This is a genomic window from Streptomyces sp. DSM 120436, from assembly GCF_055778765.1.
Window position 1 is genome coordinate 1125001 of record NZ_JBSKBS010000001.1, and the last position, 229390, is coordinate 1354390.

The 229390-nt window shown below is 72.0% G+C and carries 196 protein-coding genes, 17 tRNA genes, 1 rRNA gene, 1 other RNA gene, 4 pseudogenes and 1 riboswitch (2 of these 220 running past the window's edge); of the genes and pseudogenes, 126 read left to right on the top strand and 93 right to left on the bottom strand.

From position 1 onward, the window contains the following. Both ACWH4W_RS05120 and ACWH4W_RS05125 read right to left on the bottom strand, forming a co-directional pair. Positions 1 to 226 (bottom strand): 16S ribosomal RNA (locus ACWH4W_RS05120) (it extends 1304 nt beyond the left edge of the window). A 629-nt stretch (positions 227 to 855) separates the two neighbouring features. Then, complete coding sequence (locus ACWH4W_RS05125) at positions 856 to 1404, bottom strand: MarR family winged helix-turn-helix transcriptional regulator (protein ID WP_473074637.1); 549 nt, start codon at positions 1402 to 1404, stop codon at positions 856 to 858. A 123-nt stretch (positions 1405 to 1527) separates the two neighbouring features. Between ACWH4W_RS05125 and ACWH4W_RS05130 the strand changes: the two genes are divergently transcribed. Continuing rightward, positions 1528 to 2796, top strand: coding sequence for an MFS transporter (locus ACWH4W_RS05130; protein ID WP_473074638.1), 1269 nt, complete (start codon positions 1528 to 1530; stop codon positions 2794 to 2796). Between the two features lie 9 nt (positions 2797 to 2805). Here ACWH4W_RS05130 and ACWH4W_RS05135 read toward each other — a convergent pair whose 3' ends face one another. Then, the gene (locus tag ACWH4W_RS05135) at positions 2806 to 4461 is read right to left on the bottom strand and encodes an ATP-binding SpoIIE family protein phosphatase (protein ID WP_473074639.1); all 1656 of its coding nucleotides are present in this window, start codon (positions 4459 to 4461) and stop codon (positions 2806 to 2808) included. A 169-nt stretch (positions 4462 to 4630) separates the two neighbouring features. Next, positions 4631 to 6010 carry an NAD(P)/FAD-dependent oxidoreductase gene (locus tag ACWH4W_RS05140; RefSeq protein ID WP_473074640.1) on the bottom strand — a complete coding sequence of 460 codons (1380 nt, stop codon included), beginning with the start codon at positions 6008 to 6010 and terminating at the stop codon, positions 4631 to 4633. Between the two features lie 374 nt (positions 6011 to 6384). Here ACWH4W_RS05140 and ACWH4W_RS05145 point away from each other — a divergent pair, with 374 nt between their 5' ends. Then, positions 6385 to 7119, top strand: a complete 735-nt coding sequence (locus ACWH4W_RS05145; RefSeq protein WP_473074641.1) for a TetR/AcrR family transcriptional regulator — start codon at positions 6385 to 6387, stop codon at positions 7117 to 7119. Between the two features lie 502 nt (positions 7120 to 7621). Here ACWH4W_RS05145 and ACWH4W_RS05150 read toward each other — a convergent pair. Then, the gene (locus ACWH4W_RS05150) at positions 7622 to 9745 is read right to left on the bottom strand and encodes an asparagine synthase-related protein (RefSeq protein WP_473074642.1); all 2124 of its coding nucleotides are present in this window, start codon (positions 9743 to 9745) and stop codon (positions 7622 to 7624) included. Between the two features lie 738 nt (positions 9746 to 10483). On the opposite strand from ACWH4W_RS05150, the gene ACWH4W_RS05155 reads away from it, so the two are divergent. The 4 genes from ACWH4W_RS05155 (at position 10484) to ACWH4W_RS05170 (ending at position 15517) form a co-directional block, all read left to right on the top strand. After that, positions 10484 to 11908, top strand: coding sequence for an NsdA family TPR-like regulatory protein (locus ACWH4W_RS05155; protein WP_473074643.1), 1425 nt, complete (start codon positions 10484 to 10486; stop codon positions 11906 to 11908). Between the two features lie 63 nt (positions 11909 to 11971). Continuing rightward, entirely contained in the window at positions 11972 to 13195 is a 1224-nt protein-coding gene (gene lhgO / locus ACWH4W_RS05160) for an L-2-hydroxyglutarate oxidase (RefSeq protein ID WP_473074644.1), read from the top strand. Between the two features lie 85 nt (positions 13196 to 13280). After that, positions 13281 to 14117 carry a tRNA (guanosine(46)-N7)-methyltransferase TrmB gene (gene trmB / locus ACWH4W_RS05165; protein WP_473077419.1) on the top strand — a complete coding sequence of 279 codons (837 nt, stop codon included), beginning with the start codon at positions 13281 to 13283 and terminating at the stop codon, positions 14115 to 14117. A 59-nt stretch (positions 14118 to 14176) separates the two neighbouring features. Beyond that, a complete protein-coding gene (locus ACWH4W_RS05170) occupies positions 14177 to 15517 on the top strand; it encodes a PrsW family intramembrane metalloprotease (protein ID WP_473074645.1) in 1341 nt (446 codons plus the stop codon). A gap of 103 nt (positions 15518 to 15620) precedes the next feature. Here the strand turns inward: ACWH4W_RS05170 and ACWH4W_RS05175 are convergent, their stop codons facing one another. From ACWH4W_RS05175 to ACWH4W_RS05195, 5 genes are all read right to left on the bottom strand, one after another. Continuing rightward, a complete protein-coding gene (locus tag ACWH4W_RS05175; RefSeq protein WP_473074646.1) occupies positions 15621 to 16640 on the bottom strand; it encodes a M23 family metallopeptidase in 1020 nt (339 codons plus the stop codon). 12 nt (positions 16641 to 16652) lie between these two features. Next, a riboswitch (cyclic di-AMP (ydaO/yuaA leader) is annotated at positions 16653 to 16810 on the bottom strand. A gap of 318 nt (positions 16811 to 17128) precedes the next feature. Beyond that, positions 17129 to 17202, bottom strand: a tRNA-Met gene (locus ACWH4W_RS05180). 63 nt (positions 17203 to 17265) lie between these two features. Next, the gene (locus tag ACWH4W_RS05185) at positions 17266 to 18399 is read right to left on the bottom strand and encodes a dihydrofolate reductase family protein (protein WP_473074647.1); all 1134 of its coding nucleotides are present in this window, start codon (positions 18397 to 18399) and stop codon (positions 17266 to 17268) included. 109 nt (positions 18400 to 18508) lie between these two features. Continuing rightward, complete coding sequence (locus ACWH4W_RS05190) at positions 18509 to 19168, bottom strand: response regulator (protein ID WP_473074648.1); 660 nt, start codon at positions 19166 to 19168, stop codon at positions 18509 to 18511. A gap of 30 nt (positions 19169 to 19198) precedes the next feature. Beyond that, a complete protein-coding gene (locus tag ACWH4W_RS05195) occupies positions 19199 to 20245 on the bottom strand; it encodes a HAMP domain-containing sensor histidine kinase (protein ID WP_473074649.1) in 1047 nt (348 codons plus the stop codon). 392 nt (positions 20246 to 20637) lie between these two features. On the opposite strand from ACWH4W_RS05195, the gene ACWH4W_RS05200 reads away from it, so the two are divergent. After that, on the top strand, positions 20638 to 20931 hold the full coding sequence (locus tag ACWH4W_RS05200) for a DUF3040 domain-containing protein (protein WP_473074650.1): 294 nt from the start codon (positions 20638 to 20640) through the stop codon (positions 20929 to 20931). A 96-nt stretch (positions 20932 to 21027) separates the two neighbouring features. Here ACWH4W_RS05200 and ACWH4W_RS05205 read toward each other — a convergent pair. The 4 genes from ACWH4W_RS05205 to ACWH4W_RS05220 all read right to left on the bottom strand — a co-directional run bounded on the left by ACWH4W_RS05205 (position 21028) and on the right by ACWH4W_RS05220 (position 24687). Beyond that, positions 21028 to 21100: transfer RNA gene (locus tag ACWH4W_RS05205), tRNA-Lys, on the bottom strand. Positions 21101 to 21255: 155 nt separating this feature from the next. Further along, positions 21256 to 23466, bottom strand: coding sequence for a DEAD/DEAH box helicase (locus ACWH4W_RS05210; RefSeq protein WP_473074651.1), 2211 nt, complete (start codon positions 23464 to 23466; stop codon positions 21256 to 21258). 245 nt (positions 23467 to 23711) lie between these two features. Further along, on the bottom strand, positions 23712 to 24263 hold the full coding sequence (locus ACWH4W_RS05215; RefSeq protein ID WP_473074652.1) for a hypothetical protein: 552 nt from the start codon (positions 24261 to 24263) through the stop codon (positions 23712 to 23714). A 73-nt stretch (positions 24264 to 24336) separates the two neighbouring features. Then, positions 24337 to 24687 carry a metallopeptidase family protein gene (locus ACWH4W_RS05220; protein ID WP_026244081.1) on the bottom strand — a complete coding sequence of 117 codons (351 nt, stop codon included), beginning with the start codon at positions 24685 to 24687 and terminating at the stop codon, positions 24337 to 24339. A gap of 83 nt (positions 24688 to 24770) precedes the next feature. On the opposite strand from ACWH4W_RS05220, the gene ACWH4W_RS05225 reads away from it, so the two are divergent. The 7 genes from ACWH4W_RS05225 to ACWH4W_RS05255 all read left to right on the top strand — a co-directional run bounded on the left by ACWH4W_RS05225 (position 24771) and on the right by ACWH4W_RS05255 (position 31464). Continuing rightward, positions 24771 to 26423: a metallophosphoesterase family protein gene (locus ACWH4W_RS05225; RefSeq protein ID WP_473074653.1), complete on the top strand. Its 1653-nt coding sequence runs from the start codon at positions 24771 to 24773 to the stop codon at positions 26421 to 26423. Between the two features lie 80 nt (positions 26424 to 26503). Next, a tRNA-Glu gene (locus tag ACWH4W_RS05230) sits at positions 26504 to 26576 on the top strand. A gap of 39 nt (positions 26577 to 26615) precedes the next feature. Beyond that, positions 26616 to 26690: transfer RNA gene (locus ACWH4W_RS05235), tRNA-Asp, on the top strand. Positions 26691 to 26714: 24 nt separating this feature from the next. Beyond that, positions 26715 to 26788, top strand: a tRNA-Phe gene (locus tag ACWH4W_RS05240). Positions 26789 to 26882: 94 nt separating this feature from the next. Beyond that, positions 26883 to 30860 carry an ATP-dependent RNA helicase HrpA gene (hrpA, locus tag ACWH4W_RS05245; RefSeq protein ID WP_473074654.1) on the top strand — a complete coding sequence of 1326 codons (3978 nt, stop codon included), beginning with the start codon at positions 26883 to 26885 and terminating at the stop codon, positions 30858 to 30860. A 92-nt stretch (positions 30861 to 30952) separates the two neighbouring features. Next, a tRNA-Asp gene (locus ACWH4W_RS05250) sits at positions 30953 to 31027 on the top strand. Positions 31028 to 31245: 218 nt separating this feature from the next. Continuing rightward, positions 31246 to 31464: a DUF6274 family protein gene (locus ACWH4W_RS05255; RefSeq protein ID WP_473074655.1), complete on the top strand. Its 219-nt coding sequence runs from the start codon at positions 31246 to 31248 to the stop codon at positions 31462 to 31464. Positions 31465 to 31912: 448 nt separating this feature from the next. Here the strand turns inward: ACWH4W_RS05255 and bldC are convergent, their stop codons facing one another. Both bldC and ACWH4W_RS05265 read right to left on the bottom strand, forming a co-directional pair. After that, on the bottom strand, positions 31913 to 32119 hold the full coding sequence (bldC, locus tag ACWH4W_RS05260; RefSeq protein ID WP_003949541.1) for a developmental transcriptional regulator BldC: 207 nt from the start codon (positions 32117 to 32119) through the stop codon (positions 31913 to 31915). Between the two features lie 539 nt (positions 32120 to 32658). Next, positions 32659 to 33501 (bottom strand): DUF8083 family protein, encoded by an 843-nt coding sequence (locus ACWH4W_RS05265; protein ID WP_473074656.1) that lies wholly within the window; start codon positions 33499 to 33501, stop codon positions 32659 to 32661. A 219-nt stretch (positions 33502 to 33720) separates the two neighbouring features. Here ACWH4W_RS05265 and ACWH4W_RS05270 point away from each other — a divergent pair, with 219 nt between their 5' ends. After that, positions 33721 to 34809 carry a Leu/Phe/Val dehydrogenase gene (locus tag ACWH4W_RS05270; protein WP_473074657.1) on the top strand — a complete coding sequence of 363 codons (1089 nt, stop codon included), beginning with the start codon at positions 33721 to 33723 and terminating at the stop codon, positions 34807 to 34809. A 318-nt stretch (positions 34810 to 35127) separates the two neighbouring features. Continuing rightward, positions 35128 to 35376 (top strand): DUF3073 domain-containing protein, encoded by a 249-nt coding sequence (locus tag ACWH4W_RS05275; RefSeq protein WP_106413527.1) that lies wholly within the window; start codon positions 35128 to 35130, stop codon positions 35374 to 35376. 123 nt (positions 35377 to 35499) lie between these two features. On the opposite strand, the gene purM is transcribed toward ACWH4W_RS05275, so the two are convergent. The 9 genes from purM to purS all read right to left on the bottom strand — a co-directional run bounded on the left by purM (position 35500) and on the right by purS (position 44561). After that, positions 35500 to 36567 carry a phosphoribosylformylglycinamidine cyclo-ligase gene (purM, locus tag ACWH4W_RS05280; RefSeq protein ID WP_473074658.1) on the bottom strand — a complete coding sequence of 356 codons (1068 nt, stop codon included), beginning with the start codon at positions 36565 to 36567 and terminating at the stop codon, positions 35500 to 35502. A gap of 33 nt (positions 36568 to 36600) precedes the next feature. Next, positions 36601 to 38127: an amidophosphoribosyltransferase gene (purF, locus tag ACWH4W_RS05285; RefSeq protein ID WP_473074659.1), complete on the bottom strand. Its 1527-nt coding sequence runs from the start codon at positions 38125 to 38127 to the stop codon at positions 36601 to 36603. Positions 38128 to 38189: 62 nt separating this feature from the next. Next, positions 38190 to 38975 carry an META domain-containing protein gene (locus ACWH4W_RS05290; protein ID WP_473074660.1) on the bottom strand — a complete coding sequence of 262 codons (786 nt, stop codon included), beginning with the start codon at positions 38973 to 38975 and terminating at the stop codon, positions 38190 to 38192. A 54-nt stretch (positions 38976 to 39029) separates the two neighbouring features. Further along, positions 39030 to 39827, bottom strand: coding sequence for a sterol carrier family protein (locus ACWH4W_RS05295; protein ID WP_473074661.1), 798 nt, complete (start codon positions 39825 to 39827; stop codon positions 39030 to 39032). Positions 39828 to 39836: 9 nt separating this feature from the next. Then, positions 39837 to 40673 (bottom strand): M23 family metallopeptidase, encoded by an 837-nt coding sequence (locus tag ACWH4W_RS05300; protein ID WP_473074662.1) that lies wholly within the window; start codon positions 40671 to 40673, stop codon positions 39837 to 39839. A gap of 49 nt (positions 40674 to 40722) precedes the next feature. Then, entirely contained in the window at positions 40723 to 41205 is a 483-nt protein-coding gene (locus ACWH4W_RS05305; RefSeq protein ID WP_473077420.1) for an ArsR/SmtB family transcription factor, read from the bottom strand. 160 nt (positions 41206 to 41365) lie between these two features. Then, the gene (gene purL / locus ACWH4W_RS05310; RefSeq protein WP_473074663.1) at positions 41366 to 43624 is read right to left on the bottom strand and encodes a phosphoribosylformylglycinamidine synthase subunit PurL; all 2259 of its coding nucleotides are present in this window, start codon (positions 43622 to 43624) and stop codon (positions 41366 to 41368) included. Next, entirely contained in the window at positions 43621 to 44301 is a 681-nt protein-coding gene (gene purQ, locus ACWH4W_RS05315) for a phosphoribosylformylglycinamidine synthase subunit PurQ (protein WP_365416412.1), read from the bottom strand. Before purQ ends, purL begins: the two co-directional genes overlap by 4 nt. Next, entirely contained in the window at positions 44298 to 44561 is a 264-nt protein-coding gene (gene purS, locus ACWH4W_RS05320; protein ID WP_006133353.1) for a phosphoribosylformylglycinamidine synthase subunit PurS, read from the bottom strand. Before purS ends, purQ begins: the two co-directional genes overlap by 4 nt. A 354-nt stretch (positions 44562 to 44915) precedes the next feature. On the opposite strand from purS, the gene ACWH4W_RS05325 reads away from it, so the two are divergent. From ACWH4W_RS05325 to ACWH4W_RS05360, 8 genes are all read left to right on the top strand, one after another. Further along, positions 44916 to 45233, top strand: coding sequence for a histone-like nucleoid-structuring protein Lsr2 (locus tag ACWH4W_RS05325; RefSeq protein ID WP_403544820.1), 318 nt, complete (start codon positions 44916 to 44918; stop codon positions 45231 to 45233). A 156-nt stretch (positions 45234 to 45389) separates the two neighbouring features. After that, positions 45390 to 45461, top strand: a tRNA-Gly gene (locus ACWH4W_RS05330). A gap of 80 nt (positions 45462 to 45541) precedes the next feature. Next, positions 45542 to 45614 (top strand) — tRNA-Gly (locus ACWH4W_RS05335). Positions 45615 to 45784: 170 nt separating this feature from the next. Further along, a complete protein-coding gene (locus ACWH4W_RS05340; RefSeq protein ID WP_473074664.1) occupies positions 45785 to 46756 on the top strand; it encodes an ABC transporter ATP-binding protein in 972 nt (323 codons plus the stop codon). Beyond that, positions 46753 to 47529: an ABC transporter permease gene (locus ACWH4W_RS05345; RefSeq protein WP_473074665.1), complete on the top strand. Its 777-nt coding sequence runs from the start codon at positions 46753 to 46755 to the stop codon at positions 47527 to 47529. The genes ACWH4W_RS05340 and ACWH4W_RS05345 overlap by 4 nt, the downstream gene beginning before the upstream one ends. 82 nt (positions 47530 to 47611) lie before the next feature. After that, complete coding sequence (locus ACWH4W_RS05350; RefSeq protein WP_473074666.1) at positions 47612 to 48844, top strand: sensor histidine kinase; 1233 nt, start codon at positions 47612 to 47614, stop codon at positions 48842 to 48844. 5 nt (positions 48845 to 48849) lie between these two features. Next, the gene (locus tag ACWH4W_RS05355) at positions 48850 to 49455 is read left to right on the top strand and encodes a response regulator transcription factor (RefSeq protein WP_290002725.1); all 606 of its coding nucleotides are present in this window, start codon (positions 48850 to 48852) and stop codon (positions 49453 to 49455) included. Positions 49456 to 49480: 25 nt separating this feature from the next. Then, positions 49481 to 49553: transfer RNA gene (locus ACWH4W_RS05360), tRNA-Gly, on the top strand. A 91-nt stretch (positions 49554 to 49644) separates the two neighbouring features. On the opposite strand, the gene ACWH4W_RS05365 is transcribed toward ACWH4W_RS05360, so the two are convergent. The 6 genes from ACWH4W_RS05365 to ffs form a co-directional block, all read right to left on the bottom strand. After that, on the bottom strand, positions 49645 to 50544 hold the full coding sequence (locus tag ACWH4W_RS05365) for a phosphoribosylaminoimidazolesuccinocarboxamide synthase (protein ID WP_473074667.1): 900 nt from the start codon (positions 50542 to 50544) through the stop codon (positions 49645 to 49647). 178 nt (positions 50545 to 50722) lie between these two features. Further along, positions 50723 to 52099, bottom strand: a complete 1377-nt coding sequence (locus ACWH4W_RS05370) for a N,N-dimethylformamidase beta subunit family domain-containing protein (protein WP_473074668.1) — start codon at positions 52097 to 52099, stop codon at positions 50723 to 50725. Between the two features lie 242 nt (positions 52100 to 52341). Next, entirely contained in the window at positions 52342 to 54090 is a 1749-nt protein-coding gene (locus tag ACWH4W_RS05375) for a hypothetical protein (RefSeq protein WP_473074669.1), read from the bottom strand. A 319-nt stretch (positions 54091 to 54409) separates the two neighbouring features. Further along, positions 54410 to 55663, bottom strand: a complete 1254-nt coding sequence (purD, locus tag ACWH4W_RS05380) for a phosphoribosylamine--glycine ligase (protein WP_473074670.1) — start codon at positions 55661 to 55663, stop codon at positions 54410 to 54412. 139 nt (positions 55664 to 55802) lie between these two features. Beyond that, on the bottom strand, positions 55803 to 58034 hold the full coding sequence (locus ACWH4W_RS05385) for a DNA polymerase III subunit gamma and tau (RefSeq protein ID WP_473074671.1): 2232 nt from the start codon (positions 58032 to 58034) through the stop codon (positions 55803 to 55805). Positions 58035 to 58082: 48 nt separating this feature from the next. Beyond that, positions 58083 to 58181, bottom strand: an RNA gene (ffs, locus tag ACWH4W_RS05390) — signal recognition particle sRNA small type. 72 nt (positions 58182 to 58253) lie between these two features. Between ffs and ACWH4W_RS05395 the strand changes: the two genes are divergently transcribed. The 5 genes and pseudogenes from ACWH4W_RS05395 to ACWH4W_RS05415 all read left to right on the top strand — a co-directional run bounded on the left by ACWH4W_RS05395 (position 58254) and on the right by ACWH4W_RS05415 (position 64397). After that, positions 58254 to 58341: transfer RNA gene (locus ACWH4W_RS05395), tRNA-Ser, on the top strand. 151 nt (positions 58342 to 58492) lie between these two features. Continuing rightward, a pseudogene (locus ACWH4W_RS05400) lies at positions 58493 to 59964 on the top strand (AAA family ATPase). Between the two features lie 445 nt (positions 59965 to 60409). Continuing rightward, positions 60410 to 60589, top strand: a complete 180-nt coding sequence (locus tag ACWH4W_RS05405; RefSeq protein ID WP_473074672.1) for a hypothetical protein — start codon at positions 60410 to 60412, stop codon at positions 60587 to 60589. A 205-nt stretch (positions 60590 to 60794) separates the two neighbouring features. Further along, complete coding sequence (locus ACWH4W_RS05410) at positions 60795 to 63233, top strand: helicase C-terminal domain-containing protein (RefSeq protein WP_473074673.1); 2439 nt, start codon at positions 60795 to 60797, stop codon at positions 63231 to 63233. Between the two features lie 249 nt (positions 63234 to 63482). Further along, entirely contained in the window at positions 63483 to 64397 is a 915-nt protein-coding gene (locus ACWH4W_RS05415; protein WP_473074674.1) for an ALF repeat-containing protein, read from the top strand. A 442-nt stretch (positions 64398 to 64839) separates the two neighbouring features. Here ACWH4W_RS05415 and ACWH4W_RS05420 read toward each other — a convergent pair whose 3' ends face one another. The 5 genes from ACWH4W_RS05420 to ACWH4W_RS05440 all read right to left on the bottom strand — a co-directional run bounded on the left by ACWH4W_RS05420 (position 64840) and on the right by ACWH4W_RS05440 (position 70660). Continuing rightward, positions 64840 to 66579 carry a copper resistance CopC/CopD family protein gene (locus tag ACWH4W_RS05420; protein WP_473077421.1) on the bottom strand — a complete coding sequence of 580 codons (1740 nt, stop codon included), beginning with the start codon at positions 66577 to 66579 and terminating at the stop codon, positions 64840 to 64842. Positions 66580 to 66722: 143 nt separating this feature from the next. Further along, the gene (locus tag ACWH4W_RS05425; protein ID WP_473074675.1) at positions 66723 to 67493 is read right to left on the bottom strand and encodes an SDR family NAD(P)-dependent oxidoreductase; all 771 of its coding nucleotides are present in this window, start codon (positions 67491 to 67493) and stop codon (positions 66723 to 66725) included. Beyond that, positions 67490 to 67969 carry a cupin domain-containing protein gene (locus ACWH4W_RS05430; RefSeq protein WP_473074676.1) on the bottom strand — a complete coding sequence of 160 codons (480 nt, stop codon included), beginning with the start codon at positions 67967 to 67969 and terminating at the stop codon, positions 67490 to 67492. Before ACWH4W_RS05430 ends, ACWH4W_RS05425 begins: the two co-directional genes overlap by 4 nt. Continuing rightward, positions 67966 to 68574: a GNAT family N-acetyltransferase gene (locus ACWH4W_RS05435; RefSeq protein WP_473074677.1), complete on the bottom strand. Its 609-nt coding sequence runs from the start codon at positions 68572 to 68574 to the stop codon at positions 67966 to 67968. The genes ACWH4W_RS05430 and ACWH4W_RS05435 overlap by 4 nt, the downstream gene beginning before the upstream one ends. Then, a complete protein-coding gene (locus tag ACWH4W_RS05440; protein ID WP_473074678.1) occupies positions 68567 to 70660 on the bottom strand; it encodes a penicillin acylase family protein in 2094 nt (697 codons plus the stop codon). The genes ACWH4W_RS05435 and ACWH4W_RS05440 overlap by 8 nt, the downstream gene beginning before the upstream one ends. An 80-nt stretch (positions 70661 to 70740) precedes the next feature. On the opposite strand from ACWH4W_RS05440, the gene ACWH4W_RS05445 reads away from it, so the two are divergent. The 4 genes and pseudogenes from ACWH4W_RS05445 to ACWH4W_RS05460 all read left to right on the top strand — a co-directional run bounded on the left by ACWH4W_RS05445 (position 70741) and on the right by ACWH4W_RS05460 (position 73323). Further along, positions 70741 to 71463: a siderophore-interacting protein gene (locus tag ACWH4W_RS05445; RefSeq protein WP_473077422.1), complete on the top strand. Its 723-nt coding sequence runs from the start codon at positions 70741 to 70743 to the stop codon at positions 71461 to 71463. A gap of 42 nt (positions 71464 to 71505) precedes the next feature. Continuing rightward, positions 71506 to 72074, top strand: a pseudogene (locus ACWH4W_RS05450) (HhH-GPD-type base excision DNA repair protein); the annotation flags it as partial. Between the two features lie 195 nt (positions 72075 to 72269). Next, positions 72270 to 72566 (top strand): type II toxin-antitoxin system VapB family antitoxin, encoded by a 297-nt coding sequence (locus ACWH4W_RS05455; protein WP_004943146.1) that lies wholly within the window; start codon positions 72270 to 72272, stop codon positions 72564 to 72566. Between the two features lie 133 nt (positions 72567 to 72699). Continuing rightward, the gene (locus tag ACWH4W_RS05460) at positions 72700 to 73323 is read left to right on the top strand and encodes a LytR C-terminal domain-containing protein (protein WP_473077423.1); all 624 of its coding nucleotides are present in this window, start codon (positions 72700 to 72702) and stop codon (positions 73321 to 73323) included. Between the two features lie 47 nt (positions 73324 to 73370). Here the strand turns inward: ACWH4W_RS05460 and upp are convergent, their stop codons facing one another. Further along, entirely contained in the window at positions 73371 to 74006 is a 636-nt protein-coding gene (gene upp / locus ACWH4W_RS05465) for a uracil phosphoribosyltransferase (protein ID WP_106413497.1), read from the bottom strand. A 138-nt stretch (positions 74007 to 74144) separates the two neighbouring features. Between upp and ACWH4W_RS05470 the strand changes: the two genes are divergently transcribed. The 8 genes from ACWH4W_RS05470 to ACWH4W_RS05505 all read left to right on the top strand — a co-directional run bounded on the left by ACWH4W_RS05470 (position 74145) and on the right by ACWH4W_RS05505 (position 78788). After that, positions 74145 to 74393 carry a hypothetical protein gene (locus ACWH4W_RS05470; protein WP_473074679.1) on the top strand — a complete coding sequence of 83 codons (249 nt, stop codon included), beginning with the start codon at positions 74145 to 74147 and terminating at the stop codon, positions 74391 to 74393. A gap of 488 nt (positions 74394 to 74881) precedes the next feature. Further along, the gene (locus ACWH4W_RS05475; protein WP_473077424.1) at positions 74882 to 75418 is read left to right on the top strand and encodes a tRNA adenosine deaminase-associated protein; all 537 of its coding nucleotides are present in this window, start codon (positions 74882 to 74884) and stop codon (positions 75416 to 75418) included. A 65-nt stretch (positions 75419 to 75483) separates the two neighbouring features. After that, positions 75484 to 75915, top strand: a complete 432-nt coding sequence (tadA, locus tag ACWH4W_RS05480) for a tRNA adenosine(34) deaminase TadA (protein WP_473077425.1) — start codon at positions 75484 to 75486, stop codon at positions 75913 to 75915. Between the two features lie 45 nt (positions 75916 to 75960). Continuing rightward, positions 75961 to 76045 (top strand) — tRNA-Ser (locus ACWH4W_RS05485). 92 nt (positions 76046 to 76137) lie between these two features. Next, positions 76138 to 76314 carry a hypothetical protein gene (locus ACWH4W_RS05490; protein ID WP_473074680.1) on the top strand — a complete coding sequence of 59 codons (177 nt, stop codon included), beginning with the start codon at positions 76138 to 76140 and terminating at the stop codon, positions 76312 to 76314. Further along, positions 76314 to 76607 (top strand): Dabb family protein, encoded by a 294-nt coding sequence (locus ACWH4W_RS05495; protein WP_473074681.1) that lies wholly within the window; start codon positions 76314 to 76316, stop codon positions 76605 to 76607. Before ACWH4W_RS05490 ends, ACWH4W_RS05495 begins: the two co-directional genes overlap by 1 nt. A 194-nt stretch (positions 76608 to 76801) precedes the next feature. Next, on the top strand, positions 76802 to 77638 hold the full coding sequence (locus ACWH4W_RS05500) for an RNA polymerase sigma factor SigF (RefSeq protein WP_006132791.1): 837 nt from the start codon (positions 76802 to 76804) through the stop codon (positions 77636 to 77638). 247 nt (positions 77639 to 77885) lie between these two features. Further along, positions 77886 to 78788, top strand: coding sequence for an RNA polymerase sigma factor SigF (locus tag ACWH4W_RS05505; protein ID WP_473074682.1), 903 nt, complete (start codon positions 77886 to 77888; stop codon positions 78786 to 78788). 374 nt (positions 78789 to 79162) lie between these two features. Here ACWH4W_RS05505 and ACWH4W_RS05510 read toward each other — a convergent pair whose 3' ends face one another. Further along, the gene (locus tag ACWH4W_RS05510; protein WP_473074683.1) at positions 79163 to 79357 is read right to left on the bottom strand and encodes a hypothetical protein; all 195 of its coding nucleotides are present in this window, start codon (positions 79355 to 79357) and stop codon (positions 79163 to 79165) included. A 228-nt stretch (positions 79358 to 79585) separates the two neighbouring features. Here ACWH4W_RS05510 and ACWH4W_RS05515 point away from each other — a divergent pair, with 228 nt between their 5' ends. From ACWH4W_RS05515 to ACWH4W_RS05535, 5 genes and pseudogenes are all read left to right on the top strand, one after another. After that, complete coding sequence (locus ACWH4W_RS05515) at positions 79586 to 80077, top strand: MarR family winged helix-turn-helix transcriptional regulator (protein WP_473074684.1); 492 nt, start codon at positions 79586 to 79588, stop codon at positions 80075 to 80077. Positions 80078 to 80162: 85 nt separating this feature from the next. Continuing rightward, positions 80163 to 82622, top strand: coding sequence for an MFS transporter (locus ACWH4W_RS05520; RefSeq protein ID WP_473074685.1), 2460 nt, complete (start codon positions 80163 to 80165; stop codon positions 82620 to 82622). Between the two features lie 110 nt (positions 82623 to 82732). Beyond that, on the top strand, positions 82733 to 83554 hold the full coding sequence (locus ACWH4W_RS05525; RefSeq protein ID WP_473074686.1) for a YceI family protein: 822 nt from the start codon (positions 82733 to 82735) through the stop codon (positions 83552 to 83554). A gap of 109 nt (positions 83555 to 83663) precedes the next feature. Continuing rightward, positions 83664 to 84011 (top strand): STAS domain-containing protein, encoded by a 348-nt coding sequence (locus tag ACWH4W_RS05530; RefSeq protein ID WP_473074687.1) that lies wholly within the window; start codon positions 83664 to 83666, stop codon positions 84009 to 84011. 34 nt (positions 84012 to 84045) lie between these two features. Beyond that, positions 84046 to 84277 (top strand): annotated as a pseudogene (locus ACWH4W_RS05535) (PPOX class F420-dependent oxidoreductase); the annotation flags it as partial. 75 nt (positions 84278 to 84352) lie between these two features. Here ACWH4W_RS05535 and ACWH4W_RS05540 read toward each other — a convergent pair. The 6 genes from ACWH4W_RS05540 to ACWH4W_RS05565 all read right to left on the bottom strand — a co-directional run bounded on the left by ACWH4W_RS05540 (position 84353) and on the right by ACWH4W_RS05565 (position 90171). Next, positions 84353 to 85132 carry a TetR/AcrR family transcriptional regulator gene (locus ACWH4W_RS05540; RefSeq protein ID WP_473074688.1) on the bottom strand — a complete coding sequence of 260 codons (780 nt, stop codon included), beginning with the start codon at positions 85130 to 85132 and terminating at the stop codon, positions 84353 to 84355. Between the two features lie 147 nt (positions 85133 to 85279). Next, positions 85280 to 86845: an MFS transporter gene (locus ACWH4W_RS05545; RefSeq protein ID WP_473074689.1), complete on the bottom strand. Its 1566-nt coding sequence runs from the start codon at positions 86843 to 86845 to the stop codon at positions 85280 to 85282. Positions 86846 to 86973: 128 nt separating this feature from the next. Beyond that, the gene (locus tag ACWH4W_RS05550; protein ID WP_473074690.1) at positions 86974 to 87714 is read right to left on the bottom strand and encodes a response regulator transcription factor; all 741 of its coding nucleotides are present in this window, start codon (positions 87712 to 87714) and stop codon (positions 86974 to 86976) included. Between the two features lie 78 nt (positions 87715 to 87792). Next, complete coding sequence (locus ACWH4W_RS05555; protein WP_473074691.1) at positions 87793 to 88746, bottom strand: amidohydrolase family protein; 954 nt, start codon at positions 88744 to 88746, stop codon at positions 87793 to 87795. Between the two features lie 59 nt (positions 88747 to 88805). Then, positions 88806 to 89678 carry a DUF2797 domain-containing protein gene (locus ACWH4W_RS05560; RefSeq protein WP_473074692.1) on the bottom strand — a complete coding sequence of 291 codons (873 nt, stop codon included), beginning with the start codon at positions 89676 to 89678 and terminating at the stop codon, positions 88806 to 88808. 94 nt (positions 89679 to 89772) lie between these two features. Next, positions 89773 to 90171, bottom strand: a complete 399-nt coding sequence (locus tag ACWH4W_RS05565) for an HGxxPAAW family protein (RefSeq protein WP_473074693.1) — start codon at positions 90169 to 90171, stop codon at positions 89773 to 89775. 124 nt (positions 90172 to 90295) lie between these two features. On the opposite strand from ACWH4W_RS05565, the gene ACWH4W_RS05570 reads away from it, so the two are divergent. The 5 genes from ACWH4W_RS05570 (at position 90296) to ACWH4W_RS05590 (ending at position 94643) form a co-directional block, all read left to right on the top strand. After that, positions 90296 to 90772, top strand: a complete 477-nt coding sequence (locus ACWH4W_RS05570) for a MarR family transcriptional regulator (RefSeq protein ID WP_473074694.1) — start codon at positions 90296 to 90298, stop codon at positions 90770 to 90772. Between the two features lie 92 nt (positions 90773 to 90864). Next, on the top strand, positions 90865 to 91296 hold the full coding sequence (locus ACWH4W_RS05575; protein ID WP_473074695.1) for a DUF7144 family membrane protein: 432 nt from the start codon (positions 90865 to 90867) through the stop codon (positions 91294 to 91296). Positions 91297 to 91361: 65 nt separating this feature from the next. Next, complete coding sequence (locus tag ACWH4W_RS05580) at positions 91362 to 91823, top strand: potassium channel family protein (RefSeq protein WP_473077426.1); 462 nt, start codon at positions 91362 to 91364, stop codon at positions 91821 to 91823. Positions 91824 to 92021: 198 nt separating this feature from the next. Then, a complete protein-coding gene (locus ACWH4W_RS05585) occupies positions 92022 to 93410 on the top strand; it encodes an FAD-binding oxidoreductase (protein WP_473074696.1) in 1389 nt (462 codons plus the stop codon). 108 nt (positions 93411 to 93518) lie between these two features. Then, positions 93519 to 94643, top strand: a complete 1125-nt coding sequence (locus tag ACWH4W_RS05590; protein ID WP_473077427.1) for a PP2C family protein-serine/threonine phosphatase — start codon at positions 93519 to 93521, stop codon at positions 94641 to 94643. Between the two features lie 50 nt (positions 94644 to 94693). Here ACWH4W_RS05590 and ACWH4W_RS05595 read toward each other — a convergent pair. Beyond that, positions 94694 to 94766, bottom strand: a tRNA-Arg gene (locus ACWH4W_RS05595). A 200-nt stretch (positions 94767 to 94966) separates the two neighbouring features. Beyond that, a tRNA-Ser gene (locus ACWH4W_RS05600) sits at positions 94967 to 95057 on the bottom strand. 178 nt (positions 95058 to 95235) lie between these two features. Between ACWH4W_RS05600 and ACWH4W_RS05605 the strand changes: the two genes are divergently transcribed. Continuing rightward, positions 95236 to 95745: an SSI family serine proteinase inhibitor gene (locus ACWH4W_RS05605; RefSeq protein ID WP_473074697.1), complete on the top strand. Its 510-nt coding sequence runs from the start codon at positions 95236 to 95238 to the stop codon at positions 95743 to 95745. A gap of 216 nt (positions 95746 to 95961) precedes the next feature. Continuing rightward, positions 95962 to 100950, top strand: a complete 4989-nt coding sequence (locus ACWH4W_RS05610) for a response regulator (protein ID WP_473074698.1) — start codon at positions 95962 to 95964, stop codon at positions 100948 to 100950. Positions 100951 to 101076: 126 nt separating this feature from the next. On the opposite strand, the gene ACWH4W_RS05615 is transcribed toward ACWH4W_RS05610, so the two are convergent. The 3 genes from ACWH4W_RS05615 to ACWH4W_RS05625 form a co-directional block, all read right to left on the bottom strand. Further along, complete coding sequence (locus ACWH4W_RS05615) at positions 101077 to 102729, bottom strand: long-chain fatty acid--CoA ligase (protein ID WP_473074699.1); 1653 nt, start codon at positions 102727 to 102729, stop codon at positions 101077 to 101079. Positions 102730 to 102873: 144 nt separating this feature from the next. Then, positions 102874 to 103434 (bottom strand): SigE family RNA polymerase sigma factor, encoded by a 561-nt coding sequence (locus ACWH4W_RS05620; RefSeq protein ID WP_473074700.1) that lies wholly within the window; start codon positions 103432 to 103434, stop codon positions 102874 to 102876. A gap of 294 nt (positions 103435 to 103728) precedes the next feature. Further along, entirely contained in the window at positions 103729 to 104019 is a 291-nt protein-coding gene (locus ACWH4W_RS05625; RefSeq protein WP_290002081.1) for a hypothetical protein, read from the bottom strand. Positions 104020 to 104375: 356 nt separating this feature from the next. On the opposite strand from ACWH4W_RS05625, the gene ACWH4W_RS05630 reads away from it, so the two are divergent. The 5 genes from ACWH4W_RS05630 (at position 104376) to ACWH4W_RS05650 (ending at position 107251) form a co-directional block, all read left to right on the top strand. Then, a complete protein-coding gene (locus ACWH4W_RS05630) occupies positions 104376 to 105239 on the top strand; it encodes a bifunctional DNA primase/polymerase (protein ID WP_473074701.1) in 864 nt (287 codons plus the stop codon). Between the two features lie 100 nt (positions 105240 to 105339). Further along, on the top strand, positions 105340 to 105771 hold the full coding sequence (locus tag ACWH4W_RS05635; RefSeq protein ID WP_473074702.1) for a hypothetical protein: 432 nt from the start codon (positions 105340 to 105342) through the stop codon (positions 105769 to 105771). Continuing rightward, positions 105768 to 106307, top strand: coding sequence for a DinB family protein (locus tag ACWH4W_RS05640; RefSeq protein ID WP_473074703.1), 540 nt, complete (start codon positions 105768 to 105770; stop codon positions 106305 to 106307). The genes ACWH4W_RS05635 and ACWH4W_RS05640 overlap by 4 nt, the downstream gene beginning before the upstream one ends. 126 nt (positions 106308 to 106433) lie before the next feature. Beyond that, a complete protein-coding gene (locus ACWH4W_RS05645) occupies positions 106434 to 106658 on the top strand; it encodes a S1 domain-containing protein (RefSeq protein WP_473074704.1) in 225 nt (74 codons plus the stop codon). Between the two features lie 299 nt (positions 106659 to 106957). After that, positions 106958 to 107251 carry a WGxxGxxG family protein gene (locus ACWH4W_RS05650; protein WP_473074705.1) on the top strand — a complete coding sequence of 98 codons (294 nt, stop codon included), beginning with the start codon at positions 106958 to 106960 and terminating at the stop codon, positions 107249 to 107251. Positions 107252 to 107557: 306 nt separating this feature from the next. Here the strand turns inward: ACWH4W_RS05650 and ACWH4W_RS05655 are convergent. Both ACWH4W_RS05655 and ACWH4W_RS05660 read right to left on the bottom strand, forming a co-directional pair. Further along, positions 107558 to 107644 (bottom strand) — tRNA-Ser (locus tag ACWH4W_RS05655). Positions 107645 to 107708: 64 nt separating this feature from the next. After that, a complete protein-coding gene (locus ACWH4W_RS05660) occupies positions 107709 to 109181 on the bottom strand; it encodes a S1C family serine protease (protein ID WP_473074706.1) in 1473 nt (490 codons plus the stop codon). A gap of 294 nt (positions 109182 to 109475) precedes the next feature. Here ACWH4W_RS05660 and ACWH4W_RS05665 point away from each other — a divergent pair, with 294 nt between their 5' ends. The 3 genes from ACWH4W_RS05665 to ACWH4W_RS05675 all read left to right on the top strand — a co-directional run bounded on the left by ACWH4W_RS05665 (position 109476) and on the right by ACWH4W_RS05675 (position 112456). Next, positions 109476 to 110306, top strand: coding sequence for a glycerophosphodiester phosphodiesterase (locus ACWH4W_RS05665; RefSeq protein WP_473074707.1), 831 nt, complete (start codon positions 109476 to 109478; stop codon positions 110304 to 110306). A gap of 223 nt (positions 110307 to 110529) precedes the next feature. Further along, positions 110530 to 111174, top strand: a complete 645-nt coding sequence (locus tag ACWH4W_RS05670; protein WP_473074708.1) for an ATP-binding protein — start codon at positions 110530 to 110532, stop codon at positions 111172 to 111174. 316 nt (positions 111175 to 111490) lie between these two features. Beyond that, entirely contained in the window at positions 111491 to 112456 is a 966-nt protein-coding gene (locus ACWH4W_RS05675; RefSeq protein ID WP_473074709.1) for a DUF5926 family protein, read from the top strand. A gap of 898 nt (positions 112457 to 113354) precedes the next feature. Here the strand turns inward: ACWH4W_RS05675 and ACWH4W_RS05680 are convergent. Further along, the gene (locus tag ACWH4W_RS05680) at positions 113355 to 114020 is read right to left on the bottom strand and encodes a bifunctional DNA primase/polymerase (protein WP_473074710.1); all 666 of its coding nucleotides are present in this window, start codon (positions 114018 to 114020) and stop codon (positions 113355 to 113357) included. A gap of 503 nt (positions 114021 to 114523) precedes the next feature. Here ACWH4W_RS05680 and ACWH4W_RS05685 point away from each other — a divergent pair. After that, on the top strand, positions 114524 to 116032 hold the full coding sequence (locus ACWH4W_RS05685) for a PP2C family protein-serine/threonine phosphatase (protein WP_473074711.1): 1509 nt from the start codon (positions 114524 to 114526) through the stop codon (positions 116030 to 116032). Positions 116033 to 116150: 118 nt separating this feature from the next. After that, positions 116151 to 117614: an aminopeptidase P family protein gene (locus ACWH4W_RS05690; RefSeq protein ID WP_473074712.1), complete on the top strand. Its 1464-nt coding sequence runs from the start codon at positions 116151 to 116153 to the stop codon at positions 117612 to 117614. A gap of 65 nt (positions 117615 to 117679) precedes the next feature. On the opposite strand, the gene ACWH4W_RS05695 is transcribed toward ACWH4W_RS05690, so the two are convergent. Further along, positions 117680 to 118135 carry an ATP-binding protein gene (locus tag ACWH4W_RS05695; protein WP_473074713.1) on the bottom strand — a complete coding sequence of 152 codons (456 nt, stop codon included), beginning with the start codon at positions 118133 to 118135 and terminating at the stop codon, positions 117680 to 117682. Between the two features lie 220 nt (positions 118136 to 118355). Here ACWH4W_RS05695 and ACWH4W_RS05700 point away from each other — a divergent pair, with 220 nt between their 5' ends. The 9 genes from ACWH4W_RS05700 to ACWH4W_RS05740 all read left to right on the top strand — a co-directional run bounded on the left by ACWH4W_RS05700 (position 118356) and on the right by ACWH4W_RS05740 (position 128247). After that, a complete protein-coding gene (locus tag ACWH4W_RS05700) occupies positions 118356 to 119144 on the top strand; it encodes a hypothetical protein (protein WP_473074714.1) in 789 nt (262 codons plus the stop codon). Between the two features lie 181 nt (positions 119145 to 119325). Then, on the top strand, positions 119326 to 120069 hold the full coding sequence (locus ACWH4W_RS05705; RefSeq protein ID WP_473074715.1) for a YcnI family copper-binding membrane protein: 744 nt from the start codon (positions 119326 to 119328) through the stop codon (positions 120067 to 120069). A 92-nt stretch (positions 120070 to 120161) separates the two neighbouring features. After that, positions 120162 to 120818: an SCO family protein gene (locus ACWH4W_RS05710; protein WP_473074716.1), complete on the top strand. Its 657-nt coding sequence runs from the start codon at positions 120162 to 120164 to the stop codon at positions 120816 to 120818. Further along, complete coding sequence (locus tag ACWH4W_RS05715; RefSeq protein WP_473074717.1) at positions 120815 to 121264, top strand: copper chaperone PCu(A)C; 450 nt, start codon at positions 120815 to 120817, stop codon at positions 121262 to 121264. Before ACWH4W_RS05710 ends, ACWH4W_RS05715 begins: the two co-directional genes overlap by 4 nt. Positions 121265 to 121277: 13 nt before the next feature. Next, positions 121278 to 123266, top strand: coding sequence for a copper resistance CopC/CopD family protein (locus ACWH4W_RS05720; RefSeq protein ID WP_473074718.1), 1989 nt, complete (start codon positions 121278 to 121280; stop codon positions 123264 to 123266). Between the two features lie 6 nt (positions 123267 to 123272). Next, positions 123273 to 124556 carry an iron uptake transporter deferrochelatase/peroxidase subunit gene (gene efeB / locus ACWH4W_RS05725; protein ID WP_473074719.1) on the top strand — a complete coding sequence of 428 codons (1284 nt, stop codon included), beginning with the start codon at positions 123273 to 123275 and terminating at the stop codon, positions 124554 to 124556. A gap of 71 nt (positions 124557 to 124627) precedes the next feature. Further along, entirely contained in the window at positions 124628 to 125560 is a 933-nt protein-coding gene (gene pheA / locus ACWH4W_RS05730) for a prephenate dehydratase (RefSeq protein WP_473074720.1), read from the top strand. A 600-nt stretch (positions 125561 to 126160) separates the two neighbouring features. Continuing rightward, the gene (gene serS, locus ACWH4W_RS05735) at positions 126161 to 127438 is read left to right on the top strand and encodes a serine--tRNA ligase (protein ID WP_473074721.1); all 1278 of its coding nucleotides are present in this window, start codon (positions 126161 to 126163) and stop codon (positions 127436 to 127438) included. Further along, entirely contained in the window at positions 127435 to 128247 is an 813-nt protein-coding gene (locus tag ACWH4W_RS05740) for an HAD family hydrolase (protein WP_473074722.1), read from the top strand. Before serS ends, ACWH4W_RS05740 begins: the two co-directional genes overlap by 4 nt. 113 nt (positions 128248 to 128360) lie before the next feature. On the opposite strand, the gene ACWH4W_RS05745 is transcribed toward ACWH4W_RS05740, so the two are convergent. From ACWH4W_RS05745 to ACWH4W_RS05765, 5 genes are all read right to left on the bottom strand, one after another. Further along, a tRNA-Ala gene (locus ACWH4W_RS05745) sits at positions 128361 to 128450 on the bottom strand. A 325-nt stretch (positions 128451 to 128775) separates the two neighbouring features. After that, positions 128776 to 129495 carry an ABC transporter permease subunit gene (locus ACWH4W_RS05750; RefSeq protein WP_473074723.1) on the bottom strand — a complete coding sequence of 240 codons (720 nt, stop codon included), beginning with the start codon at positions 129493 to 129495 and terminating at the stop codon, positions 128776 to 128778. Positions 129496 to 129504: 9 nt separating this feature from the next. Continuing rightward, on the bottom strand, positions 129505 to 130416 hold the full coding sequence (locus ACWH4W_RS05755) for an ABC transporter ATP-binding protein (RefSeq protein ID WP_037640554.1): 912 nt from the start codon (positions 130414 to 130416) through the stop codon (positions 129505 to 129507). After that, entirely contained in the window at positions 130413 to 131327 is a 915-nt protein-coding gene (locus ACWH4W_RS05760; RefSeq protein WP_473074724.1) for an ABC transporter permease, read from the bottom strand. The genes ACWH4W_RS05755 and ACWH4W_RS05760 overlap by 4 nt, the downstream gene beginning before the upstream one ends. Continuing rightward, on the bottom strand, positions 131317 to 132285 hold the full coding sequence (locus ACWH4W_RS05765; protein ID WP_473074725.1) for an ABC transporter ATP-binding protein: 969 nt from the start codon (positions 132283 to 132285) through the stop codon (positions 131317 to 131319). The genes ACWH4W_RS05760 and ACWH4W_RS05765 overlap by 11 nt, the downstream gene beginning before the upstream one ends. Before the next feature lie 172 nt (positions 132286 to 132457). Here ACWH4W_RS05765 and ACWH4W_RS05770 point away from each other — a divergent pair, with 172 nt between their 5' ends. The 4 genes from ACWH4W_RS05770 (at position 132458) to ACWH4W_RS05785 (ending at position 137150) form a co-directional block, all read left to right on the top strand. Then, positions 132458 to 134215, top strand: coding sequence for an SDR family oxidoreductase (locus ACWH4W_RS05770; protein ID WP_473074726.1), 1758 nt, complete (start codon positions 132458 to 132460; stop codon positions 134213 to 134215). A gap of 181 nt (positions 134216 to 134396) precedes the next feature. Beyond that, positions 134397 to 134945: an RNA 2'-phosphotransferase gene (locus ACWH4W_RS05775; RefSeq protein ID WP_473074727.1), complete on the top strand. Its 549-nt coding sequence runs from the start codon at positions 134397 to 134399 to the stop codon at positions 134943 to 134945. Positions 134946 to 135255: 310 nt separating this feature from the next. Continuing rightward, a complete protein-coding gene (locus ACWH4W_RS05780; RefSeq protein ID WP_473074728.1) occupies positions 135256 to 136158 on the top strand; it encodes an LLM class flavin-dependent oxidoreductase in 903 nt (300 codons plus the stop codon). Between the two features lie 98 nt (positions 136159 to 136256). Then, positions 136257 to 137150 (top strand): HAD hydrolase family protein, encoded by an 894-nt coding sequence (locus ACWH4W_RS05785; protein WP_473074729.1) that lies wholly within the window; start codon positions 136257 to 136259, stop codon positions 137148 to 137150. 24 nt (positions 137151 to 137174) lie between these two features. Here the strand turns inward: ACWH4W_RS05785 and ACWH4W_RS05790 are convergent, their stop codons facing one another. From ACWH4W_RS05790 to hisC, 5 genes are all read right to left on the bottom strand, one after another. Further along, positions 137175 to 138227: a M23 family metallopeptidase gene (locus tag ACWH4W_RS05790; protein WP_473074730.1), complete on the bottom strand. Its 1053-nt coding sequence runs from the start codon at positions 138225 to 138227 to the stop codon at positions 137175 to 137177. Between the two features lie 457 nt (positions 138228 to 138684). Then, positions 138685 to 142194, bottom strand: a complete 3510-nt coding sequence (cydD, locus tag ACWH4W_RS05795) for a thiol reductant ABC exporter subunit CydD (RefSeq protein ID WP_473074731.1) — start codon at positions 142192 to 142194, stop codon at positions 138685 to 138687. A gap of 12 nt (positions 142195 to 142206) precedes the next feature. Next, a complete protein-coding gene (cydB, locus tag ACWH4W_RS05800) occupies positions 142207 to 143211 on the bottom strand; it encodes a cytochrome d ubiquinol oxidase subunit II (protein ID WP_473074732.1) in 1005 nt (334 codons plus the stop codon). Between the two features lie 20 nt (positions 143212 to 143231). Next, positions 143232 to 144737 carry a cytochrome ubiquinol oxidase subunit I gene (locus tag ACWH4W_RS05805; protein ID WP_473074733.1) on the bottom strand — a complete coding sequence of 502 codons (1506 nt, stop codon included), beginning with the start codon at positions 144735 to 144737 and terminating at the stop codon, positions 143232 to 143234. Between the two features lie 262 nt (positions 144738 to 144999). Next, on the bottom strand, positions 145000 to 146079 hold the full coding sequence (gene hisC, locus ACWH4W_RS05810; protein WP_473074734.1) for a histidinol-phosphate transaminase: 1080 nt from the start codon (positions 146077 to 146079) through the stop codon (positions 145000 to 145002). A gap of 438 nt (positions 146080 to 146517) precedes the next feature. Here hisC and ACWH4W_RS05815 point away from each other — a divergent pair, with 438 nt between their 5' ends. The 3 genes from ACWH4W_RS05815 (at position 146518) to ACWH4W_RS05825 (ending at position 150594) form a co-directional block, all read left to right on the top strand. After that, positions 146518 to 147630 carry a LacI family DNA-binding transcriptional regulator gene (locus tag ACWH4W_RS05815; protein WP_290002169.1) on the top strand — a complete coding sequence of 371 codons (1113 nt, stop codon included), beginning with the start codon at positions 146518 to 146520 and terminating at the stop codon, positions 147628 to 147630. A gap of 819 nt (positions 147631 to 148449) precedes the next feature. Beyond that, the gene (locus ACWH4W_RS05820) at positions 148450 to 149541 is read left to right on the top strand and encodes a metallophosphoesterase (RefSeq protein WP_473074735.1); all 1092 of its coding nucleotides are present in this window, start codon (positions 148450 to 148452) and stop codon (positions 149539 to 149541) included. A gap of 183 nt (positions 149542 to 149724) precedes the next feature. Beyond that, positions 149725 to 150594, top strand: coding sequence for a hypothetical protein (locus ACWH4W_RS05825; RefSeq protein ID WP_473074736.1), 870 nt, complete (start codon positions 149725 to 149727; stop codon positions 150592 to 150594). Positions 150595 to 150657: 63 nt separating this feature from the next. On the opposite strand, the gene ACWH4W_RS05830 is transcribed toward ACWH4W_RS05825, so the two are convergent. Beyond that, positions 150658 to 152058: a VWA domain-containing protein gene (locus tag ACWH4W_RS05830; RefSeq protein WP_473074737.1), complete on the bottom strand. Its 1401-nt coding sequence runs from the start codon at positions 152056 to 152058 to the stop codon at positions 150658 to 150660. A 279-nt stretch (positions 152059 to 152337) separates the two neighbouring features. On the opposite strand from ACWH4W_RS05830, the gene ACWH4W_RS05835 reads away from it, so the two are divergent. Continuing rightward, positions 152338 to 152694, top strand: coding sequence for a hypothetical protein (locus ACWH4W_RS05835; protein WP_473074738.1), 357 nt, complete (start codon positions 152338 to 152340; stop codon positions 152692 to 152694). 337 nt (positions 152695 to 153031) lie between these two features. On the opposite strand, the gene thiC is transcribed toward ACWH4W_RS05835, so the two are convergent. Further along, complete coding sequence (gene thiC / locus ACWH4W_RS05840) at positions 153032 to 154828, bottom strand: phosphomethylpyrimidine synthase ThiC (protein WP_473074739.1); 1797 nt, start codon at positions 154826 to 154828, stop codon at positions 153032 to 153034. Between the two features lie 434 nt (positions 154829 to 155262). Here thiC and ACWH4W_RS05845 point away from each other — a divergent pair, with 434 nt between their 5' ends. Next, positions 155263 to 156645: a YibE/F family protein gene (locus ACWH4W_RS05845; protein ID WP_473074740.1), complete on the top strand. Its 1383-nt coding sequence runs from the start codon at positions 155263 to 155265 to the stop codon at positions 156643 to 156645. 81 nt (positions 156646 to 156726) lie between these two features. Here ACWH4W_RS05845 and ACWH4W_RS05850 read toward each other — a convergent pair whose 3' ends face one another. From ACWH4W_RS05850 to ACWH4W_RS05865, 4 genes are all read right to left on the bottom strand, one after another. Then, the gene (locus ACWH4W_RS05850) at positions 156727 to 157161 is read right to left on the bottom strand and encodes an SsgA family sporulation/cell division regulator (protein ID WP_473074741.1); all 435 of its coding nucleotides are present in this window, start codon (positions 157159 to 157161) and stop codon (positions 156727 to 156729) included. A gap of 98 nt (positions 157162 to 157259) precedes the next feature. Beyond that, the gene (locus tag ACWH4W_RS05855; protein ID WP_473074742.1) at positions 157260 to 158090 is read right to left on the bottom strand and encodes an IclR family transcriptional regulator; all 831 of its coding nucleotides are present in this window, start codon (positions 158088 to 158090) and stop codon (positions 157260 to 157262) included. A 197-nt stretch (positions 158091 to 158287) separates the two neighbouring features. Continuing rightward, the gene (locus ACWH4W_RS05860; protein ID WP_473074743.1) at positions 158288 to 158497 is read right to left on the bottom strand and encodes a DUF5326 family protein; all 210 of its coding nucleotides are present in this window, start codon (positions 158495 to 158497) and stop codon (positions 158288 to 158290) included. Positions 158498 to 158645: 148 nt separating this feature from the next. Next, positions 158646 to 158963 carry a cupin domain-containing protein gene (locus ACWH4W_RS05865; RefSeq protein WP_473074744.1) on the bottom strand — a complete coding sequence of 106 codons (318 nt, stop codon included), beginning with the start codon at positions 158961 to 158963 and terminating at the stop codon, positions 158646 to 158648. A 59-nt stretch (positions 158964 to 159022) separates the two neighbouring features. On the opposite strand from ACWH4W_RS05865, the gene ACWH4W_RS05870 reads away from it, so the two are divergent. The 8 genes from ACWH4W_RS05870 (at position 159023) to ACWH4W_RS05905 (ending at position 164495) form a co-directional block, all read left to right on the top strand. Then, positions 159023 to 159400 carry a phage holin family protein gene (locus ACWH4W_RS05870; protein ID WP_473074745.1) on the top strand — a complete coding sequence of 126 codons (378 nt, stop codon included), beginning with the start codon at positions 159023 to 159025 and terminating at the stop codon, positions 159398 to 159400. 5 nt (positions 159401 to 159405) lie between these two features. After that, a complete protein-coding gene (locus ACWH4W_RS05875; protein ID WP_473074746.1) occupies positions 159406 to 159897 on the top strand; it encodes a low molecular weight protein-tyrosine-phosphatase in 492 nt (163 codons plus the stop codon). Further along, positions 159894 to 161042, top strand: a complete 1149-nt coding sequence (locus ACWH4W_RS05880) for a cystathionine gamma-lyase (RefSeq protein ID WP_473074747.1) — start codon at positions 159894 to 159896, stop codon at positions 161040 to 161042. The genes ACWH4W_RS05875 and ACWH4W_RS05880 overlap by 4 nt, the downstream gene beginning before the upstream one ends. Before the next feature lie 216 nt (positions 161043 to 161258). Beyond that, entirely contained in the window at positions 161259 to 162164 is a 906-nt protein-coding gene (locus tag ACWH4W_RS05885) for a LysR family transcriptional regulator (RefSeq protein WP_473074748.1), read from the top strand. 89 nt (positions 162165 to 162253) lie between these two features. Next, on the top strand, positions 162254 to 162736 hold the full coding sequence (locus ACWH4W_RS05890) for an NUDIX domain-containing protein (RefSeq protein WP_473074749.1): 483 nt from the start codon (positions 162254 to 162256) through the stop codon (positions 162734 to 162736). 88 nt (positions 162737 to 162824) lie between these two features. Continuing rightward, a complete protein-coding gene (locus ACWH4W_RS05895; RefSeq protein ID WP_473074750.1) occupies positions 162825 to 163688 on the top strand; it encodes a GNAT family N-acetyltransferase in 864 nt (287 codons plus the stop codon). 111 nt (positions 163689 to 163799) lie between these two features. Beyond that, a complete protein-coding gene (locus ACWH4W_RS05900) occupies positions 163800 to 164033 on the top strand; it encodes a hypothetical protein (RefSeq protein ID WP_473074751.1) in 234 nt (77 codons plus the stop codon). A 9-nt stretch (positions 164034 to 164042) separates the two neighbouring features. Next, complete coding sequence (locus ACWH4W_RS05905) at positions 164043 to 164495, top strand: GNAT family N-acetyltransferase (RefSeq protein ID WP_473074752.1); 453 nt, start codon at positions 164043 to 164045, stop codon at positions 164493 to 164495. Between the two features lie 88 nt (positions 164496 to 164583). Here the strand turns inward: ACWH4W_RS05905 and ACWH4W_RS05910 are convergent, their stop codons facing one another. Beyond that, positions 164584 to 165969 carry a serine hydrolase domain-containing protein gene (locus tag ACWH4W_RS05910; protein WP_473074753.1) on the bottom strand — a complete coding sequence of 462 codons (1386 nt, stop codon included), beginning with the start codon at positions 165967 to 165969 and terminating at the stop codon, positions 164584 to 164586. 304 nt (positions 165970 to 166273) lie between these two features. On the opposite strand from ACWH4W_RS05910, the gene ACWH4W_RS05915 reads away from it, so the two are divergent. Further along, complete coding sequence (locus ACWH4W_RS05915; RefSeq protein ID WP_473074754.1) at positions 166274 to 167116, top strand: phosphotransferase; 843 nt, start codon at positions 166274 to 166276, stop codon at positions 167114 to 167116. A gap of 103 nt (positions 167117 to 167219) precedes the next feature. Here the strand turns inward: ACWH4W_RS05915 and dnaB are convergent, their stop codons facing one another. Then, a complete protein-coding gene (gene dnaB / locus ACWH4W_RS05920; protein WP_473074755.1) occupies positions 167220 to 168698 on the bottom strand; it encodes a replicative DNA helicase in 1479 nt (492 codons plus the stop codon). 457 nt (positions 168699 to 169155) lie between these two features. Between dnaB and ACWH4W_RS05925 the strand changes: the two genes are divergently transcribed. Next, positions 169156 to 170493 carry an MATE family efflux transporter gene (locus tag ACWH4W_RS05925; protein WP_473074756.1) on the top strand — a complete coding sequence of 446 codons (1338 nt, stop codon included), beginning with the start codon at positions 169156 to 169158 and terminating at the stop codon, positions 170491 to 170493. A 126-nt stretch (positions 170494 to 170619) separates the two neighbouring features. On the opposite strand, the gene rplI is transcribed toward ACWH4W_RS05925, so the two are convergent. The 4 genes from rplI to rpsF form a co-directional block, all read right to left on the bottom strand. Then, on the bottom strand, positions 170620 to 171066 hold the full coding sequence (rplI, locus tag ACWH4W_RS05930) for a 50S ribosomal protein L9 (protein ID WP_106413413.1): 447 nt from the start codon (positions 171064 to 171066) through the stop codon (positions 170620 to 170622). Between the two features lie 18 nt (positions 171067 to 171084). Next, positions 171085 to 171321: a 30S ribosomal protein S18 gene (rpsR, locus tag ACWH4W_RS05935; protein WP_003949403.1), complete on the bottom strand. Its 237-nt coding sequence runs from the start codon at positions 171319 to 171321 to the stop codon at positions 171085 to 171087. Between the two features lie 43 nt (positions 171322 to 171364). After that, positions 171365 to 171949 (bottom strand): single-stranded DNA-binding protein, encoded by a 585-nt coding sequence (gene ssb, locus ACWH4W_RS05940; protein ID WP_473074757.1) that lies wholly within the window; start codon positions 171947 to 171949, stop codon positions 171365 to 171367. Positions 171950 to 172024: 75 nt separating this feature from the next. Next, the gene (gene rpsF / locus ACWH4W_RS05945; protein WP_004985983.1) at positions 172025 to 172315 is read right to left on the bottom strand and encodes a 30S ribosomal protein S6; all 291 of its coding nucleotides are present in this window, start codon (positions 172313 to 172315) and stop codon (positions 172025 to 172027) included. Positions 172316 to 172629: 314 nt separating this feature from the next. Here rpsF and ACWH4W_RS05950 point away from each other — a divergent pair, with 314 nt between their 5' ends. The 3 genes from ACWH4W_RS05950 (at position 172630) to ACWH4W_RS05960 (ending at position 175363) form a co-directional block, all read left to right on the top strand. Further along, on the top strand, positions 172630 to 172944 hold the full coding sequence (locus ACWH4W_RS05950) for a hypothetical protein (protein WP_473074758.1): 315 nt from the start codon (positions 172630 to 172632) through the stop codon (positions 172942 to 172944). Positions 172945 to 173108: 164 nt separating this feature from the next. Next, a complete protein-coding gene (gene femX, locus ACWH4W_RS05955) occupies positions 173109 to 174230 on the top strand; it encodes a peptidoglycan bridge formation glycyltransferase FemX (protein WP_473074759.1) in 1122 nt (373 codons plus the stop codon). A gap of 101 nt (positions 174231 to 174331) precedes the next feature. Continuing rightward, positions 174332 to 175363 (top strand): alanine racemase, encoded by a 1032-nt coding sequence (locus tag ACWH4W_RS05960; protein ID WP_473074760.1) that lies wholly within the window; start codon positions 174332 to 174334, stop codon positions 175361 to 175363. 93 nt (positions 175364 to 175456) lie between these two features. Here ACWH4W_RS05960 and ACWH4W_RS05965 read toward each other — a convergent pair whose 3' ends face one another. Both ACWH4W_RS05965 and ACWH4W_RS05970 read right to left on the bottom strand, forming a co-directional pair. Further along, complete coding sequence (locus ACWH4W_RS05965; RefSeq protein ID WP_473074761.1) at positions 175457 to 176953, bottom strand: glycosyltransferase family 87 protein; 1497 nt, start codon at positions 176951 to 176953, stop codon at positions 175457 to 175459. Positions 176954 to 177052: 99 nt separating this feature from the next. Next, positions 177053 to 179674: a transglycosylase domain-containing protein gene (locus tag ACWH4W_RS05970; RefSeq protein WP_473074762.1), complete on the bottom strand. Its 2622-nt coding sequence runs from the start codon at positions 179672 to 179674 to the stop codon at positions 177053 to 177055. A 396-nt stretch (positions 179675 to 180070) separates the two neighbouring features. Here ACWH4W_RS05970 and ACWH4W_RS05975 point away from each other — a divergent pair, with 396 nt between their 5' ends. The 4 genes from ACWH4W_RS05975 (at position 180071) to ACWH4W_RS05990 (ending at position 183830) form a co-directional block, all read left to right on the top strand. Further along, complete coding sequence (locus ACWH4W_RS05975) at positions 180071 to 180754, top strand: PadR family transcriptional regulator (protein WP_473074763.1); 684 nt, start codon at positions 180071 to 180073, stop codon at positions 180752 to 180754. 43 nt (positions 180755 to 180797) lie between these two features. Next, the gene (locus ACWH4W_RS05980; RefSeq protein ID WP_106413406.1) at positions 180798 to 181880 is read left to right on the top strand and encodes an inositol-3-phosphate synthase; all 1083 of its coding nucleotides are present in this window, start codon (positions 180798 to 180800) and stop codon (positions 181878 to 181880) included. 79 nt (positions 181881 to 181959) lie between these two features. Beyond that, positions 181960 to 183222, top strand: coding sequence for an MFS transporter (locus tag ACWH4W_RS05985; protein ID WP_473074764.1), 1263 nt, complete (start codon positions 181960 to 181962; stop codon positions 183220 to 183222). Positions 183223 to 183344: 122 nt separating this feature from the next. Further along, complete coding sequence (locus tag ACWH4W_RS05990) at positions 183345 to 183830, top strand: LppU/SCO3897 family protein (protein ID WP_473074765.1); 486 nt, start codon at positions 183345 to 183347, stop codon at positions 183828 to 183830. A 93-nt stretch (positions 183831 to 183923) separates the two neighbouring features. Here the strand turns inward: ACWH4W_RS05990 and ACWH4W_RS05995 are convergent, their stop codons facing one another. Continuing rightward, positions 183924 to 185390, bottom strand: a complete 1467-nt coding sequence (locus ACWH4W_RS05995; RefSeq protein WP_473074766.1) for a CCA tRNA nucleotidyltransferase — start codon at positions 185388 to 185390, stop codon at positions 183924 to 183926. 200 nt (positions 185391 to 185590) lie between these two features. On the opposite strand from ACWH4W_RS05995, the gene ACWH4W_RS06000 reads away from it, so the two are divergent. The 7 genes from ACWH4W_RS06000 (at position 185591) to trxA (ending at position 195427) form a co-directional block, all read left to right on the top strand. Further along, positions 185591 to 187984 (top strand): DUF6049 family protein, encoded by a 2394-nt coding sequence (locus ACWH4W_RS06000; protein ID WP_473074767.1) that lies wholly within the window; start codon positions 185591 to 185593, stop codon positions 187982 to 187984. Positions 187985 to 188028: 44 nt separating this feature from the next. Next, the gene (gene murJ, locus ACWH4W_RS06005) at positions 188029 to 190389 is read left to right on the top strand and encodes a murein biosynthesis integral membrane protein MurJ (RefSeq protein ID WP_473074768.1); all 2361 of its coding nucleotides are present in this window, start codon (positions 188029 to 188031) and stop codon (positions 190387 to 190389) included. A 142-nt stretch (positions 190390 to 190531) separates the two neighbouring features. Then, positions 190532 to 192229 (top strand): protein kinase family protein, encoded by a 1698-nt coding sequence (locus ACWH4W_RS06010; protein WP_473074769.1) that lies wholly within the window; start codon positions 190532 to 190534, stop codon positions 192227 to 192229. 28 nt (positions 192230 to 192257) lie between these two features. Then, a complete protein-coding gene (sigM, locus tag ACWH4W_RS06015) occupies positions 192258 to 192983 on the top strand; it encodes an RNA polymerase sigma factor SigM (RefSeq protein WP_473074770.1) in 726 nt (241 codons plus the stop codon). Beyond that, a complete protein-coding gene (locus tag ACWH4W_RS06020) occupies positions 192980 to 193894 on the top strand; it encodes an anti-sigma factor (protein ID WP_473074771.1) in 915 nt (304 codons plus the stop codon). The genes sigM and ACWH4W_RS06020 overlap by 4 nt, the downstream gene beginning before the upstream one ends. A 193-nt stretch (positions 193895 to 194087) precedes the next feature. After that, complete coding sequence (gene trxB, locus ACWH4W_RS06025) at positions 194088 to 195056, top strand: thioredoxin-disulfide reductase (protein ID WP_473074772.1); 969 nt, start codon at positions 194088 to 194090, stop codon at positions 195054 to 195056. 38 nt (positions 195057 to 195094) lie between these two features. Beyond that, complete coding sequence (gene trxA / locus ACWH4W_RS06030; protein ID WP_003991504.1) at positions 195095 to 195427, top strand: thioredoxin; 333 nt, start codon at positions 195095 to 195097, stop codon at positions 195425 to 195427. Positions 195428 to 195514: 87 nt separating this feature from the next. On the opposite strand, the gene ACWH4W_RS06035 is transcribed toward trxA, so the two are convergent. The 9 genes from ACWH4W_RS06035 to rpmH all read right to left on the bottom strand — a co-directional run bounded on the left by ACWH4W_RS06035 (position 195515) and on the right by rpmH (position 202525). Next, positions 195515 to 196132 carry a GNAT family N-acetyltransferase gene (locus ACWH4W_RS06035; RefSeq protein WP_473074773.1) on the bottom strand — a complete coding sequence of 206 codons (618 nt, stop codon included), beginning with the start codon at positions 196130 to 196132 and terminating at the stop codon, positions 195515 to 195517. A gap of 316 nt (positions 196133 to 196448) precedes the next feature. Beyond that, the gene (locus ACWH4W_RS06040) at positions 196449 to 197549 is read right to left on the bottom strand and encodes a ParB/RepB/Spo0J family partition protein (protein WP_473074774.1); all 1101 of its coding nucleotides are present in this window, start codon (positions 197547 to 197549) and stop codon (positions 196449 to 196451) included. Next, positions 197546 to 198622 (bottom strand): ParA family protein, encoded by a 1077-nt coding sequence (locus tag ACWH4W_RS06045; RefSeq protein ID WP_466196690.1) that lies wholly within the window; start codon positions 198620 to 198622, stop codon positions 197546 to 197548. Before ACWH4W_RS06045 ends, ACWH4W_RS06040 begins: the two co-directional genes overlap by 4 nt. A gap of 365 nt (positions 198623 to 198987) precedes the next feature. Continuing rightward, positions 198988 to 199707, bottom strand: coding sequence for a 16S rRNA (guanine(527)-N(7))-methyltransferase RsmG (gene rsmG, locus ACWH4W_RS06050; protein ID WP_473074775.1), 720 nt, complete (start codon positions 199705 to 199707; stop codon positions 198988 to 198990). A 119-nt stretch (positions 199708 to 199826) separates the two neighbouring features. Beyond that, positions 199827 to 200339 carry a Jag family protein gene (locus tag ACWH4W_RS06055; protein ID WP_470188164.1) on the bottom strand — a complete coding sequence of 171 codons (513 nt, stop codon included), beginning with the start codon at positions 200337 to 200339 and terminating at the stop codon, positions 199827 to 199829. A gap of 15 nt (positions 200340 to 200354) precedes the next feature. Beyond that, the gene (gene yidC / locus ACWH4W_RS06060; RefSeq protein WP_473074776.1) at positions 200355 to 201620 is read right to left on the bottom strand and encodes a membrane protein insertase YidC; all 1266 of its coding nucleotides are present in this window, start codon (positions 201618 to 201620) and stop codon (positions 200355 to 200357) included. Positions 201621 to 201623: 3 nt separating this feature from the next. Continuing rightward, positions 201624 to 201998 carry a membrane protein insertion efficiency factor YidD gene (gene yidD, locus ACWH4W_RS06065; RefSeq protein WP_473074777.1) on the bottom strand — a complete coding sequence of 125 codons (375 nt, stop codon included), beginning with the start codon at positions 201996 to 201998 and terminating at the stop codon, positions 201624 to 201626. Beyond that, positions 201995 to 202366 carry a ribonuclease P protein component gene (gene rnpA / locus ACWH4W_RS06070; RefSeq protein WP_093764288.1) on the bottom strand — a complete coding sequence of 124 codons (372 nt, stop codon included), beginning with the start codon at positions 202364 to 202366 and terminating at the stop codon, positions 201995 to 201997. Before rnpA ends, yidD begins: the two co-directional genes overlap by 4 nt. A 21-nt stretch (positions 202367 to 202387) precedes the next feature. After that, a complete protein-coding gene (gene rpmH / locus ACWH4W_RS06075) occupies positions 202388 to 202525 on the bottom strand; it encodes a 50S ribosomal protein L34 (RefSeq protein ID WP_003956500.1) in 138 nt (45 codons plus the stop codon). Positions 202526 to 202900: 375 nt separating this feature from the next. On the opposite strand from rpmH, the gene dnaA reads away from it, so the two are divergent. From dnaA to ACWH4W_RS06130, 11 genes and pseudogenes are all read left to right on the top strand, one after another. Next, complete coding sequence (dnaA, locus tag ACWH4W_RS06080; protein WP_473074778.1) at positions 202901 to 204868, top strand: chromosomal replication initiator protein DnaA; 1968 nt, start codon at positions 202901 to 202903, stop codon at positions 204866 to 204868. 880 nt (positions 204869 to 205748) lie between these two features. Next, entirely contained in the window at positions 205749 to 206879 is a 1131-nt protein-coding gene (gene dnaN, locus ACWH4W_RS06085) for a DNA polymerase III subunit beta (RefSeq protein ID WP_473074779.1), read from the top strand. A gap of 142 nt (positions 206880 to 207021) precedes the next feature. Further along, positions 207022 to 207897: a phosphogluconate dehydrogenase (NAD(+)-dependent, decarboxylating) gene (gene gnd, locus ACWH4W_RS06090; RefSeq protein ID WP_473074780.1), complete on the top strand. Its 876-nt coding sequence runs from the start codon at positions 207022 to 207024 to the stop codon at positions 207895 to 207897. 72 nt (positions 207898 to 207969) lie between these two features. Then, positions 207970 to 209091 (top strand): DNA replication/repair protein RecF, encoded by a 1122-nt coding sequence (recF, locus tag ACWH4W_RS06095; RefSeq protein WP_473074781.1) that lies wholly within the window; start codon positions 207970 to 207972, stop codon positions 209089 to 209091. Continuing rightward, entirely contained in the window at positions 209088 to 209630 is a 543-nt protein-coding gene (locus ACWH4W_RS06100; RefSeq protein WP_473074782.1) for a DciA family protein, read from the top strand. The genes recF and ACWH4W_RS06100 overlap by 4 nt, the downstream gene beginning before the upstream one ends. Before the next feature lie 434 nt (positions 209631 to 210064). Continuing rightward, entirely contained in the window at positions 210065 to 212122 is a 2058-nt protein-coding gene (gyrB, locus tag ACWH4W_RS06105) for a DNA topoisomerase (ATP-hydrolyzing) subunit B (RefSeq protein WP_473074783.1), read from the top strand. Positions 212123 to 212164: 42 nt separating this feature from the next. Further along, positions 212165 to 214762: a DNA gyrase subunit A gene (gyrA, locus tag ACWH4W_RS06110; RefSeq protein ID WP_473074784.1), complete on the top strand. Its 2598-nt coding sequence runs from the start codon at positions 212165 to 212167 to the stop codon at positions 214760 to 214762. An 18-nt stretch (positions 214763 to 214780) separates the two neighbouring features. Continuing rightward, complete coding sequence (locus ACWH4W_RS06115; protein ID WP_473074785.1) at positions 214781 to 215521, top strand: DUF3566 domain-containing protein; 741 nt, start codon at positions 214781 to 214783, stop codon at positions 215519 to 215521. A gap of 121 nt (positions 215522 to 215642) precedes the next feature. Beyond that, positions 215643 to 215719: transfer RNA gene (locus ACWH4W_RS06120), tRNA-Ile, on the top strand. An 81-nt stretch (positions 215720 to 215800) separates the two neighbouring features. Beyond that, positions 215801 to 216259 (top strand): ASCH domain-containing protein, encoded by a 459-nt coding sequence (locus ACWH4W_RS06125; RefSeq protein WP_473074786.1) that lies wholly within the window; start codon positions 215801 to 215803, stop codon positions 216257 to 216259. An 86-nt stretch (positions 216260 to 216345) separates the two neighbouring features. Then, a pseudogene (locus ACWH4W_RS06130) lies at positions 216346 to 216731 on the top strand (VOC family protein). 253 nt (positions 216732 to 216984) lie between these two features. On the opposite strand, the gene ACWH4W_RS06135 reads toward ACWH4W_RS06130, so the two are convergent. Beyond that, on the bottom strand, positions 216985 to 217428 hold the full coding sequence (locus ACWH4W_RS06135; protein ID WP_473074787.1) for a DUF6344 domain-containing protein: 444 nt from the start codon (positions 217426 to 217428) through the stop codon (positions 216985 to 216987). Between the two features lie 338 nt (positions 217429 to 217766). Here ACWH4W_RS06135 and ACWH4W_RS06140 point away from each other — a divergent pair, with 338 nt between their 5' ends. Together ACWH4W_RS06140 and ACWH4W_RS06145 are read left to right on the top strand one after the other, a co-directional pair. Continuing rightward, the gene (locus tag ACWH4W_RS06140) at positions 217767 to 217895 is read left to right on the top strand and encodes a DLW-39 family protein (RefSeq protein WP_003999697.1); all 129 of its coding nucleotides are present in this window, start codon (positions 217767 to 217769) and stop codon (positions 217893 to 217895) included. A gap of 142 nt (positions 217896 to 218037) precedes the next feature. Next, positions 218038 to 219393, top strand: a complete 1356-nt coding sequence (locus ACWH4W_RS06145; protein WP_473074788.1) for a hypothetical protein — start codon at positions 218038 to 218040, stop codon at positions 219391 to 219393. A gap of 37 nt (positions 219394 to 219430) precedes the next feature. Here the strand turns inward: ACWH4W_RS06145 and ACWH4W_RS06150 are convergent, their stop codons facing one another. Then, on the bottom strand, positions 219431 to 221026 hold the full coding sequence (locus ACWH4W_RS06150) for a serine/threonine-protein kinase (RefSeq protein WP_473074789.1): 1596 nt from the start codon (positions 221024 to 221026) through the stop codon (positions 219431 to 219433). A 141-nt stretch (positions 221027 to 221167) separates the two neighbouring features. Then, complete coding sequence (locus tag ACWH4W_RS06155; protein ID WP_019526636.1) at positions 221168 to 221716, bottom strand: helix-turn-helix domain-containing protein; 549 nt, start codon at positions 221714 to 221716, stop codon at positions 221168 to 221170. Between the two features lie 182 nt (positions 221717 to 221898). Here ACWH4W_RS06155 and ACWH4W_RS06160 point away from each other — a divergent pair. After that, a tRNA-Ala gene (locus ACWH4W_RS06160) sits at positions 221899 to 221971 on the top strand. A 161-nt stretch (positions 221972 to 222132) separates the two neighbouring features. Here ACWH4W_RS06160 and ACWH4W_RS06165 read toward each other — a convergent pair. Further along, complete coding sequence (locus ACWH4W_RS06165) at positions 222133 to 222831, bottom strand: DUF5324 family protein (protein WP_473074790.1); 699 nt, start codon at positions 222829 to 222831, stop codon at positions 222133 to 222135. A gap of 337 nt (positions 222832 to 223168) precedes the next feature. Between ACWH4W_RS06165 and ACWH4W_RS06170 the strand changes: the two genes are divergently transcribed. Together ACWH4W_RS06170 and ACWH4W_RS06175 are read left to right on the top strand one after the other, a co-directional pair. Continuing rightward, on the top strand, positions 223169 to 223696 hold the full coding sequence (locus ACWH4W_RS06170) for a peptidylprolyl isomerase (RefSeq protein WP_473074791.1): 528 nt from the start codon (positions 223169 to 223171) through the stop codon (positions 223694 to 223696). A 103-nt stretch (positions 223697 to 223799) separates the two neighbouring features. Further along, on the top strand, positions 223800 to 224687 hold the full coding sequence (locus ACWH4W_RS06175) for a rhomboid family intramembrane serine protease (protein WP_473074792.1): 888 nt from the start codon (positions 223800 to 223802) through the stop codon (positions 224685 to 224687). 300 nt (positions 224688 to 224987) lie between these two features. Here the strand turns inward: ACWH4W_RS06175 and crgA are convergent, their stop codons facing one another. Continuing rightward, positions 224988 to 225242 carry a cell division protein CrgA gene (crgA, locus tag ACWH4W_RS06180; RefSeq protein ID WP_473074793.1) on the bottom strand — a complete coding sequence of 85 codons (255 nt, stop codon included), beginning with the start codon at positions 225240 to 225242 and terminating at the stop codon, positions 224988 to 224990. Between the two features lie 140 nt (positions 225243 to 225382). Here crgA and ACWH4W_RS06185 point away from each other — a divergent pair, with 140 nt between their 5' ends. The 5 genes from ACWH4W_RS06185 (at position 225383) to ACWH4W_RS06205 (ending at position 229149) form a co-directional block, all read left to right on the top strand. Next, a complete protein-coding gene (locus ACWH4W_RS06185) occupies positions 225383 to 226165 on the top strand; it encodes a DUF881 domain-containing protein (protein WP_473074794.1) in 783 nt (260 codons plus the stop codon). 219 nt (positions 226166 to 226384) lie between these two features. Continuing rightward, positions 226385 to 226546 carry a hypothetical protein gene (locus ACWH4W_RS06190; RefSeq protein ID WP_473074795.1) on the top strand — a complete coding sequence of 54 codons (162 nt, stop codon included), beginning with the start codon at positions 226385 to 226387 and terminating at the stop codon, positions 226544 to 226546. Further along, on the top strand, positions 226543 to 227181 hold the full coding sequence (locus ACWH4W_RS06195; RefSeq protein ID WP_473074796.1) for an aminodeoxychorismate/anthranilate synthase component II: 639 nt from the start codon (positions 226543 to 226545) through the stop codon (positions 227179 to 227181). The genes ACWH4W_RS06190 and ACWH4W_RS06195 overlap by 4 nt, the downstream gene beginning before the upstream one ends. Further along, complete coding sequence (locus ACWH4W_RS06200) at positions 227178 to 228377, top strand: class E sortase (RefSeq protein WP_473074797.1); 1200 nt, start codon at positions 227178 to 227180, stop codon at positions 228375 to 228377. Before ACWH4W_RS06195 ends, ACWH4W_RS06200 begins: the two co-directional genes overlap by 4 nt. Before the next feature lie 13 nt (positions 228378 to 228390). Next, the gene (locus tag ACWH4W_RS06205; protein WP_473074798.1) at positions 228391 to 229149 is read left to right on the top strand and encodes a class E sortase; all 759 of its coding nucleotides are present in this window, start codon (positions 228391 to 228393) and stop codon (positions 229147 to 229149) included. Positions 229150 to 229242: 93 nt separating this feature from the next. On the opposite strand, the gene pknB is transcribed toward ACWH4W_RS06205, so the two are convergent. After that, positions 229243 to 229390: the 3' portion of a Stk1 family PASTA domain-containing Ser/Thr kinase gene (gene pknB / locus ACWH4W_RS06210; RefSeq protein ID WP_473074799.1), read on the bottom strand. The gene runs 1811 nt beyond the window's last position; only the last 148 of its 1959 coding nucleotides appear in the window; the start codon falls outside the window, past its right edge; it ends in the stop codon at positions 229243 to 229245.

The following is a 229390-nucleotide window of genomic DNA, read 5'->3' on the forward strand; positions in this document are numbered from 1 at the left end:
TCATCCTGCACCGCCGGAGCTTTCGATCACCAAGGATGCCCAAGATGATCAGTATCCGGTATTAGACCCCGTTTCCAGGGCTTGTCCCAGAGTGCAGGGCAGATTGCCCACGTGTTACTCACCCGTTCGCCACTAATCCCCTCCCGAAGGAGGTTCATCGTTCGACTTGCATGTGTTAAGCACGCCGCCAGCGTTCGTCCTGAGCCAGGATCAAACTCTCCGTGAATGTTTACCCGTGATCGGGTGCACACATCACGAGAGCGGAACATCGGGAGGAATAGTCCCGACGTTCACAGCGTCCTCGCTGTGTTTTCTTCAAAGGAACCTCGACCATCCGGCAGGACCGGACGGACGGGGTATCAACATATCTGGCGTTGACTTTTGGCACGCTGTTGAGTTCTCAAGGAACGGACGCTTCCTTCGTACTCACCCTCTCGGGCTTTCCTCCGGGCGCTTCCCTTCGGTGTCTCCGACTCTACCAGATCTTTCCGATCCGATTTCCTCGGTGCTTTCTAGGTCGACGCTTTCGCGCTTTCCTTTCCGGCGGTTCCGACTTTATCAGATCCAGTTTCTCGCTCTGACCCCCAGTCAGCGGGGCTTGTCCTCCCGGCCGTTGCGGGCCGTTCCGACGTTTCCAACCTTAGCGGACTCTCTCCGTGTTTCCCAAATCGGGAGCGTGGAATTGAATTCAGGCATGCGGACACACCGAAGTCGTTCCCACTGGGAGGTCGTACTGAGGTTTGGGTGCCGCTGTCGCGGCGGAAGTGCTGCCGGAGAACCGTTACGGCCCCGTGGCAACTCGAAGAACCTTACGGATCGCCCGGGGCCGCGTCAAGTGGCTGTGCCCAAGATCTTTCAGTCCAGGTCGGTGAGGCGTCCGCCGGCGTCGGGCTGGGCGTCCTCCACCCTGCGCAGCAGGCGGATGAGGACCTCGCCGAGGGCGGTCCTCTCCCCCGGGCTGAGGTCCTGCAGGAGGTCCGACTCGAAGACGGTGGCCATCCGCATGGCCTCCTGCCACTTCTCCCGGCCGGCCGGGGTGAGCTCCACGATGACGCGGACCCGGTTGTTCTCGTCCCGCTCCCTGGTGACCAGACCCTCGGCGACCATGCGGTCGATGCGGTGGGTCATGGCGGCCGGGGTCAGCCCCAGGCGCTTGGCGAGGTCGCCGGGGCCCATCCGGTAGGGGGCGCCGGAGAGGACGAGGGCCTTGAGGACCTCCCAGTCGGCGTTGGTGATGCCGAGCTCGGCGGTCTGCCGGCCGTAGGCGACGTTCATGCGGCGGTTGAGCCGGGACAGCGCGTTGACGATCTGCTCGACCTGCGGGTCGAGGTCCTGGAACTCGCGCTGGTAAGCGGCGATCTGCTCTTCGAGGGTCGGCTCTTCCAGGCCGGGGGTGTCGCCCATGCCCCGCAGTATGGCACGCCTCTCCTTTGCCTTGAAGTCTTTCCCTGTGTACTCTTCAGCGTCGAACTTTAGCTTCTAAGTCTTCACTCCTAACTGGTGAGAGAGGTGAATGTGACCAGGGCCATGGGCGCAGCGATGCGCCGGATCCACGTGGGCAATGCACTCAGCGCTTTCGGGCTGGGCTTCACGGTCCCGTACCTGTACGTCTACGTGGCGCAGGTGCGCGGGCTGGGGTCGGTGACGGCGGGGCTCGTCCTCGCCGTCTTCGCCGTGGCCGCGCTGATCGTGCTGCCGCTGGCCGGACGGGCGATCGTCCGGCGCGGCCCCCTTCCGGTGCTGCTCGCCGCCCTGCTCACCGCCTCGATCGGCGCACTGTGCCTGGGACTGGCGGCGAGCGCGGCGACCGTGCTGCTGTCGGCGGCGGCGCTCGGCGCCGGGCAGGCGGTCATGCAGCCGGCCCTGGCCACGATGATCGTGGAGTGTTCCGCTCCGGAGACCCGGTCGCGCGCGTTCGCCATGCAGTTCTTCCTGCAGAACCTCGGGCTCGGCGTCGGCGGGCTCATCGGCGGTCACCTCGTCGACCCGACCCGGGCGGGCTCCTTCACGCTCCTCTTCTCCCTCGAAGCGGTGATGTTCCTGCTGCTGGTCGTGGTGATGGCGACGGTGCGGATGCCGCGCTCGCCGCGGATCGGCGGAGCCCCGGCGCAGTCGGCCAAGGGCGGCTGGAAGCAGCTGCTGGGCAACCGGGCCATGGTGCAGCTGTGCGTCCTGGGCTTCGTGCTGTTCTTCGCCTGCTACGGCCAGTTCGAGTCGGGCCTGAGCGCGTACGGCGTCGAGGCCGCCGGGATCTCCACTTCCGCGCTGGGGACGGCGCTGGCGGCGAACACGTTGATGATCGTCGTCGCGCAGTTCGCGGTGCTCCGTTTCGTGGAGCGGCGCAAGCGGTCGCGCGTCATCGCGTCCGTGGGTCTGATCTGGGCCGTGGCGTGGGCCGTGGCCGGGTACGCGGGACTCGGCGGCGGCAGCCAGGAGATGGCGACGGCCGCGTTCGTCTCGACGTACGCACTGTTCGGGCTCGGGGAGGCGCTGCTGTCGCCGACGCTGGCGCCGCTGGTCGCGGACCTCGCGCCGGCCGGGATGGCCGGCCAGTACAACTCGGCCTTCGCCCTGGTGAAGCAGCTCGCGCTGGCGGTGGGGCCCGCGGTGGGCGGGCCGATGGCGGCCTCGCTGCACGCGCCGTACATCGTGGTGTTCCTGCTGTTCTCGCTGGGCATCACCGTGCTGGCCCTGCGGCTCGGACGGCAGCTCACCGCCGTGCAGGACCACCCGGCGGCGGCGGGCAGCCGGGTGGTGGCGCAGGGGGGTGCGGAGCAGGCCCCGGCGCCCGCCTGACCGCGCGCGTCACACGCCGGCGCCGACGGTCTTCGGCAGCAGGAACTCGCACCAGACGGCCTTGCCGCCGCCCGGTGTGCGTCTGCTGCCCCATGCCGAGGCGATCGTCGCGACGATGGCGATGCCCCGGCCGGACTCGTCGCCGGGCTCCGCGCGGCGACGTCTGGGGAGGTGGTCGTCGCCGTCGGTGACCTCGACGATCAGGCGGCGGTCGGTGCGGCGCAGACGCAGACGCATCGGGGGTGTGCCGTGCTGGAGGGAGTTGGTGACCAGTTCGCTGGTGGCCAGCACGCCCAGGTCGTGCAGCTCGGGCGGGAAGCGCCAGCTCACCAGGACGCCGGACGCGAAGGCACGCGCGCGGGGGGCCGCCTCGACCCCGCCGAGCAGTTCCAGGGCGGCGTTGCGGAACAGTTCGCTCTCCGCGCCCGAACGCGCGGGGTGCTGGAGGACCAGGACGGCGACGTCGTCGTCGTGGTCGTGGGTGACGCCTGCCGAACGGACCAGGCGGTCGCAGACGACCTGGGGACCGCCGGTGGCTCCGGCCAGGGCGCGCTCCAGGGCGGCGATGCCCTCGTCCAGGTCCTCGTCGCGGCGCTCGACGAGGCCGTCGGTGTAGAGGACGGCGGTGGAGCCGGGGCCGAGCGGCACGGTGCCGGAGGCGTGCATCCAGCCGCCGGTGCCGAGCGGGGGGCCGGTCGGTTCGTCGGCGCGCCGGACGGTGCCGTTCTCGTCGCGCACCAGGATGGGGAGGTGTCCCGCGGAGGCGTAGACCAGGCGGCCCTCGTTGGGGTCGTGGATGGCGTAGACGCAGGTGGCGATCTGGTTGGCGTCGATCTCCGTGGCGAGGCCGTCGAGCAGTTGGAGCACCTCGTGCGGCGGGAGGTCGAGGCGCGCGTACGCCCGTACGGCCGTGCGCAGTTGGCCCATGACGGCGGCGGCGCGCACGCCCCGGCCCATCACGTCGCCGATGACCAGGGCGGTACGGCCGCCGCCGAGGGTGATGACGTCGTACCAGTCGCCGCCGACGGCCGCCTCGGTGCCGCCGGGGTGGTAGGTCGCGGCGACCCGCAGGTCGTCGGGCTCCTCCAGTTCCTGCGGGAGCAGGGAGCGCTGGAGGGTGACGGCGGTCTCGCGCTGCCGCCGTTCGCTGGCGCGCAGCCGCTCGGCGGCTTCGGCGTGGTCGGTGACGTCGGTGGCGAAGATCAGCACCCCGCGGCCGTCGCCCTCGCCGGCGGGCGTGCAGGTGAACGTGTACGAGCGCCCGTCGGGGGCCTTGCGCGATTTCACCGTGCGGGGCTTGCCGCTGCGCAGGACCTGGTCGAGGAGGGGCAGCAGGCCCAGCTCGTCCAGCTCCGGGAGCGCTCCCCGCGCGGGCGCGCCGACGGGGCGGACGCCGAACGCGGCCGTGTAGGCGTCGTTGAGGTAGGCGATGCGGTGGTCGGGGCCGTGCACCAGGGCGACGAGGCAGGGGACGCGGTCCAGGACCTCGCGCACCCCCAGTTCGTCGACGGCCGGCGCGGGCCCGTCCCCGTCGGTGAACCGCTCGGCGCGGGCCGCGGGCACGGAGCCCTCTCCCCGCCGGTCCGGGGAAGCCGTCTGCTCGGTCCGCGCTGCGGCGCGGCGCTGCGTTCCGGGGAGTCGGGCGCTCCAGCGCGTGAAGTTCACGAATCCTTGCCTCGTGTAGTTGTCGGCGGCCGGGTACCGGAACCGGCCGGGGCCCGGGGGCCGCACCGGGACGGGCCCTCCCGCCCGCGGTGGTGGACCAGTCTGGCAGGGTCCGGCCGGGCCGACATCCGCTGGACGCCGATCCGGCGCCAGGAGTTCCCGGGTCCGGTCAGGACGACCCCTTCGGGTTGTGCGGTGGGTCGTGGGAAGGCTTTCCACCGGCCGCCAGTTCGAACTCCGCCCGCGGATGTTCGAGCGATCCGAGCGACACGATCTCCCTCTTGAAGAGGCCCGCGAGCGTCCACTCCGCGGCCACCCGGGCCTTGCGGTTGAAGGTCGGCACCCGGCTGAGGTGGTACGTCCGGTGCATGAACCAGGCGGGGTAGCCCTTCAGCTTGCGCCCGTAGACCTGGGCGACCCCCTTGTGCAGTCCCAGCGAGGCGACGGAACCGGCGTACTTGTGGGCGTACGTCTCCAGGGGTTCGCCGCGCAGGGAGCGGACGACGTTGTCACCGAGCACCCGGGCCTGGCGCAGGGCGTGCTGGGCGTTGGGGGCGCACGTGCGCCCCTTCTCGCGCGCGGTGACGTCGGGTACGGCGGCGGCGTCCCCGGCGGCCCAGGCGTGGGGGGCGCCCTCGACGGCCAGTTCGGCGGTGCAGCGCAGCCGGCCCTGCTCGTTCAGCGGCAGGCCGGTGGCCGCCAGCACGGGATGCGGCTTCACCCCGGCGGTCCACACGACCGTCCGCGTCGGGAAACGCGACCCGTCGCTCAGGACGGCGACACGGTCGGCGCAGGACTCCAGGCGCGTCCCGAGGCGTACGTCGATGTTGCGGCGGCGCAGTTCGGTGAGGGTGTGGCGCCCCAGCTCCTCGCCGACCTCGGGCAGGATCCGGTCCGACGCCTCCACCAGGATCCACTTCATGTCCTCGGGGCGGACGTTGTGGTAGTACCGCGTCGCGTACCGCGCCATGTCCTCCAGCTCGCCGAGCGCCTCCACGCCCGCGTAGCCGCCGCCGACGAAGACGAACGTCAGCGCGGCGTCGCGGACCGCGGGATCACGGGTCGACGAGGCGATGTCCATCTGCTCCAGCACGTGGTTGCGCAGCCCGATGGCCTCCTCCACCGTCTTGAAGCCGATGGCGTGGTCGGCGAGGCCGGGGAGGGGCAGGGGGCGTGCCACGGACCCGGGAGCGAGAACCAGTTCGTCGTACTGGATCCGCCGCCCGTCCGTCCCCTCCTCCTCGGTGGCCGGGGTGCGGACGGTGGCCGTGCGCGCGGCGTGGTCGACGGCCGTGGCCTCCCCGATGACGATGCGGCACCGGCCGAGAACACGACGCAGCGGTACGACGACATGACGAGGGGAAATGGCACCGGCGGCCGCTTCGGGAAGGAACGGCTGGTACGTCATGTACGGGTCCGGCGTGACGACCGTGATCTCGGCCTCGCCCCGCCCGATCTCCCGTTTCAGTCTCCGCTGCAGGCGCAGGGCCGTGTACATCCCGACGTAGCCGCCGCCGACAACGAGAATGCGCGCACGTTCCTTCACCATCCCATGACGCACCCGCCGCTTCCGTTTGTCCACAGCCTCGACAAATTGTGTGACCGTGGGACACCCGCGTCCGTGGTTGGCCGAATTACCGACCCATGCGCGGTCACCGCAGGTCACACCCCATGATCGGCACCCTGCCGGCGGGATATTCGGGACGTATGCGACTCGTGCTCCGATCGAGGGGCGCTCCGTGCGGAACGTGCCCCTTCTGAATTGACTCCCTCTCAACTATGTTCATCTCTCGACGGGGTGCAGGGGGATGCGCTCATCGGGTCCGCGACGGGCGGGACCGACAGGCCGGTCCCGTTTCCACGCCCCGGACGTCGATGGCGGGGAGAGTCTCCGGGGGGAGACGTCATTACCGGGGGATACACATGCATGTTCAGGACTCTCGATGGTCGTCCGCGGTCGCCTCTGGCGCGACGGTGAGCGCCGCCTCCGGCGGGCGCCCGGACGGCACACGCACCACACCGCTGCGGGTCGACGCCCAGCGCAACCTGGAGCACGTGCTGCGTGCCGCGCGTGAGGTCTTCGGCGAGCTGGGGTACGGCGCGCCGATGGAGGACGTGGCACGCCGGGCACGGGTCGGCGTCGGCACGGTGTACCGGCGGTTCCCGAGCAAGGACGTGCTCGTGCGGCGGATCGCCGAGGAGGAGACGTCCCGGCTGACCGAGCAGGCGCGCGCCGCTCTGGGGCAGGAGGACGAGCCGTGGTCGGCGCTGTCGCGCTTCCTGCGCACCTCGGTCGCCTCCGGCGCGGGGCGGCTGCTGCCGCCGCAGGTGCTGCGGGTGGGCGTCGCGGAGGAGCAGGGTCTGCCGGACCACGCGCGGCTGCCGCAGCAGCGGACACAGCCGGCGAGCGAGCTGCGGCTCGTGCCCGGGGAGCGGGCGGAGGACGACGCGGGGGCGGCGGAACTGCTCGACGTCGTCGGGCAGTTGGTGGACCGGGCGCGGGCGGCGGGGGAGCTGCGGGCGGACGTGTCCGTGTCGGACGTGCTGCTGGTGATCGCCACGGCGGCGCCTTCGTTGCCGGATGCGGCGCAGCAGGCCGCGGCGTCGGCGCGGTTGCTGGACATCCTCCTGGAGGGGCTCCGCAGCCGCCCGTCCTGACTTGCGGTCCCTTTTCCGCCACCCGCCGGAGGGGGCCGCCCCCCACAGTGCGGACCTGCGTACGTGTGCTGCCCACGCCGGGACCCCGAACCACCCGGCGTGGGCGCGGGTGGCGAGGGCTTGCGAGCCCCGGACGGCCGGGCGGTAGCCGCGTACGGCGAGGCGGGGCGCCCGGCGTGGGCGGAGTGCAGCCGCGTACGGCGAGGCGGGGACGGGGTGGGGTGGGCGCCCGCAGCGGTCGGCGCGTCCACGCCCCGCACCTCTCCAGCACGCACTCTCGCGCCGGACCGAGGACGACCGCCCCCACCACGGCCCCGCTCCACCCACCCACGGCGGGCGCTGCACCAGGCCCCACCGGACAGCACCCCTGCGCCGCAGGCATCAGACCCCGGACTCCCACCGGACAGCAACCCTGCGCCGCAGGCGTCACGCCCAGTCCCACCGGACCGCAAACCGCAAGCCTCAAACCGCAAACCGCAAACCGCAAACCGCAACGCGAGCGTCAGCGTGACCCCGCCGCCCCCGCCCCCAGCGCGCCCCTCTGCGGGGCGATCCCCGCCGGCACCGCCCGCTGCCGCGCAGGCGTGCCCGTCCAGCACGTCCCCCGCCTCGCCAGCAGCCTCCGCAGCCACACCTCCAGCGCCACCAGATCCGCCAGCCCGTCCAGCGGCAGCGGCTCCCCCTCCGCCGCCCCCCGCAGCGCCTTCCGCACGACCCGCGCCTCCACCAGCCCCGCCTCCGCCAGCAGCGGCGTGTCGAACAGCGAGATCAGCGACCCCGCCGCCACCCGCAGCCCCGTCCGCGCGGCGACCGCCGACGTAGGCGCCCCCGGCGCCCCCCACCCCGCCGGCAGATCCCGCACCCCCGCGCCCTCCAGCACCGACCGCAGGATCGCCGCCCGCGCCCCCGGCCGTACCCGCAGCGCCTCCGGCAGGGCCCGGCACGCCCGCACCACCTGGTTGTCGAGGAACGGCGTGTGCAGCCGCTGCGACCGGATCTCCGCCGCCTGTTCCAGCACCCGCACGTCCGCCGCGTACCGCGCCAGCGCCGCCCGCGCCCGGAAGTCCCCCGGCCGCTGTCCCGGCCCGACCTCCGACCGCCAGGTCGACGCCTGGAGGCGAACCGATACTTCAGCCAGCGCCTCACCCGTCAGCCACCGCGCCGCGGGCCCGGGTCTCCCCCAGGTCAGCGCCGCCAGCGAGGCGTCCGCGGCCCCGCCCGGGCCGTCGTCGTCGAGCTTGCGGTGCAGCAGCCGCTGCGCGAGGGACTCCAGCCCCGCCCGGTACGGCGTCCGCGCCAGCCGCCGGGCCGCCGCGTAGACCCGCGCCGGCACCATCACGGACCCGTCCGCCCTGGCGAGGGCCGCGACCGGACGCACGAGATGCCGTCGCTTGCGGTCCATCAACAGGTCGGCGAGCCGCGCCGGATGGGCGTCGAGCACCTGCTTGGCGCCGTACCCGGTGAAGTGATCCGCGCTGCCCGCGGCCAGCCGCGCCCGGTGCCGCGCCGCGGCGACCAGCGAGGGCCCCGGCTCGTCGGTCAGCGGCACGTCCAGTTCGACATACGGAAGCGTCGACTCCTCACCGGCGACCACCACGTGGTGCAGCCGGGGGTTGGCGGCGAGTGCGCCCGCCCGCTCCAGTTCGCCCGCGTCGCGCCCCCCTGCGTCGCCGGCGGCGAGGTCGTTGAAGGTGACGGCCAGCAGCCGTTCCCCCGCGCCGGTGCCGTGCCCCAGCACGGTCCCCGGCCTCCCGGGCAGCCCGGCGGCCAGCAGGGCCAGGGCGCCCGACGCGGGCCCGCCGGACAGATCCGCCCCGATCCCCGCGACCGGCGTCCCGCGGGCCGCACGCCGTTCCGCGGGCCCCATGCCCGGCACCGGACCGGGGTCTATGTCGGCCCCGGGGACATGACGAGGTGCGGCCAGCCGCGTCCGCACCGCCTCCACCAGCGCGTCCCGCACCGCGTCCACCGCGTGGTCGGGGTCGGCGGGCGGGGCCGCGACCGCCAGCGAGGCGACGGGTTCGTACCCGGCGACCTCCCGGGCGCCGGTGCGCAGGATCAGCGCGTGCCCCGGCGGAACGCGCTTCACGCCGTCGTACGGGGTGGAGTCCTGCAGCGCGGCGGGCACGTCGGGCGCGGCGAGCAGCGCGGCGAGGTGCCCGAAGTCGAGGTTGGCCTCGACGAGGTCGGCGAGCGGCAGGGCGGCGGTGGCGTAGGCGGTGCCCCGCTCGAAGGGGGTGTGGAAGACGGGCCGGGCGCCGGCGAGGTCGCCGCACACCGTGATGCGGCGCCCGACCTGGACGACGGCCGTGTAGCTGCCCGGCCAGGCGGTCAGGTGCCGCAGCGCCCCGCCCCGGGCGGCGAACAGGGCGACGCGCAGTTGTTCGTCGGAGGCGCCGCAGGTGCCGAGGACGGCGATCCGGGTCTGCTCGTCGGCGGAGACCACCCGCACCTCGTCGGGGCGCCAGTCGCCGACCGCCCACAGCGGGTCCGGGTCGCCCCACAGCAGTTGGGAGCCCACCGGCTGCAGGGTCTCACCGTCGACGCCGGTGGCGCCGGCGGAGCCGACGGGGCCGTATCCCCCGGCCGCCGCGGCGGTGCTGCTCCATCCCACCAACCACCGCATCGCCGCCTCCACCTGCCGTGGACCACCAGTGCACCGTACGAACCGGTTCCCCATGCTGCCATGAAGGAGGCGCTCGGCAACGTCGCCGGTGCGGTGTGTGCTCCGGCGAATGCGCCCCGGCGGATACACCCACCCTCAAAGGCAGTTGCCTCCGCACTCGCTCGAACACCCGCCCGAGACACGGAGATCGACGTTCGGGCGCCGACCGTCCGCCAGGCCACTTCGACGTGAATGCGCCCCCTCAGCGCGCCCCCAAAACCCCCAACGCGCCCTCGACTACCTGGGTAGAAGCATGGATACACCGAAAAGAATGGCATTGATTTTCGGCCAAATTGAAGCGGTGAGATCACACTCGAACACGCTCCGTGCAGGCTTTGCGCATCACCGCGGGGCGCGCGGTCCGGGAGGCGGAGCACGCCTCCCGGACCGCGCCGCCGCCCGCGGGGATGAAGGCGGCGGTGTTCCCCCAGCCCACCGGATCCAGTACAGCGGGCCGACCCACGCACGGACCATGGAACCGCTCCCGGCATGGCCGGAGAAGAGCGCACGGACGGGCGCACGGCCACACACCGGGAGCACGTCGCAACTGCGCGTATCGGACCCGTACTTCAGTACGAACCACAATCCCGCCATCCGGAAGAATGCCCCTTAACGCTTGGGATGCGGCGAACTACGCTGGGTTTACGAATGCCGCATGGTTATGCCAGAGCGGCAGCCGTCTGTGTCGAGGGGTGGCGCATGTCCAGGGAGCAACGCGGGCCGAACGAAAAGCTCGGCGCCGTTCTCGCCCTCGCGGGAATCAGCAACGCCGGCCTCGCGCGGCGCGTCAACGACCTCGGCGCCCAACGGGGACTGACGCTGCGCTACGACAAGACGTCGGTGGCGCGCTGGGTGTCGAAGGGCATGGTGCCGCAGGGCGCCGCCCCGCACCTGATCGCCGCCGCCATCGGCCAGAAGCTGGGCCGCCCCGTGCCGCTGCACGAGATCGGCCTGGCGGACGCCGATCCCGCGCCGGAGGTGGGCCTCGCCTTTCCCCGCGACGTCGGCCAGGCGGTGAGTTCCGCGACGGAGCTGTACCGGCTGGATCTCGCCGGCCGCCGCGCCGGTTCCGGCGGCATCTGGCAGTCGCTCGCCGGGTCGTTCGCGGTGAGCGCGTACGCGACGCCCGCCTCACGGTGGCTGATAACCCCGGCCGACAGCTCGGTGGCGCGCGAGGTGAGCCCGTCCGACGGCTCCGGCGCACCGCTCAAAGTCGGCCACAGCGATGTGCGGAAACTGCGGGAGGCCGCGGAGGACGCCCGGCGCTGGGACTCCAAGTACGGCGGCGGCGACTGGCGTTCGTCGATGGTCCCCGAATGCCTGAGGGTCGAGGCGGCCCCGCTGCTGCTCGGCTCCTACTCCGACGACGTGGGCCGCTCCCTCTTCGGCGCGGCGGCCGAACTCACCCGCCTCGCGGGCTGGATGGCCTTCGACACCGGCCAGCAGGAGGCGGCGCAGCGCTACTACATCCAGGCCCTGCGCCTGGCCCGCGCGGCGGCCGACGTCCCCCTCGGCGGCTACGTCCTCGCCTCGATGTCGCTCCAGGCGACGTACCGCGGCTTCGGTGACGAGGGCGTGGACCTCGCCCAGGCCGCGCTGGAGCGCAACCGCGGGCTGGCCACCGCCCGCACCCTGAGCTTCTTCCGTCTGGTCGAGGCACGCGCGCACGCCCGCGCGGGCGACGCGCAGGCGGCCGGCGCCGCGCTGAAGTCGGCGGAGAGCTGGCTGGAGCGGTCCCGGCCCGGCGACAGCGACCCGACCTGGCTCGGCTTCTACTCCTACGACCGTTTCGCCGCCGACGCGGCGGAGTGCTACCGCGACCTGAAGGCGCCCCGCCAGGTGCGCCGCTTCACCGAGCAGGCGCTGTCGCAGCCGACCGAGGAGTTCGTGCGCTCGCACGGCCTGCGCCTGGTGGTCTCCGCGGTCGCCGAACTGGAGTCCGGGAACCTGGACGCGGCCTGCGAGCAGGGCGTACGGGCCGTGGAGGTGGCGGGCCGCATCTCCTCGGCGCGCACCACGGAGTACGTCAAGGACCTGCTGCACCGGCTGGAGCCGTACGGCGACGAGCCGCGCGTGGTCGAGCTGCGCGAGCGTGCGCGTCCGCTGCTGATGACGACGGCCTGACCGTCCGGTCCGCCCTTGGTTCGAAGCCGTTGTCAGTGGCGCAGTGCACTATCGACGCGGGAGGTGGCGCAGGTGGTGGCGGGGTCGTACGACTGTGACGTGGTGGTGGTCGGAGGCGGGATCGTCGGCCTGTCGACGGCGTATGCCATCGGGCGGGCGGCTCCGGGCACGCGGGTGACCGTGCTGGAGAAGGAGCCGGGCCCGGCCCGGCACCAGACGGGCCGCAACAGCGGGGTGATCCACAGCGGCATCTACTACCGCCCCGGCTCGCTCAAGGCGCGGTACGCGGTGCGGGGCGCGGCGGAGATGGTGAAGTTCTGCGCCGAGTACGACATCCCGCACGCGGTGACGGGCAAGCTGATCGTCGCCACGGACCGCGAGGAGCTGCCCCGGCTGCACGCGCTGGTGCAGCGCGGCCGGGAGAACGGCATCGCGGTGCGCGAGCTGTGCGCCGCGCAGATCGCGGAGTACGAGCCGGAGGTCCGGGGTCTCGCCGCGATCCACGTCGGCACCACCGGCATCTGCGACTACGGGGCGGTGGCCCGCCGGCTCGCGGAGGCGTCCGGCGCCGACCTGCGCCACGGCGCGGAGGTGGTCCGTGTCGACCGCCGCCCCGACCGGGGCGTGGCCGTGCTGACGGCGGCCGGCGACATCGTGCGCGCCCGGACACTGGTGAACTGCGCGGGGCTGCACTGCGACCGGATCGCCCTGCTCACGGGCGACGAGCCCGGCGCCCGCATCGTGCCGTTCCGCGGGGAGTACTACGAGCTGGCCCGCCCCGAGCTGGTGCGGGGCCTGGTCTATCCGGTGCCGGACCCGGCGTTCCCGTTCCTCGGCGTCCACCTCACCCGCGGCACGGACGAGGGCGTGCACGTGGGGCCGAACGCGGTCCCGGCGCTGGCCCGCGAGGGGTACGACTGGCGGACGGTGCGACCGCGCGAGCTGGGGGCGACCCTGGCCTGGCCGGGCTCCTGGCAGCTGGCCCGCCGCCACTGGCGGTACGGCGCGGGCGAGCTGCACCGCTCGCTGTCGAGGCCCGCCTTCGCGCGGGCCGTGCGCAGGCTGCTGCCCGCCGTGCGGGACGAGGACCTGGTGCCGACGGCGGCCGGGGTGCGGGCGCAGGCGGTGCTGCGCGACGGCACGCTGGTCGACGACTTCCTGATCCGGGAAGCGCCCCGCGCGGTGCACGTGCTGAACGCCCCCTCGCCCGCCGCGACCGCGTCCCTGCCGATCGGCAGGGAGATCGCCCGGCGGGCGCTGGCCGGCCTCGCCGAGAGCGAGCGGTGAGAGCGGATCGTGAGACCGGTCCGCGGGACCGGGCGGCCGCGCGCGCCGTCCCCGTAAAATCGGGGGCACTGTGTCTGAATCCGTGATGAGCACCCCCGAAGCACCGCACGCCGCGCAGCAGCCCGGCGCGCAGGCCCGCCGCGCCCGCGCGAAGGGGGAGCCGCGCTTCCCCGACGGCCCGAAGGCCGACCCCGCCGGGTCGCACTTCGAGCGGCGGATCCGCAGTTTCCAGCCCCGCCGCAGCCGGGTCACCGCAGGTCAGGCGGACGCCCTGCAGCGGCTGTGGCCGGTGTGGGGGCTCGACATCGACGGCAGCCGCCGCCTGGACCTGGCCGAGCTGTTCGGGAACGACCGGCCGGTCGTCCTGGAGATCGGCTTCGGCATGGGCGAGGCCACCGCCGAGATGGCCGCCGCCGACCCGGGGACGAACGTCCTCGCCGTGGACGTCCACACCCCCGGCCAGGGCCACCTGCTGCACCTCGCCGAGGAGCGCGGGCTGACCCACGTGCGGGTGGCGAACGGGGACGCGATCATCCTGCTGCGCGAGATGCTCGCACCGGACTCGCTGAGCGGGCTGCGCGTCTTCTTCCCGGACCCCTGGCCGAAGAAGCGGCACCACAAGCGGCGGCTGATCCAGCCCGAGTTCCTCACCCTCGCCGCGTCCCGCCTGGCGCCGGGCGCGCTCGTGCACTGCGCCACCGACTGGGAGCCGTACGCCGAGCAGATGCTCGAGGTGCTCACCGCGCACCCCGCCTTCGCGAACACGCGGGCGGACGGCGGTTTCGCGCCGCGTCCTCAGTTCCGGCCGCTCACCCGTTTCGAGCGGCAGGGGCTGGACAAGGGGCATGTGGTGAACGACCTGCTCTTCCGCCGCGTACCGCACGACGACCGTGCCGGGCGCCGGGCCGGGGACCCCGCCTGACCTCCCCGAGCCCCTGAGCCGGCACGCAGCCCTGCCCCTTTCTCGTTAGGGTCGAACCCGTGGCCAGCAGCCCTCCGTACCCGCCGTACCCCGGCGCAGCTCCCGGCAGCGCGCTGCGGCACCCGCACTGGTGGCAGCGCCCCGCGGTGCGCTACGGAGCGGTGGTCACCCTGCTGGCCCTGTCCGGGCTGGTGATCCTCGCGCTGGTCAGGGAGCAGACGGGCACCGAGGGCTTCCTGGTCGGCCTGGGGCTGGCCGTGCTGCCGGTCCCGCTGCTGCTCGCGGCGTTCCGCTGGCTGGGCCGGGTGGATCCGGTCCCCTGGCGGAACCTGCTGTTCGCCTTCGCCTGGGGGGCGTGCGCGGCGGCGCTCATGGCGATCGTGGCGAACAGCTTCGCCACCCGGTGGATAGCGACGACCACCGCCGACCCGGCCGGCGCCGACACCCTGGGCACGACGGTGATAGCGCCGGTCGTGGAGGAGACCTCGAAGGCGGCGGCGGTGCTGCTGCTCTTCCTCTTCCGCAGACGCGAGGTCAACGGGATCCTCGACGGCGTGGTGGCGGCCGGGTTCACCGCGACCGGCTTCGCGTTCACCGAGAACATCCTCTACCTCGGCAACGCCTTCGGCACCGACCAGCTCACCGGCGGCAGCGGCATCGCCTCGGTCACCGCGGCGACCTTCTTCGTCCGCATCGTCATGTCGCCCTTCGCGCACCCCCTGTTCACCGTGCTCACCGGCATCGGCTTCGGCGCGGCCGCGCTGTCCGCCGACCGGCAGCGGGTGCGGCGCGTGCTCTTCCCGGTCGCCGGGCTGCTCCTCGCGATGGGCATGCACGCCCTGTGGAACGGCTCCGCCACGCTCGGCCAGTTCGGCTTCCTCGCGGTGTACGGGGCGTTCATGGTGCCCGCGTTCGGGCTGCTGACCTGGCTGGTGGTGTGGACGCGGCAGCGGGAGCTGCGGACCGTGCGCACGGAGCTGCCCGCGTACGTGGCCGCCGGCTGGCTGCGTCCCGCGGAGCCGTTCGCGCTGAGCTCGATGCGGGCCCGGCGCCTCGCCCGGAGGTTCGCGCGTGAGCACGGGGGCGGGCCCGCGGCGCGCGCGGTCGCCCAGTACGAGGCGTACGCGACCTCGCTGGCGTTCCTGCGGCACCGGGGCCGCGCGGGGAAGGCGGGGCCGGATTTCGTGAGCCGGGAGCGGGAACTGCTGCTGGAGCTGTGGCACCGGCGCGCGGCGGCCCGCCCGGCGCTGGAGCACGCGGCCCGTCTCACGGCGCCCCCGGCGCCGTACGGCGCGGCGTGGGCGTACGGGCCCGTCCCCGCGCCGTGGCAGGCGTACGGGCAGCCGCCGCCCCACGGCCATCCGTACCCCGCGTACGGGGAGCGCCCCTACCGGCGCTGAGAAGCCCCGGACATGCGGGACCGGCAGCCCGGACGTCGGGGGGGCGTCGTCGGGGCTGCCGGCGTTCGCGGCGTCGGCGGCCGGGACGCGGCCGCCGGGTGGTTCAGACGCTGAGGCCCTTGCCGGCCAGCCAGGCGGCCGGGTCGACGCCGCCGGAGGAGCCGGCGGGGTGGACCTCGAAGTGGAGGTGGGCGCCGGTGACGTTGCCGGTCGCGCCGACGCGGCCGATCACGTCGCCGGTGGTGACCTTCTGACCGACGCTGACATTGATCGACGACTGGTGGGCGTACCAGATCTCGGTGCCGTCGTCGAGGGTGAGCACGGTCTTGTAGCCGTACGAGCCGTCCCAGCCAGCGGCGGTGATCGTGCCGGTGTGGACCGCCTTGATCAGCGTGCCGGTGGGGGCGGCGAAGTCGAGGCCCGTGTGGTAGCCGGAGGACCAGTAGGCGCCGGCCTGACCGAACGTCGAGGTGAGGGTGTACGAGGAGGTCGGCAGGGTGTACTGCTTGGCCAGCTCGGCGAGGCGCTCGGCCTCGGCCTTCTTCGCGGCCTCCTCCTCCGCCTCCTTCTTCGCGGCCTCGGCCTTCTCCTTGGCCTCCTTCTCCGCCTTGGCGGCGGCCTCGGCGGCCTCCTTCTCGGCGGCGGCGAGGGCGGCGGCCTGGGCCTTGCTCTGCGCCTGCCCCTGCTGCTGCTCGACCTGGGCCATGATGCGGGCGCGCAGCGCCTCTCCGGCGCCGGCGGCGCCCTCCTCGGCGTCGGCGGTGGTCATGCCGATGTCGCTGAGGGGGGTGCTCGAGCCCTTGGGGGTTTCCTCGTCGGAGAGGAGGGAACCCACGTGGGGCAGGTCGGGCATGGTGAGGGAGACGGGCGGCTTGCCGGTCTGGGCGCTGGCCATGCCGCCGGCGCCGACGGCGGCTATGACGCCGACGCCCAGGACGGTGGAGCTGCGCGCGAGTCCGCCTCCGCGCTGCTTGGCGACGCGGTGCCGCCCGCGCACGGGCCGCACGGACTCCGCGGTGGGGTTCCACTCCTCGAACGGACCCTCGTCGGCGCGGTCGGCGCCGTAGGCGAAGGTGTCGCTCGGGTGGAACGGGGCCTCGGGGGCAGGCGGGTTGGACGCCACGTGGGCGCGCTCCTTTCCTTCCTTCTTCGCCTACCGGGTTAGCTGACGGGTTCGGAGCAGGAAGGTCTCCTACGCGCGTATACGAGCCGTGTTCTCACGGCGGTATCCGCCCGATTCACCCCATGGTGGTGGTTCCCCGGTTCCCTCGCGGGATTCGGCGCGTGCGCACGGAGCCGCCTTCTGTGACGGCTGGGACGACCGCGCTGCGTTATCGAACGTTAATAGACGCGGGGGCCGGATTCCAAGCCGTTCCCCTTGATCGTTCATGGTTTCCGCGCGGACTTAAGCGTCATGACCGGGTGAAAACGGGCGAGTTGACCGCGCGTCGGACGACCGGCCGAACCTGACGGTATGTCAGTTGTTATGCGCTGCGAAGCACTCCGCTCACGCTGAGTGAAAGGCGGGAAGAAAGGCGCCGACCCAAGGCGTCGGCATGCGGAAAACACCGAGGGCCGGAACCCTTTTGGATTCCGGCCCTCGGCCTTCAGTAGCGGGGACAGGATTTGAACCTGCGACCTCTGGGTTATGAGCCCAGCGAGCTACCGAGCTGCTCCACCCCGCGTCGGTAATCACCAGTGTACGGCATCCACGGGGCCCGACGCACACCCCTTCCCGGGCAGCCCGGTCAGCCGCCCGGCAGATGCGCGTTCGGCGCCTTCGCACGCTGCTCGTACTCCGGCAGGACCAGCACCGTGGCGCCGCCGTCCGCCAGCACCGCGCTGCCGTCGGCGTCCGCCACGAAGGTGTCCGGCTCCCGCCAGGCCGTGACCACCCGGCGCACCCCGGCGTCCAGGATCAGCCGCGCGCAGGGCGCCGGCCGGGACGCGCGACGGGCGCACGGTTCCAGGCTGGAGTAGACGGTGGCGCCGGCCAGCCGCGGGTCGGTGGGGTCGGTCCTGGCGAGCGCGGCCTCCTCCGCGTGCACCACGGGGTCGCCGCCCTCGCGGGAGTGCCCCCGCGCCAGCTCGGTGCCGTCGGCGGCGACCACGACCGCGCCGACGCTGAACGCGGTCTCGGAGGGCGGGCACCGCGCGGCCAGCTCGCAGGCGAGGGCGAGCCAGTGGCGGTCGGCCGCGGAGGGCAGCGCGCCGGTGCCGGGCGCGGTGGGCTCGTAGCGCATCAGGACGACGTCGCCGACGGGCCGGGTCTCGACCAGCCGCAGCCGACCGCCCTGGTAGGAGCCGGGGCCGAACAGCCGGGGGGCGTCCGGGTCGCCGACGAACAGCGGGGCGAGGACGAGCTGCAGCTCGTCGGCGAGGCCCTGGGTCATCAGCTGGGTGTGGATCCGTCCGCCGCCCTCGACCATCAGGCGCCGCACCCCGCGCTCGTCGTGCAGGTGCTCCAGCAGCCGCCGCCAGTCCAGGCCGTCGCCGAGCGGGACGACGTCGGCGGCGAGACCGAGGGCGCGGGCCCGTCCGGCGCCCTCGTCGGTGGTGTAGAGGACCTTCTCGCCGCCGGTGTGCCAGAACCGCGCCGCCGGGTCCAGGTCGCCGGAGCCGCTCACCATGACCTTCAGCGGGTACTCCGGCCTGCCGTCCGCGACCCGGGCGGCGCGGCGCTCGGGCGAGTTGACCAGCAGACGGGGGTTGTCGGCGCGCAGGGTGCCGGCGCCGACCAGGACGGCGTCCACGGAGGCCCGCACCCCGTCGACCCGGTCGAAGTCGGCCGGGCTCGACAGCAGCAGCCGCTCCGGGCCGGTGTCGTCCAGGTAGCCGTCGAGGGAGACGGCGGCGGACAGCAGGACGTACGGGTGCGGCATCGGCGGGCTCTCCGGGTGCGGGGCGGCGGCGGGACCGCTGCGCGGTCCGGGTCCAGTCTGGCAACCCGTGCGGCGGGGAGCGGACCGTGCCCCGGCCGCCGGGACCGGGTCAGGGCTCGATCAGGCCGACCCGGATGGCGTAGCGGGTGAGCTCCAGCCGGTCCTTGAGGCCCAGCTTGGCGAGCAGATTGGCGCGGTGCCGCTCCACCGTCTTGGGGCTGATCACCAGCAGGTCCGCGATCTGCTGGGAGGTGTGGCCCTCGGCGACCAGCTTGAGGATCTGCTCCTCCCGGTCGGTGATGGCCTTCGCGGGCAGCGTCCGGCCCTCCCGCGCGAGGTCGAGGTAGTTGTGGATGAGGGCGTTGACCGCCCCCGGGTAGAGGAAGGGCTCGCCCCGCACGGTGGCGTGGCAGGCCTCGACGAGATCGCGGTCGGCGACCGACTTCAGGACGTAGCCCGAGGCGCCGGCGGCCAGCGCCTCGAAGAAGAACTGCTCGTTGTCGTACATGGTCAGCACGAGGATCCGGGTCTCCGGCAGGGCGCGGGAGAGCTCACGGGCCGCCTGCAGACCGGTCAGGCGCGGCATGGCGATGTCGAGGATGGCCAGGTCGGGGCGGTGCTCCCGGGCCAGTTCGAGGGCTTCGGCACCGTCGGCGGCCTCCGCCACCACGGTCAGGTCCGGTTCGCCGTCCAGGATGAGTCGGACCCCCCGGCGGACCAGGGCGTGGTCGTCGGCGAGGAGGATGCGGGTGGGGGACGGGTCGGTCATGGTTCAGCGTTTCCGGTCGGGGGACATCGGTCACGGGGGCGGGGCGTGCGCGGGCGCGGACCGGCGCACGACGGCGGGAGCGGTAACGGAGGCAGACGTCCGCACGGGCCGTACGGGGACGAGGACGTGCGCGGGGAAACGCGCGGGAACGGGCACGGCGAGCCGCAGCTCCGTACCGCCGCCGGCCCGGGGCTCCACGGTCAGCTCGGCGCCCACGAGCAGCGCCCGCTCCCGCATGCCGCGGATGCCGGCGCCCTCGTCCGCGCCGCCGATGCCGCGGCCGTCGTCGCGGACCCGCAGCTCGACCCCGCCGGGGGTGCTCCGCAGGGCCAGCTCGGCGCGGCGGGCCCCCGCGTGCCGGACGATGTTGGTGAGGCCCTCCTGCGCGACCCGGTAGAGCACCAGCTCCGACTCGCGGTCCAGCTCGGGCAGGTCGGGGTCGAGGCAGTGCTGGACGGTCAGCCCGGGACCGCCGAACTCGGTGGCGAGCGCCTTGAGGGCACTGGCCAGGCCCAGCTCGTCCAGCACGCCCGGGCGCAGCCGGCGGGCGATCCGCCGGATCTCCTCCAGGGAGGCACGGGTGGTCTCCTGCACCTGGCGCAGCTCGTCGCCGAGCTCGGCCGGCGCGTGGTCGGCGACCCGCTTGAGCTGCAGCAGCACGGCGGTCAGCGACTGGCCGACCTCGTCATGCAGCTCACGGGCGACCCGGCGGCGCTCCGCCTCCTGCGCGGACAGCGCGCGGGCACTGCTGGTGGCCCGCTCGTCCTCCAGCCGGTCGAGCATCGTGTTGTACGTGGTGATCAGCTCGGCGATCTCGCCGCGCCCGCCGACCGCGGGACGGTTCCCCGGGCGGAGCAGGTCGGTGGTGTTCATCGCGCGGGTCAGGCGCTGCAGCGGGGCGAGGCCGACGCGCAGCAGCAGGGCGTTGGCGACGAGCATGGCGGCCAGCCCCACGGTGAGCACCGCGGCCTCGGTGAGCAGCACGGGCGTGGACACGGTGACGGGTCCCAGGAGCAGGGCGGTGGCGACGATGAGCACGACGGCGTTGAGCAGGAAGATGCGCCAGAACAGAGGCACCCGGTTCCGCCTCCTCGCCGTCGGTATGCTCAAGGCCCCGACGGCCCGCGGCCGGGGGCGCGGCGCGGGCCGTCACCGTCCAGCCTCCGTCCCGGAGCGGGCTCGCGCCATCCGTGACAGTCCCCATTTTCCCGGCGTGGGCGGCCCCGTGCCCGTGCTTCCGTGGATACCGGTCCCCCAGGGGGATGGGGAGCGCGACGGATGGCCCCGGCGGAGCGGTACGGGCCACGCTGGAGGCTCCGTACCGGGCGGGTGACGACCTCGGCGCACGGGCACACTCCAGGACAACGGCCCGCGTTCGCGGCGAGCCGGCGGTTCGCGCACGTCCCGGTGCTCGGAGCGACGGCCGTCGGCGGTGTGACCGGGCGGCCACCCCCTGGGAAGGAGGAGCCGTGCCCCAGTCCGACGACGATCGCCTGGTCGACCTCGCGGCCCGACTCGAGCACGAGGACCCCCGTTTCGCCCGTTCCCTGGCCACCGGCCGCCCGGCCCGTCCGCGCGAGTACCGGCGCACCAGTGCCTGGTGGGTGCTGGTCATCGGGCTGGGCATGCTGGTCGCGGGCGTCGTCGTCCCCGACGGGCTGCTGATCGCGGCGGGCCTGGTGACCAGCGGGATCGGCGTACAGCTCATCGACCCCTACCGGCGCCCGGACGAGACCGCCGCCCGGCCCCCGTCACCGTACTGACCCAGCCCCTTCCCGGATACGCGAACGGCGCTCGTACCGGCCTGGCCGGTACGAGCGCCGTTCCGCGCGCCGGGGGGCTTCCCCTCCCGCGGGAGGTAGGCCCTGTGGGACTCGAACCCACAACCAATGGATTAAAAGTCCACTGCTCTGCCAATTGAGCTAAGGGCCCCTGGCGATGTTGCCTCCCCGAGCATAGCCGGACGCGGCCGGGGAGCCGATCGGGTATCGGGCAGGCGGCGTTGCGGACGGAGGGGGCACACCTGCGCGAGGGCCCGCGCGACGGGTGTCGCGCGGGCCCTCGGCGGTCAATCCGGTGAGGCGGTGTCAGCCGTTGCGCTTCCAGCGCGGCTTGTCCTCGCGACGCTGGAAGGAGCCGCCGCCGCGGTGGTCGTCACGACGGCCGTACGGGCGGTCGTGGCCGCCGGAGCGGAAGCCCGGGCGGTCGCCCTGGCGGTCGCGGTTGAAGGGGCGGTCGCTGCCGCGGTGGCCGGGACGGTCGTCACGGCGGAAGCCGCCACGGTCGCCCCGGTCGCGGTCGCGGTTGAAGCCACCGCGGTCGTCACGGCGCTCGAAGGAACGCCCGCCACGGTCACCCCGCTCGTCCCGGCGGTCGTCCCGGCGGAAACCGCCGCGGTCACCGCGGTCGCGGTTGAAGCCGCCCCGGTCACCGCGGTCGCCCCGGTCGTCACGGCGGAAGCCGCCACGGTCGTCACGGTCGTCCCGGCGGAACCCGCCGCGCTCGCCGTCACGGCGGTCGAAGGACCGGCCGCCCCGGTCGTCCCGGCGGTCGTCACGGCGGAAGCCGCCACGGTCGCCCCGGTCGCGGTCGCGGTTGAAGCCACCGCGGTCGTCACGGCGCTCGAAGGAACGCCCGCCACGGTCACCCCGCTCGTCCCGGCGGTCGTCCCGGCGGAAACCGCCGCGGTCACCGCGGTCGCCCCGCTCGTCACGGCGGAAGCCGCCGCGGTCGTCACGGTCGTCCCGCCGCTCACGCCGCTCGTACGGCGCCGGGGCCTCCGCGCGCTCGGTGCGCTCGACGTCCCGCGCGGTCGGCTGCTCCGGCAGCGTCACCTCGGCCTCGGCGACCGCGGCGGCCGTCTCGGCGGTCACGGCGGCCTGGGGGTCCTCGCCCCGCTCGCGCGCGGCGCGGGCCAGCAGGCGGTCGGCCTCCTCGCGCAGCTCGGTGGCGCGGCGCTGGGCCCGCTCCAGCTCCTTGGTGAGCTGGGCGACCTCACGCTCGGCCTGCTGGGCGGCGTTGCCGGCGGACTCGGCCTGCACCTCGGTCATCGACCGGGCGCCGGTGATCTCGGCGACCTCGGGGTCGAAGGCGGCGCCGCCCTGGATGATGTGGCGCGTGGCGTCGACGCCCGCGTCCTCCATCAGCCGGAAGATCTGGCGCCGCTGGTGCGGCAGCGACAGGGAGACGACCGTGCCGGTGCGGCCGGCGCGCGCCGTGCGGCCGGCGCGGTGCAGGTAGTCCTTGTGGTCACCGGCCGGGTCGACGTTCAGCACCAGGTCGATGCCGTCCACGTGAATGCCGCGGGCGGCGACGTCGGTGGCGACCAGGACGTTGACGTAGCCGTCCTTGAAGTCGGCCAGGGTGCGGGTGCGGGCGCCCTGGGTCATGCCGCCGTGCAGCGCCTCGGCCTTCACGCCGGCGTCGCGCAGCTGCTCGGCGACGCGGTCGGCGCCGAGCTGGGTGCGGACGAAGATGATCGTGCGGCCCTTGCGGGAGGCGATGGCCGCGGTGACCGGCGCCTTGTCCTTGGGCTTCACGACGAGGATGTGGTGCGACATGGTCGTCACCGCGCCCTGTGCCGCGTCCACCTCGTGCGACACCGGGGAGTCGAGGTAGCGGTCGACGAGGGTCTTGATCTCGTTCTCCATGGTGGCGGAGAACAGCATGCGCTGGCCGCCCGCGGGGACCTGGTCCAGCAGCTCCGTCACCTCGGGCATGAAGCCGAGGTCGGACATCTGGTCGGCCTCGTCGAGGACCGCGATCTCCACGTTCTCCAGGGAGCAGGCGCCGCGGTTGATGATGTCGCGCAGCCGGCCCGGGGTGGCGACGAGGACGTCGACGCCGCGCTCGAGGGCGTAGATCTGGTTGCCCATGGAGGTGCCGCCGCAGACGACCTTCATCTTCAGGCCGAGGACGTCGCCGTAGGGCTGGAGGGCGTCGGCCACCTGCATGGCCAGCTCGCGGGTCGGCGTCAGGATGACGGCGCGCGGCTTGTGCTTCTCGGTGCGGCCGCCGGCGAGCTGCGCCAGGGTCGGCAGACCGAAGGAGAGGGTCTTGCCGGAGCCGGTGCGGCCGCGGCCGAGGATGTCCTTGCCGGCCAGGGCGTCCGGGATGGTCGCGGCCTGGATCGGGAAGGGGCTGGTCACGCCGTTCTGCGCGAGCTTGCGCACGACGCCCTCGGGGAGGCCGAGGTCGGCGAAGGTGGTCTCGGGGGCCGCCGCCTCGGTGGCGGCGGTGGTGTCGGTGTCCTCGGTGTTCTCGGGCACGACGACGTGATCAGTACTGGCGATGGGCATACGAATGCGAAACCTTCCGGAGTCTCTTCGGCACGCGCCCGTCAACTCCGTGATTCGCAGTTCGCAATTACGACCGCCTCAATGCGGTCCACCACGGCAAGGGAGAGAGTACGCGCCACACGGCGCGCTCTGTTGTGGCGCCGGGCAAATAGGATCAGACGATCTGCCACCATACGCACCCCGACCCTTCAGGTGCAAATCGGCAGGTGGGAGGGGTGCCGTCGGGCAGCGGGGCCCGGTGACGGCTAGGCCGACGCCCTCGCTCTCGGTGCGGGCTCCCGCTGCGCGAGCTGGGTGTCGGGCGGCTGGTGGGCGGACGAGGACGGCTCGGCCAGGGTCGGCTCGGACGTGGGCTCCGGGTCGGGCGGCGGGTCCGAGGGCTGCTGGTCCGGGGTCCGGCTGGGCTCCGGCGGGCCGGGGCGGTCGTCGGGGCTCGGGCGCGCGGATTCGCCGGAACCGCCCCCGTCGTCCTGCGCGGGGCGGCTCGCGTCGGCGGACGGCCGGTCGCCGGACGGGGAGGGGCGCTGCTCGGCGCGGTCCTCCTTCTCGTCCTTGCCGCTCCTGCCCCGGCCGCCGTCCCCACCGCGTCCGCCGTCGCCCCCGGCGGCTCCGTGACCGGTCCCGCCGCCCGGCTCGGCGACCGCGCCGTCCGGGGCCTCGCCGCCCGGCCGGTCCGCGGAGCGGGACGGCCCGGCCTTTCCTCCGGTGTCGTCGTCGCCCACGCTCACGCATCCGGCGGCAGCGGCGACCGCCACGACCGTGGCGGCCAGGCGGGCGGGTACGTACAAGCGGCGCACGGGGCCACCTCCGGTCGGAGTGCAGGGTCGACAACCCCAACTCCCGTCACCCGCGGGAGGACACGCGGACGGCCTATCCGTAGCCGAGCGCGTGCAGCCGGGCGTCGTCGATCCCGAAGTGGTGTGCGATCTCGTGCACCACTGTGATCTCGGTCTCCGTGACCACGTCCTCCCGGGACTCGCACATCCGCAGGGTCGGCCCCCGGTAGACGGTGATCCGGTCGGGCAGCACCCCGGCGTACCACTCCCCCCGCTCGGTCAGCGGCGTCCCCTCGTACAGCCCGAGCAGCTCCGGGTCGTCCGCCGGCGGCTCGTCCTCCACGAACACCGCGACGTTGTCCATGAGCCGCGTCAGCTCCGGGGGGATCCGGTCCAGCGCCTCGGCGACCAGCTCCTCGAACTCCTCGCGCGTCATCTCCAGCACGAGCCCATTGTCGGGGACGATCGGTCCGTACGAGAGCGGGCGGCGCCCGCATATCCGGCCGCCCGTACGGGCATAGGGGATCAATGGCCCGCGTCCCGACTGCCGTCATGAACCTGTTCCACCGCTTTCCACGGCTCCCGCAGGCCCTGACCCGCCGCCACCGCTCCGCCGGGCCGTCCCCGGCCGCGCCGGCCGTCGCCCTCGGCCCGCGGCCGCGCCCCTGGGCGCGTGCCCTCGGGCTGGTCGCGGTGGTCCTGCTCGGTGCGTGGCTCGGCCTGCTCGTCGTCGGCAACGTCCGCGTGCCGGTCGGCCCCATGAACACCACCATGACCCTGCGGCCGTCCTTCTCCGGCGGGACGAAGATCAACGTCTCCCCCCTGGGCGCGCTGCAGCTCGACAGCCACATCGCCCCGGTGCGCCTGGACGTCAACGTCGACCAGCTCGACCCCGAGCGCTCCCGGGCCCTCGTCGACCACCCGGAACGCCTCTCGGGGCTCCAGGAGGAGGTCACCGAGGACATCGCCCGCGGCACCGCGGACCTCGCCGTGCGCTCCTGCGTCGCCGTCGTCACCGGCGCCGCCACGCTCGGTCTCCTCGTCTACCGCCGCCCGCGCCGCGCCCTGGCCGCCGGGGGGCTCGCCCTCGGCCTGCTGGCCGCGTCCGGCGGCACGGCGTACGCGACCTGGAACCCGGACTCGGTGCTGGAGCCGAAGTTCTCCGGCCTGCTGTCCTCCGCTCCCTCGCTGGTCGGCGACGCGCGCAGCATCGTGACCGAGTTCGACGTCTACCAGCGGGAGTTGGCCCGTCTGGTCACCAACGTGACCAAGCTCTACGACGCCACCTCCACGCTCCCCGTCTACCAGCCGGACCCGACCACCATCCGCGTCCTGCACGTCTCCGACATCCACCTCAACCCCGCGAGCTGGAAGATCATCGCCTCGCTGGTGGAGCAGTACCGGGTGGACGTGATCGTGGACTCCGGCGACACGATGGACCACGGCACGGCCGCCGAGAACGGCTTCCTGGACCCGATCGAGGACCTGGGCGCCCCGTACGTGTGGGTCCGCGGCAACCACGACTCCCTCGTCACCCAGCGCTACCTCGAACGGATGGGGAACGTGCACGTCCTCGACGACGGGCGGGCCAGGACCGTCGCGGGCCTGCGGTTCGCGGGCATCGGCGATCCGCAGTTCACCCCCGACCGCACCCAGAGGACCGGGGCCGAGCAGTCCCAGGAGCTGGCGGGCGCCCGTCTCGCCTCCGCGATGCGGGACCAGAGGAGGGCCGGCACCCCCGTGGACGTGGCGGTCGTCCACGAGCCCTCGGCGGCCCGCGAGGTCGACGGCACCGTGCCGCTGGTCCTCTCCGGTCACCTGCACCGCGAGGACACCGAGGTGATGCGGTACGGCACCCGGCTGCGCGTCGAGGGCTCCACCGGCGGCAGCGGTCTGCGTGCGATCGAGGGGGAGTACCCGGACCCCATCGAGACGTCGATCCTCTACTTCGACCGGGACACCAGGCGTCTCCAGGCCTGGGACTCCATCGAGCTGGGCGGCCTCGGCCTGACCACGGCGGAGGTCAGCCGGCACCTGCCCGAGGAGAACCAGCCGGGCGCGGACACCTCCCCGTCCCCCTCGGCAAGCGCCTCCGGCTCCCCCTCCGGCAGCTCGTCGGGGAGCCCGTCGGAGAGCGCTCCCCCGCCCCCCTCCGCCACGCCGTCGCGACCCCGCTCCTGAACCGTTTTGGCGAACCGTCCCGCCATCCCATATGCTTCTCACGTCCCCGACGCGCTGAGAAGCGCCCAGGCGGGCCGATAGCCCTCATCGTCTAGCGGCCTAGGACGCCGCCCTTTCAAGGCGGTAGCACGGGTTCGAATCCCGTTGGGGGCACGCACCACCCTGTGCGACACTGTCGTACGACACAAGCTTGGTCCTGTGGAGCAGTTTGGAGTGCTCGCCACCCTGTCAAGGTGGAGGCCGCGGGTTCAAATCCCGTCAGGACCGCTGGTGTTTCACGTGAAACACCGCGGCTGGGTAGCTCAGTTGGTACGAGCGTCCGCCTGAAAAGCGGAAGGTCGCCGGTTCGACCCCGGCCCCAGCCACAGCCAAGGCCCCGATCTCCGATCGGGGCCTTGTTGTGTGCCCCGGCAAAATGGCTCGCCGCGTTTTTCCGCGGTCTGAGATCCTGGAGTCCGTATGTCTACGCACTCTGCCCCCGCCCTCGGCTCCCTCGCCTCCCGCCTCTCCGAACTGTCGCTGCGCGATGCGCACCGGCTCGGGCGGCGGCTGGAGGGCGCTCGCAAGATCCGTAAGCCGGAGGCCCGTGCCGCCGTGCTCGGTGAGATCGAGACGGAGGTCGCCGCGGCCGAGGAGCGGATGGCGGCGCGCCGGGCCAGGGTGCCGGAGGTCAGGTATCCCGAGCAGCTGCCCGTCAGCCAGAAGAAGGACGCCATCGCCGAGGCCATCCGTGATCACCAGGTGGTGATCGTGGCCGGTGAGACGGGTTCCGGCAAGACCACGCAGATCCCGAAGATCTGCATGGAGCTGGGCCGGGGCGTCCGCGGCATGATCGGGCACACCCAGCCCCGGCGGATCGCGGCCCGCACGGTGGCCGAGCGTGTCGCCGAGGAGCTGGACACCCCGCTCGGCGAGGCCGTCGGCTGGAAGGTCCGCTTCACCGACCAGGTGAACCCGGACGCCACGTTCATCAAGCTGATGACGGACGGCATCCTCCTCGCGGAGATCCAGACCGACCGCGAACTGCGCGCCTACGACACGATCATCATCGACGAGGCGCACGAGCGGTCGCTGAACATCGACTTCCTGCTCGGCTACCTCGCGCAGCTGCTGCCGAAGCGTCCCGACCTCAAGGTCGTCATCACCTCGGCGACCATCGACCCCGAGCGCTTCTCCCGGCACTTCGACGACGCTCCGATCATCGAGGTCAGCGGGCGCACGTATCCGGTGGAGGTGCGGTACCGGCCGCTGCTGGAGGAGGACTCCGACGACGCCGACCGGGACCAGATCACCGCGATCACCGACGCCGTCGAGGAGCTGATGGCGGAGGGGCCCGGCGACATCCTGGTGTTCCTCTCCGGTGAGCGGGAGATCCGGGACACCGCGGACGCGCTGACCAAGAAGCGGTACCGCTCCACCGAGGTGCTGCCGCTGTACGCCCGGCTGTCGCACGCCGAGCAGCACCGGGTGTTCCAGCCGCACGGCGGACGCCGGATCGTGCTGGCGACCAACGTGGCCGAGACCTCCCTCACCGTCCCCGGCATCAAGTACGTCATCGACCCGGGCTTCGCCCGCATCTCGCGCTACAGCCACCGCACCAAGGTGCAGCGGCTGCCGATCGAGCCGGTCTCGCAGGCCAGCGCCAACCAGCGCAAGGGCCGCTGCGGCCGTACCTCGGACGGCATCTGCATCCGGCTGTACAGCGAGGACGACTTCCTGTCCCGTCCGGAGTTCACCGACGCGGAGATCCTGCGGACCAACCTCGCCTCGGTCATCCTCCAGATGACGGCCGCCGGCCTGGGCGAGATCGAGAAGTTCCCCTTCATCGACCCGCCGGACCACCGCAACATCCGCGACGGCGTCCAGCTGCTCCAGGAGCTCGGTGCACTGGACCCCACGCAGAAGGACCCGCGCAAGCGCCTCACGCAGACCGGCCGGAAGCTGGCCCAGTTGCCGGTGGACCCGCGGCTGGCGCGCATGGTGCTGGAGGCCGAGCGCAACGGCTGCGTCCGCGAGGTCATGGTCATCGCGGCCGCCCTGTCGATCCAGGACCCGCGCGAGCGGCCCTCCGACAAGCAGACGCAGGCCGACCAGCAGCACGCCCGGTTCCGCGACGAGACCAGCGACTTCCTCGCCTTCCTCAACCTGTGGCGGTACATCCGCGAGCAGCAGAAGGAGCGCGGCTCGTCGTCGTTCCGGCGGATGTGCAAGCAGGAGTACCTGAACTTCCTGCGGATCCGCGAGTGGCAGGACATCTACGCCCAGCTGCGGACCGTCGCCAAGCAGATGGGCATGCACCTCGACGACCAGGACGCCCCGGCCGACCGCATCCACGTCTCGCTGCTGTCCGGGCTGCTCTCGCACATCGGCATGAAGGACGTGAAGGAGTCCAAGGACTCCGGGCAGGGCGGCCGGCGCGACGGCGGACGCAACGAGTACCTCGGCGCGCGCAACGCCAAGTTCGCCATCTTCCCGGGCTCCGCGCTGTTCAAGAAGCCGCCGCGGTTCGTGATGTCGGCGGAGCTGGTGGAGACGTCCCGGCTGTGGGCGCGGGTCAACGCGAAGATCGAGCCGGAGTGGGTGGAGCCACTCGCGGAGCACCTGGTCAAGCGCACCTACAGCGAGCCGCACTGGGAGAAGGACCAGGCGGCCGTGATGGCGTACGAGAAGGTCACGCTGTACGGCGTGCCGATCGTGGCGCAGCGGAAGGTGAACTACGGGCGCATCGACCCCGAGCTGTCCCGCGAGCTGTTCATCCGTCACGCCCTGGTCGAGGGCGACTGGCGCACGCACCACAAGTTCTACGCGGACAACCGCAAGCTGCTGACCGAGGTCGAGGAGCTGGAGCACCGGGCGCGGCGCCGGGACATCCTGGTCGACGACGAGACGCTCTTCGACTTCTACGACCAGCGGCTCCCCGACCACGTGGTGTCGGGGGCGCACTTCGACTCGTGGTGGAAGCACAAGCGGCGCGAGCAGCCCGACTTCCTCGACTTCGAGCGGGAGATGCTGATCCGCGAGTCGGCGGACGCGGTCACCAAGGCCGACTACCCCGACACCTGGCGCCAGGGCCCGCTGAAGTTCCGTGTGACGTACCAGTTCGAGCCCGGGGCGGACGCCGACGGCGTGACCGTGCACATCCCGCTCCAGGTGCTGAACCAGGTCACGGACGAGGGCTTCGACTGGCAGATCCCGGGTCTGCGGGAAGAGGTCGTCACGGAGCTGATCCGCTCCCTGCCCAAGCCGATCCGGCGCAACTACGTCCCCGCGCCGAACTACGCGAAGGCGTTCCTGGAGCGCGCGGTGCCGCTGCAGGAGCCGCTGACCGTCACGATGGCCCGCGAGCTGAAGCGGATGGTCGGCGTGCCGTTCGAGGCGGACGACTTCGACTGGTCCCGCGTCCCGGACCACTTGAAGGTGACGTTCCGGATCGTCGACGAGCGGCGCCGCACCCTCGCCGAGGACAAGGACCTGGAGGCGCTCAAGCTCCGGCTGCGGCCCAAGGCGCGCAAGGCGCTGTCGCAGGCGGCCGCCGCCACGGCGCAGCGCCGGGGCGGGGAGTCGCTGGAGCGCGAGGGACTGACGGACTGGACGATCGGTTCGCTCACCCGGGTGTTCGAGACCCGTCGGGCCGGCCAGCCGGTGAAGGCGTACCCGGCGCTGGTGGACGACGGCGACTCGGTGTCGGTGCGGCTGTTCGACTCGGAGGCCGAGCAGGCGGAGGCCATGTGGAAGGGCACCCGGCGGCTGATCCTGCTGGGCATCCCGGTCAACCCCGCGAAGTTCGCTTCCGAAAAGCTGACCAACCCTCAGAAGCTCGCCCTGTCCGCCAATCCGCACGGCTCGGTGCAGGCGCTGTTCGACGACTGCGCCACGGCCGCGGCGGACAAGCTGATCGCGGACTTCGGCGGCCCGGTGTGGGACGAGGAGTCGTACCGGAAGCTGTTCGACAAGGTGCGCGCGGAGATCGTCGACACGACGGTCCGCGCGGTCGGCCAGGTCCAGCAGGTGCTGGCCGCCTGGCAGGCCTGTGAGCGCCGCCTGAAGGGCGTCCGCAGCCCCGCGCTGCTGCCGAACCTCCAGGACGTGCGCACGCAGCTCGACGGGTTGGTGAAGCCGGGCTTCGTGACGGAGGCGGGGCTGCGCCGGCTGCCCGACCTGATGCGGTACCTGGTGGCCGCGGACCGCCGGCTCCAGCAGATGCCGACGAACGCGCAGCGGGACACCACGCGCATGGCGAAGGTCCACGAGATGCGGGACGAGTACGCCTGGCTGCTGGAGCAGATGCCGCAGGGGCGGCCGGTGCCGCAGCAGGTGCGGGACATCCGCTGGATGATCGAGGAGCTGCGGGTCAGCTACTTCGCCCACGCCCTGGGCACGGCGTACCCGGTGTCGGACAAGCGGATCGTGAAGGCGATCGACGCCGCGGTGCCGTGACGGGGCCCGCACACAGGGTGAGTTCGACCAGGGGGCTCCTGCTCCTGTACAGTCCTTCTCGCAGCGCAACGCAGGAAAAGCGCCGCGATCCTGGTCCTGTGGAGCAGTTTGGAGTGCTCGCCACCCTGTCAAGGTGGAGGCCGCGGGTTCAAATCCCGTCAGGACCGCATACCGGAAGGCCCGCCCCCCGCAAGGGATGGCGGGCCTTCCGCATGAGGCGAGCCGTCCGGCGCCTCAGGGCGGCCCGGAGGACTCCGCAGCAGGCCCGGGGCCCGGAGGGGGTCCAACAGCCCGCCTCGCGGGCTCCTGCGCCGTCTTGACGGCCTGCCAGTCCCTCGGTACTCCAGGAACAGGGCACGTGCCCGCGGGGACCTGGAGGCGGCGTATGGCGGCATCGGCCGGGCATGAGACGCGGGCCCTGCTCCGCGCGCACCTCGCGGCCGCGTCGCCGTACCGGCATCTCACGCGGCACTGCCCGGTCTGCCGTCGTCTGCAGCGCCTGGCGACGGACTCCGCGCCCTTCGACGGCGCCGGGACCGCCGAGCCGTCCGACCCCGCCGAGGGTCCGCAGGAACAAGCCGCCGTCGATCCGCGTTCCCTTTAGCGCATATGCCGCGGGCTCAACAACCCGACTGGTATGTGACGGGTGTCACTGCATGAGTTTTCACCATGGTGGAACTTACACCCCGCCTACAACAGGTCAATTTAATATGTGCAATTGCACTCTCCACGAGACTCCGCACCGCCCCCCTCGGATCCGAGCCCACAGACGTCCTCAGACCTCCTCGGACTCCGGCAAACCCGCGCGCACAGAAGGCCGTTGAGGCCGCCGGGACCTGCGGGTACACCCACCACCGGCGCACAAAAAAGATCGCACTGGACCCGGCGGAGTCCAGTGCGATCGACGACGCACCCGGTGTTCAGTTGGCTGTGAAGCTCTGATTCCGTTGGGCGAGAGGGCTGTTGGGGCAGTCCCCGCGTCGCTTGGAGCTAAAAGTCGCGGGCATCGCGGCCGGTGGGGGACCGGCCGGTTCTGCCCGGTTCATGCAGGTTCAGGCCTCGCTGCGCTGCTGCGGGATGCCCGCGAGCAGTGCGCGGACCTCGGCCTCGCGGTAGCGGCGGTGCCCGCCGAGCGTGCGGATCGACGTGAGCTTGCCGGCCTTCGCCCAGCGCGTGACCGTCTTCGGGTCGACGCGGAACATGGTGGCAACCTCAGCGGGGGTCAGCAGCGGCTCGGCATCAGGGGTGCGAGCGGTCATGAGCGGCCTCCTCGGGAGAACCGAACCTTCTCGGTTCTTTCCTCTAAATTCTGCACCTTGACCCGCGTTGCCCGAAATGGCGGACGCGAGTCGAGTCGGTTATAGGACGAACGGCTTGTCCTCGGCACTACAACTACACCATCTGTCCAGCCACGTCGGCCAAACCGATGGAATTGCCCTCCCAGGTGTTCATCAGCCGCGGAAGCCGATGGACCATGCCATAGCGGACAGTCACGCCCCTGTGACGATCAGTCACAGCAGCGCGCAGGAGTCACCGGACCCCCCAAAGCGTGCAATGCTGAGATTCCGCCCATAGTGGAGCACAGCAGGACGGAGGAGTCCTCCCCGGACTCCTTGTCCTATTTTGGCATGAGGAGGGGCAAGGGGCGCAAGGGCCTTGTACGTGCGGTCCGTCACGCTTGACACGCTTGGGACTTACGCCCGGAACGGCCGCTACGTCCGATGTCGCCTCGGGACTGACGCGGCTTCAACCACCTCAGGGCGAAGACAAAACCCCAAGAAGAGCGTTTGGTCAAACGTCAGTTCGCCGAGCGCAGGTCACGCACCGCTCGCCAGCGCTCGACGAGACGTCCGTAGGCCTCTGCCGCGCCCCCTTCGTCGCCCCGCCGCAGCGCCGCGATCCCCTCCCCGACGTCGGCCGCCGAATGGTCGCCCTCCAGGGCACAGGCCGGCAGGGCGTGCACGAGGCCCCCGTAGTCCAGCTCGACCAGCGAGCGCGGGTGGAACTCCTCCAGCCAGCGGCCGACGTCCACCAGGCCGTCGATCAGCAGGCTCTCGTCCACGGCTGCCCGCAGTGCCCGCAGTCCCCGCGCCACCCGGCGCCGGGCCTGGGCCATGGGCGTGCGATAGCGAAGGACCGGGTCCTCCCCGGCGGAGGCCTCGGCGTACTCGCGCTCCTCGTCGGCGAAGAGCACGAACCAGTTGATCGGTACCTGCCAGGTGGAGGTGCGGATCCACGGCCGCGCGTCGGGGTGCTCGGCCAGCCACCGCTCGTAGTCCCGGCTCGTCTGGTGCCGCACGACCGGGGGCAGCAGGGCGTCCAGGACCGGCGGCGGATACTCCTCCGCGAGCTCCTCCAGGGCCTGCCAGCCGCGCAGCCGGGTGCGCCACGGGCAGACGCGGACCTCGCCGTCCGTCTCCAGCACGAACGCGTCCTCGCTCTCGTGCACCGGGACGGGCACCGGCGGGACGGGCGCCAGGTCGGCCAGCGACCGGCGCAGCTCGTCCTGGTAGGAGGGGAGGGCGGGCCGGCGGGCGTACCGCTCCCAGTGGCCGCGCTCCGGCTCGGGGAAGGCGGCCAGCGGTTCGTACACGCGCAGGTAGGAGGCGTAGGGGACGATCACCGAGGACACCTTGGTCACGCTCTGCTCCCTCCCCCGCGGGCCGCTGCGAAAACCTGTCCGGCCCCCGCCCGGACGGGTGGCGGATCCGGCAGACCGCCGCACGCGGTACTCCGGACGGAGGTGATCCGGGACACAGTGACGCCATCGGGCGCGCGAGGATCTACTCTCGTGCCACAGCCCCCGCCACCCGTACGGGAGCCCGTCCCACCCGCCGCTACTTACTCAGGAGTCACCACAGTGACCGACGTATCTGACGGCGTCCTGCACACCCTGTTCCGTTCGGAGCAGGGCGGCCACGAACAAGTCGTGCTCTGCCAGGACCGTGCCAGCGGCCTCAAGGCCGTCATCGCCCTCCACTCCACCGCCCTGGGCCCCGCCCTGGGCGGCACGCGCTTCTACCCGTACGCCTCCGAGGAGGAGGCCGTCGCCGACGCGCTGAACCTGGCGCGCGGCATGTCGTACAAGAACGCCATGGCCGGTCTCGACCACGGCGGCGGCAAGGCCGTGATCATCGGCGATCCGGAGCGGATCAAGAGCGAGGAACTGCTGCTGGCCTACGGCCGGTTCGTCGCCTCCCTCGGCGGCCGCTACGTCACCGCCTGCGACGTCGGCACCTACGTCGCCGACATGGACGTCGTCGCCCGGGAGTGCCGCTGGACCACCGGCCGCTCCCCCGAGAACGGCGGCGCGGGCGACTCCTCGGTGCTCACCTCCTACGGCGTCTACCAGGGCATGCGGGCCGCCGCCCAGCACCTGTGGGGCGACCCGTCGCTGCGGGACCGCAAGGTCGGCATCGCGGGCGTGGGCAAGGTCGGGCACCACCTGGTGGAGCACCTGCGGGCCGAGGGCGCCGAGGTCGTGATCACCGACGTGCGCGAGGACGCCGTCCGCCGGATCCTCGACCGGCACCCCGAGGGCGTGTCGGCGGTGGCCGACACCGAGGCGCTGATCCGCACCGAGGGCCTGGACGTCTACGCCCCGTGCGCGCTCGGCGGCGCCCTGAACGACGACACCGTGCCGGTGCTGACCGCCAAGGTGGTCTGCGGCGCGGCCAACAACCAGCTCGCCCACCCGGGCGTGGAGAAGGACCTCGCCGACCGCGGGATCCTCTACGCGCCGGACTACGTGGTGAACGCCGGCGGCGTGATCCAGGTCGCGGACGAGCTGCACGGCTTCGACTTCGACCGGTGCAAGGCGAAGGCGTCGAAGATCTTCGACACCACGCTCGCCATATTCGCACGCGCGAAGGAGGACGGTATTCCGCCGGCCGCCGCGGCCGACCGGATCGCCGAGCAGCGGATGGCGGAGGCGCGTTCGCGGCGGTGAGGCCCGTGCGGAGCGCCCCCGCCGAGGCGCTTTCGCACACATGAGCGGTACCCGCCGGGGGGCACTTGGAGAGAACTCTCACTTCTCCCGGCGGGTCGACCGTCGATATGTGGTTAAAATCGCGGTTGACCAGCGAGGACGGGGCGCCTCGACGGTCCCGGGCGCGGGCACGTCATACGGGCGACGTACCGTATGGGCGCGGGCTCAGGTACCGTGGAAGCCCTACGGACCGGTCTCTCCATGGAGAGCCCGTTCTGGACCATGAACGCGTGTCAAGACTCTGGGGCCGTCGAGCCCCGTCGTTGAGGGGGTCGAGCCATGGGGCGCGGCCGGGCCAAGGCCAAGCAGACGAAGGTCGCCCGCCAGCTGAAGTACAACAGCGGTGGGACTGACCTCTCACGCCTGGCCGAGGAGCTGGGCGCATCGACATCGAATCAATCACCGAACGGTGATCGTTTCGAGGACGATGAGCAAGACGACGACCTGTACGCACGGTACGCCGACCTCTACGAGGACGACGAGGAGGACGAGGACGGCCCGTCCTCGCAACAGCGTCGCGGTGCCTGACCTTGCGTGATGCATGAACCCGGTCGGTGACCCCGGTCACCCGCCGGGTTCAGTGCTGCCCGGACCGGCCCCGTCGGTCGGTGCGCTGCCCGCACGTTCACCGTGCGGGCAGCGACCCGGTGCTCAGTTCGCGTAGTCACCGACAAGAGCCGCACCCGTGGTGTGGTCACCGCGCGCGGTGATCTCGCCGGCCACCCAGGCGTCCACGCCGCGGTCGGCCAGCGTGGTGAGCGCCACGTCGACGGATTCCTGCGGCACGATCGCGATCATGCCGACGCCCATGTTCAGCGTCTTCTCCAGCTCCAGCCGCTCGACCGAACCGGTCCGCCCGACCAGGTCGAACACCGGAGCGGGCGTCCAGGTGGAGCGGTCCACCGTGGCGTGCAGCCCGTCGGGGATCACCCGGGCCAGGTTGGCCGCCAGTCCGCCGCCGGTGACGTGGCTGAACGCGTGCACCTCGGTGGTGCGGATCAGCGCCAGGCAGTCCAGCGAGTAGATCTTGGTGGGCTCCAGCAGTTCCTCACCGAGGGTGCGGCCCAGCTCGTCGATCCGGGCGTCGAGGGCGAGACCGGCCCGCTCCAGCAGCACGTGCCGGACGAGCGAGTAGCCGTTGGAGTGCAGCCCGGAGGACGCCATGGCGATCACCGCGTCGCCCGGACGGATGCGGTCCGCGCCGAGCAGCCGGTCGGCCTCCACCACGCCCGTACCGGCGCCGGCGACGTCGAAGTCGTCCGGGCCCAGCAGGCCCGGGTGCTCGGCCGTCTCGCCGCCCACCAGGGCGCATCCGGCCAGCACGCAGCCCTCCGCGATGCCCTTCACGAGGGCGGCGACGCGCTCGGGGTGGACCTTGCCGACGCAGATGTAGTCGGTCATGAACAGCGGCTCGGCACCGCACACCACGATGTCGTCCATGACCATCGCGACCAGGTCGTGGCCGATGGAGTCGTACACGCCCATCCGGCGCGCGATGTCGACCTTGGTGCCGACGCCGTCCGTGGCGGAGGCGAGCAGCGGGCGCTCGTAGTTCTTCAGGGCGGAGGCGTCGAAGAGGCCGGCGAATCCGCCGAGGCCGCCGAGGACCTCGGGGCGCCGGGTCTTCTTCACCCACTCCTTCATCAGCTCGACCGCGCGGTCGCCCGCTTCGATGTCGACGCCCGCCGCTGCGTAACTGGCACCAGTGTTCTGGGACATGGCTGTGAGAGCTTTCGTGTCGTCCGTCAGGGCTTACGGGCGGCGGATCGCGTCGACCGCGGCCGGGGCGGCGGTGCCGGCGGCCAGCTCGGTCTCCAACAGCTGCTTGCCGAGGAGCTCGGGGTCCGGCAGCTCCATCGGGTACTCGCCGTCGAAGCAGGCGCGGCACAGGTCGGGCTTGGCGATGGTGGTCGCCTCGATCATGCCGTCGAGGGAGATGTACGCCAGGGAGTCGGCGCCCAGGGAGGTGCCGATCTCCTCGATGGTCATGCCGTTGGCGATCAGCTCGGCGCGGGTGGCGAAGTCGATGCCGAAGAAACAGGGCCACTTCACGGGCGGCGAGGAGATCCGGATGTGGACCTCGGCGGCGCCCGCCTCACGGAGCATGCGGACCAGGGCCCGCTGGGTGTTGCCGCGCACGATCGAGTCGTCGACCACGACCAGGCGCTTGCCCTTGATGACTTCCTTGAGCGGGTTCAGCTTCAGGCGGATGCCCAGCTGCCGGATGGTCTGCGAGGGCTGGATGAACGTGCGGCCGACGTACGCGTTCTTGACCAGGCCGGCGCCGAAGGGGATGCCGGAGGCCTCCGCGTAGCCGATGGCGGCGGGGGTGCCGGACTCCGGCGTCGCTATCACCAGGTCGGCCTCGGCCGGGGCCTCGGCGGCGAGACGGCGGCCCATCTCGACGCGCGAGAGGTAGACGTTCCGGCCGGCGATGTCGGTGTCGGGGCGGGCCAGGTACACGTACTCGAAGACACAGCCCTTGGGCTTCGCTTCCGCGAATCGGGACGTTCGCAGTCCGTTCTCGTCGATGGCGACGAACTCGCCCGGCTCGATCTCGCGCACATAGCTCGCGCCGCAGATGTCGAGGGCGGCGGACTCGGAGGCGACCACCCAGCCGCGCTCCAGCCGGCCGAGGACCAGCGGGCGGATGCCCTGCGGGTCGCGGGCCGCGTAGAGGGTGTTCTCGTCCATGAAGACGAGGCTGAAGGCGCCCCGGACCTTGGGCAGGACCACGTGCGCGGCCTGCTCCACGGTCACCGGCTCGCCGTCGGCGGCGCGCTGGCCGGCCAGCAGGGCGGTGATCAGGTCGGTGTCGTTGGTCGCGGCCACCTTGGGGGCGCGGCCGTTCTCCTTGGGGAGCTCGGCGACCATGTCGGCGAGCTGCGCCGTGTTCACCAGGTTGCCGTTGTGCCCGAGCGCGATGGATCCGTGCGCGGTGGCGCGGAACGTCGGCTGGGCGTTCTCCCACACGGAGGCACCGGTGGTCGAGTAGCGGGCGTGACCGACCGCGATGTGACCCTGGAGGGAGCCGAGGGAGGTCTCGTCGAAGACCTGGGACACCAGGCCCATGTCCTTGAAGACGAGGATCTGGGAGCCGTTGCTGACCGCGATACCCGCGGATTCCTGGCCCCGATGCTGGAGGGCGTAGAGCCCGAAGTACGTGAGCTTGGCGACCTCTTCACCCGGAGCCCAGACACCGAAGACGCCGCAGGCGTCCTGGGGGCCCTTCTCTCCGGGGAGCAGGTCGTGGTTGAGTCGTCCGTCACCACGTGGCACGCCACCGAGTGTAGGCGAGACCGACCACTGGTCCGAATGCGGGATGCGGGCCCGCGGGTGGGTCAGCGGGCCGCGACGGCCCGCACCTCGGTGCCGTTTTCGCTGGTCAGAGTGAGGGTGTCGCCGTCGACGGCGTAGGCTGCGGTGCCGTTGAAGAGCTTCGTCAAAGCCTTCTCGGCATCCATGAGTGAGTCTTCGCACATCATTCGGGTCAGGGACGGGACGCCGAGGGTGATATGGCCGTCGCGCACGGTGGCGTCGGCGTTCACCTGGTTGCAGCCCAGGTTCCCGGAGACCGCGCCGCGCTTCTCGTCGAAGGTGAGGTGGGCGCGGCCGGCGCCGTCGGGGGCGGTGACGCTCCAGCGGGTGCCGTGCAGCGGGCTGTCCTCGGTCTCGCTGAGGCGCACGGTGTCTCCGGACGCGGTGGTCAGCGTCAGGCGGCCGTCCGCGACGTCGGCCTCGAGCTCTCCGGCGGCCAGGACGCGGGAGACGGCGCTCTCGCTCCGCATGGACTGCTCGTCGCAGGCCCGCAGGGTGGTCTCCGGGCCGGTGATGCGGACGCGGTCGCCGTCGGTGCGGACGCGGGCCTCGAAGAGGTTGCAGCCGTAGCTGCCGGTGGCCCGGCCGTCCTCGCCGAGGGTGAGGTGGGCTCCGTCGGGGACACGGTGGGTGGCGCCGTCGACGGTGACGCTGTCGACGGTCCAGCGGACGCCGGTGACCGGCCGCTCCGCCTCGGCGACGCCGCTGCCGGCGCCCGCCTTCTCGCCGCCGCAGGCCGCGGCGAGCGGGACGACGAGCACGGCGACGGCCGTCAGGGTCCTGCGCGCGGTGTGCTTGTGTCGGTCCATGCCGTTCCGACGGAGGGGCGGGGCGGGTGGTTCCCCCCGCTGTGTGCGCGCTGCTCAGCCGAGCAGCGGCAGGTACGGCCCGAGGTCCGCGCGCTCGCCGCCGGCGCTGACCGCGGCGGAGGCCACGGCGTCCGGCCAGGAGAGACGGCCGCCGGCCAGCCGGATCCAGGTGAGCGGGTCGGTCTCGACGACGTTCGGCGGGGTGCCCCGGGTGTGCCGGGGGCCCTCGACGCACTGGACCACCGCGAACGGCGGGACGCGCACCTCCGTCGAGCCGCCGGGCGCCTTCGCGGCGAGCGCGTCGGCCAGCAGCCGCACGCAGGCGGCCTGCGCCTGCCGGTCGTACGGGACGTCCAGGCCGGGGACCGCGGCGTTCAGGTCGTCGGTGTGGACGACGAGCTCCACGGTGCGCGTGACGACGTAGTCGGCGAGGGGCAGGGCGCCCGCGCCGGTCGGGAGCAGCCTGCCGCCGGGGTGGGTGTCGAGGCGGGCGGTGAAGCGCCGCTCGGCGTCCGCGAGGTAGGCGTCGAGGTCGGGGTGGCCGGCCGCGAGCCGGTGCGCGGTGTCCGCGATGGCGCCGGCGTCGGCGGCGACGGCCGGGGGCCAGTCGAGGAGCCGCGCGTCCTGCCGGGCGGGCTCCGGCTCGTCCAGCAGCCGGTCCACGGCCAGCAGCGCGGTGCCGATGTGGGCGACCAGCTCCCGGACGGTCCAGTCACCGAGCCGGGTCGGCGCGGCGAGCTGCTCCGGGGTGAGGGCGCGGACCGCCGTGCGTACGTGCCCGAACTGGGCCAGGACGGCGGCACGGGTCCTGGCGGGGTCGTAGGAGCGGGGGCGTTTCCTGGCCGGTGGCATGGCGGAAGCCTATGCGCGGGCGTCGGCCCGCTGTGCCGGGACCTCGAACACCTCCTTGGTGCGGGGGACGCCCGTGCCGCGCCAGGTGAAGGGGATGCCCCGCGCGGTGTCCGGGTCGGGTCCGTCCATGAGCTGGAAGTGCAGGTGGGGCTCGGTGGAGTTGCCCGAGTTGCCGACCTGGGCGATCACCTGGCCCGCGCGCACCCGGTCGCCCTCGCCGACGGTCAGGGAACCGCGCCGGAGGTGGGCGTAGAGCGCGTAGGCGCCGTCGCCGAGGTCGAGGATCACGTGGTTGCCGATGATGCTCCCGGCGCCGAGCAGGTCCCGGACGTTCGCCTCCAGGAGCATCAGGTACGCCAGTGCGGGCAGGGAGCCGCGGCTGAGGTGGTCGCGCGCCCGGTCGGTGGCCCGGACGACGGTGGCGTCGCCCACCGCGTGCAGCGGGGCGCCGTAGGCGGGGAAGTCGCCGTTGCGGCGGGCTATCGGCCACAGCGCGCGGAACGCGGGACGGGAGCCCGGCTCGGGCTCGGCGACGACGTCGATGGCGAAGGTCTGGCCGTAGGCATGGGTGCCGTGGCTCGGGGTGCGGTCCGCGGGGCTGTTCAGCGCGATCCAGCGGCCGGTGACCGGGGGCTCGACCTCGACGGGCTCCCGGGCGGCGCGAGGGCTGTCCGGGGCTCCGCCCCACCGGTTGGCGACGACCACCATGGCGTAGGCCAGCAGCAGCGGCAGGAAGTCCCACCACACCGGATGGCCGAGGTCCAGCGTCACGTGGGCGATCACCAGGGCGAAGAAGGTGATGAGGAGCCCGCGGTAGGCGGTCTTGGCGAGTTTGCGTGCGGACATGCTTCCCCCGTGCTCGTCGGTGCGTCGGTGCCGCGTGCTCGTCGGTGCGTCAGTGCCGCGCCGCCGCCAGCGCCACCAGCAGCGGCACCACCCGGCCCGCCGGGACCTCGTGGCGGCCCCGTCCTGTGGTGTGCAGCCAGCCGGCGGCGGTGAGCTGGCGCAGGTGGTGGTAGATCTGCCCGGTCGTGCCGATGTCGTCCAGCTCCGCCAGTTCGGCGGCGGTGCGGCGGCCGCCGGTTATCTCGCGGAGCAGCCGGAGCCGGACCGGGTGGCCGAGGGCGGCGAAGGACTCCGCCGCGTCCGGCCACTCGTAGGTGAGCAGGTCCGAGGTGAGCGCGCCGTGCTGCCAGTCGTACCGCTCGCCGGTCGGCAGCCGCACCGCGCCGGTGAACAGCACGCCTCCGTCGGCCGCCTTCAGCTCGGCGAGCTGCTCCCTGAGCCCTTCCAGGGCCCAGAAGTCGCCCTCCCCCACGCGGGGGGCCGTACGGTCGGCCGCTTCGAGCGCCGCCAGTCGGCGCTCCAGCTCGGTCATGCGCTCTTCCAGTTCCACGCCTTCGAGATTACGTAATTACGTGATGCCGTGCAAGGGCCCGTGGGTGTCCACGCACATCTGTGGACGCCGGACACGACGAAGCCCCCGCCGGAAGGGGCGGGGGCTTCGGAAGGACCGGGCGTGCACCGGCCGGGAGGGGTCAGGCCAGCAGCGCCGGGATCGTCCCCTCGTGGGTCTCGCGCAGTTCGGCCAGGGTGAGCGAGAACTCGCCCTGGACCTCGACCGTGTCGCCGTCCACGACGCCGACGCGGGTGGCCGGCAGGCCGCGCGCACCGCACATGTCGTTGAAGCGGACCTCCTCCGAGCGCGGCACGGCGACGATCGCGCGGCCGGCCGACTCGGAGAACAGGAAGGTGAACGCGTCCAGCCCGTCGGGCACCACCAGACGCGCGCCCTTGCCGCCGAGCAGGGCCGACTCGACGACCGCCTGGATCAGACCGCCGTCGGACAGGTCGTGCGCGGAGTCGATCATGCCGTCGCGGGAGGCGGAGATCAGGATCTCGCCGAGCAGCCGCTCACGCTCCAGGTCGACCCGCGGGGGCAGGCCGCCGAGGTGGTCGTGGACCACCTGCGACCAAGCCGAGCCGCCGAACTCCTCGCGGGTGTCGCCGAGGAGGTACAGCAGCTGGCCCTCCTCCTGGAAGGCGACCGGGGTGCGGCGGGCCACGTCGTCGATGACGCCGAGGACGGCGACCACCGGCGTCGGGTGGATGGCGGCCTCGCCCGTCTGGTTGTAGAGCGAGACGTTGCCGCCGGTCACCGGCGTGCCGAGCTGCTTGCAGCCGTCCGCCAGACCGCGCACGGCCTCGGCGAACTGCCACATGACCGCCGGGTCCTCCGGGGAGCCGAAGTTCAGGCAGTCGGAGACGGCGAGCGGCCTGGCGCCGGTCGTCGCCACGTTGCGGTAGGCCTCGGCGAGGGCGAGCTGCGCGCCCGTGTAGGGGTCGAGCTTGGCGTACCGGCCGTTGCCGTCGGTGGCGATCGCGACGCCGAGGCCGGACTCCTCGTCGATGCGGATCATCCCGGAGTCCTCGGGCTGGGCGAGGACGGTGTTGCCCTGCACGAAGCGGTCGTACTGCTGGGTGATCCACTGCTTCGACGCCTGGTTGGGCGAGCCGACCAGCTTCAGGACCTGGGCCCTCAGCTCCTCGCCGGTCCGCGGCCGGGGCAGCTTGTTCGCGTCGTCCGCCTGCAGCTCGTCCTGCCAGGACGGGCGGGCGTAGGGCCGCTCGTAGACCGGCCCGTCGTGGGCGACCGTGCGCGGGTCGACGTCGACGATCTTCTCGCCGTGCCAGTAGATCTCCAGGCGGTCGCCGTCGGTCACCTCGCCGATGACGGTGGCGATGACGTCCCACTTGTCGCAGATCTCGAGGAACCGGTCGACCTTCTCCGGCTCCACGACCGCGCACATGCGCTCCTGCGACTCGCTCATGAGGATCTCCTCGGGCGAGAGCGTGGAGTCGCGCAGGGGCACGTCGTCGAGGGTGACGCGCATGCCGCCGGAGCCGTTGGAGGCCAGCTCGGAGGTGGCGCAGGACAGGCCGGCCGCGCCGAGGTCCTGGATGCCGACGACGAGCTTCTCCCGGAACGCCTCCAGGGTGCACTCGATGAGGAGCTTCTCCTGGAAGGGGTCGCCGACCTGGACGGCCGGGCGCTTGGAGGGCTTGGCGTCGTCGAAGGTCTCGGAGGCCAGGATCGACGCGCCGCCGATGCCGTCGCCGCCGGTGCGGGCGCCGTACAGGATGACCTTGTTGCCCGCGCCTGACGCCTTCGCGAGGTGGATGTCCTCGTGCCGCATGACGCCGATCGCGCCCGCGTTGACCAGCGGGTTGCCCTGGTAGCAGGCGTCGAAGACGACCTCGCCGCCGATGTTGGGCAGGCCCAGGCAGTTGCCGTAGCCGCCGATGCCGGCGACCACGCCGGGCAGCACGCGCTTGGTGTCGGGGTGGTCGGCGGCGCCGAAGCGCAGCGGGTCCACGACCGCGACCGGGCGCGCGCCCATCGCGATGATGTCGCGCACGATGCCGCCCACGCCGGTGGCCGCGCCCTGGTAGGGCTCGACGTACGACGGGTGGTTGTGCGACTCGACCTTGAAGGTGACCGCGTAGCCCTGGCCGACGTCCACCACGCCCGCGTTCTCGCCGATGCCGACGAGCAGCGCGTCGGACTCGGGGGCCTTCTCGCCGAACTGGCGCAGGTGCACCTTGGAGGACTTGTACGAGCAGTGCTCGGACCACATGACGGAGTACATGGCGAGCTCGGCGCCGGTGGGACGGCGGCCGAGGATCTCCACCACCCGCTCGTACTCGTCCTTCTTCAGGCCCAGCTCGGCCCAGGGCAGCTCGACGTCGGGGGTGGCGGCCGCGTGCTCGACCGTGTCCAGAGGCGTCCTGCTCATGCGTTGACCAGCTTCTTGAGGATCGACGTGAAGAAGGGCAGGCCGTCGGTACGGCCCGTACCGATCAGCGGTTCGACGGCGTGCTCGGGGTGCGGCATGAGACCGACGACGTTCCCGGCCTCGTTGGTGATGCCGGCGATGTCGTTGAGCGAGCCGTTCGGGTTGAAGTCGAGGTAGCGGAAGGCGACGCGCCCCTCGGCCTCCAGCTCGTCCAGCGTGTACCGGTCGGCGACGTAGCGGCCGTCCATGTTCTTCAGCGGGATGTGGATCTCCTGGCCGGCCGCGTAGTCGGTGGTCCAGGCGGTGTCCGCGTTCTCCACCCGCAGCTTCTGGTCGCGGCAGATGAAGTGCAGGTGGTCGTTGCCCAGCATGCCGCCGGGGAGCAGGTGCGCCTCGGTGAGGATCTGGAAGCCGTTGCAGATGCCGAGGACCGGCAGGCCGGCCCTGGCCTGGTCGATGACGGTGTCCATGACCGGCGAGAAGCGCGCGATGGCGCCGGCGCGCAGGTAGTCGCCGTAGCTGAAACCGCCGCAGAGCACCACGGCGTCGACCTGCTTGAGGTCCTTGTCCTTGTGCCAGAGGGCGACGGGTTCGGCACCCGCGACGCGGATCGCGCGCTGGGTGTCCCGGTCGTCGAGGCTGCCCGGGAAAGTGACGACGCCGATACGAGCGGTCACTTCGCCGCCTCCGCGACTTCCTCGACCCGGACGGTGAAGTCCTCGATCACGGTGTTGGCGAGGAAGGATTCCGCAAGATCGTGGATACGGGCGAGCGCGGCCTCGTCGACCGGCCCGTCAACTTCCAGTTCGAATCGCTTTCCCTGACGGACGTCCGAGATCCCTTCGAAACCCAGTCGCGGCAGTGCGCGCTGCACCGCCTGGCCCTGGGGGTCGAGGATCTCCGGCTTGAGCATGACGTCGACTACGACGCGTGCCACTGGCACTCCCGGTGTGTGGTGCTGAGCAGGTTCCTTCAGACTACCCGCACAAAATTTCTACGCGAGTAGAGTTGTAGGAATCTACGTGAGCACTGTCACAATTCGGCATCACGAGGAGGCCTTCCGGAAAAAATCCGGGAAAGATCCGCGTTCTTCCGCACATCGCTATTGCGCCCGGACACCCGGACAGATTTAGTCGGGGTTCCCCTTGCATTGCCGGGCACTGTACAAATGAATTGTCATTAGCAGATACTTTGCCCGATCACAGGCGGACAGCCGACATCTCTGGGGCGTACCGGCACGTCATGACGGACGTCCGGACGCAAGAGGTGCCGCACGAAGGGACCGATATTCGTGGCGCAGAAGGTCGTGGTCACTCTCTTCGACGACATCGACGGCTCGGAAGCGGCGGAAACGATCGCCTTCGGACTCGACGGCACGTCGTACGAGATCGACCTCAACGAGGCGAACGCCAGGAGACTGCGCGAGGCGCTCGAGCCCTACGTGGACGCCGGCCGCAAGCGCGCCCGCTCCGGCGAGGTCTACCGGCAGACCGAGGTCGCCCCGGACCCGGCGGCCGTGCGCGCCTGGGCGCAGGCGCACCGGATGGACGTCCCCGCCCGCGGTCGCATCCCCAAGCGGGTCTACGAGGCGTTCGCCGCGGCCCGCTGAACCGCACCCGTGTACGGAGCCGGCCCCGGCCGGGTGAGCCCGCCGACGGCCGGTCACCGGCCCCTCTCGACAGCCGACTTGCGCAGACCCCCTGCTGATCAGCTAGAGTCTGGAGCACGCCGAGGGGCGAGGCCGAAAGGCCCGGCCCGAGGACATGCGGGTGTAGTTCAGTAGTAGAACATCCCCCTTCCAGGGGGAAGGCGCAGTGTGCAATTCCTGTCACCCGCTCTGCACCGCCGTACCCTCCACCGTCGTGGATCAGGTAGGCTGGTGCCCGCGCCGATCGGTGAGAGCCGGTCGGAGGCAATGCGGACGTAGCTCAGTTGGTAGAGCGCAACCTTGCCAAGGTTGAGGTCGCGAGTTCGAGCCTCGTCGTCCGCTCGGGACAAGACCCCGGTCCATCGGACCGGGGTTCTTTCGTATGTCCGCCTCACGCGCCACTTCACGTGCCCGCCCCGAGGCGCCCGCCCGCGAGACCGTCTGACATTTGTCATGTCCGGCGATGACACGGCGCACTGCCGGACCCTCGCCCCGGACGGGATGCTCGAGGCATGCAAACGACCGGACTTGAGAACGTGATCGAGGTCACGGGCCTGCGACGCGTCTACGGGGGCGGGTTCGAAGCGGTGCGCGGGATCGACTTCACCGTGCGGCGCGGAGAGATCTTCGCCCTGCTGGGCACCAACGGGGCCGGCAAGACCTCCACCGTCGAACTCCTCGAAGGACTCGCCCCGCCGGCCGGCGGGGCGATACGGGTCCTCGGCCACGACCCGTACACCGAGCGCGCCGCCGTACGGCACCGCACCGGCGTGATGCTCCAGGAAGGGGGCTTCCCCTCCGAGCTGACCGTCGCCGAGACCGCCCGCATGTGGGCGGGCTGCGTCAGCGGCGCACGCCCCGAGCGGGAGGTGCTGGCGATGGTGGGCCTGGGCTCCAAGACCGACGTCCGGGTCAAGCAGCTGTCCGGCGGGCAGCGGCGGCGCCTGGACCTCGCGCTCGCGCTGCTCGGCGACCCCGAGGTGCTCTTCCTCGACGAGCCGACCACCGGCCTCGACGCCGAAGGCCGCCGCGACACGTGGGAGTTGGTGAGCGCCCTGCGCGACTCCGGCACCACGGTGCTGCTCACCACGCACTACCTGGAGGAGGCCGAGAACCTCGCCGACCGGCTCGCGATCATGCACGACGGGCGGATCGCCGTCACCGGCACCCCGGCGGAGGTCACCGCGACCGAGCCGTCCCGGATCACCTTCGACCTGCCCGAGGGCTACCACCTGGGCGACCTCCCGCCGCTCGACGGGATGGGCGTGACCGATCACACCGTGGAGGGCCGCACCGTCCGGCTGCGCACCCGCGACCTGCAGCGCTCGGCCACCGCACTGCTGGTGTGGGCGCGCGACACGGGCGTGGAGCTGCGCCGCCTCGACGTGCGCTCGGCATCCCTGGAGGAGGCCTTCCTCACCATCGCCAAGGACGCCTCGGCCCCCGCGGCGAACGGCGCCACCACGGAGGAGTACGCGGCATGAGCACCACCACCACCACCCCGGCCGGCCGGATGACCTCCCTGGCCCGGGCCGAACTGACGCTGCTGGGACGCAACAGGAGCGCCCTGGTCGCCGGGCTCTTCGTGCCGCTGATCATGCCGCTCAGCGTGCGTTCCGCCGCTGAGGAGATGAACCTCGCGGAGGCCGGGCTCACCCCCGGCACGCTCGTCCTGCCCGCCGCCGTCGGCTTCTCGCTGCTGTTCGCCGTGTACTCCACCCTCGTCGGCGTCTACGTCGTCCGGCGCGAGGAACTGGTGCTGAAGCGGCTGCGCACGGGCGAACTGCGGGACGCGGAGATCCTCTCCGGGGCCGCGCTGCCGGCCGTGCTCACCGGGCTGCTGCAGTGCCTGCTGCTGATCGCGGGCTGCGCCGTGCTGCTCGACCTGTCGGCGCCCTCCGCGCCGCATCTGGCCGTGATCGGCCTCCTGCTGGGCCTCGTGATGAGCGCGGCGCTCGCCGCCGCCACCGCGAGCTGGACCCGGACCGGCGAGAGCGCCCAGGTCACGCCCATGCCGCTGATGTTCGTCTCGATGCTCGGCTCCGGGATGTTCGTCCCGCTGGAGCTGTTCCCGGACCGTCTGGCGTCCGTCTGCGAGCTGCTGCCGCTGACCCCGGTCGTCAGCCTGGTGCGCGCCGGCTGGACCGGCGGCCTCTCGGCCGGGGAGTCCCTCGGGGCCCTCGCGGTGGCGCTGGCCTGGACCGCGCTGGCGGTGTTTGCTGTACGGCGGCGGTTCCGCTGGGAGCCGCGGCGCTGAGGCGCCGGACGGGCCGGGGGCGGACGCGCCGCACCGCGGTGACGGGTGCGGCGGCGGACATCGGTACGGACAGGAGCGGCGGATGGGCAGCCCGGGCGGCTGGTGGGGGCGCAAGAGCACACCCGCGAAGGTCGAGACGTACACGCGGTGGTCGTTCCATTTCATCGCGCTGTCCGAGCCCACGGTGATCGGCGTGACGGCCTTCGGCCGCCTGGAGGCGCGGGCCGCGCTGCTGCTGATGGTGCCGGTCGCCGGGCACGTCGCGCTGGCCATGATGACCGCCTCCCGCGCCCTGGACTGGACGTGCGGCCGGCGTCCACAGCCGTTGCGGCTGCTGTGGGCGCTCGGCGCCGCGACCGCCGCGCTCGCGGTCACGGCCGTCGTCCTCGGCCGGCACAACCCCGGCGGGGAGGACACCGGCACCGTCCTCGGGTCGGTCTTCGGCGCCTCGCTCTGCTACGGCGTGGGCATGATGGCCCTCGCCGTGAAGGACCGGCGGCGCGTCGTCTGGCTCGTCGCCGGGTTCGGTGCCGGCGCGGGCCTGGCGATCTGGCCGCTCGGCGTGCCCGCCGTCGCCTCGCTGGCCACGGGCGTGTTCGTGACGGCCGCGAGCGGCTTCTTCGCCGCCACCTCCTGCTTCTCCATCTGGCTGCTCAACGCCGTCTACGCCCTCGACGAGGCGCGCGAGACCCGGGCCCGGCTCGCGGTCGCCGAGGAGCGGCTGCGCTTCGGCCGGGACCTGCACGACGTGATGGGCAGGAACCTCGCCGTGATCGCCCTGAAGAGCGAGCTGGCCGTCCAGCTCGCGCGGCGCGAACGGCCCGAGGCGGTCGAGCAGATGATCGAGGTGCAGCGCATCGCCCAGGAGTCCCAGCGGGAGGTGCGGGAAGTGGTCCGCGGCTACCGCCGGGCCGACCTGGAGGCCGAGCTCAGCGGCGCGCGGGGGGTGCTGAGGGCGGCCGGGATCGACTGCGAGGTCAGCGGCGAGACCGGCGGGCTGCCCGCCGAGGTGCAGTCGGCCCTTGGCTGGGTGGTGCGGGAGGCGACCACCAACGTGCTGCGGCACGGCGACGCGAAGAAGTGCACCGTCACGGTGCGGAGGCCGGAGGGACGTGTGGTGCTGACGGTGCGCAACGACGGGGCGACGGCCCCGCACGGGTCGTCCCGTACGGGCGGGACGGGGCTGGCCGGGCTGCGGGAGCGGCTGTCCGCGGTGGACGGCACGCTGGACGCCGGGGAGGCCGGGGACGGCGAGTTCCGGCTCGTCGCGGAGGTCCCGCTGACCTCGCGGCCCGCGCTGGAGGTCGTGTCGTGACCGACGTGGTGCGGCTGCTGCTCGCCGACGACGAGCACCTGATCCGCGGGGCGCTGGCCGCCCTGCTGTCCCTGGAGGACGACCTCCTGGTGGTCGCCGAGGCCGCGTCCGGACCGGAGGCCCTGGCGATGGCGCGGGCGCACGCCCCGGACGTCGCCGTGCTCGACCTCCAGATGCCCGGCGCGGACGGTGTGAAGGTCGCCACGACCCTGCGGACGGAGCTGCCCGACTGCCAGGTGCTGATCGTGACCGGCCACGGCCGTCCGGGGCACCTCAAGCGGGCGCTCGCGGCGGGGGTGCGGGGGTTCGTCCCCAAGACCGTCAGCGCCCAGCGGCTCGCGGAGATCATCCGCACCGTGCACGGGGGAAACCGCTACGTCGACCCCGAGTTGGCCGCCGACGCGATCGCCGCCGGCGACTCGCCGCTGACCGCGCGCGAGGCGGAGGTGCTGGAGCTGGCGGCCGACGGGGCGCCCGTCGCGGAGATCGCGGAGCGGGCCCGGCTGTCCCAGGGGACCGTGCGGAACTACCTCTCCTCCGCCGTCTCGAAGCTCGGCGCGGAGAACCGGCACACCGCGGTGCGTCTCGCCCAGGAGCGAGGTTGGGTATAGTGGTGCTCGCGCCACGGCGCAGCAGGCGAACGTAGCTCAGTTGGTAGAGCGCAACCTTGCCAAGGTTGAGGTCGCGAGTTCGAACCTCGTCGTTCGCTCAGAGGACGAAGGCCCCGGTCGATGACCGGGGCCTTCGTCATGGGCGAGTGCCCGGGGGCCGGGGACACGCCCCGGCCCCCCGGCCCGCGTTCAGCTCCAGGTGGTGCCCGTCAGGCGCTCGTACGCCTCCACGTATTTCGCACGGGTGGCGTCCACGACCTGCTGCGGCAGCGGCGGCGGGGGCTGCTCGCTCTCACGGTCCCAGCCCGACTCGGCCGAGGTCAGCCAGTCACGGACGAACTGCTTGTCGTACGAGGGCTGCGCACGCCCCGGCTCCCACTGCTCGGCCGGCCAGAAACGGGACGAGTCCGGGGTGAGCACCTCGTCCGCGAGGACCAGGCCGTCCCCGTCGAAACCGAACTCGAACTTGGTGTCCGCGAGGATGATGCCCCGGTCCCGGGCGATGTCGCGGGCGCGGGAGTAGGCGGCGAGGGTGGCCTGGCGCAGCTGCGCCGCGGTGTCCGCGCCGACCTGGCGGGCGACCTCCTCGTAGGAGACGTTCTCGTCGTGCTCGCCGACGGCGGCCTTGGTGGCCGGGGTGAAGATGGGGGCGGGCAGCTCGGAGCCGTCGACCAGGCCCTCGGGCAGCGCCAGTCCGCAGACGGTCCGGCTCTCGTCGTACTCGACGAGGCCCGAGCCGGTGAGGTAGCCGCGGGCCACGCACTCCACCGGGACCATGTCCAGCGACTTGCAGACCAGGGTGCGGCCCGCCCAGTCCGCGGGGGCGCCGTCCGGGAGGTCCGTGCTCAGCACATGGTTGGGGAGCAGGTCGGCGAGCTGGTCGAACCACCACAGGGAGAGCTGGGTGAGCACCCGGCCCTTGTCCGGGATCTCGGTGGGCAGCACCCAGTCGTAGGCGGAGATGCGGTCGCTGGCGACCATCACGAGGTCGCCCGCCTCGTTCCGGTACAGCTCGCGCACCTTGCCGGTGTGCAGGTGCACCAGGCCCGGAACCTGCATCGGCTCGGGCTTGTCGACGAATCCGGACACGGTTCCTCCGCGTGGTTGAACAGAAGGGACGCCCGCGGCGCTCCCGGCTCCCGCGAAAGCTCCCGGAGGGCGGTGGCGGAGAGGGCCGGACGGTACGTCGATTCTTCCGTATGTGCGGGCGGGACGGCGGTCGGGGTGGTGCGGGCGGGTCCGGCGGGCGGGGGGCTCCCGCGCCCCGTCAGGCGCGTTCGCGGACGCGGTCGAGCAGGTTGGCGGTGGCCCGCTGGATCCGGGGATCGGCGTGCCCCGGCCGGTCGAGGGCCGGGGACCAGGCGAGCGTGCCCGAGGCGAAGACCCAGGCGCCGGACGGCGCGCGGTACAGGGAGGTCTCCTGGTGGCGCCGGACGCCCTGCCGGTCGTCGTACGGGGAGTGCGCGAGCAGGATCCGCTCGTCGTGGCCGGGCAGCGGGGTGCGCGGGTGGTAGCGGTCGGCCCCGCCCGCGACCATGCCGTCGAGGGCGTCGCCCTCGTGCGCGCCGGTCGCCTCCCACAGCCAGTGGCCGGCGTTGCGGACGATCAGCGGGCTCGGCTCCGGGACCGGACCGGCGTACTGGATGCCGAGCAGGTGCTGCTCCGCCCGGTCGTTCTCCCGCCACAGCGCGGGTCCGTCCCGGCCCCGGCGTCTCCCGCAGGTCAGCAGCCGGTCGGGGCCGGAAGGGGCGGGGGCCAGCTCGACCTGCCGGTGCAGGGTGCGGGCGGAGAGGAACACCAGCGAGGTGCCGTGGTCACGGGCGTCCTCCGCGGCCGTGCGCATCTCCGCCGTCCAGTACTCGTCCGGGCCGGGGAAGACCAGGCCCCGGTGGCGGGCCGGGTCGACACGGCCGGCGTGCAGGTCGCTGGCGGTGGCGTAGGCGAGGTCGTAGCCGTGGCGCTCCGCCCAGCGGATCACGTCGTAGGCGTGCCCGGCCTGCGGCGGGAGCCCGTCGCAGGCGTAGGGGCGGTCGAAGGTGACGGTGGTGACCGGGTCGGCCGCGTCGTGCCCGTCCGGGGCGGGGGCGAGGCTCGCGCCGGTGCGGCCGTCCGCCGCCGGGTACGGGTTGTACGCCTGCCAGGTGATGTCCGGCAGCACCAGCAGCAGGTCGGCCGCGCGGTCGTCGCGCACGGTGAACGGGACGTGCGCGCGGTGCCGCCCGTCCTCCGTGGCGAGCACGGCGACGTATGCGCCGACGCTCCAGTACGAGGGGACCGGCAGCCGCCAGGACCGCCACCAGTGGTGGCAGGAGACGGTGCGTCCGGCGGTGAGCGGCGGGAGCTGCGCCGTGCCGTGGAGACGGGGGCCGGTGGTCATCTCGGCGGCGCCCCGGCCGTCGTAGTGGCCGATGCGGTGGACGCTGACGCGGAACGGCCGGGGCGGGTCGACGGTCACGTGGAAGTCGATCGAGTCGCCGGGGGCCACGGCGGAGGCGGCGGCGAAGCCTTCGATGCGGCCCTCGCGGGCGGCACCGGTGTCGTTGCCGGAGGGGCGCTGCCACGGGAGGGCGACGGGTGCGAAGGGGTCGCTGCGGTCGGGTGCCGGTGACCCCGTCGTCGCGTGGCGGACCCGCTCCGGTCGCATGATCGTTCTCCCTCCCCTGAGCGTGGACGGCCCCAGCACATCACAATCCGCACGTGCGCCGTCACCGTTCGTCGCGGGTGCGCTGAAGTGGAGGAATGTACTCCGGGCGGGGCGGGTGGCTCCGACAGGGCGGAGCCCGCGGCGGTCGCGGCGGTCGCGGCGGTCGCGGCGGTCGCGGCGGTCGCGGCGGTCGCGGCGGTCGCGGCTACGGCTACGGCTACGGCTACGGCTACGGCTACGGCTCAGACGAGGCGTACGGGCTTCTCGGGGCGTATGCCCTGACGGGTGAGCCACTTCCGCAGGCCCGAGGGGTCGCCGTCCTCGATGAGGGTCAGCACCTGGGGCGGCAGGTCGGTGGCGCGGGCGCCGCCGACGAGGAGGGTGGGCCCGTCGAGCCAGTCGAGACCGGGCGTGGCGCCCACGGTGTCCATCGCCGCGCAGCAGACCATCGCCGTGATGTGGTCGGCGAGCAGTTCCCGTCCGGCGCGGGGCGGCTGGAGCGGGAAGAGGGGCAGCGCGCGGTCGTCGCGCAGGGGGTCGGGATCGGGTGCCGCGGTGCCCTGCGGACCGGCGGGGACGGCGGCCGCGGTGGCCTCCTCGCGGGCCAGTTCCGCCGTGAGGCGCGCGGCGAGAGCGGCGCTGTGGGGGGTGCCGCCGGCCAGGTCGTCCTCGTCCGGGGCGACGGCCGGCACGGGCGCCGGGGGCAGGTCCGGTGAGGCGGCCAGGTGGGTCAGGAGGCGGGCGAGGGTGGGGCCGTCGGGGGCCTGCGGATCCTCGTCCGCGGGCGGGACGCGGAGCCCGTCGAGCATCCGGTGCAGGCGGGCGGCGTCGGCACGCCACTTGCGGTCGACGACCTCCTCCGGGTAGTCGCCCCAGTGGACCGGCGCCCAGGCGGGGCCGGTCTCCGCGGGACCGCCGTGGAAGAGGCGGGCGGCGAGCAGGGAGGTGGCCTCGTCGACCGCGCCGGGCTCCTCCAGGAGGTCGCAGGCCGGACGCTCCCCGAGGCGCGAGGCGAACCCCTCGGCCAGCCGGTCCCTCCGGGACAGCTCGGTGAGGGCGGCGACCACGCCCGCGTTGAGCCGGGCGGGCCAGCGGCCCATCCGCCAGGCGGGCAGCGCCACCCGGGTCAGCAGCCGGTCCCAGCCCGCGTAGGCCAGACCGACCTGCTCCTGGGCGACGATCCGCAGCCCGTAGTCCACGGCCTTGGCACGCTCGGCCGCCGCGGCGGCGACCCCGCGCTCCATCTCGGCGGCGTGCACCCGGCTGCCGCGCAGCAGCAGGCGGGCCACCCAGCCGACCCCGGCGAACACCGCGCGGGAGACCGGCCCGCGGTCCGGCGCCGACGTCACGGCGACCGCGGCGTCCAGGCCCCGCACGAAGCGCCGGGCGGCGGCTATGTCCGGGTGCGCCGACGGCCCCGTGCCGGCGACGACCGGGGCGAGCAGGGCGCGCAGCTCGGCCACCCGCATCCACCACAGGAACGGCGAGCCGATGACCAGCACGGGCGCGGCGGGCGCGCGGCGCGCGGCCCGGCCCGCGTGCTCCTCGGGCGGCGGGGGTCCGTGCGCGGAGTGAGTGCGGTCCTCCAGCCAGCTGTCGCAGTCCGGGGTGAGCGCTATGGCGGACGGCGCGGGAACGCCGAGGCGGTCGGCGAGGTCCCGCACCATCCGGTACAGGTCCGGGGCCGCCTCCTCGGCGATCGGCACGGTGGGGCTGACGGCGGGCCGGGCGCGGGCGACGACCAGGGCGACACCGGCGGCGAGCAGCAGCACGAGCGCGGCGAGCGGCGTGAGGACGCGGCGGGCGAGGTCCCAGCCGGGGCCCGGCAGATGGCCCGTGGAACCGCCGGCGAGCAGGATCACCGCGGCGGCGGCCGGCAGCAGCGCCACGGCCAGCGCACGGCTGCGGACGCGCAGCACGGCCAGCGCACGGGCCCGCGCGCCCTGAGCACCTCGGGCGCCCGTCTCCGTCCCCGCTCCGCTCACGGTCATGGCCCGCCCTCACCCCCCTCCCGGCGCCTGACGCAGTCCTGGCTTGCCCATGCCCCCCACTGTGGCACCCGCCACTGACATCGCAATGCCGATGGGCCAAGTGCCGGAACGCTTGCGCGGCACCCTAGTTGGGGCCCCGGCCCCCGTCAGCCGGATGGCACATCGCTCACTCGATGGAATGGCTCTGGGGAAAGGTGGTCGACGGACGGCAAGGGTCAGGCCCCGGATCCTGGGGGATCCGGGGCCTGTGGGGCGGGTGAGGGCGCGACTGGGGCGACCTGGCCCCTCGCGGGGACCGCGCGCTGCTCACTCGCCCTGGTTACGCGTCCTGTGCCGCCTTCCGCGCGATGTCCGTACGGTGCTGGGAGCCGTCGAGCTTGATGCGGGCCACGGCCCGGTAGGCGCGGTCGCGGGCCTCGGTGAGGTCCTTGCCGGTCGCCGTCACGGACAGCACGCGCCCGCCCGCGCTGACGACCGTGTCGCCCTCGCGCCGGGTCCCGGCGTGCAGGACGTACGCGTGCGGGGCGTCCTGGGCGGCGACCTCGTCGAGGCCGGTGATCGGGTCGCCGGTGCGCGGGGCGCCGGGGTAGTTGTGCGAGGCGACGACCACGGTGACCGCGGCGTCGTCGCTCCAGCGGATCGGCTCCAGGTGGGCGAGGTTGCCGGTGGCGGCGGCCATCAGCAGCCCGGCCAGGGGCGTCTTCAGCCGGGCCAGCACCACCTGGGTCTCGGGGTCGCCGAACCGGGCGTTGAACTCGATCACGCGGACCCCGCGCGAGGTGATCGCCAGACCGGCGTAGAGCAGGCCGGAGAACGGCGTGCCGCGGCGGCGCATCTCGTCCACGGTCGGCTGCAGCACGGTCTCGACAACCTCGTCGACCAGTGTGGGGTCGGCCCACGGCAGCGGGGAGTACGCCCCCATGCCGCCGGTGTTCGGGCCCTCGTCGCCGTCCAGGGCGCGCTTGAAGTCCTGGGCGGGCTGGAGGGGCACGACGGTCTCGCCGTCGGTGATCGCGAAGAGGGAGACCTCGGGACCGTCGAGGTACTCCTCGACGACGACGCGCTCACAGCCGGCCGCGTGCGCACGGGCCGTCTCGAGGTCGCCGGTCACGACGACGCCCTTGCCGGCCGCGAGCCCGTCGTCCTTCACGACGTACGGGGCGCCGAACGCGCTGAGGGCCGCGTCGGCCTCGGCCGGGGTGGTGCACACGTAGGAGCGGGCGGTGGGCACGCCGGCCCCCGCCATGACGTCCTTCGCGAAGGCCTTGGAGCCCTCGAGCCGCGCGGCCTCCTTGGAGGGGCCGAAGACGGGGATGCCCGCCTCGCGCACGGCGTCGGCGACACCGGCGACGAGCGGCGCCTCGGGGCCGACCACCACGAGGTCCGCGCCCAGCCGCACGGCCAGCGCGGACACGGCGGCGCCGTCGAGGGCGTCGACCTGGTGCAGCTCGGCGACCTCGGCGATGCCGGCGTTGCCGGGCGCGCAGTGCAGCGCGGTGACATCGGGGTCGAGGGACAGGGAGTGGCACAGGGCGTGTTCGCGGGCGCCGCTGCCGATGACGAGGACCTTCACGGGGTCAGCCTAACGGCAGACGGCGGGCGCCTTTTGTGCGGGCTTCCGAAGGGGCGGGGAGGGGGCCGTCGTGCGTTCCTCCAAAACCCGGGCCGCCCGTCGGCGCTTGTGCGCGTGGCTCCGTGGGGCTCGGCGGGCCCTACTCGTTCGTGAACTCCTCGACGACCGTCGCGCCCAGCTCGCGGACGAGGAGCTCCTGCCCGGAGAGGGCGGACTCGTCCAGGTCGGGGTCGTCGTCCTCCGGGATGTCGTCCTCGGGCGACACCGGAGGGGGCGGCTCCGGGGCGGCCGGCCGGGACGGGGCGGCCGGGGCGGGCGCCGAGGGGGCGGGTGACGGAGGCGTGGGGGCCGCCGCCGGAGGGGCGGGGGGACGACGGGTGTCGCCGCCGCCGGGTGCTCCGTATCCGCCGCCGCCGGGTGCTCCGTATCCGCCGCCGCTGCGGCCACCGGACGGGCCGTCCGTCAGGCCGGACGCTCCCGGGCCGCCACCGCCGGACGGGTCGACGACCGCCTCGATCTTCCACTGCACGTGGAACTGCTCGGCCAGCGCCTGACGCAGCACGTCCTCGCTGCCGCTGCTGAGGAAGTTGTCCCGGGCGCCCGCGTTCACGAAGCCGAGCTGGAGGGTGGTGCCGTCGAAGCCCGTCACCTGGGCGTTCTGGCTGAGCAGGATCCAGGTGAAGCGGCGGCGGTTCTTGACCGTCTCCAGGATGTTCGGCCAGAGCATGCGGGGGTCGAGACCGCCGCTCGGGGGCGTGGCGGGCGCCGAAGGTGTCGGCGGAGGCGGGGGTGCCGAGGGGGCGCTGGGCGGTGCCGGCTGCGTCCGGTCGGCGCCGCCGCCCGCCGGGACGGCCGTGGGCCAGCCGCCGGGACGCCTGCCCGTACCGGCGCCCGTGCCGCCGCCGGCGGGGGTGGCGGCGGGCCAGGCGCCGGGGGCAGGAGCGGGGGGTGCCGACGGGGCGGGCACCGGTGCGGCGGCCGCCGGGGGAGCCTGCGGAGCGGCAGGGGGCGGCGCCGGAGCCAGAGCCTGGGCCGGAGGAGGCGTGGACGCGGGCGTCGCCTGCGCCTGCGCCCGTACGGCCGCGCGGGCCGCGGCGGGACCACCGCCGGGTTCGACGGCGCCCACGGGCGGAGCTCCGGCCCCATGGGCCTCGGGACCGGGGACGTACCCCATGGCGGGCGCGCCGGCGGCCGGACCGCCCGCCGAGAACTGCACCCCGCGCTCGATGCGGTCCAGCCGGGCCATGACCGAGCGCTCGTCGCCGTACGCGGCGGGCAGCAGGACGCGCGCGCAGATCAGCTCCAGCTGGAGCCGGGGCGAGGTGGCGCCGCGCATCTCGGTGAGGCCCTCGTTGACGATGTCGGCGGCGCGGCTGAGCTCGGCGGGCCCGAAGGTGTCGGCCTGCGCCTGCATGCGCTCCAGGACGTCGGCGGGGGCGTCGATGAGGCCCTTGTCGGCGGCGTCGGGGACGGCGGCGAGGATGACCAGGTCACGCAGCCGCTCCAGCAGGTCGGCGACGAACCGGCGCGGGTCGTTGCCGCCCTCGATCACCCGGTCGACGACCTCGAAGGCGGCCGCGCCGTCACCGGTCGCGAACGCCTCGACGACGGAGTCGAGCAGCGAACCGTCCGTGTACCCCAGCAGGGAGGTGGCCATGGCGTACGTCACGCCCTCCTCCCCCGCACCGGCGAGCAGCTGGTCCATGACGGACATCGAGTCACGCACGGAACCGGCGCCGGCCCGCACCACCAGCGGCAGCACGCCCTCCTCGACGGCGATGCCCTCCTTCTGGCACACCTCGCCGAGGTACTCGCGCAGGGTGCCGGGCGGCACCAGCCGGAACGGGTAGTGGTGCGTCCGGGAGCGGATGGTCCCGAGGACCTTCTCGGGCTCGGTGGTCGCGAAGATGAACTTCAGGTGCTCCGGCGGCTCCTCGACGACCTTGAGCAGAGCGTTGAAACCGGCCGACGTGACCATGTGGGCCTCGTCGATGATGTAGATCTTGTAGCGGCTGGACGCGGGCCCGAAGAACGCCTTCTCCCGCAGGTCACGGGCGTCGTCCACACCGCCGTGGGACGCGGCGTCGATCTCGATGACGTCGATCGAGCCGGGGCCGTTGCGCGCGAGGTCGCGGCAGGACTGGCAGGTGCCGCACGGGGTCGGGGTGGGTCCCTGCTCGCAGTTCAGGCACCGCGCGAGGATCCGCGCGCTGGTCGTCTTGCCGCAGCCGCGGGGTCCGCTGAAGAGGTACGCGTGATTGACCCGGTTGTTCCGCAGCGCCTGCTGCAGCGGGTCGGTGACATGCTCCTGCCCGATGACCTCGGCGAAGGACTCGGGTCGGTAGCGGCGGTACAGCGCGAGAGACGACACGCCTACGAGGTTATAGGCGCGCACCGACAACCGGACCGGCCGCCGGGGAACGCAAGCGCCCCCCACGCACCCGCCAGAGCCAACCTACCCTTGCTGCCTTCCGGCCCTGGGGGAGTTCAGTCAGATAGCGCCGCGTGAGGGGCTACGCAGAGGCTACCTCATCACCCGGGGCGGGAACGAGTTCGCGAGCACTCCTCTCGGTCATGTAATGTTTCCGGCGGAGGATTCGCCTAGAGGCCTAGGGCGCACGCTTGGAAAGCGTGTTGGGGGCAACCCCTCACGAGTTCGAATCTCGTATCCTCCGCCAGTGCCTCACCGGGCACGATGTCGAAGGGCCCCACCGCTTGCGGTGGGGCCCTTCGACGTTGTGCGACCCGGTGGCCGCCAGGTCGTCCCCATCCGTCGTACGGAGACAGAGGTGTGTTGCACGGAAGCGTGCTTCTCTCTCCGGAGAAGCCGTGGACAAGCCTGCTGAGATGTTCGACCGGGACCACGAGTGGTCGGCGCTGAGGCGGTTCCTCACCGATGCGCAGCCGGGCGCGACCCTCGGCGTGGTCTCCGGGCGGCTCCGCCAGGGGAAGACGTTCCTGCTGGACGCTGCCTGCCGGGCTTCCGGAGGGTTCTCCTTCGGTGCGACCGAAGCCGCCGACGCCGAGTCGCTGCGACGCATCAGCAGCGCGCTGACCGCCCACGTCCGCCCTGCCAGTCCGTTCCACTTCACCGACTGGGCGGAAGCCGTCGACGCGCTGCTCGCCCTCGGTTCCGAGCGGCCCGTCCCGGTCGTGATCGACGAGTTTCCCTGCCTCGCCAAGGCCGACCCGGAGCTGCCCTCGATCCTCCAGGAGGCGCTGCGACCGCTGCGTGACCAACGCACCGGCTCCCGAACCAGGCTGCTGCTGTGCGGCTCGGCGCTCTCCTTCCTGGGGCGGCTGCTGTCGGGCAGCGCCCCGCTGCGCGGACGGGCCGGGCTGGAGTTGGCCGTCCGTCCGCTCGACCACCGCCTGGCCGCCGAGTTCTGGGGCATTGCCGACCTTCGCCCGGCGCTGAAGGTGAACGCGACCGTGGGCGGCACACCCGCCTACCGGCGCGAGTTCGCGCGCGGAGGCGCCCCCGCAGGACCGGACGACTTCGACGGCTGGGTCGTCCGTACCGGTCTCAAGCCCGAGACCCCCTCCTCCGCGAGGCCCGCTACCTGCTCGCCGAAGAACCCGGTCCCCGCGACACCTCCCTGTACCTGTCCGTTCTGGGCGCCGTGGCCGACGGAAACACCACCCGCGGGGGGCATGGCCGGCTATTGGGACGCAAGGCCACTGACATCGCGCACCCCATCAACGTCCTCGAGGACGCGGGACTGCTGCACCGTGACGCCGACGTGTTCCGCGACAACCGGCCCACGTACCGCATCGCCGAGCCGCTGATCGGCTTCTGCCACGCGATCATGCGCCCGGTCCGGGACCAGCTCGAACGTCCCGGCAGCGCGCCACGGGTCTGGCAGGCCAGCCGCCGGCGCTTCGTCAGCGACGTCCTCGGACCTCGTCTCGAACAGGTCTGTCGCGCATGGGCCCTCCACCACGCCGACCCCGACCTCCTGGGTGGCCTGCCCGCCCGCGTCGGGCACGGCGTGGTCCACGGTCCCAAGGCCCGCATCGGCCATGAGGCCGACGTGGCGGTGATCGGCGTCGCCGACGGCGGAGAACCTCCGCTCCTGCCCATCGGTGAGGCCAAGTGGGACGACGCCACGGGCATGGCCCGCATCGATCGCCTCCGGCACATCCGCGATCTCGTCACCCAGGCCGGACGCTACGACACGAGCAGCACCCGGCTCATCTGCTTCAGCGGAGCAGGGTCCGACGACAAGGCACACGCCGTTGCCGAGGCCGGGGCCGATGTCCGGCTGATCGACCTGGCGGCCCTCTACGGCCGTGTCTGACGCCTGGCGCCGCCTTTCCCCGGTCGGCGCCCGAACGGTCCCTTCCCGGCCGGTCACAGTTCTGGTCTCGCTCGGTCCCGCCCGTGCCCGTCCGGACGGACTCGACGCACGCGGAGCGATCTTCTCCGCGCCCGGCGGGCTCCCTCGCGCCCGCCTGTCACCGACGACGGCTGGAGCATGGCCGACCCCGGCGCAGGCACGCCGCATCCGGACGCGGAAGGACGCCGGCCTGAGAGGTGCGCGCCTGGTCATCCGGGGGGCAAGGCCCTCCGGAGCAGTCCGGCTGACCAACAAGGGCGCAGCTCCGGCAGGGGTTGCGGTGCTGACCCGCACCGCGTTCATGCCCGGCGTGCTGTCGGGGAACCCCGCAGTCCACGGAAGGGGTGGAGCGCATGCGCTCCGCTTCGTGCGTGCGGGTCGCACGCCTACTCGAAGGATGTTCTTGATGACGCTGACCATGCTCGTGCTCGCCGTGGTGGTCGCCGTTCTGACGCTCCTCCTGGCCTCGGCGCCCGGTGTGCTGGTGTTCTGGCGCCCCACCCTGACGGCGCCGGTCCACACCGCGGTGAGCAGCGTTTCGGCGATGCCGGCGCTGGTGGCCGTGCTGGTGGCCGTCACCCGATGACGTGGTGGCCGTCACCCGATGACGGTCGGGGAAGTCCGAGCGCCAGGTCACGTCGGACGGGTGACGCGAACCGCGAGCCGCCGGCGCCCGCTGGGCGACCTGCCCCGTAGGACACCCGCTGATCACGGGAGTACGCCATTCTTGAACCCGGTGCCGGGACTCCGGCCCGCTGCGACACTCCCTGGCGCGACGAGGTGCACACCGCGTGAAGTCCCGATCAACGCTGACGACTTGGCTGAGCGGCCTCGACGGCTCCCGTCTGACACGCGTGCTCGAAGCTCGAAGGGACGCCATGTCCCCGCCGGCGCCACGGTCGTTGGGGGAACTGGCGGACCGTCTTCAGCGCCCCGGGTCGGTGGCGCTGGTCCTGCCCCGGCTCGCGTTGCCGCATCTCCAGGTGGCCGAGGCGCTGGCGGCGCTGGAAACGCCCGCGTCGCGTGAAGCCCTGGCCGGGCTGCTGGGGGTGGCGGACGACGAGACCGCCCGCCGACTGGACGCCGTGCTGGGAGAGCTGGCCGATCACGCTCTGGTCTGGCCGGACGGCGCGGGGAAGCTCCGTACGGCCGGACCGCTGCGGCAGGCATGGGACGCGCCCCTGGGCCTGGACGCGCCGCTGGAGCAGTTGCTCGCCGGCGTGACCTCCGACGAGCTGCGCGGCATGCTGGTGACGCTGGGCGTCAAGCCGCCGGGCGCCAAGGCGCAGCGACTGGCCGCACTGGTGGAACACCACAGCACCGCGGAACAGGTTCTCGCGGTGGTCGCGCAAGCCCCCGCGGCGGCCCGGGAGCTGCTCGAACGCCACGCGGGGGACGGGCCGGAACAGCAGCCGCGGTTCCTCGTGTTCGACACTCCCGGTCCCGGCCTCGAACAGGGCGCCCGGTGGGCACTGGACCGAGGGCTCCTGATCCAGGACCGTCACGGCTACGGTCCGGTCCGTATGCCGGCCGAGGTGGCGCTCGCGCTGCGCGGGCCCGGCTGGCACGCTCCGTTCGACCCCGTCCCGCCTGCCGTGCCAACGGCGTCCGTCACCCGGCGGGAGGTGGACCGCGAGGCGTCCGCCGCGGCCACGGTGTTCGCGTCCCGTGCCGCCTCGGTCCTGTCGGTCTGCTCGGCGACCGCGCCGGTTCGGCTGAAGTCCGGCGGGGTCGGTGCGCGTGAACTGGCCCGGATCGGCAAGGCCGCCCAGGCCGACGACGCCGTCGTGCGCCTTGTTCTGGAGACCGCGTACGCCGCCGGGCTCCTGGGGCCGGACGGTGATCGCGTGGCGCCGACCGAGGCGTACGACGCCTGGGCCCAGCAGGAACCCCCGGAGCAGTTCTCGGTACTGCTCCAGGCATGGCGGAACCTGCCGCTCACCCCGACGCAGGCGCGTGACGAGGACGGCAAGGCGCTCCCCGCTCTCGCCGGAGCACCGCCCTGCCGTGCCTGCCTGCGGGCGCGCCACGGGCTGCTGGCCGCGGCCGCGGAGCTGCCGGCAGGGCAGGGCGCGACGGTCACGTCGGACCTGGGGCCCCTGATCGCCTGGTACCGCCCGCTCGCCCACGCACCGCTCCCGGACGCGGCACCGTTCGCCCTCGTCATCCGTGAGGCCGAGATCCTCGGCGTACTCGCGCGCGGCGCCCTCTCCGCCTTCGGCATCCACCTGGGGGCCGACGACCCGGAGGGAGTGGACATCGAGTGCCGGCGGCTGCTGCCCTCGGCCACCGCGACGGCACGGATCGGCGCCGACCTCACCGCCGTCGTCACCGGCACACCGTCCGCGCGGCTGGCCTCGCTCCTGGACTCCGTGGCGGACCGGGAGACCAGCGGCACGGCATCGGTGTGGCGGTTCAGCGCCGGCAGCATCCGCCGGGCGCTGGACGCCGGCCGTGTCCCCGACGCCATCGCCGCCGACCTGGCCGCCGTCGCCGCCGGGCCGCTGCCGCAGCCGCTGTCGTACCTGATCGCCGACACCGCACGGGGCCACGGACGCGTACGCGTCGCCCCCGCAGCCTGCGTCCTCCACGGCGACGAGCCCGCGCTCCTGGCGGAACTCGCCGCCCACCGCAGGCTCGCCAAGCTGGGGCTACGGCAGCTGGCGCCGACGGTGCTGGTCAGCCGCAGCCCGCTCGATGCGACGGTCGCCGCGCTCCGGGCCGAGGGATACGCCCCCGTCGCCGAGACCGCCGAAGGCACGGTACGGATCGAGAGGACCCGGCCTCAGCGGGCCGCCGCTCCTGTGCCGGCTCCGCGCCGCACGGACGCGGGGGGCGGTGGCCGAGCCGCTGCCCCAGGCGCGGCGAGGGCAGCCGCCGCGGTGGACCCGGGCACCCTGGCGGCCCAGTTGCTGAAGGCCCCGCCGACGCCTCCCGCACCCGCGCCGCTCCACGGAGGACCGGCCTTCGCCACGGACACCGAGGAGATCGTCGCGGGGTACGCGAAGCACCTGCCGTACAGCGACGTCCGTCAGCTCGCCCATGCCATCGACACCGGTGAACCCCTCACCGTCGAGTACGTCGCCGCCTCGGGGAACAGGACCGTACGCACCCTCAGCAGCCTCATGCTCGACCCGCCCTACCTCGAAGCCTGGTGCCACCTGCGCGACGACGAACGCGTCTTCACCCTCTCCCGCATCCAGAGCGTCATGAGCCCCGTGCTCGAGTGAGACCGGAGCCGCTCGACACCGTCACCGGGGGTCCACTCCGCCGGAGCGGGGCCGGAGCCTGTGCGCGGAGGAGACCCCCGATCAGTGGTCAGCGCTCCCCCGATCACCCGCGAACTCCCGGACGGGCATGCGGAGAACGTGTGCGGGGCGGCAAGCAGCACGCGCGGAAAACTGCCCGGTTCCGGCAGTGAGACCGGCGGCGCTCTCAGCGATGATCACGGTGTCCGCACTCGAACAGGAGGCACATTCGTGAGACAGCACCGCGCAGGTTTGCTCGTCGTGGCCACGGCCCTGGCCCCGGCCCTCCTTCTCACCACCCCGGCCTTCGCCGGCCCGGCGGCCGCACCTGCCACCGCGACGACCGCGACGACCGCGACGGTCTCGTCCGAGACTCCGGTGGACGAGATGTCGGAGGACGAGCTGCGTGCCGCGATCAACGCGATCCTGACGGACGAGGACAGCGGCAGGGGCGTCACCGAGGCAGCCACCCGGGCCCTCGACGGCACCGTCGACGACATGCGCGCCTTCCTGAGGACCGGCCACCGGCTCGCCCAGGCCGAGGACGACCGGGTCGCCATCGCCAGGATCCTGCACACGGCACAGCAGAACGGCGACAAGCGGGTCATCGCGGAGATCAACGCTCTCCTCGACCGCAACGTTCCCGAGGAACTCCGCGAGTGGCTGGAGACCGGCTACCCGCTCGCCCAGGCCGAGGACGACCGGGTCGCCATCGCCAGGATCCTGCACACGGCACAGCAGAACGGCGACAAGCGGGTCATCGCGGAGATCAACGCTCTCCTCGACCGCAACGTTCCCGAGGAACTCCGCGAGTGGCTGGAGACCGGCTACCCGCTCGCCCAGGCCGAGGACGACCGGGTCGCCATCGCCAGGATCCTGCACACGGCACAGCAGAACGGCGACAAGCGGGTGATCAAGGAGATCAACGCTCTCCTCGACCGCAACGTTCCCGAGGAACTCCGCGAGTGGCTGGAGACCGGCTACCCGCTCGCCCAGGCCGAGGACGACCGGGTCGCGCTCTTCACCCTCCTCGGCACGGCGCAGAAGAACGGCGACACGAAACTGGTCCAGGAGATCAACGGCCTGCTCGACCGCATGGACGCGGACGAGATACGCGCCTGGCTGACGGCCTACCGGGCCGCCTGACCGCCGGGCGCCGGCAGTCCGGAGCAGTCGGCCCCGCTCGTGGCGGACTCCACGGCGGGGCCGACCGCTGCGCCCTTCCGGTCAGGGCGGGTCGCGCCACGCGTGCGTCCGTGCGGTGCGGCTCGCGCCCGCGGGCGTCCGAGGGCGGAAAGGGAGATGAGCAGACCGAAGGACCGTGAGCTCATGGGCCGGAAGCGCCACTCGCTGAGCATCACCGCCGGTGTGAGTGGGGCGGACGCCGGGCCCCGCGATGCTCGCGCGGTCGCGGACCTGACCGCAGAAGTGCGCCAGGGTGCGCAGCACACCGCGCCGCTCGTCCTTCCCGAGCCTCCCCGGGCCCTCGGAACCACTCGGCCTCCTCGGCCTCCTCGGCCCCCTCGGCCATCGGTCTGAGGCCCTGCGCCCGTTCGTCGGCCTCTCGCCCGGACCGCCTGCCGCCCCGTCACCGCGTGATCCGCACCCCCCGCGCCTCCGTCACCTGGTCGATGTCCGAGACGCGGACCGTCAGTCTCATCGTCCAGGTGCCCTCCAGGGGGAGGGTGAGGTCGTTGGTGGCCCAGTAGCCGCCCCGGTCGGTGAGCTTCGCGTCGATGGGGCCGACGTCCTCGGACGGGAGGGTGAAGGTGACGCGGAGTTCGGGGACGAAGGTCAGGGCGCCCTGGGGGCCGAAGACCACCGCCTGGAGGCCGTTCTCGCCGACCCGGCCCGGGTCCATCGTCACCTGGACCGTGCCGCTGCCGCCGGGCGTCCCCGTGTCGTAGGGGACCGTGAACGCCTCCGCGCCGGGCAGGCCCGCCACCTGCGGCTCGGGCGCCTTCGCGGCCTCCGCCTGCGCCCTGGAGGGCAGGGTGCCGGTCAGCACCGTGGTGACCAGCAGGACGGCCACCGCCACCACCACCTCCGCGAGGACGGAGCGGCGCAGGGCGCGGCGGTGGAGGGCTTCCGGTCCGGCCGTCACGGTCGTGGTCCCCGGCTCGGGGGACGGGCCGGGCGCGCCCGCCGGTTCGGGTACGCGTTCCCCGACCGCCGCCGGCCGTGCCGACAGGGTCGTCCAGCGGCGGGACAGGGCCGCCGCGAGCAGCAGGAACACCGTCGCGGCCAGCTTCACGGTGAGGGTGCGGCCGTACGCCGTCTCCGTGAGGGCGGACCAGGAGCCGAGGCCGCGCCAGGACTGGTAGACGCCGGTGACGACGAGGACCGTCACCGACGTGAACGCCAGGCGGGAGAAGCGGGCCACCGTGCCGTGCGGCGCCGGGGTCTTCGCGCGGTGGAGCGTGAGCAGGAGGGCCGCCAGGCCGCCGAGCCAGCACGCCATGGCCAGCAGGTGCAGCACCGACGAGGTCATGGCGACCGGGACCTGGATGCCGGCCGAGGCGTGTTCGGCCGACGCCCAGGTCAGGGCCAGGGCGAGGGAGAGGGCCGCGCCCGCCGTCACGCGGGTGCGCGGGGAGCGGCGGCGGAGGACGGGGAGGAGCAGGGCGGCTGTCAGGAGGAGGGCCAGACGGGTGAGGAGGGCCAGGCCGGGGCGGGCGGTGAGCGTGTCGGGGAACGACGAGAGGTCCAGCGCGGTCGCCGGGGACGTGCCCTTCTCGTAGGGGGCGCGCAGGACGAGCAGCGCGGCCGTCGTCACCAGCAGGGTCCACCAGCCGAACAGCAGCGGCGCCCGCAGCGGGCCCGTGTCCGGCGGGCGGCACAGTGCCGCGAAGGCCGCCGTGCCGATGAGCAGCGCGGCCGCGAGGTAGGCGAGGTAGCGGCCGGTGTCGTAGAGGCTCTTGGTGACCGGGTGTTCGGCGTGGTCCTCGGGGGCCGGGGGCGGGGTGGGGGACGGCCTGCCGAGGGAGAAGGTGAAGGCGCCGGAGACGGGGTGGCTGTCCGCCGAGACCACGCGCCACGCCACGGTGTACGTGCCCTCGTCGAGGTCCGGGGGGAGCGCGGCGCGGGCGGTGTCGGCGGCGCCGGCCGCGTGCCGGGGCTCCTCCAGGGGCACGCGGCGGTTGTCGGGGCCGTAGACCCGGAAGGAGTCCTCGAGCAGGCCCACGGACTCGGTGAACGTCAGGGTGATGTGGGTGGGCGCCGTCCTGACGACGCTCCCCTCCTCCGGGTCGCTGGCGCGCAGGGCCGCGTGGGCGCTCGCCGGGGCCGCGCCGGCGAGGAGGAGGACCAGCAGGGCGCCCAGCGGCACCAGGGCCCGGAGCAGCCGGCCTCCGCCCCGGTCGCCCGCCGTCCCGTCGCGCCGTCGCTCCACGTCGTCCCCGCCTCCCGGCCGTTCGCCTCCCAGGGGGTACGGACGGAAGGCGTGCTCCGCTCAACGCGGCGGGGACGTCGTCACCAGGTCGGGCGGGACGTGGCCCCTCCGTCGACCACCAGGTCGTGGCCGGTCACCCAGGACGCGAGCGGGGAGGCCAGGAACACACAGGCGTCGCCGACGTCCTCCGGGCGGCCGAGGCGGCCCACGGCGGACGCCTCCCGCCAGCGCCGTGCGCCCTCCGGCCAGGCGTCCGCCAGGCCCTCCCGGTCGATCAGGCCGGGCGAGACCGTGTTGACGCGCACGCCCCACGGGCCGTACTCCAGCGCCGCCGAGCGGGCGTGCGCCACCACCGCGGCCTTGGACGCGCCGTAGTGGGCGTGGCCGGGGGCGGGGAAGCGGGCCTCGACCGAGGCGATGTGGGTGACGGAGCCGCCGCCCTGGTCGCGCATCAGCCGTGCCGCCGCCTGGGTGCAGGCGAAGACGGCGGTGAGGTTGGTGTCCACGACCGCGCGCCACTCGGCCGCCGTCGTCCCGGCGAGCTCCTGGACGGGCTGGACGCCGGCGTTGTTGACCAGCGCGGTGAGCCGGCCGCCGAACCGTTCGGCGGCCTCGGCGACCAGGCGGTGGCAGGCGTCCTCGTCGGTGAGGTCGGCCCGCAGGACGACGGCCCTGCCGCCCGCGTCCCGGACGGCGCTCGCCGTCTCCCGCGCCGACGCGACGGAGGTACGGCAGTGCAGAGCGACGGCCGCGCCCTCCTCGGCGAGCCGGCGAACGATGCCCCCGCCGATGCCGCCGCCCGCGCCGGTGACCAGGGCGACCTGCCCGTGCAGCAGTCCCCGGACGCTCATGGGCGGCTCAGCTCCGCGACGAGGTCCGCCCGGTCCGGGTGGCGGGCCGTCAGTTCGGCCGGGTCGCCGTGCTCGTAGCCCTCGTAGGTGAAGCCGGGGGCCATGGTGCAGCCGAACAGCGTCCAGGAGCCGCCGTCCGCGACCCGGGCGCCCATCCAGGTGCCGGCGGGGACGGTGAGCTGGACGTGCTGGCCGCCGAGGACGTCGGGGCCGAGCACCGGGGTGCTGCTGGTGCCGTCGGGGGCGAGCAGCAGCATCCGCAGCGGGTCGCCGAGGTAGTGGTGCCAGGTCTCGTCCGCGGGCAGCCGGTGCAGGGCGGAGAAGTCACCGGGCTCGCTGGTGAGCAGGGCGACGACGGCGGTGCCCTCGGGGCGGCCGTCGGGCCGGACGGGACCGGCCCAGGTCTGCCGGAACCGGCCCCCCTCACGGGAGATCGGCTCCAGCCGGTAGTGGGCGACGAGGTCGTCGGGGGTCACCTGCCGAAGGCTACCTCGCGGGTGAGGAAAGCGAGTTGTGCCCGCTTCTGCGGGAGGCGCACGTCCGGCAGGTCGACCTCCGGCAGCACCACCCGGGGTCCGGCGGTGAAGCCCTGCTTCACGAAGCGGGCGATCGCCTTCTCGTTGCCGGCGTCCGGGTCGACGACGATCCGCCGCTTGTCCAGGGCCACCAGGAGGTACGTGACGACGGCGGTCGCCAGTCCCGCGGTCCAGCCGGAGCGGGTCCCGCCCGGTTCCGGGGGCGCGAGCAGCAGGTGCACGCCGATGTCGCCCGGCCGGACGTCGTAGCACTCGCCGACCCGGTCGGCCTCCGGCTCGTAGGTCTGGAGCAGCGCGGCCGGGACGCCGTCCTTGACGAGGAGGTACGCGTGGTGGGTGTCGAGGGTCCCCATGTGCGCGTAGATCTCGGCGACCCGCTCCACGGTGAGGCCGTTCATGCCCCAGAACACGGCGCGTTCCTCGCCCACCCAGCGGTGCAGCAGGGGGGCGTCGGCGGCCGGGTCGAGCGGCAGGACGCGCACCGCGCCGAAGCCGTCGACCGTCTGCTCGTGGACGGCCGGGCGGGAGACGTACGGGTCAGACATCGGTCTCCTTCGTCAGCTGCGCCCAGTCGGTGACGACCGGGACCAGGTCTCCGGCGAGCCACAGCGGCTGCTGGTCGCGGTGGTGGGGCGAGCCGGGGCGGCCCGAGGCGCCGTGCGGCACCACCCAGCGGCTGTCCTCGCGCCGGGCCAGGTCCCAGACGTAACGGGCGGCGGGCCCGCGGGCGGCGAGGTCGGTGACGCCGGGCACGGCGGAGGTGCACAGCACGCAGTCGTGGTCGCCGGACAGGCCGGGCTCCTCCTGCGGCGCCTCGGGCGGCAGGGCCCGCCAGGGCGCGAGGCGGTGGGTGTCGCCCCAGACGCCGGCGGGCGGCACGGCGGCCGTCTCCTCCAGCGCCGCGCGGACGACGGCCGGGCGGTCGATGCCGAACAGGTCCCGCGCCGCCAGCAGGTGTTCGAGCGCGTACCCGATGCGCGGGACCAGGGCGAGCCAGGGGCGGAAGACCTCCGGGTACGGGGGCGGGGCCGCGGCCGCCGCGAGGGCGGGCTCGGCGGCGAGCCGGCGGACGACCGCACTACGCAGGGCCGCGAAGGCCGCCGCGTCGGCGCTGCCGGCGTCCATGTGCCGGTCCCAGGCCAGCAGCCGCTCGCGCAGGGCGGCGGCGGGACCGGTGAGGTCCGGTGCGCCGAGTGCGGCCAGGCGGTCCAGGAGGGGAGCGGCGGAGGCGAGGCGGGTGTCGGTGTGGAGCGCGGCCATGTCGGCGGCCGACCAGCGGCGCCGCCCCGCGAGCAGTGCGGTGATCCGGTCGGCGCGGTGCGGCGGGGCGAACTCCACGCCGAGCGGAGCCGCGGGGCCGCGCTGGTTGGCCATCACGGCGACGCCGTCGTCGAGTCCGGCGCGCGGCGCCTCGTGCCAGCCCCGCCACTCGTGGCCGGGCTCCCACGCGGGCACCGGGCGGACGCGGTTGGCGTCGGAGCGGACGGGGACGCGGCCGGCCACGCGGTGCAGGGTGCCGCCCTCGGTGTCGGCGGCCAGGACGACGTTGACGGGCTCGGCCCACAGGTCGGCGGCGCGGTCGACGTCGGCGACGCGGCGGGCCCGCAGCAGCGGCAGCAGGGCGCCGAAGCCGAGGTCGGCGGTGACGCGGGGCGGGTGGCGCAGGGCGACGGCGAGCGGGGGCCCGTCCGGCTCCGGCACCCCGCCGTCCAGGCCCTCGGGGCCGCCGATGACGACGGGCCCGCGGTCGGTCTCGACGACCTCCACCTCGACCGGCTCCTCGCCCGCCACCTCGACGGTCTCGATGTGCCGGGCGGCCCGCCGCCAGCTCCCGTCCGGGCCGAGCGCCTCGACGCCGGCGCCGGTGCGGCGCAGCCGCTCGCGGTAGAGGTCCTGGTAGTCGGCCATGGCGTTGGTGATGGCCCAGGCGACCGTGCCGGTGTGGCCGAAGTGGGCGATGCCGGGGACGCCGGGCACGGCGAGGCCGACGACGTCGAACTCCGGGCAGGACAGACGTATCTGCTGGTAGACGCCGGGGTCTTCGATGAAGCGGTGCGGGTCGCCGGCGAGGACCGCCTGTCCGGTGACCGTGCGCTCCCCCGCGACCAGCCAGCCGTTGCTGCCGGAGGTGCCGGGGCCGTCGGTGGCGAACAGGCCCACGGCGTCCGCCCCGAGGCGCGCGGCGACGTGGTCGCGCCACAGCTTGGCGGGGAACCCGGCGAAGAGGAGGTGCGCGGACAGCCACACGGCCAGCGGCGTCCACGGCTCCCAGCGGCCGGGGAGGAGACCGGCGCGGGCGAATTCGGGGGCGTCGTGCCCGTCCAGGCCCTGGTTGACGCCGGTGACGTACGCCCGGATCCAGTCGGCGGTCTCCGGGTCGCGCTCCTCCAGGCGGGCGAGGCAGCGGCGGGCCGTGTCGGCCACCCGGGCGCGCCGGGCCAGCACGTCCCAGGGCAGCGCCTCCGCGCCGAGGAAGGAGGCCGAGGTGCCCTGGGCGCGGTGCCGCTCCACCTCGATCTGCCAGCCGCGGTCGAGCGCGGTCACCAGCCCTTGGACGCGGGCGAGTTCGCGCGCGTCGTCGGCCCGCAGATGGGGAACCCCCCAGGGGTCCCGGAAGATCGCACCGGACACTGTGCCCCCACTTCCTTTTAGGTTAGGCTCCCCTAAGTTACCGTGACGTGGCGGCATCGTACGCGAAGGGGGAGGACGCGATGGGGCAGGGGCGGGGTTGGGAGGGCGCGGTCCTCAGACTGCTGCGCGCCAAGGACTTCGAGTTCACCGTGACGGGCGCCGAGGACGTCACCGCCGACTACCGGCGGGTGACCTTCACCGACGGCGGGATGCTGGCGACGACCGGCGTCCACCCCACGATGTGGGTACGGCTGTGGTTCGACAACGCGGGCAAGCCGCACCAGCGCGCGTACACGCTGGTCGACCCGGACCTGGAGGCCGGCACCTTCGCCCTGGAGTTCGCGCTGCACGAGGGCCGCGCCAGCGACTGGGCGCGGGCGGCGAAGCCCGGGGACACCATCGAGGCGACCGTGCAGGGCACCGGCTTCGAGCACCCCGACCCGGCCCCGTCGCACGTCTGCGTGGTCGGCGACCCGGCCTCGCTGCCGGCCGTCAACTCCCTGCTGGGCGCCCTGGGCGACACCCCGGCGACCATCTGGTTCGAGGGCTCCCTGGAGGGACTGCCCTGCGTGGCCGACCCCGCGCGGCACGAGGTGCGCGAGGTCCCCCGGCGGGACGCGGGCGCGGCGCTGGTGGACCGCGTCCGCGCCGAACTGCCGGACCTGCTGAGGTCCCACGCCGACCCGTACGTGTGGATCGCCTGTGACACGGCGACCACCCGCACGCTGGGCGCGTTCGTGCGCAAGGACCTGGGCCTCGCCAAGCAGCGGGTGCAGGCGCTGGGGTACTGGCGCGCGAGCTGACCCGCGCCGCGCGCCCGACGGGCGACGCGCGACCACCGGGGCGTGGACGTCACGCCGCGCCTCGCCCGGAACCTCGACGCCGGCCGGCCGCCGGGCCGCAGCCCGCCCGCCGCGCCGACCGGGAGGCCGCCGGACCGGCGGATCCCGGTGGAGGGGGCGTTCAAGGGCCCGGCGACGCTCACGCGGCGGCCCGGCGCGGACGCCCTCGCCACGCACGAGATCGACGCGCACGCCCCGGAGGCGTTCGCCGCGCCGCTCCCCGGGAAGCCCGCGGTGCACCGCTGCCCGGGTTCGACGGCCGGCCGTGTCCAGCAGTTGTGCCGGTACCCCGTCGAGCACCACGGCGGTGACGCCGAGGTGGTCCGGCGGGGCGCGGCGGGCGGCCGCGAGCTGCTGAAGCGGCTCCAGGACCTGCCCGGGTCCGGCAAGCGGGAGGCGCAGGTCCTCCTCGCCCTGCCGGGCGAGCGGCCCGGCGTCCGGCCCACGGGCCGGCGGGAGGCGGCCGGGGCGTACGGCGAGGAGGAGCCCTTCCGCTCCGTCGCGGGCATCACGGGCCCGGAGCCCCGGCGAAGGCGCGGGCGCACGAGCAGGAGAGGAAGGCGGCGGCGAAGAAGCCGGGGGCGTGCCCGGCGGGCCGGCGCCGCACCGGGGGCGGGCATGCGGGCCGAACGGCGGCGGACCGGGCGGCCGGAGAGGGCACGCGGCGGGGGCGCGGACCGTTTTCCGACGGTTTCGGGCGGCTTTTGCGGCGGCGCACTGCGTCACCATGGCTGCGCCCGGAACGTCTCGACCGGTAGGCTTTCCGTGTGATCTTCAAGCGCATCGGAAACGGCCGGCCGTACCCCGACCACGGCCGGGAGAGCACCCGGCAGTGGGCGGACGTGGCGCCGCGCCCGGTCCGCCTCGATCAGCTCGTGACGACCAAGCAGCAGCTCGACCTCGAGACCCTCCTGGCCGAGGACTCGACCTTCTACGGCGACCTCTTCGCGCACGTCGTGAAGTGGCAGGGCGACCTGTACCTCGAGGACGGACTGCACCGCGCGGTGCGTGCGGCGCTCCAGCAGCGCCAGGTGCTGCACGCGCGCGTCCTCGAACTCGACTGACGCCCCGTCGAACCCCCTGGCGGCCCGGTTTGGCCCTTTCGAGTCGGACTGCACCCAGTCGAATGATCATCTAGTAGGCATAGCAGCCCGGGCGCACTACGCTGCGCCCATGAGCATGCTCACTCCACCCGGCATGGGCGGCCAGTACCGCATCACGGGTGACAAGTACCCGCGGATGCGCCGGCCCCGGCGGCGCGGCAGGCTCGTCGTGCTGAGCGTGGCCTCCGCCGCCCTGCTCGGCGTGGGCGGCTGGGGCACGCTGCAACTCATCGACGTGTTCACCGGCGGCGGCGACTCCGCCTCCGCGGCCGGCACCAAGGCCGCCTGCGTCCCCGCGGCGAAGCCGTCGGCCAACACCGTGGGGGCCGCCAAGCCGCTGCTGCGCCCCCATACGATCACCGTCAACGTGCTCAACGCCACGACCCGCAGCGGGCTCGCCCAGAAGACCGCCGACGAGCTGAAGAAGCGCGGCTTCCGGATCGGCGAGGTGGCCAACGCGCCGGCGGCGTACGACAAGAAGGTCAAGGGCGCCGGCGTGCTGCTCGGTCCCGCCACCGCGCTGGACACGGCGCTGCCGGTGCTGGGCGCCCAGCTGGCCGGCGCCGAGCGGCGCACCGACCCGGCCCGCAAGGGCGCCGAGCTCGACCTGATCATCGGCGACGCGTTCCGGGGCCTGACGGCGAAGGCGGACGCCGACAAGGCGCTGACCGTACTGGCCAACCCCGAGCCGACGCCCGCCTCGAAGAAGAACTGCTGAGCGGGTCCCGCCCCGAGCGGAGCCCGCGGGGGCGGTGAGGCGCGGAGCTACTCCGCGGCCCCGTACATCCGGTCGCCCGCGTCGCCGAGGCCGGGCACGATGTAGCCCTGCTCGTCGAGGCGCTCGTCCACGGACGCCGTCACGACCGTCACCGGCGTGCCGGCCAGCTCGCGCTCCATGACCTCGACGCCCTCCGGCGCGGCCAGCAGCACCACGGCGGTCACGTCGTCCGCGCCGCGCTCGATCAGCTCCCGGATGGCCGCGACGAGCGTGCCGCCGGTCGCGAGCATCGGGTCCAGGACGTACACCTGACGCCCGGAGAGGTCCTCCGGCATCCGGGTGGCGTACGTCGAGGCCTGCAGCGTCTCCTCGTTGCGGATCATGCCGAGGAAGCCCACCTCGGCGGTCGGCAGCAGCCGGACCATGCCGTCCAGCATGCCGAGGCCGGCCCGCAGGATCGGCACCACCAGGGGGCGGGGGTGGGACAGCTTCACGCCCGTGGTCCGCGCCACCGGCGTCTGGATGTCGACCTGTTCGGTGCGCACGTCGCGCGTGGCCTCGTAGGCGAGCAGGGTGACCAGCTCGTCGGCGAGGCGGCGGAAGGTCGCGGAGTCGGTGCGCTGGTCGCGCAGCGTGGTGAGCTTGTGGGCGACCAGGGGGTGGTCGACGACGTGGAGACGCATGGCCTCAACCCTAACCGGGACGCGGAGGGGCCGGCGTCCCCGTGCGGGGCGGGGGGCTGGGGCCCTCGCCACTCCTTCGCTGGCGTCAAACCGCCCGGTCGGGGGAAGGTGGGAGGGACGGACTGGGGTGATGACGCAATGTCTGAGCAGGAGGATCGCGGGAATCCGTCGGCCGGCGCGCGCCGTGCCCCCGGCGCGGCCGGGGCCGGTGAGGGCGCCGCCGGCATCGGGGACGAGGTCGACTGGGAGGCCGAGCGCCGGCGGCGGCGGGCACGGTTCCTGCGGGAGCTGGCGGAGGCGCGGGCGCTGCGGGACCGGGTGCAGCCGCGGCGGGCGAAGGCGGCGCGGCTGCGGCACGCGATGCGGATGCGGACGTTTCGCTGGTAGCGGGGTTTCGGCGGTACCGGCGCCGGTACCGTCCGGGGCTGCGCAGCCCCGGCGCTCGCGGGGCGCCGGGGCGTCCGCCCCCTTCTCACTCCCGGCCGCGGGGAGGGTCGCCCGTGCCCGCGGCCGGCGGCGGGCACGACACGCCACGTCCGCCAGGCGGGCGTACGGAATCGGCGGCTCGCCGGCCCGCGATCACGGGCCCCGTCGCGCCCCGGACGCGTCGCCCGAGAGCGCCGCGCTCAGGCGGCGGGGAAAGCCGCGTACGATCCGGTCGTGGCGGCGACAAGTGCGCTGGTGAGTCCTTCCGGGGCGCACTCGGCGCACCGCGACCGAAACTGCCGGACACAGGGAGCGGAAGACGTCCCCTGATGGCCTTGTTTCTGCCACGATTCCCCATGGGCGGGGTCTCGGAACTCCGCATACCCGCCCGCACACCTCCGCCGGGGGGACCCCCAACCGGCACGCCTATGACCAGTGGGAGAGTCACGGTGTACTTCGCCGCACTGCTCGCGCGCACCGAAGACGGGTGGGAAGCGAGCGACACGGAGCTCGACGATGTGGAAACCCTGTCGGATCTCGCCGATCTGGCCCGGGAAGCCTCTCCTGACGAGGACACGGTGCTCGTGCTGATCGAGCAGGAGGACGGCTGGTTCGGCGTCGTCCGCGTGGACGGTGAGGAGGATCCCAGGATCTACGTGTCCGACGCCGCGGCGGCCTCCCGCAGCAGCTACGGGGAGATCCTGCTCACCGACGAACTGCTCGGCCGGGAGCCCGGGGACGGCGGCCCCGACCTGGACGCCCTCGACCTCGACGGCACGGAGGACGGTGAGCCGGACGACGAGGACGCCGACGGCGGCCCGTCCGCCGCTTCCGGCGAGTCCGTTCCCCACGGCCCGGTCGGGGACGCGCGGGTCCTGGAGGACCTGGGCGTGACCGAGAAGGAGCTGCGCTCGATGACCGAGGACGCCGTCTCGGAGATCGCCGAGGCCCTGGGCGCCTCGGAGGTGCTGGAGACCGTCCGCTGACCGTGCCGGCCACCACCCCCGCGCCCGGCCTCCCGGACCCGGTGCGCGACCGCTGGCGGGAGCCGATGCGCCTCGCCCTGGACGAGGCCCGCCGGGCCGTCCCCGGCGGGGACGTCCCCGTCGGGGCCGTCGTGCTGGCCGCGGACGGGGTCACCGTGCTGTCCCGCGCCCACAACGAGCGCGAGGCGGGCGGCGACCCCACCGCGCACGCGGAGGTCCTCGCGCTGCGCCGGGCCGCCGGACGGGCCGGGGAGTGGCGGCTGGCCGGCTGCACCCTGGTGGTCACGCTGGAGCCCTGCACGATGTGCGCGGGCGCCGTCCAGCAGTCCCGGGTTGACCGGGTGGTCTACGGCGCCCGGGACGAGAAGGCGGGGGCGGTGGGATCACAGTGGGACCTGGTCCGCGACCGGCGTCTCAACCACCGTCCCGAGGTGATCGAGGGCGTGCTCGCGCAGGAGTGCGCGCGGCTGCTCACGGAGTTCTTCCGCGGACGCTGAACACCGATTTCGGCCCACGCGCCCCCGTGCTGTAAGGTCTCCCTCGGTAGCGTGTCCGAGCGGCCGAAGGAGCTCGCCTCGAAAGCGAGTGTGGCGCAAGTCACCGAGGGTTCAAATCCCTCCGCTACCGCTCCTGAAGGGCCCCGTCGTCAGACGGGGCCCTTCGTGCGATCATGGGCCCGCTCGGTGCACGCGTGACAGCAGTGACAGGGGAGGGCCGCGATGGCGGTGAACGCGAAGAAGGCCGTCGTCTACCTCCTGGTGGTCTTCGTGCTGTACGTGATCATCACGGATCCCGAGACCGCCGGCGACTACGTCACCATCGGGTTCCAGGGCGTCTCGGACGCCGCGAAGGCGGTCGGCGACTTCATGACCTGGCTGGCCGCGGGAGGAAAGTGATGATCCGGCACCTGGTGCTCTTCAAGCTCGACGAGGGCGTCCGCCGCGACGACCCCGAGGTCGTCGCGGGGGTGGAGGCCTTCCGCGCGCTGGAGGGGAGGATCCCGGAGATCCGCTTCTGGGAGTGCGCCTGGAACATCAGCGACCGCCCCATCGCCTACGACTTCGCCATCAACTCGGCGTTCGACGACGCCGAGGCGCTGCGCCGGTACGTGGAGCACCCGGACCACCAGGCGGGGGTCGGCCTGTGGCGCGCGTTCGCCACGTGGGTGATCGCCGACTACGAGTTCTGACGGTCCGCCCGCGCTCCGTGCTCCGTGCTCCGAGGCCCTCTGCCGTGCCGGCGGGGGGCCTCGGAGCATTCCACGGCCTTTTCCCGCCTCAACACGGAATATGCGGTGCTTGCGCACAGTGAGTCAGTCTTGTGATGCTATGACCGCTTTTGCCGGATGAGTTGACGGACGATGTGAGCGATGAAGAGGTGGCGTTGACCGTGTCGGCCAGTTCCGCGCCGCCCCAGGACGAGGTGTCCCCCGACGCGGTCCAGACCCCCGCCAAACGCCGCGGCGCGGACACCCGGGCCCTCACCCAGGTGCTGTTCGGTCAGCTCAAGAACCTGGAACCGGGAACGCCGGAGCACGCCCGCGTGCGGGCGGCGCTCATCGAGGCGAACCTCCCGCTCGTGCGGTACGCGGCCGCCCGTTTCCGCTCCCGGAACGAGCCGATGGAGGACGTCGTCCAGGTCGGCACCATCGGCCTGATCAACGCCATCGACCGCTTCGACCCGGAGCGGGGGGTTCAGTTCCCGACGTTCGCGATGCCGACCGTGGTCGGGGAGATCAAGCGGTACTTCCGCGACAACGTCCGCACCGTCCACGTGCCGCGCCGGCTGCACGAGCTGTGGGTGCAGGTGAACAGCGCGACGGAGGACCTCACCACCGCGTTCGGGCGCACCCCGACCACCGCCGAGATCGCCGAGCGGCTGCGCATCTCCGAGGAGGAGGTGCTGTCCTGCATCGAGGCCGGCCGGTCGTACCACGCCACCTCGCTGGAGGCCGCGCAGGAGGGCGACGGGATGCCCGGCCTGCTGGACCGGCTCGGCTACGAGGACCCGGCCCTGGACGGGGTGGAGCACCGCGACCTCGTCCGGCACCTCCTCGTGCAGCTGCCGGAGCGCGAGCAGCGCATCCTGCTGCTGCGTTACTACAGCAATCTGACACAGTCACAGATCAGCGCCGAGCTGGGCGTCTCGCAGATGCACGTGTCCCGGCTGCTGGCCCGGAGCTTCCAGCGGCTGAGGTCCGCAAACAGGATCGACGCGTAACCGTGACGAGCGAAATCGCCCGACGGCGCGCATCCGCGCCCCTTCTGCCCGATACCCCGTCAGACCCCTTGTTCCCAGGGCTGATTCGCATCTCGGATGTCGACATGTCACTACAGCGCGTTGCCGACATGTGACATTCTGCCGGAAGCGCGTTTGCCGGAGCTTCGGCGCCGGTATTCAGGTGAAGGCTGCGTTCCCCGGATCGGGAGCGTTCGCCGCGACCGTCCCGCGACCCAAAGGGGGTGGCATGTCCGCAGAACAGGGCAGCTCGAAGGTGCTCACGCTCGCGGAGAGCGAGTCAGCTCCCCATGCTCTCGACGCACTCGGCCCCATCGACGAGGGCCCGGCCCTCGCCACCACACCCGCTCCGGACCTCCCGGAGACGGCGGCCCTCGACACCCGCACCCTGTCCCGCTCCCTGTTCCTGCGGCTCGCCGTGCTCGACCAGGACAGCCCCGAGCGCGCCTACGTCCGGGACACGCTGATCGAGCTCAACCTCCCGCTCGTGCGGTACGCGGCGGCGCGGTTCCGCTCGCGCAACGAGCCGATGGAGGACATCGTCCAGGTCGGCACCATCGGGCTGATCAAGGCGATCGACCGCTTCGACTGCGAACGGGGCGTGGAGTTCCCGACGTTCGCGATGCCGACCGTGGTCGGGGAGATCAAGCGGTTCTTCCGCGACACGTCCTGGTCGGTGCGGGTGCCGCGCCGGCTCCAGGAGCTGCGGCTGGCGCTGACCAAGGCCGGCGACGAGCTCTCCCAGAAGCTGGACCGCTCCCCGACGGTGAGCGAACTCGCCGCCGTGCTGGGCGTGTCGGAGGAGGACGTCGTCGACGGCCTCGCGGTGGGGAACGCCTACACGGCGTCCTCGCTGGACTCCCCCGCCCCGGAGGACGACGGCGGCGAGGGCTCCCTGGCGGACCGCCTCGGCTACGAGGACACGGCGCTGGAGGGCGTGGAGTACCGGGAGTCGCTGAAGCCGCTGCTGGCGAAGCTGCCGCCGCGTGAGCGGCGGATCATCATGCTGCGCTTCTTCGCGAACATGACGCAGTCGCAGATCGGCGAGGAGGTCGGCATCTCCCAGATGCACGTCTCCCGCCTGCTCACCCGCACGCTGGCCCAGCTGCGGGACGGGCTCATCTCGGACTGACCGCCCGCGACGACTCCGGACGCGGAGGCGCCCCGGCCCGCCGGGCCGGGGCGCCTCCGCGTTCCCGGTCACGGGCACCGCGGCGCTGCGGGGTCGAGGGCACCTCGCGCCTTCCGGGGCCGCGCGGTCTTCCGCCCCTCGGGCCACCGCGCGTCGCCCGGCGGGCCCTGCGCCTCCAGCACGGCGCGACCCGACGCGTCCCGCCCTCACGGGACCCGGGTCCACGGTGAGCCGCGCGCGGTCCGGCTTCGAGGACGAGGCGGCCCGCACTGCCGTGCGGGGCCGCCCTCCGCGAGGAGGCGGGGACGCGTTGCCGCGCACCGGGTGCGCACGGACCGCGAAGGCCGCCGAGGAGTCCTCGGCGGCCTTCCTGCTCACTTCAGCGCGAGCCAGGCCACCGCCGCGACGATCGCCACGGCGACGACGATGCCGACGATCAGTCCGATCCGCGGTCCGCCGCCCGTGGACGCCGCCTGCCGGCCCTGAGGGGCCTCGTCGACGAACGCGCGGAACATCTGGGTGCTGCCGGCGGGGTCGTGATTGCCCTGCGGGCCCTGGGTGTTAGCCATGCCACGAGACACTAGCGAATCACCGTCCGGGGCCCCAAGCGGGGCGGGGAAGAGCGGCCGGGACGGTTACGGAGGGCCGGGATCCCCCGCGTGCACCCCTCCCCACCTGCGTGTTTACTGTCGCGATTACTTGCCTTTGCCAAGTTTTGGAGCCGGACGGCCCATTTTTATTTGTCTTCAGCAACCATCGATATCTACGGTTGCTTCAAGCAACGAAACGGAGGTGCCATGGCCGAGTCGGCACAGTACGAGGAACTGGTCCGGCAGTTCAGCGCCTTCGGCGCCGTCAAGCGGGAGATGAACCGGCTGATGCCGTCGGACTGCCCGAGCGGCTCCGCGGCCGTGCTGACCGTGCTGGGCCGCCACGGCGACATGCGCATGAGCAGGCTCGCCGAGCTGCTGTCCGTGGACATGTCCGTCACCAGCCGCCACGTCGCCCATCTGGCCGAGCGCGGCTGGATCGAGCGCTCCCCCGACCCCGCCGACAAACGGTCCCGCATCCTGCGCCTCACCCCGGCCGGCCAGACCCGGCTCGACGACCTGTTCCGGCTCACGACGCAGCTCCTCGCCGAGCGGCTGGGCGACTGGTCGGACGAGGAGGTCGGCCGCCTCACCCAGCTGATGGCGCGCCTGAGGGACAGCTTCGGCGACCCCCGCACCGTGCCCCGGCAGGCACCCTCCGCGCTCGAACGGACCACCCGTACACCCGCAAGCACCTAAGAGAAGGAAGTCCATGGCAACGACCACACCGAACGGTGTGCGGGCTCATGCCAAGCACGGGGGAGGACCCTCCCAGGACGCTCCGATGACCCACCGGCAGATCCTGGAGGCGCTGTCCGGGCTGTTGCTCGGCATGTTCTGCGCCATCCTGTCGTCGACCATCGTCACCAACGCCCTGCCCGAGATCGTCTCCGACCTCGGCGGCGGCCAGAGCGCCTACACCTGGGTCGTCACCGCCTCGCTGCTGACGATGACCGCCTCCACCCCCCTGTGGGGCAAGCTCGCCGACCTCATCAGCAAGAAGGCCCTGGTCCAGACGGCCCTGGTGATCTTCGTGATCGGCTCGATCGTGGCCGGTACGGCGCAGAACCCGGGGATGCTCATCACCGCGCGCGCCATCCAGGGCCTCGGCGGCGGCGGTCTCGCCGCGCTGGCCCAGATCATCATGGCCGCGATGATCTCCCCGCGTGAGCGCGGACGGTACTCCGGCTACCTGGGCGCGACCTTCGCGGTCGCGACCGTCGGCGGCCCGCTGCTGGGCGGCGTCATCACCGACACCAGCTGGCTCGGCTGGCGCTGGTGCCTCTACGTCGGCGTCCCGTTCGCGGTCATCGCGCTGATCGTGCTGCAGAAGACGCTGAACCTGCCCCTGGTGAAGCGGAAGGCCAAGATCGACTGGGCCGGCGCCTCCTTCGTCACCGCGGCCGTCTGCCTGCTGCTCGTCTGGGTCACCTTCGCGGACGACAAGTACGCCTGGATGTCCTGGCAGACCGGTGTGATGGTGGGCGGCGCGCTCCTGCTGACGCTGGTCTTCCTGCTGGTCGAGTCCAGGGCGAGCGAGCCGATCATCCCGCTGCGCCTGTTCCGCAACCGCACCATCACGCTGGCCTCGCTGGCCTCGCTGTTCGTCGGCATCGCGATGTTCGCGGGCACCGTCTACTTCAGCCAGTACTTCCAGCTCGCCCGGGGCCAGTCCCCGACCATGTCGGGCGTCATGACCATCCCGATGATCGGCGGCCTGTTCATATCGTCGACCGTCTCCGGCATCGTCATCACCAGGACCGGCCGCTGGAAGAGCTGGCTGCTGGCAGGCGGCGTGCTGCTCACGGCGGGCCTCGGCCTGCTGAGCACGATGCGCCACGACACCCCGTACGGGCAGATCGGCGTCTTCATGGCGCTGATGGGCCTCGGTGTCGGCATGATGATGCAGAACCTGGTGCTCTGCACGCAGAACCAGGTGGCCCCGAGCGACCTGGGCGCGGCCTCCTCCGTGGTCACCTTCTTCCGCTCCCTCGGCGGCGCGGTGGGCGTCTCCGTGCTCGGCTCGGTGATGTCCAGCCGGATCAGCCACTACGCGGCGGACACCATCGGCTCGCTCAGCCCGCAGGAGCAGGCGGCGGCCGCCAAGGTCTCCGGCGGCGGCGCCATTCCCGACATGGACCTGCTGCCCCCGTCCATCCGCGCCTGGCTGGAGAGCGCCTACGGCCACGGCATCGCCGACATCTTCCTGTACGTCGCGCCGATCGCGCTGCTCGGCTTCCTGATGACCGTGTTCATCAAGGAGGTCCCGCTGCGGACCACCGGCGCGCTGGCCCAGGCCGCGCAGGAGCAGGACGGCGCCGGCGATCCGGTCGCCCCGACGGCCGCCGAGGCCGCCGCCCCGGCCGGGAGCGCCGCCCCCGCGGGCTCCGCCGCCCCGGAGACCCGGGCCGCCGCGGGAGACACCTTCACCGGACCGGTGTCCGCCGTCGCCGCCGTCACCCGGCCCGAGGAGTCCGCCTCCGCCGGCATCCCGGTGTGCGGCTTCGTGCGGGGCGCGGACAGCGTCCCGGTGCCGCGGGCCGCCGTCACGCTGATCTCCCTGGGCGGACGCCAGCTGGGCCGCTGCGTGGCCCAGGACGACGGCTCCTATGCGGTGGACGCCCCCTCGGCGGGGTCGTACGTCCTGATCGCGGCCGCCGACGGGCACCAGCCGCAGGCGTCCACGGTCGTGGTGAACGGCGAGCCGGTCTCCTACGACGTCCTGCTCAGCGGCACCAGCGGCATGACCGGTGTGGTCCGCGCGGCGGACACCGGACGGCCGGTCAGGGACGCGATGGTGATCGTCACGGATGTGCGCGGGGACCTGCTGGCCACCGGGGCCACCGGTGAGCAGGGCGAGTTCTCGTTCACCGAGCTGGTGCCGGGCGCGGTGACCGTGGCGGTGAACGCCGCCGGGTACCGGCCGCGCGCCCTGCCGGTCGAGATCGGCGCCACGGGCGTCACCCGGGTCGAGGCCGATCTGGAGACCGGCGCCCACGTGCGGGGCGTGGTCCGCGCCCCGCACGGTCCGCTGGCCGACGCCCGGGTCACCCTGGTCGACGCGGCGGGCAACGTGGTCGGCACGGCGACGACCGGCGAGGACGGCGCGTACGCCTTCGCCGATCTGGACGGCGGGGAGTACACCGTCATCGCCACGGGCTACCCGCCGGTGGCGAGCGCCCTGACGGTCACAGGCACCGGTGTGGACGACCACGACATCGAACTCGCCCATCCGGGCGAGTGACCCGAGCCCCGGCCCGTGGCGGGCCCGCGCGTCCTGTAGCGGAGACGCGCCCCCGCTGCGGGCCGGTCGTATTGCGACCCTATTGTCAGCCTTTTCAAGGAGAAGACGGGATGCCACTGACCGCGAGGATCCGCACCCGGGACGGGTGGGCCGTGTCGCACGCGGTCGTCACGCTGACCGACGGGACCGGCGCCCAGGTGCTGCGCGCCGAGGCGGACGCCGAGGGCGCCGTCCGGGACGCCACGGAGCTGGCGCCGGGGGCGTACACCGTCGTCGTGACCGCGGTCGGGTACGCGCCCGCCGCCGCCAGCGCCCTCGTCACCGCGAGCGGGCGCGCGGAGGTCGGGACGGTCACGCTGGCCCGGACCGGGGGCACGGACCTGCCGCCGCCCGGACCGTGGACCGTCGACCCGGCGCACTCCGGTGTGGCCGCCGTCGCCCAGCACCTGGGCATCTCCAGCGTGCGGGGGCGGTTCACCGACTTCACCGCCTCGGTGGAGATCGCCCCGGACGACGTCACCAAGTCGCGGGTGGAGGCGGTGATCCGGGCCGCGTCCATCGACACCGGCAACGAGACGCGGGACACCCATCTGCGGTCCCCGGACTTCCTGGACGTCGAGCGGTACCCGGAGATCGTCTACCGGTCCACGGGGCTCACCCGGGCGGGCACCGACCGCTGGACCGTGCACGGCGAGCTGGCCATGCGCGGAGTGGTCCGCCCGGTCGACCTGGACCTGGCGTACCTCGGCACGGGCGCGGACCCGTGGGGCGGCACCCGGGCGGCCTTCCGGGCCACGACCGAGCTGCACCGCGAGGCCTTCGCGATGCACTACAACCAGGTCGTCCAGGCCGGCATCGCCGCCATCGGCACGACGCTCCGGGTGGAACTGGACGTCCAGGCCGTGCGGGGGGAGTCGCTTCCCGAGGTGTGAGCACGGGCCTCCGGACCTCGGCCGCTTCCGGTCCGGCCCCTCGCCGTGGTGCAATGGGCGGAGGTCAGGAAGCGGCCTTTTCCCGATTTTCCGGACCGATGACTGTCAGGTGAGTGCCGTGACCCTTCCGCCCCCTCCCGCCGAACGCGTGATGCTCCCGCTGCCGTCGGAGATCGACGTCCGCAACGCCGACGGCCTGCTGCCGCTGATCATGTACCAGGCCCGCTCCGGCTCCGAGGGCCCGGCGCAGGTGATGATCCTCGACCTGTCGGCGACCCGCTTCATGGACTCCCAGGGCGTCCGCCTGATCAACGCCGCCCGAAGACTCCTGCTCCCCGACACCCGGGTGCTCCTGGTGGCCCTCCCGGAGAGCATGGCCTGCCGCGTGCTGGAGGTGACCGGGCTGCGCCGCGACGTACCCGTGTACGACAACCTCCCGGAGGCGATGGCGGCTTAGGCGTTCTGTCCGCCCGGGCCGGCGCCTCGGCAAAGGACCCTGGGCGCGGATCGACGGCACCGCCGAGGTGCCGGGTGCTGGACGGGCCCGAGCCGGTGGAGCCGCCGACGGGGTACTGCCGCCGCATCGCCGGTGGGCACCCCGACCGGGGCGCGTACCGGGCGGCCATGGTGGAGCGGGGCGAGTCGCTGATCCGGGCCGCTCCGGAGCGCTGGAGTCCGGTGGCGACCGGCGGTGTCCCGGCGCGGCCGGCGGAGAGCGGGTAGCGCGATCCCTCGCGGGAGTGCGGAGGCGTGGACGCCCCGCCGGAGTGCGGGGTGCGGACGCCGCGGACGGAACAGCTAGCCGCGGCCGCGGGCGACCATCGCCTCGATGCCGGCGATCAGCAGGTCCAGGGCGAAGGAGAAGTCCCGTTCGAGCATCTCCTGGACCGTGTCGCCGCCCCGGGCCTCCATGATCCTGGCCGACTGCCCGATCACGTCGGAGGCGTCCGGATCCCGCGTCACCTCGGTCATGGCCCGGTGGTGGTACTCGTCGGGGGTCAGGCCCGTGGAGGCGACCCGGTCGTGGAAGTGGCCCTCCACCGTGCCGTAGCCGTACACGAACTGGAACACGGCGGAGATCGCCCCGGTCACCCCGTGCTCGGGCAGCCCGGTGCGGCCGAGGACCTGCTGGACCGCGCCGGAGAACCGCAGGGCGTTGGGGCCGATGTTGAGGAAGCGGCCGGCCAGCGCGGACAGCCAGGAGTGCCGCACCAGCAGCGCCCGGTACTCGCGGGCCAGCGCGCGCAGTTGGTCGCGCCAGTCCTCGTCGGCGTCCGGCTCGGGCAGGGTCAGTTCGCCGAAGGCCCGGTCCAGGGCCAGTTCCAGCAGGTCGTCCTTGGTGTCGACGTACCAGTAGACGGACATCGCGGTGACGTCCAGCTCGGCGGCGAGGCGGCGCATGGAGAACTTCGCCAGGCCCTCGGCGTCCAGCAGCCGCACGGTCGCCCCGGTGATCCGGTCCCGGTCCAGTCCGGAGGGCTGGCCGCCACCGCGCCTGCCGCCCCGGTCCTGATCCCGGTCCTCCAGCCAGACGCTCGGCCGCGGCGTCTTCCCGGACCGCTGGTCTGCCCTCACCATGACGCACCTTCCTCGACTTGCCGACGCCGGTTCATGCTAGGGGGTGCCCGGCACAGGAACGCGGGAGAAGGGGCGGCGTCCGGGTGCGTGCGGTCGTGCGAGCGCACGGCGCCGGAACGCCCTCGACAGGGGGGTTCCCCCCTTCCCCTAGGTGTCCACCTGCCCCTTCTGCCCCTCCTGCGCGGACCGTGCGTCGGCGTGGTCGGCCCGGCGCAGCAGCGCCGCCGCGAGGAGTCCGCCGAGCAGCACCGCCACCGCGCCGACCAGCAGGCTCGTCTCCAGGCCGGAGGAGAACGCCCCGGTGATCTCGGCGCGTTCGCGGTCCGAGCCGGCCGCGTCCAGCGCGGCCGGCAGCGAGGCCGCCGCGACCGGCACCAGCGCCGCGAAGCGCGCGTTGAGCACGGCGCCGAGGACGGCCACCCCGAGCCCGTTGCCGAACTCGGCCAGCGTGCCGTTGATGCCGGCGCCGACGCCCGCCTTCTCGCGGGGCACGGAGCTCATCACGGCGTGTGCCATCACCGGGCTGCCGATCGCGGTGCCCGCGCCGATCAGCACCAGGCCGAGCAGGGTGCCGCTGTAACCGTGCTCGGTGAGCGTGGCGATCGACACCAGTCCGGCCGCCATCAGGCCCATGCCGACCGCGATGGACAGCGGGGTCCCCATCTTCGCCGCCCACTCGGTGCCCACGCCGGTGAAGTTGAGGGCGACCACGGTCAGTGCCATCGGCGCGGTGCGCAGACCCGCCTCCAGCGGCCCGTACCCGAGGACGAACTGCAGGTACTGGGTGAGCAGGAAGAGCGCGCCGCCCATGCCGAAGGTGATCAGCACCAGTCCGCCGACCGCGCCGGTGAAGCGCCGGTCGCGGAAGAAGTGCGGGTCGAGCATCGGGTACGGGACCCGGCTCTCCCCGTACGCGAAGACGCCGAGCGCCACGGCCGCCGTGCCCGCGCTCGTGAGCACCCTGCCGGAGGTCCAGCCGTGTCCGGGGCCGGAGATGACGGCGTGGACCAGGGCCGTCATGCCGATGGTGGAGAGCACCGCGCCGGCCAGGTCGGGCCGGTCGCCCCGCCGGCTTCGGGACTCCGGGACGTACGCCGCGACGGCGGCCAGCGCCAGGGCCGCGACCGGCAGGTTGATCAGGAAGACCGAACCCCACCAGAAGTGGTTCAGCAGGAACCCGCCGACCAGCGGACCGGCGGCGAAGCCCAGGGAGTTGACGGCGCTCCAGACACCGATCGCCTTGGGCTGCTCCTCGGGCGTGAAGATCTGCATGACCACGGCGAGGGTGGTGGTCAGCAGCAGCGCCCCTCCGACGCCCATGCCGGCCCGCGCCGCGATCAGCTGCGGGGACGACTGGGCCAGGCCCGCCGCCAGCGACCCCACGCCGAACAGGGACAGGCCCACGATCAGCATCTTCTTGCGGCCGTAGCGGTCGGCGGCGTTGCCCGCGCTGAGCAGCAGGCCCGACTGGACCAGGGAGTAGGCGTTGATCATCCACTGGATGTCGGCGGTCGAGGCGTCCATCTCCCGGGTGAGGGAGGGGATCGCCACGTTCAGCACCGTGTTGTCCAGCAGCACGGTGAGCTGGGCGAGACAGATGACTCCGAGGATCGGCCACCGCCGGACGTGCCCCCGGGGAGCCCCGTCCACCGGTGCGGTGTCCGGGGACGGGTCGGGGGCCGCGGACGGGTGCTCCGGTGGGGACGTCGTCATGCTGTACACCGTAGAACAGCCCCTTACGGTGTACAACACAGTTCGTGGCAGGGTGGCCGGCTTCCGTCACCGGACGGGTGGGGACGGGGCCGGGGCCGAACCGCGCGGGTCCGGCCACCCTGGTCCGCTCACGACACCGCGGGCTTCAGCAGGTAACCGGCGCCGCGCCGGGTGTGGATCATCGGCTCCCGGCCCGCGTCGATCTTCCGGCGCAGGTAGGAGATGTACAGCTCGACGACGTTGGCCCGGCCGCCGAAGTCGTAGGACCAGACCCGGTCGAGGATCTGCGCCTTGCTGAGCACCCGGCGCGGGTTGCGCATCAGGAAGCGCAGCAGCTCGAACTCGGTGGCGGTCAGGTGGATGCTCTGGCCTCCCCGGGTCACCTCGTGGCTGTCCTCGTCCAGGGTGAGGTCGCCGACCACCAGCAGGGCGTCGGAGCGGCGGTCGCTCGCGCAGGAGCGGCGGATCAGTCCGCGCAGCCGCGCGACGACCTCCTCCAGGCCGAAGGGCTTGGTCACGCAGTCGTCGCCGCCCGCGGTCAGTCCGGCGATCCGGTCCTCGACGGCGTCCCCCGCGGTGAGGAACAGCACGGGCACGTCGGGCAGTTCGCGGCGCAGCCGGCCGAGGACGGAGAGCCCGTCCATGTCGGGCAGCATCATGTCCAGGACGACGGCGTCGGGCCGGAACTCGCGGGCGGCGCGCAGCGCGCCCTGCCCGTCGGCCGCGCTGCGGATCTGCCAGCCCTCGTAGCGCAGGGCCATGGAAAGCAGTTCGGTGACCGACTGCTCGTCGTCCACCACCAGCACCCGGACGGAGCTCCCGTCCGGCCTGAGCGGTTCGGTGCGCCCCTGGGGCGAGATCGTGGTCATGCCGGACACGATGGGGACGTCCTCTGAGAGCACCCTTTCGTCCGTCTGTGTTTTCCCTGAGAAACGCACAGGGGTTCCTCAGACGGGCTCCTCCGGCGGGGCCGGCAGCCCGAACAGCCGGGCCGCGTTGTCGTGGCACACCGCCCGCAGCCAGTCCTCCCCGAGCCCGAGACCCGCCAGGGCGTCGAGCTGATGAACATAGGGATAGGGGATGTTGGGGAAGTCGGTGCCGAGCAGGACGCGGTCGCCGAGGTCCGCCAGCCGGGGCAGCGCCCGCCGGGGGAACGGCGCCATCCGCTCGCTGAAGCCGGTGAACGCCATGGTGGTGTCGAGGCGGACCTCCCGGTACCGCTCGGCCAGACCCAGGAAGTCCTCGTACTCGGGCATGCCCATGTGCGCCACGACCAGCCGCAGCCGGGGGTGGCGGGCGAGCACGCGGGCGACCGGTCCGGGGCCGGTGTGCTTGCCGGGGGCGGGTCCCGAGCCGCAGTGGACCACCACCGGGACGCCCGCCTCGGCGAGCAGGCCCCAGCAGGGGTCGAGCGCCTCGTCGGCCGGGTCGTACCCGCCGACCTGGACGTGCGCCTTGAAGACGCGCGCCCCGTGCTCGACGGCCTCGCGCACGTAGGCGGCGGCGCCGGGCTCGGGGAAGAACGTCGAGGTGTGCAGGCAGTCGGGGGTGCGGTGGGCGAAGCCGGCGGCCCAGTCGTTCAGCCAGCGGGCCATGCCCGGCTTGTGCGGGTAGAGCATCGCCGTGAAGGCGCGCACCCCGAACGCCCGCAGCAGCGCGGCCCGTTCGCCTTCCTCCTTCCGGTACGTGATCGGCCACTCGATGCCGCCGGTGAGCGGGCCGAGCCCGTCGAAGTACGCCCACACCTTGTGGAGCACCCGCTCCGGCATGAAGTGCGTGTGCACGTCGACGAGGCCGGGCAGGCCGAGCCGCCGCCAGAAGCGCCGGACCCCGGCGGGCTCGTCGCGTGCGTCGGGGACCTCGGGGGGTGGCGGCGGGGTGCTGTCCGGGGGTGCGCTCATGCCGGACACGATCGCCCGCGCGGGCGGGAGCGGTCCAGCCCTCCCCCTTCCTTCACGGCTCAGAAGAGCCCGTCCTGCGCGGTCGCCCGCTCCTTCAGCGCCCTCACCGGCACATCGACCCGGCGTCCCGTGGCCGGCAGCAGCTCCCAGCCGGGCAGCAGACGGGTGTCCAGCACGAGGACGCCCCGGTCGGTCGCCAGGTGCAGATCGGGCCCGGCGGCCGCCACCAGCTCCCCGCTCACCGCTCCCCCGGCGGCCAGCTCGCCGACCTCGCCCACCGGCGGCGGCGCGGCCGCCAGGGCGAACGCCTCCACATGGTCGACCGGACGGAAGGGAGCGGGGACGAGGGACTCCGGCCACTCACCGAGGGCGAGCGCCCGCGCGTGCAGCTCGGCGGTCTCGGCGGCCCGTTCCTCCCCGGTCGCCGGGAGCGCCGCCCGCGCCGCCCGCTTGGCGGCGTAGGGGATGCGGTCCGGGACCCGCAGCGCGGCCCGCAGCAGTTCCTCGGTGCGCCGCGCCGCCATCAGCGGCCCGGTGCCCAGCCAGCTGAAGCAGACCGCCCCCTGCTCCAGCAACCGGGCCGGGCCGCGCCGCTCGGCGGTGATCCCGACCTTGGTCATCCCGGGCCCGAACCACGCCAGGTACACCCGGTACGGCCGGGGGTCGTCCGCGAGCGTGTCGGCGGCCACCGAGTGCGCGCGGTCCAGCCGGGCGCACTCCTCGCAGCGCGGCCCGGTGCTCCGCGCGGACACCCGCGCGGTGAGCGGACACATGTTCCCCCGCGCTCCCACGCAGGTCCGCGCTCCCCCTTCCGCGACCTCGAAGGCCACCCTCTTCCCCCAGGTCAGCGCCGAGCGCCGGCCCCCGTCCCAGATCAGCACGGGACCGTCCGCCGTCCAGCTCAGCCCCGCGCACCGCCATGCCTGTGCCATCCCGGCCGAGCGTAGAGGGGAGCACTGACAGCGACCGGAGCATCAACAGGGCCGCGGACGACGGGACCGCGTCGTACGGGGCGCGGCAGCCGGCTCAGCTCCCGGCGCCCACCGGGTCCGCCGCCTCGACGCGGGCGGCCGGGGCGGCCGGAACCGTCGGCGCCGCGGCCGGCGCGGGTTCACCGACCGGCCCGCCCCTCCGTCCGGCCAGCCGGCACCCCACGCACTCCGCGTGCCCCGCGCGGGCGCCGCTGTCGCGCACCCGCCAGCTCCACTCCTCCCGCGGCCGCGGTCCCGACGCTTTGCCCCACCCGGCGAGATGCAGGGCCCAGGTGACGAGGAGGGCGACCACCTCGACCCCGGCGCCGGCGAGGAGCAGCGGCCCGGAGACGGCGCAGACGCCCACGCCCAGGACGGCCGCCCCGGCGACGGCGATCCCGCAGCCGGTCCATCCGGCGACGGTGTGCCCGTGGTCATATGGGTGCGCGCTCATGTCTGCCCCTTCGCGGCGTCGGCGTTCCTGACGGACGTCGAGACGTCTCCCACCGATGTCTCACGTCCTAAGGAATTTACAACAGAAATCTCTCACGAGCTAAGGGAAATGGGGAAGCCCCGTCATGCACGCCAATCCGCGCCCGCCCGCCACGCAGCAGGAGGCGATGTGGGCGATGGACCGACTGATCGCGTCGCACCTGATCGGCCAGCAGGAGATGGCCCAGGTCATGGGCCTGAACGTCACCGACGTGACCTGCTTCGGCTTCGTCATCGAGGCGGGGGACGACCTCCTCACCGCAGGCGAGCTGGCGGAGCGCGTCCACGTCACCACCGGCGCGATGACCGGCGTCCTCAACCGCCTGGAGCGCGCCGGCTTCATCACCCGCCGCCCCGACCCCGCCGACCGGCGCCGTGTCCGCGTGGCCGCGCGGCCCGACGCGGTGGCCCTGGCGCGCCGCCTGTACGAGCCGTACTACGCGCGCCTCGCCGAGCTCTTCGCGGACTACTCCCCCGAGGAGCTGGCCGTGCTGAACGACTGGTTCACGCGCGCGACCGCACTCGCGGAGACCTTCCGCGAGGAGCGCCGCCGCGAGAGCTGACCGGGGCCCGTCCGCCGAGGTGCCGGGTATCGCCCGCGGTGCCACTCTGAAGGAGATCGAACCGCTCGGGGACCCTCCGGAAGGCCGAGAACATGGTCAGCAATGTCAGCGGTACGAGCCATCACGGGGCGAGCCGGGAGGCCCGGAACACCTGGGCGGCCGGCTGGACGGTCGCCGCGGCGGTCCTGATGCTGTTCGGCGGCATCATGGCGATCTTCGAGGGCATCGCCGCCATCGCCCAGGACGACGTCTTCGTCGCCACCCGGAACTTCACCTACGAGTTCAGCCTGACCGGCTGGGGCTGGGTGCACCTGATCCTCGGCGCCCTGGTGGCCGCCGCCGGCCTGGCGTTGCTCAGGGGGGCCGCGTGGGCCCGGGCCGTGGGCGTGGCCCTGGCCGGGCTGAGCATGATCGCCCACTTCGTGTGGCTGCCCTACCAGCCGGTGTGGTCGATCACTCTCATCGTCATCGACGGCTTCATCATCTGGGCCCTGTGCGCACCCCGCCGCGAGTCCCCGGCGTAGAACGCGCGTCCGCGGGCCGGTCCGGCGTCTGGCCGTGGGCGGCGCAGGCGGCCGGGGTGACCGCGATGGTCACCGCGTACTTCCTGCTGCCGCTGGACCGGCTCGGCCCGCGCCGCCCGGTGCTGAGCTGGGTGCTGTTCGGGGCGGCCCTCGCACTGATCGCCGTCCTGCTGCTGGTCCAGGCCGCCCGGGTGCTGCTGGCCGTCCCGGGCGTCCGTCCGGGGCTGGTCATCCCGCCGCTGATGTGCCTGTCCGTGCTGGTCTTCGCCACCGCCTACCAAGGGCTCGCCCAGCGCCCCGGCGAGCTGGACGGCATCGCCACGCGCCTGGACGCCCTCTACTTCACGCTGGTCACCCTCGCCACCGTCGGGTACGGGGACATCGCCCCGCGCGGGCAGGCCGCGCGTCTGGTCGCGATCCTGCAGATCCTCTACAACTTCGTCTTCCTCACGGCGGCGGCCACCGCACTGACCAGCCACCTGCGCGACTCCCTGCGCCGGCACGGACATCCGGGCCCGCCGACGTGACCCCGCGCCCGCGTCGCGCACCCATGTGACCGGCGTCACACTGAAGGGAGCAGAGTGTTCCCCGGGTCACCCCGGGCTCGCTCTCCCCAGGACCCGGACGAACACCGGCCGCCGAGCCGCCGCTCGGGCGTCGGTTCGTCCGCCCGCGGCCCGCCTCCGGTTCCGCACTGCTCCAAGGGGTGCCCGCTCATGAGCGGCATGGACGCAACCGCACTGGACAATCTGCGCGAGGCCCTGCGAGGTCCCCTCGTGACGCCGCAGGACGCCGGGTACGACGAGACCCGCTCCGTCTACAACGCGATGATCGACCGCCGTCCCGCCGCCGTCGCCCGCTGCACGGGCACGGCGGACGTGCGCACCACGATCGCCTTCGCCCGGCAGACGGGCGCCGACCTGGCCGTGCGCGGCGGCGGACACAGCGGCCCCGGCCTGTGCCTGGTCGACGGCGGTCTCACCCTCGACCTGTCCCTGATGCGCTGGGTCCGGGTCGACCCGGTCAACAGGACGGCCCAGGTGGGCGGGGGCAGCCTGCTCGGCGACCTGGACCACGAGACGCACGCCTTCGGGCTCGGCGTGCCGTCCGGCATCAACTCCACCACCGGCGTGGGCGGCCTCACGCTGGGCGGCGGCCACGGCCACCTGACCCGCACGTACGGTCTGACCATCGACAGCCTGGTCGCGGCGGACGTGGTCCTGGCCGACGGCAGCGTCGTCACCGCCACCGAGAAGGAACACCCGGACCTGCTGTGGGCGCTGCGGGGCGGCGGCGGCAACTTCGGCGTGGTCACGTCGTTCACCTTCCGGCTGCACCCGGTGCACACGGTCGGCGTGGCGGTCACCGTGTGGCCGGTCGAGCGGACCACGGACGTGCTGCGCTGGTACCGGGAGTTCCTGCCCGCGGCGCCCGAGGACCTCAACGGCTTCTTCGCCGTCATGTCCGTCCCGCCCGCCCCGCCCTTCCCCGAGCCGCTCCACGGGCGGAAGGCGTGCGCCGTGGTCTGGTGCTACACCGGCGGCCTGGAGGGCGGACGCCTGGACGAGGTGCTGTCCGTGGTGGAGGACCCGGCCCCGCCGGCCTTCCACTTCGCCACGCCGATGCCGTACCCGGCCCTCCAGACGATGTTCGACGCGCTGGTCCCCAAGGGGCTCCAGTGGTACTGGCGCGGGGACTTCTTCGACGCGGTCCCCGACGAGGCGGTCGCGGTGCACGAGCGGTTCGGGCGGGAGCTGCCGACCGCCCTGTCGACCATGCACCTGTATCCCGTGGACGGAGCGGCCCACGACGTCGCCCCGGGCGAGACGGCCTGGGCCTACCGGGACGCGACGTGGTCCGGCGTCATCGCGGGCATCGACCCCGACCCGGCCGACGCCGGCCTGATCCGCCAGTGGTGCGTCGACTACTGGTCGCAGCTCCACCCGCACTCCATGGGCGGCTCCTACCTCAACTTCCTCGGCGAGGCCGAGGGCCCGGACCGCGTCCGCTCCACCTACCGCGACAACTACGCGCGCCTCAGCGCCGTCAAACGCACCTACGACCCCGACAACCTCTTCCGCGCCAACCAGAACGTCCCGCCGTCCACGGCCTGAGCGACACCGTGCCGGGCGGGCCGCGAACGGACCCGTCCGGTGGCTGCGCGGGAGGACATGCCGAAGACTGGGGCGCACAACGGTACGGAACGACCGGGGGCCGTGGGGATGCAGCGATACCAGCGCGGGAGGGACTCGAGGCGTCTCGCCTGGGCCCGCCGCCTGCCGGCCGCCGTGCTGATCGTCGCGGTCCTCGCCGACCTCGTCTGGCCGCCGTTCAACACCTTCCCGCTCCTGGCGACCGTCTCGGTGATCGCGGCGCCGATGTTCTCCCTGCCCCGGACGGTCGCCAGCGGCGCGGCGGCCTGCCTGGCCGGCTGGCTCCTGTCCTTCCGCGAGAACCAGGAGGTGGACACCAGGGCGAACGTCATCGGCTTCACGACCCTCATCACCCTGACCGTCGTCGCGGCGTTCCTCAACCGGATGTTCGCCCGCGAACGGGAGCAGCTGCGCACGTCACGTCAGGTGGCGGAGGCCGTCCAGCGCGCCATGCTGCCCGCCGTGCCGGAGCGGGTCCGCGGGCTGGCCGTGGCCACCCGGTACCAGGCCGCCCAGGAGGAGGCCCTGATCGGCGGCGACCTGTACGCGGCCCACGAGACGTCCCACGGGCTGCGCATGGTGATCGGTGACGTCCGCGGCAAGGGCACGCAGGCGTTCACGCTGGTCAACACCCTCCTGGGCGCCTTCCACGCGGCGGCCCCGCACCTGCCGGACCTGCCCGCGGTCGTCCGGGCCGCGGAGGCGCAGGTGCAGGACGCCAAGGCCCGGGAGCGGGACGCCCCCTTCGAGGACTTCGTCACCGCCGTCTTCGTCGAGATCCTCCCCGGCCGGTCCGCGCTCCGCGTGGCGAACCGGGGGCACCCGGCGCCGCTGTTGGTCCACGGGGGCGAGGTGAAGGCGCTGGAGCCGAGGGACCCCTCACTGCCGCTGGGGCTGGGCGACCTGGCCGGCCCCGTCGTCCCGGTGGACCGGTACGACCTGCCTCCCGGCGCCACGGTGGTGCTGTTCACCGACGGCATCATCGAGGCCCGCGACCGCGACGGCACCTTCTTCGATCCCGTCCCCCCACTCACCTGCTCCCTGCCCCCGGACCCCGGAGCCGTGCTGGACGCCATGCTGGCCGCCCTGTTCCGGCACACCGACGAACTCGACGACGACGCGGCGGCCCTGGCCGTCACCCGCCTTCCGGACGAGGACGCGGCCGAGGAGAGCTCCGCCGCCGCACACCGCTGAAACGCTGAAACGCCAGAGGCCCCGGATCTCTCCGGGGCCCCTGGTCTGTGTGCACTCGGCAGGATTCGAACCTGCAACCTTCTGATCCGTAGTCAGATGCTCTATCCGTTAAGCTACGAGTGCTTGTCTCTTCATTTGTCTCGCCGCTCCCGGCCCTTTCGGCCCGCTCGCGGCGACAGGAAGAACATTACATGACTGCCGCCGCCATGTGAAATCCGATTGCCCTACCCCTTGTGACCTGCGAAAACACGGACATCCGGGGGTCGGTACGGCGCGGGAACGACGAAGCCCCGGCCGCTGGGGCCGGGGCTTCGTGTGCGGGGCGGAGGCGGAGGGATTTGAACCCTCGATGGGCTTTAAGGCCCAAACCGCATTAGCAGTGCGGCGCCATAGACCGGACTAGGCGACGCCTCCCTGCACAACCCGTTGCGCGCGAGCGCGAGCGGATGGTGCCTGCCGATGATGACACAACCGCGTGGGGTGTCACCAATCGCCCCCCACGGTACTAGGCGGGGAGCCCGCAGGGCAAAGCCCTTACGACCGGCACGCCGTCGTGGCGCAACGTCCCGCGCTCCGGCGCGTTGATCACGGCATGACCGCTCTGCTCCCCTTCCCTTCCTCCTCCGCATCGCCCTCCACCGCTCCCCCGTCCCCGCGGCGGCGGTTCCTCGCCGGGGGCGCCGCCCTCGTCGCGGTCCTCGCCTCGCTCGCCGCGCTCCCCTCCCCGGCACGGGCAGGGGAGCCGGTGCCGGACGGGGACCGGCTCACCGTCACCGTGCGGGACGCGGGCGGCGGGACGGACGGGACGTACGAGGTGCGGTGCCGGCCGAGCGGCGGGACGCACCCCGACCCCGACGGGGCCTGCGCGGCCGTCCAGCGGCAGACCCGGTGGGGGCGGGACGCCTTCGCGCCGGCGCCGCGGGACGCCGTGTGCACCCTGCAGTACGGCGGTCCCGCCACCGCCCGGGTCACCGGCACCTGGTCCGGCCGCCGCGTCGACGCGACGTACGACCGTACGAACGGGTGCGCGATCGCGCGCTGGGACCGGCTCGTGCCGCTGCTGCCCGAGGTGGGCCGGGCGGCGGGGGCGCGGGGGGCGTGAAGGTCCCGCGAAGCTTCGCGGTGCGTCGGCCCAGGCAGGCGCGGTTCCGGACGTACCGGACGTCACATCACCGTCACCTCGCGGTGCGATGTGCGTCCCATCCGGCACCTCCGGCGCACCCCCAGCCCTTAGACTCCCTCCCGTGACACGTTGCGGGCCGGTTGGCAAGATGGCCCGAGCGGTCGGCACGTCGCGGTAACAGGGAGGAAGCGTCTCGTGAGCAGCAGGCCATCCCGAGGCGCTGCTCGCCTCGCAGCCATACTGGACGCGCTTCCCGACGCCCTGGTGCTGGTCAACGCCAACGGGACCGTCGTCAACGCCAACACCATCGCCCTCGAGGCCTTCGAGGCGCCGGGCACCGCCCTGGTGGGGCGCGGGCTGCTGGACCTGCTGCCGCAGTTCGACAGCAAGCTCATCCCCGGCTCCATGCGGCGGCCCGACCACATCGACCCCCGCGGACGCACCAAGCCGACCCGGATGATCGCCCGGCGGACCGACGGGACCGAGTTCCCCGTCGAGGTCACCAGCGCGAACCTGGAGAACAACCAGCAGACCTACGACAGTTACGGCTACACCGACGACGAGCTGCTGATGCTCGTCGTCCGGGACCTCTCCGGCACCGTCGACACCGAGGCCGAGCTCGCCCGGTCGCAGCGGCAGACGGAGATGATCCTGCGGGCCGCCTCCGAGGGCGTCGTCGGCACCGACACCGACGGGCGGATCGTCCTGGTCAACCCGGCCGCCGCCCAGATCCTCGGCTACCGGGCCGGCGAGCTCGGCGGCCGCGAGCTGCACACCCTCGTGCTGCACTCGCGCGCCGACGGTTCCCCCTTCCCCTACTCCGAGTCCCCGCTCGCCGACACCCTGCGCTCCGGCCGCAAGCACCGCGTGCGCGGCCAGGTCCTCTACGCCAAGAACGGCGACAAGCTGCCGGTCGACCTGACCACCGCCCCGGTGCGCGACGGCGACCAGCTCGTCGGCGCGGTCATGACGTTCCTCGACCGCCGCCCCTACGACGCGCTGGTCAAGGAGAAGGAGGCCGCCGAGCGGAAGCACGCGGAGGAGCTGGAACGGCTCGCCGAGGAGCACGGCTCCGAGCTGACCGCCCTGCGCCAGAGCCACGTCACCGAGATGGAGGAGCTCCGCGAGGAGCACGCGGAGGAACTCGCCGCCCACGAGGAGCGGTACGCCGCCCTCGGCGAACGCGAGAAGGACCGCTACGAGGCCCTCGCCGCCCGGCACGAACAGCTCCTCACCCTCCTCGGCCGCTCCCTGCGCGGCCCGCTCGACGAACTGCGCCGCGAACTGTCCGCGCTGGCCGCCGACGACGCGGGGCAGCTGTGGCCCGAGGCCAACCAGGTGCTCCACCACCTGTCCGCCGGCTACTCCCGCATCACCACCCTGATCGACAACGTCCTCGGCTACCAGCGGCTCGACGCCGGCGCCGAGCGGATAGCCCGCACGAAGGTGATGCTCGACGCGGTCGTCGCGGCCGGTGTCGACGGGGCCGTGGAGCTGATCGGCCCGGGCCGCGTGCAGTTCGCGGTGCACGCGCCGCCCCTCGAGGCCGAGGTGGACCCGCGGCTGCTCGCGACCGCCCTCGCCCACCTGGTCGCCGACGTCGCGGGCGTCGACGCGACCGGCAACACGCCCCTGTCGGCGGGCGGTTACCTGGACAACACGGTCGTCGTCGCGGCGGCCCAGCGCGGCGAGGTCGTCCGCATCGAGGTCCGCGGCCCGTACGGCGGCGGCGACCCGGTGCACGAGCCGATCGTGCGCGGGATCGTCCGGGCGCACGGCGGAGTGCTCCAGACGCACGAGGTGCCGGGGATGAGCGGCAGCGCGTTCGTCCTCGAGGTGCCGATCGGGGGCGGGGCGGGGGCCGTGGCGGCCTTCACCGCGCCGCAGGACGCGGTGGCGCAGGCCGGGGAGGCGCAGGCCGAGGGTGCGCAGGCCGGGGAGGCGCAGGCCGAGGGTGCGCAGGCCGAGGGGGCCGCCGCTCACGCCGAGCCCGCGCCGAGCGGTGGACGGCGCCGGGCGCGGCGCTCGTCCGTCGACGCCTTCCTGGAGAGTGACGTGCCGGGCGGCGGCAGCGGCGACGGTGAGACTCCCGCCGCTCCCGCCACGGAGGCACCGCAGCCCACCGGGCGGCGGAGGCGGCGTGCGGCTTCTCCCGGGGAGCCCGCGCAGGCGCAGTTGCCGGCGCAGGTGTCCGGTGAGGGCGCGGCCGTGTCCGGCGGAACGGGGCGGCGGCGGGGCCGACCGGCCGAGGACGCGGCGGGTGCGACCGGCGCCGAGGTGGAGCTCGCCGGTGCGGGGGTGTCCGAGGGCTCCGTCGTCACCGCCGCCGAGCACGCGGCGGGCGCCGCGGCCTCCAACACGGGGCTGGGCGGGACCGTTCCGCCGCAGGGTGTGCCCGCGCCGTCCGGGCGTCGGGCCCGGCGCGCGGCCGGTGAGCAGCAGGCGCTCGCGCCCGCGCTGCCCATGGCCTCCGAGACGAACGGCGCGTCCGGCGCGGCGCAGGGCGAGGTCGCCGTGCACGTTCCGGCGCAGGGCGCGGGCCCTGACCAGCCGCAGCCGACCGGACGGCGCCGGCGTGCGCTGGCCGCCGCGAACGAGCGCGCGGCGGCGCAGGAGGCGGCGCCCCGTACGGTGTTCGCGCTGCCGCCGGCGGGGGCGGACCAGGACGAGCAGCCTGGTCAGGCAGGGCAGGCCGAGGTCGTGGGACAGGCCGGTCAGGCCGCGGTCGTGGGACAGGTACCTCCGGCGGGGGTTCCGGTTCCGAGGCAGGCTCCGCAGTCACCCGTGGCGCCGGGTCAGGTACCGGGCGGCCAGGAAGTTCCGGGTGCTCAGACGGCTGGGCATGCGGCGCCGGGTGCCGTACCGAGCGGGCACGCTCCGCAGCCGGTCGCTCCGGGTGCGCAGCCTGTCGCTCCGGCCGCCGCGCAGGACGTGGCTTCGGCAGCCGCGCAGGTCGTGCCTCCGGCCGACGGGCAGGCCGTGGCACCGGCCGCTCCGCAGGGGACGGCTCCGGCCGCCGGGCAGGCCGTGCCTCCGAACGGGCAGGCAGCGCCGTCCGCTCCGCAGGCCGTTCCTCCGCAGGCCGCAGCGCCCGCGCCGCAAGCCGCTGGGCCGAACCTCCAGCCGGTCGGCCCGAACGCGCAGCCCGTACCTCCGCACGCACAGGGCGCAGGACCCGCGCCCCAGCCCGCCGCGCCGAGCCTTCAGCCGGTCGGCCCGAATCCGCAGGTTCCGCAGCCGATCCCGCCGAACCCGCCGAACCCGCCGAACCAGCAGGCCGCGGCGTCCGCGCCTCAGGCCGCCGGACCCGACCCGCAGCCCGTCGGGTCCGACGCGCAGACCCCGCAGGCCCCTGTCCCGCAGGCCCCGCAGCCCGTACCGCCGGCCCCGCGGGCCCCACGACCGGCCGGCGCCGCTGTTCAGGCGCCCCAGCCCGGTGTTCCGGCACCGCAGGCTCCCGCGCGGCCCGCCCCGGCTCCCGCGCCGCAGGGTGCCGCGGCCGACGTCGGCCGGCATGACGCCGTGCCGTTGGACCAGTCCGAGGACCACACCCCGCCGCAGCCGCACCCCACCAGCGCGCCCACGGGCCGCCGTCGCCGTGCGGTCGTTCCGCCGTCCGAGGCCGCGCAGGCGCCCGGCGCTTCCGAGCAGTGGGGGGCGGTGCCCCCGCAGGGCGCGCCCGCCTCGGCCCCGCTCCCGCCGGCCCAGCCGCTGCCCGCCGAGGCGCCGCCCGCGCAGGCCGCGCCGAACGCGGCCACCCCGCCCGCCGGGTCTCCGGCCCCGCAGCAGTGGCCCGCCGCGGGTGACACCTCCGGCGCCGGCGTGCCCGTACCGAACGCGCCGCAGCCCACGCCGTCGGGCGGCACCCCGCTGCCGCCCGAGGGCGCGCCCGCGCCGGACCGGCGGGCCGCCCAGCCGCTGCCCGCCGAGGCCGCCGCGCCGGTGGACCCGAACTCGACGCAGGGGCGTGCCATCAGCGTGCGGACGCTGGGGCAGGGCGTGCCGTTCAACCGGCAGTCCGCCCAGGTGCAGCAGCCGCCGGCGTCGGCCACGCCGCCCCCGCACCAGCCGGGCGGCTCCGGTCGCCGCCGCAAGCTCGGCACCCGCAACGACCAGGCCGCCGCGAGCGGTCAGCCACCCGCCGCCGCGCAGGCGCCCGGCGCCCCCCAGGGCGCCCGCCCACACCCTCCGGCCGAACCCGCGCCGCCCGTCGGCCAGACGCCCGCACCGCAGCAGGACCGCGCCCCGGCCGCCGCCCTCGCCCAGCCTCCGGCGCAGCCCACGCCGACGCCGTCCGGGCAGTCCCGGATCGCGCCGGCCGCCGAGGCCGTCGGCCGTTCCTACGCGATAGGGGCGCCGGACGCGGACGCCGCCGAGGGTCCCGAGCCGCTGGACGGCCCGGGCGGGGCCGTGGAGGTGGCGGACCCGCCGCGTCCGCAGCCGATGGACGACGAACTGCCGCCGGAGCCGCTGGACAACCCGCGTCGGCTGCTGGTGTGGCCCGCGCCGGACGTGTCGACGCAGCAGGCGTTGAGCGACCGCGGTTACCGCCCGGTGATCGTGCACTCCCGTGAGGAGGTCGACGCGCAGATCGCGGCCTTCCCGGCGGCGCTGTTCGTCGACCCGCTGACCGGGCCGATCACGCGCACCGCCCTGCAGTCGCTGCGTCAGGCGGCGGGCGCGGCCGAGGTGCCGGTGCTGGTCACGGCCGGACTCGGGCAGGCCTCCCGCGACGCCGCGTACGGTGCCGACCCGGCGGTGCTGCTGAAGGCGCTCGCGCCGCGCGACAGCGAGCAGCACCCGCCGCGGGTCCTGCTGATCGAGGAGCACGCGGAGATCGCGCTGGCCCTGACCGGCACGCTGGAACGGCGCGGGATGCAGGTCGCGCGGGCCGCGAGCGACGCCGACGCGGTGGTGCTGGCGGGGCAGTTCCGGCCGAACCTGGTGGTGATGGACCTGATGCGGGTGCACCGCCAGGCCGGGCAGGCCGGGATCATCGACTGGCTGCGGGCGAACGGACAGCTCACCCGCACCCCGCTGGTCGTCTACACGGCCGCCGTCGACGCGGCGGACCTGCCCCGGCTGGCCTCCGGCGAGACGGTGCTGTTCCTCGCGGAGCGGTCCACCAGCGTCGAGGTGCAGGAGCGGATCGTCGACCTGCTGTCGCGGATCGGCACCAACTGACCGCCCGCGCGCGGGCCGTGAGCGGAAGCAGCGACGCGCGGGCCGTGAGGGCGAACGGCGGCGCGCCGGGCGGTGGGCGCGGGTGTCGTGCTCACCGCCCGGCGCGTGACCGGGTCCGGACCTCGGTCAGATCTGCGTGACGTCCAGCGTGCCCTCGGCGTACCGCCGACGCAGCACCTTCTTGTCGAACTTGCCGACGCTGGTCTTCGGCACCGACTCGATCACCGTCCAGCGCTCCGGCAGCTGCCACTTGGCGATCTTCCCCTCCTCCTGGAGGAAGTCGCGCAGGGTGGTGAAGTCGGCGGTGGCGCCCTCCTTGAGGACGACCGTGGCCAGCGGGCGCTCGCCCCACTTGTCGTCGGGGACGGCGACCACGGCGGCCTCGGCGACGTCCGGGTGCGCCATGAGCGCGTTCTCCAGCTCCACCGAGGAGATCCACTCGCCGCCGGACTTGATGACGTCCTTGGCGCGGTCGGTCAGGGTGAGGAAACCGTCCGGGCTGATGGTGCCGACGTCGCCGGTCTTGAGCCAGCCGTCCTCGCTGAACTTGTCGGCTGGGCGCAGCAGTTCGGCGTCGGGGCCGTTGTAGTAGGCGCCCGCGATCCACGGGCCGCGCACCTCCAGCTCGCCCGCGGACTCGCCGTCCCAGGGGAGGCGTTCGCCGCCGGGGCCGGTGAGGCGGGCCTCGACGCCGGCCGGGAAGCGGCCCTGGGTCAGCCGGTAGGCGAACTCCTCGTCGGTGCCCACGGCGTGGGCCGGCGGGCGGGCGATCGTGCCGAGCGGGGAGGTCTCCGTCATGCCCCAGGCGTGGCAGACCCGCATGCCCAGCTTGTCGAACGCCTCCATCAGCGAGGGCGGGCAGGCGGAGCCGCCGATGGTGACCTGGGTGAGGGAGGAGACGTCGCGGGGGCGGGCGGTGAGCTCGGCGAGCAGCCCCTGCCAGATGGTGGGGACGGCGGCGGCGTGGGTCGGCTTCTCGCCCTCGATCATCTCGGCGAGCGGGACGGGCTGGAGGAAGCGGTCCGGCATCAGCATGTTGACGCCGGTCATGAACGTGGCGTGCGGCAGGCCCCAGGCGTTCACGTGGAACTGCGGGACGACGACCAGGGAGGTGTCCTGGTCGGTCAGGCCCATCGACTGGGTCATGTTCACCTGCATCGAGTGCAGGTAGATCGAACGGTGGCTGTAGACCACGCCCTTGGGGTCGCCGGTGGTGCCGGAGGTGTAGCACATGGCGGCGGCGGCCCGCTCGTCCAGCTCCGGCCAGTCGTAGGCGACGGGCTGCCCGGCGAGCAGTTCCTCGTACTCGTGCACCCGGACGTGGGTGTCGGCCAGGGGGGTGCGGTCGCCGGGGCCGGAGACGACGACGTGCTCGACGGTCTTGAGGTGCGGCAGCAACGGGGCGATCAGCGGGATCAGCGAGCCGTTGACGATGACCACGCGGTCGGCGGCGTGGTTGACGATCCACGCGAGCTGCTCGGCCGGCAGACGGAGGTTGAGAGTGTGGAGCACGGCGCCCATGGAGGGGATCGCGAAGTACGCCTCGACGTGCTCGGCGTTGTTCCACATCAGGGTGGCGACCCGCTCGTCGCCGGTGACCCCGAGGTCCTCGCGCAGGGCGTGCGCCAGCTGGGCCGCCCGGGCGCCGATCTCCGCGTAGGAACGACGCTGTGCTCCCTCGCCGGTCCAGGTGATCACCTGCGAAGTGCCGTGGATCGTCGACCCGTGGGTCAGGATCCTCGAGATCAGCAGCGGTACGTCCTGCATGGTGCTCAGCACGGCGTCCTCCTGGGCGACATTGCCTGGCGTCGGTACGGGTTGCGCTGATTCTGCGCACATACCGCGCGGTATGTCACTAGGGGAGCGGATGATCGATCACGCTCCGGCGGACGACGCCCCCCGTCAGATTCCGCTCATTCCTCCTCAATTCCTCACAAGTCCCAGCTCGACGTCCTCCCGGAGCTTGCCGAGCGCCCGTGACACGGCGGACTTCACCGTCCCGACCGAGACGCCGAGCACCTCCGCCGTCTGGGCCTCGCTGAGATCCTCGTAGTACCGCAGTACGACCATCGCCCGCTGACGGGCCGGCAGCCGCATGACCGCCCGCCACATCGCGTCGCGCAGGGCCTGCTGCTCGGCGGGGTCGTCGCGGCCCGGCACCGGGTCCGGCTCGGGCAGCTCGTCGCAGGCGAACTCGTCGACCTTGCGCTTGCGCCACTGCGAGGTGCGCGTGTTCACCAGCGCCCGGCGGACGTAGCCGTCCAGCGCCCGGTGGTCCTCTATCCGCTCCCAGGCGACGTACGTCTTGGCGAGCGCGGTCTGCAGCAGGTCCTCCGCGTCGCTGGGGTTTCCGGTCAGCGACCGGGCGGTCCGCAGGAGCACCGGCTGGCGGGCCCTCATGTACGACGAGAACGACGCGTACGGGAGGGTCTGCCTCGCCGGGGCGGCGGCGTTCGAAGCGCTGGTGCAGACGGGTGTGGTCATGTCTCCCACGCTATGAGCGGGGCCCGCCCGGCGGATCGGCCGCAGGTCCCGAAGCCGGATCCCCCTCAGGTTGTAGGGGTGGGGCCCGCCGCACCTCCTGTAGGTGGACGAGCGGATGAGGGACCCTGCGGGTCGCCCCCGAGGACCGGCGCCCGGCGCGGCGGCGCCGCAGCGCCGCCGCACGGACGTCCTCCCCCCCCTGCTCTCCCGCCCCCTTCTTCCCCCTCTTCCTGCCCCCTGCTTTCCCCTCTCTCCGCCCCCTTCTCCCCCCTTGTCCCCTCCCCTCCTCCTCCGTCAGAGCGCCGGCCACCAGAAGGGGGAGAAGCTGATGGCCACGTTGTCCTCGCCCTGGTTGACGCTCGTGAACGCGGAGCCGTTGACCTGGGCGGTATTGCTCTCGTTCTCGGCCCCGGATCCGGTGGCCTGCTGCTGCGTGGTGGCGGAGGTGCCGAAGTTGTCGCCGCCGACTCCGGTACCGAGGGCGCCGACGCCGTTGTCCGCCGTCGCGACTCCCGCGAAGAGGGCGGCCGCGAGCGGGAGCGCGGAGACGGCGGCGATGACGCGGGCGGTACGGATGCTTGCCATGTTGTGTTCCCTCCAGAACCAAGGACGCACCGGATCGAAGGCCGTCCATGCGTGAACTACGGCTTCCACCAGGGAAGTAGGCCCCCGCCCTGGCGCTGTGCACGACGTCGCAAGATCAGGATTGCCCAGCGGACCCCGCTGAACCACCCCGGAAACCGTGATTCGCACGCAAGCGTGACAACCCGCCGATAAACCCCGACTCGACCCTGATGTGCACCCCCCTCGCCACTGAGCGGCGCCGACCCCGGCCCCCCACGAGAGGAAGCGTTTCAGCGCCACGCCGATCCACCCCCGCACCCTGGGCGCGCCACCCCTCCCCCCTTCCCTTCTTCGAACACCTGTACGAACATAGGAGCATGGCCACCACCGACCGGCAGGCCACGACGCTGGCCCTCGCACACGCCCTGTCAGCCGCCGAACGCGGACTGGCCGTCATCCCGCTGTCCCGCTCCAAGCTCCCGGCCCTGCGCTCCCCCCACCGCGACGACCCGGCCCACCCGCCCTGCCACGGCGAGTGCGGCCGCTTCGGCCACGGCGTGTACGACGCCACCACCGACCCGGCGCGGATCCGCGCCCTGTTCGCCGCCGCGCCCCGCGCGGCCGGCTACGGCATCGCCTGCGGTCTGCCCCCGTACCACCTCATCGGCGTCGACCTGGACACGAAGAACGGCACCGACCCCGGCGCCGCCCTCCGAACCCTCGCCTCCCGGCACGGCTTCACCGTCCCGCCCACGGTGGTCGTCCTCACTCCGAGCGGCGGCCGCCACCTCTGGCTGAGCGGCCCGCCCGACGTCGTCGTCCCCAACTCCGCCGGCCGCCTCGCCCCCGGCATCGACATCCGGGGCGCCGGCGGCTATCTCGTCGGCCCCGGCTCCCGTACGGAACGCGGCACGTACCGGGCCGCGCCCGGCACCGCGCACCTGGCGCCCGCGCCCTGCCCGCCGGCCCTGCTGCGCCTGCTTCTGCCGCCGCCCCGCGCACACCACCCCACACCGCCGTCCGCCGTCGGCGGACACGGCCGAGGCCTGGTGCAGTTCGTGCTCGGGGCGCACGAGGGCCAGCGCAACACCCGTCTGTTCTGGGCGGCCTGCCGCGCCTACGAGGGCGGCCTCGCCCCCGAGCTGGTGCAGCCCCTCGTCGACGCGGCCCGCGCCACGGGCCTGTCCGAACGCGAGGCCCGCGCGACGATCGCGTCGGCCGCCCGCATGACCGGCCGCTGAAGCCGCGGCGCCGTCCGCCCGCATCCCGCTCCCGCCCGCACCCGCGCACGCGCCCGAAAATCGAAAGACCCGCATGCACCAGCGCCTTAAAGTGCCGACCATGGCACTCTCCCGCGTCGTCCTCGCCTCGGGCCGCCCGGTCGACCTGGCCGAGCTGCGCCTGTCGGCGACGTACGGGAACGTGCTCGAGGGATACCCGTGCAGGCCGCTGAACGACCTCGTGATCGCCAGGCTGCTCCGGTCCGCCGAACGCGTGCACCCGGGCGCCCCGGTGCACCTGATCCCGCCGCCGCGCGAGTATCCCGACCAGTACGCGGGCGGCTTCGGCCCGGTGGAGGTGCTGCCCGCCGTGACCTGCGTCGGCAGCTTCCGCTCCGAGGCCCTCGACCCCGGCCATGACCGCGCCCTGTACCGCTCCCGCCTCACCGTGGTCTGGTTCCAGCCGACACCGCGCGTCCCCTCGGGCTGCGACGCGGAGACGGCTCTGCTGGACATGGACTGGGAGCGACTCGCCACCGATGAGGAACTGTGACCACGACCGCCCCCAGCGCCGCCGGCCGGATCGATCTGATCCGCCGGCAGTTCGACCTGATCTGGTCCCTGTTCGAGTACCACCTGGAACGCCTGGAACCGGAGGACTTCCTCTGGGAGCCCGCCCCGCTCTGCCGGACGGTACGCCGGTCCCCCGAGGGCACCTGGGTCCCCGACTGGGCGGACACGGAGCCGGACCCCGTTCCGGTGCCCACCGTCGCGTGGGTGAGCTGGCACATCGGCTGGTGGTGGAGCGTGACGCTGGACCACGCCCGCGGGGTCCGCCCGCGCGAGCGGACCGACATCGTGTGGCCCGGCGAGGGCGAGCCCACGGTCGCCTGGCTCCGCTCCCTGCGCACGGAGTGGCTCGCCTGTCTCGACACCCTCACGGACACCGACCTGGACGCCGCGGCTCCCTTCCCCTGGCCCGGCGACCCGGCCCACACGAAGGCGCACATGCTCGCGTGGGTGAACGCGGAACTGATGAAGAACGTGGCGGAGATCGGCCAGCTCCGCATGGTGCGGGCGGCGTCATGACCGATGCCGACGCCGCCACGCCCGGGGCGTTCCCCAGGCCGGCAGCTGAACCAGCCGCGAATGATCGCAGCTTCCCAAGCTGAGATCCCCGGTACGCCGGCGCAGACGGGGCCGTAAGGTCCCCCCATGGTGGCTGCGACCGTCCGCGAGTGGCACGACGAGGAAGGGTGGGGCGTGCTCGACTGCCCGGAGACACCCGGCGGGTGTTGGGGCCACTTCTCCCATATCCAGATGGAGGGCTACCGATCGCTGTCGCCGGGACAGCAAGTAGACCTCCAGTGGGAAGCCCCTGGCTTCAAGCAGGACGGGTACGACTACCGGGCGGTGAACATCGTGCCTCGGCCAGCCTGACATCCACACCTGACGTCAACGGACCGAACGTCAGCCTCAGCCGAGGTGAGCCCACGGTCCGCTGGTTCCCTCCTTCGGGATCCGCGGTGTGCGGGTCGGCGGCGGACGGGGCGAGCGGTGGGCGAGGGCGCTCCACCAGGTCACCCATTCGGCCGTATGGCCCCTCCTGGCGCAAGGCCCGGCAGAAGGGCTCCACCGCACTTCAGCAGGGGCTGTGGCGCCTGCCCGGGTTGCGCGCCCCTCCGGAGTCATGCGCTATGGGACCAAGGCCCGTCTTAGGGGTCACCCAAGGAGGAACTATGCGTCGCACGACTGTCGGTGCTCTCCTGACCGCCGCTCTCCTCGCGGGACCCGCTGCGGCCACCGCAGAAGCGCAGACACCGGTGGCGGCCCAGGCAGCCACCGTGCAGGCCGCCCAGAGTCAAGCGCAGGATGACGACAACAAGGACGATGACAATGGAGGGTGGGGCCTCTGGGGTCTCGCCGGCCTTCTGGGTCTGCTCGGTCTCATCCCCCGTCGGCGTAAAACACACGACACGGGAACCCGTCGCGGCACGGGGACCGGTGGCGCGCACCCGAATGATCGTCTCTGAGCCGGACGCCCGTCAGGACTGTGTCCCCCTGGCCGACATCAGTCCCTGACGCCACCAGGGGCGAACCGAGCCGATTGACGGCGCACCTCTGTGCACCGCCCTCACCAGCGTGGTTCAGGCCGAGCGGCGTCGACCCGCCCCCGTGACGGACTCGACAAGGACGAGGCCGCATCTCAGGTCCCGTGCCCCACTCGTGCCCGATTGAGCGGGGAACCGCGGGGAACGGCGGAAAGTCCCGGAGTCCGGGCAAGCGAACGGCCCCCGACCGTCAACCCGGGTCAGGGGCCGTTCTCACTGCTCCTCGCGCGGAGGCGGTGGGATTTGAACCCACGGTGACATCGCTGCCACGACGGTTTTCAAGACCGTTCCCTTCGGCCGCTCGGGCACGCCTCCCCGCGCCGGCCGGTGATCGGCGGCGCGGGGACAAGGGTAACGGGTTCGGGGGTGACGGGTGGGGTCAGCTGTCGCCCACGCGGGAACCCAGGGTGAGTTCCGTGGTGTGCTCCCTGCCGCCGCGTTCGTAGGTGATCGTGACCTCGTCGCCGGGCTTGTGGGTCCAGATCTCGCCGATCAGGGTGGGGCCGGAGTCGATGACCCGGTCGTCGAGCTTGGTGATGACGTCGCCGGGCTTCAGGCCGGCCTTGTCGGCGGGGCCGCCCGGGTCGACGGGCTCGGTGCCGCCCACGCCCTGCTCGGTGATCTTCGCGCCGTTGGTGGTGTCCTCCAGGGAGACCGACGCGCCGATCTTGGCGTACACCGGCTTGCCGGTCTTGATCAGTTCCTGGGCGACGTACTTGGCCTGGTTGATCGGGATGGCGAAGCCGAGGCCGATCGAGCCGGCCTGGCCCGTGCCGAAGCCGCCGTTGCTGGTCGACTGGATCGCGGAGTTGATGCCGATCACGTTGCCCTGCGCGTCCAGCAGCGGGCCGCCGGAGTTGCCCGGGTTGATGGACGCGTCGGTCTGCAGGGCGCTCATGTAGGAGGCCTTGCTGCCACTGCCGTCGCTGGAGGCCACCGGGCGGTTCTTCGCGCTGATGATGCCCGTGGTCACCGTGTTCGACAGGCCGAACGGCGCGCCGATGGCGATGGTCGAGTCGCCGACCGCCACGTCGTCGGAGTTGCCCAGGGTGAGCGGCTTGAGGTCCGACGGCGCCTTCTTCAGCTTGATGACGGCGACGTCGTACCCCTGCGCGTTGCCGACGACCTCGGCCTCGTACTTCTTGCCGTCGGGGAAGGTCGCCGAGAGGTTGCCGCCGTCGACGGCGTCCGCCACCACGTGGTTGTTGGTGACGATGTGGCCCTGCTTGTCGAAGACGAAACCCGTGCCCGTGCCGCCCTCGCCGCTGCTGCTCGCGGCCTCGATCGTGACCGTGCTGGGCAGCGCCGTCGCAGCGACCGCGGCGACCGTGCCCGGGTCCCGCTTGACGTTGCCGCCGCTGGTGGTCGACGAGACGGTCGTCGAACCGCCGCCGTCGTTCTCCCGGGCCAGCGTGTAGCCGAGGCCGCCGCCCAGGCCGCCCGCGGCCAGCGCGGCCACCAGCACCGCGGCGACCAGGCCGCCGCGCCCGCGGCCGTTCTTCGGCGCGGGCTGCTGGTACGTGGAGCCCCAGCCGGCGCCCCAGCCGCCACCGCCCTGACCCGCGACACCACCGCCCTGACCCGCGGCGCCGTGTCCGACACCACCGTCGTCGCCGTACGCCGGGGTGGACGGCGGCGGGGGCGGCGGCCAGGAGGGGTCGGGGGCGGAGGACGACTCGCCGGCGCCCGCGTCCTGGCGCGCCTGGGGGGCGGGCGGGCCGTAGGGACTACCGGCCGCCGGAGCCGACCCCGGGTGTGCGCCCTGGGGTGCGGAAGCAGCGGGAGCATCCGCCGGGGGCGGCGGAGCCGACGGGGCCGGGGGTACCGCGGTGCCCTCGTTCTCGGTGCTCACAGCTTCTCTCCTCGATCCACGGCTTCTCTGGTCTCGGTCGCACTCGGGCCCGCATGTCACGCGCGCCTGGCGTCCGGCGCGATGCAGATGGAGCTGTGCACGTCTCTTTGTATGACGTCAGCTTTTCCCACACGCCGTCAGGGCACCGTAAGCCGTTCCTGTGGTTCCGGGGCCATTCTTTATATAGGGCATTACTCATGTAAGGTGCGCCACTCGATGGCTCCGACCGGACGGCCGTGCCGATCACGCCACACCGCCCGCACATCCACCGGCGAGCGGTGGCACCATGACGCGGTGACCCACGCACGGCAGCACCTGACCCGAGTCGTCGCGCACCGCGGGGCCTCCGAGGACGCCCCCGAGCACACCCTGGCCGCGTACCGCAAGGCGATCGAGGACGGCGCGGACGCACTCGAATGTGACGTACGCCTCACCGCCGACGGACACCTGGTCTGCGTACACGACCGTCGCGTCAACCGTACGTCGAACGGGCGCGGTGCCGTCTCCGCGCTCGAGCTGTCCGACCTCGCCGCCCTCGACTTCGGCTCCTGGAAGACCCGGGACGCGGCCGGCGGGCCCCGCGTCGAGGAGCCCGACTGGGAGCACCGCCCGGAGGACCGCGAGGCCACCTCCGTGCTCACCCTGGAGCGGCTGCTGGAGCTCGTCGCCGACGCCGGACGCCGGGTGGAACTGGCGATCGAGACCAAGCACCCCACACGCTGGGCGGGCCAGGTCGAGGAGCGGCTGATGCTCCTGCTCAAGCGGTTCGGGCTGGACTCGCCCGCCACCCGCGAGGACTCACCGGTGCGCGTGATGAGCTTCTCCGCACGCTCCCTGCACCGCGTGCGGGCCGCCGCCCCGACGCTGCCGACGGTCTACCTCATGCAGTTCGTCACACCGCGGCTGCGTGACGGCCGGCTGCCCGACGGCGTGGACATCGCGGGCCCCTCGATCCGCGTCCTGCGCAGCCACCCCACGTCCGTCGAGCGTCTGAAGCGGGCCGGCCGCCAGGTGCACGTCTGGACGGTCGACGAGCCGGAGGACGTCGACCTGTGCGTGAGCCTCGGCGTGGACGCCATCATCACCAACCGGCCCCGCGCGGTGCTGGACCGGCTCGGTCGCTGACCGGCACGGATCGGCCAAGGCCGACTCGGGGACCGGGTGAGGACGCCCCTCCCGCCGCCCTCCCGCCGTCACATCCGTCCCGTGTGTCCCAGTGGATTCCTCCTGCCTCTTGACCGACGGGACCCGCCGCCCACATCCTCATATCTCGGCCACATCGACGAAATCCAGCCATGCGACTACGGGGAGTGCTCCGGCGCGTTCGGTGCGTACTCGATCGTTCCGAGTGCGTCACCGCGCACGGACCGGCCGGTTTCCGGCTCAGGCCGATGGGGCATCCACACCGTGGCGTGGGGCGAAGGAGGTCTCGGGGGTGGCGTTGGTGGTGGCACAGGAGGTGCCCACGTCGTCGAGCATGGCCGTGCCCCATGGCCCTGCGGGCGTGGGGAAGGCGAGGCGCCGGATGCGCGCGCAACTGCGCGACGGAGGCGTGCCGGAATCGGTCGTCGACGATGCCGTACTGATCCTTTCCGAGCTGTTGAGCAACGCGTGCAAACACGGCCGGCCCTTGGGCGACAGCCTGGCCGGGGACGGCGACGTGCGTGCGGCCTGGCGGGTGGACCCGCGCGGCCGGCTCGTCGTCGAGGTCACCGACGGGGGCGGCCCGACCCGCCCAGCGCCTGCCACCCCGTCGGTCACCGCGCACGGCGGCCGCGGGCTGAACATCATCTCGGCGCTCTCCGACGACTGGGGCGTGCGCGACGAGGTGCCCGGCGAGGTCACGGTGTGGGTGGTCGTCCACGAGGACGTGCACGATCCGGACGCCGGGAGCTGTCACCGCCGCGAGGACTTCGCCGCGCGGGTCACCGCCCCGCCGGTCTCCCGCATCACGGGACTGGACTTCGCGGACGTCTTCGACGACTTGGACTGAGGACAGGGCTGAGGGCCGTCCGTATGGGCCCCGGCCTGGGCCGAGGTCGGCCCCGCTCCCTGGGCGCGGGAGGACCCGCTCCCGGGCGGGCGTGCTCCCCGGGCGGGTCACGCTGACGCGCACCGGTTCCCGAGGCGGGCAGCGCCGACACGCCCCGTCGCTCACAGTCCACCCCGCTGTCCGGAGACCACCCCGTCGTCCACAGCCCACCCCGCTGTCCGGGGACCACCCCGTCGTCCACAGGTTCCCGTCGGCCGTGGCGCGAACGGCTAGGCTCGCGCCGTACGAGACGAGTCGTAACCGGGAGACACCCACGATGGCCAAGAAGCGACCCCAGACGAAGGCCAAGCGCCCGCAGCTCACGGACGGGCAGATCCCGGTCGTCGGCGCCCGCGAGCCCTGCCCCTGCGGCAGCGGCCGCCGCTACAAGGCGTGTCACGGCCGTGCCGCCGCGCAGGCGGTGACCGAGCTGGTGCACCGCCCGTTCGAGGGCCTTCCGGGCGAGTGCGACTGGGTGGCGCTGCGCGAGCTGGTGCCGGCCGCGACCGTCGAGCTGACCCTGAAGGACGGCCTGCCCGAGGGCGTCCCGTCCGTCACCCTGGCCACGGTGCTCCCGATGGCCTGGCCGGCGCTGCGCCGCGACGACGGCTCGGTGCTGCTCGGCCTGCAGAACGACACCCCCTCCGGGGACATCAGCCGCGACCTCGCCGACACGCTGCAGCGCGCGCTGACCGCCGGTCCCGGCACCCCGGTGCAGGCCCGTCGCGCGCCCGCCGACGGCCCCCGGCTGCAGGACCTGCTCGACCCGGCGGGTGCTTTCGAGCCGGTGGTGCACGACGGGTTCGAGTTCTGGGTCCCGGACCCGGAGAACGCCACCCCGGACGTCACCGCCTCCCTGGAGCGGGCCAACGCGGCGGCCATCCCCACGGTCAAGCTGTCGGGCGTGGACTCCGCGTACTGGTGCGAGACGCCCGAGAAGAACCATCTGCGGTGGGTCATGCCGCACCCGGAGGAGCAGCTTCTGGACGCTCTCGCGCGGCTGCACGCGGCGGGCCGCTCCTCCCTCGGTGAGGGCACCCGCCTGGTGGGCTCCTTCCGCGCTCACGGGCTCACGGTGCCGGTCTGGGACCTGCCGAGCGAGGTCCGCGCGGAGGACGTGGAGAAGCCCGCCGCCGAGTTCGCCGAGCGGCTCGCCGCCGCGCTGGCGACCGACGCCCCGCTCACCGCGGACGAGCGCCGGGCGCGCGGCGGCCTGACGAACCGCCAGGTCACGCTGAGCTGAGAGGCTCCGCACCCGAATCCTCAGCGGTGTCCCCGGACGGCCGGACCGCCCGGGGACACACCACCCTGCCCGCGCGCAACTCCCCGTGCGGACAAGCCAGTCGGTGACCGGAAACACCGAGATCGAATTTGCTTACCGCCGATCTCTTGTTACCGTTCCAGTAGCCCGGTTGCTGGTGCATCCCCCGTCGCCAGCAACCGGGTCTTTGCGTGCCCGCGGCCGGCCGCCCTCACGAGCCGCCGTCGCCCGGCCGTTCCAGGTCTCCGCTCACCGGCCGCTCGCCGACGGGGAGTTGCTCCCGGCCCGCAGCGGCAGCCGTCCGTCCCCCGCGCCGTCCGCGGGGGCGGTGAGCCCCGCGACCGCCGTGCAGCGCACGGACTCGCCCTTCAGGCGCCCACGCGGCGTCTCGCACAGGGACCGGTCGTCCCCGGCATCCGCCGCGCACCGGCTCCGTGCGCTGTGCCCGTCCGTGCCGAGGAGGCAGAGTGCGCGTCCAGGGGCGCGCCGGTGGTGTCGCGGCGGTACTTCCGCGCCCCCACGTCCTCCCCCGCACCGCCGCGCACGTCCGCGCCTCGGCTCCCTCCGGGGAGAGCAGTGCGGAACCGCAGCGCAGGGCGGTCGGCGGAGGCGTGCCGGGCGGTGCCTGGCCCGCCGTGGGCATCCGCGTCATGGCGGTGCCCCGGCAGAGGAGGTCGATGAGGCGCCGGTGACGCCGCTCGGGGGACGGACACCGCGCGCAGCTCGTCCGGCCCGGCCGAGGCCGGGCGCCCGGCGCCGTCCCGGCCCGCGAGGGCGCTCGCGCGGGCCCTGCGGGACGTCCTGGCACGGCTCCCGGCGTGACGCGGCGTGCCCCGGGAAGACAGCGGCCCGGCACCGGGCGCGGCGCGCGGCGGCACCCCTACATCTCGGGGGCGCTCACACCCGTACGGGTGAGGGCGTCGACCACCGCGTCCACCACGGCCTCGACATCGGGCACCCAGGGCGCCGCGGAGCCGGGCAGCGGCGCCCGCTCCCAGCGGATCCCGCCCTGCGCGGTGCCGGACGGAGGCAGGGCCAGGTAGCCGCCCTCGCCGTGGAAGCGGAGCGATCCGGGGACGAAGTCCTTGGCGTACAGCAGTTCGCCCAGCTGCTCCAGGGAGTACGGCTTGACGAGGACCGCCCAGCGGGAGGGCGAGGCGACGACCGGGCCGAGCCGCATCCCCCGGCGGTCCAGCGCGGCGAGGGCGCGGGCGGCCGGCAAGGCGGGCAGGGACACCGCGCACGGGGCCTTGCCGCCGGTGGCGAGCACGATCGGCGCCGTCGGCCGGTTGGTCCACCACCAGCGCACCATCCGGACGTCGGTGGTGGCGGCGAGGAGGCCGGGGTCGAACGGGTGGGCGCCCGGCACCGTGCACTCCGGGTCGGGGCAGGCGCAGCGGGACCCGTCCTGCGGGTCGGCCGCCACGCCGGGGAGGACGGGCCACTGCCACCCCGCGGCGAAGGTCAGGGCCGCACCGATCAGATCGGGCCCTTCGTCACCGCGCCGGGACAGGAGCCTGCGTCGCCTTCCGAGGATCTCGCGCATGAGCGCTCGTTCCTTTCCGTTGCACGCCTGGCAACACCGTGGACCACTCACGTCATGTGTCGATCACTTCACTGTGCGTACCTGTTGGCGCATCACACCCCCGCGCCGGGCAGGGAGAACCCCTATGGGCCGGGCACGGGCTGCCTCCGCGGCCGTTCCACCCGTACAGCGTTCGTCGGACGTACGGGTACGGCGTGGGGGTGGCGAAGTCCGGCGTTTGCCGTCGCGCGTGGTTCTCTCCGCCTCCGCCACGGGAGGATGGGGCACGGTCGTCGGTGGTTGGGACGCTCGGGTCCGTCGCCAGGTTCCCGGGTGGTTCCCAACCGCCCCTGGCCTTCTCCGAGTACGTACCCATCACGACCGCTGTGACGCTCCGTCGAGCAAGGCCAGTCGACCGCAGCAGGCCTTCCCCTGAGGCAGTTTCAAGCCAAACTCGAATTTCGGCAAGGGGTTCACCGGGAGTTCTCCATTGCCACACGGACACCAGGAATTCCGGCAGGACAATGCTGGACATCTCCTCACGAGTACGTGTACATGTGGAGACACTGCCGGCGACGCAGAACGACATGGGGGTTTGCGATGCTTTCGAGCAGTACGTACCGGCCGGAAGGCCGGACGCCATGAACGCTCCGCACCCTCCGAAAGTGGCCGGAATCGATTCGATGGTCCCCGCCCCCGCACACACTGTCGCGCCCGCCCCGGACGCCACCCCGTCCGCCGCGGCGCACTCCCGGAACGCCCCGGGCGCGCTGCTCCAGGACCGCCTCGCCGGCTGGGTCTCGGACCTCACGACCCTGCACGAACTGACCGAGCGCCTGGCCCGCGCCGGCACGCTCGACGCAGCGCTGGACGAACTGCTGCGCGCGGGAGCCGCCCTGGTGGGCGCCCGGCGCGGACTCGTCGCACTGGAACCCGCCGACGGCCGGGGCCCGTCCGCCACCGTCGGACTCGGGCTGGGCCGCGCCGACCTCGGCCACATGGAGACGGTGCCGCGCGGCTCCCTGCCGCACGGCCGGATCCTCGACGGGCTGCCCGGCGACGACGGTGTGGCCGAACCCGATCTGTTCGCCGAGAAGGGGCTCGACCCCCGGCACCGCGAGGTCGCCGCCCGCCTCGGCTACGCCGCGAGCTACGCCCTCCCCCTCGCCGCCGGCTCCGCCGGACGCATCGGCGCGGTCGTCTGGCTCTACGACGAGCCCGCCGAACCGGCCGGACGGCAGCGTCACCTCGTCGGCCTGTACGTCCGGCACGCCGCGGAGCATCTCGCCCGCCTCCTCGAACTGGAGCGGACGCGCGCGTCGATGGCCACGATGACCGAGGAGCTGCTGCCGTCCCGCCTGCCGCGGGTGGCCGGTGTCCAGCTCGCCGCCCGCCACCGCACCTGCCCGAGCGGCGGCGGCGACTGGTACGACGCGCTGCCGCTGCCGGACGCCGCGCTCGGTCTCGCCGTCGGTTCCGTCACCGGTTCCGGGCCCAGCGCGGTCGCCGCGATGGGGCGGCTGCGGGCATCGCTGCGGGCGTACGCCGTGATGGAGGGCGAGGACCCGGTCGCCGTCCTGTCGGACCTGGAGCTGCTGCTGCGGCTGACCGAGCCGGCCCGGTCGGCCACCGCGCTGTTCGGCTACTGCGAACCGGCGGTGCGCCGGATCACCCTGGCCGGGGCCGGGCACAGCCCGCCGCTGCTGCTCGGCGAGCGCCGCACCGAGTTCGTGGAGACCTCCGTCTCGGCGCCGCTCGGGATGCTCGCCTGCTGGGAGGCGCCCAGCGTGGAGGTCCAGGCGGAGGCGGGCGACACGGTGCTGCTCTACACCGACGGGCTGCTGCACCGCACCGGCGACCCGACCGACCGCGCCTTCGCCCGGCTGCACGCCGCCGCGGCCGGGGTGCCGCGGGCACTGCGCCGCGATCCCGGCGCCGTCGCCGACCACGTGCTGCGGGCGGTGCTCCCCGAGGGCGCGGAGGACGCGGACACCTCGGAGGACGTGGTGCTGCTCGCGGCGCGCTTCGACTGACCCTCCGGGCACCGGACGCCGCTCACTCCCCGTGCCTTCGCGGTAACAGGCGCTACCCCGGTTCGTCCGTTTCCGCCCGACCGTACGATGGGGGTGGTCCAGTGCCGTATCGAGGAGGATGACCGTGGCGGAGGAGCTGCCGGAGACCCCGGAGACTGCCGACGAGGAGCCCGTCAAGCAGCGGAAGAACGGCCTGTACCCGGGCGTGTCCGACGAGCTGGCCGAGAACATGAGGAGCGGCTGGGCCGACACCGAGCTCCACGACCTGGAGCCGATCGCGCAGGCCGCCGAGACGGCCGCCCGCCGCGCGGCGCTGTCCGCCCGTTTCCCCGGGGAGCGCCTGGTGATCCCGGCGGGCAACCTGAAGACCCGGTCGAACGACACGGAGTACCCCTTCCGCGCGTCCGTCGAGTACGCCTACCTCACCGGCAACCAGACGGAGGACGGCGTCCTCGTCATGGAGCCGACGGCCGACGGCCACCGGGAGACGATCTACCTCCTGCCCCGGTCCGACCGTGAGAACGGCGAGTTCTGGCTGGACGGCCAGGGCGAGCTGTGGGTGGGCCGCCGGCACTCCCTCACCGAGGCCGAGAAGCTCTACGGCATCCCCGCCTCCGACGTCCGCGAGCTGGCCGGCGCGCTGCGTGAGGCCACCGGACCGGTCCGCGTGGTGCGCGGCTACGACGCCGGGGTCGAGGCGGCGCTGACCGACAAGGTCACCGCCGAGCGCGACGAGGAACTGCGCGTGTTCCTCTCCGAGATGCGGCTGGTCAAGGACGACTTCGAGATCGGCGAGCTGCAGAAGGCCGTCGACTCCACCGTGCGCGGCTTCGAGGACGTGGTGAAGGTCCTCGACAAGGCCGAGGCGACCAGCGAGCGCTACATCGAGGGAACGTTCTTCCTGCGCGCCCGCGTCGAGGGCAACGACGTCGGCTACGGCTCCATCTGCGCCGCGGGCCCGCACGCCTGCACCCTGCACTGGGTCCGCAACGACGGCCCGGTCCGCTCCGGCGACCTGCTGCTGCTCGACGCCGGCGTGGAGACCCACACGTACTACACCGCCGACGTCACGCGGACCCTGCCGGTCAACGGCCGCTACACCGAGCTGCAGAAGAAGATCTACGACGCCGTGTACGACGCCCAGGAGGCCGGCATCGCGGCGGTCAGGCCGGGCGCCAAGTACCGGGACTTCCACGACGCCGCGCAGCGCGTGCTGGCCGAGCGGCTCGTCGAGTGGGGCCTGGTCGAGGGGCCCGTGGAGCGGGTGCTGGAGCTGGGCCTGCAGCGCCGCTGGACGCTGCACGGCACCGGTCACATGCTCGGCATGGACGTCCACGACTGCGCCGCCGCGCGCACCGAGACCTACGTCGACGGCACGCTGGAGCCGGGCATGGTGCTCACCGTGGAGCCGGGCCTGTACTTCCAGACCGACGACCTGACGGTGCCCGAGGAGTACCGGGGCATCGGCGTCCGCATCGAGGACGACATCCTGGTCACCGAGGACGGCAACCGGAACCTCTCCGCGGCGCTGCCCCGCCGCTCGGACGAGGTCGAGGCGTGGATGGCGGGCCTCAAGGGCTGACGCACCCCACGAGCACAGGGACGAGGTTCCCTCCCGGTCGCCGGGAGGGAACCTCGTCGCGTACGTCACACCGCCGTCAGCGGGGCGTCCCCGCGCCACTTGAGGACCTTGTCGAAGCTCACCACGGCACCGCCCCGGCCCGGCTTGTTGCCGATGTGGACGTGGTCGGCCAGTTCCTCGATGAGACACAGGCCCCGTCCGTGCTCCGCCTCGGCGGGCACGGTCCGCGGGCGGGGGCGGGTCCCGGCGGCGGGGAAGCCGGGGCCGGCGTCGGCGACCTCGATGCGGCACTTCTCGCCGTCGAGGTAGGCGGTCACCCGGAACGCCCCGGAGGTGTCGTCGCGCGTGGCGCCGCCACCGTGCTCCACGGCGTTCGCGCAGGCCTCGCTGAGGGCGACGGAGAGGTCGTAGGAGATCTCGGGGTCGACGCCCGCGGTCTCCATGGTGCCGAGCAGCAGGCGCCGGGCGAGCGGCACGCTGGCGGCATCACGCCGCAGACGGAGTGACCACCAGATGCTCATGCTCCAGCCTCCTGGCTGCGGCTCGACATACCGTTACGTATTGCCCTGAGTGGTCACCTGTAAGCGCGAAGTTGACGCGACACCGCCCAAATGGCGGGTGCACGGGGGAGCCGATGGGTGTATGTAGGACACCGCGCCACACAGGCGACCTTACGGTCGTACCTCATCTTGCGGACCTGCCGTACGGCGCCCCCGGTGCTGGTGCGATGATGAGGCCGCCATGTCTGCCCCCCACTCGCGCACCACGCGCGCCGGACGAGGACTCCGGTTCCTGCGGGCCGCGGTGTTCGCCGCGGTCTGCGTCGTGCTGTCCGGGGCAGGCCACTCCCTCGCCTCCTACGACTCCGTCCCGCTGTGGACGCTCGGCGCGGGATTCCTCGCGGTGCTCGCGGTCGCCGCACCGCTCGCCGGACGTGCCCGTCCGCTGCCGGTGATCACGGCACTGCTGGCCGGCGGGCAGACCGCGCTGCACACGCTGTTCGGACTCGGGCAGCACGGCGCGCCCGCCGCGGGCTCCGCGTCCGACGCCGCGCTGGTCGCCCAGGCCGCCCGGCTGCTGTGCGGGCCCGGCGCGATCAGCCCGGCCGAGGCCGAGCGGGTCCTCGCCGACGCCCGGATCGCACCGCACGGGCCCGCCGCCCACGCGGCCGACGCCGTGGCGGCGGGTCCGACGGGGTCGCTGCTGCCGTCGCTGCCGATGCTGCTCGGCCACGTCCTCGCCGCCCTGGCCGCGGGCTGGCTGCTGCGGCGGGGCGACCTCGCCCTGCTGCGCCTGGCCGAGCTGTCCGCGCGGGGCGTCGCCGAAGGCGCCCTCGTACGGTCGCTCCGCGGGGCGCTCGCCCTGGTGCGGGCCCTGCGCGCCGGGCTTCCCGGTGCGCCCGGGACGGGGCCGGTCACCCCGCGTACCGCGCTGCTCGCACCGCTTCCGCCGCGTTCCGCGGGGCTGCACCACACGGTGGTCCGCCGGGGTCCCCCGGCCGGCGCCTCCACGCTCACGCTCGCCGCCTGACGCGGGGCGACCCACCGTTCCGGGGTTCCGGACGAGATGAGGGACGCCTCCGTGCGGCACGCGTGTGCGCCGGTTCCGCCGTGTGCGCCCGGCCGTCGTCCCGCGTTGGGGAGCGAACGGCCGCCCGCGCCGCGTATCCCTCATCGTCAGCGAACCCACTACGAAGCGGAGTGCTTCTGCCATGAAGGCTTCCCGTATCACCGCCGTCGGCGCCGTCGCCGGCTTCGCCGTCCTCGCCGTGGCCTCCCCCGGCTTCGCGCACGTCAGCGTGCAGCCCGAGGGTGAGGCCGCGAAGGGCGGCTACGCGGTCGTCGGCTTCAAGGTCCCCAACGAGCGGGACAACGCCTCGACCACCAAGCTCGAGATCACCTTCCCGTCGGACCACCCCCTGGCGTCGGTGATGCCGCAGCCCGTCGAGGGCTGGGACATCAAGGTCACCAAGTCCCGCCTGGCCGAGCCGCTCGAGGTGCACGGCAAGAAGATCGACGAGGCCGTCTCCAAGGTCACCTGGACCGCCGAGGGCGACGGGATCCGGCCGGGCTTCTTCCAGAAGTTCCCGGTGTCGGTCGGCACGCTGCCCGAGAACACCGACGAGCTCGTCTTCAAGGCCCTGCAGACGTACTCCAACAAGGAGGTCGTCCGCTGGATCGAGGTGCCGCAGGAAGGCCAGGACGAGCCCGACCACCCGGCTCCGGTGCTCGCCCTGACCTCGCCCGCCGAGGACGGCCACGGGCACGACGCCGCCGACGACGACACGGCGTCGGACGACGCGGAGAAGGCCTCCGCCGAGACCTCCGCCGCGTCCGGTGACGACGGCTCCGGCGGCACCGACACCACCGCCCGCGTCCTGGGCGTCGTCGGCATCGTGGTCGGCGCCGCGGGCATCGCCTACGGCGTGCTCGCCGGGCGCCGGCGCACCGCCTGAGCCACCCCTCTCCCCGGCGCGCGCCGGGGCCGGCCCGCGGCCCCGCGGCCTCCCGGTGCGCGCCGCAGCACACCCACCTTCAGGACCATCCCATGCGCAAGAAGACCCTCGCGGCGGCGGCTCTGCTCGCCGTCGTCCCGCTGACCCTCACCGCCTGCGGCGACAACGGCGGCGACAGCGGCTCGCCCGTCTCCGTGGTGTCCGAGGAGACCGGCGGCCAGAAGGCGGCCACCGTCCTCGACAAGCCCTTCGAGAAGCCCGACCTCGTCCTCACCGACACCCAGGGCAAGCAGTACGACCTCCGCGAGCAGACCGCGGGCCGGCCCACGCTGATCTACTTCGGCTACACGCACTGCCCCGACGTCTGCCCGCTGACGATGAACAACATCGCGGTGGCCAAGAAGCAGCTCCCCGAGGAGCAGCAGGACCAGTTGCGGATCGTGTTCGTCACCACCGACCCCGAGCGGGACACCCCCGCCGAACTCGGCACGTGGCTCAAGGGGATCGACTCCCAGGTCGTCGGCCTGACCGGCGACTTCGCCACCATCCAGGCCGGCGCCCGCACCCTCGGCATCTCCATCGACCCGCCGCGCAAGGACGACAACGGCAAGACCGTCTCCGACCACGGCACCCAGGTCATCGCCTTCTCCCCGAAGACGGACGGCGGTTACGTCCTCTACGGCGAGGACGCCACCGTCGAGGACTACACCCAGGACCTGCCCAAGATCATCAAGGGTGAGAATCCGTGAGGCTCCGCGCGGTCGCCGCCCTGGCCGTGGCCGGCGCGCTGGCCCTGACCGGATGCGGCGGTCCGGACGACGGCGCGGCCCGGCTGTCGGTCGGGTCCGCGTACATGCCGCAGCCGGTGTCGGACCTGGCCGCGGGGTTCCTCACGATCACGAACGACGGTGACGCCGCGGACCGGCTGACCTCGGTCAGCAGCGACGTCGCCGGCCAGGTCACCGTGCACGAGACCGTCGACGGGTCGATGCGGGAGGTCGAGTCCCTCGACATCCCGGCCCACGGCAGCCTCGTGCTGGAGAGCGGCGGCAACCATCTGATGTTCGAGCAGCTGAAGCGCAAGCCGAAGCAGGGTCAGAAGGTCTCCGTCGAGCTGCGTTTCGCCCACTCCGACCCCGTCACGGTCGAGATCCCGGTGAAGCCGGCCACCTACCGCCCGACGACCGGACACTGAGGGAGACACCCCTGTGACCCAGACCATCGCCCCCCGCGTGCGGACCCTGGTGCTGCTGATCCTGGCCGTCGCCGGTGCGCTCCTCGCCGGAGCCGCTCCCGCCTCCGCGCACGCCGCGCTGACCGGCAGCGACCCCGCGCAGGGGGCGGTGGTCGACACGGCGCCCCCGCAGGTCTCGCTCACCTTCTCGGAGCCGATCGCGGTGAGCGACGACTCCGTACGGGTGCTGGACCCCAAGGGCGAGCGGGTGGACAAGGGCGACCCCGCCAACCCCAGCGGCACCACGTACAGCGTGCGGCTGGTGAGCGGGCTGCCCGACGGCACGTACACGGTGGCCTACCAGGTGGTGTCCGCCGACAGCCACCCGGTCGCCGGCGCGTTCACCTTCTCCATCGGCGCGCCCTCGGAGACGACGGTCTCGGTCTCCGCGCAGGGCTCCGACGACGGCCTCGTGGGCTGGCTGTACGGCTTCGGCCGCTACGTCTCCTACGCGGGTTTCGTCGTCATGGCGGGCGGGGCCGCCTTCGTCCTCGCCTGCTGGGGGCCGGGCGCCCGGGTGCGGGCGGTCCAGCGTCTGGTGGTCTCCGGATGGCTCGCGCTCACCGCCGCCACGCTGGGCCTGCTGATGCTGCGCGGCTCCTACACCACCTCCGGCAAGGTCGGCGACGTCTTCGACCTGGCCCTGCTCGGTGACGTGCTCCAGACCAAGACGGGCGCGGCCCTGGTGTCCCGGCTGCTGCTGCTCGCCGCGGCGGCGCTGTTCATCGCGGTGCTGTTCGGAGCGTACGCCCGTACGGCGCCCGCCGGCGGCCCGGACGACCACGCCGCCGACGGCGCCGGCGGCTCCGACCGCGCGGAGGGATCCGGGGACGGCGGCGAGCCGGAGCGGCGAGACCTGACCTTCGGGCTGGCGATCGGCGGGGCGGTCGTCACCGCCGGGCTGGCCGCGAGCTGGGCCATGTCCGAGCACGCCTCGCAGGGCATCCAGGCGGGCGTGGCCATGCCGGTCCACGTGGTGCACCTGCTGGCGGTCGCCACCTGGCTGGGCGGGCTCACCGCCCTCCTCGTCGCGCTCTACCGGGCGCCCGTCGAGACACCGGTCGGGCGGGACGCCGTCCGGCGGTTCTCGCGCCTCGCCTTCGGCAGCGTGGTCACGCTCGCCGTCACCGGTGTCTACCAGAGCTGGCGGCAGCTCGGCTCCTGGTCCGCCTTCATCGACACCCGGTACGGGCAGCTGCTGCTCGTCAAGATCGGGCTGGTGGCCGTGATGGTCGCGGCCGCCTTCGTGTCGCGCCGCTGGACGCGGCGGTTGGCCGACGCGCAGATGTCCGCCGTGGCCGAGGAGGCCGGGCGGCCGGCCGGCACCGCCCCGTCGAAGGCCTCCGACGTGAAGCAGACCGAGGCCGGGGAGGACTCCGTCCGGGCCGCGCAGCTCGCTCGGCAGCGGGCCGCGGCGGAGGCCGCACGGCAGAAGCGGCTGCGGGACGCCGACCCGAACCGGTTCGGGCTGCGCCGGTCGGTGTTCGCCGAGGCTGGCGTCGCCGTCGTACTGCTGGCCGTCACGACCGTGCTGACGCAGACCGAGCCGGGCCGCACCGAGCAGGACGCACGGGCGGCGGCCGCCTCGTCCTCCGCCGCCGCGGAAACCGGGCAGGGCAGTGGCGCGGTGAGCCTGACCATGCCCTTCGACACCGGCGGCCAGAACGGCAAGGGCGTCGTCTCGATCGACCTCGATCCCGCCCGGGTCGGCGACAACGTGATGCACGTCTACGCCGAGGGACCGGACGGAAAACCCCTCGACGTCCCCGAGGTGAAGATCGCCCTCACCCTCACCGCCCAGGACATCGGACCGCTGCCCGTCACCCCCGACCGCGTCACCACCGGACACTGGTCGGCGAGCGGAGTGCAGATCCCCATGGCGGGCGACTGGAAGGTCGAGGTGACCGTGCGGACCTCCGACATCGACCAGGTGACCGTCTCCAAGAACGCTCAGATCGGCTGAACCACCATGCCTGACCCTTCCCTGCCGCAGACCCGCACCCCCGAGGAGGAACCCACGACGGAAGCCGCCGCCTTCGGGGCGGGCATCTCACGACGGCGTCTGCTCGGCACGGCCGGCGCCGCCGGGCTCGCGCTCGGGGCGGCGGGCGGGGCCGTCGGCTACGCGGCGGCGCCCTCCGAGGCCACCCCGCTCACCTCGGTCGGCGCCACCCGGGTGCCGTTTCACGTGAAACATCAGCCGGGCATCACCGACCCGCTCCATGCGCGTGGCCACCTCGTCGCCTTCGACCTCGCGCCCGGCGCCGGACGCAGGGAGGCGGCCGCGCTGCTGCGTCGCTGGTCCGACACCGCCCGGCGGCTGATGGCCGGTGAGTTCGACGCCCAGGGCGACAGCGACGTGGCCCGTGACGCCGGGCCCTCCTCGCTGACCCTCACCTTCGGGTTCGGGCACAGCTTCTTCGCGCGCACCGGGTTGGAGAAGCAGCGCCCGGCCGCCCTCGACCCGCTGCCCGCCTTCTCCTCCGACCGGCTCGACCGGGCCCGCAGCGACGGCGACCTGTGGGTGCAGATCGGCGCGGACGACGCCCTCGTGGCGTTCCACGCCCTGCGCGCGGTCCACAAGGACGCGGGCGCGGCGGCCCGGGTGCGCTGGCAGATGAACGGCTTCAACCGCTCTCCGGGCGCCACCGTCCGCCCGATGACCACCCGCAATCTGATGGGCCAGGTCGACGGCACCCGCAATCCGAAGCCCGGGGAGCCCGATTTCGACGAGCGGGTCTTCGTGCCGGAGCAGGGCGAGCCCGCCTGGATGGCGAACGGTTCCTACGTGGTCGTACGCCGGATCCGCATGCTGCTGGACGACTGGGAGAAGCTGTCGCTCAAGGAGCAGGAGGGCGTCATCGGGCGACGCAAGTCGGACGGCGCCCCGCTGTCCGGGGGCGACGAGACGACCGAGATGGACCTGGAGAAGACAGACGCCCGGGGCAATCTGGTCGTCCCCATCAACGCGCACGCGCGGATCACGCGGCCCGACCAGAACGGCGGGGCGGCGATGCTGCGCCGGCCGTTCTCGTACCACGACGGCATCGACGCGGACGGGGCGCCCGACGCGGGGCTGCTGTTCATCTGCTGGCAGGCCGATCCCTTGCGCGGCTTCGTGCCGGTGCAGCGCAAGCTCGACCGGGGCGACGCCCTGACGCCGTTCATCCGCCACGAGGCCAGCGGGCTGTTCGCGGTCCCGGGCGGGGCGGCGGAGGGCGAGTATGTGGGCCAGTCGCTGCTGGAGGGGTGAGAACCGTGCGGAGTCACCCTCGCGAGCCGTCTCGGGAGTTGCCGTCGGCGTGGGCCCATTAGGGTGAGGTCATGCCAGCGAGCTATGCGTATCTCGGCCCAGAGGGCACCTTCACCGAAGTCGCCCTGCGCACGCTTCCCGAGGCGGCCACGCGTGAGCTGGTCCCGTACGTGTCCGTGCAGTCCGCACTCGACGCGGTGCGCGCCGGTGAGACCGAGGCCGCTTTCGTCCCCATCGAGAACTCGGTGGAGGGCGGGATCACCACCACCCTCGACGAACTGGTCGCGGGCACCCCGCTGATGATCTACCGCGAGGTGCTGCTGTCGATCACCTTCGCGCTGCTGGTCCGCCCGGGCACCGAGCTGTCGGACATCAAGACGGTGACCGCCCACCCGGCCGCCCAGCCGCAGGTGCGCAACTGGCTCCGCACGCACCTGCCCGACGCCGTCTGGGAGTCGGCGGCCTCGAACGCGGACGGCGCGCGGCTGGTCCAGGAGGGCCGGTACGACGCCGCCTTCGCCGGTGAGTTCGCGGCGGCCCGGTACGGGCTGGAGGCGCTGGAGACGGGCATCCACGACGCGGAGAACGCCCAGACGCGGTTCGTGCTGGTGGGCCGGCCCGCGCGTCCGGCGGCGCCGACCGGGGCGGACAAGACCTCGGTGGTGCTGTGGCAGCGCGACGACCACCCGGGCGGTCTGCGCGACCTGCTGGGAGAGTTCGCCACCCGCGGCATCAACCTGATGCTGCTGCAGTCACGGCCGACCGGCGCCGGCATCGGCAACTACTGCTTCTGCGTCGACGCCGAGGGGCACATCTCCGACCGCCGGATGGCGGAGGCGCTGACGGGGCTGAAGCGCATCTGCCTCCAGGTGCGCTATCTCGGCTCGTACCCGAGGGCGGACGTGCGGCCCGGTGAGGTGCGGCCGCCGTATCCGGGGACCTCGGACGAGGAGTTCGTGGGGGCGGCGGACTGGGTGGCGCGCTGCCAGGACGGCCGGTTCTGAGGGGCGGTTCCGAGGGGCGGTTCCGAGGGGCGGTTCCGAGCTGGTGCGGGGACGACGGGAACCGGCCTGCCTGCCGATGGTCGTTGTCCACAGAAGTTATCCACAGGTCAGCTTCTCGACCTGGGGACAAGTCGACACCGATCTGCCCTTCGGTCGACAAAACGCCCCACAGGCCATGAGCGCGTTCATTCCGCGGCAGCTCACACCTCGTCCACTCTTTTGCGATGATCACCCGTTTGGAGGGATCCCTTTCCTCTCAAAAGTGGCGATAGGGGAAGTTCACATGGGGAGGCATCACCTTCGGCCGAGTCTTTCGGAGTGATCGTTTCCGACGTCCACAGATCTTCCCCACAACCTGTGGATAACTTTTCGCGCAATGTGGAAAGCTGTGGACAGTCGGGCCCCAAGTCCCGTTCCGCACAAGGGTTTCCGGTCAACCCGGAGCCTTACAACCAACTCTTTCCGGTGGTGGCGCTCTCCGCATTGACCTTGCGGCGGTCGTGAAGATCACGCCCGGAAATTCACGCGCAAAGGGGCAGACATCACGGTGCCGCCACAGTCGGTCGTGGGCCGTCGCCCCGCACCGGTAGCCTTGACCGCGTGATTGACCTTCGCCTGCTCCGTGAGGACCCCGACCGTGTGCGCGCTTCGCAGCGCGCCCGTGGAGAGGACGTCGCACTCGTCGACGCCCTCCTGTCTGCCGACGAACGGCGCAGGTCGTCCGGCGTCCGCTTCGACGAGCTGCGCGCCGAGCAGAAGGCGCTCGGCAAGCTCATCGGCAAGGCGGCCGGCGACGAGAAGGCCGAGCTGCTCAAGAAGGCCGAGCAGCTCAAGGCCGACGTCAAGGCCGCCGACGCCGAGCGCGACGCCGCCGACGCCGAGACCCAGGAGCTCCTGCTCAAGCTGAGCAACCTCGTCCACCCCGACGTGCCCGTCGGCGGCGAGGAGGACTTCGTCACGCTGGAGACGCACGGCACCGTCCGCGACTTCGCCGCCGAGGGCTTCGAGCCCAAGGACCACCTGGAACTCGGCCAGCTCCTCGGCGCGATCGACGTCGAGCGCGGCGCCAAGGTCTCCGGCAGCCGCTTCTACTTCCTGACCGGCGTCGGCGCGCTGCTCGAGCTGGCCCTGGTGAACGCCGCGATGGCGCAGGCCACGGCGGCCGGCTTCACCCCGATGCTGACCCCGGCGCTGGTGCGCCCCCAGTCGATGGCGGGCACCGGCTTCCTCGGCCAGGCCTCGCAGGACGTCTACCACCTGGACAAGGACGACCTGTACCTGGTCGGCACGTCCGAGGTGGCCCTGGCCGCCTACCACATGGACGAGATCCTGGAGGCCGACCGGCTGCCGCTGCGCTACGCCGGCTTCTCGCCCTGCTTCCGCCGCGAGGCCGGCTCGCACGGCAAGGACACCCGGGGCATCTTCCGCGTCCACCAGTTCGACAAGGTGGAGATGTTCTCCTACGTCACCCCGGAGGAGTCGCAGGAGGAGCACCGGCGGCTGCTGGAGTGGGAGAAGCAGTGGCTGACCTCGCTCGAGCTGCCGTTCCGCGTCATCGACGTCGCCTCGGGCGACCTGGGCTCCTCGGCCGCCCGCAAGTACGACTGCGAGGCGTGGATCCCGACGCAGGGCAAGTACCGCGAGCTGACCTCGACCTCGGACTGCACCGAGTTCCAGTCCCGCCGCCTGCAGATCCGGGTGCGTGAGGACAAGAAGGTGCGCCCGCTGGCCACGCTCAACGGCACGCTGTGCGCCGTACCGCGCACCATCGTGGCGATCCTGGAGAACCACCAGCAGCCCGACGGCTCGGTGCGCGTGCCCGAGGTGCTGCGTCCCTACCTGGGCGGCCGCGAGTTCCTGGCACCGGTCGCCAAGTGAGCGGCGCGCCGTCCTCCTTCCCCTACCGGCTCGTCGCCACCGACCTGGACGGCACGCTGCTGCGTGACGACCACTCGGTGTCCGGACGCACCCGTGAGACGCTCGCCGCGGCCGCCGCGGCGGGTGCCGCGCACATCGTCGTCACCGGCCGCGCGGTGCCCTGGACCCGCCCGATCCTCGAGGACCTCGGTTACCAGGGCCTCGCGGTCTGCGGCCAGGGCGCCCAGGTGTACGACGCCGGGGCGGGCCGGCTGCTGACCTCCGTGACGCTGGACCGGCAGCTCGCCGGGGTGGCGCTCGCCAAGATCGAGGCGGAGGTCGGCCCGCTGCACCTGGCGGCGAGCCGGGACGGCCTGGACGGCGAGGTGCTGGTCGGGCCGGGGTACGACGTCGTCGGCGCGCTGCCGGCGACGCCGTTCACGGACGTCTCCGACCTGTGGGCGGCCCCGCTGAACAAGCTGTACATCCAGCACCCGGAGCTGACCTCGGACGAGCTGGCCGCGGCGGCCGAGCGCACCGCGGGCGGTTTCGTCACCGTCGTCATGGCGGGCGAGGGCATCGTGGAGCTGCTGCCGCTCGGGCTGTCCAAGGCGACGGGGCTGTCGCTCGCCGCCCGCCGGCTCGGCGTGAAGGCGGCGGAGACGATCGCCTTCGGCGACATGCCCAACGACATCCCGATGTTCGCCTGGGCCGGCCACGGCGTCGCCATGGGCAACGCCCACCGTGAGCTGCGGGCGGTCGCCGACGAGGTGACGGCGTCCAACGAGGACGACGGCATCGCGGTGGTGCTGGAGCGCCTGCTGGGCTGACGTCCCCGCGCTGGGCGCCGCTCACCGCGCCTACGGCGTTCGGCGTTCGGCGTTCGGCGTTCGGCGTTCGGCGTTCGGCGTTCGGCGTTCGGCGTTCGGCGTTCGGCGTTCGGCGGAGGATGCACGGATCGAACGTGCGCGGGCTTTTCGGGCCCGACCGCGGCTTGAGCCAAGCCGGTGCCTTACCACTCGGCCAATCCTCCGGGTGGGCGGCCCGCGCGCCCTCATGTGCGCGCGCTCGAAGCGGCCGCCCCGGGCAGGTCCTCGGGGGACTCGACGGAGCAGTAGGGATTACTCCGGAGTCCGCCGCGGGCCGCCCCGACGGGAGCGGGACGTCCTGCCGTGCATGGGCATGGTCCCACTCCTCTCCCGGCTCAGGGTCGCCGGACGTTCCCGGCGATGCGGACACCTCACTGTGCCCGGCCGGACATGTCCCGCGCCACCGAATAAAACGACCGGAGACGGACGGCGAAGGGCGGTGCCGCCCGTGAGCGGCACCGCCCTCGCGCTCCTCGGGGGAGGCGCCCCTCACTCCTCGCCGGCGAGCGTCAGCGTGCGCAGCTTCCGGCCGGCGTACCAGGTGGCCAGCACCGTGACGGCGACCAGCGCGACCGTCGCCGTGGTCAGGCCCACGTCCGAGGTGACCAGCTCGCCGCCCGTCACCTTCTCCGCCACGGCGAGGGACCACTGCTGGACGCTCAGCGTGCGCGCGCCGGGCACCAGGGAGCCGAACAGCGCCTCCCAGATCAGTGCGTACACCAGGCCGAAGACCACCGCGTGCCGCGAGACCGTGCCGAGCAGCAGGAACAGCGCCGCGTAGGCGATCGAGGCGACCAGGGCGGCCACCGTGTAGGCGACCGCGACCTGCCGGCCGTTGCCGTTGAGGACGAAACCCGCGATCAGCGTCGGCACCGCGGAGAACACCATGGTGACGGCGACGGCGACGATCAGCTTGGTGTAGATGATCACCGGCCGCTTGATCGGCTTGGACAGCAGGTACACCACCGAGCCGTCGTCGATCTCCGGGCCGATCGCGCCGGTGCCCGCGATGACGCCGATGATCGGCACCATGGTGGCGAGCGCCAGGCCGCCGAGGACGTCGGCGGCGGTCTGGTCGTCGGCGCCGGCGAGGGCGCGCACCGCCAGGGAGATCACGAGGAGCAGCAGGGGCAGTGCGCCCAGGATGAGGGCCCGGCGACGGCCGAGCAGGGCCCGGTAGGTGAGCCGGGCGACTGTGGGGTCGTACATCAGGGCCTCCTACGCCGCGACCAGGTACGAGAACACGGACTCGAGGGACTCGTCGGACGGCGAGACCGTGAGCAGGCGGATGCCGTGCTCCCTCGCGACCTTCGGCAGCAGCGCGGTGAAGCGGCCGAAGTCGACGGCCTGGATGCGCAGGGCGCCCTCGGTGACGTCCACCTCGATGCCGGACGTGGACGGGTCGGCGATCAGCGCGGCCGCGAGGGCGCGGTCGTCGCTGGAGCGGACCAGGTAGCGGTGCGGGCGGTCCGTCATCAGGCGGCGGATCCGGCGGAAGTCGCCGCTGGCCGCGTGCCGGCCGGCGACGACGACCTCGATGTGCCAGGCGAGCTGCTCGACCTCTTCGAGGATGTGGGAGGAGAACAGCACGGTGCGGCCCTCGTCTCCCATCCGCCGCAACAGGTCCATCAGCTGCATGCGCTGGCGCGGGTCCATGCCGTTGAACGGCTCGTCCAGCAGGAGCAGCGACGGGTCGTGGACCAGCGCGGAGGCCATCTTCACCCGCTGCCGCATGCCCTTGGAGTAGGTGGCGATCTTGCGGTCCTGCGCGTACTCCATCTCCACCGTGGCGAGCGCCTTCTGGGCGGCCTTGGCGCCCAGGCCGTGCAGCTCGGCGTTGGCGAGGACGAACTCGCGGCCGGTGAGGAAGTCGTACATCGCCTCGCGCTCGGGGACGATGCCGATGTGCCGGTAGATCTTCTCGTTCCGCCACACCTGCTCGCCGTCGAGGGTGACGGTGCCGGTGGAGGGGGCGAGGAAGCCGCCCATCATGTTGATCAGGGTGGACTTGCCGGCGCCGTTGGGGCCGAGCAGGCCGGTGACGCCGGGGCCGATGGTCATGGTGACGTCGTTGACGGCGACCACGTTGCCGAACCAGCGGGAGACGTGGTCGATGCTGAGGGTTGTCACAGGCCCACCTTCTTGTAGCGGCGCATCAGGAGGCCGTAGCTGGCGGCGATCAGGCCGAGGGTGAACAGGACGTAGACGAGGCCCTCCGCGCGGGTCGGGCCCACACCTCCCGGGAAGACCGAGGTCGCGCCCAGGAAGGCGGACTGGACACCGTCGATGAGGGTGATCGGCGAGAACAGGCCGATCCAGGCGATGCCGTCACCGCTGTTCTGGACCTCCGCGATCGCCTGGAGGGTGGAGACCGCGCCGTAGGAGATGGTCAGGACGGCGATCACGGCGGCGATGCCGAAGCCGCGGCGCGGCGTGACCGACGCGATGACCAGGCCGATGCCGGCGAAGAGCAGCGAGAGCAGGGCCACGGACACCAGTCCCTGAGCGAATCCCTTGGTCTGGTCGGTGAAGTCGAGCTTGGCCAGCAGCGCCCCGACGTACAGCACCAGCAGCGGCGCCGCGGTCAGGATGAACAGGGCGGAGGCCAGTGCGGCGTACTTGGCGCGGACGTAGTCGGCGGTCTCGATGGGCCGCGAGAAGTACAGCGGCACCGTCTTGAAGCGCAGATCGCGGGAGACCGACTGGGGCGCCTGCGAGGCGACGTACAGGCTGATGACCGCCTGCATGACGATCGCGTAGCGCGTGTAGTCGAGCGGCAGGTCCTTCGCCTTGGTGGCGACCGCGACGGCCACCATGATCGCGGCGGGCAGGCACATCACCACGAACAGCAGCATCGGCAGCACCTTGGACTTCACCGAACGGCCGAGGCCGTAGGCGCCGCGCAGGGACTGCGAGTACAGCGACAGCCTGGCGTACGAACGGCCGAGGCGCGGTCCGTCGTAGGCGCGGTAACCGATGTTGTGGATACGGGTGTCACCCGACGGGGTGGCTGGTGCCTGCGGGGACTGCTCAGCCGCCATGACCGACCGCCTCCTTCCGCTGCGCGTCGTCCGCGTCGTTCGTGAAGACCTCGGCGATCTGGTGCCGCCGCTGTTCCATGCGCACCAGGCCGAGGCCCAGGTCCGCGATCACGTCCCGGACCAGGTCGTAGGTGTCCTCGCCCTGCGCGGTGAGCAGCAGGATGTGCCCGGCGCCCGGCAGTCCGCCGCCGTCCTGGACGGTCACCCCGCGCGCGTGGAGCGCCTCGCGCACCGCGCGGGTGCCGTCGGGGTGCTCGTCGGTGTCGGTGACCTCGATCGCGAGGGTCGTGGTGGTCTGCGTGAAGTCCCGGGTGGAGCTGGAGCGCAGCAGCTTGCCGCCGTCCACCACGACGACGTGGTCGCAGGTGCGTTCCAGCTCGCCCAGCAGGTGGGAGGTGACCAGGACCGAGATGCCGAAGTCGGAGTGGATACGGCGGATGAGGCCGAGCATCTCGTCGCGGCCGACCGGGTCGAGACCGTTGGTCGGCTCGTCCAGGAAGACCAGCCGCGGGTCGTGCACCAGGGCCTGCGCGAGCTTCACCCGCTGCTTCATGCCGGTCGAGTAGCCGCCGATGGGGCGGTAGCGCTCCTCGTACAGGCCGACGTGGCGCAGGGTGTCCGCGGTGCGCTCCCGGGCCGCGGTGGCCGGCAGTCCGGACATGCGCGCCATGTGGACGACGAACTCGGTGGCCGAGACGTCCGGGGGGAGGCAGTCGTGCTCGGGCATGTAGCCGACCCGCTCCCGGATGGCGGCGCCCTCGGTGGCGACGTCGAGTCCGAGCACTTCGGCGCGGCCCTCCGTGGCGGGGGACAGACCCAGCAGGATCTTGATCAATGTGGACTTGCCGGCCCCGTTGGCTCCGACGAGTCCGGTCACACCGGGCCCGACGTCCACGGAGAGCCGGTCAAGCGCGGTCACCCGGGGGAACCGCTTGCTCAGGCTTTCGGTCGCGATCACAGTCACCTCCATGACGGTAGTGACCCGTACCACCGCGGTCGTCAGACCGCGGGGTCGTCCTGGGGTCCCCCTGGAGTCGTACGCGCCCGTAGGGGACACCCTGCTGGAGAGTTATGCACAGCTCGGGGTCCGCTGTTGACGGGGTGTCCGAAGAGCTGCGAGATTCGCCGGTGTGACGGGACTCGAGGGTGCGCGGGAGCGGCGGGTGCGGACCGGCGGGGTCGAGCTGTGCGTGGCCGAGCTGGGCGACCCGGAGCGCCCCACGGTCGTCCTGGTGCACGGCTACCCGGACAGCAAGGAGGTGTGGTCGCGGGTCGCGCCGCGCCTCGCCGGGCGGTTCCACGTGGTGGCCTACGACGTCCGCGGGCACGGCCGGTCGACGGCGCCGCGTCCGCTGCGCGGCGGGTTCACGCTGGAGAAGCTGACGGACGACTTCCTGGCCGTGGCGGACGCGGTGAGCCCGGACCGGCCGGTGCACCTGGTGGGGCACGACTGGGGCTCGGTGCAGGGGTGGGAGTTCGTCACGGTGCCGCGTGCAGGGGAGCGGATCGCGTCGTTCACCTCGGTCTCGGGTCCCTCGCTGGACCACTTCGGACACTGGATCGACCGCCGCGTGACCCGGCCGACCCCGCGCCGGACGGTGCAGCTGCTGGGCCAGGGCGCCCGGTCCTGGTACGTCTACGCGCTGCACACCCCCGTACTGCCCGAGCTGGCCTGGCGCGGGCCGCTCGGCCGGCGCTGGCCCCGGCTGCTGGAGCGCATGGAGCGGGCGCCCGGCGACGGCTACCCGACGGCGTCCCTGCCGTCGGACGCCGCGCACGGCGCCTGGCTCTACCGGGACAACGTGCGGCCGCGACTGCGCGATCCGCGCCCCGACGCCTTCGCGCACGTGCCCGTGCAGCTCGTCACACCGCTGGGGGACCGGTTCCTCTCGGCGCGGCTCCACGACGGTCTGGAGCGGTGGGCGCCCCGGCTGACCCGGCGCACCCTGTCCTCGGGCCACTGGGTGCCGCGCAGCCGCCCCGACCTGCTGGCCACCTGGATCACCGACTTCGTGACGTCCGTGGAGGACGGGCGGCCCGAGGGGCGGGCCCGGGGCCGGCACGCCGACCGGTTCGGTGGGCGGCTGGTGCTGGTGACGGGCGCGGGGAGCGGCATCGGACGGGCCACCGCACTGGCGTTCGCCGAGGCGGGCGCGCGGGTGGTGGCGGTCGACCGGGACGCCGACGCGGCGCTCCGCACCGCCGGGGAGGCCCGTGCGCGCGGCGCCGTGGACGCCTGGGCGGAGACGGCGGACGTGGCCGACGAGCGGGCCGTGGAGAAGCTCGCCGAGCGGGTCACCGCCGCGCACGGGGTGGTGGACGTGCTGGTGAACAACGCGGGCGTCGGCCTGGGCGGTTCCTTCCTCGACACCACGACGGAGGACTGGAAGCGGGTCCTCGACGTCAACCTGTGGGGCGTGATCCACGGCTGTCTGTACTTCGGGAGGCGGATGGCGGAGCGCGGACAGGGCGGCCACATCGTCAACGTGGCGTCCGCGGCCGCGTTCCAGCCGTCGAGGTCGCTGCCCGCCTACGGGGCGTCCAAGGCGGCGGTACTGATGCTCAGCGAGTCCCTGCGGGCCGACCTGGCGGAGCGGGGGATCGGCGTGACGGCGGTGTGCCCGGGGTTCGTCACCACGGGGATCGCCTCCACCGCGCGCTTCGCCGGCACGGACGCGGCGGAGGAGCGGCGCAGGCGGCGGAAGGCGGCCCGGCTGTACCGGCTGCGGAACTACCCGCCGGAGAAGGTCGCCGCCGCGGTCCTGCGGGCGGTGGTGCGTGACGAGGCGGTCGTGCCGGTCACCCCGGAGGCGCGGACCGCGTACGCGCTGGCACGCTGGCTGCCGGGGGCCGCGCGGAGGATCGCGCGGGTGAGACCGCCGGTGTGACCGTCTGCCGGGCGTGACCGTCTGCCAGGTATGCCCGGTGCGACCGGTCCGCCCTGTGCAAGGCGGTCCGGTTGTCCACAGAATCCCACGCTCGGCTGTGGATAACCTCACTTGTCTGTGGATCAAACCTTCGGACATAAACCGTTCGCGTGATGCGCGTCTCTCTCGGCAGTCTGAACAGATGGACGAAAGACGCATCGTGCGGGTGTCGAAGTACCTCGCCAAGCACCTGCGCCACCAGCCCGGGAGGATCGGGCTGATCCCCGACGCGGCCGGCTGGGTCGAGATCGACGCGCTGATCGACGCGGCGGCGGAGCACGGCTTCCCGGTCACCCGGGAGGAGCTGGACCACGTCGTCACCGCCGACGACAAACGGCGTTTCGCCGTCGAGGGCACCCGGATCCGCGCCAGTCAGGGACACACCATCCCCGTGGACCTCCGGCTGCCGCCCGCCGTCCCGCCGGCCTGGCTCTACCACGGCACCGTCGCCCGGAACCTGGAGGCGATCCGCGCCGAGGGCCTGCGGCCGATGAGCCGGCACGCCGTGCACCTCTCCGCCGACCGCGAGACCGCCACCCGCGTCGGCGCCCGCCGGGGCCGGCCGGTGGTGCTGCCGGTCGACGCGGGCGCCATGCACCGCGACGGCCATGTCTTCCGCGTCAGCGCCAACGGCGTCTGGCTGACCGAGGCCGTCCCGACCCGTTATCTGCGCTTCGCCGAGGGCCGGTAGGCCGTGCTCGACGGCATGGAGCGTCTGCCCCCACCGAGGCCGGCGTCCCCGCTCTCCGTGCCCTCGCCGACCGGTGCGGACGCGAGAGCGAGGCCACCGACGACATCGGCGCCGTCCACGGCGGTTCCTCCGTGCCGTCTCCTCGTCGCGCCGCTCCCGGGGGCCGGCCGCACAAGGAGTCGATCCCGAGGACCGTCCGTGGCTGAACGCTCGGGTGCGGTGCCGGGCGAGCCCCCCGGGGGAACGGGCGCCCTCACGAGTGAGGGGTGCGTTTCACGTGAAACCGGACGCGCCGCTTAGGCTCAGTGGCATGAGCCTGCGCCTGAGCACCGTGATCCTCCCGTACCGCCGCTGGCACGAGGGCAGCCGTTCCGCCTGGGTGCGGGCCGAGGAACTCGGCTTCCACGCGGGCTACACCTACGATCACCTGTCCTGGCGCAGCTTCCGCGACGGCCCCTGGTTCGGCGCCGTCCCGACGCTCACCGCCGCCGCGGGCGTGACCGAGCGGATGCGTCTGGGCACGCTGGTGACCTCGCCGAACTTCCGGCACCCGGTCACCCTCGCCAAGGAGCTCATCTCCCTCGACGACATCTCCGGCGGCCGGGTCACCCTCGGCATCGGCGCGGGCGGCACCGGATTCGACGCCACCGCCCTCGGCCAGGAACCGTGGACCCCGCGCGAGCGCGCCGACCGCTTCGCCGAGTTCGTTCCCCTGCTGGACCGGCTGCTCACCGAGGACACGGTGTCGTACGAGGGCGACTTCTACGCGGCGCACGAGGCGCGCAACATCCCCGGCTGTGTCCAGCGGCCCCGGCTGCCGTTCGCCGTGGCGGCGACCGGCCCGCGCGGACTGCGGCTCGCCGCCCGCCACGGGCAGGCGTGGGTGACCACCGGCGACCCGAAGCTGTACGAGAGCGGCACGCCCGAGCAGTCGGTTCAGGCCATTCGCCGCCAGGCGGAGAAGCTCGCCGACGCCTGCGCCGAGCTCGGCCGGGACGTCACCGAACTGGACAAGATCCTGCTCACCGGCTTCACCCCGGACCGGGGCCGTCCGCTGGAGTCCCTGGAGGCGTTCGTCGACTTCGCCGGCCGCCACATCGAGCTGGGATTCACCGAGATCGTGCTGCACTGGCCCATCCCCGACTCCGACTTCGCGGCGGACCAGAAGGTCTTCGAACGGATCGCGATGGAGGCCCCGGCGCAGCTGCGGTGAGCGAGGACGGGTGCCGCTCTTCCGAGGCGGAGCGAGAAGCCGCTGGTGACATCGGTAATCACTCAGATGTGCGGAGTCCCGCACGGCCGTGCGGGCATATGCGGGACAATGGCGGGGTGACCTCAGCGATCCGAGAGCCCGAGACCCCGGCCGCCACCACCCCACCGCGGCTCATCGCCACCGACCTCGACGGCACCCTGCTCCGCGACGACAAGTCGGTGTCCCCGCGGACCGTCGCGGCCCTCGCCGCCGCCGAGGAGGCGGGCATCGAGGTCTTCTTCGTCACCGGCCGCCCGGCCCGCTGGATGGACGTGGTCAGCGACCACGTGCACGGCCACGGCCTCGCCATCTGCGGCAACGGCGCCGCCGTCGTCGACCTGCACGGCGGTCCGGGCACGCACCGCTTCGTCAAGGTGCGCGAGCTGCCCCGCCGCAACGCCCTGGACGCGGTGGGCCTGCTGCGCGACGCCGCCCCGGGCACGGTGTACGCCGTGGAGCAGACCTACGGCTTCCACCAGGAGCCGGCGTACCCGAAGCTGCACATGGAGACACCGGACAGGCTGGCGCCCGCCGAGGAGCTGCTGGCCCCGGACTCCCCCACCGGCGCCGAACCGGTGCTGAAGATCCTCGCGTACCACCCCGAGATGGAGCCGGACGCGTTCCTCACCCTGGCCCGGCTCGCCATCGGCGACCGCGCCACCGTGACCCGCTCCAGCCCGAGCGCCCTGTTGGAGATCAGCGGGCCCGGCGTCTCCAAGGCGAGCACCCTCGCGCTGTGCTGCGCCGAGCGCGGCATCTCGCACGAGGAGGTCGTCGCCTTCGGGGACATGCCGAACGACGTCGAGATGCTGACCTGGGCGGGCCGCTCCTACGCGATGGGCAACGCCCACCCGGACGCGCTCGCCGCGGCCTCGGGCCGCACGGTCGCCAACAACGACGACGGCGTGGCCGTGGTGATCGAGCAGCTGCTGGACGAGCGGACGCAGGCGTAACGCGTCTGCGGCTCACGGGTCCGGTCAGAGGGTCACCCCGCGTCGGGCCAGCCACGACACCGGGTCCACCGACGACCCCGTCTCCGGCGTCACCCGCACCTCGAAGTGCAGGTGCGGTCCGGTGGAGTTGCCGCTGGTCCCGGACTGGCCGATCCACTGGCCGGGGGACACCTGCTCCCCCTGGTCGACGGCGACGGCGGCCAGGTGCGCGTACTGGGTGTGGTAGCCGCCGGCGTGCTCGACCACGATCTCGATGCCGAACGCGCCGCCACAGGACACCTTCACCACCTTGCCGCTGCCCACGGCCCGCACCGGCGTCCCGATCGGCACCGCGAAGTCCTGCCCGGTGTGCCGGTTCGCCCAGCGCACGCCGCCGCTGCCGTAGGAGGCGGACAGCTCGTACGTCTCCACGGGAGCCACCCAGGGAGTGGTGTACCGCGCCGTCGGCTGGTCGAGCCGGACGGCGCCGCGGCAGGAGCCCGCCGTCACCGAGGCGTCCGCCTCGCCCTGGAGCTTCCAGCGCGCGGTCTCGAGCTTCTGCTCGATGTCCCGCCTCAGCGCGGCGAGTTCCTCGTTCCGCTTCTCCAGCTTCTTCCAGGCCGCCGCGGCCTTCGCCTCGTCCCGGGCGAGCCGCGCCTCCGCCCGCCGGCTGCGGCCCAGTGCCTGGTCCAACGTCACCTCGGCCTGCCGCACCACGCGCTGACCGCGCATCAGCTGCTCCGGGTCGTCCGCGAGGAGCATGTGCGCGGTGAGCGGCAACCCGCCACCGTCCCGGTACTGGGAGCTGGCGATCCGGCCCAGGTCCTCGCGGAGTCCTGCGACCTCCTGCCGTTCGCGGTCGAGCCGCTCCTCCAGCCGCTGCGCCAGGTCCCGCTGCTCCTCGGCCTCCTCGCGTCCGGTCTCGTACCGTTCGGTGGCCTTCGCCGCCTCCTCGTACAGCCGCGCCACCTCGGCGCTGACGGAGGAGGGGCCGTGGCCCGGAGCGTGGGGTCCGTCGCCGTCGGCGGGCCGGGCGGCGAGCACGGCGAGCGCGCAGAACAGCACGGCGACAAGCAGCGGACGGCGGGTGAGACGCATGCCAGCGATCCTGACCGCGCACCGGGGCGGGAGGCGCGTTCAGGTCGTACAGATGGGGGAGGACACACCCCCGGACGGACGCTTCGGCCGTCGCCCGGGAGCGTGGTGGCACTGACGACACGTCAACCCCCAGCCCGCGCAGCCCCCGTCGAGATGCGAACCGCGGCCCAGACACTTCTCGGATCACGTGCCTGATGCCCGTGCGCCTGCGGTGGTCCGAGTGGCTCGGTGATCCTTGCAGGGCGCAAGCAACGGGCTGCGGACCGAGGGCTCGCGCATGTCCCGCACGCGCTCCGGCGCGTGGAGCGTGCGTGACCCCACGCACGCGATGCGCAGACGTGCTGACCTGGCTGCTCGCCGGCGTCGCCCACCTCGTGGGCCGGCTCGTCCGGCGTGCCGCAGGGGGCCGCCTCGACACACCGTCGAGGCGGCCCCCTCTCGCGTGCGCGGATGCCCGTCAGGACGCCGCCACCAGGGCTCCCGCCGCCTCCTCCCGCAGCGCCGTGTCCCGCAACGGCCCGTCGACGGCGAGCAGTTCCGCGTACGGCCCGCGCTGCACCACTCGCCCCGCGTCCAGCACGATCACCTCGTCCACCGCCTCCAGGCCGGCCAGCCGATGGGTGACGAGGACGGTCGTGCGGCCCTCGGTGGCGGCCAGCAGGTCCGCTGTGAGCGCGTCCGCGGTCGGCAGGTCGAGGTGCTCGGCGGGCTCGTCCAGCACCAGTACGGGGAAGTCCGCCAGCAGCGCCCGGGCCAGCGCGAGCCGCTGCCGCTGACCACCGGACAGCCGCGCGCCGTGCTCACCGACGAACGTGCCCAGCCCGTCCGGCAGTCCGTCCGCCCAGTCCAGCAGCCGGGCCCGGCCGAGCGCGTCGCGCAGGTCGGCCTCGGTCGCGTCCTTCCGGGCCAGCAGCAGGTTCTCCCGGATCGAGCTGTTGAACAGGTGTGCGTCCTGCGCGCACAGCCCGACCATGCGCCGTACGTCGTCCCCGTCCATGGCGCGGGCGTCCACACCCGCGAGCGTGTAGGAGCCGGCGCCGGGGTCCAGGAACCGTAGCAGCACCTGGGCGAGGGTGGTCTTGCCGGAGCCGGAGGGCCCGACCACCGCGACGCGGCGGCCCCGCTCCAGGGTGAGATCCACCCCGGCGAGCGCGTCCCGCTCCTGCCCGGAGTGGCGGGCCGTCAACCCCTTGAGGACGAGCGGGAACGGCGAGAGCGGAGCCGGCCGGGGCGTCTCCGGCTCACGCACGGGCGCCGCGGCGTCCAGCACCTCGTACACGCGCTCCGCGCTGCGGCGCACCCGCTGCCGGTGCTGCACGGCGAGCGGCATGCCGAGGACCGCCTCGAACGCGGCCAGCGGGGTGAGGACCACCACGGCCAGGGCCACGCCGTCGAGCCGGCCGGAGGTCACGCCCTGCACACCGACGAGGGCGGCGGCCGTCACGGTCAGGCCGGAGATCAGCGCCGTGAGCCCGTCGCCGAGGCCGGTGGCGGCGGCGGACCGCGAGGCGATGCGGGTCAGGACGCCGTCGGCCCGCCGCGTCCCCTCCGACCGTGCGGGCAGCGCCCCGGCGACGGTCAGCTCGGCGGTGCCGGTCAGCAGGTCGGTCACCCGGGTGGCGAGGACGCCGCGGGCCGGTGCCAGCCTGCGCTCGGTGCGCCGCGCCACGGCGCCGGTGAGCAGCGGGACGCCCGCGCCCGCCGCCAGCAGCCCGGCCGCGAGCACGGCGCCGGCCTCGGGCAGCAGCCACGCGGTGAAGCCGACGGACAGGGCGGACACGGCGACGGCGGCGCCGGCGGGGAGCAGCCAGCGCAGCCAGTAGTCCTGGAGCGCGTCCACGTCGGAGACCAGCCGGGTCAGCAGGTCGCCCCGGCGGGCGCCGCGCAGCCCGGCGGGTGCGAGCCGTTCCAGCCGCCGGTAGACCGCGACGCGGGTGTCGGCCAGCGTGCGCAGCACGGCGTCGTGGGACACCAGCCGCTCGGCGTAGCGGAACACGGCCCGGCCGATGCCGAAGGCGCGCGTCGCGGTGACGGCCATCATCAGGTACAGCACCGGTGGCTGCTGCGAGGCGCGGGAGATGAGCCAACCGGACGTCGCCATGAGGCCGACGGCGCTGCCCAGGGCGAGCGTGCCGAGGAGCAGCGCGAGCGTGGTCCTCCCCCGCCGGGCGCCGGACAGGGCACGGACCCGGGCGAGCACCCCGCCGGGAGCGGGCTCGGCGGGGGTGTCGGGAACCGTCTCCGGCTCGGAGTCCTTCTCGCATACGGGGCCCGGTGTCACGGGGGCGTCCGTCCGAGCGGCGGCGGTCGCCCCGCCCGCGTCCCCGTCGTGAGCGGTGGGCGCCGTCAGCCTGACCACCCGGTCGGCGACGGCGAGCAGCGCCGGGCGGTGCACCACGAGGAGCACCGTCCGGCCTTCCGCCAGCCGCCGCACCGCCGCCACGACCTCGGCCTCCGTGGCACCGTCGAGGGCGGCCGTCGGCTCGTCGAGGAGCAGCACGGGCCGGTCCGCGAGGAAGGCCCGGGCCAGCGCGAGCCGCTGCCGCTGTCCGGCCGAGAGGCCCGCCCCGTCCTCGCCCAGCACCGTGTCGGCGCCCTCGGGCAGCGCGTCCACGAAGTCCAGCGCGCCCGCGTCCCGCAGCGCACGCCGCACCGCCGCGTCGTCCGCGTCGGAACGGGCCAGCCGTACGTTCTCCGCGATCGTCCCGGCGTGGAGATGCGGACGCTGCGGCACCCAGGCGACACGGCGGTGCCAGTCGGCGAGGTCGAGTCCACCGAGGTCGGCGCCGCCGATGCTCACCCGGCCCGCGTCGGGGCGGACGAAGCCCAGCGCCACGTTGAGCAGGGTGGACTTGCCGGACCCGCTCGGTCCGACGAGCGCGACCGTCTCTCCGGGGGCGACGGTGAAGGACACGTCCGTCACCGCGTCCGCGGACCGGCCGGGGTAGCGGACCGTCACGTTCTCGAAGGCGACGGCGCCCTGCGGCACCGCGCTCTTCCCCGCCGCGGGCGCGGGCGTCTCGAGCACCGTGAAGATCTCCTCGGCCGCCCCGAGCCCTTCCGCGGCCGCGTGGTACTGCGTCCCGACCTGACGCAGCGGCAGGTACGCCTCCGGGGCCAGGATCAGGATGAGCAGCCCCGTGTAGAGGTCCAGTTCGCCGTAGACCAGGCGCATGCCGATGGTCACGGCGACCAGTGCGACCGAGAGGGTGGCGAGGAGTTCCAGCGCGAAGGACGAGATGAAGGCGATCCGCAGCGTCCGCATGGTCGCCCGCCGGTATTCGGCGGTGATCCTGCGGATCGACTCGGCCTGCGCCTTGGCCCGGCCGAAGACCTTCAGCGTCGGCAGCCCGGCGACCACGTCCAGGAAATGGCCGGACAGCCGGGAGAGCAGCAGCCACTGACGGTCCATCCGGTTCTGCGTGGCCCAGCCGATCAGCACCATGAAGACGGGGATGAGCGGCAGGGTGCCGACGATGATCGCCGCCGACACCCACTCCTCGGTGACGATCCGCGCCAGCACGGCGGCCGGTACGACCACCGCGAGCCCCAGCTGGGGAAGGTACCGGGAGAAATAACCGTCGAGGGCGTCGACGCCCCGGGTCGCCAGGGTGACCAGCGACCCGGTGCGCTGTCCGTCGAGCCACCCCGGTCCCAGTGCCGTCGCCCGGTCCAGCAACCGCCCCCGCAGCTCCGACTTCACGGCGGCGCTCGCCCGGTGCGCGGCCAGTTCGGTCAGCCAGCCGACCAGGCCGCGGCCGGCCGCCACCGCGACGAGCAGCAGCAGCGGCGTGCGCAGCTCACCGACGGACCGGCCGTCCTGGAAGGAGGAGACCACGATCTCGGCGATGAGCATGGCCTGGGCGACGACCAGCCCCGCGCCGACGGCCCCGAGGCCGACGACCGCTGCCAGGAAGCCCCGGGTGGCACGCGCGTACCGGAGGAGGCGGGGGTCGATTGGTTTCACGTGAAACACACCTCAGTGCACGGGATCGGCGATGTGCTGGGTGCCGATCCGCTTGCGGAAGACCCAGTAGGTCCAGCCCTGGTAGAGCAGCACCAGCGGGGTGGCGATGGCGGCGAGCCAGGTCATGATCTTCAGGGTGTACGGGGCGGACGAGGCGTTGGTGACGGTCAGGCTCCACTCGGGGTCCAGCGTGGAGGGCATGACGTTCGGGAACAGCGTCAGGAAGAGCATGGCCACCGCGGCCACGATCGTGACGCCGGACAGGGTGAACGACCATCCCTCGCGCCCCGCCTGGTTGGCCACCAGGGCGGCGATCAGCGAGGCGACCGCCACACCGAGCGCGACCAGGCTGACGCCGTCACCGCGTTCGGCCTGCGTCCACAGCAGGAAGGCCGATGCCAGCGCGGCGGTGACGAGCCCCACCTTCAGGGCCAGCTTCCGTGCCCGCTCCCGGATCTCCCCGACCGTCTTGAGGGCCGTGAACACCGTGCCGTGGAAGGTGAACAGGGTCAGCGTGACCAGACCGCCCAGCAGGGCGTAGGGGTTGAGCAGGTCCCAGACGGTGCCCACGTACTCGAAGTCGGCGTCGAGCTTGACCCCGCGCACGATGTTGCCGAAGGCGACGCCCCACAGGAACGCCGGGAGCAGCGAGGTCCAGAAGATCGCCGTCTCCCAGTTGCGCTGCCAGCTCTCCTCCGGCCGCTTGGCCCGGTACTCGAAGGCGACACCGCGGACGATCAGGCAGACCAGGATGGCCAGCAACGGCAGGTAGAAGCCGGAGAAGAGGGTGGCGTACCACTCGGGGAAGGCGGCGAAGGTCGCGCCGCCGGCCGTGAGCAGCCAGACCTCGTTGCCGTCCCACACCGGCCCGATGGTGTTGATGAGCACCCGCTTCTCGGCCCGGTCGCGGGCCAGCAGCCGGGTCAGGACGCCGACCCCGAAGTCGAAGCCCTCGAGGAAGAAGTAGCCGGTCCACAGGACCGCGATCAGGACGAACCAGACGTCGTGCAGTTCCATGACAGTGCAGCTCCCTCGGCCTAGTACGAGAAGGCCATCGGCTTGTCGGCGTCACGGACGTCGCCGCCGAACTTCGTGGGCGGGTTGAGGTCGGAGTCGCTCAGCTCGGGCGGCCCGGCCTTGACGTACTTGACGAGCAGCTTGACCTCGATGACGGCCAGCACGGCGTAGAGCAGGGTGAAGACGGTCATCGAGGTGATGACCTCGGCCTGTGACACGCCGGGGGAAACCGCGTCCTCGGTGCGCATCACGCCGTAGACGACCCAGGGCTGACGGCCCATCTCGGTGAAGATCCAGCCCCAGGCGTTGGCGATCAGCGGGAAGGCCATGGTCCACACCGCGGTCAGCCAGTACAGCCGCGTCAGCCGGGAGCCGAGCGGCTGCTTCAGCAGCACCAGACGCGGCACCTCGTCCTCGCCGGTGCGGTACGCGGCCGGCAGCAGGAACTTCTTCCGGGTGAGCCACAGCCCGAGCAGACCCACCGAGAAGGAGGCCATGCCGAACCCGATCATCCAGCGGAAGCCCCAGTAGGCGACGGGCACGATGGGCTTGTAGTCGCCGGGTCCGAATTCCTCCTGCAGTGCCTCGTTGGTGTCGTTGATGCCGGGCACGTACGACTCGAAGTCGCTGTGGGCGAGGAAGGACAGCAGGCCGGGGATCTCCAGGGCGACCTTGTTGTGCCCCTCGTCGACGTCGCCGTAGGCGAAGACGGAGAAGGGCGCGGGTCCCTCGCCGTCCCAGAGGGCCTCGGCGGCGGCCATCTTCATCGGCTGCTGCTCGTACATGACCTTGCCGAGGGTGTCGCCGCTGACCGCGGTGAACAGTCCGCCGACCGCCAGGGTGACCAGCCCGAGCCGCAGCGAGGTGCGCATCACCGGGATGTGCTTCTTGCGCAGCAGGTGGAAGGCCGCGATGCCGACCATGAAGGCGCCGCCGGTGAGGAAGGCCGCCGAGAAGCTGTGGAAGACCTGGTTGAGCGTGGTGTTCTGGGTGAGCACCAGCCAGAAGTCGGTGAGCTCGGCGCGGCCCTTCTCCTCGTTGATCCGGTAGCCGACCGGGTGCTGCATCCAGGAGTTGGCGGCGAGGATGAAGTACGCCGACAGCAGCGTGCCGATCGAGACCATCCAGATGCAGGCCAGGTGGATCTTCTTCGGCAGCCGGTCCCAGCCGAAGATCCACAGTCCGATGAAGGTGGACTCGAAGAAGAAGGCGATCAGCGCCTCGAAGGCGAGCGGCGCCCCGAAGACGTCACCGACGAACCGCGAGTAGTCGGACCAGTTCATGCCGAACTGGAACTCCTGCACGATGCCGGTGACGACGCCCATCGCGATGTTGATCAGGAAGAGCTTGCCCCAGAACTTCGTCGCCCTGAGGTACTTCTCCTTCTCCGTCCGCACCCAGGCGGTCTGCAGCCCGGCGACGAGGGCGGCGAGCGAGATCGTCAGGGGGACGAAGAGGAAGTGGTAGACGGTGGTGATTCCGAACTGCCATCGCGCCAGGGTCTCCGGCGCCAGAGCCAGATCCACGTCGTCGCTCCTTACTTCGCCGTGGTGCAGCAGCCGCGCAGGGCCCGCTCCGCCCCCAGCCATCTCGGGAGAAACAGGATGCGCTTGTGAACGCGTTCACATTCACAAGCAATTATGACGTACCGCTTTTACGACCCGGGAGGGGGGTCGGTGTGATGTCGATCCCTTTGCCGGAGATGCCCGGGCGCGGGGACGAACCCGCCTCGGACACGACGAGGGGCGGCCGGCGGATCAACCGCCGGCCGCCCCTCGCATCCGCGGGTCAGCCCCGGGTACGGAACTCCTCGGCCACCTTCAGGAAGAGGTCGTTCGCCTCCGTCTCGCCGACGGTGACCCGTACCCCCTCGTCCGGGAACGGCCGGACGACCACACCGGCCTGCTCGCACGCCTGCGCGAACGGTACGGTGCGCTCCCCCAGCCGCAGCCACACGAAGTTGGCCTGGGACTCGGGTACCGTCCAGCCCTGGGCACGCAGCCCGTCCATCACCCGGTTCCGCTCGCACACCAGGGAGCCGACCCGGCCGATCAGCTCGTCCTCGGCCCGCAGCGAGGCGATCGCGGCCTCCTGGGCGATCTGGCTCACACCGAACGGCACCGCCGTCTTGCGCAGCGCCGCGGCCACCGGCTCGTGGGCGATGGCGAAACCGACGCGCAACCCGGCGAGACCGTACGCCTTGGAGAAGGTGCGCAGCACGCAGACATTGGGCCGCTCCCGGTAGAACTCCACGCCGTCCGGCACCTCGGGGTCGCGGATGAACTCGCGGTAGGCCTCGTCCAGCACCACCAGGACGTCACCGGGCACCCGGTCGAGGAAGCGCTCCAGCTCGGCCCGGCGCACCACGGTGCCGGTCGGGTTGTTGGGGTTGCAGACGAAGATCAGCCGGGTCCGGTCGGTGATCGCGTCGGCCATCGCGTCCAGGTCGTGCACGTCCCCCTCGGTCAGCGGGACCTGCACGGACGTGGCGCCGCTGATCTGCGTGATGATCGGGTAGGCCTCGAAGGAGCGCCAGGCGTAGATCACCTCGTCGCCGGGGCCGGAGGTGGCCTGCAGCAGCTGCTGGGCGACGCCGACCGAGCCGGTGCCCGTGGCCAGGTGGGACACCGGGACCCCGAAGCGCTCGGACAGCTCGGCCGTCAGGGCGGTGCAGGCCATGTCCGGGTAGCGGTTGAAGGAGGAGGCCGCGGCCGTCACGGTCTCCATCACGCCCGGCAGCGGCGGGTAGGGGTTCTCGTTGGAGGACAGCTTGTACGCCACCGGCCCGTCGGCCGCGGCGGGCTTGCCCGGCTTGTAGGTGGGGATCCCTTCCAGCTCGGCGCGCAGCTTGGGGCTCGTCTCGCTCACCGCAGTCCTCCTCGCGAAGACCGGCGGCCCATGACCGCCGCCGACATCCAATACTCCTCACCTTATGAGGATTCGGCGTCGCTGCGTATAGGGGCGACGACGGCTCCTGCCTTCCCGTCCGTCACACGGACAACGCGGGCGACATCGCCCGTACGGGTGCGAAGGGCGTGCGCGTCAGGGGCGCGCCGCACATATATCTATGCGCCGGTGGTTCGCGCCGTGGCGCGCATCACCCGTGCAGGTGAGTTGAGACCTCTTCGCAACATCGCACCCTCGCCAGGCGCGCACGCACAGACACGTCAGGGACTGGCATGGGAACGTTCAACACCCATGGTTTCTTAGGCGATTGACATTAAATGATCATGCAGAAACGTGCCTGTCGATGCATGCATATGCGTCCGCCCTACCCCACCGCATGAGCCCTACTATCGGCTCGCCATGACAGCAGCAGGGAAGCACCAGGTGAGCCGCGCGGAAACCTCACGCCGAGGCAGCCGGCCGGGTCGAGCGGGCATCAGGGACGTGGCCGCCGCCGCCGGAGTCTCCATCACGACCGTCTCCGACGCCCTCAACGGCAAGGGCCGGCTCCCGGACGCCACCCGGCGCCACGTCCGCGAGGTGGCCGACAGACTGGGGTACCGCCCCTCGGCCGCCGCCCGAACACTCCGCACCGGGAAGTCCGGACTCATCGGCCTGACCGTGACGACGTACGGGGATGAACCTTTCACCTTCACCGAGTTCGCGTACTTCGCCGAGATGGCGCGGGCCGCCACCTCCGCCGCGCTCGCCCGCGGCTACGCCCTCGTCATCCTGCCCGCGACCTCCCGCCACGACGTGTGGTCCAACGTCGCCCTGGACGGCACGGTGGTCATCGACCCCTCCGACCAGGACCCGGTGGTCGGCGAACTGGTCCGCCAGGGCTTACCCGTCGTCTCCGACGGCCGCCCGGCCGGCTCCCTGCCGGTCACGGCCTGGGTCGACAACGACCACGAGGCCGCCGTGCTCGGCATCCTCGACCACCTCGCCGACGCCGGCGCCCGCCGCATCGGCCTGCTGACCGGCACCACCACCGACACGTACACCCACCTGTCGACCACCGCGTACCTGCACTGGTGCGAGCGGGTGGGGCAGGACCCGGTGTACGAGGCGTACCCCGCGCACGACCCGTGCGCGGGCGCCGTCGCCGCCGACCGGCTGCTCGCCCGCCCGGACCGCCCCGACGCGGTCTACGGACTCTTCGACCCCAACGGCACCGACCTGCTCGCCGCGGCCCGCCGCTACGGGCTGCGGGTGCCCGACGACCTGCTCCTCGTCTGCTGCAGCGAGTCCACGGTCTACGCCAGCACCGAGCCGCCCGTCACCACGCTCTCCCTGAAACCGCGCCGCATCGGCACGGCCGTGGTGCAACTGCTGATCGACGCCATCGAGGGGGTCGACTCCGACCAGCCGGTCGAGCAGGTGATACCGACCGAGCTGATCGTGCGCACGTCCTCGCAGCGCCGGCCGCCCCGCACGACGGTCAGCCCGCCGAGGTCGCCGCAGGGGACGTGAACACCCGGGGCACGATGGGCCGGACGACCAGGGGGAACGCCCCGCTTCCGGAGGGGTGAAGCGAGGCGGAACCCGGCCCGCTCGGGGCTCCCGGGAGGACACGGACCGGCCGTCCGGCGGGACGGTCCGGTCACCGGTGGTGGATGCGTGGATGCGCGGTGACGCGCCGCGGGGACGGGAATGACGAGGGGACGGCCGGACGGCAGGTCAGGGCACCGGGTTGCCGGAGCGGGGAGCCGCACGACCGGCCACTGCCGGTTCCGGGTGGCCCGGGTGCTGGACGCACGACGACCGGCCGGTCACGGGGACGGGGACACGGGGAACGTGGGACAGGGGTGGGGGCGGCAGGGGCTGCCCAGAACCGGAACCAGGGCGCTCGACCGGTGCCGGAACGAGCCGGGAACCGTGAGCAGGGCGCCTGACCGGACACGGAACGTCCGGGAACCGGACGCAGAGCACCCGACCGCACACGGGGCGAGCCGGAAACCGGAAGCAGGACGACCGGCAGGGGCACGCCAACGGGTCCCGGAACCGGAATCCGAACCACCGGCCGGTCGCCGTGCGAAGCCCGACCGGGGGTTCGTCGGGCGTTCAGGGGGCTTTCGGGGGGCGTCCGGGGGACGGCCGCACGCCGGGGAGGAACGTGTTCCGAGCGGCCGGAGACCACCGCAAACGGGGCGAAAGCCGCAGCGAACCGGAGTCTTGTTCTGATTCACCACCCCTGGGTCATCACACGGCGCGATCCGCATTCCTATGATGGGCCCACGACACCGCGGGCCGCTGCGACCAGGCAGTCCGACGCGGTGCAGATGCGGCGCGATGGTGGAGGGGTCGATGACTCAGGGGGCCGGTCAGGGACCCGAGGCGGAGCGGACGGCGACGTTGCGCGACTTCCGGGTGCCCGCGTACGTCCACGAGACCGGTCCGTACGTCCACAGCACGCACCCCGGTGACGTCGTCCCGCCGACCGAGGAGGCGTACCCGGACGGGTACACGCCGACCCAGCGGGACCTCCCCGTCATCAACCGGGGCGACACGGTCCAGGTGACCGTCGACCCCGTGGCCGCGCCCGCCCCGCAGCCCGCCACCGGCAAGGGCCCGCTGTACGTGGTCGGTGACGTCCACGGCTACCTGGACGAGCTCGTGGCCGCCCTCCAGGAACAGGGCCTCATCGACTCCGCGGGCAAGTGGTGCGCCGGCACCGCGCGCCTGTGGTTCCTCGGCGACTTCACCGACCGCGGCCCGGACGGCATCGGCGTCATCGACCTGGTGATGCGGCTGTCCGCCGAGGCCGCCGCGGCCGGCGGCTACTGCAAGGCGCTCATGGGCAACCACGAACTGCTGCTGCTCGGCGCCAAACGGTTCGGCGACACGCCCGTCAACTCGGGCGCGGGCACCGCCACCTTCCAGGCGGCCTGGCTGCTCAACGGCGGCCAGAAGACCGACATGGACCGCCTCCAGGACCACCACCTGCAGTGGATGGCCCGCCTCGACGCCGTCGAGGAGGTCGACGGCCATCTGCTGCTGCACTCGGACACCACCGCCTACCTCGACTACGGCCGGTCGATCGAAGAGGTCAACGACACGATCCGCGAGACCCTCACCCGCAACGACGCCGACGAGGTCTGGGACCTGTTCCGCAAGTTCACCAAGCGGTTCTCCTTCCGCGACGAGGGCGGCGCCGACGCGGTGCGCTCCCTGCTCGATACGTACGGCGGCACCCGGGTCGTTCACGGACACAGCCCGATCCCGTATCTGCTGGGCGAGGTCGGCTCCGAGGACGGCGAGGACGACAACGGCCCCGCGGTGGCCGAACCGCACGTGTACGCCGACGGACTCGCCATCGCGATGGACGGCGGTGTGACGATGGCCGGGAAACTGCTGGTAAGGCAGTTGCCGCTGTCCAACTGAGAGCCTCGCGGGCCGTGTTGCGGCGGCCCGCGACCGCATCCCGGGGACGGCAATTTCCGTAAACCCCCTGTCACCGCGCGCCGTCACCGCTCTACCATCGGCTTATCCGTAGCAGGCTCCCCTCCGTTTCTGCCCGACGGCTCGTCAGCATGCCGAGCCCCAAGCCCTACGGAGCATCGGGGGATGCACATGAACAGCGTTCCGCAGCACCTGCTGAGCGAGGACCGCCAGGACTACGAGCGGATTCTCGATGAGGCGCTGCGCTCCGCACCGCACAGCCCGCAGCCGGCCGCTGTGGGACAGCGGCTCACCTCGGAGCAGCTGCGCACGATGGCGCTGAACGCCACCGCGCTCATCAGCGCGGCCGCGGCGACGGAGTACCAGCACTACGTGAAGGTCCGCGAGGAGGCCCGTCGGCCGCCCTCGGTCACCCCGGACGTGCGCGACTCCGGCAGCGGCGAGCCGGGGAGCACCGGCGCGGCGGGGTTCGCCGCGCCGATGGGCGAGGTGGCCGAGGCCACCGGAGCAGGGGCGGCGGCCGTCGTCGCCGTCCTGGCGCCGGTCCTGGCCGGGACCGCCGCCGCGATATTCCTGCTCGTCGGTTTCGTCCTGCGGACGCTCGACCCCGGCAACGACTTCGCCCGGACGATGCTCACCACCGGCTGGGTGTTCGGCGCGGTCACGGCCGTCGCCATCCTCGTCGCCGGAGCGGGACTGCTGCTCACCGCGCTGCGCAACAAGCCCTCGGCGCTCGGCGGGACGTACCGGGAGCTCGACGAGGAGGTGGCCCAGGCCAGGGAGGCCTGGCGCGAAGCGCTGCTGGAACGGGGCATCCTGCCGTTCCTGCGGGAGGCGCTCCAGGGTCCGGCGGGAACCACGGCGCCGCAGCGCACGGCGCCGCCCGCGTCGGCCGGCCGCATCCCGCACCTGGGGTACGACCGGCCGGGCTTCTCCAGCCCCGAGGACGGGGTGAACCGGGGAAGCCGGCCCAGCTACTCCAGCCCGGACTACTCGAGCCCCGCCTTCGGGGGTCCGGAACACCAGCCGGAATAGCCGCCACGGCCGCGCGACGAGGGCGCACGCCGGGGCGCCGGCACACGTCCCGGGGGGCGGGCGTCAGAGGATGCCCGCCCCGCGCGCCGCCCTGACCCACTGCGGGAACTCGGACAGCAGCCGGTCGTACAGCTCCGCGTCCGGGACCGTGCTGATGTCGTCGACGGAGAAGAAGCCGACGTTGTCGACGCGTCGCCCGGTCAGCGTGTCGAACCGCTCCAGCACGCCGTAGTCGGCGTGCCCCAGCCCCACGAACTGCCAGAACACGGGCTCCTCGACCGCCTCACGCAGCTGTGCCTCGATCTCGGCGTTGCGGTAGACCCCGCCGTCGGAGAAGAACAGCACGAGCGTGGGGTCGGACGTCGGGTGCTCGCGCACGTACGCGCGCACCTCCGCGATGACTTTCTGCTCCTCGTTCTGGATGCCGACGTCGCGCATGTCGACCTGGCTCGGATCGAGGCCCTTCTTGCGCCTGCGCCGGAACAGGGCGATCTCCCCCACGCGGACGTGCAGCCGCAGCCACTCGGGAAGCTCGCCGAGCCGCAGGTCGGGCAGCCGGGCCGGGTGGGTGGCGAACGTCCAGGCCTGCATCTCCCCGTCGTCGTCCAGCTGGGCGGCGACCGCGGCCATCCGCTCGACGACGTCGGTCACGACGCCCTTGGAGTACAGGAAGGACATGGACCCGGATGCGTCCAGCACGAGGATCACCCGCGCGGTGATCTCGGCGGCCCCGTGCTTGCGCAGGCTGACCGCGACCTGCTCCTTGCGCAGGGACAGCCGCTTGCGCATGTCGACGGGCAGCCGCTCCTCACCCTTGGCAAGGCGGGTGGCGCCGGACGGGGGCGGTGCGGAGGGAGCGGGGGCGACGGGCGGGGACGGCGGAGGCGCGGCTGCGGCTGCGGCTGCGGCTGCGGCTGCGGGCGCCTGGCCGGGATCGTCGACGGTGATGCCGAAGTCCGTGGCGAGTCCGGCGAGGCCGGACTCGTACCCCTGCCCGACCGCGCGGAACTTCCACGTACCCTGCCGCCGGTACAGCTCACCGCCGATGAAGGCGGTCTCGGAGCCCGCCGCCATGTCGAAGCGGGCGAGCTCGGTGTCCGAGCCGGCGTCCACGAGCCTGAGCGTCAGCCCGGGCGCCTGGCCGAAGGTGCCGCCGTCGGCCGACGCCCCGAGCACGATCCGCTCGATCGCCGGCTCCACGGAGCGCAGGTCCACCTCGACGGTGTCGGCGGCAGCCCCGTCGGCCTGCCGCTTGCCCAGGTGCCGCACGGCCCCGGAGGCGTGGCGGGGCTGGTTGTAGAAGACGAAGTCCGCGTCGTCGCGCACCCGTCCGGCCGCGGTGAGCAGCAGGGCCGACGCGTCGAGGTCGGGCACACCGGGCCCCGCCGCCCAGGCGAGCTCGGCCCGCACCACGGGAGTCTCGACGGGACAGTTGGACCCCTTGCTCATCGCCCTCGCAGCCATGACCCCAGTCTGCCCACTCCCACCAGGAACCACGAGGTGACCCACGGCACGGCTCCGGGCACGTCTTCGCATCCGTGATCGAAAAACACCTGCCCGCCGCCGCGCACCTCGCTACGGTCGGCTCCTCCGTTCCACAGCGGTCTGGGAGGACTCGTGCGCGCACACAGACGTCGGCTGACGTCGGCAGCCGTGGCAGCCACCACCGGAGTGCTTCTGGCGGCGGGGTGCTCCCCCGCGCAGAAGCCCGAAGCCGTGGCCAAAGCGCCGACGCCGGCACCGATGACCACAGCGCAGCTCGCCCGGGCCGCCTTGGAGGGCGAGGCGGAGGAGCGCTTCACCGAGGTCGAAAAGGCGCTCACCGCTTGCCACGCGTACGAGGGCGAGGGCTACGTGGGCCCCTTCAGGTCGACGGTGCGCCCCGAACGAGCACCGAAGGCCGGGGACGAGACGGTGGCGTTCCGGTCGATCACCCCCGTGGATCCGAAGGCGGGCGACCGCAACGAACACACGGTCGTCGTCCGCACGGGCGACACCATCGCCACGTTCTCCGAACTCGGCATAGGAACGGACCGTCACTTCCCCACCGCTCTGATCACCCTCCAGACCAACCACCTGCGAGACGCCCAACGTCCCTGAGGCAGCCGGACCAACGGCCATCGCCCGCCGTCGTACCGGGACGACACAGTGAAGCCCCATGAACGTCGAACGGTTCCGGACCGCGGCGCAGCCACCAGTTCGTGGAGTTCCGTCTCGAAGCTCAGTCTCGCCTCATGCCCGGGAACTGAACTCCCCGCCTGCGCGACTCACCGACGACCATGCCCCTCACGCGCACGACCGTACGAGCGCCCACCGCCAGGCACCCACCCGGTTCCTCCAGGAGGAACCCGCGCCGTCCCCCTTCCCGGAGCAGCGCGGGTCCACGGGCGAGGACCGGGGCGGCTCCGCTCAGCGACGGAACCACCCGGGCACCCTTTCAGTCGGCCATCGGCAGATACACGCGGTTGCCCGCCGCCGCGAACTCGCGGGACTTCTGGGCCATACCCTCCTCGATCTCGGTGCGGCTGCCGCCGTGCTCGCGGCGGATGTCCTGGGAGATCTTCATGGAGCAGAACTTCGGGCCGCACATGGAGCAGAAGTGGGCCGTCTTCGCCGGCTCCGCCGGGAGGGTCTCGTCGTGGAACTCACGGGCCGTGTCCGGGTCGAGGGCCAGGTTGAACTGGTCCTCCCACCGGAACTCGAAGCGCGCGTCGGAGAGCGCGTCGTCCCACTCCTGGGCGCCCGGGTGTCCCTTGGCGAGGTCGGCGGCATGAGCCGCGATCTTGTACGTGATGACGCCGGTCTTCACGTCGTCCCGGTTGGGCAGGCCCAGGTGCTCCTTGGGCGTGACGTAGCAGAGCATGGCCGTGCCCCACCAGGCGATCATCGCGGCGCCGATGCCCGAGGTGATGTGGTCGTACCCGGGCGCGACGTCCGTCGTGAGCGGGCCGAGCGTGTAGAACGGCGCCTCCTCGCAGATCTCCTGCTGGAGATCGATGTTCTCCTTGATCTTGTGCATCGGAACGTGTCCCGGCCCCTCGATCATGGTCTGTACGTTGTGCCGCTTGGCGATCCGGTTGAGCTCGCCCAGCGTCCGCAGCTCCGCGAACTGCGCCTCGTCATTGGCGTCCGCGATGGAACCGGGCCGCAGGCCGTCCCCGAGCGAGTACGTGACGTCGTACGCGGCGAGGATCTCGCACAGCTCCTCGAAGTGCTCGTACAGGAACGACTCCTTGTGGTGCGCCAGGCACCACGCCGCCATGATCGAGCCGCCGCGCGAGACGATGCCGGTCTTGCGGTTCGCGGTGAGCGGCACGTACGCGAGGCGGACACCCGCGTGGACCGTCATGTAGTCCACGCCCTGCTCGGCCTGCTCGATGACCGTGTCCTTGTAGATCTCCCAGGTCAGTTCCTCGGCCTTGCCGTCGACCTTCTCCAGCGCCTGGTAGAGCGGCACCGTGCCGATGGGGACGGGGGAGTTGCGCAGCACCCACTCGCGGGTGGTGTGGATGTTGCGGCCGGTGGAAAGGTCCATGACCGTGTCGGCGCCCCAGCGGGTCGCCCAGGTCATCTTCTCCACCTCCTCCTCGATGGAGGACGTGACCGCCGAGTTGCCGATGTTGGCGTTGACCTTCACCAGGAACCGCTTGCCGATGATCATCGGCTCGGTCTCCGGGTGGTTGACGTTGGCGGGCAGCACCGCGCGGCCCGCCGCGATCTCCTCGCGGACCACTTCGGGAGAGACGTTCTCCCGGATCGCCACGAACTCCATCTCGGGCGTGATCTCACCCCGGCGCGCGTACGCGAGCTGGGTGACGGCCCGGCCGTCACGGCCTCGTCGGGGCTGGCGCGGCCGACCGGGGAAGACCGCGTCGAGGTTGCGCAGGCCCCCGCGCGGCGAGGTGTGCTTGATCCCGTCGTCCTCGGGTCGGACGGGACGGCCCGCGTACTCCTCCGTGTCGCCGCGGGAGACGATCCAGTTCTCGCGCAGCGGGGCCAGCCCCCGGCGGACGTCGGTGTCGACGAGCGGGTCGGTGTACGGGCCTGATGTGTCGTACAGAGCGACCGACTGCCCGTTGGTGAGGTGCACCTGACGGACCGGCACGCGCAGGTCGGGGCGGCTGCCCTCGACGTACGCCTTGTGCCAGCCGATGGACTTTCCGGCCTCCGTGGCCCCCGACGTCTCCGTCGGGTTCTGCGCGGAGGCAGGCGTGCGTGCGTCCTTGTTGGTCATGAGACCTACTCCCTACGCCGGCATTACCCGGTAACAGGTTCGGCGGTCGACGCAGCGGTTTCCGTCTGCCGACGTTCCGTGGGAAACATCACTCGAAGTCGGTGATGTTTCACGTGGAAAATCGCTGGGACGGAGGTCAGCGCCCTCTCAGCCCGGTGCTCCGAGCTCCCGCGTGTACAAAAGGTGCCTCCACGCTAGCGGCACTTCTGGCGCGGTGACCAGAGGGCGCCCTTCCTTCTTGCGATGATCGGTCGGTGACCTCGAACTCTCCGCCTCCGTACCCGCCGTCCGAGCCACCGCACGGTGCCGACGCCCAGCCCGGGCACGGCCCTGGGCAGTGGCACGGTCACGGTCCCGGGCAGGGACGCACAGGCTCGCACGAGCACACCGGCTCGCACCGGCGCTTGAACGCCCCGGCCACGCCGGGTGATCCGGTGCCGACGGGCGGGGCCCACCGCGAGCACGCTCCCGGACACAGCCACGGACACAGCCACAGTCACGGCCCGGCCACCCCCGTCTCCCGCCACCTGCGCAAGGTCATCGCCGCGGTCCTCATCCCCTTCGCCGCCGCGGTCCTCGTCGGTCTTGCCGTCCTGTGGCCGGGCGGTGCCCCCGCCCACGAGCGCACCGGCGTCGGCTTCGACCGCCAGACGCAGCAGGCCACCGTCACCGACGTGGTGGCGGTGGACTGCGCCTCCGCGAACCCCTCCGCCGGCGTCCCGACCGGTGACACCTCCACCGCCGAGGGCTCCTCCGCCCAGCAACAGGCGAACGGCACCTGCAAGAAGGCGACGATCCGGGTCGACACCGGCAAGGACAAGGGCCGGACGTTCACCGAGATCGTGCAGCCGGACCAGTCCCGGCAGTTGAGCGAGGGCCAGGGTGTCGTCGTCGCCTACGAGCCCTCCGCACCGGATGACCTGCAGTACTCGGTCGCCGATGTGAACCGTCGCTTCCCCCTGGCGCTGCTCGCCGGTGTCTTCGCGCTCGCCGTGGTGGCCGTGGGCCGGTTGCGGGGCGTCATGGCGCTGGTGGCGTTGACGGTCAGCTTCCTGGTGCTCAACTTCTTCATCCTGCCGGCGATCCTGCAGGGCTCGAACCCGCTGGTCGTGGCGGTGGTGGGAGCGAGCCTGATCATGCTGCTCGCCCTGTACCTCTGTCACGGGCTGTCGGCCCGTACGTCGGTGGCGGTGCTCGGCACCCTGGTCTCGCTGCTGTTGATCGGCATCCTGGGGTCCGTGTTCATCGGCTGGTCGGCCCTCACCGGCAATACGGACGACAACACCGGCCTGATCCACGGTCTCTACCCGGGCATCGACATGAGCGGCCTGCTGCTCGCGGGCATCATCATCGGCTCGCTCGGTGTCCTCGACGACGTGACCGTCACCCAGACGTCCGCGGTGTGGGAACTGCACGAGGCCAACCCGGCGATGGGCCGCCGCGCGCTGTACCGCGCGGGCATCCGCATCGGCCGCGACCACATCGCGTCCGTCGTCAACACCCTGGTCCTCGCCTACGCGGGCGCCGCGCTGCCGCTGCTGCTGCTGTTCTCGGTCGCGCAGAGCGGCGTGGGAACGGTCGCCAACAGCGAGCTGGTCGCGGAGGAGATCGTGCGCACGCTGATCGGCTCGATCGGCCTGGTCGCCTCCGTGCCGGTCACCACGGCCCTGGCCGCGCTGGTCGTCTCGGCCGACCGACCGGCGGACCGGCCCCCGGTGCCCGGGCAGACGGCGGCACACGACCAGGCGGCGGGACACACGCCGGAGCCCCGGTCGGCCATGGCGCGGGGCGGACGGGGCCGGCGCCGCAAGCGCTGACGTCCCCCGCCGCGGGTCGGGCCCCGGGCCGGGGGCGCGCTGAAGCGTTACGCCACCGGCCCACCCGGTCGGCCCAACGCCTCAGCCGGCGCTCTGCTCCGCGAGGATGCGGTCCAGCGCGTCGTCGAGATGGGCGTCGAAGTCGGCGAGCGCCCCTTCCTGCCCCAGCGGCACCAGCTTGTCGGTGCGGTCGAGGAAGGCCACGAGCGGGGCGGTCGACGAGCGGAACAGCGCCTGGTCGCTGCCGACCTGCAACCGGATCAGCACCTCGCCCAGGATGTCGGGGTCGATCGGAGCGACCCGCACATCGCCCTCGCCGCAGGGCCTGCCCACGCCGTCGACCAGCAGCTCCCGGCCGAACGCCCACGTCACCGGGGCGTCTCCGGGCAAGTGGAAGGTCAGCCGCACCGCGTAGGGATCACAGGTGTCATAACGCAGCTCCACCGGAATGCGGAAGGAAAGCTCCTCCGACACGAGAAAGCTCATCATGACCTCTGCCTGTACGGATTCGCGCATCGCCTACCCCGTCATTCGCCGCGGACTGGCCGGGCATGGACCCTGACACTAGAGGGAATCTTGCTCAACGTACACAGCAGATCACAAGGAGTGAGTTTTCAGATACTGATAGGGAGCGCGAGTGGCCCCGGCAGACGGCGCATTTCCGCCTGCAGCCGCTGGACCGCCGGGACGAGCCGGTCGGCCTGGTGCACGGGCAGCGAGACCGCCACGGACGCCGCCGTGGCGCCGACCGTGAGAGGGATCGCGGCGCACACCGTCCCCAGCGCGTACTCCTGGCGCTCGATCACCAGATCGTCATCCCGCGCGCGCTCGAGGCGCCGGAGCAGGCTGGGGGTGTCGCGCACCGTGTACGGGGTGACCGGCCGCACCGGGTAGCGGTCGAGATGGTCGCGCCGGGCCGCCTCGTCGAGCTGCGCGAGGAGACACTGGCCGAGGGCGTGGGCGTGGGCGGTCTCACGGAAGTCGGCCCCCTCCTGGACGGCCGGGGTGGCCGGGGTGTCGGCGACGCCGACCAGACCGATCTCACCGTCGCGGTACACCGCGTAGTAGACGGGGGCGCCCGCAGCGTCCCGCCAGCGGGCGAGGGTGCCGGTCACCGTGCTGCGACGTTTCTGCCGCGCTCCGCTGCTGCTCAGCCGCTCGACGGCCTCCCCGAGGAAGAACAGCCCGCGGTCGCGCCGCAAGTACCCTTCGTGCACCAGGGTGCGCAGCAGGTGGTAGGCCGTGGGAAGCGCCAGCCCGGTCTCGCGGGCCAGTTGTTTGGCCGGGGCACCGTGCTCGTGACCGGCGACGGTCTCCAGCAGGCGCATGGCGCGCTGGACCGAGCCGATGAGGGTCGCGCCGGCGGGAGAGGCGGGCGGTGCCGACGAACGGGGCTGCGGGGGGACCGCGGTCCGAGAGGCGGGGGCGGTGCCAGTCGTGGCCAAGGGTCACTCCCGTAACGCGAAGGGGGTAGCCCGTGCGGGGGGACACGGGTGGTGGGGTCGCCGCTCGCGGGGACCGGCCCCGCGTCGAGTTCCGGACTCTAACCGGCCGTCACCGCTCGCAGGAGGCCCTGAGCGGAAACTTCGCCCACCCGAGGGAACCGGCGCTTCCTGTTACCGTCCCGCCGGTTCCCCTCGGCTCACCAGTCGCGCGACGAGGAGCTCGCCGTGAACTTCCGCACGACGTAGATCAGTCCACCGACCAGGGCGACGAAGAGCAGCGCCTTGAAGAGCAGGCCGACGACGAAACCGACCACGCTCGCTATCAGACCGCCGAACACCACCAGGGCGATGACCGGCACCGCGATCCACTTCACCCACCACGGCAGTCCCGTGAAGATTTCCCGCATGGCCTCGTCCTTACCTTTCCGCCCGCTGCCTGCCGGGTCGTGTCGATGATGTCCTGCACTCGATGCTAGGGCGGCCGGGGGGCCGGCGGGGGCCCTGGATCCCTTGTCCTCCCCTGACCCGTCCCCTAGGGAACCCCGAGACCGGGCCTCAGCTCTCCGGGGGAGAGAACACCACCAGGACCCGCAGGTCCTCGCTGATGTGGTGGAACTTGTGCGGCGCCCCGGCCGGTACGTAGACGACGCTGCCGCGCGCCACTTCCGTGGTCTCCGTGCCGACGGTGATCGAGGCGCGGCCGCTGACCACGAAATACACCTCGTCCTGGCCATGCGGCTGCTGCGGGTCCTGGGCGCCGGCGTCCAGGGCGTAGAGGCCGACCGACATGTTCCGTTCCCGCAGGAACTGCAGATACGCCCCGTCGTTCGCCGCGCGTTCCGCTTCCAGTTCGTCCAGCCGGAATGCCTTCACTGGCCCCGCCCCTGTTCTCTCACTGCCCGATCACGATGCTGTCTGCAACGATCAGACACATGAAGAATTTCCTAGTCAAGACGATCGCCAACGCGGGAGCCCTCGCGGTCGCGGTCTGGCTCCTCGACAAGATCACCCTGACCGGGGACAGCACCGGCAAGGAGATCGGCACCCTGCTCCTGGTGGCGCTGCTCTTCGGCGTGGTGAACGTCCTGGTCAAGCCGGTGGTCAACCTGCTGAGCCTGCCCCTGCTCATTCTGACCCTGGGCCTGTTCACTCTGGTGGTGAACGCCTTGATGCTGCTGCTCACCTCCTGGCTCGCCGACCAGCTCGACCTGAGCTTCCACGTGGAGGGCTTCTGGACGGCCGTCCTCGGCGGTCTGATCATCTCCGTGGTCTCCTGGGCCCTGAACGTCGTCCTGCCCGACGGGGACTGACCAGGATGACCTACCGCGTCTGCTTCGTCTGCACCGGCAACATCTGCCGTTCCCCGATGGCCGAGTTCGTCTTCCGCGCGCGCGTGGCCGAGGCCGGGCTGGAGGACCTGATCGAGATCGACAGCGCCGGCACCGACGGCTGGCACGAGGGCGAGGGCGCGGATCCCCGCACCGTCGCCGTGTTGCGGGAGAACGGCTACGGCGCCGAGCACACGGCCCGGCAGTTCGCCCCCTCCTGGTTCGACCGTCTCGATCTGGTCGTCGCCCTGGACGCCGGTCATCTCAGGACACTGCGCCGCCTCGCCCCCACGGAGCGGGACGCGGAGAAGGTGCGGCTGCTGCGGTCGTACGATCCGGCCGCCGGTGACGACCTCGACGTGCCCGATCCCTACTACGGCGGTCCTGAGGGTTTTGACACGTGTCTTGAGATGGTGGAGACGGCGAGCCGAGGACTGCTCGCCGCGGTACGCGAGCAGGTGGAAGGACGGGTGGCATGAGCGACGCGACAAGGGGAACGGGCGGGCCGGGCGACGGCACCCGCGTGGTGCGGGCCGGGCTGCCCGAGCCGGTGAAGCACGAGCCGACCCTGCCCGGGCCGGTGTTCGCCGCCCACTTCCATCTGCCGGGCGACCCGACCGGCCCGTACACCTACGGCCGGGACGAGAACCCGACGTGGACCCTGCTGGAGCGGGCCATCGGCGAACTGGAGGCTCCGGGGCGGGACGGCGTCGAGACGCTGGCGTTCGCCTCCGGCATGGCCGCCATCTCCGCGGTGCTGTTCTCCCAGCTCCGCGCGGGGGACGCGGTCGTCCTCCCGGATGACGGCTACCAGGCGCTGCCACTGGCGCGCGCCCAGCTGGAGGCCTACGACATCGAGGTGCGCACCGCGCCGACCGGCGGCGACGCCCAGCTGGAGGTGCTGGACGGCGCGAAGCTGCTGTGGATCGAGACGCCCTCCAACCCCGGTCTGGACGTGTGTGACGTGCGGCGGCTCGCCGAAGCGGCCCACGCGCGGGGAGCCCTGGTCGCCGTCGACAACACCCTGGCGACGCCGCTGGGCCAGCGCCCGCTGGAACTCGGCGCGGACTTCGCGGTGGCCAGCGGCACCAAGCAGCTGACCGGGCACGGCGACGTGCTCCTCGGGTACGTCACCGGCCGGGACGCCGAGGCGATGGCCGCCGTGCGGCGCTGGCGCAAGATCGTCGGCGCCATTCCGGGGCCCATGGAGGCGTGGCTCGCGCACCGGTCGATCGCCACGCTGCAACTGCGCGTGGAGCGGCAGAGCGCCACCGCGCTGCGGCTCGCCGAGGCGCTGCGGGAGCGGCCGGAGGTCACGGGTCTGCGGTATCCGGGGCTGCCCGACGACCCGTCCCACAGAATCGCGTCGCTGCAGATGCGCCGCTACGGGTGCGTGGTGTCCTTCACGCTGCCGTCCCGTGAGCGGGCGGACCGTTTCCTGGACGCCCTGCGGCTCGTGGACGACGCGACGAGTTTTGGCGGCGTGCGGTCCACGGCCGAGCGGCGCGGACGCTGGGGCGGGGACGCGGTGCCGGAGGGCTTCGTCCGCTTCTCTGTGGGCGCCGAGGACCCGGAGGACCTGGTCGCGGACGTGCTGCGGGCGCTGGACGCAACGGCAGGCTGACCCGCGGACACCTGACGGAAGACACCACTGCAGGCGGTCCGAGCCTCCCCCCTCGTGGCTCGGACCGCCCTCGGTTCTGCGCGCGAAGAACCGCTCGGATTAGGCTAGTTGACTCACTGTCAGTGTCCAATCACTGGAGCGACAGCGGCCTATCGACATATTTATGGTTGGGTCCGTCCGAACTGCGGCGGGGCCGACGAGGGAGGGGTGCGTGCCGTGGATCTGGCCTTGCTGCGGACCTTCGTGACCGTGCACCGGGCTGGTTCCTTCACACGCGCGGCAGCCCTGCTGGGCCTCTCGCAGCCGGCCGTCACCTCGCAGATCAGGACGCTGGAGCGGCAGGTCGGGCGGCCCCTGTTCCTGCGGCAGGCGCGCGGGGTGACGCCGACGACGATCGGCGACGAACTCGCCCACAAGGCGGCGCCGCACCTGGACGCCCTGGTGGAGATAGCCGAGTCCGGGCTGGAGCAGGACTCCTCGTTACGCACCCTGCATCTCGCCGGGCCTCCCGAGTTCACCGCCGAGCGGGCGCTGCCCGTGCTCACGGAGCTGATCGGCGAGGACGGCCAGGGCTTCGCGCTGCGCGCCTCCTTCGGCACCGTGGACGAGGTCCTCGAAGGACTCGCCGCCGGCCACCACGACCTGGCCATCAGCACCGTCCGGCCGCGCGGTGCGCTGCTCTCGGCCACCGCGCTCTGCGACGAGGAGCACGTCCTGGTCGCCGCGCCCAGCTGGGCCGAGCGGATCGGCACCGGGACGCTCCACCGGACCGGACCGACCGCCCTCGAGCGGGTCCCGGTCGTGGAGGTGCACGAGTCGCTCCCCTTCGTCGCCCGTTACTGGGCCTCCGTGTTCGACTCCCGTCCGGTCTGTCCGGGCACGGTGATCGTCCCGGACCTGCGGGCCGTGCTGGCGTGCGCCACAGCCGGGGCGGGTCTCGCGGTCCTGCCGCGCTATCTGTGCGCGGGCGCGCTGATGCGCGGCGAGGTCGTGACCCTGCACGAACCCACAGTGCCTCCGCTGCGCACCTACTTCCTGGCCGTCCGCACGGGCACGCTGGCGATGCCGCACATCGCACGGGCCCACGAGTGGCTGGAGCGGGCGGCCGCCGACTGGTGCTGACACAGCCGTCGACGTCCCGGCGTCCGGCAGCCCCGGGCAAGGACGTCCGGCGATGTTTCACGTGGAACCAACCGGGCCACATTTCCCCCATGACCGTCCGACCCGTGGTCAAGCGCACCGCCCGAGCCGTTCTCCTCGACGGCGATCATCTGATCCTGATCAAGCGCACCAAACCCGGCGTGGACCCCTACTGGGTCACTCCCGGCGGCGGGGTCGAGCCGGAGGACCCGACCGTCGTCCACGCCCTGCACCGCGAGGTGTACGAGGAGCTCGGGGCCAAGATCACCGACGTGGTGCCGTGCTTCGTGGACACCGTGGAGCACATCGGCGAGGACGAAGGCTCCACCGGCGTGAAGGTGCAGCACTTCTTCGTCTGCCGCCTGGAGTCCATGGACCCGTCCCTGCGGCACGGCCCGGAGGTCGAGGAACCCGCCGGTGAGTACGAGATCGTGCGGGTGCCCTTCACCCGGGTCGGCATCGCCTCCGTCCACCTCGTACCGCTGCCCCTGCGGCACTACCTGGACGGCAACATCGAAGGCGTCCGCGCGCTCCACGCCTCCGACCTGGGCTGATCCCGGCCTGGACGGGATGGCCGGAAGCACGCACGCATGCGCGGAAACAGGTGGACGCCGAAGGCCCCGGTCGGACAGCCTGACCTGCGTGCCGACACCTTCTCTCGACTTCCTGTCCATCCGCCGTCTGACGCTCCGCGATCTCACCGCCTGCGCCGACCTGTCCGAGGACCGGGGGTGGCCCCGGGAGGAGCACAAGTGGGGCCTCCTCCTCACGGCCGGACACGGCCACGGCGTCGACTCCCCCGACGGCGGTCTGGCCGCCGCCTGCGTCGTCACCGAGTACGGACCGCGCGAACAGCCCTCCCTTGCGGCCATCGGAATGGTGCTCGTCGCCGAGCGCCATTCCCGGCAGGGCCTCGGGCGCCGGCTGATGCGCCATGTCCTCGAGGAGGCGGGCCCCACCCCCCTCACCCTGTACGCCACCCCCTTCGGCCGGCCCCTCTACGAGGAACTGGGCTTCAAGGTCACCGGGCAGGCCGAGATGGTGCGGGGCCACTTCGTCCCGTCGGGCCGGCCGGACGTGCGGACCCGCGCTGCCACGGCCGACGACCTCCCGGCCGTTCTGCGGCTCGACGAGGAGGTCTTCGGCACGGACCGGACGCACATCGTGACCCGCCTGCCCGCCTTTGCGGACCAGCTGAGGGTGGCCGAGGAGAACGGACGGATCATCGGCTACGCGGCCGCCTGGCCCAACATGGACACCCATGTGGTGGGGCCGCTGATCGCCCGGGACACCACGACCGCCCAGGCGCTCATCGCCTCCCTCGCCGCCCACACCAGCCGGCCGCTGCGCACCGACATCGACGTACGGCACCGGGAGCTGCTGGACTGGGTGAAGGAGCACGGGCTGGCGCAGGTCTCGTCGAACGCCGTCATGACGCGCGGGTCCGTGGAGCTGCCGGGGGACCGGAGCCGGCTGTTCGCCCCGGTGACGGTGGCGGCTGCCTGACGCCCGACGCTTTCGGCGACGCCCGTCCCGACGTGTGGCGGAGCCGGGCTCGTCCCGACGTGTGGCGGGACCGGCGTCGCCGTGCGGTGCGCCGTGCAACGCCCGCACGTGGTGAGACGCCGGTCTTCGCCGGGTGAGGGACTCCACGGCGGCGGTGGTGAAGCCCTGGCCCTGCTCCGGGGTGCCGCCACTGACGGTACCGAGACCGGTCTCCAGCTGCAGAGGGAGACACGACCCGCCCACGACACCGCGCTGCGCGAGGCGCTCGACGAGGCCGTGAAGAACCTCGGACCCGCCTCGCTGATCCGGGTCGTCGAGGCGCCGAAGCCGCCGGTTCCCGCCTAGGGTGCGGGCATGGGAGAGCTTGCCATACGGCCCGCGGCCACCGACGACGTCCCCGCGATCGTCGCCATGCTGGCGGACGATCCACTGGGTGCGCGGCGTGAGTCGCCGGACGACCTGACGCCCTACCTGACCGCGATGGAACGACTCCGCGCCGACCCCAACCAGCACCTGGTCGTCGCCGTCCGGGAGGGACGGGTCGTCGGAACGCTGCAGCTCACCATCATTCCGGGACTGTCCCGTCGCGGCGCCACGCGGTCGGTCATCGAGGGCGTACGCATCCACGCGGACGAACGCGGTGGCGGCCTGGGCAGCCGGCTGATCGAGTGGGCGATCGACACCTCCCGCCGCGAGGGCTGCCACCTGGTCCAGCTGACCTCGGACAACACTCGCACCGACGCCCACCGTTTTTACGAACGGCTGGGCTTCACGGCGTCCCACGTGGGCTTCAAGCTGGCCCTGTAAAGACAGAAGGGTCGCGTTTCACGTGAAACACGACCCTTCGCGGTGTACGCCCGATGTGCCACCGGACCCGGTCGGGATCACGGGACGACTATGGGTTGCCCCGCCACCCCCGCGGATCCACGCCACCGGGCACCGGGGCGCCCTCCTCATACGGCTGCCGGGTGAACACGAACGAGCCGAGGTCGAGGTGGCCGACCGTCCCGTCCGGTCGTCGTACGGGCTTCAGCAGTTCGCCGGCGTAGTAGCCCTCGAGCCCCACCCAGCAGCCGTCTCCGTCCGGGCGGAAGCGTGAGCGCCGCCCCTTCCCGGACAGCGGCTCCAGCGCGAGCAGCCCGTCGGCCGACAGCCGCAACCCGAAGGCGTACGTCCCCCAGTACCACTGCCCCACCAGGTCGAGCACGGCGGGGTCGGCCTTCCGCAGCGGTCGCCAGGGCACGGGGATACGGGGTTCCGCCTCCGTGACGATCCGGACCAGGTCCGCGGCGACCGTGAACGGCGCCGGCCCGGACGTGCAGTTGGCGAGGACCACCGCGCTGACGTCGCCCGCGAGGTCCATCGTCAGGCAGGCCAGGAACCCCGGCAGCGAGCCGGTGTGGCCGACGAGCATCCTGCCGTGCTGATGACGCAGTTCCAGGCCCAGGCCGTACGCGTAGCCGTCGGTCACGTCCGCCGCCTCGGCTGGTGCCGCCGGCGTCCGCATCTCCCGCACGGACTCGGCGCTCAGCACCCGCTCGTCCCCCGCCGCAAGGAAGGCAACGAAGCGCGCCAGGTCAGCGGTGGTGGACCACAGCTGTCCGGCGGGAGCCATCACGCCCAGGTCCTCCAGCGGCTCGGGCTGCGTCACGTCCGCCCACGGGTGCACGGCCCAACCGCTCGCGTACGGTGCCTCGGGCTCCACGGTGGTCCGGTGCAGCCCCAGGGGCTCGAACACCTCTCGCCTCACGACGTCCTCCCACGGCGCCCCGCGCAGCTTCTCGACCAGCGCGCCGAGCAGCGCGTACCCGGGGTTCGAGTAGTGGAAGCGCCGGCCCACGGGGTGGATCAGAGGGCGCTCACCCAGGACGTCGGCGAGTCCGGGGCGCAGAGTGCCCGGGGTCCGTTCCCACCAGGGTCCGGGTGTCTCGGCGGCCAGTCCGGCGCGGTGCGCGAGCAGGTCGAGGAGGGTCACCTCGCCCACGCCGGTGCCCGGCAGGTGCTTCTCCAGCGGGTCGGCGAGGTCGAGCAGACCCTCGTCCCGCAGCCGCAGCACCAGAACGGCGGTGAACGTCTTGGTGATCGAGCCGATCCGGTACTGGACGTTGTCATCCGGGACCTCTCCCTCCACCGAGGTCCGGGCCCCGCTCCACACGGTCCTTCCGTCCCGCACCACGGCCGCGACGAGCGACGGCGCCCGCCCTTCGCTCTGCGCGGCAGCGATCCGGTGCAGCAGCGCGCGCCGCGTACTGGGCAGCAGTTCTTCCTGGGGTGACGTCATGCCACCAGTTCAACAGGTACGTCAGGTCCGCACGGCGGCGACCAGTCCCATCAGGGCGTCATCTGCCGAGAACGGCAGGTGCCGCCCTGCCCGGGGCCTCTTCGCGACCGCGTCTGTGACGATCGTTGTCGGCCACCGATCACAAGATCGGCCGAATAAATCCCGCGGCCTGTGCGGGGCCTGCTTTGCGATGCTTGTCGCCGGGTCCAGGCCTGGTCCGGGACCCGGTCGGTGCTCATGAAGACCTCGGGGACGTCGCTGCTGTCCCAGTGTGCAAGCGTGCTCAACGACGAGGGAGAACGGTATGGAGCCATCGGAACTCCGTCGAGCAGTGGCGGCAGGACGGGCGACCGCTTCGGCTCTGGGTCTTCAGGCCGACGATGCCATCGTCATCCACGATTCGGACCGGGTCGCGCTGCGCCTGGTCCCTTGTGATGTTCTCGCACGGGTCGCGCCTCCGGGGCATCTGGCTGATTCCGAGTTCGAAGTGGAGGTTGCCCACCGTCTCGTCGATGTCGACGCCCCGGTGGCCGAGCTCGATCCTCGGATCCAGCCCCGCATCCACGTGCGTGACGCCTTCGCCGTCTCGCTCTGGACCTACTACGAACCTGTGGGGTCAGAGATCACCCCGGCCGACTACGCGGACGCGCTCATGCGGCACCATGCCGCCCTGCGCCAGATCGATCTGGACGCACCGCATGTCACCGACCGCGTCGCCGCGGCGCTGAAAGAGGTGAACGACCCGGAGCGATCCCCCGAGCTACCCGACTCCGACCGGGAGTTCCTCAGCACCACACTCGAGGACCTGAGCGCCACGATCAGCTGCGGCAGAACCGGCGACCAGCTGCTGCACGGCGAGCCGCATCCGGGCAATCTTCTCAACACGAGGCGAGGTCCGCTTTTCGTGGACCTCGCCACGTGCTGCCGTGGGCCGATCGAGTTCGACCTCGCCCATGCTCCTGAAGAGGTGGGGGAGCACTATGCGGGGACTGACCACGGCCTGGTGCAGCGGTGCCGCGCCCTGAACTGGGCGATGTTCTCGGCTTGGCGCTGGCGCCGGACCGACCAGATGCCTGACCGGGGCCGCTGGAGGGTGGAGGGGCTCCACCGGGTTCGTGCTGCACTCGATCGCTGCGCACTGGGCTGAGCTGGAGGAAAAAGGGCTTCCCTCTCGTGTCCTTCAAGCCACGCAGTGGCCATCCCTGAGTGAGAAGTGGCCACGGGAGCTGGAAACCCGTGCCGGCCGTCGCTCAGGTCTGCGCCATGTCGACGAAGCGGGAGTAGTGGCCCTGGAAGGCGACCGTGATGGTCGCCGTCGGGCCGTTTCGGTGCTTGGCGACGATCAGGTCGGCCTCGCCGGCACGCGGGGACTCCTTCTCGTAGGCGTCCTCGCGGTGCAGCAGGATGACCATGTCGGCGTCCTGCTCGATGGAGCCCGACTCGCGCAGGTCGGAGACCATCGGCTTCTTGTCCGTGCGCTGCTCGGGACCACGGTTCAGCTGGGACAGCGCGATGACCGGGATCTCCAGCTCCTTGGCGAGCAGTTTGAGGTTACGGGACATGTCCGAGACCTCCTGCTGCCGGCTCTCGGCCCGCTTGGAACCGCCCGACTGCATGAGCTGGAGGTAGTCGATGACCACCAGCTTGAGGTCGTTGCGCTGCTTCAGGCGCCGGCACTTGGCGCGGATCTCCATCATCGACAGGTTGGGCGAGTCGTCGATGTAGAGCGGCGCGGCCGAGACGTCCGGCATCCGACGGGCCAGGCGGGTCCAGTCCTCGTCGGTCATCGTGCCGGACCGCATGTGATGCAGGGCGACGCGGGCCTCCGCGGACAGCAGACGCATCGCGATCTCGTTGCGGCCCATCTCGAGCGAGAAGATGACGCTGGGCAGGTTGTTCTTGATGGAGGCGGCCCGCGCGAAGTCCAGCGCGAGCGTCGACTTGCCCATCGCGGGACGCGCGGCGATGACGATCATCTGACCGGGGTGCAGCCCGTTGGTGAGCGAGTCGAAGTCGGTGAACCCGGTGGGGACGCCCGTCATCTCGCCGCTGCGTGACCCGATCGCCTCGATCTCGTCGAGGGCGCCCTCCATGATGTCGCCGAGCGGCAGGTAGTCCTCGCTGGTGCGCTGCTCGGTGACGGCGTAGATCTCCGCCTGGGCTCGGTTGACGATCTCGTCGACGTCGTCGTCGGCCGCATATCCCATCTGCGTGATGCGCGTGCCCGCCTCGACCAGGCGGCGCAGCACCGCCCGCTCGTGCACGATCTCCGCGTAGTACGCCGCGTTGGCCGCCGTCGGGACCGTCTGCACGAGGGTGTGCAGGTACGACGCCCCGCCGACCTTGTTGATCTCGCCGCGCTTGGTCAGTTCGGCGGCGATGGTGATCGGGTCGGCCGGCTCGCCCTTGGCGTAGACGTCGAGGATCGCGGTGTAGATGGTCTCGTGGGCCGGTTTGTAGAAGTCGTGGCCCTTGAGGATCTCGACGACGTCGGCGATGGCGTCCTTGGACAGCAGCATGCCGCCCAGTACGGACTGCTCGGCCTCCAGGTCCTGGGGCGGGACCCGCTCGAAGGCGGAGCCCGAGCCGTCCCACACGCCCCGGTCCGGGCCGCGGTCGTGCTGCTCGTCGCGGCCCCGGCCGTGGTCACCCGTGCGGCGGGAGGCGGGCAGACGATCACTGGGACCGCTGTCGGCCCAGGGGTCGTCCAAGGGCTCGGAAATGCTCACCGAGCCACCTCCTCCCCGCCGGAGCGGATTTCACCGTGCGTCTCAGTTCTACGGCACGGCACTGACAGACAAGGGGGCCAACTCCGCTTGCCGGACGCCGGTTTTGTGACGTTTCCGGATCCGATGGACGGAGCAGGCGCCGGACCACCGTAGGCCCGTCGGCACCGTCAGCCAATCTGGTTATCCACAGGGCGTGTGGACGACTGGCCCAGAGCTGTGGAGAACTCCGCGAAACCTGTGCACGAGCCGGTGGACAGCGCTGTGAACAATCCCTTGCACTCCCTGTGAGAATCACCCTGACCTGCCTCTTTACCGTCCACCGGCTGTGCAGAAGAAAAACTTCCCCGCACGAATCAAGATCGGTTCAACAGGTGTACACAACCCCACACCCTGAGCCACGAAGTAAGGGTCACAATCAGTTGGCATCTCTTACCTGTGGATGATTAGATTGGTGCACATGACACAGGCCCCCGCGCGCCCCAAGGCCGCCCGCCGTCGGCACGACCGAGAGATCGTCCTGCTGGCCGTCCCGGCCTTCGGCGCCCTCGTCGCCGAGCCGCTCTTCGTCATGGCGGACAGCGCCATCGTCGGCCATCTCGGCACGGCTCAGCTCGCCGGACTCGGCGTCGCGTCGGCCCTCCTGGTAACCGCGGTGAGCGTCTTCGTCTTCCTCGCCTACGCCACCACAGCGGCCGTCGCCCGGCGGGTGGGCGCCGGTGACCTCCCCGCCGCGATCCGCCAGGGCATCGACGGCATCTGGCTGGCCCTGCTGCTCGGCGTCGCCGTCATGACCGTCGTCCTCTCCACGGCACCCGCGCTCGTGAACCTCTTCGGCGCTTCCGAGACCGCCGCCCCGTACGCCACCACCTATCTGCGGATCTCGGCACTCGGCATCCCGCCCATGCTGATCGTGCTCGCGGCCACCGGTGTGCTCCGCGGACTGCAGGACACCCGGACCCCGCTGTACGTGGCGGTCGCCGGCTTCGTCGCCAACGGCATCCTCAACGCCGTCCTGGTCTACGGCGTCGGCCTCGGCATCGCCGGCTCCGCCTGGGGCACGGTCATCGCGCAGTGCGGCATGGCCGTGGTTTATCTGGGCGTGGTGCTGCGGGGCGCACGTCGGCACGGGGCCTCCCTGCGGCCGGACGTCGCCGGAATCCGGGCTTCGGCCCAGGCGGGCGCTCCTCTTCTGGTGAGGACGCTCTCGCTGCGGGCGATCCTGATGATCACGACGGCGGTGGCCGCCCGTATGGGGGACTCCGACATCGCAGCCCACCAGATCATCCTCTCCCTGTGGAGCCTGCTCGCCTTCGCCCTCGACGCCATCGCCATCGCGGGGCAGGCCATCATCGGGCGTTATCTGGGAGCCGGTGATGCTCAAGGTGCGCGGGACGTGTGCCGCCGCATGGTCGAGTGGGGTGTGGCCGTCGGTGTCATCCTGGGCGTGCTCGTCATCCTGGCCCGCCCGGTGTTCCTGCCGCTCTTCACCAGCGACGCCGCTGTGAAGGACGTGGCGCTGCCCGCCCTGGTGATCGTGGCCTTGTCCCAGCCGATCTGCGGCATCGTCTTCGTCCTGGACGGCGTTCTGATGGGCGCGGGCGACGGGCCGTACCTGGCCTGGGCGATGCTGGTCACCCTCGCGGTGTTCACTCCGGCCGCCCTGCTCGTGCCCGTCCTCGGAGGTGGACTGACCGCGCTGTGGGCCACGATGACGCTGATGATGACCGTGCGGCTGCTGACCCTGTGGCTGCGTTCACGCTCGGGCCGCTGGGTCGTCACGGGCGCCGAGCGCTGAGCGTTTCACGTGGAACACCGCACTCATGCCGGTTTCACGTGAACCGTGAAACACCCCACCCATGCGACGGGGGCCGCATCCTGACGGATGCGGCCCCCGTGCTCACTGCTTCAGCGAGCGCTGCCCTCAGGCGGCGACGACCTCGATGTTGACCGTGGCGGCAACCTCGGGGTGCAGACGCACCGACGTCTCGTGGGCGCCCAGCGTCTTGATCGGCGAACCGAGCTCGATGCGGCGCTTGTCGACCTCGGGACCACCGGCGGCCTTGATCGCGGAGGCGATGTCGGCCGGGGTGACGGAACCGAAGAGACGGCCGGCGTCGCCGGAGCGGACGGCCAGACGGACCTTGACGCCCTCGAGCTGGGCCTTCACCTGGTTGGCCTGCTCGATGGTGTGGATCTCGTGGATCTTGCGAGCACGACGAATCTGCTCGACGTCCTTCTCGCCACCCTTGGTCCAGCGGATCGCGAGCTTCCGCGGAACCAGGTAGTTGCGAGCGTAGCCGTCCTTGACATCGACGACGTCGCCCGCGGCGCCGAGGCCGGAGACCTCGTGGGTGAGGATGATCTTCATGAGTGGGTCACCCTTCCCTTATCGCGCGGTGGAGGTGTAGGGCAGCAGCGCCATCTCACGGCTGTTCTTCACGGCCGTGGCGACGTCACGCTGGTGCTGCGTGCAGTTGCCGGTCACGCGGCGGGCACGGATCTTGCCGCGGTCGGAAATGAACTTCCGCAGCATGTTCGTGTCCTTGTAGTCCACGTACGTGACCTTGTCCTTGCAGAACGCGCAGACCTTCTTCTTAGGCTTGCGCACAGGCGGCTTCGCCATGGTGTTTCTCCTGTGTGATCAAGAAGTGTGGGTGCGGCCCGCCCTAGAAGGGGGGCTCGTCCGAGTAGCCGCCGCCGCTGCCGCCGGAGCCACCGCCCCAGCCGCCGCCACCGCCCTGCTGACCACCGGCGGGAGCACCGGTCGCCCACGGGTCGTCCGCGGGAGCACCGCCGCCCTGCTGGCCGCCGCCGGGGCCGCCGCCCCAGCCACTGCCACCCTGGCCGCCGCCGCCACCGCCGCCGTAGCCGCCCTGGCCACCGCGGCCGGTGGTCTTGGTGACCTTGGCCGTGGCGTTGCGCAGGCTGGCGCCGACTTCCTCGACGTCCAGCTCGTAGACCGTGCGCTTGACGCCCTCACGGTCCTCGTAGGACCGCTGCTTCAGCCGGCCCTGCACGATGACGCGCATGCCTCGCTGGAGCGACTCGGCGACGTTCTCCGCCGCCTGACGCCAGACGGAGCAGGTCAGGAACAGGCTCTCGCCGTCCTTCCACTCGTTCGTCTGGCGGTCGAAGGTGCGGGGGGTCGACGCGACACGGAACTTCGCGACGGCCGCACCGGACGGGGTGAAGCGCAGCTCGGGGTCGTCGACAAGATTGCCGACGACCGTGATGACGGTCTCGCCTGCCATGGGGGAACCTCTCGGCGGGTTTGCTGCTGGCTGCTTGCTGCTACTCGGATCCCGGGATCAACTGAGCGGAGACGCTCAGTGGGTCTCGGGACGGAGGACCTTGGTCCGGAGGACCGACTCGTTCAGGTTCATCTGGCGGTCGAGCTCCTTGACGACCGCAGGCTCGGCCTGCAGGTCGATGACCGAGTAGATGCCCTCGGGCTTCTTCTTGATCTCGTACGAGAGACGACGACGGCCCCAGGTGTCGACCTTCTCGACCTTTCCGCCGCCGTCACGGACGACAGAGAGGAAGTTCTCGATCAGCGGGGAGACAGCGCGCTCCTCGAGATCGGGGTCGAGGATGACCATCACCTCGTAGTGACGCATGTGGAACCCACCTCCTTTGGACTCAGCGGCCACGGTCGTTCCGTGGCAGGAGGGTCGTGATGCGTTGCGCAACGATGCCTGTCAGTAGAACAGCCGCCACTGACAATCGAGCCGGGCGGCGGTGCGCCGGGCCGGACGAAGGGGCCATGACCCGCTCCTGTTCCCGCCTGGCTCTGTCCGGACAGACACCGGTGCAGACGCTACAGACTACCCGCACAGCGGCTTCCGGTTGAAATCTGGCCGTGAAGCCCGCCAATCTGGACACATCGGGTGTGTACGGCGCTACGATGCGCCGCCCTTCGCAGGAGGTGCCCATGGCACAGACAATGCGGCCCAACACCGCCGGCGGGCTCTTCGCCACCGACGGCAAGCCCCACCCACTCCAGTACATCCTGCTCGCGGTGACCCTGGTGCTGGGGCTCACGTCCTTCATCTCGGCGCAGTTCCACGACCTGCACCTGCTCAGCTCCTGGACCGGCCTGGTGGGCCTCCTCACCGGGGCGTACGGCCAATGGATCTCCGTCACGACGCGCGAGCGCTTCGGGCTGATCCTGGGCCTCGGTCTCGCGGGGATCGGATTCTTCCTGGGCATGGCGCGCGGCGGTCTCTTCGGCGGAGTCATCGCCTGACGTCCGCACCCCCCGACCGCACATCGTCGAGGGCCCCGGCCGACGGCCGGCCGGGGCCGACGTCCCGTGCGCCCCACCGGGCCGCACCCGAGGCGCAGTAGGCTTCGCGCGAGAGCCGGAGCCCCTGAACCCATGGGGACACACCAGCCCGAGGAGCGCCCCGAATGAGCCTGACCCTGAGGACCATCAGTCGCGAGCAGCATCTGGCGTACATCCAGAGCCTGCCGTCGGCGAGCCACATGCAGGTCCCGGCCTGGGCAGACGTCAAGGCGGAGTGGCGCTCCGAGAACCTCGGCTGGTTCGACGACCGCACCGGCGAGATGGTCGGCGCCGGTCTGGTGCTCTACCGGCAGCTGCCCAAGATCAAGCGCTACCTCGCCTACCTGCCCGAGGGCCCGGTCATCAACTGGTTCGCACCGAACCTCCAGGAGTGGATCGAGCCGATGCTCGCCCACCTGAAGCAGCAGGGCGCCTTCTCCGTGAAGATGGGCCCGCCGGTGATCATCCGGCGCTGGGAGGCCGCGACCATCAAGCGGGGCATCCAGGACCAGGACGTCAAGCGCCTGCGCGACCTGGAGGCCGACTTCATCGAGCCCCGCGCCTTCGAGGTCGCGGACAAGCTGCGTCGTATGGGCTGGCAGCAGGGCGAGGACGGCGGCGCCGGCTTCGGCGACGTCCAGCCGCGTTACGTCTACCAGGTGCCGCTGGCGAACCGCTCGCTCGAAGAGGTCCACAAGAACTTCAACCAGTTGTGGCGCCGCAACATCAAGAAGGCCGAGAAGGCCGGCGTCGAGGTCGTACAGGGCGGCTACGACGACCTGCCCGAGTGGCAGCGTCTGTACGAGATCACGGCCGTGCGAGACCGCTTCCGGCCGCGCCCGCTGTCGTACTTCCAGCGGATGTGGACGGCCCTCAACACCGAGGACCCCAACCGCATGCGGCTGTACTTCGCGCGGCACAACGGCGTGAACCTGTCCGCGGCGACGATGCTGATCGTCGGCGGGCACGTCTGGTACTCCTACGGCGCCTCCGACAACATCGGCCGCGAGGTCCGGCCCTCCAACGCGATGCAGTGGCGGATGCTGCGCGACGCCTACGCGCTCGGTGCCACCGTCTACGACCTGCGCGGCATCTCCGACTCGCTGGACGAGACCGACCACCTCTTCGGTCTGATCCAGTTCAAGGTCGGCACCGGTGGTCAGGCGGCCGAGTACCTCGGCGAGTGGGACTTCCCGCTCAACAAGCTGCTCCACAAGGCGCTCGACATCTACATGTCGCGCCGCTGACCCGCGCTTCGCCGCGGTATGCGTCTTCGTAGCCTCGACGGCTTCGTCGCCTCCCATACCTTTGTTACACCGCAGCCACGAGAAAGGTTCCAGGTCCGGCCATGGCGCTCACGCTCTACGTCGACACCGCGCGCTGGCGGGCGCATCACAAGCACGTGCAGGAGCAGTTCCCGGGGCTCGTCCCCGTCTGCAAGGGCAACGGCTACGGCTTCGGCCACGAGCGGCTCGCCGAGGAGGCCACCCGGCTGGGCACGGACGTCCTGGCCGTCGGCACGACGTACGAGGCCGCGCGGATCAAGGACTGGTTCGGCGGTGACCTGCTGGTGCTGACGCCGTACCGGCGCGGCGAGGAGCCCGTGCCGCTGCCCGACCGGGTCATCCGCTCGGTGTCGTCGGTCGACGGCGTGTACGGCCTGGTCGGCGCCCGCGTCGTCATCGAGGTCATGTCCTCGATGAAGCGGCACGGCATCAGCGAGCAGGATCTGCCCCAGCTGCACGCCGCGATAGAGAACGTCCGGCTGGAGGGCTTCGCCATCCACCTCCCGCTGGACCGCACCGACGGGTCCGACGCCGTCGAGGAGGTCATCGGCTGGATGGACCGTCTGCGTGCGGCCCGCCTGCCGCTGCACACGATGTTCGTCAGCCACCTCAAGGCCGACGAGCTCGCCCGCCTCCAGCAGCAGTTCCCGCAGACCCGTTTCCGCGCCCGGATCGGCACCCGGCTCTGGCTGGGGGATCACGAGGCGACCGAGTACCGCGGCGCGGTCCTGGACGTCACGCGCGTCGTCAGGGGCGACCGGTTCGGCTACCGGCAGCAGAAGGCCGCCTCCGACGGTTTCCTGGTGGTCGTGGCGGGCGGGACGTCCCACGGGGTGGGTCTGGAGGCTCCCAAGGCCCTGCACGGCGTCATGCCGCGCGCCAAGGGCGTCGCCCGGGCAGGTCTGGCGACCGTCAACCGGAACCTCTCGCCGTTCGTGTGGGCGGGCAAGCAGCGCTGGTTCGCCGAGCCGCCGCACATGCAGGTGTCCATCCTGTTCGTGCCGGCCGACGCCCCGGAGCCCAAGGTGGGCGAGGAGCTGGTGGCCCATCTGCGGCACACCACCACGCAGTTCGACCGGCTCGTCGACCGCTGAGACAACGTCGGGGCAGCCGCGAAGGGCCGTGCACGGACGTTCCGCGCACGGCCCTTCGCGTGGTGCCGGGACGACGGCCCGGCAGTGGTTCGCTCAGAGCGAACCACCCTGGGCCCCTGTTCTGCCCCAGTCGACCTGGGCCCCTTCGAAGTGGGCCGCGTGCCGCGCAGGACCGAGCACGAAGACGTCCTCGGCGCCGTTCAGAACGCCTCCTGACGGGTCGTCACCGCCGGAGCAGCGCACCGGGTCCCGCTCCGGCATCAGGATGTCGCGAACGATCATGACGCAGAGGTAGAGCGTCCCCGCCAGGTGCACGCCGACGGCCCAGTGGTAGCCGTCGGTGGGCAGCCCCTTGTGGGCGTCCCCGCTGGTCGTGTACGCGAGGTACATCCAGATGCCCAGGAAGTACGCCACCTCGCAGGCCTGCCAGATCAGGAAGTCCCGCCACTTGGGCCGGGCGAGCGCCGCGAGCGGCACCAACCACAGCACGTACTGCGGCGAGTAGACCTTGTTGGTGAGGATGAACGCCGCGACGATCAGGAAGGCCAGCTGGGCGAAGCGCGGTCGACGCGGAGCCGTGAGCGTCAGGGCCGCCACGCCCGCGCAGCACAGCAGCATCAGCAGTGTCGCGAGTGTGTTGACCGTCTCGGTGGCGAGCGGGTCGTCCGAGTTCTGGGCCAGGATCAGCCAGAACGAACCGAAGTCGACGCCGCGTTCCTGGCTGAACGTGTAGAACTTCGACCAGCCGTCGAAGGCGAACAGCATCACCGGCCCGTTCACGACGATCCAGGCGACGGCGGCCCCGGCGAGCGCCGTACCGTACTGCCGCCACCGGCCCGCGCGCCAGCACAGCACGAGCAGCGGCCCGAGGAGCAGCACGGGATAGAGCTTGGCAGCCGTGGCGAGGCCCAGCAGGACACCGAAGGCGAGGGCGCGCCCCCGCGACCACATCAGCATCGCGGCGGCCGTCAGAGCGACCGCCAGCAGGTCCCAGTTGATGGTGGCGGTCAGCGCGAAGGCCGGGGCGAGAGCGACGAGCAGACCGTCCCAGGGGCGCCGCGCGTGGGTGCGCGTCACGCACACGGCGATGACGGCCGCGCATGCCATGAGCATCCCGGCGTTGACCATCCAGTACCACTGCTCCTGGCTCTGGATGCTGCCGCTGCCCGGGGTGAGCCAGGCGGCCACCTCCATGAACACGCCCGTCAGCACCGGGTACTCGAGGTACTCCATGTCCCCGGGGAGCCGGTCGAAGTACGGCACCAGCCCGTCGGCGAAGCCGCGCCCCTGGTACAGGTGCGGGATGTCCGAGTAGCAGGCGTGTGTGTACTGCGAACTTGCGCCGAAGAACCAGGCGCCGTTGTAGCAGGGGGCCTTCTGCACCAGCCCGAGCGCGAACATGCCGATCGCCACGAGCGCGATCACCCGCACCGGGGTCCACCAGGTTCTGCCGAGCAGGGCGCGCCGCCCGATCGGTCCCCCGATCAGCTCGCTGCCGGCCGCTGCGACCCGGTCCTCCTCGGTCGGCCGCACCGGATCCGGCTCGTGGACGCTCGCTTGCGTCGTTTTTCCACTGGGCATGGCGCACATCCTGCCGTACCTGCCCGGTGATAAGGCGAGGGCCGCCGTACCCGTCGGGTACGGCGGCCTCTGTTTCACGTGAAACACCCACATCGGGCGTGGGACGGCTCAGCCGCCGACGCCTCCGAAGAAGCCGCCGCCGTTGCCGCCGCCCCTGGGCCCGCCGGGTTCCCCGGTCTCGGAGGGCTCGGGTGACGTGGTCACGCCTCCGTCGGTGCCTCCGTCGGTGCCTCCGTTGTCACTGCCGCCGTTCTCGGTCCCGCCGTCCTCTTCCTCCTCGCCCCGGCAACGGAAGTCGAACGGCCCGCAGGTCTCGGTTTCCGTGGGCGACGGCGTGTTGGTCACCGTTTCCGTGGGCGTCGGCGACGCCGACGGCGTCGTCTCCTCGGTCTCCGTGACGGTCGGGGTGGGCGACGGCGCGCCGACGCCGTCGGCGATCTCGCCGATCTTCTCGGCCTTGGGGAATCCGGGGTCGGGCTCGCCCTTCAACGCCATCTTCATGTACTCGGTCCACACCTGCGTGGGGACGTCACCACCATGGATGGAGTCCTCACCCGCCGTGCCGTTCATGGAGAGCAGCTTGTGGTCCTCGGGGTCCTCACGGAACATGGCGACCGAGGTAGCGAGTTGCTGGGTGTAGCCGACCCACCACGCGGACTTGTTCTCGTCGGTCGTACCCGTCTTGCCGGCTGCTGCACGCCCCAGCCCCTGTGCCTTGTAACCGGTGCCGTTCTCGATCACGTTCTCGAGGACCTCGGTGACGTTGTGCGCCACCTTCTCCGGCATCGCCTGCTTGACGCGCGGCTTCTCGAAGCCCGGCAGCTCCGCTCCCTTGTGCTTGACGGCGGTCACTGAATACGGGTCGGCCTGTTTGCCAGACGCCGCGAAGGTTGCGTAGGCGTCGGCCATACGGATCGCGCTGGGGGTCGACGTGCCCAGGGCGAATGACGCATTGAGATCGGCGAAGCTTTCCTTCAGGATGCCGGACTTCTCGGCGACGTCCGCCACCTTCTTCATCCCCACGTCCATGGCGAGCTGCACGAAGGGCGTGTTGACGGACTGCTCCATCGCCTTGTGCAGGGTGATGTAACCCCACGGGTACTCGCTCTCGTTCTTCTGCAAGAACGGCGTGTTGTCCTTCTTGAGGACGTAGGAGCCGTCGTTGTTCAGGATCTTCAGCTTGTCATTGCCGTTGTACTTGCTGGCCGGTGAGACGCCCACACCGTTGGTCTTGTACGTGCCGTGCTGCATGGCGGCGGCCAGCACGAACGGCTTCCACGTCGAACCGACGGGGACACCCGAGGTGTCGGCGTTGTTGTTGAAGTGGCCGTTCTCGAAGCCGGCGCCGCCGTACAGGGCGACGATCGCGCCGTCCTTGGGCTTCACCGACGCCGCGCCGAACTGGACGTGCTGGTCCTTCTCGCGCTTCTTCGGGTCGAGCTTCTCCTTCTCGACCTTCTTCACGGCCTTGGCCAGCGCATCGACCTTGTCCTTCTCAAAGGTCGTGTAGATCTGGTAGCCGCCCTGGTCGAACTGTGCCTCCGTGAGGCCGGATTTCTTCAGGACGTACCGCTTCGCCGTGTCGACCAGATAGCTGACCTGGCCGGTCATGCCCTTGGTCGCCTTGCGACCCTGGGGCATCGGGTACTTCTTGACCGCCTGCTGGTACTCCGCGGTGGAGAGGTGCTCGTCGGCGTGCATCTGCTCGAGGATCCAGGCCCAGCGCTCCTCGGAACGCTCGCGGTTCGCCTGGGGCGTGGCCGAGCTGTCGATGCTCTGGTTGCCGGCCGGGTCGTAGTACGTCGGGCCCTTGAGCAGGGCCGCCAGGAAGGCGCACTCGCTCGTTGTGAGGTCGACCGCGTCCTTGCCGTAGTACGCCTGGGCGGCGGCCTGGATGCCGTAGGCGCCACGCCCGTAGTAGGAGGTGTTCAGGTAGCCCTGGAGGATCTCGTCCTTGGAAAGGTCGGTGCCCACCTTGATCGAGATGAACATCTCCTTGAACTTCCGGGAGATCGTCTGTTCCTGGGACAGGTAGGTGTTCTTCACGAACTGCTGGGTGATCGTCGAACCGCCCTGGGTGTCACCACCGCGCGCCATGTTGCCGAGCGCACGGGCGATGCCCATGGGGTCGATGCCCGAGTCGCTGTAGAAGCTCTTGTTCTCGGCCGAGATCACCGCCCAGCGCATGGCCTCGGGGATCCGGTCGAGGGTGATGTTCTGCCGGTTCTGGCCGCTGCCCGTGGCGACCATCTGACTGCCGTCCGCCCAGTAGTAGACGTTGTTCTCGGACAACGCCATGGCGTTCTCCTCGCTGGGGACGCTCACCATCGCGTACCCGATCCCCGCTACGGCGACGAGACTGCCGAAGAAGGCGAGGCACAGGCCGGACACGAACTTCCAGGACGGCGTCCAGCGGCGCCAGCCGTCCTTGTCGTGGCGCGGATAGTCGATGAATCTCTTCTTGGCCGGAGGAGCCGCGCGTCCGCGGCCGGGCCCGGCGGCGCGGCGGGACCCTCCCCGCTGTGCCGCGCGCCGCGCCTCGGCACGACTGCCGTACGGACGGGCCTCGCCCCCCGCGCCGCGGGCGCCCGGCCCATGGGCATCGGACGGAGATCCGGTGGCGCCTCGCGGTGCCGCTCGGCGGCCGGAGGACGAGCCGGACTGGCCGCGTCGGGCCGCGGCACGTCCGCCTCCCTGCGGCTGCGGCGGTTTGCGACGGTGCTCGCTCATCGAACGACTACTCCTCGGGCAGGCGCACCTCTGCGCGCCTGGAAACGGCGGCTGGTTTCCGGTCCCCCCGAAGTACGGATGCGGCGCTCGGCGCATTCACCCGTACTGCACCGGGGACGGGGACGCCCCCAGTCGTCACTCGGTTCCCGGTGGTCTGCATGGCGCACAGACTACGCACCGCCAAAACCCGCCGGGCCCAGAAGTTCATCTCAAATCAGGCAACTTGCTCGCAACGAAACGGTGATGTGATCCCGTTCACTCTCCCCCCTCTTGTCGCACCCGGAAGGTCGTTCTATCGTCGTGATGTATCGAGTCGATACATCAGCTCGACATAAAGGCGGCTCCGAGCCGCACAGGAGCCCGTCGCGGCGCGACCGGGGCAGAGGGGAGGCGACGATGAGCCGGCGTTCCGGAATCCTCGAGTTCGCCGTACTCGGCCTGCTCCGCGAGGCCCCGATGCACGGGTACGAGCTGCGCAAACGACTCAACACGTCACTGGGTGTGTTCCGTGCGTTCAGTTACGGGACGCTCTATCCCTGCCTCAAGACGCTGGTCGCCAACGGCTGGTTGATCGAGGAACCGGGGAACACCACCGAGGACGCCCTGGGCGCTTCGCTGACGGGGCGCCGCGCCAAGATCGTCTACCGGCTGACGGCGGAGGGCAAGGAGCACTTCGAGCAGCTGCTCGCCCAGACGGGGCCGGACGCGTACGAGGACGAGACGTTCGCCGCGCGGTTCGCCTTCTTCGGGCAGACGTCGCGCGACGTCCGCATGCGCGTGCTGGAAGGCCGCCGCAGCCGGCTGGAGGAGCGCCTCGAGAAGATGCGCGCCTCCCTGGCCCGGACCCGAGAGCGCCTCGACGACTACACGCTTGAGCTCCAGCGCCACGGGATGGAGTCCGTGGAGCGCGAAGTGCGCTGGCTGAACGAGCTCATCGAGAGCGAGCGGGCCGGCCGGGACCTCAAGGGGCCCGCCGCCGGGGGGCCCGCTCAGCAGGACACCACATCTGGAGCGACGGGCGACCTGCCCCGGTCCGGGGACGCCCCCCGGCCGGATACGCCCGGCGACACCGCCACGTGAGAGTCCGCAAGGGCCTCACTCGTACACACAGGGAGCAACCGGAATGGGTTCGGTTCGCGTAGCCATCGTCGGCGTGGGCAACTGCGCCGCATCGCTGGTGCAGGGAGTCGAGTACTACAAGGACGCCGACCCGGCGTCCAAGGTGCCGGGCCTGATGCACGTCCAGTTCGGCGACTACCACGTCGGTGACGTCGAGTTCGTCGCCGCCTTCGACGTGGACGCCAAGAAGGTCGGCCTCGACCTCGCGGACGCCATCGGCGCCTCCGAGAACAACACCATCAAGATCTGCGACGTTCCCCGCACCGGCGTGACGGTCCAGCGCGGCCACACGCTCGACGGTCTCGGCAAGTACTACCGCGAGACCATCGAGGAGTCCGCCGAGGAGCCCGTCGACGTCGTGCAGGTCCTCAAGGACAAGCAGGTCGACGTCCTCGTCTGCTACCTGCCCGTCGGCTCCGAGGACGCGGCGAAGTTCTACGCCCAGTGCGCCATCGACGCCAAGGTCGCCTTCGTCAACGCCCTTCCGGTCTTCATCGCCGGCACCAAGGAGTGGGCGGACAAGTTCACCGAGGCGGGCGTCCCGATCGTCGGCGACGACATCAAGTCGCAGGTCGGCGCCACCATCACGCACCGCGTCATGGCGAAGCTGTTCGAGGACCGGGGTGTCGTCCTGGACCGCACGATGCAGCTGAACGTCGGCGGCAACATGGACTTCAAGAACATGCTCGAGCGCGACCGCCTCGAGTCGAAGAAGATCTCGAAGACCCAGGCCGTCACCTCGCAGATCCCCGACCGGGAGCTCGGCGAGAAGAACGTCCACATCGGCCCGTCCGACTACGTCGCCTGGCTGGACGACCGCAAGTGGGCCTACGTCCGCCTCGAGGGCCGCGCGTTCGGTGACGTCCCGCTGAACCTGGAGTACAAGCTCGAGGTCTGGGACTCCCCGAACTCCGCCGGCGTCATCATCGACGCCCTGCGCGCCGCGAAGATCGCCAAGGACCGGGGCGTCGGCGGCCCCATCCTCTCGGCCTCCTCGTACTTCATGAAGTCGCCGCCGGTGCAGTACTTCGACGACCAGGCCCGCGAGAACGTCGAGAAGTTCATCAAGGGCGAGGTCGAGCGCTAGAAGCGCGGCCGCAGCGGGCAGTCGGGGGTCTCCGGGTCGTGTGTCCCGGAGACCCCCGTCGTATGTGAGGCTGTGCCCCATGGCTGTCGTCCGTGACCTGCGCGTTCTGCTGCGCTTCCAGGGCTTCCGGCGTCTGCTCGCCGTCCGGCTGCTCTCCCAGGGCGCCGACGGCGTCTTCCAGGTCGCGCTCGCCGCCTACGTCGTCTTCTCCCCGGAACGGCAGACCTCGGCCGCGGCCATCGCCTCGGCGATGGCCGTCCTGCTCCTGCCCTACTCCGCCGTCGGTCCCTTCGCCGGCGTCCTGCTGGACCGCTGGCGCCGCCGCCAGGTCTTCCTCTACGGCAATCTGCTGCGCGCCCTGATGGCGTCGGTGACCGCCGTCCTGATCCTCGTCCGGGTCCCCGACTGGCTCCTGTTCGTGGCCGCGCTGTGCGTCACCGGCGTCAACCGCTTCGTCCTCGCCGGACTCTCCGCCGCGCTGCCCCGTGTGGTGGACACCGAACGGCTGGTCATCGCCAACTCCCTCTCCCCGACCGCAGGAACGCTCGCCGCGACCGCGGGCGGCGGCCTGGCCTTCCTGGTCCGGCTGGTCGTCTCCGACTCGGACGCGGCCGTCGTGCTCGTGGGCGCCGCCCTCTACCTGTGCGCGGCACTGACGGCCCTGCGCATCGCCAAGGAACTACTCGGCCCGGACCGCGCTCCGGTGCGCCCCCGGCTGGCCACGGCCCTCTCCGGCACGGTCGGCGGCCTGGCCGCGGGCGTACGTCACCTCGCTGCCCCAGCGCGCAGGGACGCCGCCTGGGCGCTCACGGCGATGTTCCTCATGCGCTTCTGCTACGGCGGGATGCTCGTCATGCTGCTGATGCTGTGCCGGTACCACCTGACGTCGACCACCGACGAGGGACTCGCCCTGCTGGGGCTGGCGTTGGGGGTGTCCGGCGCCGGCTTCTTCGTTGCGGCCGTGCTGACGCCGTGGGCCGCGGGACGGATGGGACCCGGTCGCTGGATCGTGCTGTGCGCCGCCGCGGCGGCCGTGCTGGAGCCGGCGTTCGGCCTGCCCTTCGCCTCCGGCCCGCTGCTGGCGGGAGCGTTCGTCCTCGGCCTGAGCACCCAGGGGGCGAAGATCGCCACGGACACCATCGTCCAGGCCTCCGTGCACGATGATTACCGTGGCCGGATCTTCTCGGTCTACGACGTGCTGTTCAACGTGGCGTTCGTCGGCGCCGCGGCCGTTGCCGCCCTGGCGCTCCCTTCGGACGGCCGTTCGGCCACGCTGGTGGTAACAATTGCCGTTATCTACGGAGCGGTTGCGGTGACTATGGCCCGTTTTGGAGGCCAGTAAGTGTCACATCAGCGCCACAGAGCCAAATCTCGCTACAGAGTTGTCAGTGCGGACCGATAGCTTACGTGGGTCTTACCGACGCGCCTTTCGCGTCACATACCTATGCATAGGGGGACCCCCAAGTGACCACTCCGCCGCCCCAGGGCAACCCGTTCGCTCAGGGCCAGCAGCAGCCCTACGGCCAGCCCCAGGGCCAGCCCCCCTTCCCGCAGCAGGCCGGCCAGCCCGGCTTCCCGCCGCCGGGAGCCCCGGTGCCCCCGCAGCAGCAGGGTCGCAAGATCAGCTTTAAGATGATCAAGAACATCGTGATCGTGCTGATCGTCGCGGGCGTGGCCATCGGCGGGTGGATCGCGAGCCGCGACGACGCCAGCGCGGCTGCCGTGGGCGACTGCATGCACCGCGGCAGCACGGACGACAACGACCCGGACCTCGAGGTCGTCGACTGCGGTGACACGAAGGCGCAGTACACGGTGCTGGCCAAGGTCGAGGGCGACTTCTCCGGCCTGACGGCGCAGAGCAAGTGCGAAGCAGCCGCCAAGGACTTCGAGTACGTCTACACGGAGACCAACGGCAGCAAGAGCTTCCTGCTCTGCCTGAAGGACAAGTAAGACGACGCCGAGGGGCGGTGTTTCACGTGAAACACCGCCCCTCGGTTCGTGTGCGGGGCATGTTTCACGTGAAACATGCCCCCGTTCTCGTTGTCAGCCCTGCTGCCCGGCCCACCATTCCTTGAGGGCCTCCACGGCCTCGTCGCGCTCCATGGGGCCGTTCTCCAGCCGGAGCTCCAGCAGGTGTTTGTAGGCCTTCCCGACCGCCGGACCCGGCTTGATGCCCAGAATCTCCATGATCTGGTTGCCGTCGAGGTCCGGCCGGATGGAGTCCAGCTCCTCCTTCTCCTGAAGCTGAGCGATGCGCTCCTCCAGCCCGTCGTACGCACGGGAGAGCGCGGCGGCCTTGCGCCGGTTCCGTGTGGTGCAGTCCGAACGGGTCAGCTTGTGGAGCCGGCTGAGGAGCGGCCCCGCGTCGCGGACGTAGCGGCGGACGGCGGAGTCCGTCCATTCTCCCGTTCCGTAGCCGTGGAACCGCAGGTGCAGTTCGACGAGCCGGGAGACGTCCTTCACCAGTTCGTTGGAGTATTTCAGGGCGGTCATGCGCTTCTTGGTCATCTTCGCCCCGACCACTTCGTGGTGATGGAAGGAGACGCGGCCGTCCTTCTCGAAGCGGCGGGTGCGGGGCTTGCCGATGTCGTGCAGCAGGGCGGCGAGGCGAAGGATCAGGTCGGGACCGTCTTCCTCCAGAGCCATCGCCTGCTCCAACACGGTCAAGGTGTGCTCGTAGACGTCCTTGTGCCGGTGGTGCTCGTCGCGTTCCAGGTGCAGGGCCGGCAGCTCCGGCAGCACGTACGAGGCGATCCCGGTGTCCACGAGCAGGGTGAGACCCTTGCGGGGGTGCACGGAAAGGATCAGCTTGTTCAGCTCGTCCCGCACCCGCTCGGCAGAGACGATCTCAATGCGTCCCGCCATCTCCTTCATCGCCGTGACGACCTCGGGGGCCACCTCGAAGTCGAGCTGAGCGGCAAAACGCGCGGCCCGCATCATTCGCAGCGGGTCGTCGGAGAAGGATTCCTCGGGCGTCCCCGGCGTACGCAGCACCCGCTCGGCGAGGTCCTGCAGACCGCCGTGCGGATCGATGAACCGCTTCTCGGGGAGGGCGACGGCCATCGCGTTGACGGTGAAGTCACGGCGGACGAGGTCGTCCTCGATGGAGTCGCCGTAGGACACCTCCGGCTTGCGCGACGTGCGGTCGTACGCCTCGGACCGGTAGGTGGTCACCTCGATCTGGAAGCTCCGGTCAGTGTCCCCGACGCGTGCCTCCTTCTGGGCGCCGACCGTCCCGAAGGCGATCCCGACGTCCCAGACGGCGTCCGCCCAGGGACGCATGATCTTCAGGATGTCCTGCGGGCGGGCGTCGGTCGTGAAGTCCAGATCGTTGCCGAGGCGGCCGAGCAGCGCGTCCCGCACCGAGCCGCCGACCAGGGCGAGTGAGAACCCCGACTCCTGGAAACGGCGGGCGAGGTCGTCGGCGACAGGGGCGACCCGCAGCAGTTCACTCACGGCGCGGTCCTGCACCTGGCTCAGGGCACTGGTTGCTTCGTTGGCGTTCGGCACAACAGAAGAGGGTACGTGGCCCGCGCGGCCCGGAGCGCCCGGAAAAGGCGCGGGGACGGACACCTGTGTCGATCATGGACAAGGCGCACGCCGCTCGATCTTGAGCACCGGTCCGCGGCACTTCCCCTTCTCGCACCTCGTTACCATGCCTGGACGCACATTCCGACGACCACTGACGACGACAAGGGACGGGCGAGCGCGTGGCCGAGGCGGCAGACTTCCAGGGGACCAGTCCCTCACCTGCCCGCCGCTGGCTGTGGCGCTCGGGTGCCCTGCTCGCCGGGACGCCTCTCCTGGCCGGGCTCGTGCAGCTGCCCGCCGCGTCCCCCGCGGAAGCCGCCGCCCCGGCCGCGCCGCGGGCCGCCTCCGACGACGGATCGGTGGCCGTCTCCGTCGACTCCCTCACGCCCAGCGCCCCCGCCGAGGGTGACACCGTCACCGTCTCCGGGACGGTGACCAACAAGGGCAAGCGGGCCGTCACCGACGCCTCCGTCGACCTCCGGGTGGGATCACTGCTCAACACCCGCTCCAGCATCGACACGCTCGCCAAGAACTCCGGTGACATCGACGGCCCCCTCGGGGCGGAGATCGACGACAAGTACACCGAGAAGTTCTCCAAGCTCACCCCCGGGGTCTCGCAGCCCTACACGATCTCCGTGCCGGCGGACGAGCTGGACCTCGGCCAGGACGGCGTCTACGAGCTGTCCGTCACCCTCTCCGGCGAGACGTCCGACCAGCCGTGGGAGCAGACGCTCGGCGTCCGCCGCACGTTCCTGCCGTGGCAGCCCGAGGCAGCGGACACCAAGACGAAGACGACGTTCATGTGGCCGCTGATCTCCTCCGTCCACATGACGGCGGAGACCGGTTCGGACGAGGAGCAGACGCCCGTCTTCCACGACGACGAGCTCGCCGAGGAGATCTCCCCGGGCGGCCGTCTCGACCGGATGGTGGCCCTCGGACGGGACCTCGACGTCACCTGGGTGATCGACCCGGACCTGCTCGCCTCCGTCGAGGCGATGACCACCCGGTACGAGATCCCCGGCGAGAACGCGGACGACAAGAACGTCGTCGGCGGCCACCAGGCGGTCGCCAAGCGCTGGCTCACCGAGGTACAGAAGGCGGTGACGGGCAAGGAGGTCGTCGCGCTGCCGTTCGGCGACCCCGACCTCGCCTCCCTGGCCCATCACGGCACGTCGGTCACCGGCTCGCTGCGCCACCTCAAGGAGGCCACCGACGTCGCCGCCGGCACCGTCGAGTCGATCCTGCACGTCAAGCCCAGCACGGACTTCGCCTGGCCCGTCGAGGGAGCCGTGGACCCCGCCATCGTCAAGGTCTCGACCTCGGCCGGCGCCGACAAGGTGATCGCCCGCGGCGACACCTTCGAAGGGGGCCGCGACCTGACCTACACGCCCACCGCGCCCCGGCCCATCGGCGGCGGCACCACGGCCGTGGTCGCGGACGCACGGCTGTCCACCGCCTTCGACGGCGACATGACCAGGGCCTCCGCCTCCACCCAGGCGGTGCAGCGCTTCCTGGCCCAGAGCCTCACCCTCACCCTGCAGACGGATCGTCCGCGCAGCGTCGTGGTCGCCCCGCAGCGCACCCCGTCCGCCGCCCAGGCCCAGACCATGGCCGAGGTCATCGGCATCCTCCAGGGCAGCACCTGGTCGGAGCCGCAGGACCTCACGGCGGCCTCGAAGTCCAAGCCGGACCCGGCCGCCGGCACCGATGTGCCCCCGGCGTCCGCGTACCCGAAGTCCCTGCGCAAGCAGGAGCTCCCGCGATCGGCCTTCGAGCAGATCGCCAGGACGCAGGAGAAGCTCGACCGCTTCAAGGTGATCCTCTCCAATCAGTCCCGCGTGGTGACGCCGTTCGGGCGTGCACTGAACCGGGGCATGGCGGCGTCGTGGCGCGGCCGGCCGGCCGAGGCGGCGATCTACCGCAGCGGCGTCGAGACGTACCTGGACACGCTGAGCAGCCAGGTCCGGCTGATCGAGAAGTCGGAGACCAAACTCTCCGGCCGCAGCGCCACGATCCCCGTGACGGTGCAGAACAACCTGGTGCAGGGCGTCGAGCACCTGGTGCTGCGGCTCACCTCCACCAGCCCGACCCGTCTGGAGATCGACGGCAGCGCTTACGAGGAGCAGCCCGTCACCGTCTCCGGCGGCCACAGCCAGTCGGTGAAGTTCACCACGAACGCCAACGCCAACGGCCGGGCCACCCTGGTCGCCCAGCTCTACACGCAGGACGGCCGGCCCTACGGCCAGCCCGTCACGTTCGACGTGAAGGTCACCGAGATCACCGCGACGGTGATGCTGGTCATCGGCGGCGGTGTGCTGCTGCTCGTCCTGGCCGGCTTCCGGATGTACACCCAGCGCAAGCGCGCCGCGGCCCGCGAGGCCGAGGAGCGGGAGAACGCGGCGGACGCGGACGCCGACGGCCCGAAGAACCCCGAAGCCTCCGAGAGGCGTCCCACCCAGGAGTCCACGCCGGACACCCGGGAGGGTGCCCCGGAGCAGCCGAGTGACCCGGCTCCGGACACCGCACCGGAAAGCGCCGGCCCGTCCGGCACGGGTGAGAGAGTGGACCGTTGAGGAAGTCGTGGCCGGTCGGCCCGGGACGATGAGGTGGGGTAACCATGAACGCGCCGTACGACGGTGACCGCGGCAACGCCGCGGCCAACTCGGGCCATCCCGAGTCGGACCCCGCCGGGGGGTCGCCGCCCGGGCACGACCAGGCGTCACAGCCACCCGCCGACCTGTACGTCCAGGACGCCTACGCCCAGGACCCCTACCGGGCGCAGGACATCGACGTCCAGGACCCGGTCGCGGAAGCGCTCTACGACCGGTCGGCGCACCCGCCGCCCCCGCCCGGCGCGCAGCAGCCGCAGCAGCCCCTGTACGGGCAGCCGCCCCAGTCGCCGTACGCGCCCGACCCCCGGGTGTGGGCCCGGACACCCGCTCCGGAGCCGGACGGCCCCACCCAGCACCTGCCGTACGGCGACGACCCGCGCACCACGCAGTACGTCGGCGTGGACGACCTCGTCGGCCAGGCCGGAGAACAGCGCCACGAACCCGATGCCTTCGCGCACCTCTTCCGCGACCAGCAGCAGGGCGGCGCCTTCCCCGACCAGCACGGCGGGTACGCCCAGCGGCCTCAGGGCGACGCTTTTCCTCACCACTACGGCGGGTACGCCCAGGGGCCCCAGGGCAGCGCCCAGCCCGGGCAGCCGACGGGCGAACCGCAGCAGTACGCCCCCGTGCCGGTGCCCGGCCCCGCGTCCCCCACGCCCGGTCACTACGCGGGAGCCACTCCGCCGCCCGCCGCGGAGCCGGCTGCCCCGGAACCCGCGCCCGCGCCGAAGAAGGGCGGCCGCGCAGGCGGTCTGCTGAAGTCCAGCGCCGTGATGGCGGCGGGGACGATGGTCTCCCGTCTCACCGGTTTCATCCGGTCCGCGCTGATCGTGTCGGCCCTGGGCCTCGGCCTGCTCGGCGACTCCTTCCAGGTCGCCTACCAACTGCCGACGATGATCTACATCCTCACCGTCGGCGGCGGCCTCAACTCGGTCTTCGTGCCGCAGCTCGTGCGCGCCATGAAGGACGACGACGACGGCGGCGAGGCCTACGCCAACCGGCTGCTGACACTGGTGATGGTGGCGCTGGCGCTGCTCACCGCGGCCGCCTGGCTGGCCGCCCCGCTGCTGGTGCGCGCGCTGTCGAACCCCGTCGCCTCGGACCCCGCTGCCAACGAGGTCGCCGTCACCTTCACCCGGTACTTCCTGCCCTCGATCTTCTTCATGGGCGTCCATGTGGTGATGGGCCAGATCCTCAACGCGCGCGGCCGGTTCGGCGCGATGATGTGGACCCCGGTCCTGAACAACATCGTCATCATCGTCACGCTCGGCACGTTCATCTGGGTCTACGGCACCGCCGCGGACTCGAAGATGCAGGTCTCGAACATCCCGCCGGAGGGCATGCGGCTCCTCGGCATCGGCGTGCTGCTGGGCCTCGTGGTGCAGGCCCTCGCGATGATCCCGTACCTCCGGGAGACCGGCTTCCGCATGCGGCTGCGCTTCGACTGGAAGGGCCACGGCCTCGGCAAGGCGGCGATGCTCGCCAAGTGGACCATCCTCTTCGTCCTGGCCAACCAGGCGGGCGCGCTGGTCGTCACCCAGCTCTCCACCTCCGCGGGCCTGGACTCGGACGTCGAGGGCACCGGCTTCGCCGCCTACGCCAACGCCCAGCTGATCTGGGGCCTGCCGCAGGCCATCATCACGGTCTCCCTGATGGCCGCGCTGCTGCCCCGCATCTCCCGCTCGGCGGCCGAGGAGGACGGGGGCGCCGTCCGGGACGACATCTCCCAGGGCCTGCGCACCACCGCCGTCGCGATCGTGCCCATCGCCTTCGGCTTCGTCGCGCTCGGCATCCCGATGTGCACCCTGATCTTCGGGTCCTCGGGCACCGGCGCGGCCACCAACATGGGGTACATGCTGATGGCCTTCGGCCTCGGCCTGATCCCCTACTCCGTGCAGTACGTCGTCCTGCGCGCCTTCTACGCCTACGAGGACACCCGGACCCCCTTCTACAACACGGTCATCGTGGCCGCCGCGAACGCGGTCGCCTCCGGCCTCTGCTTCCTGGTGCTGCCGGCCCGCTGGGCCGTGGTCGGCATGGCCGCCTCGTACGGCGTCGCCTACGCCCTCGGGGTCGGCGTCGCCTGGCGCCGGCTGCGCAAGCGGCTGGGCGGCGACCTGGACGGCGCCCGGGTGCTGCGGACCTACGCCCGTCTGTGCATCGCCTCCGTCCCGGCCGCCCTGCTCAGCGGCGCGGCCTGTTACGGCATCAGCAAGGTCCTGGGCCAGGAGGTCCTCGGTTCGTTCGCCGCGCTGCTGGGCGGCGGGGCCGTCCTGCTGGGCGTCTTCTACGTGGCTGCCCGCCGGATGCGTATCGAGGAGGTCAACTCGCTGGTCGGTATGGTGCGCGGACGCCTGGGACGCTGAGACAAGGGGTAGGCGCACAACCATCATCGGCCCCCGCGTGTCGTGCATAGCGGCGGACTGTGGGCACAATTGGGTTCGGCGTCGGACTGCGCGCGACGGACGCCGGGCCGACGCGCATCGGATGGGGAGGCAGGGAACGACGGTGGCGGAACGGAGCACAGCTGCCGTCGACGTGGCAGACGACAGCGACGAGCAGTCGCTGACCGCGGAGGCGGACCAGTCCACGGCCGACGGGGTGGCCAAGAACCGGGAGCGGGACACGGACAACGACGAGGCACAGGAGAGCACCGGGACCGAGGGCCCCGCGACGACCTCGCCGCCCGAGCTGCACAGCGGCCACAAGCTGGCCAGACGCTACCGCCTCGAGGAGTGCGTCACCCGTCTGGACGGGTTCAGCAGTTGGCGTGCCGTGGACGAGAAGCTCCGCCGTGCCGTCGGCGTGCACATCCTGCCGGCGGACCACTCGCGCGCCCGGTCCGTACTGGCCGCGGCCCGCTCCTCGGCCCTGCTGGGCGACCCGCGCTTCGTGCAGGTCCTGGACGCCGTCGAGGAGGACGACCTCGTCTACGTCGTCCACGAATGGCTGCCCGACGGCACCGAACTGACCACCCTCCTCGCCTCCGGTCCGCTGGAGGTGTACGACGCCTACCAGATGGTCAGTCAGGTCTCGAGCGCCATGGCGGCGGCCCACCGCGAGGGCCTCGCCCATCTGCGGCTCAACCCCAACGCCGTCCTGCGCACCTCGACCGGCCAGTGGCGCATTCGTGGTCTCGCCGTCAACGCGGCGCTGCGCGGCGTCAGCTCGGACATCCCCCAGCGCACGGACACCGAGTCGATCGGCGCCCTGCTGTACGCGGCGCTGACCCAGCGCTGGCCGTACGAGAACGACGCCTACGGCATGTCAGGTCTGCCGAAGGACATCGGTCTGATCCCGCCCGACCAGGTCCGGGCCGGCGTCCACCGCGGCCTGTCCGAACTGGCCATGCGCGCCCTCGCCAACGACGGCGCCACCGCCTCCCGCCACGAGTCGCCGTGCACCACGCCGGAGGAGCTGGTGAAGGCGATCGGCGAGATGCCCCGCATCCGCCCGCCTGAGCCCGCGTTCACCGCCCCGCCGGACTACCAGCGCACCACGTACCAGCAGGGCTCCTACGCACGTCCCGCCGTTCCCTCCCACGTCACCCAGCCGACGCCGGTGCCGCCCCCACCGTTGCAGAGCCGCACCGGCAAGGCTCTGAAGTGGGCCGTCTCGGCGTTGCTGATCGCCGCGCTGGGGCTGGGCAGTTGGCAGCTCGCGGACGCCCTCATGAACCAGGGCGGCACGGCCGACGACACCAAGACCCAGACGACCGAGGGCGACGACAAGAAAGCCCCCAAACCGGTGCGCGGCAAGCCGATCGCCATCTCGGAGCTGCACGACTTCGACCCGTTCGGCTCGGACGGGTCCGAGTACCCGGAGAACCTGCCCAAGATCCTGGACGGCGATCCGACGAGTTACTGGCAGACGAGCTACTACGCGAGCTCCGACTTCGGCCGCCTGAAGCCGGGTGTGGGAGTCGTCGTCGACCTCGGCAAGAGCCAGGACGTCGGGAAGGTCACCGTCACCTTCATCGGCAGCACATCCGTCGAGCTGCGTGCCGCCCCCGGCGGCGCGGAGTCCCGGCCGACCTCCTTCGACTCGTACAGCAAGGTCGCCGAGGGGTCGGGCGCCACTGTCTCCCTCGCGCCCAAGGGCACGGTGAAGACCCGCTACCTCCTGGTCTGGCTGACCGATCTCCCCCTGCAGGCCGACGACGGCCGGTGGCGTGGCCGGGTCGCGGACATCAAGGTGACCAGCTGAGGCCAGTCACGTCGAGGGAGGAGATCCGATGGCGGACGGGGCCGCACACTCCGGAGTGAGCGATCAGGATCTGCTCACCCGGCACGTCGACGGCGATCCCGACGCCTTCGGCGAACTCGTGCGGCGGCACCGCGACCGACTTTGGGCCGTGGCCCTCCGGACGCTACGGGATCGCGAAGAAGCCGCCGACGCCGTCCAGGACGCCCTCGTCTCCGCCTACCGGGCCGCTCACACGTTCCGCGGCCAGTCGGCTGTCACCACCTGGCTGCACCGCATCACGGTGAACGCCTGCCTGGACCGTGCACGCAAGGCCGCCTCCCGGAAGACGGCGCCGATCGACGACACCGAGCGCCTGGAGCAGCTGCTCGAGCCACACGAGTCCGCCTCGGCGCCCGCGGAGCGCAACGATCTGCACCGCCAGCTCATCGAGGCGATGGGCACCCTTCCACCCGACCAGCGCGGGGCGCTCGTCCTGGTGGACATGCAGGGCTACCCGGTCGCCGAGGCGGCCCGCATTCTCGGCGTCCCCACCGGCACGGTCAAGAGCCGGTGCGCCCGGGGCCGCGCGAGACTCCTGCCCCTGCTCACCCACCTGCGTCCCGGGAGCGCTGGTGAGGAGGAGAGCAGAGACAGGGGACGGAACCGGAGAGGGGAGACATCCGTCCCACCCGCAGCGGGTCCGCAACGACCGGACCCGCCCGGCACAGGATCGAACAACCCGGCTGCAGTGAAGGGCGGAGGTGGGCGAGCGTGACGTCGACGACCGACAAGGCGGAGCACCCGGACGTCGCAGAGATCTCCGACCTCACCGAGGGTCTCCTCCCGGCGGACCGCAGGGAGGGCGTCCGGAAGCATCTGGATCGGTGCGAGCTCTGTGCCGACGTCCACGCCTCCCTCGAGGAAATCCGAGGGCTGCTCGGCACGGTTCCGGGTCCGCCGCGGATGCCGGCGGATGTCGCGGGGCGCATCGACGCCGCCCTGGCCGCCGAGGCCCTGCTGCACGCCACGGCACCTGTGACCGACGAAGAGGACGAGAGCGTCACCGTCGGTACGACTGTGGCCGAGGGTGAACCGTCTCATGTTTCACGTGAAACATCGGCGCCCTTCGACCGGCCTGCGGGCCGCCCCCGCTCCTCGACCACGGGGCCGGGCCGCAAGCCCCGGCTTCGGGGCGGGAACCGCCGGACCGTCGTTCTGGGAACGGCGTTCGCCGTAGCCGCTCTCGGCCTCGGATCCGTGGTGCTGTCCTCGCTGAACGACAGCGGAGACCCGGACGAGGAACACCGGACGACCGCTGCGGACACCTTTTCCGAGGGGAGGCTGGAGAAGCAGGTCACCGATCTGCTCGCACGCAGCCCGCAGCAGGACAAGGGAGCCCGCTCCCCGCACACCTTCGGCATGGAGTCGGATTCCTCCGGCGCGAACCCCAGGGTGTTGACGAAGCCGGTGGTCCCGGAGTGCGTCCAGGAGGGCATCGGCCGCAACGACGCCGCGCTGGCCACCGAGCAGGGTGTTTATCAAGGGAAGGCCGCCCTGCTCGTCGTGCTGCCCGACGCCTCGGACGCCACGCGCGTGACGGCCTACATCGTCGACGCGACATGCGTGGAGAACGCCTCCCCGTCCTCCACCGCGAAGGTCTTGCTGGAACACACCTACACGCGCTGACCGCACACACGTGGTCTTGGTCCCGCGTGGTATCCCGTACGGTGTGGGGCCCCGGCGTGCCGTCCGAGCACCGTCTGCGTGTGCCCGGGCACGGCGGGAATGCGGGCCCCTTAGGATCCGTTGGGTGGGGTGAGAGTTCCGAAAGAAGCTCCCACCGGTCGAATGACGCAGACCAGAGACGAGGAATCTAGCCGTGAGCGACGTCCGTAACGTGATCATCATCGGCTCGGGGCCCGCCGGCTACACGGCGGCGCTCTACACCGCCCGTGCGTCGCTGAAGCCCCTGGTATTCGAGGGCGCTGTCACCGCCGGCGGTGCGCTGATGAACACCACCGAGGTGGAGAACTTCCCCGGTTTCCAGGACGGCATCATGGGCCCGGAGCTCATGGACAACATGCGGGCCCAAGCGGAGCGCTTCGGTGCCGAGCTGGTTCCGGACGACGCCGTGGCTGTCGATCTGACCGGTGAGATCAAGACCGTCACGGACACCGCCGGAACGGTCCACAAGGCGAAGGCCGTCATTGTGACGACCGGGTCGCAGCACCGCAAGCTCGGACTGCCCAACGAGGACGCCCTCTCGGGTCGCGGTGTCTCGTGGTGCGCCACCTGCGACGGCTTCTTCTTCAAGGACCAGGACATCGCTGTCATCGGCGGCGGTGATACCGCCATGGAGGAGGCGACCTTCCTGTCGCGCTTCGCCAAATCCGTGACGATCGTCCACCGCCGAGACACCCTGCGCGCCTCCAAGGCGATGCAGGAGCGCGCCTTCGCCGACCCGAAGATCTCGTTCATCTGGGACAGCGAGGTCGCGGAGATTCTGGGCGAGCAGAAGCTCTCGGGTCTGAAGCTGCGCAACGTCAAGACGAGTGAGCTCTCCGACCTGGCGGTGACCGGCCTGTTCATCGCGATTGGTCACGACCCGCGCACCGAGCTCTTCAAGGGCCAGCTCGAGCTGGACGAGGAGGGCTACCTGAAGGTCGACGCGCCCTCGACGCGCACCAACGTCACGGGTGTCTTCGCGGCCGGTGACGTGGTGGACCACACCTACCGCCAGGCGATCACCGCGGCCGGCACCGGTTGCGCGGCGGCCCTCGACGCGGAGCGCTTCCTCGCCGCTCTCGCCGACGAGGACAAGGCCGAGCCCGAGAAGACCACTGTCTGACCCACTCTCCCCACGCACCAACGATTAAGGAGCCCGCTGTGGCCGGCACCCTGAAGAACGTGACCGACGACTCCTTCGAGCAGGACGTCCTCAAGAGCGACAAGCCTGTCCTGGTGGACTTCTGGGCCGCCTGGTGCGGTCCGTGCCGTCAGATCGCTCCGTCCCTCGAGGCCATTGCTGCCGAGTACGGAGACAAGATCGAGGTCGTCAAGCTCAACATCGACGAGAACCCGGGCACGGCAGCCAAGTACGGCGTCATGTCGATTCCGACCCTGAACGTCTACCAGGGCGGTGAGGTCGCCAAGACCATCGTCGGCGCCAAGCCGAAGGCCGCGATCGTCCGCGACCTCGAGGACTTCATCGCCGAGTAGTGATGGGCCGCCCCGACGGCGGTACATGTTTCACGTGAAACACGAATGGGCCGACCCGCTTGGGTCGGCCCATTCGTGTGAGCGGGGTCAGAGCGGGCGCAGGACCGGCTCCTTCTGCACCGCCCCGAGCAGTCGGTCGAGTGCCATCTCCACGTCTTCCTTCCAGGAGAGTGTCGATCTCAGCTCCAACCGCAGCCGGGGATAGGCGGGGTGCTGGCGGACCGTCTTGAAGCCCACGGCGAGTAGATGGTCCGCGGGCAGTACACAGGCCGGCTCTTTCCACCGAGCGTCACCGAATGCCTCGATCGCCTTGAACCCCCGCCGCAGCAGATCCTTCGCCACCGTCTGGACCATCACGCGGCCGAGCCCCTGTCCCTGGTAGTCGGGGAGGATGAACGCGGTCATCAACTGCACCGCGTCGGGGGACACCGGGCTGGTGGGGAACGCGATGGAACGGGGCACATAGGCGGGGGGCGCATAGAGCACGTAGCCCACGGGAACCTCGTCCACGTAGACGACGCGTCCGCAGGAGCCCCAGTCGAGCAGAACGGCCGAGATCCAGGACTCCTTCTCGAGCTCCGCGGTGCCCGCCTTCACCGCTGCTTCGCCGCTGACGGGGTCGAGCTCCCAGAAGACGCACGAGCGGCAGCGCTGGGGGAGGTCCGGAAGGTTGTCCAGCGTGAGCGGTACGAGCCGACGGCCCATGAAGGCTGTTCCTCGCTTCCTTCACCCGCTGCCATACGGGCGGCGGTCAGAGCACCCCGTTCTCTGAGCAGGCTACCGATGAAGCCACTGACGACGCCCACCCCCAGCCCCGCGCTCATCAGTCCGGTGCGGCTCATCATCCGCATGGCCCCTGCCTAGCTCTCAGAGGTGTTGCCGGGTGGATGCGCCATATACGAACGCATCGTATCCATGAAGCGATTCCCTCGATACCGGCACAAGGTAAAGGGTGGGCCGTGTCCGGTGCGTACCGGACACGGCCCACCCTGGCCGGCCTCAGGCCGGACGGAGCGACACCTCAGGAATCGGTCTCCTCGGCGTCGTTCTCGTCCACGAGACGCTTCTGGAGCACCGGGCCCTCTCCGGGGGCGAGGGTGCCGAGGATGCGCTCCAGGTCCTCCATCGAGGCGAACTCAACGGTGATCTTGCCCTTCTTCTGGCCAAGGTCGACCTTCACCCGCGTCTCGAAGCGGTCCGAGAGGCGCGTCGCCAGTTCGGACAGGGCCGGCGACACCCGGGCGCCCGCGCGCGGGCCCTTGGACCGCTGAGCCTTCTGAGGCCGCGAGCCCATCAGGGTCACGATCTCCTCGACGGCCCGTACCGAGAGGCCCTCGGCCACGATGCGGTGAGCCAGGCGGTCCTGTTCCTCGGAGTCCTCGACGGACAACAGCGCGCGGGCGTGCCCGGCGGAGAGCACTCCAGCAGCCACCCGACGCTGCACGGTCGGAGACAGCTTCAGCAGACGCAGGGTGTTGGACACCTGCGGGCGGGACCGGCCGATGCGGTCGGCCAGCTGGTCGTGCGTGCAGTTGAAGTCCTTGAGCAGCTGGTCGTAGGCGGCAGCCTCTTCCAGCGGGTTCAGCTGGGCACGGTGCAGGTTCTCCAGCAGCGCGTCCAGGAGGAGCTTCTCGTCCTCCGTGGCCCGCACGATGGCCGGGATGGCATCGAGTCCGGCCTCACGGCAGGCGCGCCACCGGCGCTCGCCCATGATCAGCTCATAGCGGCCGCCGCCCACCTGCCGCACGACGACGGGCTGCAGCAGACCGACCTCCTTGATGGAGGTGATCAGTTCGGCCAAGGCGTCCTCGTCGAAGACGTCACGAGGCTGCCGTGGGTTCGGCGTAATGGCGTCGAGGGGGATCTCAGCGAAGTGAGCCCCCATCGGCGGGGCCGGCACCGAAGGGTTCACGGCCGCGGCCTCCTCCGTTTCACGTGAAACAGAGGCCAGCGTGGTCACCTTCGCGGCCGCCACTCCGCGTTCATTCGGCAGTACTGGGACCGCTGCGGGCGACGGGGAGGCCATTCCACCCATCGCGGTCGGAGTCACCGTCTTCTCTGTCGGGGCAGCGGGGATCAGTGCTCCGAGCCCACGACCCAGCCCCCTCCGTCGCTCACTCACTGCACGCCCTCCACCATGTTCGGATCAGTCTGCTGTGCGCCGATGTGCGCCTGCGACGCGTCGTACCGGACACCGACACCCCTCAGCGCGATCTCGCGTGCCGCCTCGAAGTACGAGAGAGCACCGCTCGATCCAGGATCGTAAGTCAGCACCGTCTGCCCGTAGCTCGGTGCCTCGGAGATACGGACGGAGCGGGGAATGCTGGTACGCAGGACCTCGTCACCGAAGTGGGTGCGCACCTCCTCCGCGACCTGGGAGGCGAGTCGCGTCCGGCCGTCGTACATGGTGAGCAGGATGGTCGAGACGTGCAGGGTGGGGTTGAGGTGCCCCCGGACCAGGTCGACGTTGCGCAGCAGCTGCCCGAGTCCTTCCAGCGCGTAGTACTCGCACTGGATCGGGATCAGCACCTCCTGGCCCGCCACCAGGGCGTTGACCGTGAGGAGGCCGAGCGACGGCGGGCAGTCGATGAGGATGTAGTCCAGCGGCTGCTCGTAGGCCTGAATGGCCCGCTGCAACCGACTCTCCCGTGCCACGAGCGACACCAGTTCGATCTCCGCACCGGCAAGATCGATGGTGGCGGGGGCACAGAAGAGGCCCTCGACGTCGGGGACGGGCTGGACGACCTCTGCCAGCGGCTTGCTCTCCACCAGCACGTCGTAGATGGAGGGCACCTCGGCATGGTGGTCGATTCCCAGGGCGGTGGATGCGTTGCCCTGCGGGTCGAGGTCGATCACCAGGACACGGGCGCCGTGCAGAGCGAGCGAAGCGGCCAGATTGACCGTGGTCGTCGTCTTGCCGACACCGCCCTTCTGGTTGGCGACCACGATGACTCGGGTCTGCTCGGGCCGCGGCAGCCCTTCTCCGGCACGGCCCAGAGCCTCCACCGCCAGTTGGGCAGCGCGACCGATGGGAGTGTCGTCCATCGGAGGCGGTGTTTCACGTGAAACATCCGCCCCCATCGATTCGGTACGGGGACCGGGGACCGGATCGGTCATCGGTCCCGCGATGTTGGCGTCGGACCGCAAGGATTCACTCTCCTCGACTTCAGGCTCGCAATGAACAGAGCCTCCCATGCCTTCAGGGTCGCGAACCAGTGAGGTCTGACGTTCTGTGGAGAAATCCACCTCTGTGGACAACTCCGTACCCCGTGAGGGGAGTGACTCCCGGGGAGCTGAGCTCTCGTCGAGGGAGCCGAGGGGCTTCCGTTCACGAGGTTCGGCCGCAGCGCGGCCCCGACTGATGATGCCGTGCAGCAGTGAGCGACGTTTCACGTGAAACACGATGCACAGCAGGGGAGGCGGCACTGCCGCGACACTCCGGCATGCGCGGGTTGGGCAGCTTGTGTGGAGTACGCCCGGCCCGACGGCCGGGCGCGTCGTCCCGGATGTGCGCCACCGCGGCACCGGACCTCTCACACTCCGCGGCAGGGGACGTACGGCTATCCGCGTCGGCGCCGGACCCGTCCGGTACGGGCGGCCTTGGCGCGCTTGGCGGCGAAGCGCACACCACCGGGGCTCTCGCCGACCTCGACCCGTACCACGGTGGACATGGGGTCCACCACGCCCTCGCCCACGTGCACGATCGACGTCGTCACGGCGCCGAGCTTGGTCAGTGCGGTGGCGGCGCTCTTCAGCTCCTCCTCCGCGGTGTCGCCCTTGAGCGCAAGCATCTCCCCGTACGGCCGCAGCAGGGGGATGCCCCAGGTGGCCAGGCGGTCGAGCGGCGCCACGGCGCGTGCGGTCACCACGTGCACCGGAGACAGCTTGCCCATGACCTCCTCGGCGCGTCCGCGCACAACGGTCACATGATCCAGGCCGAGCAGCTCCACGACCTCGGTCAGGAAGTTGGTGCGGCGGAGCAGCGGCTCCAGCAGGGTGATCTTCAGGTCCTCCCGGACCAGAGCGAGCGGGATACCCGGTAGACCGGCCCCCGAGCCGACGTCACACACGGTGACCCCCTCGGGCACGACCTCCGAGAGCACCGCGCAGTTCAGCAGATGCCGCTCCCACAAGCGGGGCACCTCACGCGGGCCGATCAGACCACGCTGGACACCCGCCTCGGCGAGCAGCTCGGCATACCGGACTGCGTCCGCGAAGCGTTCACCGAACACCTCGCGGGCCTGTTCGGGCGCGGGGGGAAGCTCCGCTGCCTCCGTCACGGGGGACCGTCCTTCCGTACCGTGCCGACACGGACGCCGACACCAGAACCAGAACTATCAGGCTGACAAAGAGCGGCCCCGCCTGCGCAACAGACGGGGCCGGTGGAACGGTGAGCCGATCAGGCGGGAAGCACGACGACGAAGCGCTGCGGCTCCTCGCCCTCGGACTCGCTGCGCAGGCCTGCCGCCTTGACCGCGTCGTGCACGACCTTGCGCTCGAACGGGGTCATCGGGTCGAGCCGCACGGGCTGGCCGCTGCTCTTCGCCTCGGCCGCGGCCTTGGCGCCCAGGTCGGCCAGCTCGGTGCGCTTGCGGGCTCGGTAGCCGGCGATGTCGAGCATCAGGCGGCTGCGGTCACCGGTCTCCCGGTGGACCGCGAGGCGCGTGAGCTCCTGAAGGGCCTCCAGCACCTCACCGTCACGGCCGACCAGCTTCTGCAGATCGCGGCTGCCCGTGTCGCTGATGATCGAGACAGAGGCGCGGTCGGCCTCGACGTCCATGTCGATGTCGCCGTCGAGATCGGCGATGTCGAGCAGGCCCTCCAGGTAGTCCGCCGCGATCTCGCCCTCCTGCTCCAGGCGGGTCAGGGTGTCTGTGCCCTCGGCAGCGGCCGCGGTGGTGCCTTCCGTCACGGGATGGACTCCTTCTTACTTCTTCGACGGGGACTTGGGCCGCTGCGGGCCCTTGCGCTGTCCGGACTGGGCCCTGCTGCGGGTGCCGTTGCCGGCGGACTTGGCGTTGCCCTTCTTGGCAGCGGGGTCGGCGTCCTGCGGATCATCGGCCTTGGTCAGCGAGGTGGGTTCACCCGCCGGCCTGGCCACGCCGGCCTGGCGCTTCGACTTGGGCTGCCGCTTGGGCTGCTGCCGCTTGGGGGCGGCGGTGGTCGTCGTCGTACCGCCCTCGGCCTGGGCGGCGGCGCTGCTCTCGCTCTTGATCACAGTGCCGTCGGCCTGGGCGGCGAAACCGGCCTTGTTCAGACCGTTGATGAACTTGCGCTCGTGCTCGTTGCGGTCCCGGCCCTTGGCGACGATGGCCTTGACGATGGCCCGCTGGCCGCGGCCCCGGGTCCCGCCGCGGTGGGTGACCTTCTTGTGGAGGCGCTCGAGGTAAGCGGCCTGGGCCTTGGAGCCCGGGGTCGGGTTGTTGTGGATGACGTACATCTGCTGGCCCATCGTCCACACGTTGGTGGTCAGCCAGTAGACGAGGACACCGACCGGGAAGTTGATGCCGAAGACAGCGAAGATGATCGGGAAGATGTACATCAGCATCTTCTGCTGCTGCATGAACGGCGTCTTCACCGTGGTGTCGACGTTCTTGGTCATCAGCTGGCGCTGCGTGTAGAACTGCGACAGCGACATCAGAACGATCATGATCGCCGTGACGACACGCACATCGAGCAGCGACGAGTTCAGCGCCTCGACCTTGTCCGGGCTGTCCGTGAACTTCGCGGCGAGCGGGGCACCGAAGATGTGGGCCTTCTGCGCACTCTCCAGCAGTCGCTCGTTGATCACGCCGATGGTGTCGTTCGACGCGATGCTGTTGAGCACGTGGTAGAGGGCGAAGAAGAACGGCGACTGCGCCAGGATGGGAAGACACGAGGAGAGCGGGTTGGTGCCCGTCTCCTTGTAGAGCTTCATCATCTCTTCGGACTGGCGCTGCTTGTCGTTCTTGTAGCGCTCCTGGATCTTCTTCATCTCCGGCTGGAGCGTCTGCATGGCACGCGTCGCCTTGATCTGCTTCACGAAGAGCGGGATCAGGCAGATGCGGATGAGAATCACCAGGGACACGATGGACAGGCCCCAGGCCCATCCTGTGTCAGGCCCGAAGATGGAGCCGTACACGCTGTGGAACTGGACGATGACCCAGGAGACAGGTGTCGTGATGAAGCTGAAGAGGCTGGCAATCGTGTCCACTAATCATGCTCCTTGGGCATGGGACGAGGTCTCTGCGGCCGGGCCCGACGGACTCGTAGGACTTATGGGAGAAGCCCGCCCGTCGGTGGCCGGTGCGGCGGCGGAGGTCCCGCCCTTGCGTGCACGCCAGGCGTTACGCAGCATTTCGTGCCACCGCGGGCGCTTACGCGGCGGGACATGGTCCACGCCGCCCAGCGACCACGGATTGCACCGCAGGATGCGCCAGGCCGTGAGTGCTGTTCCCTTGACAGCACCGTGCCGGTCGATGGCCGTGTAGCCGTAGTGGGAACACGACGGGTAGTACTTGCACACCGGGCCCAGCAGTGGACTGATCGTCCACTGGTAGAGCTTGATCAGGGCCAGCAGCGGGTACTTCATCGCGCGCCCCCTCCCAGCAGCCGTTGCAGAGCGGCGTCCAGGTCTCGGGCCAGCTGTGCGTGGTCGGCGTCGCCCGCGGCGGGCAGCGCTCGTACCACTACCAGGCTACCGGGGGGCAGCCGGTCGACTCGCTCGCGCATCAGATGGCGAAGCCTCCGCTTCACCTTGTTGCGCACCACCGCTCCGCCCACGGCCTTGCTCACGACGAAACCCGCACGCGTCGGGGGAGCGCTCTCCCCAGGCGCATGCGGGTCCGTTGCACCGCTGCGAAGGTGGACGACGAGGTGCTGGCGCCCGGCCCGGCGTCCTCGTCGTACCGCGGTCGCGAAGTCCTCGCGCCGCCTCAGCCGGTTCTCGGTGGGCAGCACGACGTCATGACCTGACCGGGATCAGGCGGACAGACGGGCGCGACCCTTGCTGCGGCGGGACGCGAGGATCGCGCGGCCGGCACGGGTGCGCATACGCAGCCGGAAGCCGTGGGTCTTGGCGCGACGACGGTTGTTCGGCTGGAAGGTGCGCTTGCTCACTCGGGGGCTCCAGAAAGAATCGGTGTTTGCGGGGTGCCGTCCTGGCTGTCACCGTGCGCCCACGAGTAGCTCGCGTTACGCCCGAGTGCACCGCTGACCGATCACCTTGCGCGATCTGTGCCCATCGGAGGCAGGCGGCAGCAGCCATCGACAACTCGACCTCGTTACGGTACGCGCGGCCGTGTCATTCGGTCAAACCGGTGGCTGCCGGGAGACACTTGTCCACAGCCTGGGGACAACAACTTGAACCGTACCGGTCGCGCTGACTACCGTGACGGGACCCCGATTCGTTCCCTTGACCCCCCACCACCCGATTTACATCCCGACCCGTCCCTCGCATCACACGATCGAGGGACCTGTGAGAGAGCGTGCCCTGTGGCTGACGTACCTGCCGATCTTGCCGCAGTGTGGCCACGCGTACTGGAGCAACTGCTCGGCGAGGGCCGCGGACAAGGTGTCGAGAGCAAGGACGAGCACTGGATCCGGCGCTGCCAGCCACTGGCCCTGGTCGCCGACACCGCCCTGCTCGCCGTGCCGAACGAGTTCGCCAAGGGCGTGCTCGAGGGTCGGCTGGCCCCGGTGGTCAGCGAGAGCCTGAGCCGCGAGTGCGGCCGCCCGATCCGCATCGCCATCACGGTCGACGAGAACGCCGGCGAACCACCCGCCACGCCCGCGCCCGCTCCCCGTCCGCAGCCGCGCTACGAAGAGCCGGAGCTGCCCTCCGTCCCCCCGGAGCGGCCGGACCACCGCGAGCGCCCGGACCACCGCGACCGGCAGGAGCGCGAGCCGTACGAGGGGTACGGCGGATACGACCGTCGCCACGGCGACCAGCAGCAGGGCCGGCCGGACGACCGTCTGCCCTCCGCGCGCCCCGCCTACCCGTCGGAGTACCAGCGCCCCGAGCCCGGCTCCTGGCCGCGTCCCTCGCAGGACGACTACGGCTGGCAGCAGCAGCGGCTCGGCTTCCCCGACCGGGACCCGTACGCCTCGCCGTCGTCCCAGGACGCCTACGGCTCGCCGGATCCGTACGGCACGCAGGACGCGTACGGCTCGGACGCCTACGGCGGTCCGTCCTCCCAGGACTACCGTCCCCAGTCTGTGGAGCGTCCGTCCTACGACCAGCGCTCCGACTACGACGCCTCGCGCGGCGACTACGACCAGCGGGACGACCGGCGCCGCGACCTGCCCGAGCCGCCGCCCGGCTCGGGGCACGTCCACCGCGGCGGCCCGGTCGGCCCGAACCTGCCCACGACCGGCGCGCCCGGCCCCCTGGCGGCGCAGCCCGCCCCGGCGACGGGCCCCGGTGAGCCGACCGCGCGGCTGAACCCGAAGTACCTCTTCGACACGTTCGTCATCGGCGCGTCCAACCGCTTCGCGCACGCGGCCGCGGTGGCCGTCGCGGAGGCGCCGGCGAAGGCGTACAACCCCCTGTTCATCTACGGGGAGTCGGGCCTCGGCAAGACGCATCTGCTGCACGCGATCGGGCACTACGCGCGGAGCCTCTACCCGGGCACGCGCGTGCGGTACGTGAGCTCGGAGGAGTTCACCAACGAGTTCATCAACTCCATCCGCGACGGCAAGGGAGACAGCTTCCGCAAGCGCTACCGCGAGATGGACATCTTGCTCGTCGACGACATCCAGTTCCTGGCGGACAAGGAGTCGACGCAGGAGGAGTTCTTCCACACGTTCAACACGCTCCACAACGCCAACAAGCAGATCGTGCTGTCCAGCGACCGGCCGCCCAAGCAGCTGGTGACACTGGAGGACCGGCTGCGGAACCGTTTCGAGTGGGGGCTGATCACCGACGTCCAGCCGCCGGAGCTGGAGACGCGCATCGCGATCCTGCGCAAGAAGGCGGTGCAGGAGCAGCTCAACGCCCCGCCGGAGGTTCTGGAGTTCATCGCCTCCCGGATCTCCCGCAACATCAGGGAGCTGGAGGGCGCGCTGATCCGGGTGACGGCCTTCGCGTCGCTCAACCGGCAGCCGGTGGACCTCGGGCTGACGGAGATCGTCCTCAAGGACCTGATGCCCGGGGGCGACGACTCGGCCCCGGAGATCACCTCGACGGCCATCATGAGCGCGACCGCCGACTACTTCGGGCTCACCGTCGAGGACCTGTGCGGCACCTCACGCGGGCGTGCGCTGGTGACCGCCCGGCAGATCGCCATGTACCTGTGCCGTGAGCTGACGGACCTGTCGCTGCCGAAGATCGGCGCGCTGTTCGGCGGGCGGGACCACACGACGGTGATGCACGCCGACCGGAAGATCCGCAATCTGATGGCCGAGCGGCGCTCCATCTACAACCAGGTCACCGAGCTGACCAACCGCATCAAGGCCGGCTGACGGCCCGCACGCGGTACACGAGGGCGCCCCTGGGGAGATCCGGGGGCGCCCTTCTTCGTGTCCCGGCTCTCCGACCGCGGCGCCGGGACGTGCTGCGGTGTTCGATTTCCACGGCGGGTTACGGCTGTCCTCCACAGATCCGGTGACTTTTTCCCGTCCACACGCTGGGGACCGGAAAGTTGTCCCGACTCCGTCCACAGCCTCCTCTGGTGAGAAGCTGTCCGCGCAGGTCACGCGCCTGTGGATTCGTGGACGAAGGATCTCCACAGGCTGTGGACAGCGTCATGCTCCACAGCCTGTGCATCGAGTTGTCCACGGGCTTCCCACAGGCTGTGGCCGGTTGTCCCCAGTGATCGGCGGCTTCTCCACATGCCTGTCCACTGTTCGGCAACGCGACGCGGCTTCTCACCGGACCGAGTGAAAGCCGTCACATCGAGCTGCCAGAGGGGGCTGTGGGAAAGAAGCGCAAACCTGGGGACGCGGCTGGGGAGAACTCGGCCTCCCCTGTGCACGGGATGTGCAGAACTTTCCGTTCTCCACAGCAAGGCCCGGTTGTCCACGGCTGCCACCCACAGGACCAGTGGACAAAAAACCTGCGCTGAGCTGTGCAAACGAGGTTATCCACGGTATCCACAGGCCCTACTACTACTTCCGACCATAGAGAGCGAGGAATTCGTTTCGAAGAGGGTCCTGTGCACAACTGGCTGTCCGGCCCTCGCCTGCCCCTCGTCACGACTTGACCCCGAGGGGCGCCTAGTGTCAGTGCGGTGCGTCAGACTGGACCCCGGTGTCCTTCCCCTCGCAGGGGCCGACGACACCGAGTCAGACGACGAGAGCCAGGCAGGGCGAGAAGCGCCGGCAACAGCAGGAGGCGGCAACAGTGAAGATCCGGGTGGAACGCGACGTACTCGCGGAGGCAGTGGCCTGGGCGGCTCGCAGCCTCCCGGCCCGTCCGCCGGCGCCTGTCCTCGCCGGCCTGCTGCTCAAGGCCGACGACGGCCAGCTGAGCCTGTCCAGCTTCGACTACGAGGTCTCCGCGCGCGTGTCGGTGGAGGCCGAGGTCGAGGAGGAGGGGACGGTCCTGGTCTCCGGCCGCCTGCTGGCCGACATCTCCCGCGCCCTGCCCAACCGTCCGGTGGAGATTTCCACAGACGGTGTACGGGCGACGGTGGTCTGCGGATCCTCGCGGTTCACGCTCCACACACTGCCTGTGGAGGAGTACCCGGCCCTGCCGCAGATGCCGAACGCGACGGGCACGGTCCCCGGCGAGGTGTTCGCCTCCGCCGTACAGCAGGTCGCCATCGCGGCCGGCCGCGACGACACCCTCCCCGTCCTGACCGGTGTGCGCATCGAGATCGAGGGCGACACGGTGACCCTCGCCTCCACCGACCGTTACCGCTTCGCGGTCCGCGAGTTCCTGTGGAAGCCGGAGAACCCGGAGGCCTCCGCGGTCGCCCTGGTGCCCGCCAAGACCCTGCTGGACACGGCCAAGGCGCTGACCAGCGGCGACCAGGTGATCCTGGCGCTGTCCGGCTCCGGTGCCGGTGAGGGCCTGATCGGTTTCGAGGGCGCCGGCCGACGCACCACCACGCGTCTGCTGGAGGGCGACCTCCCGAAGTACCGCACGCTGTTCCCGACGGAGTTCAACAGCGTCGCCGTGATCGAGACCGCCCCCTTCGTGGAGGCCGTGAAGCGCGTGGCCCTGGTCGCCGAGCGCAACACCCCGGTGCGGCTGAGCTTCGAGCAGGGCGTGCTCATCCTGGAGGCCGGTTCCAGCGACGACGCACAGGCTGTGGAAAGGGTCGACGCCCAGCTCGAGGGCGACGACATCTCGATCGCCTTCAACCCGACGTTCCTGCTGGACGGCCTGAGCGCCATCGACTCCCCGGTGGCCCAGCTGTCGTTCACCACGTCCACCAAGCCGGCACTGCTCAGCGGCCGCCCGGCGGCGGACGCGGAGGCGGACGAGGCCTACAAGTACCTGATCATGCCGGTGCGGCTCAGCGGCTGATCCACGGCCGCGGCGAAGCCGCAGGTGGGGACGGGCGTGTGAGCGCGTATGCCCACAGATGTGCGCGCGCGTCCGGGTTTAGGCTCGGACGCCGGTACGCAAGTGCCGTCACGTCCCGTCGCATACCAAAGGAACGCATCTGATGGAGCTCGGTCTCGTCGGCCTCGGCAAGATGGGCGGCAACATGCGCGAGCGGCTGCGCCGCGCAGGCCACACCGTCTTCGGTTACGACCGCAACCCGGACCTCGCCGATGTCCACAGCCTGCAGGAGCTTGTGGGCAAGCTCAGCGGCCCCCGTGTGGTGTGGGTGATGGTCCCGGCCGGCGGGCCGACCCAGTCCACCGTCGACGAGCTGGCCGAGCTGCTGGAGCCCGGCGACGTCGTGGTGGACGGCGGCAACTCCCGTTGGACCGACGACGAGAAGCACGCCGCGGAGCTGGCGGCCAAGGGCATCGGCTTCGTCGACTGTGGTGTCTCCGGCGGCGTGTGGGGCCTGGAGAACGGCTACGCGCTGATGTACGGCGGCTCCGAGGAGGACGTCGCCAAGGTGCAGCCGATATTCGACGCCCTCAAGCCGGAGGGCGACTTCGGCTCGGTGCACGCCGGCAAGGTCGGCGCGGGCCACTTCGCCAAGATGGTCCACAACGGCATCGAGTACGCCATGATGCAGGCCTACGCCGAGGGCTGGGAACTGCTGGAGAAGGTCGACTCGGTGACCGACGTCCGGGAGGTGTTCCGCTCCTGGCAGGAGGGCACGGTCATCCGCTCCTGGCTGCTGGACCTGGCGGTCAACGCCCTCGACGAGGACGAGCACCTGGACGGGCTCCGGGGTTATGCACAGGACTCCGGTGAGGGACGCTGGACTGTGGAGGCCGCCATCGACAACGCGGTCCCGCTCCCGGCGATCACGGCCTCGCTGTTCGCGCGGTTCGCCTCGCGCCAGGAGGACTCGCCGCAGATGAAGATGATCGCGGCGCTGCGGAACCAGTTCGGCGGCCACGCGGTCGAGAAGAAGTAGTCCACAGGGACGTCCACTGTCCACAGGACCGCACGGCGGTCCACAACGCCGGAGGAGGTCGGTGGAACGACCATGCACGTCACGCATCTGTCGCTGGCCGACTTCCGCTCCTACCCCCGGGTCGAGGTTCCGCTCGACCCCGGGGTGACGGCCTTCGTCGGTCCCAACGGACAGGGCAAGACGAACCTCGTCGAGGCGGTCGGCTACCTCGCCACCCTCGGCAGCCACCGGGTGTCCTCCGACGCCCCGCTGGTGCGCATGGGTGCCGACCGTGCGATCGTCCGGGCCCAGGTCCGGCAGGGCGAACGGCAGCAGCTGGTCGAGCTGGAGCTCAATCCGGGCCGCGCCAACCGCGCCCGCATCAACCGGTCCTCGCAGGTCAGGCCGCGTGACGTGCTGGGCATCGTGCGGACCGTGCTGTTCGCGCCCGAGGATCTGGCGCTGGTGAAGGGCGATCCGGGTGAGCGCCGGCGGTTCCTGGACGAGCTGATCACCGCGCGCTCCCCGCGCATGGCGGGCGTGCGCTCCGACTACGACCGGGTGCTCAAGCAGCGCAACACGCTGCTGAAGTCGGCGGCGCTGGCCCGCCGGCACGGCGGCCGCACCCTGGACCTCTCCACACTCGACGTGTGGGACCAGCACCTCGCCCGCGCGGGCGCCGAGCTCCTGGCGCGGCGCCTGGACCTGGTGGCCGCGCTCCAGCCGCTCGCCGACAAGGCGTACGAGCAGCTCGCGCCCGGTGGCGGCCCGGTGGCACTGGAGTACAGGCCGTCCGCGCCGGGCGAGGCGCACACCCGTGAGGATCTCTTCGAGCAGCTGACGGCCGCGCTCGCGGAGTCCCGCAAGCAGGAGATCGAGCGCGGCGTCACCCTGGTCGGCCCGCACCGCGACGACCTGCTGCTCAAGCTGGGCCAGATGCCCGTCAAGGGCTACGCCTCGCACGGTGAGTCGTGGTCGTACGCGCTGGCGCTGCGCCTCGCCTCGTACGACCTGCTGCGGGCCGAGGGCAACGAGCCGGTGCTGGTGCTCGACGACGTCTTCGCTGAGCTGGACGCGCGCCGCCGGGAGCGGCTGGCCGAGCTGGTGGCCCCCGGTGAGCAGGTGCTGGTGACGGCCGCCGTCGAGGACGACGTGCCGCACGTGCTGGCGGGCGCGCGGTTCGCCGTGTCCGAGGGGACGGTGGAGCGCGCGTGAGCGGCCGGCAGCCGCCCGCCGGCGGTACCGGCAAGGACCCCGAGCCCTCGGGCGTCGACCTGGCGCGCGTGGCGTTGCGCGCGGCCCGGGAGGCGGCACGCGCGCGTGGGGACGCGGCGCAGCAGAAGAAGCAGGCGCACCGCGGCGGCCTGCGCTCCGGCGCACGCACCGACCGGCGTGATCCGATGGCGCTGGGCGCGGCGATCAACCGGCTCCTGACCGAGCGCGGCTGGGAGGCCCCCGCGGCGGTCGGCGGCGTGATGGGGCGCTGGCCGGAGATCGTCGGCGAGGACCTCGCCAAGCACTGCGAGCCCGAGCGCTACGACGAGGACGAGCGGGTGCTGGTCGTGCGCTGTGACTCCACGGCCTGGGCGACCAATCTGCGGTTGCTGGCGCCGACGCTGGTGGCCCGTCTCAACGACGACCTCGGGCACGGCACCGTGCGGCTGATCCAGGTGGTCGGCCCCACCGGCCCGGCCCGCCGTTACGGGCCGCTGCGCGCCCCGGGCAGCACCGGTCCCGGCGACACGTACGGGTGATCCGGAGGCTTTTCCCGCCTCTTCGCATACACGTGAGAGACATCACATCAGGGCGTCCGAGCACCGCTTTCGCGGGCCGGACCCCCGCGTCGCCGTACCCCCGCGCGGAGGTACGCATCGCCACCTGACTCCTAAGTAGCCAAGGGTTGACGGCCGGAAGCGCTGAGTGCCCTCGTGGGGCCTCTGGAGCCCCCATCCGCATATCGGGAGTCGGACGAGGCCGGTTCAGGGCGGCACATGCGGACTCAGGTGCCCGCAAACCCCCATCGATGTCAGTGCTACCGGTAGACTGGAAGACAATCCCGCCCCGATCGTGGGGACCGCCCGGGAAGACGCTGAGCAACGCTGATCAAGGCTTACCAACGCAACATGCCGCAGCCGCTCCGGCAACCTGCCGACGAGCCCGGCTCGTGCTGTGCCAGAAAGGGCGCTTCGTGGCCGATTCCGGCAACCCCAACGAGAACATTCCGTCCACCGACACCGCCGCCGGCGACGCGGCAGGCTCCTCGAGCGGAGACGCCACGTCGTACGACGCGAGTGCCATCACCGTCCTCGAGGGCCTGGACGCGGTCCGCAAGCGACCCGGCATGTACATCGGGTCGACGGGCGAGCGGGGCCTGCACCACCTGGTGCAGGAGGTCGTCGACAACTCGGTCGACGAGGCGCTGGCCGGCCACGCGGACACCATCGACGTGACGATCCTGGACGACGGCGGCGTCCGCGTCGTCGACAACGGCCGCGGCATCCCCGTGGGCATCGTCCCCTCCGAGGGCAAACCCGCCCTCGAGGTCGTCCTCACCGTGCTGCACGCGGGCGGCAAGTTCGGCGGCGGCGGTTACGCGGTCTCCGGCGGTCTGCACGGCGTGGGCGTGTCCGTGGTCAACGCGCTGTCGACGCGCGTCGCCGTCGAGGTGAGGACCGACGGGTACCGCTGGACGCAGGACTACAAGCTGGGCGTCCCCACCGCGCCGCTCCAGCGGCACGAGGCGACCGAGGAGACCGGCACGTCGGTCACCTTCTGGGCCGACGGCGACATCTTCGAGACCACGGACTATTCGTTCGAGACGCTCTCCCGGCGCTTCCAGGAGATGGCGTTCCTCAACAAGGGCCTGCGGATCAACCTCACCGACGAGCGCGAGTCGGCGAAGGCGACCGCCGGCGCGGACGAGGCGGGCGAGGACGAGAAGCACGAGGTCAAGAGCGTCTCGTACCACTACGAGGGCGGCATCGTCGACTTCGTGAAGTACCTCAACTCCCGCAAGGGAGAGGTGATCCACCCCACCGTCATCGACCTCGAGGCGGAGGACAAGGAGCGGAACCTGTCGCTCGAGGTCGCCATGCAGTGGAACGGCGGCTACACGGAGGGCGTGTACTCCTTCGCCAACATCATCCACACCCACGAGGGCGGTACGCACGAGGAGGGCTTCCGTGCGGCGCTCACCTCGCTCATCAACAAGTACGCGCGCGACAAGAAGCTGCTGCGCGACAAGGACGACAACCTCACCGGTGACGACATCCGCGAGGGTCTGACCGCGATCATCTCGGTCAAGCTGAGCGAGCCGCAGTTCGAGGGCCAGACCAAGACCAAGCTGGGCAACACCGAGGTGAAGACCTTCGTGCAGAAGGTCGTCTACGAGCACCTCGCCGACTGGCTGGACCGCAACCCCAACGAGGCCGCGGACATCGTCCGCAAGGGCATCGCGGCGGCCACCGCGCGCGTGGCGGCCCGTAAGGCGCGCGACCTGACGCGCCGCAAGGGCCTGCTGGAGACGGCGTCACTGCCGGGCAAGCTGTCCGACTGCCAGTCGAACGACCCGACCAAGTGCGAGATCTTCATCGTCGAGGGTGACTCCGCCGGCGGCTCGGCCAAGTCCGGCCGCAACCCCGAGTACCAGGCGATCCTCCCGATCCGGGGCAAGATTCTCAACGTCGAGAAGGCGCGCATCGACCGGATCCTGCAGAACCAGGAGATCCAGGCGATGATCTCCGCGTTCGGCACCGGCGTGCACGAGGACTTCGACATCGAGAAGCTCCGCTATCACAAGATCATCCTGATGGCGGACGCCGACGTCGACGGCCAGCACATCAACACCCTGCTGCTGACGTTCCTGTTCCGCTTCATGCGGCCGCTGGTCGAGGCCGGGCACGTGTACCTCTCCCGCCCCCCGCTCTACAAGATCAAGTGGGGCAAGGACGACTTCGAGTACGCGTACTCCGACCGTGAGCGCGACGCGCTGATCGAGATGGGCCGCAACGCCGGCAAGCGCATCCGTGAGGACTCGGTGCAGCGCTTCAAGGGTCTCGGCGAGATGAACGCCGAGGAGCTGCGCATCACCACGATGGACCAGGAGCACCGCGTCCTCGGCCAGGTCACCCTGGACGACGCCGCCCAGGCCGACGACCTGTTCTCCGTCCTGATGGGCGAGGACGTCGAGGCCCGCCGCGCCTTCATCCAGCGCAACGCCAAGGACGTCCGTTTCCTCGACATCTGAGTCGGTCTCAGCTGACCGCACCAGGAAGGACCTTCACCAGCAATGACCGACGAGAACACTTCCGTCACGCCCCTCGAGGACGTGGACGCCGCCGCGATGCGCGTCGAGCCCGTCGGGCTCGAGACGGAGATGCAGCGCTCGTACCTCGACTACGCGATGTCCGTCATCGTGTCGCGTGCGCTGCCCGACGTCCGTGACGGCCTCAAGCCCGTCCACCGCCGCGTGCTGTACGCCATGTACGACGGCGGCTACCGCCCCGAGCGCGGCTTCTACAAGTGCGCCCGCGTCGTCGGCGACGTCATGGGCAACTACCACCCGCACGGCGACTCCTCGATCTACGACGCGCTGGTCCGCCTGGCGCAGCCGTGGGCGATGCGGATGCCGCTGGTGGACTCCAACGGCAACTTCGGCTCCCCGGGCAACGACCCGGCGGCGGCGATGCGCTACACCGAGTGCAAGATGGCGCCGCTGTCGATGGAGATGGTCCGGGACATCGACGAGGAGACCGTCGACTTCACGGACAACTACGACGGCCGCTCCCAGGAGCCGACCGTCCTGCCGGCCCGCTTCCCGAACCTGCTGATCAACGGCTCGGCCGGTATCGCGGTCGGCATGGCGACCAACATCCCGCCGCACAACCTGCGCGAGGTCGCCGCCGGCGCCCAGTGGTACCTGGAGAACCCCGAGGCGTCGCACGAGGAGCTGCTGGACGCGCTCATCGAGCGCATCAAGGGCCCCGACTTCCCGACCGGCGCCCTGGTGGTCGGCCGCAAGGGCATCGAGGAGGCGTACCGCACGGGCCGCGGCTCGATCACCATGCGCGCGGTGGTCGAGGTCGAGGAGATCCAGAACCGCCAGTGCCTGGTGGTCACGGAGCTGCCCTACCAGGTCAACCCGGACAACCTCGCGCAGAAGATCGCCGACCTGGTGAAGGACGGCAAGGTCGGCGGCATCGCGGACGTGCGCGACGAGACGTCCTCGCGGACCGGCCAGCGCCTGGTCATCGTCCTCAAGCGGGACGCGGTCGCCAAGGTCGTCCTGAACAACCTGTACAAGCACACCGACCTGCAGACCAACTTCGGCGCCAACATGCTGGCCCTGGTCGACGGCGTGCCGCGCACCCTCTCCCTGGACGCGTTCATCCGCCACTGGGTGACGCACCAGATCGAGGTCGTCGTCCGCCGTACGCGCTTCAGGCTGCGCAAGGCGGAGGAGCGGGCGCACATCCTGCGCGGCCTGCTGAAGGCCCTGGACGCCATCGACGAGGTCATCGCGCTGATCCGGCGCAGTGACACCGTGGAGATCGCGCGCGGGGGCCTGACGGACCTCCTGGAGATCGACGACATCCAGGCCAACGCCATCCTCGAGATGCAGCTGCGCCGGCTGGCCGCCCTGGAGCGCCAGAAGATCGTCCAGGAGCACGACGAACTCCAGGCGAGGATCAACGAGTACAACGAGATCCTCGCCTCCCCGGTCCGCCAGCGCGGCATCGTCAGCCAGGAGCTGGCCGCGATCGTGGAGAAGTACGGCGACGACCGCAAGACGAAGCTGATCCCCTACGAGGGCGACATGTCCATCGAGGACCTGATCGCCGAGGAGGACATCGTCGTCACGGTCACGCGCGGTGGCTACATCAAGCGCACCAAGACCGACGACTACCGCGCGCAGAAGCGCGGTGGCAAGGGCGTGCGCGGCGCGAAGCTCAAGGAAGACGACATCGTCAACCACTTCTTCGTGTCCACCACGCACCACTGGCTGCTGTTCTTCACCAACAAGGGCCGCGTGTACCGGGTGAAGGCGTACGAGCTGCCCGACGCCGGCCGTGACGCGCGCGGCCAGCACGTGGCGAACCTGCTGGCCTTCCAGCCGGACGAGACCATCGCCCAGATCCGCGCCATCCGCGACTACGAGGCGACGCCGTACCTGGTCCTGGCGACCAAGGCCGGCCTGGTGAAGAAGACCCCGTTGAAGGACTACGACTCCCCGCGGTCCGGCGGTGTCATCGCCATCAACCTGCGCGAGCAGGAGGACGGGACCGATGACGAACTGATCGGTGCCGAACTCGTCTCGGCCGAGGACGATCTGCTGCTGATCAGCAAGAAGGCGCAGTCGATCAGGTTCACGGCGACGGACGAAGCGCTGCGGCCCATGGGCCGCGCCACCTCGGGCGTCAAGGGCATGAGTTTCCGCGAAGGGGACGAGCTGCTCTCGATGAATGTCGTCCGACCCGGTACGTTCGTGTTCACTGCCACAGACGGCGGGTACGCGAAGCGGACCGCTGTCGACGAGTACCGGGTCCAGGGCCGCGGCGGCCTCGGCATCAAGGCTGCCAAGATCGTCGAGGACCGCGGCTCTCTCGTCGGCGCTCTGGTGGTCGAGGAGACCGACGAGATTCTCGCCATCACGTTGTCGGGTGGTGTGATTCGTACGCGAGTCAACGAGATCAGGGAAACCGGCCGTGACACCATGGGCGTCCAACTGATCAACTTGAGCAAGCGCGATGCCGTGGTCGGCATCGCCCGCAATGCCGAAGCAGGACGCGAGGCGGAGGAAGTCGACGGCGACGTGGCCGTGGACGACACCGCCGACGGGGACGCGACCACCGGTACGGACCAGGGTGAGGCGCCCTCGTCCGAGTAGCACGAGGAGTGAGTCAGCGTGAGCGGAGCCACGGGCGCCGGACCGGCCGGTACCAGTACGGGAACGGACGGCGGCGGCCGTGGCTCCGCCGCGCGGACGACAGATCCGCACACGACCAATCTCAAACCGATCAAGGCGCCGATCTCCGACGCCTCCTCGTCCACCAGGCAGGGATCCCAGGGGGGAACCGTGACGGACACCCGAGGCCCGCAGGAGGCCGCACCCGGGCAGGGTGCCGCCGCTCATGCGGCCTCACCGCTGCCGGGGGAACGGCGGCCGCAGCAGCAGGCGGGCCCGTACCACCCGCCGCAGGCCTACCCGGACCAGACCGCCGCCGGCCGCACCGGCGCGGTGCGCCGGCCCCGCACGGGGGCCAGCACCACCCCGCGCGTGCGCAAGGCGCGCCTGCGCGTGGCGAAGGCCGACCCGTGGTCGGTCATGAAGGTCAGCTTCCTGCTGTCGATCGCCCTCGGCATCTGCACGATCGTCGCGGCGGCGGTGCTGTGGATGGTCATGGACGCCATGGGCGTGTTCTCGACCGTCGGCGGCACGATCTCCGAGGCGACCGGCTCGGAGGGATCGAACGGCTTCGACCTCCAGTCGTTCCTGTCGCTGCCCAACGTCCTGATGTTCACGACGGTCATCGCGGTCATCGACGTCATCCTCGCGACCGCGCTGGCGACCCTGGGCGCGTTCATCTACAACCTGTCGGCCGGTTTCGTGGGCGGTGTCGAGCTGACCCTGGCCGAGGACGAGTGACCAGCTCGGAGGGTGCGCCCGGGCCGCGCTGACGGTCCCCGGGGAACCGATTTTGGGACTGCCCCGGTCGTGCGCTAATCTTCAGGAGTCAGCGCGCGGGAGACACCCCGCAAGGCGCGGCGGGGCTATAGCTCAGTTGGTTAGAGCGCATCCCTGATAAGGATGAGGCCACAGGTTCAAATCCTGTTAGCCCCACCAGCGAGAAGGCCCCCGGTCCATCGGACCGGGGGCCTTCTCGTTGTGGGCACCTGGTGTGGCGTGTCGCCTTACGGTGATCGCATGACATCCGACTCCACGTTGTCGCCCGCGGACATCGCGTCCCTGCCCAGGGCGGAGTTCGCCTTTCCCGGCCCGCTGCGCGACCGGCTCGTCGCGGCGATTCTCGACGGGTCCAAGACCGCCACGACGGGACTCGTCGCCGAGTACGAGCACGAGGGGGAGCCCCTGCCCGAGGTCGGGAGCCGTGCGGTGGTCGTCGACTCCGGCGACCGTCCGGTCGCGGTCGTCGAGGTGACGGGCGTGTCCGTCGTCCCGTTGGCGCAGGTGGACCTCGCGCACGTGATGGCCGAGGGGGAGGGGCACGCCGGCGTGGCCGAGTGGCGCGTGGACCACGAGCGGTTCTGGAGCGGCGAGGCGATGCGTGCGGCTCTGAGCGACCAGGACTTCGTCGTGGACGATGCGACGCCGGTGGTGCTGGAACGGTTCCGCGTCGTCACCGACCTCCGCCCCGCCGACTGAGGCGTCCTCCGCGGAAACCCGTCGTGTCGCGCGGAGCCGGGCGGTACGGTCGCGGGCTTGCGCTTCCGGGGGGAAGGTGGGGCTTCATGGCGAGTCGGATCAGTGAACTGGTGCTGGAGTGCCGCGACCCGGAGCGGCTCGCGCGGTTCTGGTGCGAGGTGCTCGACTTCGTGGAACTGGACCGCGACGGGGACGACATCGAGACCGGCCCCCGTGAAGGGTTCGGAGGCGCGCAGCCGACGACCGTCCTCAGCCGGCAGGACCATCCACAGCCGGGCAGGACACGACTGCACGTCGACGTCAACGCCGCCGACCGCGGCCAGGATGCCGAGCTGGAGCGCCTGCTGGAGCTCGGGGCCCGGCCCGCGGCCCGCGGACGGCGGGCAGACCGGCGCGGAGCCGTGGCACGTGCTCGCGGGCCCCGAGGGCGCCGTTGTTCTGCCTGCCGGGAAGGCGTCTCGACCCGCTCTGAGGGCTTGCCGCGGGTTTGGAGTGCCCGGAGTCCCGTCGGAGCCTCCCAGGGGCTCACACCGCCGTGTGCGGGGTCGCGCCCGGTGTGCGGGCGCGGAGCTGCGGACATGACCGGACCCCGGTCGGAGGACGACCGGGGTCTCGTGCTGTCTCGGCTCGTGTCGTGCCGTTGTGCTGTACGCGAGTTCGCCAGGACTTCGGGGAGCGGCGACGGCACGAGGAGGGCCGGGTCGGAGCGGCAGCGAGGCGGGGCCTCAGCGCTGCAGCGGGATCCGGGCGGGGGAGGGCGCGGGCAGGGTGGACGCCGTGTGCTCGGCGCAGTGCGCGGGGACGAGTTCGGGGTCCGGGCGTTCGGATGCCTTGTCGTGTTCCGCGGCGGTGTCCTGCTCCGCGGCCCTGTCCTGCTCCGCGGCCGTGTCCGGGTGGGGCCGGTGCCGACAACTGGGGGACTTGCCGTGCGCCTCGGCGTGGATGCGCTGCTTCATCGTGGGGGGCAGTGCTCTGATCAGTGACCAGGACCACAGGGGCGCCGTCGGCGCGGGCGCCTCCGTCGTGGGGGCGCTGTCGCTGTTGCGCGTCTTCTGGGTCTGGGGTACGGCCGCCGCGGCGGTCGTGGTGATGAGACCGAGCGCCGTGCACAGCGCGAGGAAGGCGGTGACAACGGCGTTCCACAGCTTCATGACCTTGTTCCTGGCCATGGCCCCTCACTTTCGGGTTGGGCGATTTGCGTACTTTCCTCATGATGTGTATGAGGGCCTCGAAGTGGTGGACCGACGCCCGTGCCGCGTGGATGTTCAGATGAACACCACCCGGATGGGCGCATGAACGAAGAAAATCCCTGGATACGGGAGGAAACGGAGCGAAAACACCGTGCGTGCGGGTGTGGTCACGCTCCGGCCGGACCGCCCGTGCCGCGTCGATCCAGTTGTCTCCGACGGCAGTTGGAGGCGGCGACGCAGGTCACCGATCGGTATCGACCGGTGTGTATAGTCGGGCGCCAGAGGTCCCCTACGTCAAGGAAAGACGAGGTCGCGCGGTGAAGAAGCTTCTCCTGGTCGCACTGGCCGCCATCGGCGGGCTCCTCGTGTACCGCCAGATCCAGGCGGATCGCGCCGAGCAGGATCTGTGGACGGAGGCGACTGACTCCGTGCCCACGGGTTCGTGAGTACCGACATACGACGCTGAACAGACCCCGGCCGCCTGCGCGGTCGGGGTTTTGTGCGGCCGGGGCCTTGTGGCCCGGCCTCGTCCCCGGTGCAGGATGGGCGGCGGCACGGTGCGAGGCCCGGCGGTGACGAGGGGGGCGCGTGAGGGGACGGCAGGGCACGGCGCGGAGGACGGCGGGACGGAACCGCTGGTACGTCGTCGCGGGACGCCCGGTGCTGGTGGCCGCGCTCGCCCTTGGGACCGCCCTGACGGGACACCAGGTCCACGCCGCCGGCCAGGACACCGCCCGCGTCCCCGCCTACGCCTTCGCCGAGGACGCGCGGCGGATCGAGGGCGCCGGGAGCACCGCCGACGCCGTGGAGCTGGAGCCCGGCCGGACCTACCGCAGCACGCTCCCGCCCGACGGCAAGGTGTACTACCGCCTGGAGCTGGACGACACCAGCACCGCCTACGCCTCCGCCACGGCTGTCCCGCCGCCCGGTTCCGGCGTCTCCGTCGCCGACGGCGTCAAGGTCACGGTGGAGGACGCCGACGGCCGTTCCTGCGACGTGGACACGTCGGCCTTCGGCGCGCCGGGCACTCCCCACCCGGTCGCCGCGTGGGCCATGCGGGAGATCTCCCCCAGAAGGAGCCTCTGCACCCGGGCCGGCACGTACTACGTGACCGTCGAGCGCGCCGCGCCCGACGCGCGCGGTGCCTCCCCCGACCCCTGGGAGCTGGAGCTCAGCACGGTGTCGGAGCCCGGGACGGAGTCGGCGGACCGCACGACCGCGCCCGAGGTGTGGGACTCGGCCACGCCCGCCCCCGTCCGGGGAACCGTCCGACGCCGCCCGGGCGGCGCGGGGTTCGCGCAGGCGGCTCCGCTCGGCGAGGGTGTGTGGCGGGACGACATACGGCCGGGCCAGACGCTCTTCTACCAGGTGGCCGTCGACTGGGGCCGGCAGCTCCACGTCACCGCCGAGCTGGGCAGCTCGGGCACGGACAGCCCCGGCTACGAGGCCTCCGCGCTCTCCCTGGACCTCTACAACCCGGTGCGGGGCCACGTCGAGGACCTGTCCGTCGGCTACGACGGCGGCCAGAAGTCCAAGGCGCTCAAGCCCCTGCCGCCGGTCGCGTACGAGAACCGGCACGCCTCCGGGCAGCAGGTCTCGGCGGTGCGGTTCGCCGGCGCCTACTACCTCGTCGCCCACCTCTCGCCGGAGGTCGCGGAGGACTTCGGCGACGGGCCGGTGCCGCTGACGCTGCGCGTCCGGCTGGGCGGGGCGGCGCAGGACGGGCCGGACTACGCGGGCGGGCCCGTGCCGTCGGACGTCTTCTCGGTCACGGGCGGTGCGGGCGGGGCGGCCTCGGGCGGGGGCGGGGACGGCACGGCGGGCGACGAGACCGTGTACCGGGTGCTCGCGGCGGGCGGCATCGGCACCGGGAGCGCCCTGGTGGTGGGGCTCGGGGTGTGGACGGTGGTGGCTCGGCGGCGGGCCGCGGTCTCCCCCGGCTGATCCGGTGACGTCGTCGTCGCCGGTGCGCGCGGCGGTGTCAGATCCGGGTGAGCGCCCAGAAGCCCACGGCGTAGCAGGCCAGTGCCAGCAGCAGGACGGGCACGGCCACCCGCGCCGGGGGACCGGGCCGCCGGGCGGTGCGCCGACGGTGGGAGCGGGGGCCCGGCGCGTGCTGCGCGGTCACCGTGTCCGGAGGCGGAACCCGCGGCGGCTGGGCGGTGTATTCAGCAGTGGAGGCATCGGGACGCACGGCCGGTCGTGGCAGGGGGGAGCGCAGCGGATGGGTCGGTTCGTAGGGGGAGACCTCGGACGCCTGGTGCTGGTGGCCGTACGGGGGGTGGGGCACGTACTGCGGGGGCTGAGGGGGGTGCTCGGGGAAGCGAGGGTCGGGGACGGAGGGTGGCTGCGTCGGGGAGGACGCGGGGGTGGCGGGAGCGGCTGCCTGGGGCGGCGGCAGGGGGAAGCTTCCGGTGTCCGCGGGGGAGGCGGGCTGCGGGGCGGCGTCCGGTGGCGTCATGGGGGAGCCGGTGGTGGCGCTCCGTGGACCGGGGAGCGGGCCGGGGGGAGCGGCGTTCCACGCCGGCCGGGGCTCGGGCAGGCCGTCCTCGCCGGGGCCCGCCGCCGCTCCGGCTCCGGTGCCCGTCGTCCCCCCGGCCGTGCGCGGGGACGCCCCGCTGCTTCCGGGGCTCTGCCCCGTCCTCTGAGCCCTGACCCCTGGCCCTCCCGTCCCCGGGTGAAGTCCGGACGCTCTCTTCTCCGGGCCGTCCTCGGTGAACCCGGGAGGGAGCGGCCCCAGTTGGTCGAAGATCTCGATCAGCTCGTCGTCGGGGCCGGGCTCCGGCAGCAGCTCCGCCGCTGTCGCGAGCGCCTTGCGCGCCCCCGTGGCCGTGCGGAAGCGCGCCTCGGGATCGGGCTGCAGCAGGGTCGCCACGACCTGCCACAGCGGCTCGGGGATGCCCCGGGGCGCACCCGGCGTCCCGTGGTCGGCGAAGTACTGGATGAGGGCCTTGGCGTCCGGTTTCGCGCCCTCGAGCAGGTACAGGGCGACCAGGCCCACGGCGAACAGGTCGGCGGGGAAGTCCGGCTCGGCGCCCATCATCTGCTCCGGGGCCAGGTACCCCGGGGTGCCGACGACCAGGTCGGTCTCGGTCAGCCGGGGTTCACCCAGCCGCATGGCGATGCCGAAGTCCGACAGCCGCAGCTTCGGCCTGCTCCTGCCGGTGGCTTCCAGCAGCACGTTGGCGGGCTTGATGTCGCGGTGCACCACGTCCTCCGCGTGCACCGCGGAGAGCCCCGAGAGGAGCTGGTCGAGCAGGGTGCAGACGAACGCGGGCGGCAGCGGGCCGTAGTCGCCGACCAGGTGCACCAGGGAACCGCCGGTGACCAGGTCCATGGTGAAAAGGACCTTGTCGTCGTCGGCGGCCCAGCTGGTGGGGGCGAGGACGTGCGGGTGGTCGATCCGCAGCGCCTGCTCGCGCACGAAGCGCAGCAGCGAATGGGCGTCGCGCTGCAGCAGCACCTTCGCCGCCACATAACGGCGACGGCGGTGGTCCCAGGCGCGCCAGACCGCGCCCACTCCCCCGCGTCCGATCGGGTCGACCAGCTCGTACCGGCCGGCGAAGACCTCACCCATGGCTGTTCGTCGCTCCTCCCCCTGAGACGTCCCCCTGTCTCTCCCCCACGACGAGCGATACGACTCCCCCTGTGCCCTGGTGTCCCTCCGGTTCCCGCGTGTCACCGGCGGCCGAACCCCCTTCGGCCGCCGGGCGGTGCATCAGCTCTGGTGTGCCTGGTAGTGCGTGACCGCGTCGGCCGTGCGGCCGGCCCCGTAGACCCGGAGGAACTCCGCCAGCTCCGGGTGGGTGGGCGCGAGCGAGTCCGCGGCGTCGAGGATGTCGCCGGCGGCCGCCACCGAGCGCAGCAGGGACTGGATCTCACGGACCACGCGCTTGACCGTGGGAGCACCTGAACTGCTCGTGGTCTGCGTGGTGTTGGTGAGGACGGAGCCCCCCTGGGACTTCTTGATCTCCTCCATGCGCTCCGTCGCCTCGGCCGCGCTGACGCTGCCGTCCGCGACCTGCCCCGCCAGGTCCTGCAGCAGCTGCACGCGCTGGACCACCGCCGGGTTGCCGATCTTCGCCCGCTGGCCGCTCATCAGCTGCGACAGCATCGGTGCGGACAGCCCGAGGACCCCCGCCAGACGGGCCTGGTTGAGGCCCAGGTCGTCTATGAGCCTACGGAAGAGCGCCCCCAGCGGCTCCCCGTACCAGTTCCGCTGCAGTTCCCGCGCTCTGGCGGTGGCTTCCTGCTGTGCGGCGTCCATTGCGTCTCCCCATCGCTTCCCCATGAACCGTGGGTTCGCTAGAGCGAACCACGCCGAGCATCTTACGGAGAGTGGTTGGTCACGGGGACCCCCAATCTTTTTGCGGAATCCCCGGGGAGACCCGGTACTCTGGTCCCGGACGCCTGCCGGGATGTGTTTGTCCTGGTGGACGCCACCCTCCCGGGGCCTTAGCTCAGTTGGTAGAGCGCTGTCTTTGCATGGCAGATGTCAGGGGTTCGACTCCCCTAGGCTCCACAGAGAACCCCTCCACCTGCGGAAACGCGGTGCGAGGGGTCTTGCTTCACATGAAACGGAGCGGCGGGACAATGAAACGGAGCGGCGGGACAGAGGATCAGGTCCTCTGTCCCGCCGCTCCGTTCGCTCCGTTCCTCGTGCCGACGGCCAAGGTCCCGCCGTCAGTTCTCGTCGCGCTTGGCGGCGTCTTCCTCGGCCTCCTTGGCTTCGACCTCGGGGTCCAGGGCGCCCACGTCGCTGCCGTCCACGGAGGTCAGGGCAGTCGAGCCGGACACGTCCGTCGCGGCCGGCGGTTCCACCAGCCAGTCCGGGTTGGCCTGCTTGTCCCACCACTTCCAGGCGGCATAGGCCCCGCCTGCCACGGCACCCAGAATCAGGACGGCCTTGGCCGCACGGCCGGCCTTGGCCCGCCGCTGCTGCTTGCGCACGAGCTTCTGGATCTGCTGGGCCGAGACCTGGCCCCGCAGGGCGGCGAGCGCGGCCGCGCTCCGGGCCGCGGCCTCCTCCCGGGCGGGTCCGGCGACGGCCGCCGCCTGCTCGATCACCGGCCGGGAGTATTCCGCGGCCTGGCGGGCGGCGAGGCGCGTACGGACGGCGGCCTGGTGGGCGGCCTTGTCGACCTTCGGCGGCACGTGGGTCTTGACCTGTTCCAGATACGGCTGCACACGGGCGTCGTAGTGGACGCGCGCCTGCTCCGCGGCCTGCGACACCTTGGGCGCGAGGCGCACGCGGGCCTCCTGTGCGTAGTGCGCGGCCCTGACCTTGGCCGTGTCGGCGTAGGGCGCCACCACTTCCGCGGCGTGCAGCACGCTGTCCTTCGCCGAACCGGTCGCGGCGCGCACGCTGTCGATGCGGGTCACGAGTTCCTCCTCCTCGGTGGCGTACGGTATTTCGACTTTCCACCCTTTTACGGATCATGCCTGCCGGGTCGGTGCGCGGCATGCGTGGACGGGCGAACGGGTGCCGTCCTCGGTGACCGACGGCGATATCGGGAGCGAGGGGCGTATGCGGTGCGACGGGTGCGTCTCGCCGACGATGCCACGGATCGGCGCGATGTGCCCCCGGCGCGGGAGGACTCCTGGCGGTTCCCGCAGGCGGTACGGCCCCGGACACGGCCCTGTGGACGGAGGCCGGGCGACTGCGCGCCCGGTCCGTGCGAGGATCAGGGAGTCACGGAAAGACAACGGAAGGCACATCGTGGCTACGCAGCTCTACGCCACCCTGAAGACCAATCACGGCGACATCCAGGTCCAGCTCTTCCCGGACCACGCGCCGCAGACGGTCAAGAACTTCGTCGAGCTCGCCAAGGGCGAGCGGGAGTGGACGCACCCCCGGACCGGCCAGAAGACCACGGACAGGCTGTACGACGGCACGGTCTTCCACCGGGTGATCAGCGGCTTCATGATCCAGGGCGGTGACCCGCTGGGCAACGGCACCGGCGGCCCCGGCTACCAGTTCGGCGACGAGTTCCACCCGGACCTGCGCTTCGACAAGCCCTACCTGCTGGCGATGGCCAACGCCGGTCCGGGCACCAACGGCTCGCAGTTCTTCATCACGGTCGCCCCGACGGCCTGGCTGAACCGCAAGCACACGATCTTCGGCGAGGTCACCGACGCCGCGAGCCAGAAGGTCATCGACACCATCGCCTCGACGCAGACCAACCCGCGCACCGACCGCCCGGTGAACGACGTGGTCATCGAGTCGGTCGAGATCCGCGAGGGCTGAGCACCTCGCTCCCCGGGGCGCGGAAGCCCCCAAGGGAACCATTCGCCCCGCTCATCCGTAAGGATGGGCGGGGCGGGGCTTTTCCAACGACCTAGGGGATCTCATGGACGACCAGGCCGCCGGCAGCCGGCAGGACGCCCAGCGTGTTCCGGGCTGTTATCGCCACCCGGACCGCGAGACCGGCGTCCGCTGCACCCGGTGCGAGCGGCCGATCTGCCCGGAGTGCATGGTCGACGCCTCGGTCGGGTTCCAGTGCCCGGACTGCGTCCGCAGCGGCGGGGGCACCGGCCACGCGCCGTCCGCCTCCATGCCCCGCACGCTGGCCGGCGGGAGCATCGCCGCGGATCCCCGGCTGGTGACCAAGATCCTCATCGGGATCAACGTCGCGGTGTTCCTCGCCGTGACGATCGAGAGGTCGCTGCTGGCCGATCTCTACCTGGTCGGCGCCTGGCCGCCGGCGCCGTTCGTGCCCACGCAGGGCGTGGCGGGCGGAGAGTGGCACCGCCTGGTGACCTCGATGTTCACGCACGAGGAGATCTGGCACATCGGTTTCAACATGCTCAGCCTGTGGCTGCTCGGCGGACCGCTGGAACAGCACCTGGGCCGGGCGCGCTATCTCGCGCTGTATCTGATCTCCGGCCTGGCGGGCAGCGCCCTGACGTATCTGCTGGCCGGGGGGAGTACGGCCTCGCTCGGTGCGTCCGGGGCGGTTTTCGGGCTGTTCGGCGCGACCGCCGTGCTGATGCGCAGGCTCCGCTACGACATGCGGCCGATCATCGCCCTGCTGGCGATCAACCTCGTCCTCACCTTCAGCTGGAGCGGCATCGCCTGGGAGGCCCACATCGGGGGACTGGCCGCCGGTGTCGTCATCGGCTACGCGATGGTGCACGCCCCGCGTGAGCGGCGGGCACTGGTGCAGTACGGCACCTGTGCGCTGGTGCTGGCCGTGGTTGTGCTGATCACGCTGGTGAGGACCGCGCAGCTCGCCTGACCAAGCGTTTGTCCACAGACGGTGCAGGATCTTGTGCACACGGTGCGGGACGTGTGCCGCGTTCGGTCACGGGCTGCTGTTTCCACAGGTCAGGCCGCATGGGAACAGGCTTTCGGTGCTGATATTTCTGTCACACCGGCGTCAACCTGAAGATGGTTATCCACAGATTGGGTTGCCTATCCACATGTGGACAAAGGCTGTGGATAACTCAGGGGAAAACCCTGCCCAGAGCTGTGGACCCCTCTGGGCAGGGCAGGGCTCAGCGGCCGGCCGGAGCCGTGCGCGGAGTCCGGTCCGGCGCTACTTCCACTGCGTGGAGACGCCGAACCCGGCGGCGATGAAGCCGAAGCCCACCACGATGTTCCAGTTGCCCAGCGAGTCGACGGGCAGCGAGCCGTCCGTGACGTAGAAGACGACGATCCAGGCCAGGCCGATGAGGAACAGGGCCAGCATCACCGGCGCGACCCAGGCGCGGTTGGTCAGCTTGATCGCGGCCGACTGCTTGGCCGGCGGCGGCGTGTAGTCGGCCTTCTTGCGGATACGTGACTTCGGCACGAGGGTCTCTCCTGTCGATGCGCTGCGTGGCCGCGCAGGGTCTGGGTCGGGCTCGGGGCAGCGTACAAGGGGACTCTGAGTGCTCCCCCGGGCGTCCGTTAGCGTAGTGCTTCTACGGCGCCGAAGGAGATAAGGGTACGTTGAGCAATTCTGCCGACTTCCCGGGGACGGAATCCAGTCCCGCAGCCCGCCGACGCCGTCTGCGTCCGGTGCGGGTGCTCACCGCGGGCATCTTCGCCCTCGCGGGCCTCCTCTTCTTCGTCAGTTTCGACACGGCCAAGGGCACCAACATCCGCACGGACGCCTCCCTGCTGAAGCTGTCCGACCTGATCCACGAGCGCAGCCGCAAGAACGCCGAGCTCGACGAGTCCAACGGGACGCTGCGCGAGGACGTCGAGGCCCTCGCCGAGCGCGACGACGGCAGCACGGAGGCCGAGGACGCCAGCCTCGCCGAGCTGGAGGAGCGCGCCGGCACCCAGGAGCTGAAGGGCGAGGCGATCACGGTCACCCTGAACGACGCCCCGCCGGACGCCACCGCCAAGCTCCCCGGCTATCCGGAACCGCAGCCGGACTACCTGGTCATCCACCAGCAGGACCTCCAGGCCGTGGTGAACGCCATGTGGCAGGGCGGCGCCGAGGGCATCAAGGTGATGGACCAGCGGCTGATCTCCACCAGCGCCGTGCGCTGCGTGGGCAACACCCTGATCCTCCAGGGCCGCGTCTACTCGCCGCCGTACACGATCACCGCGGTCGGGGACCCGGAGAAGCTGAGGAAGGCGCTCGCCGCCTCACCGGCGATCCAGAACTACATGGTGTACGTCAACGTCTACGGCCTCGGCTGGAAGGTCGAGGACGAGGGGACCGTCACCCTGCCCGGCTACAGCGGCACGGTGGACCTGCGCTACGCCGAACCCGTGGACTGACACGCCCCGCCCTCCCCCGTCGTGCCGTCGTCCCGTTTCACGTGGAACATGCGTCCGGTGTCGAGGCGATCGGCCTCGCGGCACGTACTGAGGGGTGCACACAGCGGACCGGTCGGCTTGTCACACAGCCTGTGGAGGCCGGGAAACAGAGGGCGTCCCGCCGTTAGTCTGGTGGCGTACGGCGTGGGTCTGGTGCCGTGGTACGACGGAAGGGACGGCATGTACAGCTGGATCTGGCGGCATCTGCCGGGCAACGGATGGGTGAAGGCGCTCATCTCCCTCGTGCTGGTCGTCGCCGTGGTCTACGTCCTCTTCCAGTACGTCTTCCCCTGGGCCGAGCCGCTGCTGCCCTTCAACGATGTGACGGTGGACAACCAGTGAGCGCGCGCATTCTCGTCGTCGACAACTACGACAGCTTCGTCTTCAACCTGGTCCAGTACCTGTACCAGCTGGGCGCCGAGTGCGAGGTCCTGCGCAACGACGAGGTGTCGACGTCGCACGCCCAGGACCGTTTCGACGGTGTGCTGCTGTCCCCGGGGCCCGGCACACCCGAGGAGGCCGGCGTCTGCGTGGACATGGTGCGGCACTGCGCCGCGACCGGCGTCCCCGTCTTCGGCGTCTGCCTCGGCATGCAGTCGATGCAGGTGGCGTACGGCGGTGTGGTCGGCCGGGCCCCCGAGCTGCTGCACGGCAAGACCTCCCCGGTGACCCACGGGGGCAAGGGCGTCTTCGCCGGACTGCCCTCGCCCTTCACCGCCACCCGGTACCACTCGCTGGCCGCCGAGCCGGCCACGGTGCCCGCCGAGCTGGAGGTCACGGCCCGCACCGAGGACGGCATCGTGATGGGGCTGAGGCACCGCGAACTCCCGGTCGAAGGGGTGCAGTTCCACCCCGAGTCGGTGCTGACCGAACACGGCCACCGGATGCTGGCCAACTGGCTCGCGGAGTGCGGTGACCCGGACGCCGTGGCGAGGTCCGCGGGGCTCGCCCCGGTGGTGGGCAGGTCCTCGGCGTGACGGCGCTGCGCCCCGAGCGCGAGTCCGGCGCCCACGGTCACGGCGCCGGCGACCACCCCACCTCGTACGGCGGCCAGCCGTACGAGGTCCAGGGTGCGTACGGGGCTCAGGGTGCGTACAGGGCTCAGGGTGCGTACGGGGCCCAGGGGGCGTACGAGGACGGCTGGTACGGCCAGGAGGCGACGCCCGATCCCTACGCGGGGAGCCCCGGCCAGGAGGCGACGCCCGCCCCCTACGCGGGGAACACCGACGACGCCACCGCGCAGCTCCCGCCGGTCGACGACGAGACCGTCGCGCTGCGCATCCCGGACCCGCCCTCGCGGGCGACGCGCGAGGAGCCCCCGTCGGCCGGGGGCCGGGCGGCCCGCAGGAAGGCCGCCAAGAAGCGGCAGGGACGCCGTGGAGGCTCCCACAAGGCCGGGGGCGGACCCGCAAGTGGCACAGGACGGGACGACGCCTCTGAGGGGGCGTCACGGGCCCCGCTGTCCCGGGTCGAGGCGCGCAGGCAGGCACGGGCCCGCAAGGCGAGCCCGGCGGTCGTGGCGAGCCGGGTCGTCGGCGAGGTGTTCATCACCTCCGGCGTGCTGATGCTGCTGTTCGTCACCTACCAGCTGTGGTGGACGAACGTGCGCGCCCAGGCGCAGGCCGGCAAGGAGGCCAGCGACCTCCAGCGGGACTGGGCGAACGGCGAGCGCAAGCCCGGCGCGTTCGAACCGGGGCAGGGCTTCGCTCTGCTGCACATACCGAAGCTGGACGTGGTGGTGCCGATCGCCGCGGGCATCAGCGACGAGAAGGTCCTCGACCGGGGCATGGTCGGCCACTACGCGGAGGACCCGCTGAAGACGGCGCTGCCGGACGACAAGACCGGCAACTTCGGTCTCGCGGGGCACCGCAACACGCACGGGGAGCCGTTCCGGTACATCAACCGGCTGGAGCAGGGTGATCCGATCGTCGTGGAGACGCAGGACAAGTACTTCGTGTACAAGACGGCGTCGATGCTGCCGGTGACGCCGCCGAGCAACATCAGCGTCCTCGACCCGGTGCCCAAGGGATCGGGCTTCACCAAGCCGGGCCGCTACATCACGCTGACCACGTGCACACCTGAGTTCACCAGCAAGTACCGCTTGATCGTCTGGGGCCAGATGGTCGAGGAACGGCCGCGCAGCAAGGGCAAGCCGGATGCGCTCGTCAGTTAAGGGCAGAGGAAACGTGGCAGCGACCGCCGACGACACCGCACAGCACACGCACGCGTCCCCGCCGCCCCGGGAGCGTCGCCGTCCGGGACCGGTGGCCATGGTGATCGGCTTCTTCGGGGAGCTGCTCATCACCGCGGGCGTGGTGCTCGGCCTGTTCGTCGTCTACTCGTTGTGGTGGACGAACGTCGTCGCGGACCGTGCCGCGGACCAGCAGGCGGACGAGGTCCGCGACTCCTGGGCACAGGAGTCCGACGGCGGCGGACGCGACGAACCCGCCGTGTACGACAGCAAGGACGGCATCGGCTTCCTGCACGTGCCCACGATGAGCGACGACGACATCCTCGTCGAGAAGGGCACGTCGATGAAGGTCCTCAACGACGGCGTGGCCGGCTACTACACCGACCCCGTGAAGGCGACGCTGCCGACGTCCGGCAAGAAGGGCAACTTCTCCCTCGCCGCCCACCGGGACGGCCACGGCGCCAAGTTCCACGGCATCCACAAGATCAAGAAGGGCGACCCGATCGTCTTCGAGACGAAGGACACGTGGTTCGTCTACAAGGTCTACGGCATCCTCCCGGAGACCTCGAAGTACAACGTCGGCGTCCTCGCCAAGGTCCCCGAGGGGTCCGGCCGGAAGAAGGCCGGCCACTACATCACGCTGACGACCTGCACGCCGGTCTACACCAGCAAGTACCGCTACATCGTCTGGGGCGAACTGGTCCGCAAGGAGAAGGTGGACGAGGACCGGACTCCGCCGGAGGAACTGCGCTGAGCCCGGCGCCCCGCGCCTGTCACCTGGAACAGCAAGGAGCCCCGGCCCCTCCGAAGGGGGGACCGGGGCTCCTGTCGTGCGGGGACCCGCGGGTCAGTCGCCGCCGCCGCCGCCACCGCCGATCGTGATCAGGGTCACTGCGGTGCCCTTGTCCACCTGGCTGTCCTGGGGCGGGTTGGACGTGAGGACGCGTGCGTTGGGGTCCTTGGGGCCGAAGACGTCGGCGAGGGAGAGTCCCGCA

What these genes read in the sequence shown, in the direction of transcription:
- ACWH4W_RS05540 (WP_473074688.1), bottom strand. Translation starts at nt 85,132, where the DNA reads ATGGTGAGGGCAGACCAGCGGTCCGGGAAGACGCCGCGGCCGAGCGTC.
- ACWH4W_RS05495 (WP_473074681.1), top strand. Translation starts at nt 76,314, where the DNA reads ATGATCCGGCACCTGGTGCTCTTCAAGCTCGACGAGGGCGTCCGCCGC.
- purM (WP_473074658.1), bottom strand. Translation starts at nt 36,567, where the DNA reads ATGTCCCAGAACACTGGTGCCAGTTACGCAGCGGCGGGCGTCGACATC.
- ACWH4W_RS05605 (WP_473074697.1), top strand. Translation starts at nt 95,236, where the DNA reads ATGACCGCTCTGCTCCCCTTCCCTTCCTCCTCCGCATCGCCCTCCACC.
- ACWH4W_RS05300 (WP_473074662.1), bottom strand. Translation starts at nt 40,673, where the DNA reads ATGTCCGCACGCAAACTCGCCAAGACCGCCTACCGCGGGCTCCTCATC.
- ACWH4W_RS06190 (WP_473074795.1), top strand. Translation starts at nt 226,385, where the DNA reads ATGTACAGCTGGATCTGGCGGCATCTGCCGGGCAACGGATGGGTGAAG.
- ACWH4W_RS05890 (WP_473074749.1), top strand. Translation starts at nt 162,254, where the DNA reads ATGACCGTCCGACCCGTGGTCAAGCGCACCGCCCGAGCCGTTCTCCTC.
- ACWH4W_RS05345 (WP_473074665.1), top strand. Translation starts at nt 46,753, where the DNA reads ATGAGCACCACCACCACCACCCCGGCCGGCCGGATGACCTCCCTGGCC.
- ACWH4W_RS05375 (WP_473074669.1), bottom strand. Translation starts at nt 54,090, where the DNA reads ATGACCGTGAGCGGAGCGGGGACGGAGACGGGCGCCCGAGGTGCTCAG.
- ACWH4W_RS05225 (WP_473074653.1), top strand. Translation starts at nt 24,771, where the DNA reads ATGGCCCGCGTCCCGACTGCCGTCATGAACCTGTTCCACCGCTTTCCA.
- ACWH4W_RS05825 (WP_473074736.1), top strand. Translation starts at nt 149,725, where the DNA reads ATGCACATGAACAGCGTTCCGCAGCACCTGCTGAGCGAGGACCGCCAG.
- ACWH4W_RS05185 (WP_473074647.1), bottom strand. Translation starts at nt 18,399, where the DNA reads ATGCCGCACCCGTACGTCCTGCTGTCCGCCGCCGTCTCCCTCGACGGC.
- ACWH4W_RS06135 (WP_473074787.1), bottom strand. Translation starts at nt 217,428, where the DNA reads ATGGCCAGGAACAAGGTCATGAAGCTGTGGAACGCCGTTGTCACCGCC.
- hrpA (WP_473074654.1), top strand. Translation starts at nt 26,883, where the DNA reads ATGTCTACGCACTCTGCCCCCGCCCTCGGCTCCCTCGCCTCCCGCCTC.
- ACWH4W_RS05760 (WP_473074724.1), bottom strand. Translation starts at nt 131,327, where the DNA reads ATGGCGGCTGAGCAGTCCCCGCAGGCACCAGCCACCCCGTCGGGTGAC.
- ACWH4W_RS05820 (WP_473074735.1), top strand. Translation starts at nt 148,450, where the DNA reads ATGGTGGAGGGGTCGATGACTCAGGGGGCCGGTCAGGGACCCGAGGCG.
- ACWH4W_RS05635 (WP_473074702.1), top strand. Translation starts at nt 105,340, where the DNA reads ATGGCACTCTCCCGCGTCGTCCTCGCCTCGGGCCGCCCGGTCGACCTG.
- ACWH4W_RS05125 (WP_473074637.1), bottom strand. Translation starts at nt 1,404, where the DNA reads ATGGGCGACACCCCCGGCCTGGAAGAGCCGACCCTCGAAGAGCAGATC.
- ACWH4W_RS05850 (WP_473074741.1), bottom strand. Translation starts at nt 157,161, where the DNA reads ATGCGCGAATCCGTACAGGCAGAGGTCATGATGAGCTTTCTCGTGTCG.
- ACWH4W_RS05785 (WP_473074729.1), top strand. Translation starts at nt 136,257, where the DNA reads ATGCGGGACAATGGCGGGGTGACCTCAGCGATCCGAGAGCCCGAGACC.
- ACWH4W_RS05580 (WP_473077426.1), top strand. Translation starts at nt 91,362, where the DNA reads ATGGTCACCGCGTACTTCCTGCTGCCGCTGGACCGGCTCGGCCCGCGC.
- ACWH4W_RS05905 (WP_473074752.1), top strand. Translation starts at nt 164,043, where the DNA reads ATGGGAGAGCTTGCCATACGGCCCGCGGCCACCGACGACGTCCCCGCG.
- ACWH4W_RS05685 (WP_473074711.1), top strand. Translation starts at nt 114,524, where the DNA reads ATGCTGGACATCTCCTCACGAGTACGTGTACATGTGGAGACACTGCCG.
- ACWH4W_RS05295 (WP_473074661.1), bottom strand. Translation starts at nt 39,827, where the DNA reads ATGCCACCGGCCAGGAAACGCCCCCGCTCCTACGACCCCGCCAGGACC.
- ssb (WP_473074757.1), bottom strand. Translation starts at nt 171,949, where the DNA reads ATGGCAGGCGAGACCGTCATCACGGTCGTCGGCAATCTTGTCGACGAC.
- ACWH4W_RS05830 (WP_473074737.1), bottom strand. Translation starts at nt 152,058, where the DNA reads ATGGCTGCGAGGGCGATGAGCAAGGGGTCCAACTGTCCCGTCGAGACT.
- ACWH4W_RS05340 (WP_473074664.1), top strand. Translation starts at nt 45,785, where the DNA reads ATGCAAACGACCGGACTTGAGAACGTGATCGAGGTCACGGGCCTGCGA.
- ACWH4W_RS05140 (WP_473074640.1), bottom strand. Translation starts at nt 6,010, where the DNA reads ATGGTGAAGGAACGTGCGCGCATTCTCGTTGTCGGCGGCGGCTACGTC.
- ACWH4W_RS05305 (WP_473077420.1), bottom strand. Translation starts at nt 41,205, where the DNA reads ATGACCGAGCTGGAGCGCCGACTGGCGGCGCTCGAAGCGGCCGACCGT.
- ACWH4W_RS05155 (WP_473074643.1), top strand. Translation starts at nt 10,484, where the DNA reads ATGTCCAGGGAGCAACGCGGGCCGAACGAAAAGCTCGGCGCCGTTCTC.
- ACWH4W_RS05680 (WP_473074710.1), bottom strand. Translation starts at nt 114,020, where the DNA reads ATGCGCGAGATCCTCGGAAGGCGACGCAGGCTCCTGTCCCGGCGCGGT.
- upp (WP_106413497.1), bottom strand. Translation starts at nt 74,006, where the DNA reads ATGCGTCTCCACGTCGTCGACCACCCCCTGGTCGCCCACAAGCTCACC.
- ACWH4W_RS06125 (WP_473074786.1), top strand. Translation starts at nt 215,801, where the DNA reads ATGACATCCGACTCCACGTTGTCGCCCGCGGACATCGCGTCCCTGCCC.
- ACWH4W_RS06150 (WP_473074789.1), bottom strand. Translation starts at nt 221,026, where the DNA reads ATGGGTGAGGTCTTCGCCGGCCGGTACGAGCTGGTCGACCCGATCGGA.
- ACWH4W_RS05775 (WP_473074727.1), top strand. Translation starts at nt 134,397, where the DNA reads ATGGACGAAAGACGCATCGTGCGGGTGTCGAAGTACCTCGCCAAGCAC.
- ACWH4W_RS05510 (WP_473074683.1), bottom strand. Translation starts at nt 79,357, where the DNA reads ATGGCTAACACCCAGGGCCCGCAGGGCAATCACGACCCCGCCGGCAGC.
- ACWH4W_RS05520 (WP_473074685.1), top strand. Translation starts at nt 80,163, where the DNA reads ATGACCCACCGGCAGATCCTGGAGGCGCTGTCCGGGCTGTTGCTCGGC.
- ACWH4W_RS05700 (WP_473074714.1), top strand. Translation starts at nt 118,356, where the DNA reads ATGTCTGCCCCCCACTCGCGCACCACGCGCGCCGGACGAGGACTCCGG.
- efeB (WP_473074719.1), top strand. Translation starts at nt 123,273, where the DNA reads ATGCCTGACCCTTCCCTGCCGCAGACCCGCACCCCCGAGGAGGAACCC.
- rpsR (WP_003949403.1), bottom strand. Translation starts at nt 171,321, where the DNA reads ATGGCGAAGCCGCCTGTGCGCAAGCCTAAGAAGAAGGTCTGCGCGTTC.
- ACWH4W_RS05860 (WP_473074743.1), bottom strand. Translation starts at nt 158,497, where the DNA reads ATGCGGGAAATCTTCACGGGACTGCCGTGGTGGGTGAAGTGGATCGCG.
- murJ (WP_473074768.1), top strand. Translation starts at nt 188,029, where the DNA reads ATGAACGCGCCGTACGACGGTGACCGCGGCAACGCCGCGGCCAACTCG.
- ACWH4W_RS05405 (WP_473074672.1), top strand. Translation starts at nt 60,410, where the DNA reads ATGACGCTGACCATGCTCGTGCTCGCCGTGGTGGTCGCCGTTCTGACG.
- ACWH4W_RS05575 (WP_473074695.1), top strand. Translation starts at nt 90,865, where the DNA reads ATGGTCAGCAATGTCAGCGGTACGAGCCATCACGGGGCGAGCCGGGAG.
- ACWH4W_RS05750 (WP_473074723.1), bottom strand. Translation starts at nt 129,495, where the DNA reads ATGTACGACCCCACAGTCGCCCGGCTCACCTACCGGGCCCTGCTCGGC.
- ACWH4W_RS05370 (WP_473074668.1), bottom strand. Translation starts at nt 52,099, where the DNA reads ATGCGACCGGAGCGGGTCCGCCACGCGACGACGGGGTCACCGGCACCC.
- thiC (WP_473074739.1), bottom strand. Translation starts at nt 154,828, where the DNA reads ATGACCAACAAGGACGCACGCACGCCTGCCTCCGCGCAGAACCCGACG.
- rpsF (WP_004985983.1), bottom strand. Translation starts at nt 172,315, where the DNA reads ATGCGTCACTACGAGGTGATGGTCATCCTCGACCCCGATCTCGAGGAG.
- ACWH4W_RS05880 (WP_473074747.1), top strand. Translation starts at nt 159,894, where the DNA reads ATGAGCGACGCGACAAGGGGAACGGGCGGGCCGGGCGACGGCACCCGC.
- ACWH4W_RS05555 (WP_473074691.1), bottom strand. Translation starts at nt 88,746, where the DNA reads ATGAGCGCACCCCCGGACAGCACCCCGCCGCCACCCCCCGAGGTCCCC.
- ACWH4W_RS05585 (WP_473074696.1), top strand. Translation starts at nt 92,022, where the DNA reads ATGGACGCAACCGCACTGGACAATCTGCGCGAGGCCCTGCGAGGTCCC.
- ACWH4W_RS05790 (WP_473074730.1), bottom strand. Translation starts at nt 138,227, where the DNA reads ATGCGTCTCACCCGCCGTCCGCTGCTTGTCGCCGTGCTGTTCTGCGCG.
- ACWH4W_RS06155 (WP_019526636.1), bottom strand. Translation starts at nt 221,716, where the DNA reads ATGGACGCCGCACAGCAGGAAGCCACCGCCAGAGCGCGGGAACTGCAG.
- ACWH4W_RS05985 (WP_473074764.1), top strand. Translation starts at nt 181,960, where the DNA reads ATGGCTGTCGTCCGTGACCTGCGCGTTCTGCTGCGCTTCCAGGGCTTC.
- ACWH4W_RS05130 (WP_473074638.1), top strand. Translation starts at nt 1,528, where the DNA reads ATGGGCGCAGCGATGCGCCGGATCCACGTGGGCAATGCACTCAGCGCT.
- ACWH4W_RS05190 (WP_473074648.1), bottom strand. Translation starts at nt 19,168, where the DNA reads ATGACCGACCCGTCCCCCACCCGCATCCTCCTCGCCGACGACCACGCC.
- ACWH4W_RS05550 (WP_473074690.1), bottom strand. Translation starts at nt 87,714, where the DNA reads ATGACCACGATCTCGCCCCAGGGGCGCACCGAACCGCTCAGGCCGGAC.
- trmB (WP_473077419.1), top strand. Translation starts at nt 13,281, where the DNA reads ATGAGCACCCCCGAAGCACCGCACGCCGCGCAGCAGCCCGGCGCGCAG.
- ACWH4W_RS05875 (WP_473074746.1), top strand. Translation starts at nt 159,406, where the DNA reads ATGACCTACCGCGTCTGCTTCGTCTGCACCGGCAACATCTGCCGTTCC.
- ACWH4W_RS05705 (WP_473074715.1), top strand. Translation starts at nt 119,326, where the DNA reads ATGAAGGCTTCCCGTATCACCGCCGTCGGCGCCGTCGCCGGCTTCGCC.
- ACWH4W_RS05690 (WP_473074712.1), top strand. Translation starts at nt 116,151, where the DNA reads ATGACCGTGGCGGAGGAGCTGCCGGAGACCCCGGAGACTGCCGACGAG.
- ACWH4W_RS05210 (WP_473074651.1), bottom strand. Translation starts at nt 23,466, where the DNA reads ATGCCCATCGCCAGTACTGATCACGTCGTCGTGCCCGAGAACACCGAG.
- ACWH4W_RS05560 (WP_473074692.1), bottom strand. Translation starts at nt 89,678, where the DNA reads ATGGCACAGGCATGGCGGTGCGCGGGGCTGAGCTGGACGGCGGACGGT.
- ACWH4W_RS05630 (WP_473074701.1), top strand. Translation starts at nt 104,376, where the DNA reads ATGGCCACCACCGACCGGCAGGCCACGACGCTGGCCCTCGCACACGCC.
- ACWH4W_RS05965 (WP_473074761.1), bottom strand. Translation starts at nt 176,953, where the DNA reads ATGTGCGCCATGCCCAGTGGAAAAACGACGCAAGCGAGCGTCCACGAG.
- ACWH4W_RS05435 (WP_473074677.1), bottom strand. Translation starts at nt 68,574, where the DNA reads ATGTCTGACCCGTACGTCTCCCGCCCGGCCGTCCACGAGCAGACGGTC.
- ACWH4W_RS05645 (WP_473074704.1), top strand. Translation starts at nt 106,434, where the DNA reads ATGGTGGCTGCGACCGTCCGCGAGTGGCACGACGAGGAAGGGTGGGGC.
- ACWH4W_RS05980 (WP_106413406.1), top strand. Translation starts at nt 180,798, where the DNA reads ATGGGTTCGGTTCGCGTAGCCATCGTCGGCGTGGGCAACTGCGCCGCA.
- ACWH4W_RS05570 (WP_473074694.1), top strand. Translation starts at nt 90,296, where the DNA reads ATGCACGCCAATCCGCGCCCGCCCGCCACGCAGCAGGAGGCGATGTGG.
- ACWH4W_RS05525 (WP_473074686.1), top strand. Translation starts at nt 82,733, where the DNA reads ATGCCACTGACCGCGAGGATCCGCACCCGGGACGGGTGGGCCGTGTCG.
- ACWH4W_RS05515 (WP_473074684.1), top strand. Translation starts at nt 79,586, where the DNA reads ATGGCCGAGTCGGCACAGTACGAGGAACTGGTCCGGCAGTTCAGCGCC.
- purL (WP_473074663.1), bottom strand. Translation starts at nt 43,624, where the DNA reads ATGAGCAGGACGCCTCTGGACACGGTCGAGCACGCGGCCGCCACCCCC.
- ACWH4W_RS05460 (WP_473077423.1), top strand. Translation starts at nt 72,700, where the DNA reads ATGGGCGGCCAGTACCGCATCACGGGTGACAAGTACCCGCGGATGCGC.
- ACWH4W_RS05620 (WP_473074700.1), bottom strand. Translation starts at nt 103,434, where the DNA reads ATGACCACACCCGTCTGCACCAGCGCTTCGAACGCCGCCGCCCCGGCG.
- ACWH4W_RS05675 (WP_473074709.1), top strand. Translation starts at nt 111,491, where the DNA reads ATGGCCAAGAAGCGACCCCAGACGAAGGCCAAGCGCCCGCAGCTCACG.
- ACWH4W_RS05145 (WP_473074641.1), top strand. Translation starts at nt 6,385, where the DNA reads ATGCATGTTCAGGACTCTCGATGGTCGTCCGCGGTCGCCTCTGGCGCG.
- ACWH4W_RS05445 (WP_473077422.1), top strand. Translation starts at nt 70,741, where the DNA reads ATGGGGCAGGGGCGGGGTTGGGAGGGCGCGGTCCTCAGACTGCTGCGC.
- ACWH4W_RS05780 (WP_473074728.1), top strand. Translation starts at nt 135,256, where the DNA reads ATGAGCCTGCGCCTGAGCACCGTGATCCTCCCGTACCGCCGCTGGCAC.
- ACWH4W_RS05835 (WP_473074738.1), top strand. Translation starts at nt 152,338, where the DNA reads ATGACCACAGCGCAGCTCGCCCGGGCCGCCTTGGAGGGCGAGGCGGAG.
- ACWH4W_RS05815 (WP_290002169.1), top strand. Translation starts at nt 146,518, where the DNA reads ATGACAGCAGCAGGGAAGCACCAGGTGAGCCGCGCGGAAACCTCACGC.
- ACWH4W_RS05545 (WP_473074689.1), bottom strand. Translation starts at nt 86,845, where the DNA reads ATGACGACGTCCCCACCGGAGCACCCGTCCGCGGCCCCCGACCCGTCC.
- ACWH4W_RS06175 (WP_473074792.1), top strand. Translation starts at nt 223,800, where the DNA reads ATGGACGACCAGGCCGCCGGCAGCCGGCAGGACGCCCAGCGTGTTCCG.
- ACWH4W_RS05650 (WP_473074705.1), top strand. Translation starts at nt 106,958, where the DNA reads ATGCGTCGCACGACTGTCGGTGCTCTCCTGACCGCCGCTCTCCTCGCG.
- femX (WP_473074759.1), top strand. Translation starts at nt 173,109, where the DNA reads ATGAGCCTGACCCTGAGGACCATCAGTCGCGAGCAGCATCTGGCGTAC.
- ACWH4W_RS05150 (WP_473074642.1), bottom strand. Translation starts at nt 9,745, where the DNA reads ATGCGGTGGTTGGTGGGATGGAGCAGCACCGCCGCGGCGGCCGGGGGA.
- tadA (WP_473077425.1), top strand. Translation starts at nt 75,484, where the DNA reads ATGCGCCTCGCCCTGGACGAGGCCCGCCGGGCCGTCCCCGGCGGGGAC.
- ACWH4W_RS05505 (WP_473074682.1), top strand. Translation starts at nt 77,886, where the DNA reads ATGTCCGCAGAACAGGGCAGCTCGAAGGTGCTCACGCTCGCGGAGAGC.
- sigM (WP_473074770.1), top strand. Translation starts at nt 192,258, where the DNA reads ATGGCGGACGGGGCCGCACACTCCGGAGTGAGCGATCAGGATCTGCTC.
- ACWH4W_RS05565 (WP_473074693.1), bottom strand. Translation starts at nt 90,171, where the DNA reads ATGAGCGCGCACCCATATGACCACGGGCACACCGTCGCCGGATGGACC.
- ACWH4W_RS05710 (WP_473074716.1), top strand. Translation starts at nt 120,162, where the DNA reads ATGCGCAAGAAGACCCTCGCGGCGGCGGCTCTGCTCGCCGTCGTCCCG.
- ACWH4W_RS05870 (WP_473074745.1), top strand. Translation starts at nt 159,023, where the DNA reads ATGAAGAATTTCCTAGTCAAGACGATCGCCAACGCGGGAGCCCTCGCG.
- ACWH4W_RS05255 (WP_473074655.1), top strand. Translation starts at nt 31,246, where the DNA reads ATGGCGGCATCGGCCGGGCATGAGACGCGGGCCCTGCTCCGCGCGCAC.
- gyrA (WP_473074784.1), top strand. Translation starts at nt 212,165, where the DNA reads ATGACCGACGAGAACACTTCCGTCACGCCCCTCGAGGACGTGGACGCC.
- ACWH4W_RS05950 (WP_473074758.1), top strand. Translation starts at nt 172,630, where the DNA reads ATGGCACAGACAATGCGGCCCAACACCGCCGGCGGGCTCTTCGCCACC.
- ACWH4W_RS05695 (WP_473074713.1), bottom strand. Translation starts at nt 118,135, where the DNA reads ATGAGCATCTGGTGGTCACTCCGTCTGCGGCGTGATGCCGCCAGCGTG.
- ACWH4W_RS05625 (WP_290002081.1), bottom strand. Translation starts at nt 104,019, where the DNA reads ATGGCAAGCATCCGTACCGCCCGCGTCATCGCCGCCGTCTCCGCGCTC.
- bldC (WP_003949541.1), bottom strand. Translation starts at nt 32,119, where the DNA reads ATGACCGCTCGCACCCCTGATGCCGAGCCGCTGCTGACCCCCGCTGAG.
- recF (WP_473074781.1), top strand. Translation starts at nt 207,970, where the DNA reads ATGCACGTCACGCATCTGTCGCTGGCCGACTTCCGCTCCTACCCCCGG.
- ACWH4W_RS05490 (WP_473074680.1), top strand. Translation starts at nt 76,138, where the DNA reads ATGGCGGTGAACGCGAAGAAGGCCGTCGTCTACCTCCTGGTGGTCTTC.
- ACWH4W_RS06035 (WP_473074773.1), bottom strand. Translation starts at nt 196,132, where the DNA reads ATGGGCCGTCGGCTCGTACCGCTCACGCTGGACAACCTTCCGGACCTC.
- ACWH4W_RS05425 (WP_473074675.1), bottom strand. Translation starts at nt 67,493, where the DNA reads ATGAGCGTCCGGGGACTGCTGCACGGGCAGGTCGCCCTGGTCACCGGC.
- cydB (WP_473074732.1), bottom strand. Translation starts at nt 143,211, where the DNA reads ATGGAACTGCACGACGTCTGGTTCGTCCTGATCGCGGTCCTGTGGACC.
- ACWH4W_RS05910 (WP_473074753.1), bottom strand. Translation starts at nt 165,969, where the DNA reads ATGACGTCACCCCAGGAAGAACTGCTGCCCAGTACGCGGCGCGCGCTG.
- ACWH4W_RS05275 (WP_106413527.1), top strand. Translation starts at nt 35,128, where the DNA reads ATGGGGCGCGGCCGGGCCAAGGCCAAGCAGACGAAGGTCGCCCGCCAG.
- ACWH4W_RS06045 (WP_466196690.1), bottom strand. Translation starts at nt 198,622, where the DNA reads ATGGGAGGCTCTGTTCATTGCGAGCCTGAAGTCGAGGAGAGTGAATCC.
- ACWH4W_RS05915 (WP_473074754.1), top strand. Translation starts at nt 166,274, where the DNA reads ATGGAGCCATCGGAACTCCGTCGAGCAGTGGCGGCAGGACGGGCGACC.
- ACWH4W_RS05970 (WP_473074762.1), bottom strand. Translation starts at nt 179,674, where the DNA reads ATGAGCGAGCACCGTCGCAAACCGCCGCAGCCGCAGGGAGGCGGACGT.
- ACWH4W_RS05925 (WP_473074756.1), top strand. Translation starts at nt 169,156, where the DNA reads ATGACACAGGCCCCCGCGCGCCCCAAGGCCGCCCGCCGTCGGCACGAC.
- ACWH4W_RS05290 (WP_473074660.1), bottom strand. Translation starts at nt 38,975, where the DNA reads ATGGACCGACACAAGCACACCGCGCGCAGGACCCTGACGGCCGTCGCC.
- ACWH4W_RS05590 (WP_473077427.1), top strand. Translation starts at nt 93,519, where the DNA reads ATGCAGCGATACCAGCGCGGGAGGGACTCGAGGCGTCTCGCCTGGGCC.
- ACWH4W_RS05470 (WP_473074679.1), top strand. Translation starts at nt 74,145, where the DNA reads ATGTCTGAGCAGGAGGATCGCGGGAATCCGTCGGCCGGCGCGCGCCGT.
- ACWH4W_RS05975 (WP_473074763.1), top strand. Translation starts at nt 180,071, where the DNA reads ATGAGCCGGCGTTCCGGAATCCTCGAGTTCGCCGTACTCGGCCTGCTC.
- ACWH4W_RS05960 (WP_473074760.1), top strand. Translation starts at nt 174,332, where the DNA reads ATGGCGCTCACGCTCTACGTCGACACCGCGCGCTGGCGGGCGCATCAC.
- rplI (WP_106413413.1), bottom strand. Translation starts at nt 171,066, where the DNA reads ATGAAGATCATCCTCACCCACGAGGTCTCCGGCCTCGGCGCCGCGGGC.
- yidD (WP_473074777.1), bottom strand. Translation starts at nt 201,998, where the DNA reads ATGAAGTACCCGCTGCTGGCCCTGATCAAGCTCTACCAGTGGACGATC.
- pheA (WP_473074720.1), top strand. Translation starts at nt 124,628, where the DNA reads ATGCCAGCGAGCTATGCGTATCTCGGCCCAGAGGGCACCTTCACCGAA.
- ACWH4W_RS05350 (WP_473074666.1), top strand. Translation starts at nt 47,612, where the DNA reads ATGGGCAGCCCGGGCGGCTGGTGGGGGCGCAAGAGCACACCCGCGAAG.
- gnd (WP_473074780.1), top strand. Translation starts at nt 207,022, where the DNA reads ATGGAGCTCGGTCTCGTCGGCCTCGGCAAGATGGGCGGCAACATGCGC.